Below are 230686 nucleotides of genomic sequence, written 5' to 3'. Positions count from 1 at the left end.
CCTCTTTTTTGGCGGCGTATTCCGCCTCTGTAATCAGTGTTGCCTCGTACAGCGACTTCAGTTTACGAAGCCGTTCTGTGATGTCCTCTACGGGAGTGGGTTTATTTTGAGCAGCTTGCTGCTGGTTCATCATATTGGTCATCATGCCCAGCATGACGCCCTGCCTTGCACCATCACCCAGTACCGAACCTTCTTTATCCATGGCATTGGCAACACTGTATTGAGAGAATTTGTTCATGTCGGAGACCATGTTCATGCCGGTCACCTTATCGTATTGCTGCAGCACCTCTTCCGGCAGGGTAATACTCGTGATGGTAAAGCGGGTCACTTCCACCCCAAAATCAGTAAAATAAGGCTGAATGAGCGGCTGTATCTTTTCGTTCAGGGCCGGGATGTTGGCGGCAGCTTCTACTACCGGCACTTTGGCGAGTGATAGTACTTCGCCGAATTTCGGGGCGATGAAATCCCGCAGTTGCAGCTCCAGTTCTGTGATGGTGAGCCTCGGCCAGGTACCAGCATATTCTCTAAAGAATTTCGCGACATCGGTAATGCGTATATTATAAGTGCCAAAGGCCCGGATACGTACCTGTCCGAATACGGCATCTGTCATGAGGACAGGCGCAGGCGTACCCCATTTCAGGTTTACAAACTGGTGTGTATTGAAGAAGTAAATATCTGCTTTGAAAGGGCTTTCAAATCCATACTTCCAGCCACGTAGCCGCGACAGCACCGGGATGTTCTCTGTTTTGAGGCTATACCTGCCTGCAGGAAATACGTCTGCCAGCTGGCCTTCGTTGAGCAGCATCGCATGCTGGCTTTCACGGACGGTGAGCATGGCGCCATTTTTTATCTCCTTGTCGGTATCCGCAAACTTCCACATGAGCACATTTGGGTCCGGCGTTAACGACTCAATAATTTCTATAAAGGGTAGTGCCATACGATGACTATTTAAAGCATGATCCGAAAGGATTTAGCGGCCAAACCACAACAGACAGAACAGAATAGGTATCATACGGCATTGTCTGCTGCGGCCGGGGTTACAGCGTAAAGTAACTGCAAATATTTCAGAAAAACAAAAGCGTTGGCGGGTTACAGCAGATTATTTATAATGGCGGGAGCCGTAAAACTTCCGGGAGTGTAGTAAGTTTAAATTATTGTTATCGATATTCGCAATACCGTTATACTTATCATGTTATCCTGTAACTAGCATAAAATCAGCTATTAAACCCTGGTGCTAATAACCGAAACACATTCAAAGAGTCATTAAAAGACAGAACCTGCGACCAGCGCAGGTTCTGTCTTTTAATTTATCAGCTGTTGGAAACATACAATAGGCAGTTACCAATCTGTATCGTGTAATCCGACACAACTCGAAGCTTTCACCGGATGACTTTAAACAGCTCATCTGGGTACTTCCTCTGTCATCCATACTTTAGTATATCTGTTCTCTTTCAGATCAAATCCCACATAGTATTTGAAATAGTTTGTTCCGGGAGGGTTGTCTTCAGCCATAAAGATGATATCCTTTTTCCCGCTGTTGTCAATATCCGCCAATGCTACTCCCGCTCCCTGTGCTTCATAACAAACCCCCGTATACTGATAGAAAGGTGTCAGGTTAGACAAGCTACCATTTGTATTAAATGTGGCGGAAAAAGTTCTAAATGAGTTCAAACCACTGGGATTATCATAACCCATGAAGATCACCTCTGGTCTGCCATCACCATTCAGATCACTCACATCAACGCCGAGTCCCTGGTTATTGGCAGCGACATGGTTCACCGTAACATAATTGGGCAGTGTGGTCGCAGCTTGCCCATTAGCAGCCAAATTAAATGCCACCTGGTAACGGATATATCCAGTTGCATCACAGGCTGCCAGTAGCAGGTCCAGCGTACCATTGCCGTCGATATCACCCAGGGCCGCTGAAGCGTCCATCGCGCGACTGCTGATACCAGGGATAGTATAGAAATTACTCCAATACGCAGGATTGCCGCTCGCATTCAGATTAAATCCAACGATGTACTTAAAAACGTTGGGGCCGGATGAAGGAGCATCATAAGACATCAATACGATGTCCGGTATACCGTTTTTGTCGATATCACCAATAGACATACCTGCGCCATCAGCAGAGCTTACACCACTCCATAAAGATTTTACGTCAGAGAAGTTAGTGGTTGCGCCATACATATCGACATCATAGGCTACCTGGTATCTGAATTGATTAGCACCGGGCGTAGGCGCATCGTGATGCATTAAAAAGATATCCGGAATACCATTGCCGTTGATATCTTTTACCGCAATGTCAGCACCCTGTGCTTCTACCCCGAAAGCAGTAACAGTATTAAACACCATTTCCCCACGGGCACGGGGCTTGGTTTTCGTTTCCTCCTTGTCAGCGGAGGTGGCTGCGTCTTTTTTACAGGCTGCAAAAAGCAGGGCCATGCTACAGAATGAGTAACAGATAATTTTTCGCATAGTTCGCGGGTTAAAGGTTAAGGATTAATAAATACAGATTAGGTGATTGAAACAAGGTTAAGGATTAAATAAAGTACAGATTTAGGTTGTCGAAATTTCGTTGGCGAAACTATGGTATATGCATGCTGCTATTTTGCAGAAAATATAAATTGACAAAAAATGTGCATCACTGTGTTCAGCCATCAAACTTTTTTTGTTGCTGTTTCAGAAAGTTTATTTATCTTAATCATCTCAGAAAAAATAACCCGTACTATGTCACGTTTCCCTTTTTAAATAAATACGCTCTGTCAGCTCCTTGCGCTGAAAATCCGCCCCATGGCGCTACTCCACGTAGAAGACAGGGGAGGCTGTAATCAAAACTGTTTTATGAAAAAGAAAAAAATTCAGTTGTCAAAAAAACTGCTGCTGAAAAAAGAAACCCTGACCACACTCACACCGGACCAACAGACACAGGTAGCCGGTGGTTGGGCATTTGCGAGCCGCACACCAGATTGCGAAACCCAGCCAATTACCGGAAGGCCTTTCTGTATTCTGTGCCCCTGATAGGGAGCGGCAAAGAGCAGTATCTCTAACATTATTATCACACCCTCAAACACGTAACATGAAAAAGAAAAAACTGTCTTTAAGCAAAAAACTCGTTCTGCAGAGAGCCATTGTAGCACCGCTCAACCAACAAGAGCAACTTCAGTTGAATGGCGGGCTGCCGCCAACCACCTATGGTTGCCCTACCTGGTTGCCTAACGTTGGTTGCTACACTGAAACTAATCCGCGTATTCTTTGCAATTAATCCTCTTCCGGTTAATGCAGTGAATTATTTTTTTACAGGGCCGCCTGCTTTATAGCAGGCGGCCCTGGCGTATTTATCACCTTCCTGCCCGCTTTCATCGTAACAAACCAGCAACATATATCAACAGTGAAAGATTGCAGCACTCTGTTTTATTATCTTTAAACAGATGAACCTTTGCCCTGTAGCAACGTATGAAACCCAATTGCAGTAAGCTAATCCAATGCACGAGGCTCACTACATGGAACTGTGATCAACAATTCAATTTTTTATTTTAACGAAAACCCAAGACGATTATGACCCAAGCATAATGACCGGACCCTCTATATTTTTCAACCAAATCTAAACCATCATGAAAAAGACGTTATGTCTTATCGCCATTCTCATGGCGATCACACTCCTATTGCCTGCACAGCAACGACAGGTGACAGGAAAGGTGACAGGAAACAACACGCCTGTGCCATTTGCCAGCGTTCAGCTCAAAGGTGCTACTACCGGTGCCATCACAGACCAGCAGGGAAATTTCAAAATAACGGTACCCGGTAAGGATGCCGTACTGGTTGTCCGAAGTATCGGATACCTGCTGAAAGAAATAGCGGTAGGTGACGCTACCAGTTTCAACATTGAGCTGCAACCCGATGACAAAACCATGCAGGAAGTTGTAGTAACCGCACTCAACGTAAAAAGGGAAAAGAAATCACTCGGATACTCCGTACAGGAAGTAAAAGGTGCTGATCTCACCCAGACAAAAGACGCCAACTTCATCAATTCACTCAGCGGAAAAGTAGCCGGGATACAGGTTACAGGCTCCTCCGGCAACATGGGAGGATCTGCCAGGATCACCATCCGCGGTGTCAACTCCATCTTCGGTAACAACAACCCGTTGTTCGTGGTAGATGGCGTACCGATGGACAACAGCTCCTTTACCGGTAGCGATCCCACCGCCAGTATCAACATGGAACGCGGTCGCGGCGGATACGATTATGGCAACGCCATACAGGATATCAATCCCAACGATATCGAATCGCTGTCTGTACTCAAAGGTGCCGCTGCCTCTGCGTTGTACGGCACCCGTGGTTCCAATGGCGTGATCGCCATCACCACCAAAAAGTCCAAATCAGGCGCCGCCAGCGGTATTGGCGTCACTTACAATTTTGGTGCGCAGATGGAAAAAGTATACATCATGCCACAGTACCAAAACGAATACGGTGGCGGTTACAAGTTCACCAAACTGTATGTGAAGGAACATCCGGAAGGATTCAAAGATGGCAAAGCCACCTACGATGACAATGACGGCAAAGGTCCGTACGACCTCGTTCCCGACTATGAGCCCGATGTATCATGGGGCCCCAAACTGGATGGCAAACTGGTCCGCCACTTCTGGTCATGGGACAAAAACAAACAAAACCCTGACTTCGGTGTTTCCGCACCATGGGAACCGCATCCTAACAACAACCGCGACTTCTTCGAAACAGGTCTCACGCTCTCCAACAGTGTAGCCGTTTCCGGTAGTAATGAGAAAGGCGCTTTCAGACTGGCTTACACCAACATGGACCAGAAGTTCGTTTTGCCCAACTCTAAGCTTAAACGTAATTCGCTTAGCTTTAACGGTACCTATGCTATCTCTAACCGGCTGGAAGCCTTTATAGGCGTCAACTACGCCGGCACCAACGCACTTGGCAGACCAGGTACCGGTTATCACGGAAGGAACGTCATGCAGGGCTTCACCGAATTCGGGCACCGCGACTGGGACATGAACAAGATGAAGAATTACGCCTATGACTATGATGGTTCCCAGATTTCATGGAACCGCGGCGCATGGGACGATCAGCCGCCCCGATATACCGACAACCCCTACTGGACGAGGTATAAAAACTATGAAACAGACCGGCGTGACCGCGTATTCGGGAACGCAGGCTTCAACTTCAAGCTGACAGACTACCTTTCCGTTACCGCCAAATTCATGACCGACTTCTATACAGACAGCCGGCAGGAAAGAGTGGCGATAGGCTCACAGGGTATTCCTTCTTATTCTGAAGCCACCCGCTTTGTAAAAGAAAACAACTACGAAGGACGTATCAATTTCAACAAGTCAATAGGCACCCATTTCTCCCTCGCCGCCTTTGCCGGTATCAACAGAAGGGAGAACTACCTGAAATTTACCGGTGGCGAAAGTAAAGACGGGTTAAATATCGATGGATGGTATAATCTCGCCAACTCACGGCAGCCCGCCCGCACGTACGACCGTGTGGAGAAACTGCGGGAAAATGCTGTTTTCGGTAGCGCCTCACTGGGCTACCAGGGCATGTTGTACCTCGATGTTACCGGCAGAAATGAATGGTCCAGCACACTGCCGGCGGCCAATAACTCCTACTTCTTCCCTTCCGTATCGGGATCATTCGTGTTCTCCGAAGTAGGCAGGCTTAAAAGCAGCAACTGGCTGTCTTTCGGTAAACTCAGACTGGGATGGGCACAGGTAGGTAAAGGCACTGTTCCCTACAGCACTATGCTGGCCTATCTGGCAGAAGAGAACTTCGGCTCCACCGCCAATATCACCGTACCCGACCAGCTGAATAACGCGAACATCAGACCGGAGATCACCACAGAAGTAGAAGCAGGCCTCGAATTACGTTTCCTGCATAACAGGCTGGGCGTCGACTTAAGCGTGTATGACAAAAAATCAAAGGACCAGATCATCCCCCTGACCATTTCCGCCTCCTCCGGATATACCACCGCCATCATCAACGCGGGGCTGATCAGGAATAAAGGCTTCGAACTGGCGCTAACAGGAACGCCTATCCGCACACAGAGCGGCTTCAGCTGGGACCTCGGTTTCAACATCGCCCGGAACAGGAATAAGATCGAAAAACTATACGACGATCCTTCCAAAGGTATCCGGGTCACCAACCTGTTGCTGGCCAACGCCCCTTTTGCCGTAAGTGTGAATGCCCGTGAAGGGGAAACCTATGGCTCTATCGTGGGCTATGCCATCAAACGGGACGCCAACGGTAACAAACTCGTAGGCGACGACGGTTTTTATATCAGGGCGGCCAGCCAGTCAGTACTCGGCAATGCCTTACCTGACTATACCGGTGGCTTCTCCTCTGTATTCAGCTATAAAGGTGTATCATTGGGCGTCAACTTTGATTTCCAGATCGGTGGCCAGTATTTCTCCACCACTACCATGTTTGGCCGTCAGTCCGGCCTGTTGGCTGAAACAGCCGAAAACGGCATCCGGGAAAACGGCACCATCGCGGACGGCTATACGGAAGATGGTAAAAAGAATACCAAGGTGATATCTGCTTATGATCACTTCAATAACAACAACGGATATGTGGTGCAGGAACTCGATATGTGGGATGCCGGTTATCTCTATCTGAAAGAGATCAACCTCGGGTACACTTTTGAGAAATCATTTGTGTCGGCACTACGGCTGCAGCACCTCCGGCTGTCTTTATCCGCCAGGAATGTATGGCTGATCAGCACAGCGAATCCGCACCTCGACCCTACCAGTCTGGCCATATCAGCCGGTAACGTGCAGGGAATTGAAGCGGCGGCCCTCCCCTCTGTGCGCTCTTTCGGTGTAAACCTATCCGTTTCTTTCTAAAAAACAGGTCATGAAAACAATATTCAAGCAACTATGTTTCCTCTCGGTACTGCTATTCCTGGCTTCAGGCTGTACCAAAAAATTTGATGAGATCAATCAGGACCCGAATAATCCTAAAACCACGGACCCGGGGTACCTGCTGGTCTCTGCCGAGAAAAAGGCCATGGACAATATCTGGAACGAATGGAACAACGGTCGCACCGGTTTACATTACGCCCAGTACTGGTCCGCCACCACCTACTCCAACGAAAGCCGCTACCAGATCCGCGAAAACCAGAACAACACTTTCTGGAACATCTTATACGCCGGCTCCATCAAAGATCTCAACGAGATCATTAAGATCAATACAGATAAGGCTTTCGATTATTCTCCCAATCAGATAGCCATTGCGGAAATCATGAAAGTATGGACCTATCATATGCTGGTGGATATGTATGAAGACATTCCCTACAAATTATCACAAGGTGGCCTCGACCGGCCCAACAGTCCATACGACAAGGCTATTACCATCTACACAGATCTCCTCAAAATACTGGCAGAACAAGTCGCCAAAATGGACCCTGCCAAAGGATCGTTCCCTGCCAAAACAGATATCATCTATAACGGGGATGTCAATAAATGGAAACGCTTCGCCAATTCGCTCCGGCTTCGTATAGCCATGCGGGTAAGTGATGTTCCCTCCATGCAGACGCTCGTCAACCAGGCTATCAATGATGCCGTGACCTCCGGCGTATTTACCTCCAATGCAGACAACGCCCTGTTCCGGTATGTGGAAGCCCCACCCAATAACAATCCACTGAATGAGTCCTATAAGTCACGCATCGATTTCTGCATGTGTAAGACGCTCGTAGATTACATGCTCGATGTCAATGATCCCCGACTGCCGATCTATGCAGCGCCTGCAAAAGAAAGTGGCAAATATGTCGGCAAAGCGTATGGGTTAAACCAGCAAAACGGGGAAACGATCCCCAATAGCACCATTTCCCTGCCCGGCAGCGCAGTGCTGGACGCTAAGTCACCCGGCGTTTATATGGATTATGCCGAAGTGGAATTTATCCTCGCCGAAGCAGTAGAAAGAAAAATCATCAGCGGCTCCGCCGAAGACCATTACAAAAAAGGCATCAGGGCTTCCCTGGAAGACCGTGGCGTTGCCGCCTCCGATATTGATCCTTACATCGCCGGCGTACCCTATAATGGCGGTCAATGGAAGAATGTAATCGGTACACAAAAGTGGATCGCCATGTACATGCAGGGTCTGGAAGGATGGTTTGAAAGGCTGAGGCTTGATTTCAAAAAGCCTAATGGGCAGGACCTGTTTGTAGCCCCTGTTGATGGCTCCCTCGATCGGGAGGTAGCTGTGGTGCCTACCCGCATGACCTATCCTGTAGACGAACAACAGCTCAATAAGAGCAACTACGACAAAGCTGTTCAGTCTATTGGCGGAAAAGACAGCAAAGCGGGAAAACATTTCTGGGACCTTTATTAATACACCATTGAGAGTATAGAACCGGTCATAAAAAGGGCTGGCCTTCGAGAGGGGGCCGGCCTTATTTTTCAGCTTACTTTTTATAGTGCCGACAGCTGGCCCCGGCAGTTTCAAAAATTTTTCAACAAAATCAGGACAAGTTTGTTTTACTTGGATAATTGCTGTATAATTGCGCCAAGAAGCAGCATCACTATATCCATAGTGGCTATCTTCAGCACGTTAAGCAATCAACCAGATTATAAAAATCTTACCAATCTTATTCCGAAAAACCTGGCAGATCGCCTGTTACAGTCTGAAAATTCGCATCACAGTGATCCTGTCGGGCAAATTTTGAAAGTTAAATAGTAGGATATTCCACCCCCAATTATTTATTAATGATTTTCTTAGAGAAGCAGCTAAAAATATCGGAAAACAGTATTGTTCGGGAAATGGGTGATGGGTATGTCATCCTGAATGTAAGCACGGAACATTTTTATGAGTTGAACGATGTCGGCAAACGATTTTGGGAATTACTGGCCGATAACAAAGACTATGATGCAGCATTCCATACGCTGCAGGAGGAATACGCTGTAAGTCCGGACCGGCTACAGGCAGATCTTTTCCGCTTAATCGAAGACCTTCGTAAAGCCGAACTAATTACCTGCTGCTGATGTATCCGGAGCACGATTTGATAGCTATTAACAGATCTATCAGGGCGTATGACCGTCTGTTTTTCCGCATCCGGATACTCACTATCCTGACAGAAGTGGTGCTCCGGTGTACCAGCTTAAAAACGACGGAAAGATTATTGTCTTTGTTGCGGAAAGATGTTCCACCACCCAACAACCATGACACGATGGTGATTCTCGATAAATACGCCACCATCTTTCATCAACTGAATCAGCACCCTTTTTTAAAGGGCAGATGCCTGTCTCAGTCGTTGGTGATGCAATGCCTGTTAGGCAGACAGGGGATTCCGTCAGCACTTAAAATTGGGATACAGCGACGCGACGGGCAATTTGATGCCCACGCCTGGTTAGAAAAAGAAGGGAGTCTTTTGAATGACCATCCGGCTATTGTTTCACAGTACCTCGTTTTACCTCAAAACAACATAAAAACCATCTCAGTAGTTAAATGAGCGGATTTATTGGTATCATATCTACTCAGCTCCGGACAGCCGATAAAGAAATGCTTGACTTATCAATGGCAGTCATTACGGCCACCTGTAATGACTACCAGGGGGAATGGCATAGCCCACAGGCCGACCTGCGGTTTGGATGGTTAAAGACAAGCGAAGACACAGCCGCAGAGCGACTTCCCTTTACAATAGATGACCACCTTCATATTATCGGAGACGTACGTTTGGACAACCGTTCAGCGCTGATAAAAATACTGAGCCTGTTTTTTGATGACATCCATCACACCACGCCAGACCCTTATCTTCTTCTCTATGCCTATAAACATTGGGGAGAAGATTGTATGCAACATCTCGCAGGAGATTACGCCTTCGCCATCTGGAATGAGCAGACAAACACTCTTTTCTGCGCCCGTGATCATTTCGGCGTGATCCCTTTTTACTATACCAATGTGGACAACAAGTTTCTTTTCACTAATTTTTACCGGTCCCTTAAAGCGATACCGCAGCTGATGTCAGAACTGGACGACACCGTATTGCACGACTACCTCGCAACCGGCGGAAACAGGCGCTGGGACCAAACCATCTATAAAAAAATTAAAAAGCTTCCACCCGCCCATCAGTTGACTTATAAAGATGGAAAAATTCAAATCAACCGCTATTGGGACATTCCAACCACGGTCACGCCTATTCGTTATAAAACAGCCGGCGCCTATGTCAAGCACTTCTGTCGTTTATTTGAGCAGTCGGTCAGAGACCGTACGCGCAGCCACAAGATAGCCAGCTCGCTCAGTGGAGGAATGGACAGCTCTTCGGTTGCAGCCACTGCAAAGAAAGTACAAGATGACCTGTATGGAGATGATCATACACTAGTGGCATTTAATATTCATTACCGGCAACTTGTCTGTGAAAATGAAGGTTATTTCGCCCGCCTTATTGCCAGCCACCTGGATATACCGGTCAAACAATACCTCGGAGAAGATTATATTAAAAATATAGTCCAACCTTCATCCTGCTGGATTCCGGAACCAGCCGGTATTCCGGAAGCAACGGCAGAATCAGCGATACTCTCTGATGCGGCAGCTTTTTCAACGATATACCTGACGGGATTCGGCGGAGATCCCCTGTTTGCGTATGAGCCGCAGTCCCGTAAGAGACATGCGGCACAGGGCAACCTGCTTCAACCTTACCTGGATGATCTGATATATCACAGAAAATTTGGCCATTTTTCCCGGGCGGTTTGGCGGAGCATAAGAAAATGGGTAATAAAAGTACCTGTTGCCACCGCCACACCGGCGTGGTGTGATGTTTCTTCGCTTAACGAAGATGCCCCTGACAAATACGCCGTTTCGATCCGCTCAAACTTCGCATTGGCACGAAACCCTTTCTGGTCCTGGTTATTCGAAACATCCCATCCTGGCTTTACCGGCAATAAAATAAAAATCAGGCATCCGTTTTTTTCGCTGGAACTCCTGCTTTTTATTTTGGCGCTTCCTCCTCACGTATTGTATCAAAAGTCATTGCTTCGCATGGCCATGGTACCTTATCTGCCGGGAGAAATTGTAAGAAGGCCCAAGACGCCTCTTTACGGGAACCCGCTCCTGCAAAATTTTAAAACGCCTGAAATACGTGATATGCTGGAAAAAAGAGTGTCGGAATCCGGTGATTTTTTAAACGGGAAAATAGATGTCCCACGTCTGAAAGCAGCTATTAATGATTCGGGGCACGCCGCTGCTGCCGACAACAATTTTCTATCCGTTCTACACGTGTTATCCTGGAAGAGTCATCTCTCTTAATACATCTACTCACATTTAAAAAGAATGTTTACACTATGAAAGAAGTAACCAACAACGAAACCAAAAAGGTGTACCAATCACCTGAATTAAAAGATCTCGGAAAAATCGGGGAAGTAACCAATACCACGGGCACCTCGGGCGCATCGGATGGCGGCAGTGGACCATACTACAATTCTTAATGGTGAATCTGTTCGTGCATCCCGATATAACATTCACCCATTTAAGCAACGCTGAGTTTGCCGCATTGAAAGGTAAGATGGTATTTGATACATTTACACCGCCTCCTTCCCTGCCGGCATTTGGTGAGCGTATTCAAATAGGGACCACCTCTGACAACCAGAGGTGTTTCCTGTTTGAATATCATCGCCACCAAAAGCCTGTTGTCAGCTTCCTTATTTTATCAGCAGGCAGCAGCGTCTTCTATCAGTATTCAGACATGGCCTCTCCTCAATCAGTCCTGTCACTGGTCCGGGGAAATATTACCAAGTTTTGCCTGCAGGAACAGGGGCATTTCTGTCTGCATGCATCCGCCATTTGCATCGATGATCAGGTGGTATTGTTTATTGGCACAAAGGGAGCCGGTAAGTCAACATTGGCGACTTATTTTCATTTACGGGGGCACGCCATATGGTGTGACGACTATTCGCTGCTGCACCAGAAAGATCATTCGTTTTTCGCGGCGCAGGGAGAAACTTCCCTGAAAATAAATCCGGACGTAGCCGCCGCCTTATCGATCCCCCAGGCACAGCTTCAACGGGTATTCGATTTGCCGGAAGACTGGACTGCAACGCCGGAAGCCGACGCGCTTACACAAAAATATTATTTCAAACAGGTAACCTCGCAGACCGCGGGGCTACCTATGAAAGTGGCGGCCGTGTTCTTCGTCAATCAGCGCATGCCTTCTCCCCCAAACCTGATCACCGGCATAGCCGGGAAAGACGCTCTATCCGTATTGATGCACGAGATGTTACTTCCGGGCGTAAACGCTAAAGAGTACCTGAGAATTTACTTTCAATCAGCCATGACACTACTGGAAACAGTACCTTCCTATAACATTTTCGCACCGGACGATATCCGGCGTATTCATGAAGTGTACGATTCAATCATCGAAACCATAAGTATTTCCCGGCATGTGTGATGAATATTCGCTGTTAAAGGCGACCGGTACATTTTGTGACACGCTTCCCCGGCAACTTGTTTCTCCGGCGCAACAGGTATTGCTGAAAAAGGCAGCTGATTTCCTTCCTCCCATTATCAGGTTTGGGCTGGAATGCCGCTTAAACAACGACGACCAGGTAGATCTCCAACTTTGCATACGCAGGGAGGATGACCTCAACGCGATCTATAACTGGCTCCGGCGCAGGTTGACCGGAGACGAGGAACACGAAATGTTGTTGCGGTTTTTAAAATCCTGGGCCGACCCTTCCTCTGCCTGTTATCAACATATTGCAGAAATTTTTCTGGAACTCGATGTGCTTCCTTCGGGGATAAAAACGCCGCTGTTGTTCTTCGAACTAAACGCAGGTCTTACGCCCTCCCAGACGAGAGACTTTTGTTTTTCCCTGTTGAAGGACACCCTGGGAGATAACAAGGCCTATTTTAGCGCATTGGAGATCATATTCAGCGCCTGTAGTGCCCCGGCACACGTGGGGTACCTGGGGATTCTCTTTTCCAGGGACACGGAAGTGCTGCGGGTCAATATCAAAAAACTCTCCTTTGCAGCGGTTTCCAATTTCCTGCAACAAATCGGGTATGCATGGACCGGACCTGCGCTAGATCAATGGATTTCCCTGATTTACAATTATGCCGACCGGGTAACTTTATGCATCGACATCGGGAAAAATGTTCATCCGCAGATTGGCTTCGAGTGCTTTTGGAATGAGGCGCCGCACACGGAAACATATTGGCGTGCTTTCATTGAAAAACTTCCCGTGCACCAGGACCTGTGTCAGCAAAAGATAGAAGCCATTCTCAGCTGGGACAGGGACATCTTTCCGGGGCAGATCGATAGCTGGCCGGAACACTTATGGATAGCTTCCCTGTCAAAACCTCAGCATGAATTTACATTCCTGAAAAAATGGATTTCTCATGTAAAGGTGTCTTATCATCCTGATAAAACAGTAGCGTTAAAAGCCTATCTCGGTTATGAAAGCCGATGGAAAGCCTTCAAAAAGGAGGATAACCAGGCAGATGCCCAACACGGGCAAGCAACAACTCCGGATATTCAACAGGTACTGAACAAAGGAATTGACTATCTCCTGTCCAGCCAGCTGCAGTCGGGCTGGTGGAAAGACTTTCACCTTGTTCCGGGCAGCAGCGACGAATGGGTTACGGCCTATGTAGCCTGCCACCTGGCACATTTAAAATCTCCTAAGGTCAGTACGGCGCTGGAAAAAGCATGGAGGATACTGCAAACCCGTTACAGAGAACAGGAAGGATGGGGTTACAATATGCTCACGCCCGCAGATGCCGACAGCACTGTCTGGACATGGCTTTTCGTCAACGCAGCAGGGTTCTCGAAAGAATTTCCGGCACCCCTCGCAGATATGATGCAACACTATGTGGCAGAAGATGGCGGTATCAGCACCTATTCACCGTTTGCGGCCGTGGGTAGCAAATCGGCCGAATCGTTTCACGGTTGGCAAATACCTCATTGTTGTGTTACTGCCGCCTATGCCCTGGCTGGTTATCAGCACGCCATCGACTATCTGCTGAAACAACAGCAGTCAACAGGATACTGGTACAGCTATTGGTGGGATGGATATGAATATGTTACGGCGCTCAGCGTGGAAGCCCTTTCTGCTAAAGATGCCAATTTGTATAAAGGAACGATAGAGAAGGCCGTAAAATGGGCGGTTGATCAGGCACAAAGGGAACTGGCCAATGCTGTTCCCAGTGCGTTTAAAACGGCCCTGCTGCTAAGAATACTGTTATGTTCCCCTCAACAGGCAGGCCACCACAACCTGTTACAGCGCATGGCGGATTATCTACTCATGGCTCAACAATCATCCGGGTACTGGAACCCTTCCGCTGAACTAAGATCTCCACATCCGCATGACACAGCTCATGAAAAAGGAGAAAAGGTCATCATCGTCAAAGATGAAAAAAAGAACTTCGCCACCATTACCATTTTAAATGCGCTGCATAAATATGCGCAAGCAATGGTTACTTTGTGAGGTAGGTATAAATGAATTTGAGCGATTTTACGGGAATGAGAAATGGAATAGCCCATGCAGGGCCCTTTGTTGCCTCCAGGTCCTTATAATTAGGCAATAACCAATACCAATAGGCTCTCAGGCTAAATTTTATTCTACCAGCCAACGAGCGCGTTAAATTTGTTTGTTTGATCAGTGCCAAATAAAGCGCCTTCCCCGACCGGAGTTCTGTGGCGGCAAACAAATGATAAGGCACTGCCGGAATATCCGGTATCGGAAACTGAAGTCCAACAATGTCCTCTAATGCACGGAGGCCCGACCAAAGAAAATTGGAGAAGCGATGCTGCTTAAATTGTCGGTTGATTTCGCCCCAGTCCATTTGGCCGGAAGAAGTATGAATGATGGCCGCCAGGTCTATCACATACTTAAATCTGGCCAGTGCTTCCTTGATTAAATGATTAGAGGCCACACATAAAAAATCATAGGTCGGCGCCAGCCCCATCTGCGTGGCCCCATCAGCAGTGGTATATGGCTGTAGATGCTGAATAAAAAAATCATACTGCGGAAAAGGGCCAAAATAACTTCCAAGTAGTTTCCACTGCAGTTCAACGGAACAGGAAATACCCATCCTGTCTTTCGGAGACTTAAACGGCAGCTCACGATGATAGCGCACGGCAAAACCCAGCTGATGCTCCGAGACGTTATAAGTGGACATAAAACCATTTTCAAGCAGGTATTTCCTTAAGGGAAGCAGGTCATCTTTGGATATCAGGAAGTCAATATCGGATCCTTCCCTCAAAAGCGGGGAGCTGTAATAGCGTTCGGCCAGCACCCTCCCCTTATATGGAATAACGGTAATGCCTAACTGTTCAAATGCCGGTTTCAACCGACGTAATAAATCCGCCTGATAAGCGCCAAACAGGCTAATGCCCATCACGTCCTTTTTCAGGGCACTATAAACCGAGGCATCCATGTCAATCTTTGATTCCGAGACAATGTGATAAACAAATCCCCTTATATCATTCACCGAAATAAGTTTATAAAACGACATCCAGTCAATCGTTTCCCTGTCGAGAAATTCCCGTAGGGTATCTATTCCCTGCGTTCCAAAATACAAGCGCGTGAAGAGGATTACCAGTAACTGTTCATTCGTATAAACACGTTTCAGTTGATCAATACTCAGCATATCTATTTTTGTCTGGAGTGTTCTATCCAACGCATCTCCCAGTCGATCTGAAAGGCTTTTTCAAGCTCTTCAACAGAACAGGCGAGATGCGCCGCTGTTGCCCAATCAGCCAATTTTTCCAGGGTTGGGGCGCCCTTTAATTGTTCCTTTTCCAGTTCCCTGTATTGTGCTAAAAATTTCAACGCATTTTGGACTGACACGGTTGATATGGAATTTAGTGAAATGAAGCTGCAGCAAAGCTAGGCAATTTTCCAACAAGGCAGACTTTATTTTCATGCAGCCTTATTGATTTCTCCGTTAAAACCGATCCCTTTTAAACAAAAAAAATATTGCTGTTACGTAGAACTATTCACTATATTTGAATAGAACAATGAAACATTAACCATAGTGGAAAACCACTGCGATGATTGTTTTCTACCCATCAATCAAAACCCGCAGCCTTGTGCACTTTACACTTTATCTTACCGCAGTTGGCCTGTTATTTCCTCATGGGATGCATGTAACGTAGCATACTATCTGACAAAACCATAATTCTTCATTTAAAAACAGTAAACAATGACCAAAATCTTTCCTTTCATGGTGGTAACCGTCCTACTCATGATGGCCATGACCAGCTGTCAGAAACAGCCGGATGCTACCGCATTACAAAAAACCGATGCCGGGGCTTCGTTGGCCATAACCAACAGCGTGGCTAACGGGACCTATATGCTGAACGTCGTCTATTTCGTTCCGTCCGACCTGGACACCGTGCCGGGATACCGGGCAAGACTAAACGGTGTATTCCGGTACATGCAGAATTTTACCTCCAAATGGATGAACCAATGGGGCTACACCGGCAAAACACTGGGGCTGCCAACAGACTCCGTTGGCCAGCTGAAAATATCGCTGGTCCGCGGACAACTGGGTAAGAACAGTTATCCTTACGATGGCGGCTCCGGCGCCGTGATGAATGAAGTCAATGCCTACTTTGCCGCTCACCCTACAGAGAAAAAAAGTGATCATATCATGGTGATCATCCCCACCTATTCCTATGGCGCCAACGGAGATCCAAGTGGCGGACCATTCTACGGCATCGGCCGCTGGTGTTTCGCGCTGGACTACACCGGCCTGGATACGATCAACCTGGGGAAACCGGATGATAAATTTTCGACCAAATGGATTGGCGGTATGGCCCATGAAATGGGACATGGCATTAACCTCCCGCATAACGGAGGCGCTCAATCGCAAAATATTCAGTATGGCACTACGCTGATGGGTTATGGCAACGGCACTTTAGGAAAGGCGCCCACCTATTTCTCCCCGGCAGATGCCGCTATACTGGCCAACGGCCAGCTGTTCAGCGCCGTTACCAGAAGCGACTGGTACACAGATCCCGGATGCCAGGTGACACGGGTATACGCAGACTATAACAGTGCCTCGGCGAGCATCATTGTGTCCGGTAAGTTTTCTGCTACCAAAGCAGTGAAAGATATCGCCTATTACAATCGTAATACCGGTAACGACAATGGCGGCTATAATTCCGTCACATTTGCCTCCAAGCCCATCGGCACCGACAGCTTTCGTATCAGCATGCCCGTTAGTGATTTCAGGGATAAGGGGAATACCAATTACGAATTCACCATCCGGCTTTGCCACGAAAATGGCAGCATCACCAGCTATGTGGCTGCCTATAGCTTCGTAAATGATGTTCCCGTTGTGACTTTCGGCGATAAGGTAGTATACGATAAAACCGGATGGACAGTGGCCGCCTTTAGCTCTGAAGAAACCGCCGGCGAAAACGGCGCAGCCGTCAATATCATTGACGGTTCCGGCAGTTCTTTCTGGCACTCCCGGTGGTCTTCTAATGCTGCCAGCTATCCGCATTACATCACCATCGATATGGGACAGGCACTGGATGTAAACCGGTTTACCTTCAAACAGCGGAGCAGCAGAATGGTGAAAGTGGTGGAAATTCTCACCAGCAACAATAACTCCACCTGGACTTCACTCGGTGATTTCACGCTGGCACAAACCACCAATCCACAAAATATCGTGCTTTCTGCTGTAAAAAACTTCCGCTATTTCAAGCTGAATATGAAAAGTTCCTATGATGGGCAACAGTTTGCCGCGATGTGCGAAGTGGGGACCTATAAAGACTAACCATAAACAATCACTTCAACAAACAGGCCGGCATCTTCGTGAATGCCGGCCTGTTTGTTGATACAATGCGCTTGTATGGCGCCTTAATGACCAAAATATCCGTACAACAGAAAATAACCTCCTCCAATTACCAAAAGGTCTACCGCCACCCCCACCAGGCACAGGGGCCACCAAAAAATCGTCCAGTAACTAAGGAACCTTAGGGTATCCGGCTTACCTGGTTCGAATATGAACACAGCCGTCTCTCCTATCTCCCACTCCGGAGATGAGGCAGCGGTTGCATGCCTATACGTTATTATTTCATCCAGGCTGGTAGGGATATCAAAAACAGGTGCATAAAAGGTGCCCTCTGTATCTGTGCTTTCAGCCAGCCGCACAACAGTGCCCACTGCCCGCTCGCTACCTTTTACAAATGCCAGCCGGCCCTTCAGGTCCAACAAAGCGCCGGCTAACAGCAAACCGCCTACGACTATAAAAATGAGATATATGATCATCTGTTTAGCATTTAAGGAATTACTGAAAACTATTATTCACTTTCCTCGTATAGCCTTCTGTTAGCGGATAGAGCCAGTAGTAAGCGGCCCCAACAATCATCAGCGGAATAGCGGCGGCCATAGCAACTATCGCCCAGCTGAAAAGCCAGAAATAACTCATCATCGTAGCAGAATGCGGGTTTTTAGGATCATACAGAAAAATAGCTTCTTCTCCTACCGCCCACCCGGCCGGGTTACTGGCAGATGGATGGTGGTAAATGATCTCGTCGTTTTCTTTCGTTTTCACGGAAAAAACCGGGGAGTAGGCGCCATCGCTTTCTTCCAGCGAGGTAACGGTACCCACAGCCCGTTCACTTCCCTGGATGAAATCCACCGACTGTTTCAACTTATACAATGAAAAAGCGAATAGAATGAGACCGGTTAACAAATATAGCTTGTATCGCATATAATGATTTGAAAGGCGAAAATGATAACGACATAAAAATAGACAAAATGCTATACATTATATAGCCCAATGCTGTCTCCCGATGTTTTCAAAGATCTTTTTGCTATTCATCCGGAAATTCCTGAAATTTATAGGGACGTTATGCATTTTTATCCTGGTTGGCGTGTCTTACTTGTTAAGACGAGTGCACAACAACCGGGACCCCCTTAAATAGCCGTACTTACTTTTTACAACTGCTCCTATGAGGTTTCACATTCCTGGTATCCCCCATACCATCACCAATAAGTCTTATATCAGTTGTGCATATACCCAGAAGGTATATAAACTCTGTTCCATGCTTACAAAGCTGGGCCATGAAGTATATCATTACGGTGGTGAAGGCAGCGATCCCTCTTGTACGGAAAATATCATCATCGTCAGGGAAGACTTCAGACAGCAGTTCTACCGCACTAATTTTCATACGGAACAATTCCACTATGATACCGGTGACCAATACCATCAGACCTTCTATCGTCACTGCATTGAAGAAATCAGCAAACGACTGCAGCCCAGAGACTTCCTGCTATGTGCCTGGGGCTGGGGGCACGAGCCTATTGCCCGTGCATTTGATGCCAGCCTGATGGTGGTAGAATCAGGCGTAGGATACGAAAGCATCTTTTCAAAATACAGAGTATTTGAATCCTATACCTGGATGACGCACGTATATGGATTGAATAACATCAGAAACGGTAGTTGGTATGATGCCGTTATTCCGAATTTTTTTGATCCGGCAGACTTCACTTTCTCTGAACAGAAAGAAGACTGGTTTTTATACCTGGGCAGAATCACACACAGGAAGGGGGTTGATGTGGCAGTTCAAACCACCAAAGAGATCAACGCGAGGCTCCTGGTGGCCGGTCAGGGTACGTTGGAGAATGAAAAAGAACAAATTTTCATCCGGGATAGTCATGTTGAACATGTTGGTTTTGCGGACGTAGCTACGCGAAGGGCGTTGTTGTCCAAAGCGAAGGCCGTATTTATGCCGACCTATTATATCGAGCCGTTCGGCGGAGTGAGCATCGAAGCGGCCATGAGTGGCACCCCGGTGATTAGCAGTGACTGGGGCGTATTCGGAGAAAACGTTTTGCATGGCGTGACCGGCTACCGCTGCAGAACATTTGATCAGTTCTGCTGGGCTGCGGAGCACACGGAGGCGATACGTCCGGAAGCCTGTCGCAACTGGGCCATCGACAACTTCAGCACAGATCGTGTGTCGCTGATGTACCAGGAATACTTTGAAATGTTATACGATCTGTGGGGCAAAGGCTGGTACGAGCGATCGCCCGACAGATTAAATCTCGACTGGTTATGTAAAAGCTATCCTCAGGCTAAGAATACGATCTCGGCTTAAACTCCTTCTCTCAGATTTTATCAACCCCATTTATAAATCCCTCAACCATACTACATCATGGCAACAGAAGAACGTAATCTTACTGAGACGCCAGGTGCCACCGGGGCTACCGGTCCACAAGGTCCAACCGGAGCTACTGGTGCTACCGGTCCCCAGGGGACAACCGGCGGCACGGGTCCTGTTGGCCCTACGGGCCCCATAGGCGCCACTGGTCCACAAGGCGCTACCGGCCCTACAGGCCCGCAAGGTGTTACCGGTGTTACCGGACCTACCGGTTGGGTAACGTTGATCGCCAATAGCATCACTGGTCCTACAGGGCCTATCGGTCCCACCGGACCAGTAGGCAGTACAGGTCCAACCGGTCCAATGGGAGCCACTGGCCCGGATGGTCTCTCCGGCCCTACAGGCCCCCAGGGAGATACCGGTGCCACTGGCGCTACAGGGCCTTCCGGTGATCCCGGTACAACCGGCGCCACGGGGCCTAAAGGAGATACTGGTTCTACCGGCGCTACAGGACCTTCCGGCGGACCGGGAACAACCGGCGCCACGGGGCCTAAAGGAGATACCGGTTCCACGGGTGCTACAGGGCCTTCCGGCGGACCGGGAACAACCGGCGCCACAGGGCCTAAAGGAGATACCGGTGCTACGGGTGCTACAGGACCTTCCGGCGGACCGGGAACAACCGGCGCCACGGGGCCTAAAGGAGATACTGGTTCTACGGGCGCTACAGGGCCTTCCGGCGGACCGGGAACAACCGGCGCCACAGGGCCTAAAGGAGATACCGGTTCCACGGGTGCTACAGGGCCTTCCGGCGGACCGGGAACAACCGGCGCCACGGGGCCTAAAGGAGATACTGGTTCTACGGGTGCCACAGGGCCTTCCGGCGGACCGGGAACAACCGGCGCCACAGGGCCTAAAGGAGATACCGGTTCCACGGGTGCTACAGGGCCTTCCGGAGGACCGGGAACAACCGGCGCCACAGGGCCTAAAGGAGATACCGGTTCCACGGGTGCTACAGGGCCTTCCGGCGGACCGGGAACGACCGGCGCCACAGGGCCTAAAGGAGATACCGGTTCCACGGGTGCTACAGGGCCTTCCGGCGGACCTGGAACACCTGGTTCAACAGGTGCTACGGGTCCCATAGGTCCAACCGGTCCTTCCGGCGCAGGCGGAAGTGTTGCCATTGGAAAAATCGCGGGGCCGGTAACAATACCCTCCACCACTGCTTTTATCGCTACCGGAAGTTCTATCACGCTGGCGCCGGGCAAACATGCGGTTATGGTGACCATGCTGATGAGCGTGAACGGTACCTGTACCGGTATATGCTGGCTACGTTCAACGTTTGCTGACGCTCCCGGCTCTGTAACACCTACCCCGGATGTAATCGGTCTTAACCTGGCAAGCGGCTGTCTGACACAAGGTGCAGTATATGGTGTACTAACAGGCACCATCCTGCTGGAGAATAAGACAGGAGCGCCTAAAACATATTACTATATAGCCGGACAAACCCAAAATGGCAGCAATCAGTTCTATCAGTCTTTATACCGTTTTGGTGGAGGCTATTGGTCTGAAGATAAAATTGTTGCTTTCAAATTCGCGTAGTATGTATCTATTTCAGCGCTTTCAGCAAACAGCTCTTTATATCTCTACTGAAGCAGGTAATGAGCTGAACTTCTTCGGATATTATTTAACTGATGCAACGGATTTCCCTGAGTCGATCAGCTATGACGCTGCCTGGTCAGGATTCACCGGTTTGTTTGTCTTTTTGAAGAGCGTGCCGGCAGGACAAGACATGCAGGCGTTGATAGACGCGCTCCAAAAGCGTTTCCCCAAAGGCAGTATCGAACATGCCTCGCTGGTATGGGCAACACTCGCTGCATCAGCCGCCACTTTTCAGTTATTGGCCCTGAAGAAAGGGCTGGACATGCAGGTGGTGGTAGCCGCTCATTTTTCTGCGGAGATATTAAATGCGTCATTGTTGCTCGCCGCCGATAGCCCGGTAGCGCCGGCGGTCAATGCTGAAGAAGACTTTCCGGGTCTCACCATCACCTACCCTGCTACACCGGAAACTTCTGCCCCTGTGGCAGAAAAGAATGTCTTTATTCCTTTTACAGGAACTTCCAGGGGTTGTATTCTCTCAGATATCGCGCTGAATGAAGACCCACAGCAGGCAGCAGCTGTACCGCAAAGGGGCTTTTATTCATTCGTATCAAAACCTGCAACACCCGACATATACCAGGGCTGCTTCTATCCTCTTTTTGCCGCCCCGCCACTGCACGACACCAAAACAATATATACAGGTTTTCATATGAGCTATGACCCTGTAGATCCATACAATCCTAAAAGAACGAGATTCACTTACGCCGGATTTGCCTATCAGATCACGAAAATAGACGACCCACCTTACAACCAGGTAGAAACTGTATCAGGTAACGATCTGGCCAGGTTATCAAACTATGCGTCCGTATTTGGGTCGGCTATTAGCTTGCTCCCCCTTACGAATACCGACCATCCTGCCTCCTTTGTGCTGTGCGCGTTGCCGGCTGGTTACGACCTCCCTTATTACATGGCGCCGGACGGCGACTTCCAGGTAGTAACGGAAACGGCTATCCCTAATGTAGGCGGAGGGCTGTCCGGTACCGAATTTTTTAAGTTAGACAATAACGCAGCGATCATTCGGTTTGAGGCCGGACAACCCGCCTGCGTAAAACGTTTCCCTTTTGTGCTGGCCTCTCCTCTGGCAGCACCGGGCGACTCACTGGCCTCTCCGTTTTCAGCAGATTATCTGACATCGTGGGCAACGATATTTACCGCCTCCGGAACTGCCGTGCCCTATGTTGCACAGCCTGCCGGCGCATCCTTGTATGCGAAGGTCCTCGCAGACACGGAAACTACCGGCATTCTCAACCCGACGGATATCGCCTTTTCCTTTACAGCCGATAAGAAAACCTTTTTCCCGCTGTTCCCCTATGCAGGCATCACCACAGGCGCACAGCCGGTGAACATGACCCTGGATGACGTTACAGCACTGGAAGCCGTGGTACTGTCGCCTCAACGCCGCCAGGTGATCACAAAGCAGTCTACCACGAATGCCCATCTGCTAAAAAACGGACAGCTGGAATCGGACATCCACTATGCCACCACCCCCAGCGGCATACTGGCCACAACAACACAAAGCAAAGATGGTACGGCTGTTCATTGGGACCAGTTCCTGCTGGGGAAAAACGGCAAAGAAGAAATTTCATTTAACGGCCCCTCTGAACAGGTGATCACCGCCATGCAGTCGAGTGATGTATTTCTGGTAGCCAGCGACGCTACCTGCCTCTCCGGCTTCTCCAACGTAGTGACTATCGGCAATTGGGAACTGACCGTTAACGTAGGCACTAATCAGACTTACGGCGATTATCGCAACCTCATGATCTTTAAAGGGCGCAAGGGTAAGTTATATGACCCCGACGACGTGGCCAACTGCCTGATTGCGAACCCTAAAAAATGGAGCCAGGCCAAAGATTTCTCCATTCCTCAGACAGGGGGCAATCCGGACCCGGCCCAGCTGGTCATCCTATCCAACTGGCTACAGAATTATTTTAAGAATGCCTACGAACAAACCAGCGACTATTTTGACAAGTTCAACACTATCGCGATCAGCGAAACCTGGACCGGCATTTTATTCCTTCGGGTAGACATCACCAATATGCCCAAAAACCTCTCGGGTATTGTGGCCGGAGTTTCCAACCCATCGGATTTTAACGCTCATCACCTGGGTATTGAAGTGAGCCCTGTAGAACTCAATAGCAACGGCATTCCCGAACTGAATAAACCTTCTTCTTTTTTTGGGCTGATCTATTACCTCGACCCGGGCTTTAAAGACATCATACCTATTCAGGCAATTCCGCCGGGCACCACCAATGAATATGATTTCAAATTGCTGGCCCTGAAAGTACTATTTGAAAATACCGCCGTTAAAGGCTTCGAGAGTTATGCTCAATTGACGCTCAATAAATTGTTTGGTTCCAATGTTTCCAAAGTATATGATCCGGCTAATTTATACAAGAATGTGCTGCTGACCGGAAACCTGCAGATGATACAGCGACGGCCCGTTTACAGCCTGTCCAGCCAAAACGACGACGCCTTCTACCTCGACAACAACATCATCAACAAAATAGAAATTACCGGTGCGCTATTATCCAGCAGAACAGTAACAGGTAAGGCAGAACAGGAAAGCTGGTTTGGACTGAACGGCTATATCGACTATAACATACTAAAGAAACAGGATGGTCAGGCTTTTGACTTGTTTTCCTTTGGTAATGAGGAAAAGCAGGACCTGTTACATAAAGGGCTGAACTTTTCAAATCTGGGTATACGGATGTTGTATTCCAATAATGATCCCGGGAAAAATCAATTGTCTTTTTCCGCAGATGAAATACGGTTTAATCCCGCACCCAATGTAAGTAGTCTTCGTACCGGCAGTATTTATAATCAGTTACAGCTTGGCCTGGAAAACCTGATCGTGGCCCCATCCGATAAAACCCCGAAGGACAATGGCTTTCTTGATATCGTTGCGGACATGCCTTTGCCTGGTCCGGGCAGAGATGGGTGGTACGGCCTGCGTTGCAAGTTAAACATGGGAACACCGGGAGCACTGGCCGGTAATATAGGACTGAATGCATACCTGTTGCTGTCCTGGTCTCCCGCGAGCACAGGAGATCGTTACCAGGCCGGCATTGGCATTGCTTTGCCCGGAAGCAGTGGCGGCGGAAAACTGTTGAGCCTTCAAACGGTACTGACGCTCTCTATCGGACAAATTCGCCTGACCCAGGTGGAAGATAAAGGACAACCAACCTTTATGCTGATGTTTACAGAGATAGCCCTCAAGTTCCTCGGATTACTTAAACTTCCGCCTAATGGCAACACCCTGTTTTACTTGTTTGGTGATCCCGATGCTGCCAGCGACAAACGTTCGCTGGGATGGTATGCTATGTATAAGCAGCAGCAACGCCCCTGATGTGAAATGGCTGTTGATGCCCCTATTGTCTAATTAATAAATTTAAGCGATATGCCTTTTCCCGATTTTGAATTTTTTGGTGAAGTAACCTCTCGCAAAGTGAAAGAATACCTGGAACAGGGTATGGGGCTTTTTAAGGTTTTTATTGGTAAGCAGGCTGTTATCAGGTGCTTTGTTGCGGGCGGACCGGGATATGGACATCATAGCGCCTCTGTTAACATCGTCAGGCGCATCTGCGACAGTTCAGCCGTCAATCCCCTGGGATGTGATTATACGGGGACTGTTGAAATATTTGTAAATATTGACGAAGATATTCCCAAAGTACTGGAACTTATTCCGGAACTACGGAATCAGGCAACAGGCGGCCGGTTAAATAAAGCGACTGTGACAATTAAAGTTCTGGATGACGCCCCTCCCGCCACTGATGTGGACTTTGGATTCACCGGCGCCTGTGATTATATAAACAATAACGAGGTCCTGGGTTTCCTGGAGGCTTCCTTTCTTCCTTTGCGGACCAAGTGTTTTTTAATGCTTCAGCCCTATAAGTGGAAAGTAAAAAAATTCGCCACCAGGGGACTTTCTCCAGGCAACCTGCTATTTTACAGAAAACCGGTGTCCGGTACGGTAAATGTATACGCGCTGAACCTCGATACAGGCATAGAGCAGCTATGCAGAAGCGGCAGCAGCTATCCTTACACCTTTATACAACGTTTTGATATGTTTCCGCCGCTCTACGTGGCAGAACGTAGTTTTTTCACGCCCATTCCAGATCTTACGACACAGGATTGGGATACGATTGCCGCAAACCTTTCTGCCAACGGGAAAACGTTATTGAAAATACTTCAGATACTGACGATAAAAGAGAACCTTGATGAGTATAGCATTGTGCCCATCTATGGCATTAATTACCCTGCCGAAACTGCCTTCAGAGAGCCGGTAAGTGAACGGCTGTCGCTGGCGCTGGCGAGCTTTCAAACAGCATTGAGGAGCGGGGCCGCAGGCAAAATCAAGCCTCCTATTATTATCAACTTCAGTCCATACATTCCTGGTACGAACCAGGAAATGACGTTGGCTAAAGTACTCTCCATCGCTAATGGAGGACGAACAACCTATGATAACTTTCTACAGCAACTTTTGCAATCCAGAATTGCCGGCCCTAAAGCCGGTGAGTTTGTGGAGCGTGCTGTACAAAGAGCGAATGCCAGATTCCGCTCTTTCCATGCACAGGGCATGGATTTCATAAAGATTATCAACTATACGGATATTGGAACCAGTATTTACAGCCTGCTCATTTGGTTAAGCGACAATCCTCACCGGGTGTTGATGATTCAGGCAGACCGTGTACCCTCCATCGTATTTAACTATGTGATGAAAGTGGCTGGCCTGTTGCCGGTCTTTGAAGGCCAGAACACGGCAGTACCAGCTATCATGACAGGGAAGCCTTACCTGCACACTTTAAGGGTTGGATATATTGGCACAGAGAATAATTATCCACCCGGCAATGTCGGGGAAAAAAGCGCCGGGACGGTTATCCGCACCATGCAAAATATTGCTAACCAGATCCAGGGAGATCTGAATTTCTGGCCATTAGCTGTCGACGAAGCCCCTAGTAAAATAATGGCCGATTTCATTACGACATTTACAGACAATACCGACATTACCAAATACTTTGGCTCGGTACAGGAGTACTTTCAAAAACCTATCAACGATAAAATAGTCATCGGCACTTCCGTATTCGCCAATTATTATCCCACGCTTTTCCCCGGACAACAAGTTGAAAGGCCCGCCGGTGAACTTCCTCCGCTGGAACAACTTTACAATGAGATTAAAGCTGAAATAGACAGCACATCGATGGTGGACCTGCTGGGCACCATTTTAACGACCGGCGGTATCCATGATTATTTTGCCGACGTGTTAACGCCCTATGGTGGTAAACTGATCATTGATCAGGCCAATGTGGAAGCCCACAGAGATGAGAGCAACCAGATTGATACCGTTACCCTGACCGGAAAGACCGATGCATACGGCGTACTTGCCAACAGCACGTTTGTATTCAATATGAGGATGGATGACATTGCCTGCGCAGCCGACTTTGTTGCCAAAGACAACTGGAGCCTGAACGGAATACCGTGGATTGTTTTCGAAGCGCCCACTTTTCATGTGTTGGTAGCAAACGGCGGCCTTCCTCCTTCCGGGACCATCAGTGTGATGTTACAGAGCACAGACCTCACCTTGTCGCTCACGCTTCCTGATTCAAACGGATTGGCTACCTGTTCCGGCACGTTCACGAAACCCGCCTCTATCTCTACCTTCTTAGGTTTCGTTGGCGGCATCAACCTCGAAACCTTAGTCCCCGAGCCTATACAAAAGCTGGCCAATGTAGGGGTGAAGTCCATTCAGTTTACTTACAGCTCCAAACTGGGCATCATCGAATCCATCGCTGTCGAAATTGGCTCCCCTGATAAGTGGCAACTACTGGACAGGCTGGCTGTTGACAATGCCGGTGTACTGATCACCATTCTTTCGCCGGGTGATCTGAACAACCGTAAAACATCCGTTACCGTTAGCGGTGACCTGGTAATAGGCACTGAGGCCAACTCACCCCGTATTAGTGTTTCGGCCCAGGTCCCCGGACTGCGGCTAAGCGGTCAGCTCGACAGCCCCGAATTGCCTTTAAACAATCTGCTACAGGTATTCTGGCCGGGGGCCTCTCCTTCCTGGCCCGGAGGTAATGAACCAGCCATTACCGAACTATCACTCAGCTACAATTCCAACGGAAGCGAATATATGGTGGACACCACGCTGGAATTGAACTGGCCTATCGTGGTGGCAGGCAGGACTATCTTAACCATTGAATACATCTCGTTATCACTATCCGGTGGTGACGGCTGGAGCACAGGCAGCCTGAGTGGCTCCGTTATTATTCTCCCCGACGGCGCAAACGTCGGCCTGCTGTTAACAGCTATGTATCTGGGCAATGGAGCAGGTTGGCGGTTTATTGCGCAACAGACTTCCGGTAAAGTGCCGTTGCTGGCGCTGCTAAAGCAATATCTGGGCTGGGATACTACATTTGAAATATACGTCGATGGTCTCGGACTTGAGATTGAAACGGCCACCAACTCGTGGCTATTCACCGGTAAAACAGCCGATCCTGTCCTGATACCCGGCATTGATCTGTCCCTGTACCTCAACCTGAAATTGGGCTACAATGGCGGCACCCAAAGTTTCGGCGGCCGCGAAACAATTTCGGGCAAAGCCGAGGTACCGGTATTACTGCCGGACAACCACCTGGTATCACTTGCCTCTATTTTGCAGACCGTTCCGGCCACAGGTTACTTTGGAACAGGTCAGGCCGATATCATCTGGCAAAATATAGACCTTACTGTATACTACGACTTTGCCCCGGGCTATCAGAGCTTTGGTATTAAATGGGGACAGCTGGAAGGCAAAATAACGCAATCCGGCACTCCTCCCAAAACCACCGCCACCCTGCGTTTCACACAATCCACCACTATTGGCAGCATGGTGGAAACCATGGTCAGCTGGGCCACCGGTAGTAAATTCAGTCTGGGCGCACCATGGAACATCCTCAACTCCGTTGCGCTGAATAATCTCGTCCTTACCTTTAACCTGACCGATAAACAGGTAGGGCTCGAAATAGCGCTGAACCCGATAGCAATAGGACTATTTGGCATCAACATCGCTACTATCACAGGATTCAAACTGACTTACCAGTCTGATCAGCCTGACCCGAATCAGAATGGCGTGCAGGTACAGCTGCTGGGGGATTTCAAATGGCAGCAGGATCCCCGCAAACCACTCGGATGGGATGCATCCAAACCAGAAACGACACCTGCTCCGCCGGCACAGGGCAACAAATACATAGATCTGCGCATGCTGGCCATGGGACAGCATGTGGACGTAAAGGGGCTTGCCGGCGCCACCAGCATTGCGCAGGCAATTTCCATCATGGAGAAATTACCGGCCACACCCAAAGGTCAACTTCCACCCGTGGCCCTGAATGCCAACAATGGCTGGCTGGTAGGAATGGACCTCGGGTTATTACGCATAAGCCAGGACCCTCCGCCAAAATCCCGGCTTCCTTTGGATGCCGGGCAAGGAGTGCTGGCGCTGCCAAGCGACTATGTGTTCAATCTTCAGATCGTATTCTCCGACCCCAACCTCTATGGTCTTCGTATAGCCCTCAACGGTGATGCGGCAAAAGTTTTCAAAGGACTGCAATTCGAGGTCATGTACCGGCAGGTCAGCCAGTCCGTAGGCGTATATCAGTCTGAGATAACCTTGCCCGACGTGATGCGTTATATCAGGTTAGGACAATTTAATATCGTGCTGCCTGTCTTTGGTATCCAGGTATATACCAACGGAGATTTCCAGGTAGACCTGGGTTTCCCATGGAATGCCAATTTCTCGCGTTCCTTTACGCTTCAGACCATCATATTCGTTCCCGTACCCATCCCGGTGATGGGGTCCATAGGCCTGTATTTCGCCAAGCTGTCCAGCGCCACCACCACCAAAGTACCGGCTTCCAAAAAAGGTATCTTCAACCCGGTAGTCGCTTTCGGGGTGGGCTTCCAGATAGGCCTGGGATACGAATTTAACATGGGCATCCTCAGTGCAGGATTCAGTCTCACCGTAGCTGCCATCATCGAAGGGGTGATCGCCAAATGGAATCCTTACCTGCCCGCACCAGCAGGGCAGCGTGATCGGATAGAAACGGATTATTACTTCTCTATCCGCGGCACAGTGGGACTTATCGGCAGACTATACGGCACCGTGGATTTTGCTATTATCAAAGCCAGTGTGGATATTGAAATTATCATTACTGCCCAGTTTTATTTTGCGCCCTATGAACCGATAGAATTAGCCCTTACCGCCAGTGTCAGGGCTTCTGCCAGCATTAAGATATTGTTCATCACTATCAGCTTTAGCTTCTCCCTGCGCATCCAGCACCACCTCACCTTACCGGCAGTGGGCGGAACAGCGCCATGGGCCGACGGTACAGAAAAACGCTCTCTGGCACAAAGCCGGAGACTGGAACGTGCAGGCATGGCCGTTAGGCTGCTACAGCATAAACTGCTGGCAGCAGCACCTGTGCTTCATTGGGACAACCTGCTGCCTGCCGGTTCACCGGTAGAACTGCCGGTATACCTGATGCTCGGTCTTACCGCCGCCCGGGATGAAAACGAAAAAACACCCACGCTGGCAGGCCAGCAGGCATGTGGCGTAGCGGTGATGATGATGGAGTCTGTAAAAGCGCCACAGGACGACCTCCTCAGTTGCAGGCTCAAAGCAGCGGACCAGGCCACTGACAGTGCTTTTGAAAAAGTCGCCAAACAAGTGTTCAGATGGATGTTTGCCGCATTGCAAACCCAACCGCTAACGGAAAAAGAAGTAGACCAGTCCGTGGTGACCCTGGAGCAACTGGAAATCCTGCTGAACTATCTAAGTGCGCCCAATAACGATATCCCCATTCCGGAAAAGGACATCAATACCTTTATGGAACGCCAGTTCAGCGTGGTGGTACACGGCCCGGATGCAGCGGCGAACAGCACGGAAATTAATGCTACCTACTTCCCTGTCCTGCCGTCGGTGGGCTTTTCCATGGAACGCCCCGGCGAACCGGAACCATTAGCATATACCTACGCCGCCTACAATGCCACCTCTACTGACTACCTCACTGCCTTACGGGTGTACTTTAATGAAATAGCCGTCAATGTGGGCACCAGAGAAAAAGCCGGTTACAAAAATTTCAGCCTGAGTGATGATAACGGCCCTTCTGTCGGAAGTTTCGTGTTCTCCGACTACTATGCGCTGTTGGCCAAACAGATGTTGCAAATGGCCGTTAATTCACTGAAGACCTATGTGTATCCTATCCAACCGGAGCAGCTGACAGAAGATATTGTGAAGTGGGTGAACCAGACAGGAGGCCTGACTAACGGGCAGGAATATACGCTGGAAAAACTTTTTACCGATAATAAAACGCATGATGTAAGCGCAGAAAGTGTGATAACAATTGCCGGAACACCATATATCATCCAGACAGGTGATACATTCTCGGCTATCGCTTCGCTGGCAATATATGCAGCAGGATTTACCGCTCAAAGCCTGGCCAGACAAAACGCCACCACCGCCGGTATCGTGAAAGCCGGCTCAGAAATCAATTATACCGGAAAACCACCCTATAGCACCCTGCCGCAGCAGACCCTGGAGAATATCGCAACAGCCCTGGAAGTCAACGTGGATGAGTTATTGCAATATAGCAATATACTGACGCTGAAAGATCTGCTGGTGCCCGCCTCTACGTTGTGGCTGCCGGAATTCAACTATAAAGCGAAGGAAAAAGACAAGCTGAATGAAATAGCCACCACGTTCGGTGTAACGCTGGAGCAATTGGCAAACATCCCGGCAAACGGGAAAATAAAAGATCTCTTTGACGCCAAAGACAACCCCGACCTGAACATCGTACAGCTGCCACAGTTCAACGTAGCAGCGCTGTTACAGGAAATCCAGTACACACAGGGATTACAGCACCTGGCAGGTCTTACGTCCCGATACTATATGGCCGGACTGCGTCTTCCCACAAAAGGTCTCAGCCCCAAATATCCCGGCATGTGGGTGACAGGAGATAAAGACGACTATAGCCTGCCGGAGAATGCTGGCCTGTTTGCCCTGTCGGGCCAACAGTTCCCCGTTCCTGTGCTCTCTACAGGCCAAAGCCTGACCCTGACATTTACCAATAATGGTTGTAAATGGATCAGCTTTGATAAACAAGCCACACTATCCATTTCCATCACGCCGGAATCATTGCAGTATAAAGAAGCGGTGGCACTGACAGCTTTCGCTACCAAAAACTACCTGGATGTTGGTTTGACACAACTGGGAACGCCGGAGCTGTTTAGCATCGAAGCGAATACGTATACCTTCAATTCCGACATTAACTGGGCATCTCCCTCCTATATCAGTATGCCTTATCCGGGAAATACCGGGGAACCGCAACAGCTCAGGTTATGGAAAATTCCCGATTCCCTGCTGAATCTGCCGGACCTGGCCGTACATAAAATCAATCCGCTCCTGAACATCCAACTGGGCACTTACGACGAGGCTGCCCAGAAAATGAAATATAGTTCGTTTAGCAACTATGGCTGGGGAACACGGATAGATTTTACTATCAGGAAAATAAGTCCTGTCCCGGAAAGCCCCACCACTGCCACCACCTACGAAGTGGCAGGTGCAAACGGTTTTAATACGCTGCTGCTGGAAAAACTGGTAGATCAGATCGGTGATAATGACAGTCTGATTAACAGCCTTCATCTCGCATTTACACAAAGTTCAGATGAAACGGCCGGCGGCGGCATTCAGACAGACAACCCGGACCAGCTGACCATCGGGCTGGCGCAGGTAAACCTCACCACTGTTACGGCACCCAATGTATCCGCCATGAATAACGACGGACAACCAGCGGCAGCACAGCATCTGATCGCGCCCACGCAGTTTATCCGTTTGTTATGGGAGGCAAGTATCACCAGTCAGGGTGGATACTACCTGTATTACTACAATGATAAGAGCAACGCCGGACTTCCGGACCGCATTTTCGACAATCAGGGCAATGCGCAGCTTTCACTGATAGTATTGTTCAGTGGCGTACAGCGTAATGAGCTTTGCAGCTATATGAATGTGCTGGCCACTGCCCGCGCTGTTGATTTCTCATCACATACACTATTTGCCCGGACCCTGATGCAGGACCTTCAGATCACTGCCGACAACCAAACAAGCCTGGCAGGAATTGTGCGGGATTATTTTGCAGATGCTGACCAGATAGCAGCCAAAAATAAAGATATTCCCCTTCGGACAGGCGCTGTATTAAGCTTACGGGGCGGTGTATATGAAGTCAGGGACCAGGCCCCGGGCTGGAAATTGAATGATATCGCTGCCTACTTTGAGGTGACGCCGGAATCTGTGAAAAGCGCCAATCCGCAAATAACGAACTGGGACAGCACGCTTCCTGTATTTACCGCGATTTACCTGCCCGACCATACCATGGTGGTGGGAACCAGCAAGGGAGGAACCAACATCGGCAACATCGCCCGATATTACAGTATATCCGTTTCCGGTATAGCGTTGGCTAACAGAGACGTCACCGGTATTTTTGAACCCGGGAAAACCATTTCATTTACAAGTGGGCCACTGACCAACCAGTCTACCATCAAACAAGGTGAAATGGCCGTTAAAGCCGTTCGAAAAGTAGCGCCACCTGTACCCGACAATCCTGCTGACAAAGACTTCGCGCTGAATTTCCTGCAAAATAACTTCTCGTTGCTGGGTTACCGGATATCTGAAAATGCCTTCTTCGACAATAGTAATCTCAGTCTGCCTTTATGCCCTGTCATTCCCGGAACGACCTCGGATGATGACAGCAAATTCCTCCTTCCTCCTGTACTGGGCGTTGATGATCAGTGGCAGTACACCAATTCGCTCGCTTATACCAGTGTTGTAAAGACTATGCAGCAGGCAACACCGGGCCTGCCCGCTCCTGAAAACGACCCATACCAGGGACTCGGCAGCCTTCTCCAGATCAGGTACAGCTGGCAGGATGTTTATGGTAATTCACTGCTGACAACACTGGATAATTTACAGGATGGGAATAACCTGAACAACTTCCCCATTCTGATCAAATACTACGATACACTGGTGGGCCTGAGCAGATGGCCTTCCATCAGTTCCAACTGGCAGGTGCCCGGCATAAGCGGTCAGCCGGCATTACACCTCATCCTGAACTTCGATGCAGCGGCCTACGACGGCCTTTTAATCGTCAAGGCGGATGATAACAACACCCTGACTGCCGTTTTCACCGTTGCGCTGGATGAAACCTCCGCCACAGACGCCGCCAATTATAGTCTCAGCGACGGCATTCAGATAGTTTCCATCTCACTGAATACAGACAAGAAATCGGTACAGATAAAAGTAAGCGATTTGGTACCAGGTGTGGATATTTCCCTACAGGTAAAAAATATCTTCAATCAGGAGAAAAGTAAAAGCTATACAGGTGCGGCCACCTTCTCCACCAATCCGGCTATTTCGCCTACCTCTACCATCATGACCAAGGCTGCCGGCGACAAGGTGTTGTATGAGCAAATCTGGTATCAACTGAATGACAGGAACGGTATTAAAATGATGGTCAATACCAGCCTGGTCCCCGGTACCGATTTCATATTGGATACTACGCAAACCACTGCCCTGGTCCAAAACTGGCTGGCCGCTATTTACCAGTATATAGACAACAGGGCCGCCGGAAAAGACACCACCGTTATCCCCGATTTACAGCACGTGGTGATGTTTAATATCAATCCGGCCAATATAGCAACCAAAGACACCTTCAAGCTCACGCTTGATTTTACCATCCGGAGAAACAGGCTGCTGGCAGATAGTACAGATGATTCCATCCTGACAGCCACCACTACTATTGCCCCACAGTCTGACCTGTCGGCCAGTAACGGTAACACCTACACGAAATTTGTGACCGATTTTGAAACTGCCTTTTCCGGAAGCCTGGAACTTAGAATAGCTGCGGGAGTAGATCGTTTTGACTCTATTGTGACGGCTGATTCCACCTTATGGGTGGTGCGGCTGGATGCCACCAATACCGGTACAGCGCCGGCGCTGGGCTTCGAGATCAACAAACAGGAAGAACCGAAACTGTTTGCTCCTCGTCCGGTTGCCAATCAACTGATCAGCAGAACAGGGGTCCCGATATGCACGTTCGACCCCAAAACAGGACTGGATTGCAAAGGTGGTATTCATAAAGATTTTATTGATGTCGATATTAATCTCTGGTGTAAACAGGTATTCGAAAACTTTGATGAGTTACTAAGCCCGGCTTTCGTGACCTGCATTCAGATCGTAGATTTCAGGACTAAAAATGAGAACCCGCAGGCTCCCTCCTTCTTCGATCTCCTGATCAGTCAGAAAGAACAACTGGCAGATATCGTGAAAGAATTGATGGTACCGGTTTTTGAAGACCAGGTGACCATAGATCCTACTGATATCCGGGAAGACTTTAAACAGGCATTGCTGGTAAAACTATCCAATGCCTATAGCGTGCAATCAGGACTTCAGTTCTCAGCCAATGTTTATCACAATAACCTGGAGGCACCTGCCTATTTGTATGGAAACGTTATTCAGAAAGATGACGGCGGAACCCGGGCATCGCAGAACATCCAGCTCACCGCGCCCAAAATAAGCCTGGCGCCCGACAAGCAGGCAGGTGTCAGGTTCCTGATGTCCGCACCGCAAATGATAAAGGGACAGCAAGGGGAAGTATTATCCGTACTGGATTTGGACCTGTCTTATACAGCAAGCGCCATCGAGCATCAAATCGGTGAGCTGCCGGGCATTAAGGACTATAAAGCGTCCTCCTGGTTACAGTTTTTCAGTAAAGACAGCAGTATCTTGTCGGCACGCTCACTTTCCGATAAAGCGGTGCAGGTACCGCTGCCACTCAACGTATTTCCGGCAGCGCCAGGCATGAATAAACAAACCGGCCAGTTGTCTGTCAATAACAGCGACGATGCGCTGTCTGACCTGCTGGACTGGGACTATCTGTTTTCGTATAGCCAGCCTTTTCACTACCCACAGGATATCCTACATTTCAGCGTACAATTTAACCTGGTGCTCAGGGACACCAGCGATGTGGCAGGGCTGGAGGACGCATTTGCAGATATCGCACAATTCATCACGGTCATGCCGGAAATCAATGAAGCGCTGGGTACGCTGTCGGCAGTAACCATGAGTAGCGACACCCCGGCGATCACCGCGGCGGCCACTGTGCTGACAGCTTACACCACCATGGTAGGCAATATCATCACCAGGGCCAAAGTGACTGGCTTGCAGGTTCAGCAACAGGACATGCGCGCAGTTGCCAGCGCAGACGGACCATATGCTTTTGTTGTAAAAGAAGGCAACGCCACTATCGACGGACAGGAAGGCGTATTACTGGTATCCGTTGGCCTTACGGCTGAAGTGCAGGCAGCTATTGGTATTCCGGTGGTAACAATTGATGACTATGAAACGGTGTCACATACACCCTGTGAAACGGGCTTCTATTGCTATTACTACAAACACATAAAGGATGGCAGCCTGTTACCCGCTTCCATCGGACAAACGATTGCCAAACGTACAGTGGTATTGAAGAAGTTAAACATTCTGGCAAGGCAGGATGCCGGCGTTGGTGTGTATATGGACAGAAATGCTGATCTGGTGCCCGGTAAACCTACGAACCATGCATTCGTATATACAACCGGAAATGTTGAGTTTCCTAATTACTATTATCCCAACTTTGTCCGCAATGAGCCCATTAATATTGCCACCATCCCTACAGGCCAACCCGTGGTTGCCCCTTTACAGACACATTTGAACAATTTGTTTGATGCGCTGCTGAAGAAAAACCAACAAGGTAAATTGAGCTTTAACGTGGTGGTCGCCTATGACTACCAGGTGAACCTGCCAGGTAACACAATACAGCTGCCCGTCATGATGCAGCCCGCCAGGACATTCGACCTGGGTGCGCATCCTGACAAGGCGCCTGAAGGCATGATCGACAATTGGGTAAAAGTAATTAGCGACTGGTTGAAAACGAATGATCCTAATAAGGCCAATGCGGCGTTTAATTTCAATCTTACCATTTTCTCCAATCTGACTGATGAACCGAAACCATTAATCCAGTTAACCCGTTTGTATCTGAAACTTGCAGATATCGGGTAAAAGACAAACGACGACCAACTGATGGCGCCCGGGCATTAATACAAGACACTAGATGGAATCGGCTTCCTGTAGCTTTTTTAATGCCCGGGCCTCATGCTCCAGCAGGGGCAATAGTTGGTCCTCCGGCAGCGAAGAAGCAGCGGGGATGAAAACAACTTTCGGATAGTTGATAAACTTATGGAATAAGAACCGGGCCCTTGAAAGATGAAAGTCGGAGGTGATAACCACCAGTATGTCAGGCTTTTCTTCCAACACCAGATCTTTCGTCATTTGAAAATCTTCTATCGTATTGGAAGAAGGTGGGCAGTCCAGAAAGACGGCTGGGGAAAGGCCCTGGCCTGTCAGGTATTTTTTAGCGTAGTAATAATGGGGTTTGTCGGTTGTATTAAAATGCTGCCCAAAGCCTCCCGTACAAATCAGTTTCACATCACTGTTTGCGTTATAAAAATGGAGCGCACAGGTTAATCTGTCCTGTGCTATCTGCGAGAGGTTTCCTTCGTGATCATTGGGAGCGCCCAATACCAGCAATAATTTATTCATAAAAATCGTTCCGGCCTTTTATTGAAAATAAATATACGCTAATTAATATAAAGCGAAGACAGCCACACCTGCCGCACCACGTGACATTCCGTGCCGGATTACCGGGAATTCATTATCTTCAACCAGTTCCCCGTGGTGTGGATGATCATCAAAAAACAAAAACCTTATGGTAAAAATTCATGTTCAGGAAGACTGTGGTAATGCACCGAAGAAACTATTCGTGAAAGACCTTATCGTGGCGATGGTTAATAAGGACCGGGCATTTATGGATCAACATACGACCGAAGATATCCAATGGAATATGGTTGGAGGAGCGTCCATTAAAGGGAAGGAACCTGTCCTTACAACGCTGCAGCGGTCCCGGAGCGAGGCTGTTACAGAACTGACCATCCATACCATTGTTACACACGGATACGACGGTGTGGCGGAAGGGTCGCTAAAGTTCAGGGACGGAACGACCCAGGCATTCTGTGATGTTTATCGGTTCAGGTCCTCCACGAACAATGCACCGGTCAAAGCGATCACCACCTATGCTATTGCGCTGGCTAAAAAATAATCCCTGAAAATCCGCATCCATCATACGATCGATGCGGATTTTCTTTTGTAGCATATCCCTACTATTCCTATAAGATAAAAATAATTATCTATCTGAATTATCATAGCAGTTAGACATGGTAACTTCATGCCTCAACCTATAAACACGTTGCCAATAACTGATCACTCGAAACCCGATTTTTAAATTCCCACAAGACAACCTTATGAGCATTAAATCCTACTACGTGGCAGGCGGCATGGCCGTGCTCCTACTGCTTGGCGCATGTACCAAGCAAATGAAAAACGATCTTTCTGATCCCACCAATTCCTCCAAAGAAAAACTCGGTATCACTGCAGCAGCACCTGATCCGGACGGATCCAAACTCCACCAGTTCCTGAGAGCTAATGGCCCGGCGTATGAAACCTACACCGTAGACCTCCAGGAGAACGCTACCTTTACCACCAAAGGCGGCAGGAAGTACACCATTTATCGTAACTCGCTGGTAAGGCCTGACGGCAGCCCGGCCAGCGGCCCTATCACCATCACTGTAAAGGAAATCAGCACCGCTGCCGGTATGATCTTCGCAGACAGGCCTACGGCCACCAATACCGGTGCACCGCTGGAATCTTTCGGTGAGTTTTTTGTTTCAGCCACGCAGGGCGCCACGCCGCTCCGGTTACGTAAAGACAGCGCCATCAACGTTCAGGCGCCTGCTAAAGTAGCCGACCAGCGCATCCCCATGTGGAATGGCGATACCTCCATCACCATCACCACTTCCGGCTACAACTATGTTAACCAGTTCATCACGTTGTCTACTACTGTGAGCGCCAACAAAGGCGTAGACTGGCAGCAGGTAACTAATCCCGCGTCTGCCTATGCCCTGTTTGATGGTAGCAATGGCACCCTCAACTTCCGACTGGACAGCCTGATTAAATGGACCAATTGCGACCGGTTAATGAGTCTGCCTAACCCCAAAACCACCGTACTGGCCTATTTCAGTTCTAATTACAATCCGGCTACCGGCACCAGCTTCGGCGGCGAAGAGCCTACCATGCTGTACTTTAAACCGACCGGCATCAACAGCATCGTCAAATTCTACAACACCATCTTTACGCCACCGGCAGGCTTTGAAGGTTTCCTGAGCTACCAGAACGCCATCCCTGTAGGACAGAAAGGCACTTTCCTGGCTATCTCTTCTATTGGCGGTCAGTTCTATGCCGAGCAGAAAACAGTGACCATCGCTGCACCTGCTGCGGGCACCAACTATACTACCGTTACTTTCAATCCCGCTCCTGTTAGTGCGAGCACATTGGTTTCGCTGATCAACAGCATGAACACCAAGTAATCTGATAACATAAAAATAGCCGTTAACGGGTTGATTAACGGCTATTTTTCTACCTGCATTGTAGTACTTATAGATCCGCGCTGCCACGATATCCTACCAGCAAAACCGCCATATCCATCTTCCCCGGTGTCTATTACCAACGACATTCATATTTCATACCGATATGCCGCAAGAAATTATGTCAACCTGAATTTCCACATTTATTTATTTAAATTGCCGGCGTAAACTGCCACGTTTTGAATACGATAGCTGCTTTGAAACAAGGTAACCTTTTGGTTTTTAATGAAGTTTATTATTCCTGGCACAAAAGGGTCTACTATTTTATTCTCCGGAAAACCAAGTCATCCTTCATTGCGGAAGAGGTGACGCAGCTTACTTTCATCAAATGCTGGAACTACCGGGAACATCTCACCGAAGACCTTAACATACAGTTACAGCTGTTCCGTATTGCCCGCACCACCCTGATCGACTTCCTCCGCAAAGAAACCGTGTACAAGGAAAAGGTGGTCCATGTAATAGACAGGTATACCCTTCCGGTAGAGGACCTGTGGGGGAAACTGGCGGAGAAGGAACTACAGGCCAAACTGGCGACTGTATTGAAAGAGATGCCGCCGATGCGTCGTAAAGTATTCGAGATGAGTCGCTTTAACGGAATGACCTATCAGCAGATCGCACACGAACTTTCCCTGTCATCCAGAACTGTTGAAACACATATTTTTCAGGCCATCAAACAGATAAAACACTATCTCGGGCTGCTGATCTCCCTCCTGCCCTGGCTTTGCCGGTTTTAAAATATTTTTTACCCCGGACTACGTAGTTCGTGCGTCACAAACGTATTACTTATCTATCAGCCGTATATAATATGATCAATGATGAATTACTGAAACGGTTCTTCAACCATCAATGCACGCCGGAGGAAGCCCGCATGGTAGCCGATTACCTGCAGGACAACCCGGACATGCTGGAGAAATACGTACCGGAAGAGGAATTCCTTCAGTTGGAGGAAGACGGTTATTTTCCCGAAACCGTTTCCCAACAGTGGCTGAAAAATATTCATCAACAAACCGTATCGGTCCATAGCGGGAAGAAATGGGCGAAACGACTGGCTATCGCAGCGGTGGCCACCGGCGTATTGGCAGGCGGCACCCTGTTGCTGCTGCGCCGCCACCCGCAACCAATAGCAGCAGTCAATCCCGCCACCACCACCAATATCCCTTCCGAACAACAACAACAGACCACCAACACCAGCCAACAATCCATGGCCATCGTATTGCCGGACGGTTCTGTTGTACGGCTACTGCCTGCCGCCACCATCGTCTACAACAAACAATTCAGGGAAAACAGGAACATTTACCTGACAGGAGAAGCCGATTTTACGGTAGCCGCCGACAAATCACATCCGTTTGTCGTGTATAGCGGTGAACTATATACGACCGCGCTGGGCACCTATTTTCATGTGAAAGCCATCCCCGGGGAAGATATGATCAGCGTAAGACTGAACAGCGGAAAAGTAATGGTACAGGGAGCTGTCAACCAAAAGAAAGTCATCAACGATATTGTACTGACGCCCGGCAAACAACTCAACTACTATCGCAAAACAGGAAAAGTGTTAGTGTCCGACTTCAGCGGGAAGGAGGCGGAAGCACTGGTAAAAGCCGGTAATAACAATACCGGTTATACGAAACCGGACTGGTATAAATTCAATAATCAACCAATGTCGCAGGTATTGGACCAGCTGAGCAATTACTACGGAACAGCCATCTACTACTATCCTTCAGACGTAGTAGCCATTTATTTCGATGGTAAGTTTGAAAAAACAGATTCGCTGGAGAAGATCCTGACAGATTTAACACTTCCCAACAACCTAAAGCTGATCCGGCATGACAGCGGATTTATAATTAAAAAGCAATAATTCACACATATAGTCCTATTCCACCAGTGGACGCTTTAGCGCCCCGGGGCTTGTTATGCCCCGCATTAAAAAACACGTTCCAGTTATGAAGATGTTCTATCGACCAAAATGGCGTCTGTTTCTGCTTCTTGTCATGTTGATAACAGGCGTTTCCATGATCACCCACGCACAAGGTCGCATGCAGGTGACCGGCACCGTGCGCACAGACCAGGGTGATCTGCTCCCCAATGCCTCTGTAGTGGCGCTCAATGAAAAAACAAAGTACACCGCCGGCGTGGTAACAGACAGCAATGGCGTATTCCGTTTTTCCGGATTGCCGCCTGAAGGGAAATATACCTTCAGCGTTTCCTACATGGGTTTTGAAACCCAGCGACTAAACAATGTATCCCTGAAATCGGGCGCCACGCTTACGTTCTCTGTACGCCTTATTAAAACGGTATCGGCGCTGAACGACATCGTGGTGATAGGATATGGCACCGCCAGAAAAAAAGACGTGGTGGGTGCATTTAACGTCGTAACCGTGAAAGAAGCTGGTGCGGTCAACGCCACCAATCCCTCCCAGCTGCTCATCGGTAAAGCTGCCGGCGTACAGGTGTTGCAAAGCAGTGGCAGCGCAGGCGCCGATGCCCAGATCATCATCAGGGGCACCGGTAGCTTCACGGACATCAATCCCCTGTATGTCATAGATGGCATCCAGGGCACCAAAAACCTTTTCAACACCCTCAACCCCCAGGATATAGAGAGTATCACCATTCTGAAAGACGCCTCCTCTACTGCTATCTATGGTTCCGCTGCCGCCAACGGCGTGGTGATCATCACCACCAAAAAAGGAAAGGCCGGTCCGCCCCGCGTCAGTTTCACCTCGCAATGGGGCATCTCCAAAGCCTGGAAACAACTGCATCTGCTCAATGCCGCACAATATGTGGATGCGCTGAAAGACCTGGCCGCCACCAAGAACACCGTGCTGCCGGCGAAGTTCAATACCCCCGCTGTGTTGCAGGACAGCACCGACTGGCAGGACGCCGTGTTCCGCCATGCCCTCGTATCCGAAAATGACCTGAACATCAGCGGTGGCGGTGAAAAAGTAAACTACAGCATATCTGCCACCTATATAGATCAGCAGGCGATCTTAACCGATGCCACCAACAAACGGTTCCAGGCACGCGTAGGCCTCGAAGAAACACTGGGCCGGTTTCGGTTTACACAAAACATCATCGTTCGTCAGTACGTAGGCAAAGGCAACTACGCCAATATTATCAACGCGATACAATATGCTCCCTACAAACCCATCCTCGACCCTTCGGTCCAGGGCGGATATTCTATCCTCTCCAACATCGATGACTTCAGTAATGCGGTGAATCCCTTACAGGAAATCGCCATGAAAAGTCAAACGACCAAATCACTGGCGTTCTTTCCGCAACTGTCCGGGGAAGTACGCCTCATCGACGGATTAAAATTCCGTTCACAGTTTGCAGCGGAAGTAAACTCCAGCCGGAGCAACAGCTACCAGCAACAGTACCAGGCTTCCAATTTCCTGAACCAGGCCCGCCAGTCGACCCTGAGTTTTACAGAGAACGCATACTACATGCTGGAAAACTATCTGTCGTACGAAAAAACACATGGCAAACACCATCTCTCTATGGTCGCCGGACAGAGCTACATTGATCCGGGCACCACCAACAGCTCCGCCATCCGCGGCACCGGGCAGCCCAATGACAACCTCACTAACGTGGTGGTGGCTTCCTCCCAAGCCGTTACCAGTACCTACTCCAACTATGCACGCCCTTCCGTGATTTCGTATTACGGCCGGGTAAACTATACTTTTGATGACCGGTATATACTGACCACCAGCTATCGCCGGGACGGCGCCTCCAACTTCGGTCCCAACAACCGCTACGGCAATTTCGCGGCGGCAGGCGCCTCATGGCGCTTTTCAGAAGAAACATTTATGAAAAATGCTTTCCCGGTATTAACGGAGGGCAAGCTGAGCGTCAATTGGGGACAAACGGGCAACAACAATATTCCCAACTTCCTCAATACCGCCAAAACGTATCAGGGCACGCCGGGCGGCGCACTGGTATATTCGCTGGGCAGCACGGAAACATTTGTGTCCGGCACTACGCTGACCACCTTAAGCAACCCGGATTTAAAATGGGAACAGACCAACCAAACCGATATCGGCATCGATCTCGCTTTCTTCAATAACCGCCTTACCGTGGAAGCCGACTGGTACAATCGTAAAAGTACCGGCCTGCTGGTCACTACCCTGCTGCCGGCCAGTATCGGCGTAAGTCCTACGGGAACGCAGCCACGAAAAACAGTCAACGCCGCTGACGCCCGCAATAAAGGCTTTGAATTAACGATCGGATACAAGGACAGGATCAACAGCCACTTCAGCTTCAACGTGAGCGTTAACGGGTCTATCAACCACAACGAAGTATTATCATTAGGAGATCAGTTTTCAGCGCCGATACAGGCCGGCGCTTTCACGCCGGTACCCGCCACCACCTATACCGCTGCCGGCTATGCCATCGGCTCTTTCTATGGCTACCGGCTGGACCATGTGGCCCGCGATGCGGAAGAAATCAATGCGCTCAACCTGGAAGCCGCCAAAAGAACAGGCAAACCGGACGCGAAGTATCAGGATGGTCTGTTGCCCGGCGATTTCATTTATAAAGATATTGACGGCGACGGCGTGGTGACCGCAAAAGACCAGGAAATCTTAGGCAACGCCATTCCCAAATATGTGTATGGTATCAATGCCGGCATCACCTACAAAAACTTCGACCTGAACATTGTATTGTCAGGTATCAGTGGCACCAAACTGCTGAATGGTTTGAAACTAAACACCAGCTTCATGTCTACCGGGCACAATGCCACTACCGATATCCTCGACCGGTGGCGCAAACCCGGCGATGTAGCTGCTCTGCCCAGAGTGGGCCAGAATGTGACCGGCAACGGTAACCTCCGTCCTTCCGACTTCTGGCTGGAAGACGGCAGCTACCTGCGTTTACGGAATATCACCGTTGGCTACAACGTACCCGCGCCGATATTAAACAGTCGCACGAAAGGCACCGTTAAATCACTCCGCCTTTACATAGCCGCACAAAACTTAATTACCCTCACCAAATACACCGGGTACGATCCGGAAGTAGCGGGCGACTACCTGTTTGCACGCGGTATTGATCAGGGACAGGTACCACAGCCCAGAACTTTTCTGGCCGGTATTCAATTAGGGTTTTAATTTTTAAATGTGATCTTATGAAGAAGTATATATATCTATTACTGCTGACAGCCACGCTGATGACGGTTTCCACCGGATGTAAAAAATCGCGCCTCGACCTGGTGGACCAGAGCGCCTATGCCTACGACACCTATTTCACCAACATCGGCGCGCTGAACCAGGCCACCATCGCCAGTTACGCTACGCTGCTGCATCCCGGGTTATGGGCCAGGGAGTATTATTATATTTTCGACCTGATGGGCAATGAAGCCAAACGCGCCAGCTTCCTGCTGGGAGCAGAACAGGAGCTGGGCGACTACAGCTTTGGTACCAACAACGCCGACCAGGGCGCTCTATGGAGTTCTCTCTACCGGATGATCTTCAGGACCAACCTGGTGATAGACCGGGCAGCAGCCTGGAACCCCACCGCCACCGCAGATCGTGCCAAGCTGAATCAGTACCTCGCAGAGGTAAAGTTCCTCCGCGCATATGCGTATTTGCATTTAGTCACCTTATGGGGAGATGTACCCTTGTATATCGATTATCAAACCACGCTTCATAACAACTATTTATCCCGCAGCCCTGCAGCTGAAGTGTGGAAGCAGATAGAAAAAGACCTGACAGAAGCCGAAGCCACCGCGGAACTGCCTACCGTATATCCGGCCGCAGAATTAGGCAGGGTCACCAAAGGCGCCGTGATAGCCCTGCTCGGCAAGGTGTATCTGTACCAGAAAAAATGGGCGCCTGCACAAGCATCTTTCGAAAAACTGATGGGCGCACCATACACCTACAAGCTAGATCCCTCTTTCGATAATGTTTTCAGTACCACCAATCAGAACACGCCGGAAAACATCTTCCAGATCATGGACCAGCAGTGGACCGACTGGGCGATTGGTTCTCCCTACTATATGTTTGGCAATGGAGCCGAACAGGTAGGTAAACAAACACATACCGGCCGCGCGATGGAATATGGCTGGAACGACTGGAAGAACGTATACATCAGCAATTCCGCCGTGAAAGCCTTTACCTATCTCCATCCCGAAACAGGTCTGTCTTATACTGATCCCCGTGCCAAATCCACCTTCTACGGCACCGCCGCTTCAGGAGGGGAAACCGTGTACTGCCAGCAATGTGCCACCGGCGCCAAACCATTTCCTTTCGATGCTACCGATCCACAGGGCGACTATCGCTGGAAGAAGTACGAGTACTATCATCTCATGGAAAAATATGGCGATCCTAAAAGCCCTATCAACGGACAGGTGATCCGACTGGCCGACGTGATGCTGATGCTGGCCGAAGCCTACATCCAGCAAAGCAATACAGGCAGCGCGCCGTTAGCGCTGATCAACAGCGTGCGTGCCCGTTCCGGCGCTTTCCAGTATACCACCCTGGGCGATAAAGACAACGCCATGAAAATACTGATGCGTGAACGGCAGCTGGAACTGTGCGGAGAACAATGCCGGTATTTCGACCTGCTGAGATGGGGTATTATCAAACAAACGATCAATGCGGAAAAAGCAGCGGAGCCCGGCAGCGGCACACAACCCTTCCAGGACAAACACCTGCTGTTTCCGATTCCTGATGTAGAAAAAAATTACAATCCTAATGTTGCCAAAGACATTCGAAATGGCTGGAATTAATACGTCGTTTCAAATGAAAAGTGCCGGCCTTCTCTCCTTGTTGTTCCTCACTATGTCGTCCTTCGCACAGGACTACCGCCCCGACCGGGTACCCGGGGTCGTCATCCAACACGTTGCCGCGCGGGAGAAATTATACGTTGGTTCTCCCAGCATCTGCATACTGCCCAATGGAGACTACCTGGCGAGTCACGAATATTTTGGTCCGGGCCGTGCAGGCAAAAGCAGGGCCCGGATATATCGCTCTGCCGACAAGGGGAGATCGTGGCAACAGATAGCAGAAATTGACGGTCAGGAATGGTCACAGTTATTTGTCCATCATAATACGGTCTTTATCATAGGCCCTGAAACCGGCGGCGGGGATGTCGTTATACGCCAATCCACCGACGGCGGCCACTCCTGGACACAGCCAAATACAGAACATCAGGGAAGGCTGCTGAAAGGGAAGTTTCATGCCGCCGCTACGCCGGTGCTCATGTATAAGCAGCGCATATGGAAGGCACTGGAAGACCTCGGCGGGCCGGGAGGCCAATGGGGGCACGGATTTCGTTCTTTCCTCATTTCCGCGCCGGCAGACGCGGATTTGTTGGACGCAGGCAGCTGGACGGTGTCCAATAAACTCGGATACGACTCCTCCTACCTCGACGGCCATTTTGGAGGCTGGCTGGAAGGCAATGCCATCGGCGGTCCGGATGGTCATGTAGTGACGATGTTACGAACAGACTATCGTGTCAACGGCGATGAAAAAGCGGCCATCATCGATGTGAACGATGATGGCAGCAAAATAGCCTTCACTCCTGCCACCGGGTTCATAGACTTCCCTGGTGGCTGTAAGAAATTCGCGGTACGGTACGACAGCGTGAGCCGCCTGTACTGGACCATCAGCAATTACGTGCCGGCGATATTCAGGGGCGGCAACCCCGAAAGGACCCGGAACACCGCCGCGTTGATGTCATCATCTGACCTGAAACACTGGCAGGTCCGTGGTATTGTGCTGCATCACCCGGATGTAGCGAAACATGGCTTCCAATACATCGATTTTCAATTTGACAACAAGGACATTATTGCCGTGTCGAGAACTGCTTTTGATGATGCGGAAGGCGGAGCCGACAACCAGCATAATGCCAACTACCTTACGTTTCACCGGATCAGGCACTTCAGACATTATCAAACACCCGAACAATGGCGGCGGTTGATGCCATAAGCAGGCATGCCCGCCTGTATACCCTTTCTTCTTCAAAACACGCCGCCTTGGCCATAGCAACGATAGCACAGACCAATATCTTCTAAAAAAACCCTTAAAAATTCCACTATGAACATGAAAAAGATTTACTACTTCCTATTGCTAATGATTTTTTATCTGACCGCTTCGCGGGATGTACACGCACAAACGTACACCTGGAACCCGGTGCGGATAGGCGGCTCCGGCGCCCTCCCTAATTTTGTACCGCATCCTAAAGTACCGGACCTTTATTTTATCACCACGGATGTAGGCACGCCTTACCGGTGGAACAAGGACCTACAGAAATGGGAACATTTAATGTTGTTCAGGAAGACGCCCGTTGAATACTGGAGCTGGGAATTCAGCCAGCGTTGCGGCAGTATCGCTGTAGATCCCAATGATGCGACCGGCAATATTCTGTATGCCACCGTAGAACACGTAGCCGGCCCATCGCCCGGCAGAGGCACCAGCGCAGGTACTATCCTGAAGAGTACCGACCGGGGCGACTCCTGGACGGATTTACATGTGCCCATTTTGGTAGACCCCAATGGCTCACAGGTATATGGGGATCGTATTCAGGTAGATCCATCCAACAGCAACCGCGTATGGGTGATCACGGACAAAACCGGCGCCTGGAAATCGGATGATGCCGGCGCCAGCTGGTCGCAGGTAAGCGCCATCCCTACATTAGGTACCTGCTCTTTTATACTTTTCGATAAAAGCGCCGGCACCATCGCTATCAATGGCGTCAATGTCACCAGGCGTATTTATATTGGCCGCTCTCCCGGCATATATGTATCAGAAGATGGAGGCGGCACCTTCAACCTCATGAGTGGCAGTCCCGTGTATGCTACGCGGGCCACACTTCACACAAACGGCACCCTGTATGTGTCCGCCGGCCGGTTCAACGGTATTAAAAAGGGCGTATTCAAATACAGCGGCAGCGGCTGGCAGGATATCTCTCCTATCTATTTAGATCCTGATTCCACAAAAGAAAAAAGATCATTTGCCAAAGTAGCCGTCAACCCGGCCAACTCAGAGGATATCATTATAAGCACCCGCGGCCTCTGGCAAAAAGATCCTTACTTTATTTCTCACAAAGGCGGCGCGCCGGGCTACTACACGCAGGGAAAAATCAACGTCCGTGATAATTCGGAAGCGCCACATTCCGCCAATGATGGTTTATCATTTAATGACCCCGGACATAACGCCTATGCCTTTACCTGGGACCCCTTTTATCCGGAAAGAGTATGGATCAACGACCTGCTGGATATCCTTTCAACCGACAACATCTCTGCTTCGGCTAATGACTGGAAAATCCGGGTGGTAGGACTGGAAGAGATCATGGTCACCGGTCCCATGGTGGCTCCTCCCAGCGGCAAGAGCGTGCTGCTCACCTCCACTGCGGACGTGGGCGGCGGTCATCACCGTTCGCTCTCAGAGCCATTAAACGAGGGCGCGGTGTCCAATACCGTCCTGCACAATAATGTTTTTAGCGCATTCAACATGAACGGCGTGGCCTTCCAGTATACCGATCCTGACTTTATCGTACGCGCAGGCTCCGATGGCGCCAGCACTTCGAACATCAGCGACTCGCGCTCCGGTTATTCCACCGATGGCGGCGATCACTATACGCTCTTTCCTAAATCGCCGGGATTACGTGGACGGATGGCCGTATCTGCCAATCGCAGAAATATCGTCTGGCTCACGCAAATGGATGGCAATAATCTCGGCAATGTGTACTGGTCGTCCGACCTGGGCACTTCGTGGACAAAGTCCACCGGCCTCTCTGCGGGCATCCTGCCGGCCGGCGGGCAGTGGATGGTATACCCTGGTGAAAACCACCTGGCATCGGATAAAGTCAACGGTGACTTTTTCTATATATGGGACCGCGGCTCCTTCTTTGTCAGCTCTGACGGCGGAAAGTCATTCGTCAAAACAGCTGCCGCCGGCCTTACTGCCAATGGAGGCAATAACTCCAACGGCTCTGCGTACGCCACTACTTCCAATGTAGAAACGACGCCGGGAAAAACAGGGGACGTATGGATCGCCTATCACAATGAGGCCTATCCGCAAAACAGCGGCCTTTATCATACCACAGATACCGGCAAAACCTTCGTTAAAGTAGGCGCAGACACCCTTAAGCCTAAATGGGTGGCCGTAGCCATGTCTGACTCCACCCCCAATGCGCACGTGGCGTTGTATGTCACCAGCCAGGCTATTCCTATCAACGGTATTGTCTATGGCGCCTTCCGCTCAGATGATACCGGTCGCACCTGGACCACCATCTTAGACCGCATACCTGGCGTGGCGCCGAGCATCGCCGCCGATCACAGAGGCAGAATGATGATCTCCGCTCATGGTAATGGTATCTACTTCGGGACACCGGTAGCGGGCCCCGTGCAGTCGGTGGAGATCATCAATCCCTCATCAGATACAATCGTCAAAGGATATTCCATCAAACTGAATGCGAAGCTGACACCCACCTACCCTACCAATCCGGCCGTCATCTGGCGTTCTTCCGATACAGCCATCGCGAAGGTGGATGCCTTCGGGAAAGTAAGTGCCATCAACACGGGCACCGTTACAATTACGCTGACATCGGTCGATGGCGGGAAAACCAACAGCCGGCAGATAATCGTCGTTCCGCCCACGATATCTACCGGTATCACCATAGACAGTATCGTATATGGCTCTATGAATACACCCCGGCAGATAGCCGTTACCGTTATACCGGCCAATGCTACCAATAAAACGCTGCACTGGTCGGTGGCCGATAGTACCATTGCCAGCGTAGATGCCAACGGCACCATCACGGGCCTGAAACAAGGTAGCACCACGCTCACCATTTCCGCGGCCGATGGCGGTTTCACCAAAACCGTACAGCTGGTGGTGAACACCACGGTGCAAGCCATTAATGCAGGCAGTACCGGCAACCCCGCCACACCGTATCAGCAGACCGCAGTAGGTCAATATGTACCGGAAGGCCCTGCCGGCACAGATAAATTGTGGCATGCAGGCTATACCGGCAATGTCAAAATCACTGCCACCGTAGACCTCAGCCAGGTAACCTCACCGGCGCCACGCCAGGTATACGAGTATATGCGCATCTCCCGGTATAATCAAACACCGCTACGTTACTATTTCCGTAACCTGATTGCAAACGCCAACTACTCGTTGCGCCTGCATTTCATTGAGCCCAGCGACACAGACAAAAACAACCGGACGTTCAGCGTAAAAACCAGTGGCGACAGCCTCATCAACTTCAACGTTTACCAGGCCGCCGGTAATAAGCTGAACACTGTCGTCACCCGCACGCTGGAAGCTAAATCCGATAACGACGGCACCATCGTGGTATATTTCTACCCCAATGGTACTGTCAATGGTCCTTATACAGCGTCAGTAGCGGCGCTGGAGGCCCGTATCATCCTGTTGCAGGGCATCAACATCGCATCAGACAGCAGCAACCTGTACGTCAACTATAAAGATACGCTGAAACTGACCGCTACGCCGGCCAATGCCAGCAACCAGAATGTGGTGTACAAGTCCTCCAATAACGCCGTGGCTACCGTAGACCTGAACGGCATCGTCACCGGAAAGGCTGCCGGTACGGTCACCATCACCGCCCAATCCGTGGAGAGCAACTTCACCGCTGCCAAAACCTATACGGTGATCTATATCCCCGTTACCTCCCTCACGCTGGACAGCAGCGCTGCCAATGTGTTTGTGGGTTCTACCCTTCAGCTAAATGCCACCATCAGCCCGGCGAAAGCCAGCAACAAAGGCGTGATATGGACCTCATCAGATAGCACCATCGCCTCCGTAAGCAGCAACGGAACGATCAGCGGCATCAAACAAGGTGATGTTGTCATCAAAGCTATAGCAGCGGATAACGCGGCCATATTGGCGCAGGCCAGTATCCACGTGGCCAATGTACTGGCCACTGGTTTAACGTTCCAGCCTTCTCCTGTGACCATCGGCGAAAGAGACACGGTGCGGGTGAAGGTGACTTTCATACCGGCCAATACTTCCATTAAAAAAGTAACCTGGAGCAGCTCCAATACCGCACTGGCCACCATCGACAGCACCGGATTGATCACCGCGATAAAACAAGGCTCCCTTACCATCACCGCCAATACGCAGGACAACTCCGGCGTGTCAGCGACCTTACCGGTAACGGTAGTACCGTTTGACTCCTGTGGCGGAATACCTAACTACGGCTTTGAAAGCGGTATGGTTAACTGGCTGTCCTTTAAAGACACGACACTTACGCCAGGCGCCGTATACACCGTCAGCGGAAAAGGCCACTCCGGCGACAAAGCCGCTACCATGGGCTACTCTACCGCTAAAACCGCGATGAACATACAGGGCGCCATTCCCGTGAGAGGCGGCAGCATCATCGTATTTACCCAATGGATCAAAGTTGAAAAAGATGCCAACGGTTATCCCTGGTGGTCCGGTTATGGCGTTGGTTTTATAGATAGTCTCGGTGCGGCAACCGGCAATGCCTCCTACGCCAAAGACGTCTATAACGTTCCCGCCTATCTCGACACCTGGGCCCAGATAAGAGACACCATCCATGTGCCTGATAGCGCAACAGGACTTACCTACTGGATCGCTAAAACCGGATACGGTACCGTATGGGTGGATGATTATTGCATAGAAGTTTTAAAGACGAATCAATCAGCCGTTTTGGGCATCAACGCAGGAACGACAGACAACCCTCCCGGTCCGTATGCCAATACGACCTTCGCACAATATGTTCCGGAAGGTCCTACGGGAACGGATAAACTGTGGCATGCAGGCTATACCTGGGTACAGAAAGTAAATTCTCCGGTAGATGTGTCTCAGGTGAGCGATCCCGCCCCACCGCAGGTATATGCGTATATACGCATATTCAAAGACAATGTCACCCAGATGCGTTATTACCTGCGTAACCTCACGCCCAATACCGTTTATTCCATTCGCCTGCACTTCGTGGAACCACTGGATGCCCAGAAAAACAACCGGGTATTTAGCGTGAAAGCCACCAACGGCCTCGACAGCCTTACAGACTTTAACATCTATCAGGCCGCCGGTAATAAACTGAATACCGCCGTGGTAAAAACCATCCGGGCAAAAACGGACAGCACCGGTATGATACTGGTATTTTTCTATCCTAAAAAAGGACTGTACGATCCTTATAGCGGCTCCATCGCGGCCATTGAAGTACGGACATTACCGCCGGGCGGCGCGCTGCAAAGTGTGACCGACAATCAAAGCATGACCGCTGTAGCAGGCAACAAAATACCTGCTCACAGTCTCCTCAACTTTACCGCGGAGGTATCACCGAATCCTTCTGATGGCGTGTTCAACGTAAAAATGTCCTCCTCTTCGAAAGCGCCCGCATGGCTGGTTATCGTGAATAACGCCGGCAACGTTGTTTACACTACCAGCATCAATGCCGGTGAATATTATCAGATTGGGCAGCAGCTGAAACCAGGCGTTTATTATATCAATATCAGGCAAGGCACCCAAAGCAAAACGCTGAAAGTAGTAAAACACTAAAGCGTTGCACTAAGAGAGAAAAGCTGCCTCCAAATAAAAGGTTACACCGGCAGGAGTACTGCGGTGTAACCTTCTTTTTTCATGCATTTCCCGTTAGCGGTGGATTAATGATAGAGATAGTTTAACGCAATGATATCATTGGCATTAAACGTGCGGTTGCCGCCATTGGAGCAGGACAGCATCCAGGAGTTGGGATCAGGGTCGCTGGGGGTACCGGGCAGGTATACGGCCCCTACGCCACCGTCGCCTTCATCGATTGGATCACCACCGCAGCTATAGGAACGGTCCATATAGTCGGTATGACGCATACCAATGCAGTGGCCTATTTCGTGCTGGAGCACAGAACCTACATACTGTACATTCGGGTTACTGCCGTACGCATACGGATGGGTATTCATTTGTATCACATCGAAAGGATCACCTGCATCAGTAGGGAAGCCGGATGATCCCAGGGTAATGTAGCCACCGCTGGGACCTTCGTAGAAGCCCTGGATGGTGATGTCTGCCGTACCGCTGGTGATACGCTGGAAGCGGATACGCAGGCCCAATGCGTTATAACGCTGAATGGCCAGGTCGGTGCCTTGTACAAAAGCAGTACCCAGATTGGTGACCCGCACCGTGATCACACGTGGCAGCGCACTTACCAGGTTATTGGTGGAATACTGTTCTGTTTTGGCTACTCTTACTTTATTCGTTTTGGCGACCTTGCCCAGGTCTTTTGAAGAGAGAAAAATATCTCCTTCCACGAGATAGCCACCATCAACGGCGTGTACATTACTGGTGCTGAAACCTTTCGCCTTGATCTGTGCCAGTACGTCTTTGGAGACATCGGGCTTATCAGTACTGCCCTGATGGCTGTCTTTCCGGCAGGAAGTGAGGAATGAACCTGCCAGCAGGCAGACCAGGAAAAAAATTGCTTGATTTTTCATCGGTTAAGATTTTGGGTTTTTGGATTTTAGATTGCTATGGTGTCTGCATGAAAAATAGCTTTTACTATAGCCGTATCAGCAGCTAACGTTTAAGGGTATACGTATAAGACGACGGGAAAACTTTAGTTACTCACCAGCAAAAACGGTCATCACCATGATTGTTGTTACATACATGTTTGGAATGATGAATAGTAGGTTTTCCGATATTACAGATTTTAAAAGTGGGTTATCCAGATTTGCTTAAAGATTATGGTTCAGCGTTTGGGTTTATCTCGACTATTTGCCAATATTACAGCTTTCCTGCTACTGAAAAAAATATTTAAAATGAGTGCACTCCTTTTTCTCAGTAGTAGCATAGCAGTCGCCTGCCCTACTTTGCAGCTTTGATTTAAGCTGATTTTAAGCACTTTTTAATCGCTTTTTAATTTGATCACCGAAGGCGCCTCCCGTCATATTTCCACCACCGCCTCCTCCTGATTTTAAAATAACGTACCTTTGCGCCCTTGAAACGCCAGCCTTCGGCTGACAGCAGATTGTTACAAACGTGAATATGACCGACACCAGAGATGATTGTACTCAAACCTTGTCAACAGCAGATCGTATTTTCAGCAGGTTTGAAGACCAGGATGCCGCCCAGTCTATGGCGCAGGGGCTCACTTTTCATACAGGCGATACCGACAACATCCATCCCCTTTGCGAAATAGCCGTAGCAGCCTTGCAGCAACATCTTGCCGGGCAGCAGGAATGGAAACACAACTTCGGATTAGACACGCATGGCAATGGCGCCGTTATTGGCAAAATGTTCGGCATCCTGGTGGTAAGGACCCAAGATGGTACGCTGGGCTATCTGTCGGCCTTTTCAGGCAAACTGGCCAATGGCAATCATCATCGCAAATTCGTAGGGCCTGTTTTCGATGGACTACAAGCCGGTAGCTTTCTGAATAAGGGCATGGTGCGCCTGTCAGCAATCAATAGTGAAATAGCCGCCCTGGTACAGGAAGACGCCACCCTGCATCACGCCGCCATCATACAACTGAAGGAACTACGTAAAACACATTCCATCGCCTTACAAAAAAAACTCCACGAGCAATATAACTTCAGCAACAAGGCGGGCCAGATAAAAAACATGGTGGACATCTTCACGAAACATGGTTACAGACAGCCACCCGCCGGCGCCGGAGAATGCGCCGGGCCTAAACTACTCCAATACGCCTTTCTCCATCAAATGGAACCATTGGCTTTGACAGAATTCTGGTGGGGCTTATCTCCCAAATCCGCCACCTGGAAACATGGCGCCTATTACAAACCCTGCAAAGAGAAATGTGCGCCGATCCTGGATTATATGTTGAGCGAATAGCAGCTCATATTATCCATCTGTTAGCAGAAATCAATCCCCCCAAAAAGCGTTATCTGTAAATCGTCTCCGGCAATCGGCGCCCCGATGCAACCTTTTTACGGCCGCAGTGTCTTTATATCAGCATATCAACCTATTTAAACACTGCGTCCAATTTGTTAAACATGTCAGTACCGCTGTTGAAATCAATTTGCCTGTTTGCACTATGCATCCTTTTGGGTAACCACGCGTTTGCCCACAATGGAAGCATTGCCTACGCCTATCCGCTTGATAAGGTCGTGGTGGACGGCGATCTTTCCGACTGGCCCAAAGATGCTGTCAGGTATAAGATCGGTATACATCCATCGGACACAAAGCCGCAAAATGAATCCGATTTTTCGGGCTATTTCCAGCTGGGCTATCACCTCGGCAGTCGGTCATTATATGTGGCCTTCACGATTACAGATGATGATTTTGTGGAAGACACCTCGCAACATGTGCGATGGAACACCCAGGATGGCCTGGAAGTGAGCATCGACGCGCGTCATCTTCTCTCCGGTTCCTGCGTGGCGTCGTTTATGTACAGCAAAACGCTCCATACTATCGACAAGGCCGACTATGATCCTTTTGCCGGTAAAGCTACCTGGGATATGATGGAAGTGGCTGTTGTCCGCCATGGCAATACCCGCACCTATGAATGGCGGTTTCAGTTAGGCAGCGAGCTGGCAGTGGGTAAATCAGTTGGCTTCGATTTTCATGTATATGACAAAGACAGTGACGGAAGCTTCTCCTGGTCTGCCTGGGGACCGGGAACAGCTAAATACATGAACCCCTACAGCCTTGGCGATATCATCTTCCTGCCTGCCGGCAGGGAATTGTCCACTGTTTCAGGGAAACTGGCCTGGACCAGCCCACAGGCAGCAAAACTCCCCAGCGTAGTGCGGTTCATCAGCCAGGACAATCCAACCCTCTGGACAACAGCGGCGGTAGATAGCCTGGGAAATTACACTGTGAAAGTGCCTGCCGGAAAATACAGGCTCGCATTATCCGAGCCCTACTTCAAATCAGCGGGTAACGTGTATGCTACAGAAGGGCCCGTCGCCATAGTAGTTAAAGCGGGACAAACAATCGTGGCGCCTGCATTTCGTATATCTTCCACCCCTGTGCCGGACCTGATTCCTGAGAAGGGTGTGCTCTTGGATTTTACGCCCGCCAGTGCCGGTAAAATAGATCATTTCATCGACACCTATTGCGCGTACTATGGCATACCCGGTGTTTCTCTGGCTTTGATCAAAGACGGAAAGCTGGTTTATCACAAAACATATGGCGTTAGCAACACCATGACCGGAGAGAAGGTAAATGACAACACATTGTTTGAAGCAGCATCGATAACCAAACCCGTATTTGCTTTTGCAGTAGAGCGACTGGCAGACCGGGGGGTGATCGACCTGGACAAGCCTTTATACACGTATCTTCCCTATAAAGATATCGAGTACGACGAGCGATATAAGCTGATGACAGCGAGACATGTATTAACGCACCGCACCGGCTTTCCCAACTGGCGATGGATGAACAAAGATGGTAAGCTGGACCTGAAATTCACGCCCGGCACGGCCTACAACTATTCAGGCGAGGGCTTTGAATACCTGAAGATGGTGGTGGAAAAAATTACCGGAAAGAAAGTGGAGCAGGTATTGCAGGAAGAAGTCATTGAGCCGATTGGACTATATCACACCTTTTTCTCCAAAAACGATTCTTTAGCGCGGATGAAGGCCTATGGTCACTACGATCACCTGCCCAGTAAAAAAAATCTGATGGAAAGTCCGCTGATGGCTGCTTCGATGCATACCGAAGCAAAAGTATTTACCCGGTTTATGCTGTATCTGCTGGAGCAGAAAGGACTAAAGCCGGAAACCTATAACACCATCCTGTCGAAACATGCTGAATATCCAGCAGAAGAGGCCCATAAGCCGCAGGTGCCTACCTATATGGGGATGAGCCTTCAAATCAGGGAAACGCCTTTCGGTAAAACGTTTGGGCATGGCGGTAATAATGGTGATTTCCAATGCAGGTTTGAAGTGTATAAAGACCTGAAAATGGGTTATGTTATTTTTACCAACTCCAATAACGCCTTTCCCTTGCTGGAAAACGCGCACAAGTTTTTGGTGGAAGGCAGAGATACCACGCCCTGACACCTCCATTTTGATGGTATTACAAGCGGCTTCAAAACATACCTTCTGAAGCCGCTTGTATATTAACGCGCCGGGCCTGTCGCAATGACGAAAGCCTTTAATGCAGCCATCTTACCATCGCGGAATCGCCACACGTCACAATAAGCATAATCGATCATTTTCCCGTGTTCGTCTTTCATGCTGATGTTGCCGATTGCCGTCACCCATTCACCTTCGGCGATCAGTTGCTCCACCATGAATATTGGCGGCTCCGCATATGCTTGTGCCATATACTGGCGCACGGCCTCTTTCCCCCGCAGGGTCCTGTCGCCAACAAAAGTCCATTCGGTATCATCAGTACAGAAATGCAGAAAACCTTCATTATCCCCCGCGGCGACCGCTGCATTTGCTTTTTCCAATACGGCTTTATTATTCGAACTCATCTGTATGTTTTAGGTTAACGAAAGTGTTGCTACCAATACCAACATCAAGATACGAATTTCAGCAGGCATCGATCCGGAAAACACCATTCACCACAAAACCGACCTGCTTTGGAATCCGCCCTGCTTCTGAAAAATATTCATCTTTGCGAAGTTTTAATTCACTCACCTTACTCAACACAAGGTCGATTTGTTGTTTGTTCAGGTTCCCAAACTGCAAGATATAATCGATCAGTTCTTTCATAGCAGAAAGTTAGCAAAATCCTGTGGTATGGGATGTAACATTTGGTAAAAAGTGGGACTGGTCTGATTTTCATCGGCAGGGGGAAAGCTATCAGGCCAACTTAAAACATTGGATTATCACTGTAAATATTTTATTTTTATGCTGACAGCCATCTTGTGGAGATAAATAAAACTGGCACACTAATTAAATACGTCAACCTATGAGTAGCAAAAAAACATTATCCATTCCATTCGTCATTATAGCGATCATTGTAGGATCCGCTATGTACAAACAATTCGATGTTGAAAATTTAACATTCAAAAAGCCAGCACTGGCAACCGTCTATATTATCACTTTTCTGCTGTCAATAGTCGTTATTGTCAGGAACCTCCGGGCGAAATAACGAGCGCCGATATCTTATACCGGAAAAGCTCCGTCAGCTTATGATTGACGGGGATTTTCTATGTATATCTTCATCAGTTTAACCTATACGATCTCATAGTGCTCCACGGTAGGAAACGGGTTGTAAAAATGGTGCAACAGCGCTTTCCATTGCTGATACTCCTCCGAATGTCTAAATCCGATCGTATGGTCTTCCAGTGTGTTCCATTTTACTAATAAAATATACTGGTGATCATGCTCCATGCACTTTTGCAATTCGTGGCTGATATAGCCAGGCATAGCAGCAATTATTTTTTGTGCTTCCTTAAAAGCTTTTTCAAAATTGCTGGTCTCCCCTTCTATGATACTTAATATGGCGACTTCCAGGATCATTATTTATTATTTGAGTCTATAAAACTAATCCGAATAACGCACAAAATTTAAAGGAGATAGGGTAAACAAAACCTGTGTCTTGTTCTATTTTGATCAATATCGATTCTTTTTTGATTAACCATTAAAATATAACAATATTTATAATACTATGAATCAAATAATTACAACCAGAATCTTATAACCGCCGGCCCTTCCTGCCTTGCATTTTCAATGGCCACTCCATTAATTTGCCTTAAATTTCCATCGATTGCAAAATCTTTTTTCTATTTTGGAGGTCGTAATTAACAATTCACGCGATGAATCACAACAACTCAAGACGGAGCTTCCTGAAGCAGGCGGCACTGGCCACCCTGGCCACCGCCACCCCAGGTTTGCTGATGGCTGCAGCAAAGCCGTATACCCGCAAAATCGGGCCTAACGAAAAAGTAAACCTCGCCTTCATCGGTATAGGCAACAGAGGCGGAGAGATTGCTCAGGCGCTCTATAAAACGGGGCTGGCCAACATTGTAGCACTCTGTGATGTAGACATGGGCGCACCACATACCCTGGAGGTCATGAAAATGTTCCCTAACGTACCCCGCTTCCAGGATTTCCGTCAGATGTTCGATAAAATGGGTAACCAGATCGATGCGGTATCCATCGGCGTGCCTGACTTCTCCCATTTCCCGATCACCATGATGGCGATAGGCCTGGGCAAACACGTATATGTAGAAAAGCCCATGGCACGCACATTCAACGAGGTGGAACTGATGATGAAGGCTGCCCGCAAACATCCGAAAGTAGTGACGCAAATGGGCAACCAGGGACATTCGGAAGCCAACTACTTCCAGTTTAAAGCCTGGACAGAAGCCGGTATCATCAAAGACGTTACGGCCATTACCGCCCATATGAACTCTCCCCGGCGCTGGCATGGCTGGAACCCCAATATCACTTCGTTTCCCGCGGCAGAACAGGCGCCGGCCACCCTCGACTGGAATATCTGGCAGATGGCCACACAAGGGCACTCCTATAACAAAGATTTCGTCAACGGCCAGTGGCGCTGTTGGTTCGACTTCGGCATGGGCGCACTGGGCGACTGGGGCGCACATATCATCGATACCGCTCACCAATTCCTCGATCTCGGCCTACCATACGAAATTGATCCCATCAAGCTCACCGGGCACAATAACTTCTTCTACCCCATGTCTTCCACGCTGGCGTTCAAATTCCCCAAAAGAGGAAACATGCCTGCACTGGACATCACCTGGTATGACGGCGTAGATAACCTGCCGCCCATTCCTGCCGGCTACGGTGTATCAGGACTCGATCCGAATATTCCACCTCCCAGCAATGGCGCTATCGCACCTGCTAAACTGAACCCTGGTAAGATCATCTACAGCAAAGACCTCACCTTTAAAGGAGGCTCACATGGCAGTACGCTCTCTATCATCCCGGAAGAAAAAGCAAATGAAATGGCAGGCAAGCTGCCAGTAGTACCGGCAAGTCCATCTAACCACTTCAGGAACTTCCTGTTGGCTTGCAAAGGGGAAGAGCAAACCCGGTCTCCGTTCGCCATTGCTGGTCCGCTCAGTCAGGTCTTCTGTCTCGGTGTGCTCGCCCAGTGGACAGGAGAGAAATTACAGTTCGACCGGGAAAAGAAGATCATCACGAATAATAAACATGCCAATGAATTGCTCATCGGTCCTCCACCCAGGAAAGGTTGGGAGCAATACTATAAAGTTTAATCAGAGAGGGCTACGGTCCTCTTTTTTTGTGCATGGTGAGGAATAGTTCACAGCCCTTTAAAAACGCAGTGCTTTTCCAATAACTGTTGCACATCGTCTCCGTACATAGTAGTATAACCCAGGTTAATGGCCTGATGAAGATCTTCACAGGCTTTATCAGACTGATTCATTGCCAGATATACCAAAGCCCTGTTCCGGTAGGCGTAGGAGTTTTTCGGATCTAAGGCAATAGACCGCTGGATATCTTTTAAAGCATTCTTCAGGTCTTTCAGCTGATACTTTGCATGCCCCATATTATTGTAGGCAATAGCATTATCGGGATCTATTTCAAGCACTTTGGTATATTGTCTGATGGCCCCTTTATAATCTCCCAGGCTCATATAGTGGAACCCCAGGTCCCCGACAGTGACAATCTCATTCGGGGCAAGGCGAACCGCCTTTTCGTAATAGGCGGTAGCTTCATTCTTCTTCCCTAATTTCCTCAGTACGGAGCCCATCGCCACCGTTGACATCACATCGGTTGAATCGAATTGAAGCACCATTTTATAATCGTTGTAGGCTTCCGAAAAATCTCCGCTCATCATGCGTGCCATTCCCCTGTTGGCGATAATAGCATATTTAGCAGAATCACTACCTGCATACTTTATGGCAGTATTGAAGTCTTCTATGCCCTCATCATACAGGTGTATCTTGCAATAGGCAAAGGCACGGTGGAAATAAATCGTCGGATAAGTGGGGGCCAGTAACAGGCCCGCCCGGTAATTCACCAACGCGGAATCCATATCACCTTTGGCCAGGTAGATTTCGCCTCTCAGGTCGAAGATCCTTTCACTGACCATATTATTAGCCAATAATTGATTCACCAGCAACAATGCCTCGTCGTATTTTCCGGCATTATACATTTCTTTGGCCTGGTCGAATAATGGGACTGGAGGCTGCCTGTTCTGTTGAGCATAGGCGGATAATGTTATGATCAACAGGATGCTTAGTACAAATAATTTCATAGGTAACACATAAACTGTGGCTAAATATACCACTTTAAAGCCGGACTAAAAGTAAAAGCTTCTTGCCCTATGTTATCTTCCTGAAGGTTTCTCAGGGGCATTCCGCCTGGCTTTTGCCAATAGCAGGAGGCTTACCAGGAATGCAATGGCATTTAAGATACTGAACCAATCACCCCATTTGTTATACAGTGTAGCATAGTGTTGTATGTTAATATTGCCGGATAACAATACCGGCGTGCCTTTGTCGCTATTGGCCTCGTACAAAACCCGGCCGCAATAGTCGTTGATCGTCAGCCTGCCCTGTCTGGCATTTCTTACCATTCCAAAACCGCCTTCCACGCACCTCATCATTGCCATCCGGCTATGCATCCAGCCATCCCGTTCGAAGTCCCAGGCTGGCACATATAAAACACCACTACCTGCCCTGCCATATCTGCTGATGTATTGCTGAAAATCCATGTCCTTACAAATGGCCACACCTGTTGTGGCGCCATTCCGGAGAAACAAACCTGGTTCCTTCCCTGGTGTCAGGCTATCCAGCAGTTCCCCTGGAAACAAATGTACTTTCTGATAATCTGCCAGCAACGCGCCATCCTCTCCGATCACCCAGGCCCTGTTTTCGTAATAGGCTCCCTGTTGCTGCGTCACACACGCCACGATGCATACACGATGCGCCTTCGCGGTATCTATCATCTGCTGCATAAAACCCGAACGGCGGTTATTGCTTACGGTAAACATTTTTTCAGGGAACACCACGATCGCTGCCCCCTGCTTTGCCAATTCTCCTACGTGGCGCAGGTAAAGGTTGGCCAGGTACAAATCCCTGTCCTCTCCATTTGTATGCTCCCGGTGATATGCCCGTTTATCAATAGCGACCATACCTATCTGTAATGACTGCGTAGCAGCAGCCGTTTGATTCAAACGCACAACACCCCACACCATGACAGCTACAAAAATGCCAATGGTCACAAAGGAAAGTGTCCGGACAGATTGTTTTCGCTGATACCGGTAGATGATAAACGCTATCGCCGCAGGAAAAAAAGTAACCAGGAACGTAATCCCCTGTATGCCTGTCAATGCAGCCATTTGCACAACCGGTAAAAAATCGCATTGCGTATAGGCGATGCTGCCAGCCGTTCCGTCCCTGGTGGTAACGAAGCTGATATACTCCAGCATTGTCACCCAAACAGGGAATACAAATACCGTGGACCAATGGCTATAAGCAAGCATGATTCTTCTGGCCACTATCACCTGTAACGCAAAAATCAGGGGAAACAACAGTGTAAACAAAAACACCAGCGGCAAAGGTAAAATACTTTGCAAATAAGGCACCCAGCTAAGCCTTCCTATCAGGTACGCGGCAAAAGCTATGAAGAATGTCCATATGCTGTTAAGGCGTAAAGCAAAATACAGTATCGGAACCGGCGCCACCCATAGCAGCCACCAAATGTGCGCTGACAAGCTAAAGGACAAATACCAGCCAATACCTGCAAAAAGTAATCCTGCGGCTAAAAGTGTCCGGGAAACCGGTTTAAAATCCGACATGATATAAGTTTAGTATCATCATCAAAGCTATGCGGTTTTTCCGGCGTAGAATTGTATATTTTAGACAACCTGATGTTTGATGAGAATATCTGCTATTTTATTGTCCTCCTTTTTAAACTGGCTGGGAGTGGTACCCGTAAACAACCGGAAATCACGAATAAAATGCGCCTGGTCAAAGTAATTACATGCATGACAGACATCCGTCAGCGTATTGGTGGTCCGCATATACCTGACGGCTTTATTGAAACGAAGTATTTTTTGGTAATGCTTCGGCGTATAGCCCACATTTTTCAGGAAAATGCGCTCCAGCTTTTTATAGTACCACCCTGTTTGCTGGCAGATAGTGTCAATAGATATATCATCACGGCTGTTGCGAAGCATCGCTATCGTTTGGTTAACCACCAACAGATCTGTCGGTGTATTTTTCAATTCGGTCTTCAGTATAGTCTCCAGTAACTGTATCTGTTTTGCATCATCCGAACAATCTGACAACCGGCTCTCCAGGCTATTTACGGCTTTGCCTAACAGCAGTTCTGCCGGCAACAGCACATTTAATAACTCGGAAACAGGTACTCGGGTAAATGATGCCAGTCCCCCTGGCTTAAAACGCATACCCAGCAGCCTGACTTTACCGGTACTTTTCACATAAAAGACCTGGTTGCGCTGTCCCATCATCACCGGCCCGCTCAGACGGGTGCCTCGGGGATTATCAGCTGTTATCAGCCAATCGGCCGGGTCGCCAAAATTAAAGATCAGTTCCACACGGCCGCCGGGTATTAAGCGGTCTGGCGCATCCATAAATCTATCCGGTGCCTGTAGCACCCAATAGCATTCGATGAAGTCTGCCAGTTGAACAGACGGATAATATTGCCGGTAATAGCACATGTGTTGATGATCCCTGATCTAATATACAATAATATTAAAATTAACCGCAATAGAACATTTAGCCGCTTACAATATGAACTAATTGTTACCAGATGAGGGATTTATCTTTTCCAAACGAATACATAGTAAAGGCTGCTGCAGCAAGTTATTCATCATCCCTATCATTTAATGTAAAAAGTTATGCGTAATTCTATCCCTGTAAAAGTACTGGCGCTATTGGCAGCGGGACAGCTGCTGATGGTATCGTGTAAAAAGAACAAGGACGCGGCCCCGGATAAATCTGCCAGATACGGACTGATAGCAGGTAACTGGCAACAGAAAGATATTGTATTGGCCGTTCCGGTAAAGCTTGGCGGGCAGAGTGTTCCCGCCGGCACCAGCATCATTAAGCTGGCGCCCCTCTTAGGCCAGGCCGGTGCATTGTTTACCTGTACCACTGCCAACACCTATCAGTTCGGCGCCGATGGCAAATTCAATATCAAAGGCTGCACAGACCTGATACTGCCTACTGCCGGCAATGCAGGCACCTGGAAACTGGACGTATATGATGCGGTATTTCTGCTCACAAACGAAAAAGGCAACAATGATCCACACTGGATCGAAAGTGTCAGCGATTCTACGCTGGACCTGTCTGTCACCGTCACCATTCCCGGCGTAGCTACAGCTCCGTTAGTATTGAAACTGAAGCGATAAGAAGCTGCCAAAATAACAATAACATAATCAGCAATTCCTTGTATCTTGTTTAGGTCCATTAGATATTTGCGGTCATTATGGAAAGTATCGTACAGGATATAAAGAATGGAAATATTGAGCGTTTCAAAATGATATATCAACAATATCATACAAAACTCTATTTCTACGTATTGAAATGTACACATTCCGCTTACCTGTCGGAAGAGACAGTACAGCTGTCTTTCATCCTACTTTGGGAAAAAAGGGAAAAACTATCCACCCATTATCATATCTCCACACAGCTTTTCCGTATAGCCAAAAGCGTGATGACGGACCTCTTACGCAAACAACAGGTCAGGAACCGTCATACCGAGACCATGGTCCGGGAAACGCCCGACTGGCACATGGAAACAGACCTTACTGTAAAAGAGGAATTAACGCGGATATATAACAGTATAGAACAGCTGTCACCCATCAGGAGAAATGTTTTTAAACTTAGTCGCTTCGAAGGACTTCCACATAAAGAGATCGCCAAACAATTGTCCATCTCTCCCAAAACGGTTGAAAATCATATTGTACGCGCCATACGGCAACTAAAAGATTCCCTGTTATTGTTATTATCGGCCATTGTTGCCTGGCTTTGCTGAGCCTTTTTCTTACCCGAATATTTACTTATTGTTAAGCAGTGAGGGATTTACTGTTTTCAAACGAATACTACATATGAAGCATCCAGCAACCTTATTTGAGAAGTTTTTCCGGGGAGAATGTAACGAAGCAGAAAAACAGGCTGTCACCGCTTATTTCGCGGAACATCCGGAAGCGATGCAGCCCTGGCTAACGGAAGAGAGCTGGCATTCTTTTCACCCGGAGCACACTTTATCCACCGACGTTTCCGATAAAATGCTGACCGTCATTGAAAATCGTACCTGGCAAAAGAAGAAGGTGAAGACCCTTTACTATAAATGGACCGCGGCCGCCGTACTGGGTGCTGCCCTGACCGGTTTTGTGTGGCACGGCTATCATCGCCGGCCAGCGACGCCGATGGCGGCGGCAACACCTGCTAAACAGGCTGTGGCAACACCAGATACCTATGTACAACAGGTCAATCACACGCGGAAAATAATGTCGCTCCGTTTGAAAGACGGTAGCCAGGCAGATCTGGCGCCGGGCAGCCTGTTGAAGTACCGGCCTTCTTTTGCCGTTGCCGACAGGGAAATATTTTTAACGGGAGAAGCCGTATTCAACGTAGCCCCCGACAAAAACAAACCATTTACCGTGCATGCCGGCAACCTGGCCACCACCGCTTTAGGGACCGTTTTCAAAGTCACCGCCTGGAACGCCCTGAAAGGGCCTATCCGGGTGCAACTGATCAGTGGTAAGGTGAGGGTGCGACCAGACAGCGTCGCAGGCATTAAAGGGATGAAAACCACCTATCTGCTGCCCGGCGAGGACCTTTCTTTCGACCCCGTGAAAATGACCGCGGTAGTCAACAGAACCGTGCGTACTCCGACAAAGCAGGTGATCGCAAAACCGGAAAACGAAATATTCACGTTCAACAATGAACCGCTGGTCAATATTTTCAGGCTGATGTCAGAGAAATATCACCTCACTATTCAATGCCAGGAAGGGACGCTCACTGATATGAGTTTTACCGGAACATTCGATAGTAGCAAAGAATCCCTGACCGATTTTCTGTCTACCATCGCCACGTTAAACAACCTGACGATGAAGCAAACAAATAACATCATCTACCTAACACCGTAAGCCGGGTATAATCATCTTTAACTGTAAGTAACAGCATCCTGAAAAGGCTGCCAGAGATTCCTTTTGCCTAAAAAAGAAATATTTATGCGTGTAAACATCCGACAATCCCGAAAAGATCGTCCCACCAAAACGATTTGGCTGCTCCTGTTGTCGCAGTTATGTATAGGCAGCCTGCTGGCGCAACATACACATCCTGCTGCCATCGGCATTATCAAAAACGCCAACAACGAAGTGCTGGCACGTGTAATGGTAAGAGTAGAGAATGCAGACAATCAGGTACTGGCCAATACCCTGACCAACGAAAAAGGTATTTTCACTTTCCCGAAACTACCTGCCGGCGGCCCTTATCGCTTTATCTTTAACTATGCCGGCTATACGACAGATACCCTGAAAGGCTATACGATTAATGACTCCAGCAAACTATCGCTGTCGGTTGTCATGAAAAAAAAAGTAGAAGAGCTGGAACAGGTGCTCGTCACCGCCCTCGGCATTAAAAGAGAAAAGAAAGCGTTGGGCTTCTCTGTGGAAGAAGTCGGCGGCAAAGAATTTACCCGCGTCACACAGGAAAACCTGCTGAATTCCATGTCCGGTAAAGTAGCCGGTGTTACCATCAACTCCACCGGCGGCCCCGGCTCCTCCGTCAGCATGATCATCCGCGGCGCTACCTCCCTCAGCAGCGACAACCAGCCGCTCTTTGTAGTAGATGGCGTACCGCTGGCCAATACGGTGAATAACGTCAGCCAGATCGGCCAGGACAACAAGGTAGATTATGGCAACGCTATCGCTGATATTAATCCGGACAACATTGAAAGTATTACCATCCTGAAAGGGCCCAGCGCTGCCGCATTGTATGGCTCCCGCGCAGGCAACGGCGTAGTGCTCATCACCACCAAAACCGGTAAAAAAGTCAATCGCGCTACCGTCAACGCTTCCGTGAATACCGTATTCGACATTCCCTACAAATTCCTGAAATGGCAAACCAAATTCGGCTCCGGACAGTTCTCCGGCATTCCGGTGTCGCGCAGCGGTAATATGCTCACCAATCCGTTTGGCACCATTATTACAGAAAATATTGATGCCACCTTCGGAGCAGAGCTGGACATGGGTTATGAAGAAGTGCAATGGAACAGCCCCAAAGATCAGAACGGCAAGTCCATCCCCATGCCACTGGTATCACACAAAGACAACGCGAAAAATTTTGTAAACACCGGCATGACCACCACCACGGCTGTTTCCCTGGCAAACAACAATGATAAAATCGCGTATCGCGTTGGCTACGCCAATATGACCAGCAAAGGCATTATCCCTAATACCGACCTGTTTAAAAATGCACTCAATCTGAACTCCAGCCTACAGCTTCACTCAAAACTAAGCTTCAGCGCCAACATGGATTTCAGCCGCACCCATTCCAATAACCGCCCGGCCGGCGACAGAGGCGCCAATCCCCTACAGGCCGTATACACCATATCTCCGCATATCGATGTACGCGACCTGAAAGACTACTGGATGCCCGGCCAGGAAGGCCTGCAACAACGCACACAGGCCAACGGCGTATTCAACAATCCTTATTTCCTGGCATATGAAGTGAAGAATGGATTTGTGAGAGACCGTGTATTCGGCAATATCCGGGCCGACTGGAAAATACTGCCTTCCCTTAGCTTCATGGCCCGGTATTCACTGGATACCTACCAGGAAAAAAGAGAAACCAAAATTGCCAACAGCTACATCAACAATCCCGGTGGGGCTTATGGCATCATCAATCTCAGCAACTTCGAACGTAATATCGATGTGTTGCTGACCTACAAGAAAGATATCGGCGACGTCGACTTCTCTGTTTCTGCAGGTGGCAACAAACGCTATCAGACCGGCAAAAACATTATCACATCCACCAAAGATGGTACCGGCTTAAATACACCAGGAGTATACACTATTCAGAACATCGCGCCACAAAACCTAAACTATAACAGCACGCTGTTCGAAAAAGGGGTGAACAGCATTTACGGTATGCTAAACGTAGGCTATAAAGGCATGGCCTATCTGGATGTGACCGGTCGCACCGACTGGTCCAGCACCCTGCCGAATGCAGCAGCCTATTTCTATCCTGCGGCTTCACTAAGCTTGCTGGTGAATGAAATGGCGCACCTTACCTCCGATGATATTAACCTGATTAAACTGAGGGCCGGCGCCGCCCAGGTTGGTAACGACGCGTCTCCCTATCAATTGCTGGCTACCCTGTATAACGTCGGCGCCTGGGGTAATATTCCGCGGTTATCTACTTCCGGCAACCTGCTCAACCCTTTCCTGAAACCGGAAATCGCTACTTCCTATGAAGGTGGCGCCGATATCAACCTGTTCAGGAATCGTCTGCGTTTTGCAGTGACCTACTACATGGTGGAAAACAAAAACCAGATCTTCAGTCCTAAAACGGCCCCCTCCTCTGGTTTCTCCTCCCGTAACATCAACGCCGGTCTGCTGAGAAGCCGTGGCATAGAATTAACCCTGGGCGGCACGCCCCTGCAACAGAAAAACTGGAAATGGGATGTGAACATGAACTTCACCCGTAACAGAACAAAGATCATTTCCCTCCCTGACGACCTGCCTTATTATACGCTCTGGCAGGAAGGTAAAGGCGGCGCATGGACCTACGTGGGAGAAGACATCGGCGATATTTACGATGCACAACTGGTAACCGTTACGGATAAATCATCTCCCTATTACGGCTATCCGCTATTGGATAATACCGGTAAATGGCAAAGCCTGGATGCTACGAATGCGCGTAATAAAATAGGCAACTTCAACCCTAATTTTATTATGGGCCTGCAAACGACACTGAGCTATAAAAACTTTACCCTCAGCATGACTTTCGACTGGAGAAACGGCGGCGACTTCGTTTCCCAGACTTACCGCTACGGAGAAGAGAAAGGCAACTCCCGGCTTTTCCTCGATAAACTCACCAATCCCGGTAATATGAAGGGGCAGGAACTGAGAGATTATCTGGTGAGTCACCAGGATGAACTGGTTATCCCCAGCGGCAATAAGTTTCCTTTAGTGGGTGGTCCTACACCGGAATACAACGGTTATGGATTTGCCTATGGTCCTTATGTGCTGCCTTATGGCGGCGTGTTTATCCCTGGTGTGAGAGCAAAGGGATACGATGCCAATGGTAACCCTACCGGCTATATTGAAAACCTGGGCGGTCCCGGTACCACTACCCTTCCCTATGCAGGCAGCACGGCCTGGTCTTTCACAAGCGCCTTCCTGTTCCCCGCTTCTTACCTGAAGCTGCGGGAAGTATCGCTCTCCTATGAAATACCGAAACGCCTGCTCTCCGGTGTGAAAGTGCAGCAGGCCAGTGTTTCCGTTTACAGCAGAAATATCATCCTGTGGACGGCCGCCAAAATTGGTATTGACCCGGAAAACGCCTATCAGCCATCTACCACGGTACAAGGGTCAGGCATGCAGTTCATGCAGGGTATTGAAAGATACAACGTCACCCCCTGGTCCATTCCCATGGGCGCTAAACTAAACGTCACTTTTTAAGAGCTCATTTAACTCCGCAACATGAAAATAGCGACTAAATCAATGATACTTTGCCTTGGTTTATTAGGTACCTCCATCTCCTCGTGTAAAAAGGACCTGATGAAACTGAATGAGAACCCCAATGGTTCCAATCCGGCCACCATTCATCCGAACCTTGTGCTGTCTACCGTGCTAACGCAGGCAGGCATTGAAATTGTGACCCTGGGCTATCAGGACATGGCCGGCGTGATGCAACATACCCAAAAAGACGGGTGGACCACCACCCACAATGAATACGACTGGGGCGGCAGTAATAGCTGGACCGCCTACTACGATATCCTGCGCAATAATCAGCTGGTATATAACCGCGCCGTAACCTTACAAAACGAGTTACAGCAAGGCGTGGCCCTGGTGATGAAATCCATGATGTTTGGACTGATCACCGACCTGTGGGGTGACGCGCCTTATTCGCAGGCATTAAAAGGAGAAGACGGTCCACCTGCCACCACGCCGGTTTATGACCCTCAACAGGAAATTTATACCGGCATACTCGCTGACCTGGAAAGGGCCAACATCCTGCTTTCCAAGCCTAAGAGCGCCTATCCCTCCCCGATTGATGCGGTGGACGTGTACTACCAGGGCGATCCCGCAAAGTGGCGTAAAATGGCTAATTCCCTCGCCTTACGTTATTATATGCGCCTGTCGGAGAAACTACCGGCCATTGCCAGGGCAGGCATAGAGAAAATTGCCGGCAATCCTTCCCAATACCCTGTCATCACCGACGCGGCAGACGATGCGACCATGTCTTTCCCTGGTAACAGCAACGCCGACTCCTGGCCAGCCAACGCGGCGTATGACAGCGACAGCAGCAACTACCGCCGCCTGAAAATGTGCAACACCCTCGTTAACAGCCTGGAATCATTGCATGATCCACGCCTGGGCGTATGGGCCAATAAAGTACAATGCTTCCTCGTAGTAGACGATACCAAGCCTCCCGGCACCGGCAACGTATACAAAACAGTAGATACCGTCGTAAACGGAGAAAACAGGAAAGTAAGATACATTTCGCCCGATGTGCTGGCCGCTAAAGGTCTTACCATCAACGATATCAACCAGGACGTTAACTACGTAGGCATACCACCGGCCATCCCCGGCCCTGCGGTATATAATTTAAGCCCGGACGCAGCACAGGCTTCCCGGAATCCGCATGTATCCTGGCTCAACGATATCTACAAACAAGCCAAAGGGCCCTTGCTGAAAGCCCGACTGATCTCCGCTGCAGAGATGCATTTTATCCTCGCCGAAGCCACTGCCGTAAAAGGCTGGGCTGCCGGTGACGCTGAAACGCATTATAAAGCGGGCATACAGGCTTCTTTCAGCGCCTGGGGCGTAAGTGGCCATCTCTCTGCCTATCTGTCTCAACCTACTGTAAAATTCAACAACACACAGGAACAGATTATCACACAGAAATGGATCGCCAGCTGGACCGCCGCCACAGAGGCCTGGGCGGACTATAAACGCACCGGATATCCCAACTTACACGCCGGCCCTTATGCCAAAGCACCCGTATTACCCGTACGACTATACTATATGCTGGACGAAAGAAACCTCAATAAAGCCAATGTTGCCGAAGCCCTGAAACGGCTGGAAGTAACGGCAACATCCGCTTTTGGCGCCAATGGCCCGCAAAACAGTCCCTGGTCTAAACCCTGGATTATTCAGGGTACCGGCAAACCATGGTAAACATTTTTTATCTTACTTAAAATCACTCACCCGCATATGAAACAACGCTTTCTGAAAACAACCACCGCATTATTTGTCAGCCTGCTTCTCGCAGTAGCGGCGTTTGCCCAGCAAACCGTTACCCCGGCCACTGCTTTGAAAAGCTACCTGAACAACGGAGACACCTCCTTCCATTATGAACTGAAAGACTCTTTCAATATCAAAGACGTAAAATGCTACAGTATTTTACTCACCTCGCAGCAATGGCGGGAATATACCTGGACACACCAGCTCGCCATCTTTGTACCCGCCAATGTTAGCTATGACGGCGCCTTGCTGTTCATCACCGGCGGTTCTGTTAAAAACGGATTGCCTAACTGGAACGGCCCTACGGATGAACTGTATCAGCAAATAGCAGCCATGGCAACCACAAATAAAGCCATTACCGCCGTACTCAGACAGACACCCAATCAGCCACTCTTTAAAAATCTGACGGAAGACGCCCTGATCTCCTATACCCTTCATCAGTTTAAAGAAGATGGCGACTATACCTGGCCGCTGCTGTTTCCGATGGTAAAAAGCGCCGTGCGTGCCATGGACGCCGTACAGTCCTTCTCCAAAGAGAGGCTGTCGCAAAACGTACAGCGCTTCGTGGTGTCCGGTGCCTCCAAACGTGGCTGGACAACCTGGCTCACCGGCGCAAACGACAACCGCGTAGCGGCCATTGCCCCCATGGTGATCGACGTACTGAATATGCCCGTTAGCCTCGACTATCAAATCAAAACATGGAAAGAATACAGTATTCAGATTGAAGACTATGTAAAACTGGGCATTCCGCAGGCAGCCCACACCGAAGGCGGACAAGCCATCAACACCATGATAGATCCTTATGCCTATCGGCAGCTGCTCACCATGCCTAAAATGATTTTCATGGGCACCAACGATGAATACTGGGTAGTAGACAACATTAAAAATTACCTCGACAGCATCCCCGGAAAAAATATGCTCAACTACACCCCCAACGCCGGCCATAACCTGGGTGATAAAAAACATGCCTTCGAAGGACTCAGCGCTTTCTTTGGCACAACGCTTTCACAACAGCCTTATCCCGCCTGCAGCTGGACGACCAGTACCCGCCGCGGTAACGTAAAGCTCACCGCAAAAGCTACCGCCGATCAGCTGGTAGACGTTATCTTATGGACGGCCAACTCCACCGACCTGGATTTCCGCAATGAGAAATGGTCTTCACAAAGCCTGGGACAAGCCCATCAGTCAACCGTAAAAGTAATTACGCCCCTGCCTGCCAGCGGCTACCGCGCTTTTTACGTGGACCTTCAATATATGAACCCTACCGGCGGCACCTATACGATAAGTACCCGTGTATTCGTAACCGATACTAAAAAGATCCTGTAATCATGATGAAACACCTTTTCATTTTTGCCGGCGCCTGCCTGTTGATGCAAAACACCCTTGCACAACAGGCAGCGCTGCTGCCCGCTACCAAAAATAAATTTGTGGTAGTCGCCCATCGCGGCAACCATGTAGACATGCCCGAAAATACGGTGGCCGCCATTGCCGCCACCATTCAATGTGGCGCCGACTACGCAGAGCTGGACCTCCGCACCACCAAAGACGGACAACTGGTACTCATGCACGACGCTACCGTAGATCGTATGACCAACGGCAAGGGAAAAGTCGCTGACCTCACCTGGGCGGAAATCAAACAGTTAAAAGTCAATAGCAAAGACGGAAAAGACTACCACGTGCCCACGTTCGCAGAAGCCTTACGTGCCAGCAAAGGGAAAGTGAACATCTACCTCGATTTCAAAGAGGCCGATGTAGCCGAAGCCTGGAAACAAATACAGGCCGCAGGGATGGAGAAACAGGTAGTAGTGTACCTCAATAGCAGGCAACAATATAAATCGTGGAGAGCAGCAGCGCCGCAAATGCCACTGATGACCAGCGTCCCAGAGGAAGTAACTACGCCGGCGCAACTGAATTATCTGTTGAACAACATCTCCATCGCGGTATTAGACAATGTCACAGATAGCGCCATGCTGGCCGTGGCCCGGCAACATGGCGTATCCATATGGCTGGATGCACAAACGCCGGCAGAAGGTCCCGCCACCTGGAATGCAGTGTTAAGCAAAGGCGTACAAGGCATGCAGAGCGATCACCCGGAAGCACTCATCAGTTATCTGAAAAAAAACAACCTCCGCGACGGGAACAACGGCACCGCCCTACCGACGGTAGCCAGCAGCGCCAATTACATGACGCTGCGCCATGTGCCCTATGGCGACGCCGGAGAAGATAATACCCTCGATGCGTATCTGCCGGAGAATCATTCGCCTGCCACAAAAATAATTGTATACCTCCATGGCGGCGGCTGGACAGGCGGTGATAAAAAAGAATTTCCCAAACAGCTCATCGATGAACTGGTCGGCAAGCTGCATTACGGCGTAGTATCCATGAACTATCGCCTGGTCCGGGACCATCAAAACATTTACCCCGCCCAACTGGACGATGTAAAAAAAGCACTGGCGTTCATCTCCTCCAAATCCGGCAAACTGCCATTCGACGGCAGCCAGTTTGCCCTGATAGGCGGTAGCGCCGGCGCTTATCTCGCTATGCAGTACGCCTATGCCTGCGATAGTTTACGTCAGGTGAAAACAGTGGTGGACTTATGGGGACCAACAGATTTCACGGATAAAAAAGTAAGACAGGAAAATAAAGATGCCGATGAAAAAGTGGCCCGCCTATTGGGCGAATCCGATCCCGCCGCCAAAATTGCCTTTGACGCCAGCCCCTATCACCAACTCACGAAAGCCAGCGGCGTACCTACTATCCTGTTCCATGGCGGGCAAGATCCGCTGGTAGATGTAAGCCAGGCAAAAAAACTGCATGACAAACTAACGTTATTGCATATCCCAACACAATTTGAGTTGTATCCCGCAGAAAAACACGGGATGGGACTAACAGCTTCCATGGATGTGTTTGCGAAAGTAATCAGTTGGTTAAAACAATACTACCCGGCCGAATAGTTATTGGTGAAGAAACCCTATCATATTTACCATATATTTGCTGGTAACCCTAAAATTGTTTGCTATCAACTATATAAATGCAATTAAAATTATCCTATACCTCCTGCTACTCCTTTGTTTTTCAACAGTAACAGTTGCAGGAAGACCTTTTAACATCACCTATTCCACCTCCAGGCTCTCTCCGGATGAAGGGCTTTCGCAAGGCTCAAACTATTTCAGGTACGAAGACAGCCGGGGCTACATGTGGATCACCTGTAATGATGCCGTCAACAGGTACGACGGCAATATGATAAAGGTCTATAACCTGGACAAGTACTTCAGGGACTGCCCTAATTTACAACAAGGATATGGTTTTACGGAAGATGACGAAAGTAATATTTACATCGGCAGCATACAGGGACTTTATATCTATCACCGCACCACCGATAAGTTCACACTTCAAAAGATCTTTCCTGACAATGGAGATGCTTTGGCGATGCCCTTTGCTTATAAGGACGGAATGGTGTGGTGCTTCAACAAAAAGTATGAGATAGCTGCTTATCACGTCGCCACAGGCAAGGTCGCTGCCATTGTACGGATTCCGTTGCCCGAACTACCCTCCGTACACATCTATAGTCTCACGGGGAGCGGCTTCTATGAACGCTGGCCTTTTTTCGATAAGGGTGGTGTCATATGGGTCTCCGGCCAAAATACGCTGTATACCTTTTCTCCCCGAACAAAAGCCATCAGCGAAATTCCCCTTCCCGGTTTCAATAAAACAAAACAGTCCTTTTTGTGCACGTTTTATGATAACCAATCTGACCATGTACTGATAGGAACGGAGAATGGTTTTTGGGATTGTAATGCTGCTACCGCGCAGACGCAGCACGTTACGCAGATCGATGGTGTAGACCTTGGAACGGTGTCTGCTATTTGCCGTAACCAATATATGACGGTGTTAAAAAACAGCAGGGGCATTTTGTTTGCAGACAGAAAATACACCAGTCATCTACTGATAAACTACACCCCTGGCAGGGTTTTCAGACAATATAAGTTTGGTTTTGATAAGGCTCAGCGACTGTGGATGTGCGATGATGGTTTTGGACAGGTCATCTATGATTTTTCGTCCAGGCTATTACCGGGCCTGTCGAGCCATGCACAAAGGCAGCATCTGACTGAAACTGCCGACACAGCGCTTTCCGTGGGTGCATTTGCCGCATTCCCTAACGGAGATATAATCGTGTCCGGCGCTTCTCTGCTAAACCACAGCACTAATAAGCTTGAAAGCATTGACTTTCAGCAACCGCTTGCAAACAAGACCTATGGAATGGCGACAGACACTTACCGGAAAGGTATCTGGTTTTATCAGCTGATACCGGAAAATCATCTCCTGAAGATCTTTTTTTGTGATATCAATAAGAAGCTATCACTAAAATACCAGATTCCTGCATCCCTGAACACGGGCGTCAGCCAGTGTCTATATCCGCTGAATGATGGCAGGATATTGTTCTCCTCATCTGGCGGGCTTTTCTGGCTGAAAGACAATAACAAGTTGATACGTGCAGGCCAACAGCCTTACCATAATTCATTTGTCATTAACCCGCTAAGCCATGCAAGATGTGCTATCAGTTATGTCAACAACGATATGTGGCTGGTTGAATTTACCGGCACGGATGAGATACAATTCATAAAAAAAATACTGCCGGGGATACAGTCCTTTTATCTGCAGGAAGATACGGCGCGCCATTGTTTCTGGGCGGGCACCAACAAGGGTATTTACCAGCTGGACGAGCACTTTCGGCTGCTTCGACGAATGGATGCAAACAATGGCCTGGCGGGAACCTATATCTATGGCCTACTGCTGGATGACAGCGGCAATGTGTGGTGCAGCCATCAACGGGGGCTGAGCAGTATCGACGCCCGGACTTTTCAGATCATCAACTATGATAAAAGTGATGGGATACAGGATTGGGATTTTAATAATCGTGCCTTCTATAAAGCCCCGGACGGCACCTTGTATTTTGGTGGCATGAATGGTTTCAATCAAATACGGCCACCGTTAAAAAATGTGCAGTACTACCAGCCTGAAGTCTATGTGGATGAAATACTGATCAACAATAAAACATGGCTGCCGGATACCAATGCCAATCAGATCACCAGGCTACACCTGTCTCCTTCCCAAAACATCATCACCATCAAAAGTATAGTAAAAGACCTGGGCGCCGGTCGGTCGCGGGAGCTCGTGTACAGGCTTGTGGGAGCAGACAATAAATGGCAGCATCTGCCCGGTAATACCACGATCACGTTCAACAACCTGGCACCAGGTAATTACACGATAGAGCTGGGCGTCTATGATAAGTACCATGCAAAGGAAGTGGCACAGAAAAGGATCTCACTGACTATCCTGCTCCCCTTCTATCGTGAATTATGGTTCGGCGTTATAATAGCTATTTTTGTCACTGCGTTTATTGCCGGGCTGTTTATTCACAGCAAACTGAACAAACAGAAAATCGCCTTCCGGCAGCAACTGGCATTGGAGCAGCAACGCAACAGGATCACGGCAGACCTTCATGACGACATAGGCGCATTACTGAGCAGCCTTCAGATCAATAGCAGCGTGGCCAGTCAACTGTTGCACAAAAGTATATCAGAGGCCCGTCAGGTGCTGGACAAGATAGAGCGTCAATCGAGAGACATTGCCGACAAGATCGGTGATATCATATGGAGCATGAAGTCCAGCGACCAGGAGCTGATGAGCGTTGGCAGCAGGATAAGCAATTTTGTATATGATATTCTCGGCGCCACCGATATTCAATACCAGGTACGAATAGACAGGGATGTTGATCTGCGTCTGCATGACATGACCATCAGAAAGAATATCATCCTCATTGCGAAAGAAGCCATTAATAACGCCGTAAAGCATAGCAAAGCAACATTTATCGCCATAGATCTGCATGTGGCCAATGATCAGTTGGTATTGCAGATTGTCGATAATGGTATCGGGTATTCGGGGCTAAGAACACAAGGGAATGGCATGACCAATATGAAAAAAAGAGCAACGGAGACAGGTGGTATATTGACCGTACAAACAGCCCCGCTCAAAGGAACAACCATTATCGTTCATATGCCTGTCCCTATATGTAGTGACAACGGCTAACAACTGTTCATCTTTAAATTTCAAACTATGTCCATCCGCATTTTTGTGTACGACGACCATCAGGACAGAAGAGACAGCCTGAAAGCTTTGATCAGTCTCCAGGAGGGGTTACAGTATGTTGGAGGGGCTGCCGATTGCAGTCTGGCGCTCGCAGACATGGAAACATACTATCCCGACGTGGTATTAATGGACGTGACGATGCCCGGAGTAGATGGGCTGGAAGGATTAAAGCTGATCAAAACAAAGTTCCCTGCCATCAAAGTACTGATGCAAACCGCCTTTGACGATAGTAATAAAATATTTACCAGCATCACCTATGGCGCCAGCGGATATATTTTGAAACGGGACAAACCACAACGCATACTGGAAGCTATTGTGGAGGTTTATGAAGGCGGTGCTGTCATGAACCCGGCTATCGCACAGAAGGTGCTCGACTATTTCAGGCCAGGGCCGGCCACCTCACCATTAAGTCCGAGAGAGCATGAAGTACTGGCTTTGCTGGCAGAAGGCCTTAGTTACAAACTGGTGGCAGACCGGCTTTGCGTAAGCTATACCACGATCAATACCCATACGAAGCGCATCTATGAGAAGCTGCACATTTCATCATTGGGTGAAGCCATTGCCTGGTATTACAAACGCCAGCTCAAATAACATAAATCGCTATATTAAGGGATTTTGCGTTGTCCGTGCAAGTCTACTTTTGTGATAGATCTCAAATAAACCATCACAATTATGGACAACAAAAAGCGCTTATCATTATTGCTGGGGGCCACCCTAACCGTAACCAGCATCGTGTCTTGTAAAAAAGATATGAACGGTTCCATCCCCCAAAACAGCCAGCTGTCAGGTACCATATCAGCAAAAGGCCCTATCCCTTCCGGCAATATCAGATCATGGAGCACGAACCTCTTCGCAGCACAGGCAGTGGAACTGGCTACCTTCGAGCTGTGGGGAAACCAGCCCGGACTGATGAAAGGCCCCGTCATCAGATATACCGGGGGAATAACCACCGCGGCCACTAAAACCTACGGTTCATCATTGAATCATGAAGCTTTTGTATATACAGACCTTGACGGTGTTTTCCGTCTCGTATATAATGGGACCGATCATCCGATGACGCTTTCAGGCGCACCATTTGTCTATTCGATAGAAGAAATTGAGCTGCATCCCACCACGCATGAAGTATATGCTATCGTAAAATCTCCTTTTGTAAACGGCCCGATAGACCTTTACCACATCAGCACGACCGGAGTTGCTACGCGTGTCGGGAGACTATTCAGCAACCCTTCTTCCAACGGTTATAAGTCCGGCTCTATCACCTTCGTAGATAACGGCGCGGGCTATCAGCTGGCATTTACCAGCGAGTCTACCGTCTATGCATCAAGCGGGATGGTGGTATCATTGTATAATATTTCCGGCGCTACTATGACCAACGCCGGGTCTTATTCCTTCCCTGCCTCCGGTATTCCCGGTGCGCAAACAGGCAATCTGAATACTACGTCCGGCGACGGTAAACTGTATATCGCCCGTGATGGCGGCAATCTCTACTCTTTTTCCCTGCCGCTGATCAGTTCCGGCACGGCCACCCTGGAAGCCAATGCCAGCAATTTCACCTGCAAATACGATTTTGGTTACCGGCTGGAGCAATAATATGTCCGGCTTATTCTGCGGCTGCCGTTTTGAGCGGCAGCCGCATTGTAGGATTATTCCGTCTCCTGCTGTTTCAGCAGTTCGTTGCCGGCCTGTCTGTTTTTCAGTAGCCGGATATAATTCAGCGCAAGACGGTTATTATATTCCTCGTATGCTTTCTGTGACCATTTAATGGCGAGGTCCAGCTCCCCATTGATCTCACAGATGATGGCCATATTATAACAGGCCCTCCCGGCTACGGTGCGACTGGGGTTCGTGGTCTCTTTTTTCCATAGCGCTGCGGCGCCGTCCCAGTTGCCCGTTTGTGCTTTACGCCGCGCCGTCCTGAAGTTGTCGGTGCCTTTCACATAGTAATCTCGGGTCACCCTTGTGCGATAGGGAATCATCCGCATGCCATAATATTGCCCTGCCTGCGCGCCCACTTCCTTTACCGCCTCTTTGCGGTTGATCAATGCGCCGGCGGCGGCGACCGGGTTGATACCCCTGCCGGAGAAAGTAAGGTCTCTGGCGAGTGGAAATTCATCCAGGATACTCCTGCTGGCGGGATCATAGATCCGCCAACCCGTTTTTACGGTGGTAAGCATGCTGGCCCGATGCTCTATACCGGGCACATTCCCCAGCGGTGTTTTCAGGGAAACCGGCGTAGCGGCATAGCTGATTTTCGAATCGGTGTCAAAAAGCTCCAATGAAAAAAGGGCGTCCACATGATATTCCCGGCATATTTTGTCTACCGTTTCCCAGGAAAGCGGCGCAGAGAAAAGTCCCGGAGCGTTGGTGGTCAAATCCAGCTCGCCCAGTTCTTTTACATCGCCGAAGCGGTTGTTCTTCCGCAGTTCATCGGCAAGGCCGCTCACGCTGCTTTTAGCCCCCTCTTTGTCCAGCTGCGCCCCTTCCAGGCTAAATATCTTGTCAACGACGTCCACCGCCTTGTTTTGCGCGTTAATGGTGGTCCTGTTCACTACACCGGGACTTTTAACATAGGCCGGTATGGTCACAGGCGCCGGTTTCAGTACGTTGATATAAACCAGCTCGGTAGTAGATTTGCAGGAAATGCAGGTGACGACGGTCCATGTAATGAACAGCAGCTTTCGCAGAAATATTTTCGTAGGCATAGGATGGTAATTGTCTCTCGTTTTGCTCTTATTCGTTCTAAAGTTACATATAAAAAACTATAATAAGAACATGAAAGTGTGGCCATCATCCCCATAGTATCCCTACTTCTCTCACCGGGGCGTATTGTTAAAATGTAACCACCGCCCAAAACGCTTTCCTGGGTTGCAGCGCTTTGTCAAACAGCAATGGATAGTCTTTTCTGCCACGCACCGGAAAGTTGTCCAACCAGCTATACCGGTCGGTACGATTTACGTAAATTGCCAAAATCTGCTAATTATACTAAAAAGTTAAAATGATATTTACAATCAGTTTATATTTTTGCAAAGATCACATACATATTTTTTCATTAATGTAGCTTAAAGAGGAATTACCGCAAAGATAAGCAGTGCCCCCTTTCTAAGTTAACACAATCAAATACAATACATACCTAACAGCGGAGTAAGCTAAAATTGCAATTAGTTTACATCCGAAATTATTTGCCGGCATTTCAGTTGATTACGCCAAATGCTAGAGGATGAAATATACACAAATACAACCAGCTACGAAGTTACGACCATACATACGATATTTCGGTTTACTGGAAAGTAACGGCCGTTGTGATCAAATAAAAACATATAAGATAGTTGCAGACGCCAACCCTGGCCTGGTATTTCAGGAAACCTCCTGTTTTATAGGTATTAATAATGAAAAGTTACCACCACTTTATCTGCATGGTCTGACAAGTTCTAATTCGCAAAAAACAGTCAGCGATGGCTATTGCAACCTGATCGTATGTTTTCAGACCAATGCCATTAAATCAATTTTCGGAATTGATGCTAATGAGTTAACCGATAGTTATTTTCATTTAGATGATATTGTAAAAAATAGCTTAACAGCGCAGTTGCTGGAAGAGAGATGTTTAAATAAAAGAATTACTATTATCTCCGATTTCATCTCACAGTTGATTACCAAAAACAAGCATCGTGAAAATGCATACGCTTCATATGCAGTAGCAAATTTGAATATAAACAATGACGATGGCTTACATAGAATTCAGACAGAACTTAACATTACAGAACGTTCTCTGCAAAGGATGTTTAAAACGGACATAGGCATCCCTCCAAAGTTATACTTTCGTATTTGCCGCTTTCAGGCAGCCCTGGATCATATTCGTAGCCGGAAATTTACATCTTATACTAAAATAGCCTATCAGCATTCTTATGCGGATCAGGCACATTTTATCCGTGATTTTAAATCGTTTACCGGCACTACACCGAAACAGTTTTCGCAGCAGGCAAATGAACAAGTATTAAATTTTCCGGAATGGTTGTCTTAAAAATGTCGGGTTTGTTCAATTTTCCTTTTTTCCGTTGAGATAGTTTTGAGCCCTAATTCAAAACCTTTCAAAATGGAAAATAATAAAATTACCGTTTTTGGTGCATCTGGCAATATCGGTTCATTGCTGATCCACCTGTTATCTAAAGCCCAAATTGAAACAATCGCAGTCACCCGGAACTGCCATGATACTACTGATTTCCCCTTTGTACAATGGGTACAGGCAGATATGTCCCATAAGGAAAGTTTGCATGCTACAATGGAAAACAGTAAGGCTGTTTTCTTATTATCCGGAAATAGCCCCACAGTTGTAGAAGATCAAAAAAATGTAATTGATGTGGCAAAGGAAATGGGGATTAAGCATATTGTGAAGCTTTCATCAGGCGCCGCTGACCCCAACTCCAGGCTTTATATACCACGTAGCCACGGACAGATCGAAAATTATCTAATAGCATCCGGAATCCATTATACGATCCTACGTCCCAATGGAATTATGCAGAATTGGTTAGGTGAAATAGCCGATGCTGTGCGTAAGGAACGGAAATTCTATGAAGCGACCGGTGATGGAAAAAGAGCACATGTGGACAGGAGAGATATTTCAGATGTGGCTTTTAAATGTCTGACAGTACCCGAAACTCACTTTGATAAAATATATCTCCTGACCAGCGATAAGGCAGTAAACTATTATGATGTTGCGACGGCCATCAGCAATGTTGTTCATGAAAAAGTGATCTACTGTCCTATTTCTTTTGAACAGGCAAAGCAGGATATGGAAGAAAAGAACATGCCGGCCGCATTAATCGAAACGTTTCTGGCTTACGACGCTGAACAGCGTAATGGAGAAACTGAAATTGTTACAGACTGTGTAAGGACAATACTGGGTTGTCCACCGCGAACCTTAGAAGTTTTTATAGCAGATCATGCTACATACTTCAAATAACAGATTTATCCTGAAATCTGCACCAATATTTTACAACTTCGCCGGAGCGACTTCCAACAGAACTAAAAGGGCAGGCTTTCAGCTTCGAAAGCTTGTCCTAGTGGTGATACCGCTTATCTTAGTAAATGTTGATTAACCTATATAAAGTACGGGAAAGAAATCGGACTGTACAAAAGGAACTCGACTAAGCGCTCTACTAAAAAACAAAACCCCGCGACTAGCGCGAGGTTTAAAAGTTGCTTGTGATCCCGCTGGGACTATATCAAAGGCTTAATTGCCGCTGCTTTTCGAGGATTTTTTTGCTGGTGTATCCGATTTTGTATCCTTCTGGATTAGCTTATTTTGTAGAGGTTTTAAAGAACTTTATAACGCTACAAAGATACGAAACCCCTTGTTAAATAAGCATAAATGGCTACAAACTATATTATATTTTCCTGGCCGTAACGTATATACTCAATTCTGCAGTTCAAAATTTTCCCGATTCGATTAACCTTCTTAGCTAATCCAATATAATATTGCACCCTGCATAAGCATACACATCATATTATACCATATATATCATCATGAAAAGAACGAGGGCCATCAGCATTATCTCATTGTCATTGCTGGCTACTGCTTTAAACACAAGCGCACAAAATCAACCGAACGGAGATCGAAAAGACAACCGGGATAGCCTTTGGAGCATATCTCTGGAGGATGTAACGGTCACATCGAACGGCCTGAACAGCAAAATCAAGAATCTGTCGAGTACTGTAAACATTGTCAATAGCAAGCAAATAAGAGACCTGGGTATTCAATCGGTGGGTGACGCCATAAGACTTATCCCTGGCGCAAACTATCAGGATGAAGACGGACGGGGACTTAAACCAGGAATCGGTTTACGTGGGCTGGACCCTTCCAGGAATGGGTATGTAGTCGTACTGGTGGACGGTAAAATCCCATTAGGACAGAGTTATGGTCAGTTAGGGGCCTATTACATGTTGCCTATTGCATCGATAGAAAGGATCGAAGTGATTAAAGGTGCTTCGCCCGTATTATACGGAGCTGGCTCTATTGGCGGGGTGATTAACCTGATTACCAAAAAAGGATACGGCAAACCCAATGTTGAAGCTAATGTTGAAGCAGGTAGCTTCCGTTATCTAAATGCGTCTGCCTCTGCATTTGGCGATAACGGCAAGTTCAATTACTATATAAACTATAATCGCAGGCAAGGGGATGGCTTCAGATCATCCAGATCTGCTTTCGGGACCAACGATGTTACTTTCAGACTTGGTACTAAAATGGACAATAAGGATGAGTTTACCTTTTCCGGTAATGTTTATACAGAAGATGCCGAAACCCCAGGCGGCTTATCTGAGCAGCAGTTTAAGGACAACTACAGGCAAAGCGTAAACCCCTACGATCAGTTTTATGCCAATCGCTATTCGGCGTCTACTGTATATAAAAAGAGCATTGACTCGCTCAATTCCATCTCTTTGTCTGTTTTTGCCAACTACTTTAAGCGGAACTGGTGGTATGATACCAAAAGAGACAAAAAATCTATCCTGGGGGATTTGAGAGATATCTTTACCGGAGGGACCGTGTTGGAATATAACCGCAAAAGCCAACTCTTTAATTTGAAAAATTCACTGATCGTTGGATTTAAATACCTGGGAGATCAGACCAACAGTATAAAGGTATTGGGGGCGGCCCCACTACAACACGTTGGAAAAACCACCTATTCAGTCACCATTCCAACAAACGTTCTGGAAGGATATATACAGGATGAGATTCATTTTTCCGATAAACTCAGCTTCACACCTGGCTTGCGCTATACAGCTATCAACTACGGTCAAAATGATTATTTAACTGCTCAGAAGCTCTCTACTAAAACCGATGTGTTAATCTACTCATTTGGTATGCTGTACAAACCTATCGAGCGGTTTAGAATATATTCCACTGTTTCAAAAGGATACAATCCACCTGTGTTGTATGCTGCGCTTGATCCAGGGACCGTGGCCAACGGAAATAGCCTCGGCGCGGAAACATCTGTTAACTATGAAGTGGGTATACGTACCACCCCTGTTAATTGGATGGATATCAGCATGAGTGGCTATGTTCTTGATTTCGATCACAAGCTGGTAGAAGAAGGCGGGAAATTTTCCAATGCAGGCAAAGCACTACATCGTGGATTGGAGCTGGAGCTGAATTTATTTCCGGCAAAAGGCTTACGGGTATACGTAACAGGCGCGTTACAGAAAGCAACTTTCAATGATGGTCCCAACAAAGGCAATTTGCTCCCATATGCTCCCAAACAGCTATTCACCGCAGGTGTACAATATGAGCATGCAATAGGTGTTGGCACACTGGGCGCAAACATTTATAACACGTTCACCGGTAAGCAATACAATGATGCTCTTAATACGGAAGATCCTACATCGGATGGATACAATGGTGCCGTACCCTCCTACAACCTGTTAAACCTGGCTGTAAACTATAAGTGGAGTCATTGGGGTGTCAGTGCCACCGTTAATAACATGCTGAACGAAAAGTATTTTACACACCGATATGATTTCTGGGGTGGTAAATTCCCAGGAGCACCAACAACTGTTAACATTGGACTGAACTACAGATTGCATCCATAGCCAATCTAACCCGGATCCTATCAAATTTTACAGCGGGTATCTCAAAGATTGCATTGAGATACCCGCTTTTTAATATCCCCCTTTATATAATACCTCAAAATTTATAGTTATATCCTACTCTGAACACCTGTGTTTCGAGGTAATCCGTACTTGTATAAGTGAAGCCGTTACCTATTACATCACGTTTAATACGCAGGGTATTAGCCACATCCGTAGCATTTACAAAGAATTCGTTTCTGCCCAAAGTTTTTTTGGCACCCATATCTATAGAAAAACGGGAATACATTTTCCCTTGTGGAACAATATCAGGTGCCAGGTAAATGGCAGTAAGCTGCAATTCTATTTTTGATGGTAATTGAAACATACTGTTGAGCTTTACGTTGCCGGAAAACGCTTCCTCACGGGAAGCTGTATAGACGGTTGGTTCCGGATATTTATTGAGTACGGTAAAGCCCTCAATGATGTTTTTATAGCCATTCATGTTTAATTGCAGGCTCGCCCAGCTATTGAGTTTTTGAGACAGGGTCACTTCCAGGCCGGACTGGTAGCTTTTCCCGGCATTCTGGAATACATTGTAGATCAGATTGCTGTTACCTACGGTGGTGCCTATACGGGAAATAGTAGCATCCATTCGTTTATGATACAGGGCTGGATACAGATAGCCATTTCGCCAGTTGGTTTTGTACCCCAATTCAAAGGTATTGGTAAACTGTGGCCGCAGCTCCGGGTTACCTACCTTAATGATTTCCGCATCGTCGTATTTAGGGAAGATACGAATATCTACTTCGTTAGGCCGGTCTACCCGGCGATTATAGAACAGTGTTAATTTGTTACGTTCATCCAGGTGATAGGCCAATCGGATATTAGGGAATGGCTGTATATAGTGATATCCATTGCTGCTATAGGTATTATGCTGCGGATTTACTTCATATCTCAGGTCCACGTATTCTACCCGCATTCCGGCTTCTACCTCAAAATTCTTGTTTTCGAATACGAACATACCATATACCGCAGGAATGATTTCTCCATAGTTAGCCCAGCCACCAGCGGTAGTATCGAGTGGGGAATGCAGACCGGGTTTGAATTGCATATTGGTGGGAATGTACCGGCGGCGGAATTTCACCCCTCCTTCGAAGCGACCATACCGCAATGGATGTACATAATCCGCCGTCAGATCGGCTACGTGTTCGTCTGAAAGTAATTTAAATGAATCTAATCCGGTATAGGCAGGCATTATGTTGGTGAAAAAATACTTTTCGTCTTCCCGATGAAAGGTATAGTTCAGATTCATCTGTAGTACTCGTCCTGGCTGTTTAAATTGATGTTGCCAGCCCGCGGAGAGGGTGGCAGTAGTTTTCAGTTCATCCTCCAGAAACTGCCACAGGCGCTTCCTTTCGGAGAGACTAACGTTAAAGAATGGCTGGTCACCCCGGTCGAGAATTTTTTCACTACTGAACAAACCGGAAATAGTAACCAGATTTTTGTCATTTGGTTGCCAGTCTATACCTGTCTTACCGGTAATGATGTTGGTAGTTCTGTTACGCTTCACCTGTTGAATGACGACTGCTCCATGATCATACCATTTTTCGGTAAATTCATTTTTATTGAGGGTTTTGGTGTACAGGTTATCTCCCTGAAAAAAGAAATTAACTTTATTTTTCCGATAGTTAAGTGATAGGGAGGGGTTAATTTTAGGAGTGGCTGTATACTGTGGCCGGATATCCGGCAAATTACCTCTCTTTTCCCATAGTGCCCCCAAACCAGTGACGAGGCCCACTTTGCCATTGAAGCCTTCTTTTTTTTCTTTTTTGTAGATGATGTTAATAATACCTGCGTTTCCGTTGGCATCATATTTTGCCGAGGGGTTATTGATGATCTCAATTTTAGCAATAGCGGAAGCCGGAATATTATCAAGTCCCGACTGGCCCCCCATGCCAGTAAGCGCAGTTTGTTTACCATCTATCAGTATCATCACCTTATCATTGCCCCGTAGTAGCACCTTCCCATCCTGGCCGGCGGTAATACCCGGCAGATTTTTCATGACGTCCAAGGCTGATCCTCCAGCCTGGCTGATGTTGGCAGCCGGTGAGAATGTTTTTTTGTCCATTTTCTCACCTACCTCATCTACCTTACCTGTGACAACAACTTCGCTTATGCTTACCTGTGAACGCTGCAAAGATACATGGCCCACAGATAAAAAATTGCTCAATTGCCCTATCAGTAATGGTTGCCATTTGGTGTGATATCCGAGATAGGAAAATTTAAGAAGATAGTTGCCAGCTTCAATACCTGCTATACTAAAGCGGCCTTCCTCACCAGTAATGGTACCGGTTATAAACGTACTGTCGGACGCCTTATGAAGCGTCACATTTACAAACGCCAATGCAGCCTGGCCGATGGTGTCTTTTACAAGTCCCGACAAGGTGATGGTGCTTTTCTGGGCCTGACTACACAGGGCTGCAAAGACTAATAGTATCCCGCCAATAAATCGTTTCATCCGTTCAGTTTTTATGATATATGCAAAATTGAACGACGATTTAGAAGAAATTTGGAATCAGGGCCATTGAATACTAAAAAAATGAAATCCATTTTCGAAGTGATAGCATTCCCGCCAGCCATAAAGTTGACATACTTCGTGGACAATTGCTAGTCCCAGTCCGGTACCAGCGGCATGAGGAGCCGACAATCCAAATCGCCGGAACAGGTGATGGGCATCCAGCGCTTTGTCACCTGTATTGGCCATCTCGAGACGGTGCTCATCCAGGGAAACCAGAATAGTGCCTCCGGGCTCACTATAGCGGATGGCATTCATAAACAGATTGGCGAGTAATATTTCCAGCAGAGTTTTATTGACAGAAAGTTGTATGGACCCGGTAATGTTAAGCTGTAGCTGCTTATCATCGAGAAAGTCTTGCAGAAACGGCATGTAATCTATGATCAGCGCGGGTAGATCAATTAATTCTTTCTCTGGGAACTGGCTATTTTCAATTTTCGCGAGTAACAACAGATTTTTGTTCACCCTGGTTACCTTCGCCAAAGCCTGATGCGCCTGATCAATGATGTCTGATTGTTCTTCCGTCATAGGTTTACTTTGGTGCAACAGGTCCAGCTTGAATTTGATTACAGACAAAGGTGTTTGCAATTCATGAGAGGCAAGCTGGGTAAACTCCTTTTGTTGTTGATAGCTGGCAATATTGCCTGTGATCAGTTTATGGAGATGATGATTGAGCGTTTCAAACTCTTCTATACCGGTATGATCAAAGTGGATTTCCTTCGGTTTATGCAGGTTAAATGACTGAATTTTTCCTAAACTGTTATAGAAGGGGCGCCACAGTCGTTCTGCAATGCGCCGGTTGATGAAGATGAAGCCCCCCAGCAAGATGAGAAAGAACATGACTGTTACTGCAGCAATGGCCATCATGGTTTCATGACTTTCTTCCATATTGGTTTCCAGTGTGAGCCGGAATGGCTTATTGCGGATAGAGAAATAGGTAACCAGCCCTTGGAAACGATCTTTTCCCTTTGCGGGAATGTATTTATTTTTCCTGTATATATTATAGGTAGAATCTGGTAAAAGCGAAGCCACAGGCTGCAACTGCGTTTCGGGGCGTAATTTATTCCAGAGAACGATGCTTGCTGCTAATTCCTCGTCAGAGAGTGACAACGACTGAAGATTTTGCTTAATAGTTTCACTTACAATGAGGTTATGTTCCTTCAGCTCATGTTCCCATATCAGGTCTACTATCAGGTAATAGGCTGGAATGCTCCCTGCTAGTACAATACCAGCATACAGGATAAATATTTTCAGCGATTTGTTTAATAGTTTGCTCATACTTCCCATTTATATCCCGTGGCATAAACAGTTCTGAGATAATTGCCACAACCAGCTTCATGGAGCTTTCTTTTAAGATTTTTGATGTGCGCGTATACAAAGCTATGGTTATCAAGCATATCCGCAATGTCACCTGAAAGGTGCTCTGCCAGTGCATTTTTGGAAATAACCCTGTTTTTATTGCCCAGGAAATAGATGAGGAGGTCAAATTCTTTCCGGGTAAGAAGTACCGGTTTATCATGAATATATACTGTCTTCGCAAGAAGGTCTATTTGAAGTTCTTCCTGCTGAACAATGTTGTTATTTTGAAACGAACGTCGTCTGATCACAGAATACACCCTGGCCGCCAGTTCTGGCAGATGGAAGGGCTTGGCCAGGTAGTCGTCTGCACCAATTTGGAGCCCCTTTATTTTATCGTCGTAGGAATCTTTAGCGGAGATAATGATGACGCCTTCCTGTTGTTGCTTTTTTTTGATTTCCTCCAACAGCTGAAGCCCATTGCCATCTGGCAGCATGAGGTCGAGCAATATGCACTGATATTCGTATACGCTCAGTTTCTCCAATGCCTGCTGATAGGTAGCGGCATGTTCACATACATAACTCTCACCGGATAAATACCCGATAACGCTCTGCGCCAGCTGTAGTTCATCCTCGATGATTAATACCTTCATGCAACAAAAGTAGGTTCCAATTTCGAATTTTTCCTGAATTCGGCTAAAACCTTTGTCTTCTACAGAAGTAAAACAGAATTGGCGCTTACCTTTAGAATAAATTCAATCATCATGAAAATGTATTTTCTGTTGGGATGCCTGCTCGTCAGTGCCTCCTCATTTGCACAAAAAATCAGTGAGGCCCAGGTGCCTACCGTGGTTAAAACCGCATTAGCCCAAAAGTTCCCCAACGCCACCAGCGTAAAATGGGAAATGGAGAAACATAACTATGAAGCCGGTTTTAGAGAAAACAATCAGCACGTTTCTGCTGTATTTGATGTGAAAGGCAACTGGATGGAAACGGAAACACCTATCCCGGCGTCCGAACTGCCCAAAGCTGCGTCAGCATATATCGCCAATCATTATAAAGATGCAAAGATCAAAGAAACCGCTCGTATTCAACATGCCAGTGGCGCCACTAATTACGAAGTGGAAATAAAAGGGAAGGACATTATATTCGATAATAACGGTAAAGTACAGTAACGGCGAAAGGATCAATAGCTAAATGGCCATATATATTATTTTATTTGAAAATATGTATGGACTATTATAAATTAATCACAATACCCAGGTTTGCTTGCATTCCTGTACCTTTTACATAATAACGTCCTTCTGTTGTAGCACCTCGCACTTCTGAATGAGTGGGATAATAATTGGCATTAAAGAGGTTGTTAATAGCAAAAGTAAATGTTACATGCTTTAGTTTATAAGAAGTATACATATCAAATAGCGTATAACCGGTTATTGGGTATTTTCCATAATTCCATATCTCTTTTGGAAATACATCACGGCCTCCGATTTTAGTCATTTGAACGGAGAAGTCCCATTGGCGGGTGAATTTAAAATTCACATTTCCTCCAATTTTTATAGGCGAAATAGTTGAGTTATCCACTTTTCCGTCGAAAGAACCATCGTTCCTGGTGTCTTCTTTTCCATCCATATAGCCCAGTATGCCGCCCAAACTTAGCCAGTCGGTCGCTTTGTATCCCAACACTGCCTCAACGCCGTATATCCGTTGTGGTAATTGGTTCAGGGAAAAATTGCCCGGGGTGATCTCTTTGAAGGTGGCCCCCTTTTTACTGGTGCTATAATAGCCGGTTACTTCATAGCGGAACCGATCAATATTCCCATTTACGCCCAGTTCAAAATTATTCACTTTTACAGGAGCAACGTCGATGGCATTCAATGAAACACCATTTCTCAGCACCAATCCGATGTCTCCGATGGAAAAACCTTGGGAAAAGCTGGCAAACGGCTGAGCATAGGAGAATTTATTGTATCTCAGGCCAGTATTGAAGACCAGTGCATTATAAGTATTGGTGGCACCTGGCACAAACAGCGTTCCTTTGGTAAAGTCACTGACCTTAAATAACAGGTTCTCGTAACGTGCGCCGGCTTTGAATATCCAGTCTTTAGCCAGTATGAACTTGGATTGCAGGTAAGGAGCAATACTATTCATGTTCATATCCGGCGTAACCAGTTTGTCTGCCATATCTTTTTGTACAGTATGATCTTTGAGAAAGTCAACACCATAGATCAATTGCACATGGTTATTACCCGGCAGAACAAACGGCGTGGAAAAATTAAAACGTCCACCCCAGTGGTCAGCGTATATTTGATTATAGGCTTCAAATACTGAATTGATGTCATTGTAGTACGCGGCTACATTGGCTTCTGTTTTACCGAAGGTACCCGTGTACTTTACATTCAAGGTTTTATTATAGGGGGTACCACCCAGAATGTTGGTATCTCCCCGAACACCAATGGCTGGAGAAACACCAAAGTTGCCTTTGGTTCCGATGTATTTACTGTCCTGGATACTGTTGAAATAGTTACCCATCAACTCAATACGATGATTGGCTGAGAAATCATATCCAAGTTTTACAAGGGCATTGTATGTTTTCGTTTCTCCCAATCCATAAAAAGGACTGATCACGACACCATCGGAAGATCTTACCACCCCGGAATGTGCCATCTTTCCCTGTACCACGTAGTCAAATTTTCCTATACCCCCTTTGAATACCTGTGAAAGGTTGTATCCGTAAGTTTCATCGGCTTTAATAAGATTCAGGCTATTATTGAAATAAGTAGAAGAACTGAATGGAACAGTTCTTTCAGGCTTTATGGTAATATAGTTGATGATACCACCGGCACCACCATTGCCATACATAGAAGAGGCACCATTGATCACTTCAATATGGTCAATCGCACTAACATCAATCGTTTTAAGATCACGTCCACCGTTTCTCAATGGGGTGGATTGTGGGATACCATCAATTAATACCAGGAAGTTCCTGCCTCTCAATTTCCCGATGAAATTATTCTGTCCTTCTTCACTGGGTGAAATTCCCGGTATTTTCTGCATCAGGATATACGGCAGATTGTTGTTGATCTGTGCCTGTTTTTCCACCTCTTTTCTTGATATCAGCGTAACGGAGGAAGGCACCTCATTAACACTCTCGGCTACACGACTGGCAGTAACGATAATATCTTTCAGCTGGCTGGTTGTATCTGTGATTCTCTTTGGCCTGGCACTATCTTGTCCGAAGACATTTGTGGCGACAGTTAATGTTAAAAGCACTGGAATATAGCCTGGTCTCATAAATAAAAAACGATGTTTTGAAACTGGCACAAACAACTGGGCCGTTCCGTATATGGAAATGGCCGCAAAGTTAATAGTTACAGGGGGCAAAGGATAATCAAAAGCGGAATTTTTTATGTCGAAAGTACGCATTTCCCAAAGTATACACGCTTTTGATGGCTTCTTACTTTCATAGTCAAATAAGTTTTAGGTTACCGATTTTTTGTCTCGGTTTGTAAGTCCTAAACCCTTTTGCTGGTAAGCATTTCCCAGAAAAAAGGATACAGCAAACTTAGATTTTTTTGTGTATCCTATTTTGTATCCTTTCAGATTCGTTTGATATGGTTTCTCTTTTCATACCAAAAACAGAAAAGCCGCATAAATCCTGTGATTTAAACGGCTTTAATTTCCTTTGATATTCTTGTCTGTGATCCCGCTGGGACTCGAACCCAGGGCCCATACATTAAAAGTGTATTGCTCTACCAACTGAGCTACGGAATCTTTTGCTGTAAAGCGGGTGCAAAAATAGGAATTAATTTTTCACTTCCAAATTTTCAGCAAAAAAAAATTTCAACTAACGTGATAGACTATACGCTATTCATCCATTCCGCCGCTGTTATCACCGGGGGCTGTTTTGCTGCTGGAAGCCACCATGGCATTGATACTGGTGATCTCTTCCCTGGTGAAATAACGCCACTTGCCGGGGGCCAGATCTTTTAACGTCATATTCATGATGCGTGTCCGTTTGAGGGTCACTACCTTGTAGCCGAGCACTTCACACATACGGCGGATCTGCCGGTTGAGGCCCTGGGTAAGGATAATACGGAACCTGTCTGTCCCCTCCTGCTGCACGAAACATTTCTGTGTAACGGTGCCCAGTATCTTCACACCGCTGCGCATGGCTTTGATAAACTCCATGGTAACGGGTTTATCGACGGACACGATATATTCTTTTTCATGCTGATTACCGGCACGAAGGATTTTATTCACGATATCACCATCATTCGTCAGGAAGATCAATCCTTCGGAGAGCTTGTCCAGCCGGCCGATCGGGAATATCCGGGAAGGAAAGTTCATGAAATCGATGATATTGGTTTTATCCTTCAGGTCTGTGGTGCAGGTGATGCCTTTGGGCTTATTGAGCGCGATGTATACGGTCGTCTTTTTCTTCTTCAGCGGCTCTCCGTCTACTTCCACTACATCACCGGCCTTTACGCGGTTACCTTTGGAAGCGATGTTATCATTGATGGTAACACGGCCCTGCTCTATATATTTATCTGCCTCCCGCCGGCTGCAGAAGCCTGTCTCACTGATGTATTTGTTGATACTGATATCCATAATGGGACGCAAATTACTTAAAAGGATTTAATTCCGTTTGGGGAGCAGTTTCACTGCCACGCTCCAGTCGCTGCCGCTGCTGATATGATACGCCTCGGCGAGGTTGCCCATATTCAGCGCGAAGGAAAGCTGCATCAGGCTGTTGAGATACGCGAGGGGTTTGCCTTCGGGCACGGCGCCGAACGTCTCGCTGTAGGGCGCCTGCAGCGTGGTCACCGCCTGCTGATGGTGGTAGAATGTCACTTCCATCATATCTCCGTATTGCGGCCGCAGTTCCGCCAGCAGTGTGGCGTCGATGTTTGTCCATACGTTGCCGTACTGGATATCCAGAATGGGGATATTGCCTTTGAGCATCTGTCCTTCGCGGACGGCCTTTTGAAATGGCAGTGTTACCACGCTGGCGGGCAACACCGGGCCTACCTGTTCAAACGTAATGGTGCCGGAGGCCAGCCGGGCGGCGGTATAGGCGTATACGTCACGGCCGTGGAAGGTGTACGACTTCCCCGAGCCTTTGCGGCGGTTAACGGCCTCGTTGATCTCCCGCAGCTCGGCAATCCCTTCTGAGGCGGCCAGCAGTGTGAGGGTGCCGTTATCGGGCGTTACGATAAAATGGCCTTTGCGCGTTTTCAGCACGACCGACTTACGGCTGGTGCCCACCCCGGGATCTACGACGGACACAAAAACGGTTCCTTCCGGCCAGTAGGGTACCGTCTGCTCCAGACGAAAGGCGGCCTCCCATATATTGTATGCTGGTATTTCATGGGTAAGGTCGTACAGTTTCAGATCAGTAGACACCCCGTTGGCCACGCCTTTCATCGCGGAAACGGCGCCGTCTTTTACCCCAAAATCAGACTGGAATACGACGATCTTGTTTTGCGACCACACCCCTTGCGCCAACAACAGCGCTACCAGGGCCAGACCACCTGCTTTGATTGTTTTCATGCGGAAATGATGCTTAAGCTTCAACAAATTTAATGGCTTTCGGGACAACCTGGTGCATCAGAATGACTAGTGAAAAGATGTACATTTAATCCTCACTGACAGACCATGGAAAAACAGACACGCGATTACAACACGATCAGCCCCTCCGCCCAGGCACTGCTGCTGATGAAAGGGCTTACAGATATCCCTTTCGCCCGCGAAGCAGCTCAACTGATGCTGGCGCCCGCACCCTATATCCCCGATTACGACCGAAAAGAACCGGCCTTCTGGGGACGACTGGTGCATTTTGAAAACCGCTACCACAGCATTGATCAATTACTACAGGGCATCCCTCATCCCAACATCCTCGAACTGTCGTCCGGCTTCTCCTTCCGCGGACTGGCAGCGGTACAGCAACAGGGGCTGCATTATATCGATACGGACCTGCCAGACCTGATCGCGACTAAACAGCGGTTCCTGCACGATCTGCAACAGCACCTCCCTCCTGCCAAAGGCACCCTGGAAATACTTCCCCTGAACGCACTCGACGAACAGCAGTTCACCGCCGTCACCAGCCGCTTTGCAGCAGGGCCGCTCACCATTGTCAACGAAGGCCTGCTCATGTATCTCGGCCCGGAAGAGAAAAGCACGCTTTGCGGCCTGATACGGCAAACACTGGAAGCACGCGGCGGATACTGGATAACGGCAGACATCTATATTAAACGCGACCGGGAAGCAGAGCAAGGCGTTGGCGCCATTGATGAGCTCAGCAGCTTTTTTGCCCAGCACCGCATCAATGACAATATGTTCGTTAGCTTTGAGGAGGCCGCAGCCTTTTTCCGGGAAGCCGGCTTTGAAATAGATAAGGAAGCAGAGACCGACTACACCCGGCTCACCAGCTTCAATTATCTGCTTAAAAATACTGACGCCGCCATGCGGGAGAAAATGCGCCAACGAGGTAAAATACAGGCCACCTGGCGGCTACGGCTCCGATAACACCTTAAAACGGATACCATGGACCACGCATTCAAAAAGGGAGATCACGTGACCTGGAATTCAGAAGCCGGATGGGTCACCGGTACGGTCATTCGTGTCCATACCGCCGATTTCCAATACAAGGGATATACCCACCATGCTACACCGGAAGACCCGCAATATGAAATCAAAAGCGATAAAACAGACCACATCGCGGCGCATAAGGGAAAAGCACTAAAGAAAATCTGACGGAAAAACAAGTCACTTTCATGGAGGAAACACATGGTGTGGCATCAGGCACGATGCACCATCTTTGTATCAAATAAAAACACATGAAAGCAGTTACCCTTAACGCTTACGGCACGCCTGACGTGCTGGAAGTGACTGACCAGCCCATGCCCGTTCCTGCTCCCAACGAGGTGATCGTGAAAGTACAGGCAGTGGGCGTTAACTATGCCGACCTCCTCATCCGCCAGGGCATCTACCCTTTTATTCCTCAGTTTCCGGCTATATTGCCCGGAGAAATCAGCGGTATCATTACAGAAACCGGCAGCGAAGTACAACACCTGCAAACCGGTCAACGGGTGACAGGCCATGCTTCTGCCGGGTATGCAGCCTATACGGCTGTTCCGGCCGCCGGGCTCACCATATTGCCAGATCAGGTACTGCCCGCAGCGGGACTGCTGACCCATTCCCTGACAGCAAAGCACCTGCTGGAACAAACCAGCGGCTACCGCTCCGTGGTGATCACGGCGGCAGCGGGCGGCGTAGGCTCCCAGGCGGTGCAACTGGCAAAGCGCAAAGGCGTGCCCCAGATCATCGCGCTCACCGGCAGCGCTGCCAAACAGGAATATGTCCGCTCCCTCGGCGCTACCCAGGCCCTTAATTACCGCGATACCGACTGGCTCCGGCAGCTGACAGACATCACCGGCCCTCAGGGCGCAGATCTTATCCTGGACGCCACCGGCGGCGATACGCCCGCTCAACTGGTGTCTGCCCTGGCTGTGAACGGGACCCTCATCGTATATGGCAACAGCTCCGGGCAACCTACTTCTGTCAATCCACAGGAGCTTATCATGAAGTCCGCCCGGATCATCGGATCTACGGTCTATAATATTCCGCCCGCGCAACGGCAGCAATGGAGCCATGAGCTGGTAGAACTGATTGCCTCCGGTCAGCTACAGGCGCAGATCAACAGCTATCCGTTTAATGAGGCAGCCCGCGCCCATAGCGACATGGGGAACCGCCGGAACACCGGCAGGACCGTGCTTTCCTTCCCGGAATAAAATTTTTTTCACCCCTGCTGACATAAGGCTGTCACTACCCCCCTGTTATCTTTGGACCATCAACATTATTCAAACATCTAAAGAGAACAGATATGGAAAACACTACTATCGCGAAACCACTGACAGCCATCTCCAGCGCCGACCTGCTGGCACATTACCAGGGGCACCGCCGCCTTACCCGTCGCCTGCTGGAAGCGTTTCCGGAAGACCGCTTCTTTGATTATTCCATCGGCGGCATGCGCCCCGTGTCAGCACTGGCGATGGAACAGATCAACATTTCCGGTATGGGCGTGGCAGGCGCGGCCACCCGCAACTGGCAGACCGCCGCTAAAAAAGAACAACCTGCCACCAAACAGGAAATCCTCGATATGTGGGATGAAAATACCCGGTTGATCAATGAATACTGGCCGATGATCACAGAAGAGCGTTTCCTCGAAACGGACAAAGCCTTCGGCATGTACGAAGGTGTGGTGATCAATCTGGTGCTCTATTTTATCGATAATGAAATACACCACCGCGGACAGATATACGTGTATTACCGTTCGCTGGGACTGGAGCCGGCGCCCTTCTACGAACGCTAACCGGTGTAAAAGATGACAGGATTTTTCGCAGGTGCTTTGACTTACCGTCAAAAAACAGGAACTTCGTACCCGTTTTAACCCTCCTGCGAGAAATCCTGTAATCTTTTATTGCATATGAAACATGTCCTTATACTGGGCGCCAATTCCGATGTGGCAAAGGAAGCGCTCAAAATGTATGTCAGCCGGGGTTATCACGTGGTGGCCGCTTCCCGCAGCACGGCAGCCCTTGAATCATTCGTGCAGCAGGAGCAACTTCCCGGTCAACAGGTAACCGTTCGTTACTTTGATGCGACAGACTTCAGCGGTCACCGCGCTTTTTACGACAGCCTTCCCGCCAAACCCAACATTGTACTGTACGCTGCCGGTTACCTGAAAGACAACACCATGGCTATGCAGGACTGGGACGGCAGTTTTAATATGATGCAGGTACATTACTGCGGCGCGGTATCTATATTGAACATCATCGCTACCGACAGCACCCATACCAGCCTGGAAAGAATTGTGGGACTCTCCTCCCTCTCCGGCGTTCGCGGCAGGAAAAGCAATTTCATCTATGGCAGCACCAAAGCGGCTTTTACACAATACCTGGCAGGATTAAGGCAACACCTCTTTCCCAGACGTGTAACCGTGAACGTGATCGTGGCTGGTTACATCCGCAGCAAAATGACGGCAGGGCTATCCTTACCGGAATCGCTGATGCTGGAACCGGCATTCATTGCCCGGGCCGTGGTCAACGCAGGAAAACGTTTCACCATCGTACCGGGATTTAAATGGAAGATGATTTATCAGGTGTTGCGGCTCATGCCGGAAAGGCTGGTGGCCAGACTGCCCTGATCAATAACGGGTGCGGTAAAACTGGTTCTGTTCATCCATCTTCAACCGGTGATCTTTCACCCATTCAAGGAACCGTTTAAACAAATCCTCATTGGCGGCACGCCAGTTGGTGAACTCCTGCTCTTCGCCATAGCCGAGTATCCAATAGTTGTAAGGCTCCAGCAAGCCGGCATCTTTTACCTGCTGCTGGTAGTCGAACACCACGACAGGCACGGTGGACATGCTGCGGAACTTTTGCTGGTATGCCTCCAGAAATTTGGAACGGATGCGGTTTAAGGATTCCAGATTGATGATCTTCTCCCCCACAACGGCGATACCCAGATTAGGTTCGTATATCCCGGTACCATAAGGCAGCCTGATTTTCTTTAATTGTTCTGCCAACGCTTCCGGGCCATCCTTGGGATCATACCGGAGATTGATCGTATTGTTTTTGCTAAAGCTGACACCAGCAGAATCACCATCCAGTTTGACCTCTGATTTATACGTCAGATAAAGCGCTTTACTGATCTCCTGTGTGCGACGGGTATTGCGTTCCAGGTTCAGGAATATTTCTCCGTAAATCATGCCCCACACTTCCTCCTGGGTGTTGTTACAGAATATCTTAGCCGCCCAGTAGTAGTTGGAAGCGAACATGGGCGCAGCTTTAATACCCGCTTCAAAATAAGCCAGCGCCTTGTTATAGTCCTTCGCAAGAATCTCCACCACGCCACGTTCCAGATACAGATTGCCCGCTGTGGGGAACATCTTCAGGCCCTTTTCATAAGTTTCAATGGCTTTCTCGCGCTTGCCCAGCATGTCATAGCTGTTGCCCAGCAGCTGGTATACCCTATCGTTCGTATCATCCCGGCGGGCCAGCTTTTTGAGGATATCCAGACTTTTGTCGTAGTTTTTCATCTGGTAATAAGCATAGGCCATTTCGTAAGGCCAGTCCAGCGTTTTTGGGTCCAGCTTAATCGCCTCTTCCAGCAGGGGAATGGATTTTTCGGGCTCTCCATTGTCCATCAGCCTGATGGCGGCCCTCGCCTTTTCAATGGCCTGAGCGCTGTCTTGTTGGGCATATGCACCGCCGGAAATTAACATCAGCGCCAGCGGAAGTTGCAGAAGGGATAAACGCATAAGTACAGTATTATTAGGGAAATACTCCATCGTAATTTAGCAGAATTTCGGCTGATCTTATCAGGATTGTTTACGCCGGCGTTTCCACTCTTTCATCATAAAGCGCACATACACCAGCCAGCCAAGGCTTTCCCGGACAATGGCCGGTTTTTCCGCCAGGAATACAGCATCGGGATTGTTGGCAGAGAAACCTGTCATGTTATAGCTGACAACAGGAATCGGATAAAATATTTTTTTGAAACGGGCATCCCCCCATACTCTTATGTTCAGTTCATAGTCCGAATACACAGCATACCGCAGATTGTAGGTGTAACGTTGAAACACCGCCGCGGGATAAAGGATCGCCTGATGATTGATAGCGCCTTTCGCCATTCTGTATTTGGAGAATTTGCCGGTGAGCAAACCGATAGGCGCCCTCCCATCAGGGTGATATTCTTTCGTGATGCCATAATAAACCGCCTGTTCATCCTGTAATTTTCCGGCCAGTTCGCTGAAGCCCGGCAACAGGCGATCGTCTGCGCCGAGGAAGTACAACCAGCGGCCGGTGGCCATTTTCACGCCTTTATTCAGCGCATCATAAATACCGTTGTCTTTTTCGCTCAGCCATTTCAGGGGAAAGGGAGCTGCATAGGAGGTAACGAGGTCCATGGTATGGTCGGTGCTGCCGCCATCCACGATCACCACTTCGAGATCTTTAAAGGGTTGTGCTGCAATAGCATCCAGGCAACCGCTGATATCTTTTGCAGTGTTATAGGTAGCAATAATAATACTAATCGCTGGCTTCGCGCTCATGCTGTATAGTTGTTGAACGGCCGCTAAATTAGCGCATTTCAGCTATTTTTCATGAACGCATTCGAAGGGCCGCCGTTATACAAGCGGCCCTTTAACCCACTACGCATGCTCTGGTACCTGCACCAGATGCAGCCCCGCCAACGGTCCGCCAGGGAAATGCTGCATCACGCCACCCTGCACCAGTCCGCCCAGGTCCACGCCGGCAAAACCGATGCGGTCCAGTAACCGGCCCACCTCTTCCTTCGCAGCCTGGTCATCTCCCGAAAAAAACACTACCCGCTTTCCGCCCTGCGCAGTACCGGGTGTCTGCACCAGGGCAGGAGGTAACGTGTTGAACACCTTTACCACAGCGGCGCCGGGCACCCGTTCCGCCACCAGCTCGCTGGAAGTTTTACCGCCCAGATCAGGAATAACAAATTCAGGGAGGATGACCGGATTAAGCGCATCCAGTATTATTTTGCCGGAAAGGTCCGGCAGGCCGGCAGTAGCTGCTTCCAGGAACTGCCATTGCACCGACAACAGGATGATATCAGCCGTGGCCGCAGTAAGCCGGTCGGTGGCCGTTACACCGGGTATGCCTGCCGCAAATGCGGCTAATGTCTCCGGTCCGCGACGATTACTGATCATCACTTCATAACCCGCCGCTGCGGCTGCCTGCGCAAAAGCCTGGCCGATACCACCGGCGCCGATAACGCCTATCTTCTTACTTTTCATGAACATTGATTTAATTGATGCCACAAAATTAGCAGCAGCGGCAGGCGGCAACCAATGACAAATGATAAGAAAAAAGCCTGACTAATATCAAGGCTTCCGGCGGGTCAGCGAGGCACGGATACGGCTCAACGTTTCCGGTGTGATGCCAAGATAAGAAGCAATCATGTGTTGGGGCACACGTTTTATCAACGCAGGATACAGCTGGGCAAACTGCTGATACCGTTCTTCGCCACTCAGGCTGATAGCGGCCTGTATGCGGTTGTTGGCGGCCATCAGGCTACGGTTCAGTAACGTCTCCGCCATCTTTTTCATCTCCGGTAAAGTCTCCAGTAAAAAGTTAAAATCATCGCGGGTAAACATCACCAGCGTACTGTCTTCCAGCGCTTCAATATTGATCACCGAAGGCAGTCCACAGGTAATACTTTGCCGGTCGCCCGCCCACCAATGCTCAGGAGAAAAACGCATGATGCGTTCCACGCCTTTGTCGTCAATAAAGTACGACTTCAGGCAACCCTCGCCCACAAAAGCGTAATGTTTCCATACCTCTCCCTGCCGCAACAGCAGCTGCCGGCGGCGTATCTGGCGCACCATACTACGCGAACGGACCAACGCGATGTCCGCTTCCGTGAAAGTGCCTTTGCTGTGGAGGTAATCAACAAATACCCCGAACATTTGGTTATTTTTTAATTTGGTTATTGAATTATGGGATTTACGGACTTTGAAATTTTTTGATTTTGGAATGTAATGTGCGAAGATCAACATTATATTGCATATTGGATCAATTCACCCGATCTTCGGGTGATAAATTCCAAAATCAAAAAATTTCAAAATCCGTAAATCAAATAACCCAATAAAAAAATATCTAAATAACCCAATATACCGGCCTGTGCAGCCGGCCATCCGTCCGGAGCGTGACGAAGCCTCTTACCGGGAGTGTCTGCCATCGCTGCCGCTGGCGCCGTATATCTATTGTTACTGGCAACTTACGTCTCATCCGTCGCTGTCGCAGCCTTTCGTATATCGCGTGGTGGCAGATGGCTGCATCGATCTTTTCTTTCATACCCGTCAACCGCAGGACGTATATGTGATGGGGTTTTCAACGACATACACCGAATTCCCGCTGGACAATCCTTTCAACTATATCGGTATCCGTTTTATGCCGGCAGCGTTTCCGTTGCTGTTCGGCGTGAGCGCGGCTGCCCTCACCAACCGCTTTGAGCATCTCAGCGATGTAGTGCCGGCATTGGCCACAGGTCTCACGCAACAGACAGCCGGCCTCCATAGCCTGCATGAACTATCGCCGGTGCTCAACCATCATTTTGAGAAAATACTGGCAGGTCATACTACCGATGCTGACCACCGGCTGTTACAGGCACTGGACCTGATCCTGCGTGCCGGCGGTAATATCCGGCTGGAAACAGCATTCCATAGCGGCGTTAGTCCGCGACATCTCCGGCGGCTGTTTGATTTTTACATCGGTGAATCGCCAAAGACCTTCAGTAAGATAGTACGCTTTCAGCAGCTGCTGCACAGCACGCCCACAGCCGATAGCCTGCGGGCCATTAAACTGTTTTATGATGCCGGTTACTATGACCAGGCGCATTTTATCAAAGAGTTCAAAACCCTGTACGGCCTCCCTCCCACGGTGGCGCTGCGCTGAGTTTGTCCGTTTTTTACAATACGGTGCCGGTAAATTCTTTCACCTTTGTGTCATCATCAAAAAAGCACATCATGAAAATGAATGCCGGTGTTATCACCCATAAAATAAAAGAGAGCAAAGACTTCTACACCGGGGTACTCGGTTTCGGAGTAACCTTTGAAAACGACTTCTATCTGTTGTTGCATACGCCGGGTCATGAAGCAGAGATCAGTTTCCTGCTACCGGAACATGCCAGCCAGCAAGCGCTTTTCCAGCCCGCTTTTCAGGGTAAAGGCATGTACCTGACAATAGAAGTGGAAGATGTAAAAGCGATGTATGCCGCCATAAAAGGCAAAGATGTTCCCATTACGATCGACTTACGGCAGGAACCCTGGGGCGATCATCACTTTGCTATTACAGATCCTAACGGCGTAGGCATCGACATAGTACAGTATGCCGCACCTGATAATGCCGCGGACAACTGAATATCATTCCTGGTGCGTCTGGCAGGATTATAAGTCCTTTATTTTGTCGTTTTTTTCCAAAGCCGGAGGCTTGCGCGGCAGTTACCTTTGTATCAAAAAGATCATGAAAAAGAGATGGCATATGGCCCTTGGCCTCTTGCTGCTACTTGTTATTCAGACAAAAGCGCAAACCGTAAAATCAACAAAAATGGCACTACCCGCACAAACATTGAGTATCACGGTGCTCCGTCCGGCAGACGACGTATATGCGTTCCTGTCAGCCCCCGCTAACTTCGCCATCTGGGCGGAAGGTTTCGGCTCTCAACTGGAGTTGACCGACACTCCCGGCACCTGGCGTTTTAAAATGGCCAATGGCAAAAATGCCACGGCTACCTTCTCGTCGCCTAATCCGTTCCGCATTGTCGACCACTACGTATATCCCGGCAACGGACAGGAAGTGTTTGTGCCCATGCGCGTAGTGGCCAATGGAGAAGCCAGTGAAGTGCTGTTCACGCTGTTCAGACAGCCGGAAATGACCGATGAGATGCTGGCGACCGACAAAGCAGCCGTGCTTAAAGATCTCGCCAACCTAAAAAAAGTGCTGGAACAACGATAGCCTGACGCTAACTGCATCGCCGCGGAAAAACGGGCTTTTCCGCGGCGATACGGTTATAATTCATATGTCATATAAAAGGCTACCTCCCCCGGGCACCATACCGGATCATACAGTTTCAGATGAACACCCGAAACATGGAATCCCTGCTTTTTATAAAAGCTCACCGCAGCTACATTGGTATTCTGCGTTTCCAGCTCCAGTAACCGGACATTCAACGGCCGCGTATGTGCTATCAATGTGGCCATCAGCTGCTCTCCAATACCTTTCCTTCTCTCCGCCGCCGCCACTGTCAGTTGTGAGATATACAACGTGTTGTTCCAGTCCCGCTTCTCCCCGATGATAAATCCTGCTAAACGGCCATCGTTGTAGGCCGCAAAGGAGTGCCCCTGCGCCATGACTTCGTTCAGCTCTTCCAGTTCCGTATCACTGGTGTGCCAGGTCTTCTGTTTGGGTGTAGCCAGCGTTTCCAGGCGAAAGGCAAAGATCGTGTCCTGCTGGTCCGGCTGCTGTACCGGCACCCAGGCCTGTGTGGAGGTGTAACCGTTATGGCCCATCTGTAATATATCCATGGCCGTTAGGCCGCTGAGCGGTGCTATTGTTAGCATAAAGTCGTTTCCGTTTCCACGAATTTAACAAAACTATATTTTTAGTTTTAAAACTAAATTCTTAGTTTTATGTAAATACTTTCACTATGCGAAACTTTATCGGAGCCATTGGATTGTTATGTTTGTCCGGTACCGTCCGGGCACAGGGCATAGACAGGAACAAAGTCATGGAATACCTGCAGGAGCAGCAATATGAGGAAGCCATCGCTTATCTGCAGCCAAAAGTGAATACACAAGCGCCCAAAGAAATGGCCCTGCTGGGTTATACCTATTATCAGGGAGGGAAACTGTCTGATGCGGCAGACACCTATGAAAAGATCATAGCCCTGGACAGCACCATGATACCGGCTTTACAATACCTCGCTACCATCCGTTCGCAGCAGGAGCGTTATCCGGAAGCGGTGACGCTTTATCAGCGCATCGTGCAACTAAAACCTGCCAGCGCCGCCGCCTGGAAACAACTTAGCTTCGCGGCTTTTATCGCCCAGCAGCCGGACTCCGGTTTTGTGTGGCTGCAACAAGCCTACCAGCTCAATCCCGTCGACCCCCGTGTGGTATCCCGCTACGCCGAAGAATGGATGGACCGGAAAGTATATCCCCGCGCAGATTCCATCACCCGTGCCTTTCTGGTAAAAGATTCTACGGTATCTGCCGTACTGATGACGGCCGCGAAAAGCAGCTATCTGGTAAAAGACTATAAACGTACCATCAGCATCGGGGAACAACTGCAACGGCTCAACGTAATAGGACCGAATACGTTCATCTATGTGATGGCGGCCAACTACAACCTGAAGAAATACCAGGCCTGTATTGATGTCTATCAGTATCTCCTGGACCGCAACGCGGCGTCAGAAAGCGTGACGTACTATGCTGCGCTGTCCTGTACCGCCCTGCGGAAGTACAAGGAAAGCAACGAACTACTGCTGCGCTGTATAGACTTTGCTAAGTCATCCAGCCTGGAAGGTTATTACAACAGCATGGCCACCAACTACGAAAGCCTGCGACAGTTTAAACCGGCACTGGCCAGCCTCGATACCTCGTGGTTCCTCTCCCGTAAGCCGCTACGGCAGTACAGTATGGGCCGGATATACGAAACCGGGCTTCATAACGACAATACAGCGATGAAATATTACAAACGCTTTATGCAGTTATACAAGCCCGATTCACCCGAAGACGAGGCTGTGATATATCAGTATCTGCGGTCCAGAATTAAAACTCAGGGATACAACAAATAACGCAGACGCATCTTTTTATAATGGCTAAGTCCCGGTTCCCAGCTACGGCGGATCTCCGCTTCACTTTTACCATCGATGATCTGCTGACGGAAAGCCGTGGTGCCGGCCAGTTTGTCGATGCTGCCCATCTGTTTGCTGTACGACTGATCAAAGAACTTCGCTTTTTCAGGATAAGCTTTATACAATGCTATCATCCAGCTGAGATTGATTTTGCCCGCTTTGCGCAGCGGCGCGGTATCAAACTTGCGCAGGTCCAGCCCATAGCAGGCCTGTCCCATATGCAAAGGCGATTCAGACTTACCGGGAATGCTTTCCGGCGTAAAGGAAAATTCATATTGGCCTTTCAGCGCCGGGCTTCCCAGTACCGTAAAAGGCATGTAGGTGCCCCTGCCCTGACTGATAATCGTTCCTTCAAACAAACAGAGGGACGGATACAACAAGATGGATTGTTGTGTATTCAGGTTGGGAGATGGGCTTACCGGCAACGTATAGTCCATACCGTGTCTGTAATTCTTTACCCGGATGATCTTCAGCTTGCAGGTTTGTTTGTTTTTCAGCCAGCCTTCGCCGTTGACCATCTGGGCAAACTCACCGACAGTGAGCCCATGTGTAATGGGGATGGGAAACTGTCCGATACCGGATTTCAGCTTCATGTCCAGGATGGGGCCATCTACATAATCGTTGGGATTGGGGCGGTCCAGAATGATCAGTTCCTTTCCTGCTGCGGCGCAGGCATCCATGATGTCGCGCAGGGTGTTGATGTTGGTATAAAAACGGCAGCCTACGTCCTGGATATCGAAAATCATGACGTCAATAGCGTCCATATCCTGCTGCGGCGGCATTTTGCGGGCGCCATACAAAGAAATGACGGGAATACCAGTAGCCGAATCCACTTCATCGGCCACATTGGCGCCGTTGCTGGCGTTGCCCCGGAAGCCGTGCTCCGGTCCAAAAATACGGGTGATCTTCACCCCCAGCTTCAACAGGCTGTCGACCAGCAGATGTTTTCCAATGACAGCAGTCGGATTAACCACCATGCCGACTTTCTTTCCTTTCAGATAAGGTACATACAGGCTGGTTTGTTCTGCGCCGGTGACAATCGGCTTCGGCTGCGCGGCATAAGTGGCCACTCCCCCGGTCAGTAATAATAGCAGCACTACGCGGAATACAAGTTGCATAAACTAAAAGATTATTCGAACGACAAATTACGAATTACGAATTATGAATGGGACTGTTTTATAACACGATTATTAAATAGCGGTCCAAAAGGCAAACCTCTATTCGTCATTCGTAATTCGTCATTTGTCATTCATCATCTATATCCAGCTGCTGCGGGCCAGCAATGCGGCATCCACATGAACGCCCAGATAGCCGGAGTATTTACCCATCGCGTGTTGCGCGCCCATTTGACGGAAATAATCTGTCAGCGTATTCCGCCGGTACCTCGGATCGAGGTCTGAGTTGAACAGTACATAATGCAGTGCCTGCTGCATATACCCAAAGCCGTACAACAGCCCGGTAAGTAACAGGTAACCATCGCGCAGGCTCATCTGATAACCATCATAGGTGATCATGATATCTTCTGATGAGGGAGATGGAACATACAGCAAAGAAGCCATAATCATGGTAGATACCACCGGAAATTTAGGAATTACATCGTTGACATTTTCATAGTGCCAGGCATTGGACACTTTATTGTCCAGGTCAGTGGCAAAAGTGGTATCGCCTGCTGCCGGCGCAGCAAAGGTAAACAGATAGGTACCATCATAACGAATACCTTCACGCTGAAGGGCGGTGACAAAGTAAGAGGTATACACGTTGGCGATGTTACCTCCCAGGCTATGTCCGGTGATAATCACCTTTTTGTTTTGAGACACTGCCTGTGTTTTCAGAAAATTGTAGATACCGGAAGAACCAGTGCGGAGCTTGTCTTTCATACTGGCTACATTGTTGAAAGCCCTGTTGGCGCCGGCACTGATGCTGGCAGTCCCGTAGGTGGTGTAATGCCAGGTAGCCAGAGAGATCACATCCAGATCTTCCAGGATCCAGTTGGCAAAAGCGTCCCAGTCTTTAAAAATGTCGGTGGGTGGCAGCGAGCCCCGGAAAGCCAATCCGTAAAACTCTCCGGTAGGGTCCACGGCAATAAAGCCAAAATTACCATCTACGGTTTCATAACCTTCCCAGACCAGGCTCCAGCCAGGCAGGTGTTTGTCGAGATCGGCCCTGACATGCGCACTATAGGCAATAGCGGATAATAACACAGCGGTTTTAGCATGTGTAGGCATAACGCCCACTGCTGAAATAGATTCTTGTAATTCCATGCGGTTCTTTGGGGGGTTTGAGGTAAGCAATGACGGAGAGCGAATAATAGATGGGGTCGTTAATTTTGGGGACTTTTTGATTTACGATTTTTTGATGTAAGTGGTGACGCTAATCCGTTAAATCAAAAAATCGAAAATTTAAAAATTCGAAAAATGCTAAGGTCTCATGGCCTTCTCCGTTTCCCTAATTTACGGATTTTTGATGTACGAATTTTTGATTTGGCGCAGCGCCGAACAGTTTCCGCTAAAAAATCGTACATTAAAAAATCTATAATAGATAAACATATGAAATGGTTATTTCTTCCGTTGTTTTGCCTGTTGTATAATAGCACCCATGGTCAGCCCCGGCCGACAGCCTATTCCATGCTCTTTCAGCAAGACCCGGCCCTGCGCAAATGGAGCAGCAGCATCCCCAACTTCAAGCCGGATGCCTTCGTTTACCAGGAGACCAGTGACTTCGGTCAACATTCACCCGATACGCTCCGCGGAACAGCTGTAGCCACCTACTTCAACACCTTCGGTAAACTGATTGGTTTTTCGCCCGACAAAAAACAATGGCTCGACTTTTTCAGTTACCAAACCTCACTGGAAAAAATTCCCGGAGGCCGCTACCGCGCCTACCACGATATAGACCAGGCGCTGATACTCGGAAATACCGCCACCGGCATACGCACGGGCATTGCTTATATGGGCGCTTCTTCCTGGGTGGAAGAAACACGGTGGCTGGATAACCACACCTTTATAGCGGTTGGGGTGACGAGCGTCACCAAAGGACTGCAACCCTTTATTTATATGGGCGACACCCACACGAGGAAACTATACCACTACCGTCCCGCAAACGACCGTCATAATCGTGACCGCGACCGTAAATATGTCTCCTATCAATGGGCTAAGATCGCTTCCCGGATTATCGAGGAGTAGCCTTTACAACAAAGCAGCAATCATCAGCTCCAGTGTCCGTTGATTAGTATGATCAATATAAAAATCTGAAAAGATAATGTTCCCCGCTTTGTCTATGAGGAAATTCCGGGGTTCACCTGCTACACCATAATGTTCTTTTGCAAACGCTGCGTCACCACGTAAAGGAATAAACGAAAACCGGGTATTCTTCAAAAATGGGAGCACATAAGACGCCTGATCGGGCTCCACATTAATGCCCACATAGGCCACATGCTTACCTTTACATTTGTCGATCACCGCCTGAAAGTACGGAAACTCTCTCCGGCAGGGAGAACAGGCGGGAAACCAAAACGTCAGCAAAACAACTTTGCCTTTCAGATCATTCAAGCGCAGACTGTCTTTGCTGGTATACAGGCCAAGCTGAAATGGATAAGCCGGAACAGCCGTGCGATTTCTGATCACTGCGATATCTTTATCGATTTGTATATCTCTCTTTCCTGCATTCTTTCCATACTGTTTCAATGCCTGGTATAGGCTGTCCGTAGGTCGCCTGGCAAATTTAATCGCCACGCTGTCGTATGCCGCTTTCACCTGGCCGGCTTTTTCCAGCAGTGCTGCTTTTTTTAATACAATCAATTCATCGGTCTGACTATATGCCGGAAGCACTATCTGATTAAGCTCGTTGATGGCGGCCTGATAGTCTCGCTGCTGCGCTAATTTATCTGCTTGTATCAACGCTTCAGCAACAGATTTCCACTTAGCTCCCTCCCCTGTTTCATGAATGAGTGCCAGCGCTTTTTCAGGATTTGTATGCAGATAAAGCTCCGCCAGATCGGCTGTTCCCGTAGCAGACGAGCCAAATTGCCGTGGGGGAAATTGCCGGCGAAGCTCCTCCCAGATCGCTATCTTGTCCTGACGATTGGTGGCATGATCACCCAACTGGTACAACGTCGTTGCACTGATGGGATGATCAGGAAAACGTTTTACTAAATCAAACACCCGCTGTTTATAATCGGGAGCATCGCCCTCTAATGACCATAGATAACGGGCAGCGTAGCCGGCATCTGAAGGGTCTGCGAGAGAAGCTCTTCTCATATATGCTGCGGCCGAATCATTTTCTCCCCGGCAGGTGGCATCCATGGAAAGCATGGCCCATATCTTCGCCTGCGCTGGTTTTAAATTGGCAGCTTGCAGCAGAAACTCCCGCCCCTGTGGCATCTCCGCGTTATAAAAGGCGGTGCCTATCGCCAGGGGAATGTACTCGTTTTGAGGATATTGTTTCATCCAGGCCCTGTACTGTTCTACCAACTGCGGATTACCCAACCCCTTGGCATATATATATTTCAGGTGGGCTTTGAGACTGTCCATATGGGCTTCTACCACCACCTGTGCTTTATTAATTTCTTCAGCAGATGCAGGTCCCATGCGAACGGGTTTCTGCGCCAGCACAAGCCCCATGGGCCAAACGATTAACAACAGCACCGTATACCAGAAATTATTTTTCATAGAGGAGTGATTTTTCATTGAACAACGATAGGCTTCTGCTAGGCCTCCATCGCTTGTTTGCGGTACTCCGAGGGAGAAAGGCCGGTCAGCTGCCGGAATACCCGCTGAAAAGTAGCCAGCGAATTAAACCCACAATCACTGGCCACACCGGCGATCGTCAGCGCTGAAGACCCGGGTAGTAAGATAGCTATTTTAAATGCTTCCACCCGGTAGCTGTTGATGTATTCATTCAGGTTTTTCTGTAAACACTGATTCAATACCGCCGATATCGTTTTGGCAGGTAACCCGGTATGTTCGGATAAACTTGTCAGGTTCAATGATGGATCCAGAAATAAGCGATCTTCCTCCATCGCTTTTTTCAACAATGCCAGTGCTGGTTGACTGATGGATTCATCCGGCGCTACATTCTTTTTAGCGGCCACCACTTCCTGATAGGAAAGGATAAAGCCCTGTATCCCCAGCCAGTAAATCATCACCGCCAGCGGCACATATATCGGATACCAGTCGAAGGTGTTCAACATCAAATTGGTATACCGGGGAATAACATACGGTATCAGGTATAACAGCCATAGCGCCTGAAATACCAGCATTACACGGGGAAACCGGCGTAACAACCGGTAACGGGGCTGGTCCATCGCGGTAGCTGTAGCGAGGTAACGAACAGATAACCACAAATAGGCAGTGAGGGATATCCAGCGGGGAATATCCGAATACACGTTATAATGATCTATAAAGATACCCACCTTGGTAGCGGCACTGCCGGGTATCCATCCGGCCAAAGCTGCGATCACAAAACCATAAGCTGTCAATACCGGCACCAGATCCACGATAACAGGAAAAAAGTGTATCCGTGACCGTTTGGTGAAACGAAAACCGGCATCCATGGAAGCCTGTATATAAAACCAGACCAGCGGCCCCACCAGCATAACCAGCATCCATGGCAGCAGGTCCGCCACAAAGCGAATAATATCGGAATGAAACCAGTCGAGGTAATTACCATACAGCCGGAAAGAAGCCAGGGCCAACACCAGCAATACCGCTGCCAGCAAACGGTTGGGCAACCGGTTCTTTTTCATGGCCATCAACAATACGCCAGCCACCAGTCCCTGCACCGCTCCCAACAGGATGATTATCCGGAAAAAATTGGCCACATGCGCCATATGATAGTTTTGATCAGTTTAAAACTACAAACATTATTTTATAACGGTAGCGAGGGTACGAATCCCTTCTTCCAGCTCCGCGGGCGTGAGTGAGGCATATCCCAGCCGGAGTGCATTCAGTGGCTGTCCGTCAAAACAGAATAACTCCGTAGGCATTACGGAAACGCCTTTTTTCAACAGCCGTGCCGCCAGTTGACCGGTATCTGTCGGTTTCACAAACTTCACCCAGAATGCCAGTCCGCCTTCCGGCTTTTGAAACACTACCTGCTTATTGAGATAGTGATGTAACAACTGGTCCATTTTCTCCCTTCTTTCTTTGTAGATATTAAACGCCCTCCGGGCGTGACGATTGATAGCCCCGTCTTCCATCAGCCCGGCCACCGCCAGTTCCATAATGGGGTCACCCTGACGGTCTATTAATCTTCGTAGCTGTGCCAGCGCGGCCACAAAGGCCGGTGGCCCTGTCACATATCCGATACGCACGGCTGGCGCTACCAGTTTACTCAGCGAACTGATATAGATGACGTTGCCGGCGCCCTCGTGGCTGGCCAGTGGCAGCAGGCTTTTAGCGCTGAAATGGAATTCATGATCGTAGTCATCTTCGATGATCGCAAAGCCGTAGCGGTTGGACAGCTCCAGCAGCTTAAGCCGCCGTTCCACCTTCATGCTCACCGCTGTCGGGAACTGGTGATGCGGCGTTACATACAATGCTTTCAGCGTGGTGGTACGGCATACCTGTTCCAGCACATCCGTCATCAGGCCTTTTTCGTCTACCGGGATGTGGACCATCCGGGCGCCTGCGTTTTCAAATGTCTGCCTCGCGGGCAGGTAGCCCGGCGATTCAATGGCCACGGTATCTCCCGGCTGGAGCAGCGTTTGCGCAATCAGATATAGTCCCATCTGGCTGCCGCGGGTGATACAGATCTGTTGCGGATCGGTGTTCATGCCTCTCTTAAATGACAACATCGCTGCCACGGCGGCACGCAGCCGTTCGTCGCCCTGCTCGTGGGCATAGCCCAGCATACGCCAGCGTGCTTTCTGCTGGAAGATACGTTTGTACGCCTTGGCCAGTTCATCGAGTGGCGCCAGGCGTACATCGGGCCAGCCGTCATTAAATACAATCAGGTTGGCCGCCACTTCCTGCGGCACCGGCGCCAGTCGCTCATGACGATTAAAAGTGAAGTTGGCTGCTTTCTTTGCCCCCTGCCCTTTCCGGTCAGGCAGCTCTGTCGACACGAACGTGCCGCTCTTATCAGCCGTTTCCAGCCACCCTTCCGCCGTCAGTTCTTCATAGGCCAGCACCACCGTCTTCCTGTTGACACCAAGATCGGCCGCCAGTATACGCGTGCCGGGCAGCGCTGTGCCGGGTTTCAGCCGCCCCTTCTTTATCTCTGTTACAATGCCGTCCGCAATCTGGCGGTACACCGACAAATGCGGATTATCAAAATCGAGGGTAAGTATCGTTTTCCAAGGCCTGAGCATCTGGACCATCTGTTTTAGTTAAAACTGGATTATCATGATCATCCAAAAATAAACAAATTTTGTGTCATCGAAATCAGCTGATTGAATGAATTCTCTCACACTTAAATCAATGTTAATATGGAAAAGGTAAAACAACCAGCAACATTTTCTTCCAACGATTTTCACCGCACCTATGCGCGTCCTCAGTATGTGAAACCAGCGAAGCTGCTGCATAAAAATGTGGAGCAGGCAGGTGAGCATGATCAGTTTTCTGCGGAACGCAAACACCCGGTATTCTTTGTGGACCTGCCTACCCGCAATGTGAGCATGACCATCGGCGGACTGCTGCCCGGCCAGCTGACCAACCGTCACCGCCACACCTATGAAACGGTGCTCTATGTACTGGAAGGCAAAGGATATACAGAAGTGGAAGATGAAAGAGTAGAATGGCAGGCCGGCGACGCCGTATATATTCCCGGCTGGGCCTGGCACCGTCACCAGAACCTGAGCGATAGTGCGCCCGCCCGTTACATCGCCTGCGAAAACGCGCCACAGCTACAGAACCTCGGCGTGGCATTGCGGGAAGAAGAAGGCAGAGACCTCTAAAGCGATTACCCATTACCAATTAAAGCTGCGATGATGAAAAAAAATCTTTTTAGCGGGATCATAGCCTATCCCATCACACCATTCGACAAACAGGAACGGGTGGATATCCCGTTGTTTAAAAAGCTGCTGGAGCGGTTGGTCCTGTCGGGCTCTCACGGCATAGCGCCTTTAGGCAGCACCGGGGTAATGCCTTACCTCACCGATGAAGAAAAGGAAGCCGTCACCGAGGCCGCACTGCAACAGGTGAAAGGCCGTGTACCCGTTATCGTGGGGGTGTCCAACCTCACCACCGAACGCACCATCTACCACGCACAGTTTGCCGAAAAAGCCGGCGCCGACGCCGTGATGATCATCCCGATGAGTTACTGGAAACTGACCGAAGACGAAATTTTCCGCCACTATGAAAAGATCGCTTCCAGTATATCCGTTCCCGTTATGGCATACAATAACCCGGCTACCAGCGGCATAGACATGTCCCCCGCACTGCTGAAACGGTTGTTGAAGATCCCCAACGTGACAATGATCAAAGAAAGCACCGGCGACGTACAGCGCATGCATCACCTGCGTCGTGAGCTGGGCGAAGACGTGGCTTTTTACAACGGCTCCAACCCGCTGGCACTGGCGGCCTTTGGCGCCGGCGCCGTGGGATGGTGCACCGCCGCGCCTAACCTCATCCCCGATCTGAACCATCAGCTATATGAAGCCGTACAGGCCAATGACGCCACCAAAGCGAGAGAGGTCTTCTATCAGCAATTTGAACTCCTGCGTTTCATCGTAGCCAAAGGACTGCCCAAAGCTGTGCAGGCAGGACTGAAGATACAAGGCATCGAAGCCGGTTATCTCAGAAGTCCGCTCCGGGAACTGGACGTGCAGGAATATGCGGAACTGGAGAAAATGCTTCCCAAGGTGGAAGCTGTGGGCTAAAAGCCGGCTTTGCGCCCAACGCGTTCATCACGTTCATCCGCGAATCGTTCACGATTCCCGGGGCTCACGCACCGGGCTACGATGCTCTTCAGCCGTTTTCAATGCAAGGCTGCTTCCTGATGATATAGTATAAAAGCATCTACAGTCAACCACGCTAAACATCTCCATGGCTGTAAGATTAATAAGGATTGCATGTAAAAACTGCCCCGGGCCTCTGCCCGGGGCTATCTCGGTGAATGATGTACAACACCATAGCACATCAATAATGGCCTCTCTATCTGAAAGAATTTAAACAACATCGTAACCCAGGGCTTTAGCCCCGGGAACATGGAACCACGTCAACGCCCCCACGAACAACAGACGATAAAATACCATGCGTATTTGGTTATTTGCTGAATTTTATTTTCCTTGGCAGCTGTAAGCCTATATGCAGGAACCAGAAGACATACAACTGTTACACCAACTCCGCGAAGGAGATGAAAATGCTTTCACCACTATCTACAAGCGTTACTGGAAACTGTTGTTTTCGGTAGCAGCGAATAAGCTGGACAATCTGGAGGAAGCAGAAGAACTGGTGCAGGATATCTTTTCCGACTTATGGGACCGCCGTGAAACGCTCGCGCTCACCGGCGCGCTGCCGGCTTATCTGGCGGTAGCCACAAAATACCGTGTCATCAATCTCCAGGCACGGAAAAAAAGAGCCCGTGATTATTCTTCTTATGTCCGGGAAAATATATCAACCGAAGACCATTCCACCGAACAATGGCTCCGCTTTGAAGATCTTAAAGACCTGCTTTCCGGTCTGGTGGCCGCTTTACCCGAACGTTGCCGGCTCACGTATCAGTTGAGCCGTGAAATGGGCCTCTCACACAAAGAAATCGCCCAACACATGAACATCTCGGAAAAGGCCGTGGAGCACAATCTCGCGCGGGCCGTGAAAACACTGAAGACCGGTTTAAAGCACCTCTCCGCTTTATTTTTCTCTGTACTCCCCTGATACAATTTTCCCATTTATTAATTTTTATTATTGAAATGCCGATAATTTTTAATTTTTTTTAGAAATATATGGGGATGGGGTCTTTTCGATTGACTTAATATAAAAGACCTCTTTTGTATGAGCCAGGAAAAAGGACAAAGCCGGTATGAAGCGCTGGCGGAGAAATGGCTGAAAGGCACTATCACACCGGAAGAAGCGGCGGAATATACCGCGTGGTACAATGCCGGTCAGGATGGACGGGTGGAGATACCGGCATCTTTTGCCGCAAATGAGGCGGAACAGGAAGAAAGAATATGGCGTAAAATAGCTGCCCGGACAGGCTTTCCGGGTTATACGGCAACGGCTGCACCTTTGCGCCGGCGCCGCTGGTGGGCTGCCGCTGCGGTAACAGCCGCCATTGTTACCGCCGGCTACTGCTGGCATCACTGGCAACCGAAAACATCGCGGCCGCCACAACTGGCCACTACCACCACTCCCGACGCGCTGCCGGGATCAGACAAAGCAGTGCTCACACTGGGCAACGGCCGGCAGATCATCCTGGATAGTGCCGGCAACGGTACACTGGCGCAGCAGGGCGGCGTTCAGATCATGAAAAAAGCTGACGGCTCCATCCGCTATGTAGACCAACACGCCGGCACGGTCACGGATACACTATATAATACCATGACCGTCCCCAAAGGCGGCCAGTATAAGCTCATCCTCCCGGACGGTTCACGCGTATGGCTAAACGCTGCCAGCTCCCTGAAATACCCCGTTGCCTTCAGTAACCGGGAAAGGACCGTGGAACTGGACGGCGAAGGTTACTTTGAAGTGGCCACCGCTGCCACCAGCCCCTTCCGCGTCAAAGTACGTCACACACAAATTGCGGTGCTGGGCACCAGCTTCAATGTCATGGCCTATCCCGATGAAACCGGCATCCAAACGACGCTGCTGTCAGGCGCCGTAAAAGTGAAACAGGGAACAACAGAAAAAATAATCGCCCCCGGCCAACAGGCTGTCGTGAACAATGAAAACGGCCACATCTCCGTCGGGGAAACAGAAACAAGCCTTGCCACCGCCTGGAAAGATGGCCAGTTCCGGTTCTCCGGCAATAATATCCCCATGGTATTACGCCAGATCAGCCGCTGGTACAACATCGATATCGTCTATCAGGGCGGTATCCCACATGGACATATAACGGGCAAGGTACCACGAAACATGAAACTGTCCGGCGTAATCCGCATACTGGAGCTCAGTGGCGTACGCTGCAGACAGGAGGCAGGCAGGCTCCTCATATTTCCCTCATCCTGAATTCCATCGCCAACATTTTATTCACCTTTAAAAACTACGGTATGACCAGTCATTATTAACCAAAATCATCAACGTTATGAAAAAAAGCGCGGTAAGCCGCGCTACACGGTATCCCATAAAAAAACCAGGTGCGCTTGGACCCGCCCCTGGCTATATGTTTGGGTTACCGTAAAACAACATCCGACTAAGATTATTGATCTCTAAACCCAAACACTGCAAATCTATGCAATTGGATTGTTATGTTAAAACCGTGCCCGTAACGCGGTTTTTATTCACCAGTCGCCCCGGAAGGCGACAGGCAACAATGCCCCTGGGCGGTTGCCTCCGTAATAAAGTCATCAGGGTTATGAAGCTAACCGCTATACTGCTCACACTATTCTGCATCCAGGTATCTGCCGGTGTATCTGCGCAACAGATCACCGTGTCGGCAAAAAACAAACCGCTCGAAAGCATCTTCGCGCTGATAGAGCAACAAAGTCACTACACCTTCGTATACCGCGATGAATGGCTGGCCGGCACCAAACCGGTCAACCTCAATATCTCCCGCGGCAGCATCGACCAGGTGATGAAAGCGGCCCTTAGTCAACAGCCACTCTCCTACGAGATCATCGACAACACCGTGATCGTGACCCGCAAAAGCTCCGCCGGCAGCAGCACGCCCGCCGCGGTAGCAGCTACCATCAGCGGCCGTGTAACGGATGAAAAAGAAAACCCGCTGGCCTATGTCAGCATCGGCATCAAAGGCACACAGCGAGGCACCCACTCCGATGAAAACGGTGCCTTTAAACTGGAGGCCCGCGAAACAGACGTGCTGGTGTTCTCCCTCGTCGGCTACACACCCCGCGAAATGGTGGCTGGCAATCAAACCACGCTACAGGTGACGCTCACTCAAGCTATCAGCGACCTCAATCAGGTTGTGGTGGTAGGGTACGGCACCCAGAAAAAAGTTAACATCACCGGCTCCGTCGCTTCTGTAAAAGGACAGGAAATCGCCAAATCACCCGTTACCAACATCAGTAACGCACTCGCCGGCAGGCTCCCCGGTATCCGTGCGGTACAGAACAGCGGCGAACCCGGTAAAGACGGCTCCCGCATCGATATCAGAGGATTCGGCGACGCCCTCGTGATCGTAGACGGCGTACCTTCTTCCTTCGACCAACTCGATCCATCTGAAATAGAAAGCATCTCCATCCTTAAAGACGCAGCGGCCGCGGTATACGGTATCAAAGCGGCCAACGGCGTGGTGCTGGTGACCACCAGAAGAGGTAACCTCTCCCGCCCTAAAATCACCTACAACACCTACTTCGGCCTGCAAAGCAATGCCCGCTACCCCCGCTACGTAAATGCCGCCGAGTTTGCAGCACTCACAGACGAGTCGCAGCTTAATCAGGGGCTCGCACCGGTATATGGCGCCGACAAAGTGCAGAAATACCGCGAAGGCCAGCCCGGCTACGAAAGCACCGACTGGTACAATGCTGCCATCCGCAAAAGTACCCCGCAGCAATATCATAATATAAACGTCAGCGGCGGCACCGAAGCCACCCGCTACTTCTTTTCCCTCGGATACCTTAACCAGCAAGGCATGTGGAAGAGCGGCGATACCCGTTTCAACCGCTACAACTTCCGCAGTAACATCAGCACTAAAATCAATAAACGACTGACCGCTGAACTCAACCTCGGCGGCCGTCTTGAAAACCGCCACTACCCCGCGGCTGAAGCAGTGACACTGATGGACCAGGTGCAACGCGCCTATCCCACCTACCCATTGTATGCCAATAACAACCCGGACTACTACGCCGTCACCAATTTCAGCCAGAACGTGCTGGCCTCCATGAATAGTGACTACTCCGGATATTCCGCCCAGAAATATAAATACCTGAGCGGCATCGCATCGCTTACCTACGACATTCCCTTCGTAGATGGCCTGAGCGCAAAAGCCCTCTACTCCTATCAGTCCGGTACCGCCAATAACAAAAAATGGGTAAAACAATTCAACCTGTATAACTACAACGCCGCTACGAATAAGTACGATGTAGGATATATAGGCAATTCCCCCTCCAACCTGAAACAGGATGAAAACCAGGAGGAGAACAGCCTTGCTCAACTGTCGCTCAACTATGTGAAAACATTTGCCCGCGACCACCACGTCAAAGGCCTCCTCTTGTTTGAACAACGGCAGACGATCGGCAGCCAGTTCGAAGCCTATCGTGAGTTTATGCTGGATGCGCTGGACCAGCTCTTCGCCGGCGCCAACACCAATAAAAATAACAACGGCAAAGCCAGCGAAGCGGCCTACATGGGTTATGTGGGCAGAGTGAACTATGACTATAAAGACCGCTACCTGCTGGAGCTGGGCTTCCGTTATGATGGCTCCTACAAACTGGCGCCCGATCACAGATGGGGTTTCTTCCCTACGGTATCTGCCGGCTGGAGAGTGAGTGACGAAGCTTTCTTCCACCACATGACCCGCCTCGTCAACAACCTGAAGATCAGAGGTTCCTGGGGCCAGATGGGCGATGACGGCTCCGCTAATCCCTTCCAATATCTTACCGGCTACCGTTATCCGGAAGGCGGCTACATCTTCGGAAAAAATATCGTTGGCGGTTTAGCACCGGCTGGTCTGCCCAATCCACTCATCACCTGGTTTAACGCTACCACCGCCAACATCGGGTTTGAAGCAGGGTTCCTCCAGAATATGTTCACCGTGGAACTGGACTTCTTCTCCCGTAAACGTACCGGACTGTTTGCCCAGAGAGTGCTGTCCCTGCCCGGCACCTATGGCGCCGGCCTGCCGGCTGAAAACCTGAACAGCGACCGCACACAGGGCTTTGAGCTGGTATTGGGCTACAATAAAAAAATCGGCGACGTGGTACTGAATGTATCTCCCAATATCACCTGGACGCGTACACGTAATCTGTATCAGGAACGCGCCAGCTCCACCAACGCTTTCGCCAACTGGAAAGACAATAATAACGACAGATGGAGCAATATGATCTGGGGATATAAAGCCGCCGGTCAGTTCCGGAATCAGGAAGAAATTGCCGGCTGGGCCATCCAGGACCGCAAAGGCAATACCACCCTCAAACCCGGCGATATCAAATATGAAGATCTCAACGGCGACGGTATCATTGACGGCAACGACCGCACCGTTATCGGTCGCGGCAACACACCGGAACTGTTCTATGGACTGAACCTGGCCGCCACCTGGAAAGGTTTCAGCCTCTCCATGCTGTTCCAGGGCGCTGCCAACTACAATATCCTGATAGATGGCGCCATGAGAGATCCGTTCAGCAACGGCTCCAATGCCTTCGCCTATTTCACCGACCGCTGGCATCGTAGTGATCCGTACAATCCACAGAGTGAGTGGGTGCCGGGCAAATACCCGTCCACCGTGGCCAATGGGCTGGATAACAACAAAGGGGTATCTTCCTTCTGGCTGAAAGACGCTTCCTACCTGCGCCTGAAGACCATCGAGCTGGGATACTCCCTGCCAAAGCCCATGCTGTTGAAAGCCGGCATTGAACAGGTACGTTTCTATTTCTCCGCCCAGAACCTGCTCACGTTCTCCAACCTTAAATTCATTGATCCGGAAATGCCGACCAACGATGATACCAACGCAGCAGGTAACGGTAAACACTATCCGCAGCAACGGGTACTCACTCTGGGCATGAACCTGCAATTCTGATCTCCTTAATTATTCGTCATGAGAAAACTACATAAACATATATCCTTTGCGCTGCTGCTGACCCTGTCGGCCTCCTGCAACAAAGATTTCCTGGAAAGGAAAGCACAGGACATCATTTCCGATGATGCCGCCTATGGCTCTGTGTCTGGCGTACAGGCACTCACCGCCAACCTCTACAACAATATGCAGACCGAAGCCTTTGACTATTGGGTGGAAGGTAATCAGGCCGCCTTTCCCAGTCAGGCCAGCGACGAAGCGGTACGTTCCTATAGCTGGGGCGCCACACTCGATCCTATCCTCGGTGATGAAATGTTTGGCTGGTGGAGATATGACTTCGTGAGAAATGTGAACGATTTCATAGAAAAAATCCCGCTTGCCACAAACATCTCTGAAGAACAGAAAACCCGCTTCCTGGCGGAAGCGCGCTTCGTCAGAGCGTTTTATTACTTCTCTCTCGTAAAACGATATGGCGGCGTGCCACTGATCACGAAAGTGCAGCAGTACAACGGCAACCTCGAAGAACTGAAAGTACCACGTAACAAGGAACAGGAAGTATACGACTTCATCGCCTCCGAATTGGATGCTATTACAGGCCAGCTGCCGGAATCCTACGGCGCCGATGAACGGTATCGCGCTACCCGTTACGCAGCCCTCGCCTTAAAATGCCGTGCCATGTTATATGCGGCTTCTGTGGCGAAATACGGCTCCGTGCAACTGGGCGGCGCGGTAGGCATCGCGGCTAACGCCGACGGCTATTGGCAAAAAGCCTACGATGCAGCACAGCTGATCATCAACTCCGGCAAGTTCCAGCTGTTCAACGGCTACAGTGATAAAACCGCCAACTTTCAACAGCTGTTTTTAACCGGCGCCGACCTCGACAAAAACAAAGAAGCCATCTTCGTAAAAGCATATCAGTCGCCCGATCTGGCACATGGATTCGACTTTTACAACGCGCCACAGAGCTTTAAAATTGACTATGGCTGCGCCACCAATCCCACGCTGGAACTGGTAGAAAGCTTTGAATACACCGATGGTACGCCAGGCAAACTGAAAATCAATGATGCCGCCGGTAACCCTATCCCGTATAAAAACACGGCAGACCTGTTCAAAGACAAAGACCCGCGCTTCCTCGCCAGCATCCTGTATCCGGGCGCTCCCTGGCAGGGCGGCACGGTGGAATTAAGAAGAGGCGTCATCGACAACGGCGTACAGTTCACCTCCGCTAACCTGACAGATACCTACGGCAGTGGCGCCAACAGCATCCCGCGCGTAGGCAAGGATGGGCCTTTGCTCAGCGGCGACCCCACCAAGACAGGTTTCTACGTTAAAAAATTCATGGATCCTGTCAACAGGCTGGCAGACGGCCGCTCCACCACACCGTGGATCGTATTCCGTTATGGGGAAGTACTGCTGAACTACGCGGAAGCCGCCATCGAGCTGGGTAAAACAGCCGACGCGCTGAATGCCATCAACCTGTTACGTGATCGCGCGGGCATCAAAACACTCAGCAACATCACCCGCGATCAGGTAAGACACGAAAGACAGGTAGAACTGGCCTTCGAAAACCACAGATGGTGGGATATCTGTCGCTGGCGTACTGCCACCGACCTGCTCAACAACACGCAGTTCCATGCCTTGTATCCATGGCTTATGTGGGAAAACGGCAAGTCGCCCGCTGATATGCAATACACCTTCCAGATAGTGCCGGCGCCTAAGAATACGCGCACCTTCCTCTCCCGGATGTATTACCAGCGTATCCCTACCGGTGAAATCGATAAAAACAGTAACCTTTTGCAAAACCCGGGTTTCTAACTAAAACAAAAGAACACACATGAAACAATATATCATCAACAGCTGTATGGCGCTCCTGTTGGGCAGTGCAGCACTCACCAGCTGTAAAAAGGATAACTATCCGGCGCCCGATGCCAGCATTCAGGGGCGGCTCACCGATATCAAAACCAATGAAGCTGTACCCGTGCAGGCCTTCAACGGCGCCGTACTCCGCTACTATCAGGTAGGATACAGCAGCAGCAATCCTAATCCTGTCAACACGGCTGTGCATCCGGACGGCTCCTTCAACAACAACCTGCTCTTTACCGGCAGGTACCGCATTGTGGCAGAAGGCCCCTTCTACTACAAAGATACCGTGGTAGTGGACATTACCGCCAATACACAAAAGGATATACCCGTTACCCCGTTCCTGAAAGTAACAGCCGTCACCAGCAACGTGACCAACAACAGTGTAACGGTGAAGTATATGGTAAAACACAATGGTAACACACAGAAGATATCAAGACTGGTGGCCATCATCGGCACTACTGAAGGCATCGATGTAAACAGCTATACTTTTAATGACATACAGGACGTACAGAACGTACCGGATGAAACGGTAGAAGCTACCACCTACGAAAAAACGTTCACCGGACTCAAAGCCGGCGCAGTGTATTATGTCCGGGCTGCCTCACGTATCAGTGGCGCAGATAATCCTGCCGGCTATTACAATTATACGCCTGTTATGAAAATAACAACGTCAAAGTAAATAGCTAAATGCCCAAATGAACAAATAACAAAATAATTCCACCCCAATACAAGCCATAGAGGCAGGTTAGCAGTGATCCACGTCATCCACGGCACTCGGCTGTCTTTAGATACAAATTAAGGGCTGACCAAAAGTTTTCACTTCTGGTTCAGCCCTTTTCCATGGATCGCCGTATAACAATTATAACATCATTCACCAGTTAGTTCACCCAAAGTGTCCAGTTGTTATCGAACTTATACCATTTACCATCTGAACCTTCCCATTTCCATTCCGGCACTTCTGACCAGGATTTTCCGTCTGTGCTCCACACAAGTTTGTTCTCATGGATCTTCAGCCACTTCCCTTCTTTATCTGTCCAGGCGCCATCTTTGACGGCTGACCATTTTTTACCGTTTTCGCTCCACCAGAGCCCTCCTTTTTTGTCCAGCTTGTACCAGAGGGTTTTACCGTCCTTTATGGCCGGCCAGGTAGCCGTGGTGGATTTGCTCCAGTCCCGCACTGCGATATGACAGATATTGTTCCCGGGTACCGGCGCCGCTGTAGCGGTAAACTGCATCGCTATTGGCAGACATGCGGCCAGTAGCAGGATTACTCTTTTCATGATCATTAAATTAGCGTTAGAAATGATTGTTTACACAATAAAGGGTTTTACAATTGCCAGTACCTGGTCAGCAGTAAGCGGCTCATCAAAACTTTCACTGGCAGCATTTGCACTGACAAATTTGGTAATGTCCACCCCCGCCTGGGTGGTCAGCTCTTCTCCGTTGTAGTTCGCTTGCACCGCAGCCCCGATTCCTCCGGTATCTTTTCCTGTGATCCAGGGTTTTACATTAGCTCCTCTCGCCTTTCGCATCTGACGGATATGAGATGCATGTCTCGCCTCAACGGAATGTATCTGGAGTGCCGCTGTAAGTACCGCATGATTGCTGATCAGCTCCCCCGCCCGACCCTTATAAGCCCTCACACCTGTATCTTCAAATGCTTGCGCCACCGCAAGGAAGGTGTCATAGTTGGTGAAAATATCCGGAAAGGCGCCTCCGGCAGTAAAATCGAATGTTGGTTTTGACACCGGCGTTGTCCCCATGGCGTTGAGTGTATTTTTCAGAAAGACAACATGGGCGTTCTCGTGGTCCCGGATAGTATTGATAGCCCCAACTGCCGGCGTTCCGGCTGGCACAACGCCCGATGCGGCCCCTTTTGTGTAAAACTCTGCTTCCAGGTATTCGAGCGTGAGCGCATAATTAAGGACAGCAGTGATACCACTCCCCGCAGACTGACCATACGCTTTCTTAAACATGCCGCCGAGCGCAAAAGGTACCGCTGCAAGAGCAAGCCGGCCGCCCCAAAACGCAAATTGCTGCATGGCAGTTCTCCGGGAGTCAAGACGATCGTATACTTCCGGGTCAAACTTTTCTATCTCTGTAATAATATTTTTGATGTTCATGATTTAATTTTTTCGAGGTAAAAAATACTCATCACACCGTCGGCAGGTTACCGGCATACAACACTGACTTTAGGAACGGTTTCGCAGCCGTCAGCACATCCGCCGGCTTATTGACAAGATCAAGGCCACTGGCGTTGATAGCTGTACTGTCCGCAAAGGAACCATTGCTGATCAGGTCGCGGATATAAGCTGCATGGCGCGCTTCTACGGAGACTATTTTCCCTGCCAGCAATAGGTAGCCCGGATCTGTAATCAATTGTCCCGCTCCGTTGTAGGCAGAAACACCCAGATCTTCAAAAGCCTTGGCGGTGCCCAATACACTGTCCCGGCTACCAAAATTGACGGCTGAAAAGTTAACCTCAAGGTTTGTTATCGCCTTAACTCCCAGGGCCGTTTTAAAAAATTCCCGGTGTGCTACTTCATGATCGCGGATATCAGTCAGCAATGCCAGTTCATTGGCAGTGATACCTGCATACGGACTGGCTATTACCTGTATATAAAAGGCAGCCTCCAACTGTTCCAGTGCATAGGCATAATTAAGGATGCCAATATCTCCGGAACCGAGGTCTATGCTGCCTGCGGGTGGCATATTATCATTGTCTTTATCTTTTTTACAGGCTGCAATAGTGACCCCGGAGGCAACCAGTCCGCAATAGGAAATAAATTTCCTTCTGCCGAACTTACCAGGCAACAGATCTTCGTTATTGCCTGTGGGAGGCAAAACAGGATGTGAGTTTTCCATAAAAGAAATATTAGATGAATTAATGAGACAAACAATAATAATTAGTAATCCTAACTATTTAAAAAACACATACCAGATACGGGCATTATTTCTGAAAAGTTTGCCCCGGATAAAATATTTCGCGAGATAATAAGAAAAATACTATCTAGATATTCACCTTTCCCAGTACAAACATCTGGTCCATGGTTGGGGTAACGCTACCACCTTTTTTTTCCAGGGTAATGGCAAAGGCCTCCGCCTGTTGTACAGGCTCTGCTGCGCAGAGACCACTGCATTTTTCATCCAGCAAGCCGGCGGGCACAGGCTTTCCGCCTACCAATGCCCATAGTTGATATTGTTTGCCTTCAGGCGGCACCGGCAGATCATTGGCGATCAGATATACATCTTTGGTGTGGGTATCCCAGTAAAGCGTCACCAGACGTTGTTCTCTGCCAGCTACGCCGGACAATGAAATTCTTCGTGTGCCCGGCGCCGTGATAACCTGCAGCTCATGTTCTATAATGGCAAATCGTGCCTGATAAGCCCTGTTATCTGCCGCCATCATATCATGTTGGGACTGAAGCCGGGTAAAATCCCGATTGGCTTGCCTGTACCTGCTATACAGGTATATATTCAAAAGACCGCTGACGGCCAACAGGCACAACGCTAAAACGGCCGCGTATTTAAAGACGACTTCCCGGTAACGGTGTATCACCGGGACGGTATGCACAGGCGTACTGAACTCATCGTGCAACCGGTTAAGCAATTGCATTTTCACTTCGCCCGGGGCTGTTATTGCATACCGGCCCGATACATCACGCAGCCATTTCTCACAATTTCCGACGGCCACCCGGACTTCCGGATAGACCTTGCTCAACTGCAACAGTTCCTCCTCCTCCTCAGGGGTAGCCAAGCCAAAGACATAGCTTTCAATGATACCGCTTTCTATGTATGCTTTGATATCCACGTTACCTGTTTATCTTTTTTTTCAGTTGCAAAATAGCAGCTCTGATCCTCGTCTTAACGGTATTTACCGGTATATTTATCAATCCTGCGATTTCTGCTTGCGTATAGCCCTGGAAATATGCTAACTCCAATACCGTTTTATGCTCTTCTTTCAATGTATGAACAATTTTTCGCAGGCCGGGTTCGTCTGAAGGCAGTATATTATTATCTGCCAATTGATGGTTCCCTTCTGTCAACGCGCTGTTCCGCAGGCTATTCTGCCACCCCCTGCTCCGTACATAATCGATGGCCACCGTCCTTGCAATGGTAAACATCCAGGTATACAGTCCTGCCCTCGATGAATCATAACTATCTATCTGTTTCCATATTTTGACAAATACGTCCTGTAAAATATCTGTTGCAGTGTGTATTTCCGGGATAATATTGCGGATCACTCCGTTTAATGCAGCGGCGTAGTGATCGTACAAGTAGCTAAAAGCCTCTTCCCTGCGTAATTTTAACGCAGCAATGAGTTCTTGTTCGGTATATGTTTGTGGCTCCTTCAATATTATTATCCTGTCAGACTGCATTAGATACGGGAGGTTTTTCCAAAAGGTTTTACCACATCCATATTTTTTACAACGAAAATGGGCTGGCCCTAAAGGTCAGCCCATAGCAGTTTTACCTCTCTATACATGATGTGCATATCGTCAGATCAGTCGCTTCACCCGGAACACACCATCTATTTTGTGCTCCCGGTAGATAACATGGTCACCTTCCGGTTTCTGTGAACTGGCACGCTCCAGGCGGAACGTACCCGTCATATAGTCGCCGACAGCGCCAACACTGGCCACGTCCAGATAACCAGGGCTGGGCAGCGATGTCTGACCTACCTGATAAAAACTCATGAAAATGTGGTTACCGGTCCGCTGCATCTGAAAATGCGTTTCTACTGACCAGGAGCGGCGCCCTACCGGGGCGCCTATCCAGAACACGCTGCACTCAGGTGTAGAACCCTCCCAGGGCAGGCCACCAATACGGGCTACACCGTTACTGCTACTGCCCGTAGCGGCTCCCAGCAACTCCCAGGGGCCGCCATCTACTTTCAGGGCAATACCCTCCGGCATTACGAAGATGCGGGCAAGCACCAGGCCAATGGCGCCATCTTTCAGTTTAATCCGCACGCTGACAGTAGCCGGATTGGTTGCCGGGATATCACCAGGGGCCAGGTACACGGCACGGCTACCGTCAGGCGTTAATTTACCGGCGCCCGCCAGTTCCCAGTTTTCGATGTATTTTAAAGGGAGATCATTTTTGGGACTGTTGATGTAGGTCTCCACACCTTCCTGCGTGAGCGGCGATAACAGGTCCTCCATACCGGCATTGAAGTAGCTTTTGGCCGACAGCTTCACGGTACTGCCCGGATCTACAAACTGTAGTCCCGGTTCAACGAAAACAGCCTCAAAGAAGCTCCAGTCGCTGAAATGCGTCGTTTTCACGGTCACGGTTTTCATCTCCTTGTTCAGCTGCACACCGCCTACGGCCTTCCACTTACCCTGATTGTCCTGATAAGCGATGCCTAACGCCTCTACGAAAGTCCGTTCCAGGTCACTGTTTTCATAGTGAATCGTGATAGTGGCCGGTTTCGTCAGCGTTTGATGGGGCGTGATGCGGAAAGCTTTGCCCAGTCCGGCGATGTTGGTATTGGTGATGGGTTGTATCGTGAAGGAGATGTCTCCACTCACCGCTCCGGCGGGGACCTCGATAGCGATACGTTTGTCTTCTGTGGCGATGGTACCGCCGGTGGGCCCGATCACTTTCGTGACCGGCGTACCGTCAACGACGCCTACCGGCACTACCACGCCGTTATTGTTATTGTCAACACCTGGATCAGGAACAGGTTGCGGATCAATTTTCTCTTTCCCCTGGCATGCAGCCAGGAGTATGGCCAGCAGGGTGACCTTCCAAAAATGTTTCATGTTCAGCATTTAACGTCAGGGGTTATTTGATTGACGGCACAAAATTACCCTGCGTGGCTGTGGAAGGTCTCAGTACTACTACGGAGAAAAAAAATTACGTTATTGCTGTCAGGATCAGGCTTGCTCTATTTTTACAAACGAATCCAGGTTCGTTTCAATATAATTTCTAAAACGCTTCACTTCTTCGTCCATCACATCATAGAATGCAGCATCCAGCGGTTCAAAGGCAGTAAATGTTTTATACAACGCGGAGAACGCCTCCAGGTCTCTGTCCTGGTCCAGCAGCACCTGATTGGCCTGATAGATATCCATGGCCTTTTTGACCAGGGCGGCCGTCTCATTCATCGACCATCTCTGGAGATCTTCCACAAAAACAGGATCAAAGACAAACTGTCCATATCCGTTATGTATCAGTTGCAGGAAACCACCGTTGGTGACCTGTCCGTACAGCGCGTTATATATTAACAGCGCGTGCTGATCATCGCTCAGCTGGTCCAGAATTTCTTCTTCATCTTCTGCTTCTTCAATAGCGTTTTCATAGGGTTCGATAATCGTGTAGATAAAATCCCAGTCTTCTGTGCCGGCGGCTTCGATTACTTCCTTGCTGACAGTTGGTAAAAATTCCATGATATTGTTCTTTTTATTGTTCGTTTTCTTCTTCAAAGACAGACCGTGCCCAATCATCCCCCATAAATTGCCGGTCTGCAAACTCGCCACACATCAGGTCGGCCACCTCATTGAGGGTAGCATCCTGCGCTACGACATCCCGCAGGCATACCAGTATCGCATCTTCTTCTGCGGCCGCCAATGCCTCTTCTGTGGTGGCCAGCAGGAATTCTTCCGTCAGAAACTGCCAGTAGCCATCATGTTCGTGTACTACGCGGAGCACAGGCAACTGGCCGTTCACAAAACTTTTTGTGGTAAATACGCCCAGCGTTTCCGGTTCCCGGAATTTAAATGTGAGGGGAGCTTCGTTCATATGTTAATTAGTATTCCAGTTTCACGCCGTCAATCATCAGCGTTTCACAGCTAAACGTCATAAAAGCGCTGCCATAGTCGCCGGTCACCTGATCGTTCATGGTCTCCAGGATGGCGGCCTTAAACGCCACCTTCCTTCCGGGAAGCTTTCCAAAAGCGTCTGTGACCGTGATCTCTCCGTCGAGGCCCTTCTTATTTTGCATGAAAGCCCGTAATAACGGGATGTCCTGCTTTTCGAAATCTGCCGACAGATAATGCCCCCGTGGTGCATCAGCGGCCACCGGCTTGCCATTTACAGCATCCTGCGCCGGCGTATTCAACGTTCTGTTGAAAGAAACCGTGAAAGACCTGATTACAGCGACCACGGGACCGTTGTCCGTTTTCACTGTCAACGTTATCTTAATGCGTTTTTCTTCCGATTGCTGCGCATGGACCGTTCCGATGGAAAGATAAAGAAAAGCCCATGCAAAAATCCAAAACTTCGTTTTCATGATATATATTTTTCTTTATCAAGATTAGAATTTTACCTGCTGAGGCCGCGACCTGAATTGGTATTTGTTTACTTTCAATTGTTATTTGGGCGACTCTCCCCGAAATCCGGAAAACAGGCTCCCAACAAAGATTTTGCAGCATCTCCAACATCCGCGTTCTATATTTTGTCAGTCATATAACAATCGATATCTTAGCCATCATTTAATTTATATATCAGTGAAAAGATGCTTGAATAAATATCGCTGTGGCATCCTGTTTTGTATGCTGATATGGGGTGTTGTAAACGCGCAGGAAATCTCCTCTGTGGAAAAAGCCGCCCGGCAAGGTTATGCCAAACGGTTTACGGATTCCACTGCCAGCATACAAATACAACTGAATGCGCTCCGCCTCGCCGAAGAAAAGAAAAACAAAGCGGAACAAGCCATTTGCCAGGCATACCTGGCCATGACCCACCGGCGGCTATTGCACCTGAAAGAATTCACCCAATATGCCGAGCAGTCCTATCATACGGCAGGCGCCACGTCAGATGCCAGGGCAAAAGCTTTTGCCTCCTGGGCGATGGGGTCACTGAAATCTTATATAGAAGATAAATCCAGGGCGCTGGATTATATGCTGGAAGCCTACAAGCTCTTCACCCAACTGGAAGCCTATGACCTGTGCGCCAGAATTGGCGCAGACATCTCCTACCTTTTCTCGCCCGGATCGGAAGAGAAAGTAAAAAAGTATGCGGATGCTGCACTCGCTTACGCGGAGAAGTCGGGCGAACCGGAAAACATATTGCACGCCCGCCTCGCCGTAGGCAGCTATCTGTCGGACCGCACCGCCTCCGGTGATCGTGGCCAATGGCAGGAAGCCGTCGCGTTTTACAGGCACACCATTGAGCTGGCGGAGAAAGAAGCCACAAAGATCGTCAGCAAGAGCAATATCGGTATCGCCTATATTAATCTGGCCGTTCTCTATTTAAATGGCCCTAAGCCGGCAGACGAACAAGCCTTCCTCTCCTGCCTGGAGAAAGCCTCCGCCATTGCACAGCAATACGACCTCAGAAATGTTTACCGGAGCGCTATCGGACTACGCGGACAGTTTTTTCTGGAAAAAGGAGCATACCGGATCGCGGAGAACCTGTTCAAAACAGGCATCGCCTATCAACAGGCACTCCCCTACAAAGACAATTATTTGCTGGCCGCCTTCTACGGATGCCTCAAAGACCTGGCTGCGCGCGAAAAAGATTATGCTGCCTACTATGCCTACGACATCCCCTTTGTACAGTACAACCAGCTGAAGTACGACGAATCTACCCAGCAGATGCTGCAAAACGCTGATGCGCGCTTTGAGTCAGACAAAAAAGCAACCCGTATCACCCAGCTGGAACAGGAAAATCAACTCCAAAAGAAAAACAAACGCCTGGGTTATGGCATTGCTGCGGTATTATTGATCGGACTTGTTTTTATGTACCGGTCGTACTACTACCGTCAACGTTACTACCAGAACCGGGAAGATATCCTTCAGCAACAACAGGCCAACAATGAGTTGCGGATGCAGCTGATGGAAAAGGAAACACTGGAAAGTCTGGCTGAGAAACTGTCTCTGGAAAGAAGGCTGCTTCAATCCCAGATGGACCCTCATTTTATTTTTAATGCGCTGGGAAATATCCAGGGCATGATCCTTCAGCAGGATACAGCCCTGGCAGTGTCCTATCTGTCTAAGTTTGCCCGGCTGAGCAGACGGGTACTGGAACATTCCCGTATGGAGAAGATCACGCTGGAAGAAGAAATCGAAACGCTGAAAAACTATATCGAACTACAACAGCTGCGGCTAAATAAAAGCTTCGACTATCATATTGAATGCGATGCGTCCATAGACCGGCAGCTACAACTGCCACCATTGCTGATACAACCCTTTGTGGAGAATGCCATCGAACATGGCTTAAAGCCACTGGCTTCATCCCAACACGGGCTATTGAGCATCTGGTTCCACGAGCACAGCAACGAGCAGATCCTGGTATGTACCATCACGGATAACGGTATCGGGCTAACGGAGTCCAGACGCCGCAAAACCGATGACTCACACCGCTCCCTGTCAACAAAAATCACCGATGAACGCCTGCTGCTGATGCTAAAAGACAATCCACACACCCGGCTGGAAGTCCGGGAGCAACCCGCAACAGATGGACAAGGCACTATCGTAACATTATACATCCCCATAAAATAAAACCATGTACAGAACGATCATCGTAGAAGACGAATACCGCCTGAGGGAAGCCCTCTCCATCCTGCTGGAGATGACAGCCCCAGAAGAGGTACAAATTGTGGGTTATGCCGAAAGAGAAGAGGAAGCAGTTAAGCTGATCGACAGGCTCAAACCGGACCTTGTATTCATGGATATTATGCTGAAGGAAGGAACAGGGTTCGATGTACTGAACCAGGTTGCCCATAAGGCTTTCCACCTGATATTTACCACTGCCTATGAAGAACACGCCATCCGTGCCTTTAAGTTCAGCGCCATCGACTATCTACTGAAGCCTATCGACGCAGAGGAACTTAAAACGGCGCTGGAACGGATAACCGATCTTCAGGGCCGGTTCCTGGCAGAAAAGCAGTTGAATGAACTGAACACCAGCCTGGAAAAGACACCCAAACGATTGGTGCTCCCCACGCAGGAAGCCATGCACGTGGTGAAGATCGATCAGATTATCCGTTGTGAAACATCCGGCTCCTATACCACTTTCTATCTCACAGAAGGAAAAAAAATTATCGTTTCCAAACCCCTGAAAAATTACGAAGACATCCTGCTGCCACCCGAATTTTTCCGGGTGCATCAGTCGCACCTGATCAATGTCAATTATATCATCAGCTATTCCCGGGAAGGCCTCGTACAAATGGAGGATAACACCGCCATTCCTATATCCAGAGGCAATAAAGAAGCTTTTTTCAGACTCATGAAAGACGGATGATGACGAATACAAAGCCAAAGCCGCCAAACATCAAACGACGGTTCCCGCATTTGCCGCCATGGCTACCTTTGGCAGCAAATGATCAAAACAATGAACAACAAAACCATTTCTATCCTTAGTTATGTGACAATTATCGGTTGGATAGTTGCCTATGTAAAAAGCAAAGATCTCTCCCCCAAAAGTGATCTGGTCGTGTACCACCTTAAACAAGGCCTCGGCTTTTTTATTTTGTCAGTACTCATCAATGTGGCCCTTTCCGTTGTTGTCTCCATCGTCCCTTCGCTTGGTTTCCTTACCTATATCGGACTTGCACTGCTGATCCTTTGGATATTCGGCATTATCAACGCTGTCAACGAGCAAAAGAAACCCATCCCGGTAGTAGGGAAAATGTTTGAGGACAAGTTTGTGTTCCTCGACTAACGAAACACCCGGCTTTTCTCCATTGGTTTTAAATGGCCAGTTTTATTATGTTGATAATCAACATAATAAAACTGGCCATCTCCTTTTTTGAAAAAAATCCCGCTAAAAATTTGCGTAGCCAAATAACTACACATATATTTGTAGTCAAATAGCTACACAATGAATTTAAGAAGAGATGTTTTCCAGGCCATAGCAGATCCCACCAGGAGGGCTATACTTGTATTGGTAGCCACGCATGCTATGACGGCGGGGGCCATCGCGGCCAACTTTGACACCGCCCGGCCAACTGTTTCCAAACACCTGGCCATACTCACGGAATGTGAGCTCCTGAAACAGGAACAAAACGGCAGGGAAATATATTACCATTTAAATCCTCAGAAAATGAAAGAGATAGCAGACTTCATCGAACCTTTTCGTAAGATGTGGGATGACCGGTTCAACAAACTGGAAGCCGTCATGAAAAAATATCAAACCAAAAAATAACAGCAGATGGAACTGAAAACAAAAGTGCATGCCGAAGAAGGCAAACTGGAACTGATTGTCACACGCGAATTCGATTTACCGCTGGAACTGCTTTTCAGGGCGTACACCGAGCCTGAAATCGTGGAAGAATGGATGGGCACCAAAGTACTGAAACTGGAAAACAAAAAATACGGCTGCTGGCAATTTGAAACGACCGATCCTGCCGGCAACAAACACGGGTTCAGTGGCACGATCCACGACTTCGTTCCCGAAGAAAAAATCGTTCGCACATTTGAAATGGAGAACAGCGGTTTTGGCGTGCAACTGGAATTCCTGGAATTTGAAAAACTCACCGAAGACACCAGCAAACTCCGCATGCATATCATTTACAAAACACTGGAAGAAAGAGCACAATACCTGAAGATAGGCATGGCCCGCGGCATGGGCCTGGCACACAACCGTCTTGAAAAAATAGCCATCAAATTCAAAAAATAACACATCATGTCTAAAACAAACAAAATCATCTATTGGATCGCCACCCTCTGGCTCTCCTTAGGTATGACCTCCACTGCCATTGTACAACTGTTGGAAATGAAAACTGAAACCGATTTTATGACCCGTCTGGGTTACCCCGCCTACATGCTGAAAATACTGGGTGTCTGGAAAATTTTAGGGGTAATAGCCGTACTGGTACCCAGATTTCCCTTAGTAAAAGAATGGGCTTATGCAGGCTTCTTCTTTATGATGTCGGGCGCTTTCTGTTCTCACCTCATTGCCGGCGACGCCATGAAAGATACTTTCCCGTCCCTGCTGTTGCTGGTCCTTACCGTGATATCCTGGTACTTTCGTCCGGCAAACAGAAAGATCATGGCTACTGCCTGATTCCAGCGTGAATGTTCCTTTCGAAAACCTACGACTGCTCCTCCAACACTGAACATTCTTTCGGTGATCCAACCACTACAGGCTGGCTATCAGAATTAAATCCGTCACCGGAGTACCGTCCCCGTTGGCAGAGGCGATCCGCTGCTCATGGATCACGCTGAACCCATGTTCACGCAACACTTCCTGCAGCCAGGCCCCCGTATGAAAATACTGATAGTAGTCGTCGCCGGTACTGGATTTCCGCCAGCCCGATTTCGTATAGTCGTCCTCCATGGTACTGAGATACAACACGCCTCCATGCTGCAGCATGCTCACTGCATCGCGGACCAGTTTGATCGTTGCCTCCTGAGAGAGATAGGGCAACAGAAAACCCACCATGATGCCATCATAACGATCCGGCAACGTGGTCATATCGGCGCAGTCCAGCAGCTGGAATATGGCGCCGGGGTTGTTCTTGCGGGCAAGGTCCAGCATGTCAGGCGACAGATCGGTGCCCAGCAAACGGAAATCCGGCCGCTGGTGCAGCAGGTAGTGCGTGATATTACCCGGACCACAGGCCAGCTCCAAAATGGCGGCCTCCTCCCGGGGAATGCTCTGGCAAAATACATCCAGCGCGTTTTGATACCCCTGCGTATCCATGAATTTTTCTTCATAGAGGCGGGCATTTTTGCCAAACAACTGTACTACTAATGCAGTCTTGTCATCCATGGGAAATATGATTTACTATAAAGATAAAAAAAAGCTACCAGCAAACGCTGGTAGCTTTATCCAATACAACACCCGGCAACTAATACCCGGGATTCTGTTTTAACACGCCGTTGGCAATATCTACTTCCTGTTGCGGTATGGGCAATCTGCCCCGCTTCGTCATGTCCCAGTCCATATTAAAACGGCTTTGATCACCGTCATAATCCACCCCTCTTTTGCCGGAGGCGTCAATGGCTTTTTTCGCATAGTCGAGACCGTAACGCAGCAGGTCCCAGTAACGAATCCCCTCTCCGGCGAACTCCACGCGGCGCTCGTGACGAATACTTTCCACGGTGGCCTTCACTTCCGGCATCTGCACGCGGTCGCGCACCATTTTCAGATAGGCGTCTGCTTTAGCCTGGTTGTCGCCCAGCCACAGCTCCGCGGCCATCAGCAATACATCGGCATAACGGATAGAGCGGTAATTGTTGCCCCAGTTGGCATCACTGTTCGCGCCGGCTTTATATTCTATGTGCGTAGCGTACTTTTTGTTGAAATAACCGGTATACTGCCAGCTCTTGGCGATAGCGCTGAAATGGCGGCCATACAGGATGGTCTGGTCGCGGCGCGGGTCGTTAGGCTCAAACTCATCGTAGAGCGACTGTGTAATGGTGCTGTAGCTCCAGCCGGCGGTGTACACCGGATCGTTGATTCCTCTGGGCGCAAACATATGCACGCTCAGGTTCCCCTGCCCCAGACGCTGGTCATTCACGTTGCTCACGGTGATCAGACCACTATGGGACACTTCAAACACTGACTCGGTACCGAACTCCCCTGCTCTCCGCCAGATACCGGCGAAGTCATCGGCCAGTTTAAATCCGCCGGTGTTGATGATATCTTCCAGGTATTCCTGAACAACCGCCTTATGGATGGTTTTGGACCCTGCCAGCAAATCCTGCTGATACACGCCTTTGTAAAAGAGATACACACGGGCCATCAGCGCTTTGGCGCTCCAATGGGTAGCATGACCACCGATCTGCCGCTGTGTTGTTTTAGGCAGATCAGGCATCGCTTCTTCCAGGTCTTTGGCGATCTGATTAAAAACCGCTTCCGGTTTGGCCTGCGGCTGATTGTATTGCGCCGCGTCTACCAGCGGCGTAGTCACCAGCGGCACATTTTCGTACCAGCGTACCAGTTCGAAATAGAAGTACGCACGCAGAAACTTAGCCTCTGCGATGGTCGTCCGTTTGAACTCATCAGACGCGGTCACCTTGCCGATTTTATCGAGATACACATTGGCGCGGGCAATACCGGCATAGTAAATAGACCACAACCCGCGGTAAGTCTGGTCTCCGATGGTAACGGTACGGAACTGGTCCAGCCCTTTGATACCTACGCCATCGCTCTGGCTGCCGCCGCCGGAATACGCATCATCTGAGGCGGCCTCGCTCCAGCAATGCGTGGGATGAAAGCCCATCCACTGGTTCCATTGCAGCACATGGTATACGCCAGCCAGTGCCTGATTGGCTTCTTTTTCATTACGGAAAAAATTACTCTCCACAATTTGTGATGGCGGGTCCAGCTCCAGAAACGATTTGGTGCAACCACTACCGGCCAGCAACAACGACACACATGCGTATTTTATATAACGGAATCTTGTTTTCATACTTCTAAGAGGAATTATAAGTTAACGTTTAAGCCTGCACGGAAAGCCCTCGCCTGCGGATATACGCCGCGGTCCACACCGAGGTTGAGCGCATCACGGGCGCCGATTTCCGGGTCAAATCCACTATAACCGGTGAAGGTAAACGGATTGTCTACGGCCACGTACACACGCAGATTATTCAGTTTTGCTTTTTTGATCAGATTATCTGCCAGCGTGTATCCTACCTGAATATTTTTGATACGCACGAAGCTGGCGTTTTCTACATATACGTCAGATACGTTATTGTGGTTACCGTTGTTGTCTGCGAAAGTGAAACGGGGATACTTAGCAGCGGAACCTTCTTCTGTCCATCTGTCGAGGTACTGGCGCGGCATATTGGCCATCTTGATATCATAGCGGTATAGGCCATTCAGTAACTGATGTCCGAACATCCCTACGGCAAACATGCTGAAGTCGAAACGTTTATACGTCACGTTGAGATTCAGACCGGCGGTCACATCCGGATTGGGATCACCGATGATGGTCTTGTCGTTGTTGTCCAGCTTACCATCGCCGTTGAGGTCCATGAACTTCAGGTCGCCGGGCACCGCTCTGGACTGGATTTTTTTGCCGTCAGGACCTACATAGCTGTCCACTTCTTTCTGGTTCTGGAAGATACCGGCGGTACGGTAGCCCCACAGATAACCGATGGGGTAACCTACCTCCATGCGGGTCACTGCGCCGGCGCCGATAAATCCGGTGCCCGCTACCGCTTTGGCGGCGTTGTTGATGGCGGTCACGTTGTTTTTATTGTAAGCACCGTTGACGGTCACATTGAAACTCAGGTCTTTATTTACCTGCTGTTTGTAAGTGATGCCCAGCTCTACGCCTTTGTTGGATACGGAGCCACCGTTGACGTAGGGAGAAGGATTACCAACGATAGCGGTGATCGGCGGATTAAACAGCAGGCCGATGGTGTTTTTAATGTAGTAGTCTGCCGTCACGGCCAGCTTACCTTTCCACAGCTCTACGTCTACGCCGAAGTTGGTCTGTTCGGAGGTCTCCCATTTGAGGTTCGGATTAGGCACGGCGCCGGAAGCCACTCCATTGAGGTAATATTCTTCGCCGGTGGGCTTGATAAACGTATAGCCGTTACCGAGTACCATGCCGGCCGCCCACGGAAAGGAGTTGTCGCCGATATTTTCGTTCCCGTTCTGGCCCCAGGAAGCACGCAGCTTCAGGAAAGTGACGGTATTGGAGGTATAGAATTGCTCTTTGGACAGTACCCAGCCGCCGGACACGGACGGAAAAGTGGCAAAAGGATTGTTGCGGCCGAAACGGGAAGAGCCGTCACGACGCAGCGTGGCAGAAAACAGATACTTGCCGTCATAGTCATAGGCAGCGCGGCCGAAATAAGAAAGCAGCGCACGCACATCGGCGCCACCATTCACCTTGTTCAGGGTTTCGTTGGTGGCCAGATCGATATAGGCCATGTTCGGATCGCTGGTGATCAGGTCCGGACGGGAACCGTTCAGGTTCTCGAAGCGGGATTTCAGCGCGGTATGTCCCAGCAACGCCTGTAAGTGATGTTTGCCAAAGCTGCGATTGTACGACAACACGTTCTCCACCTGCCAGGTATAACGACGGGAAAACCCTTTGCCCACGAGGCTTACATCTGTCTTGGAGCCACTGTTCAGATAGTATTCAGGCGTAAAACTGCTGCTGCTGTAGTTGTTGACTTCTATACCGAGGGAAGAGCGGAACTTCAATCCCTGCATGAGATTCACTTCTGCATAGGCATTACCCAGGATCTTATCGTTTTTGTTTTTACCGTTGGCCAGCTGCATAGCAGCCAGCGGGTTGGTAGGTCCATCGGTGATGACGGAAGAAATACCATATACCTGGTCACCATTACGGACCGCATTGATCGGATAGTGTACCGAATTTTTCAGTTTGTTGGTGTCCGTTTCGTATACCGGTGTCAACGGGTCCAGATTGATGGCATTGTTCAGCACCCCGCCGTAATCAGCATTGGCATTGATACCGCGGCTGGTCGTGTTCATATAACTTAAGCTCACGCCTACACGCAGGAAGTCCTTTATTTTCTGGTCGCCATTGAGACGGATGGTATAACGCTCAAATTGGGAGCGGTCACCACCAACGATGCCCTGTTGCCCGAAATAGGAAAACGAAGTAAAATAGGTGGCGTTTTCGTTGCCACCGCTTACAGACACATTGTGATTGGTGATGGGAGCATTTTTGGTAAAGGTGGCATCCTGCCAGCGCGTGCCTTCGCCGTATTGCGCCGGATTATCGAAAGGCGCTGCCTGATTGGCATTGCGGGCGCCTTCGTTCATCATTTCTGCGTATTCGCGGCCATTCAGCACCGGTACTTTACGCCATGCGTTCTGGATACCATAGTAACCATCGTACGCTACACGTGCGGGGCCTTTTTTACCGCTTTTGGTGGTGATCAGCACCACGCCGTTAGCGCCACGGGCGCCGTAGATCGCGGCAGAAGCAGCGTCTTTGAGCACGTCCATACGCTCAATATCATTAGGGTTCAGGTATTCGATGTCATTCACCGGAAAGCCGTCTACGATGTAAAGCGGGTCCGGATTTTTATTGGTGCCGGTACCACGGATACGGATCATCGGTTTTTCACCAGGCTGACCGGAAGGCGTTAATACCAGGACACCGGGGGCGCTGCCCTGCAAGGCCTGCTCCGCGCGGAGAATAGATTGTTTGCCGATAAAATCGGTGTTCACGGTGGTGATAGACGTGGACACGTCGCTTTTTTTCTGTGTACCGTAACCGATCACTACCAGCTGGTTCAGCTCTGTGGCAGACTCTTTCAGTTTAATCAGCAGGGATACTTTTTCTCCTTCGGCCAGCCGGTGGTTACGCAACTGCTGTTTGATATAACCGATAGAGGTAAACGAAATGGCATAAGGTCCGCCGGCAGGAATGCCGGTAATAAGAAATACGCCCTGCGCGTCTGTTACCTGTCCTTTGCGAAAAGACGAGTCTCCGTTGATAACGCCTACGGTCACGCCGGGCAATGTTTCGCCTTTTTCATTTTTTACTACGCCGGTGATGGTGCCTCCACCGGTCTGCGCATGCGCCGTTAGTGCCAGCAGCCATAGGGAAATAAAAAGCCAGCTGCCTCTTTTGAGAGACTGTTTTGTAAATCTGATCATCATAACGTTTGTTTTATGGCATAGCACTGCCTCGCTATCCAGCCATACGTGAATAACCTGTTATCGTAGGTGACTATAAAAAGACGGACTATTTACGGATGTGATAAGCTCCGTTATCCTTTGTCAATGTTAGTTGGTTCAAGGTCGCTATCGTGTGAATAATATCGTCAGCATCCTGTTGCCCGGTCAGCGTTCCGCTGAAGAAACATCCTTTCAGGGCTGCCGGGTCTGCGGTGATCTGTATACCATATTCCCGGTGTAATACGTTGAACACCTCTTCCACCGCACATTTGACAAACTCTATCTGTCCGTCGTGCATCAGCACTGTGGCTTCCGGCACTACTGCCGGAACAACTGCCACTGGCCTGGGTGGTTGCTTCCACGCATATACAGACAGTTTGTTATTGTCTTCATTCCAGGCCAACTCCTGCCCTGGTGTTAGGTAGGTACCCGGACTATTCTTCATTTTCACCACTACTTTTCCGCTTAGCAGCCGCACTTTCACGCGATGGGCGTGTTCCATGGCGCTCACCATAAATACGGTGCCCAGCGCGGTGGTGGTCACTTCGCCGCTACGCACGGTAAAAGGCAATGCAGCGCGGGCGGCTACATCGAAGATCGCTTCGCCGGTCAGTTGCAGTTCGCGGTGTTGCCGGCCATAACCGGTATCGTAGCGCACTTCTGTTGCTGGCCGCAACGTAGCCAGTGAACCGTCCGGCAGCTTCACCACACTGTCTGCCTGCCAGGCACGCAGTATGGTAACCGCAGGCGCTGTGACAGCAGGCGCCTGCGCCATGGAAGGTATAGCCCGGGCCGGCTGCTCTGTGGCAGGTCGCATCCACAAAAGAATTCCAGCCATGACAGCAGCGGCAGCGGCGCCTGTAACAGGCCACAGCAGCCTGCGACGGCGGGCATGCACGGTCTCCTGACGGATAGCGGTCAGCATTCGCTCCGATTGTGCTGAAGGCAGCATCATATCTGCGCCCCATCCCTGTTCGTCAAGAAACTGCTCCAGTACTTCCGGATGGGCATGCAGATAATCAGCGATCTCCCGCTGTTCGGCCGGTGCACAACGGCCTTCCAGGTATCGTGCGATCTGTTCGGTTGAAATGGGCATTTGATAAGGTTATACGTATGAAGTGACAAAACACCCTTACTGCTGAAAAAAATTTTTTTATACGCTGTACATCAGAGTTGACATAACCACAGCAAACCCAGGTGCAGCAAGCCTCCCAGGCGGTGACGGAGAAATTTAAGGGCTTTGGACATATGCCCTTCCACTGTTTTGGGGGAAATCGACAACGCTTTAGCTATCTCGGGATAAGTCAGTCCCTGTACTTTGCCCAGCAGGAATACCTCGCGGCGTACAGGCGGCAACGTGTCTATAACCGTGGAAACCTGCCGCAGCAGGGCAATGTCCCGGACACCCGGCGCAATAGCGGCATCTTCGGCCAGATGCTCCGTCATATTAATATAACGGATACGCCTGCTCGTACGGCGGTGATAATCGATAAATACGGTCTTGGCTATCTGAAATAACTGCGTAGTAATTGCCAGCGCGGGATTCAGGGTTTTGCGGCTGGTCCATAGTTTCACAAAAACTTCCTGTACCAGCTCCTCACAAACTTCCGCTTCATGGGTATATCGCCACATAAACGCATACACGCGGGTATGGTATTCGCGGTACACGGACTCAAATTCGGCTGCATTCCCTAACTGTAACTGTAAAATATCAGGCATCCCCACATGGTTGATCAAAGGGGCAAATTAGTAAAAATGACTGGTTTAATTGCGTATAGGCATCCCTGATAACATTTTATTAAAAGACAGGGCAAAAAAAAGGGCTCGCTATTGCGGGCCCAGAAATTTAAATGGATTAGCCCTTTTGAAGGACCCGGCCACATTGCCGGCATATACTTCGCCTTTGGTCAGCGATAATTTCTTCACGCCTCCTTTCGACGAAAAATTCACATCGCTGAAATCCACCCAGAAAGTATTAGGCGTCAGTGAAGACTCAAAATAATAAATCAGGTTCTTCTGGTCAGACACTGTTCTCCAACGGGTGGAAGAGATATTGGGTTGATCAGGAGTGCTAATACCATAAGGCACGGAGCAATTGCGGATCACGCTGAACATGCTGGCAGCGGCCAACCGGTAATCTTTTGTTTTAGGAATCGCGGTAGTATAAAAAGAAGCACGCACAAAACGATCGGCAGCCCTGTTGGTGCCGGGCAACATGGTAGTGCCACCAATCTCTTTCCAGTACTCGTTCAGCGCTAACTGTTTGTCATATGCCGGTGAGTTGGTCATCACCTGATAGGCAGGATCATGATGGATCACCAGTTTACCTTCGATGTATTCAAAGATGGCATTGTCGCCACTGGCATCGGAAATAGACAGATGCAGCGTGGCAAGCCTGGCTTGTCCCGGCACATTGTCAGACACAATCGTAAAACGTTCCTGCTGTAGCTCGTCCACCGCCTCTTTTACGGTAGCAAAATTATCGAGTACATACTGTACCCAGGCGGCAATAGTCAGTCCCGGCTGCTTGCGGTCCCAGTCAGGGTATTTCGACTCGGCCAGCCAAAGCAGATTGGCCACAAGCCCTTTTTCGTTCATCCCGTCGGTGCTGCAGATATTATACGCGGCAGCAACCACGCTGCCATATTTGGATTTCCATTTAACGGTCTGTGCACCGGTTTCGCCGTTGCGCGCCATGCCCCGCGGAAAAATCCACAGGTCGGTCTGCGTATCCTCTTTCCAGTCCATAGACCGGGCAGTGATCAACAAGCCGTCAAGGCCTTTGTAAACGACACGGGTACACGCACGTCCGGGGTGAATAACAGCAATGGCTGCAAATGATGCAATAATCGTGAGGGCGAGGGTTTTGAAAGTTAACTTCATAGTGGTTTAAATGTTGGGTTACAAACCACTAATAAACGATTTTTTCGCCATATTGTTCACTTCACGACATTATCTTTAATTGAAATGCCTGCTCGCCCAGTATCTTCCCGTTTACCTGAATACTGATCAAATGCTTGCCCTTATAGTGTTTGCGGGTGGTCATATCTTTAAAGACCTGTTTTTTGGAGAAAGACAGCTGTTCTCCCGGCTGCAATACCACCTCTTTCAGCTTAAATACTTTCTGTGACAGCTCGCCGGAAGATTTCGGATAGTGTACCACGTAGTCGATCACCAGTTTTTGGGGAGATGATTTTTCGCTCTTCAGCAGGAAAGTGAATGTCAGCGCATCTCCGAGGCGGATGGAAGGGGCGCTCAGTCTGAACTGGTCCAGCTTCACCTTCACCTGCTTTTCGAAATTAAACACACACAGGGAGTCCTTATCTCCCTTTTTGATCAGCGTGCGACTGGCATGTTTAACGATCCAGGCGGTATGCGGGTGCTGCGTGTCCCAGCCTTTCACCACCTCCAGCATATAGGCGCTGTTGTCTTTGGAAATATCATTCAGGTGATTGGCCACCGACTTTCTTACATACAGGGTATCATCTGTTTTGAGCGACTCCAGGATGTCCCGTGTCAGCGAAGGATCTTTAATGACGGCGTCGAGCTTAAAGGACCAGGGCAGCCGCGGGCGACTTCCCTCAGATGCCAGTCTCCGCACATGATGATCATCATGAACGGCCCACTGTTTCATCACCGTCAGCGTGCGGGTGAAATCTGTTTTCAGGAACGTTCTGATGGCAAATTCCGCGGAACCCAGTGTGGTAAAGTATTGCAACGCTTTCATGGAAAGCTCGAAGTGGTCCTTGCCATACAACGCCACAAAATCAGGCAATACCAGCGCGGTATAACCGGTCTTCAGCGAAGGAGCTGCCTTCATTAACACTTCCAGCGCCTTTTTGTAATCTTTAGGCAGATGTTTGCCCAGCATTACCGCTGTATGGCGCAAACGTTCGTTCAGCTCGCGGGTTTCCAGCGCCTCTGTCACCTCTTTATAGAAACCGTTCCGGTCAAATTTTTTATCCGCAGCTGCAAAAACATCCGCAAAATGCCGGTAAAAATCGCGGTTGAACATCTCTTTGAGTGGTTCCATACTATTCAATATTACAAACTACTTTGACCGGCCAGCTTTGATGCATGTTGGACGTTCCCGCCTTCATGCCGGACACCATATCATAAAAACGTTTCCGTAGTGAGTCAAATCCACTCACGGTGCCACGGACAGCCGCATGATTCAGTCCCGCTACTACAGGCAACGCACCTACTTTCGGCAGCTGCTGCCGGCAAACGGCCGCATCGCGGTGTGTCAGGCCAAATTTACTCAGCCCGAAGAAACATTGCTGTTCGCCACCAAGGTGCTGCCATATCCGTTCTATGCCCGGCTGCATTTTTTTGGTGGTAGCCTTATCATAAAAAGATTCGATGGTACGGCCCAACAAATCGCACTGGTGGAGGTCTTGTTGGGTGGGCATGGTGTCACCATAGTAGGTAACAGGCACCATCATGTATTCGCAAACACCGCGGTGCTGGTATATCTCCGCGCATAGCGCTGCCATGTAATCACCGTTGTCCAACCGGAACGCCAGTACGTCGTTGACCTGAAAATAAAAACGGGTCACCTTGCGGTATTTTTTTCGGGCCCTGATTTTTTGGTTAGGTTGACTGATTTTTTTCCAGTAGCGGTCCAGTTCTTTCTGTCTGGCTTTCCCGTCAGGTCCGTCGGCATCCCATGCTTTGATAAAAGCGCCTTTATCCACAACAGACCTGATGAATGCCAGTTTACCGGCATCCATCAGGCCTATTTCCCACAGGGCAAGCCCGCAGGCGGTTACATATAGTTCCTGGTCCAGTGCGTCGGACGCATATTCTTCATCCTCCAGCGGAAAGGTTGCTTCAATGGTTGACAGGTCTGCCCCACTATCGTACAGGTCCATGATGCCGGAGTAGACATCATGCGCCATGTCACTGTCAATAATCTTTATGCCATCAATTGCCATTACAGTACAGATATTTTTTGCAACGGCAAGTTAAGCAAATTAGATATTGATTGCACCCTGGCCGGTAGCGATCAGGTAAGCATCTTTTAAGGCTTCCGCGTAGGTGGGATGTGCGTAGCAGGAACGGATCATTTCTTCAGCAGTCATTTCCTGTTCTATGGCAAGCACAGATTGCGCGATCACGTCTGCGGCACGTGGCCCGATGATATGTACGCCCAGTATCTCTCCATATTTCGGCGACACCAGTACTTTCACAAATCCGTCCGTATCCATGGAGGCACGGGCGCGGGCGCTGGCCATATATGGGAATTTACCCGCTTTATATTCCACGTTTTGCGCTTTCAGTTGTTCTTCCGTAGCACCGACCGCAGCTACTTCCGGCCACGTATATACGACGCCGGGTACCAGCGCGTAGTTGATATGCGGATGCATGCCATGTATGGTTTCCGCTGCAAATACACCTTCCTCTTCTGCTTTGTGGGCCAGCATGGGGCCGTCTATCACATCCCCGATCGCGTAGATGTTGGACACATTCGTTTGCAGTTTTTCATTCACTTTTATCTTGCCGTTTTTCTCTGTCTGAATACCCACAGCGGATAAGTTAAGCCCGTCTGTATAAGCTCTTCTGCCTACCGCCACCAGGCAGTAGTCGGCAGTGATCTCCTGTTGCGCGCCTTTTTCATCCAGGAATTTCACGGTGGCAGTGGCACCATTGTTGGCGGCCGACTGCACCTTGCTGCCCAGCAGCAGGTTGATTTTCAGCTGGCGGAGCGACTTTTGCAGCGCTTTGCCCAGCTCCTGGTCCATCGTCGGTATCAGATTGTTGGTATATTCTATGATGGTAACGCTGGTGCCTATACGAGCATATACAGAAGCCAGTTCCACCCCTATCACACCGCCGCCGATAATGACCATGGAGGCCGGTTTCTCCGGCAGGGAAAGGCTCTCCGTGGAAGTGATGATTCTTTTTTTATCGATCGCCACGCCCGGTATGGTAGATGGTTTGGAGCCGGTAGCAATGATAAAGTAACGGCTGATGACCGTCGTTGCCGTGTTATCTGCAGCGGTTACTTTCAGATGGGTCGTATCCACAAAACTGCCGACGCCCTGATATACCTGTATCTTGTTTTTCTTCATCAGATATACCAGTCCGGCGGTATTCTGTGATACCACTTCGCCTTTGCGGCGGATAAACTGCCCAAAGTCCAGGCTGATACCGCCGGTGTTGATGCCATGCGCTTTAAATTGCACTGCTGCCTGATGATAGTGCTCAGAGCTGTCCAGCAGCGACTTGGCAGGAATACAGCCTACATTGGTACAGGTGCCGCCGAGGGTGCTGTATTTCTCCACGATGGCCACTTTATACCCTAGCTGGGCCGCGCGGATGGCCGCTACATAGCCGCCGGGACCAGAGCCGATGACCACAACATCATATTGATTTTCCATATACTTAAGATTGATCTGGACAACAATATTACGAATTATATACCAATCGGTATTTTTTATTTTAAGGGATTTGTTTGCCGGAGAAGACTGACGAGCCATTCTCCTATAGCCACACTAAAAATGGCTCATTGCCAAACGAAAGGACTCCGCCAGATGTCCACCCAATTCACGGGACTCCGCTGCATATTGACGCATACAGGCATATAACCGGCCCATGCTGTCATGGTCTTCGTTCCTTCGAAGATCGTACAATATATTCCACGTTCGGTGCGTCATTTCGTTTAGCCATTTGAGTGCGATCACGATCTGCTTGTCTGATAACCGGTCGTCCGACCCAATAACACGCGCGGCAATGGTAAATTGAAAGAGCAGTTTTTCGATCAACCTGATTTTCTCTGACAGCGGGCGCTGGTCCTGCGCTTCTACCAAACAGCGAAACGCTTCTGCGTTCATCATAAAAAACATTAAACAAGTAACCCAGCACAAAAGTGCTGGGTTACGATGATTAAATTTCGGTGTATTTAACCGTCACCACCGGTGTGGTCTGCGTTACTTTTTGCAGATAAGGCTGCAGCCTGAAAACATCAGACGCGTCTTTGTAAGCGAAATCAAACTCCTGAATATATCCGGAAGGAAAATTACCGGACCTGTCCAGCAGTTCACTGAACTGCTCCTTATAGGCCCTGCGCTGCTTTTCCTTCAGCACGGTTTTCCAGTATTTCATCGCTTCAAAGCGTGACAGCTTTCTGCCTGCTCCATGGGAGCAGGAATAGAGCGCGTCAGCGGCGCCAGGCAGGTAGCCGGCTTTAGCCAGCAGGCTGCCTCTGGACATAGACAGCGGAATCACCGCGGTTTTTCCCTGCTGCAGTTCTGTACTTCCTTTCCGGTGTATCATCTCTTTTCCGGAAAAACGCAGATGGTTGTGAATGGAATCCTCCAGTAAATACGGGGTCCCATGTAACACCCCCTCCTCGCGCTGGTCGCGGTAGTTGTGCTGCAGGTAGTTCCTGTCAATGGCTGCCTTATGGCAGCTCAGATAATTGGCGTTCTGCAGAAAGATCAGTGTCTTGATGCAGAAATTCTTCCGCCGCTCATAGCCGAACTGCAGGATGTCCTGATAGTACCGGATAAAATCCGGTTGTACAAAGTCGCGATGCACATAGTCGACGTCATGGCCGTATTCCTGCGAGAAATCACGGGTCAGCTGTATACAATGCTGATACAGCGCAATACCCCTGTCGCGCGTGCCGGTATGGCAAATAATATATACGGCCTCGTTATCTTCCTCAATAGAAAGGAAGTGGTTGCCCCCACCCAGACCGTCATCGGTCATTTGGGTATGTGCCTGCGCGAAAGCGCGGTAGTGGGCGTTTTTGTCGAATGGCCGCAGCCAGTATTGTTTATCGATTTTAAGATACATCACGCCACACCCGATATCCTTACCGGTGATCAACGGGTAAAAATAATCCGTGGTTTTAAAAGCCACGCCCACAGGGAGGGCTTTTTCGGCGCAATAGTGAATGTCTGTAAACGCACAGATGCTGTCAACAAACGGTTTTTGGGAATACTGCTGCAACTGCTCCATAGCGTTGCTTTCAACACTATGTGCATCACAATAGAATGCAATAGATCGCATGTTCTTTAATTTGGGTAAAAAAGATTAGTTCGTGGGGCTTGGGTAGGAACATCTGCCCCTTACAGAGATGTCAGCAGTGGGGCAAAGATAGAAAAAATATTTAAAACAATAAACACCAGCTTCATTCGTCTTCTTTTTATAGAAAACATACTATGGAAATGTTCCGTTCTTTCTTTGAGCAACATTATTCGTTAAAGGAAACAACCTGGCAACAGGTCATCTCCCTGTTCTCACCCGCCACGCTGGACAAAAACAGTTTCTTCATCCGGGAAGGTGAAATCGCCCGGACCATGGCCTTTCTGGAAAGCGGCATCGTACGTGGCTTTTACCGGAAAGACAACGGTGAGGAATATAATAAAGTCCTGTTTTCCGCACCCTCCTTTTTCGGGGACTACGCCTCCCTGATCAGCGGCCGGCCTGCCCTGTTTTCCCAGCAGGCACTCACCGACGCCCGCATCTGGGTGGCAGACTACCGGCAGTTTACCCGCCTATACGACACCTGCCCCGACCTGGAACGTTTCTCCCGTAAATGGGCGGAGTCCATCTTCGTACAAAAAGAACAAAGGGAAATAGAACTGGCGCTGTTTGACGCTACCCACCGCTACCTCAATTTCCGCAAAGCCTACCCGGAAGCGGAACAGCAGATTCCACAATATCATATCGCATCCTGGCTGGGCATCTCGCCCACGCAACTAAGCCGCATCCGTCGTAAATTAACGGCCAGCTGATTTCTTTACCTATGTCAAGAGGTTTCAGCAAAGCCGGAAATAGCTTTGTGATTCAATTTTACGATCATGCAGTACACAATTATCCTCTTGGCGAAAGCCACCCCGCAATGGCTGACAAAATCCCGGTCTGAGCGCGACCAGTTCGTAACGACAGAAGTAAGGCCTATCCTTGACAAGTTTTCTGATCAGTGCAGCGTCCGGCTGTTTGACTGTGACTTCACGCACGCAGCAGTTTCTGATTTTATGATCATCGAAACCAGTAACCTGGAGCATTTCGGTTACCTGGTAGGATACCTCCGGGAATCTCATACGTTCGCGGCCCCTTACTTCGATGTAAAAGATATTATCATAGGTGTTCCCAATAATTTCAGGGGATCGATGAATGTGGATGATATACGAAAGGCAGGGTAACTAATGCCCCGGTATGATCTGCAATCCGGCAGGATCTTTCACCTCCGGATGTTCCAACGCCCATACCCGGGCAAACTGGCGGCCGTTGTCGCGGATGTACAGGTAATATTCATACTCATTGCGGAAATAGGCAAACATCGCATACGTGGGGCGATACTGTTTCATAAACGCCTCCAGCGCTGGTGATTCAAGACCGGTGATCTTTTTCACCAGCGCTTTATTAAAACGATGATCTACATATTTCTCCTGTTCATCACGCTCCAGCAACTCCCGGAAAGCCTCCATGCGTTTGATTTTCTTAGCATTAAAAATCATGTCCAGGTTGATGCCCACGCCACCCGGGCCACTGGTACCCCCCAGTAACGATGGCGCATAATCGAATACTTTCCGGTATTCGTCACGGAAGGCTGCGGAGTCAGCAGAATAATCCTTCACCCGGTTCGTGGAAACCACAACAGTGGGCAATGTGGTAATGTCCACATGCAGCTTCATATCAAACGGACGATTGGGATGAATCTCATTAACAGGAAATTTCATGGTGGCTTTGCCCTGATAGGAAAAGCTGAGGGAGTCTGCCAGCGAGAGGCGGATACTGTAACGCCCCAACGAATCTGTGACAGTGCCGGCGCCGGATGTGCTCATCACACTAACGCCCGGCATTCCGAAACGACCGGAACGATCGTATATTGTTCCGCTCACACGCAACTGCGCACTCGCTGCTAACGGCAGCAAGAACAACAACGGGAATAATATGAACCATTTAACCGGGTAAAAAGTGCTCATTTCTGCCTCAATCTAAGACAGGATCAAAACATAAGCAAAACATCCGGCAAATATTAACAAAACGTTGTATCTGTCCGCAGGCTTGCCAGGCTTGTATCCGTGTCCTATTTTTTAGTTTTTCTATCGATCTTGTCCTGCAGAGAAGCAATCACCGCAGCGCATTCTTCCAGCCGCTGCGTATGAACGCTGCCATCTACGGCAAGATCTTTTTTTGTCACCTCTACTCCATCCAGAAATGCTTCGAGAAAAGAAAGGTATCGGGGTTGCTGCCCGTAGAGGGCTTCATATATTTCTTCATTCAGCTTATCACCTTCCTTACGCAGATCATTGCTCACCAGATCGCTCACATCACGCATGTGGTTCATGACAGCGCTCATTTTGGTTTTCAGATCTTCCAGCTGGTCCGGGTCTTTTTTCCCCGGTGCAATATTATGTCGGAACAAACTATCAGAGAGTTTTTTCCGGGTTTTCATATATACCTGCAAATCCTCTTTCAGTCCTTTCAGATGCAGGCTCAGGTCCTGCCCTTTCTCCGGTTTATAATATTTATCAACGTCATTATTCAGGTGTTTGACCCAGGTCAACAGGCCGGTAGTCACGTCCATTACGGAGGGAGTGGTTTGTGCCGCAGCCTCTCCGGCTGCAGCCAATTGCAGGACCAGGGCCAGTCCTGCCAAAATTTTGCTGATCGTCATATTCTTTTCGGGTTGTTCATTTGTGTACAAGATAGTAAATCTGTCGGTTTGTGACTGCTTTAACCGCTCAACTGGCCAGACCAATCGCTTTTTGCCTATTTTTATACCCTGAACGAATCATTCCCATGCGAACCACCCTTCTTCTTTGCGGTATTCTTTTCACCACGCTGCTCAGGGCCCAAAGTCCGACCGATACACAGTATCTCGACAGCCTCGAGGCCGTTTTTACCAAAGCGCGCACGGACAGTGAAAAGATACGGGCAGCGGTACAGATATCCAGCTACTGGGTGTATACAGATACCGTCAAAGCCATGGCCATACTGGACAAGGTAGCCCCGCTGGCCAAAGGCCAGCCGTACTACGAAGGCCTGCTCACCTCCGTACGCGCCAACGCCAGCGTATTCATGGATGATTTCGACAAAGGGCAACAGCGGCTGATGGATGCGGAACACATCTTTGAAAAACTGCATACCCCCGCCGCCTACGGACAGCGGGCCCGCCTCTGGTACAACTATGCCTCTATTGAACAACGCAGGGGCCACGACAAAGAATTTCTCCGCATCATACTGGAGCGCTGCATCCCCTATGGTGAGCAATCGCAGGAAAGCGGACTGCTGTCCCAGTATTATTCCGCCGTGGGCGTGGCTTTCATGAACGAAAGAGAATACGACAAAGCGATTCAGTATCAACAGAAAGCCATCGATCAGTACAAAGAAGAAGGACTGAAAGACGACTTTATCATCTGGAACTATCTCCGGATGGCCAGCTGTTATATCTATAAAAAAGAGCTGCCGAAGGCAAAACAAAACCTCGACATCGTATCGGCGATGCCTGAGTCAAAAGAGGAACGGTCCTATACCTCCCTTTACTTTACGACCTACGCCCAGTACTACGGCGGGATGAAACAATATGGCGCAGCCCTGCATGCCATAGACGCCGGGATGACCGCAGCACAACATCTTAATCAGGGCCATCGCTACAGCGCGCTCCTCTATCATAAGTACTCCCTCATGAAAGACCTGAAACGGTACCGGGAAGCCAAAGACATACTGATAGCGCTCTCGGGAGACAAGACATTTACCGGCCATGAGAAAAACCAGCTGGCACTAAAAAAAGAAATGGCCGAAACCATGGCCAGCCTGGGAGATTATAAAGGCGCCTACGATATGATGGTAGCCCATAATGAACAGAACGACACGGTCAACAATCAGGCGGTACGCAGACAGGTGGAAGAACTGGAGATCCAGTACCGCAATGCGGAACACGAAAAGAAAATAGCTGTACTGGAATCGGAAAAAAAGGAAGCCGCTGCCAAAGCTAAAAACCAACGGCTGTTCAACTGGCTGTTGAGCGCCGTGGCCTTCATCCTCTTAATACTGGCAGGCTTCTCGTGGTTGTTTTACCGCAACCAGAAAAAACTGTCAACACAGGAAGAAGTCAACCATCGTCAGCAGGTAAAGGAAATGCAGCAGCAACAACAGCTGGTAGCCACAGAAGCGATGCTGGAAGGCGCTGAACGGGAGCGCCGCCGCGTAGCCCGTGAACTGCATGATGGCCTGGGTGGCCTGCTGTCAGGCATCAGAATAAAACTGAGCGGCGTATCGGCCGCCAACGAGGAAGTAGAAAAAATTATCCCGCAGGTAGACAATGCAGTCGCTGAAGTGCGCCGCATTGCCCATAATATGATGCCGGAAACGCTCGCCCGCTTTGGCGTGGAAACAGCCCTGCACGAACTGTGCGATTCACTGCAAACATCACACACGGCCATTCATTTTGAGGCATTCGATATACAGAAAGACATGCCCGTTTCCGCTCAACTGGCCATCTACCGTATCGTACAGGAAGCACTCTCTAATGCGCTGCGTTATGCCGAGGCTAAAAATATTCTGGTGCAATGCAGCCAGAACGGCCATACCTGCTTTATCACCGTGGAAGACGATGGTAAAGGTTTTAATCCTGAAAGACCGCAACGCATCGGTATCGGGCTCTCCAGCATGGAGAACCGCGCCCGCTACCTCAACGGTAAAATGGAACTGGAAAGCCAGCCGGGCGCCGGCACCACTATTCATGTGGAACTGGACCTGGAAGCTAAAATCAAGGAGGTCAACGTTTTACAACAAGCATAAAAAAACTTTTCCGATGATGTCCAAATCGGGGCAACCCGTGACGTCATAGTATCAAAATCATGTATTATGACAAACAAAGACATCGTAAAAAAGTACTTCGAAAGCATCAATCACAATGACTTTGATGCCATCCGTCAACAACTGGCAGATGACCACCTCTTTTACAATCCGGCTACGGAACAGCCGCTGAATACCGCCGGTCACCTGGGCATGATGGAACGCCGGGCTGCCGCTTTCGATGGTCATTACTTTCTGGACCAGGTGCTGGAAGAAGGCAACTACGTAACGATCAACGGTCGCTGGGAAGGCGTTCATATCGGAGCATTCGCTGGTATGCCGGCCACAGGCAAAAAAGTAGTTTTCCCCTGGATAGATCTGCTGGAAGTAAAAGACGGTAAAATCGCTGCTGAACATATTGAGTTCAATCCAGCCAGCATTGTAGGACAACTGAAAACACCTGAAAAAGTATAACGATCATGCAGGAATTTTTATTGATCATCCGGGGCGGAAAAGACCCTGGCAACGCCTCTCCGCAGGAAATGCAGCAAACGCTTCAGCACTGGCAGAAATGGATGGGCGAATTGATAGCCTCCGGCAACTATATAGGCGGCCAAAACCTCGAACCAGCAGGACTAACAGTGCTCAACAGCACAACCGTCACCGACAGGCCGCTGGTAGAAGGCAAGGAACTGGTGGCAGGGTATCTGTTGTTACGGGCCAATAATGCCGCCGAGGCCGCCGAACTGACAAAAGGCTGTCCCGGCCTGGCGCAGGGCTGCACCATCGAAATACGGGCCATCAGACAGCTTCATCTGTCATGAGTAATTCCTCTCCTATTGATCAGACAGTCAACCATCTTTTCAGACAGGCGTCCGGAAAGATGGTGGCTGTATTGGTGAAAATATTCGGTCCGGAACACTACACCCTCGTGGAGGATGTGGTACAGGACGCGCTGCTCAGCGGCCTCGAAACCTGGAAGTTCAATGGCATCCCCGATAATCCGGAAGCCTGGCTTTTCCGCGTGGCCAGAAACAAAGCCATCGATATGATCCGCCGGAAAAAACATCAGTACAATATTGATTTTTCCGACCCGGAGCAGTTGCCCCCCTCTGCCGAATACATGCTGTCGTCTACATTCGATCAGTACTGGCAGGACCAGGCCATCCGGGATGATTTTCTGGGGATGATGTTTGCCTGCTGTCACCCCGATATCTCTCCGGAGAACCAGGTCACTTTTATCCTGAAATCCCTCTGTGGCTTCAGCACCCGCGAGGTGGCCCGGGCTTTTCTCACCTCTGAAGATACTATTTCCAAGAGGCTATATCGTACCAAAGAATTTTTCCGCGCCAACAATATCAGGCCGCATATCCCGCCACCGGCGCAGCTGTCGGGCAGGCTGGACGCGGTGCTCAACAGCCTCTATCTGCTGTTCAACGAAGGCTACAGCGCCACGCAACACGAACAACTGGTGCGGGAAGATATCATCGCCCAGGCCATCTACCTGTGCCAGTCGCTGCTCGATCACGCACATACCAGACAGCCACGTACCTGTGCACTGATGGCATTGTTCTGTTTCCATGCAGCCCGCATCCACAGCAGGCTTCAGGCCGATGGCACCATTATCCCGTTGTCGCGGCAGGACCGCCGGCAGTGGGACCAGGCGCTGATCACCACCGGCAATGAATGGCTCAACAAAGCCGCCAGCGGCGCTACCCTGTCACCCTTTCACCTGGAAGCAGCCATTGCCTATGAGCATTGTATAGCGCCCGGGTACGCGGCCACCAACTGGAAAATGATCCTCACCTATTACGACGCGCTGCTGCAACTCACCAAAGACCCGGTAATACTGCTCAACCGTAGCGTTGCCCTGCTGGAATATGCCGGTGCGCCGGCAGCGCTGCAATCCCTCGAAGCGCTACAGGGCCACCGGCAGCTGAGCCGCTATTATCTTTACCATGCAGTGCTGGGTGAGATCTACAAAAGCATGAACGAGAAAGAAAAAGCAGTGGCCTGTTTTGAGCAGGCCCGTCAGTTAACCACCGCACAGCAGGAACAACAGTTCCTCTCTGCTAAAATTGCAGATACCTGATCCGCATCATCTTCTTCTCCAACGGGCAATTCGTTAATTTGCAATATGACATTACCGGAAGCATTGATCACAGCGGCGCGCCGCTACTGTAAGGAACATCATCTACGGCGGGCCAACCGCTACGCGAAAGAGCGTACCGGCGCCAACGATCCCGTGTATTCCTACAGTGATCAGGATTACAATCTTTTTCCGCGCTATCAGGTGTTGGCCGCCATCCTGGGCGAAGTGGAGAAGCTGGTAGGCAGAACATTTCCTTCTCCGGAAGCATGCCGCGAAACACTGGTCCATACCGGCCTCACAGCCAGGTCATTATTCACGGAAATCGATCATCCGATTGCCCAGGCAGCTATGCAGGAAGAGCGGATGAACTTTGTTCAGTACCTGCAAAATCTTACACCAGCGTCTTTGGCGCAGGTGGTACCCCTGCCCTATCGCAGAAGGCTAAACGAAGAAGAAAGCAGCATGGTGCGGCAGCAACTGCTGGAACGCTGGAATTATAACGGCGGTTACTGGGCGCCGCTAACCGGCAACATTCCGTCCAACACCCTGTTTGTTGCCCGGCAGGCCCTGACGCCGGCTGATCGCAGCGCCATAGCTGATTATATCTGTCAACATGCAGCGCCACATCTGCTGGAGATCACAGCAGATGAAACAGACGCGGAAATTACCTGTAGTGAGCTGGACCTGGATAGTTATGAAACCGTCTACTGTGATAAAAATTACAACTGGTTATTGTATACCTCTCATGAGTCGACACTCACCTTCGCCGGAGAACAGCTACTGGTATTTGTTCGCCAACTGTTCGCCGGGCGTGAAGCCCTACTCAATCAATGGCCGTAAATATTTTGGAATTTTTTTGATTTGCGATTTTGGGATTTCGGGGGATGATAAAAGCGAATAAATAAAAAATCGGAACAATGTAAATCGTTTCGATCTTTTATGGATGCCTGCTCATTTCAATCCCGAAATCCCAAAATCGCAAATCAGAAAATCCCAAAATCAGTTCAGTCCGCCGGGTTGTTGCTGCATACTTTTGGCAATCGCCAGTTCCGTAGCATAACCGGTGGCCATGGCAGGAGGCAATGTAACGCCCTTAGGTGCGGGCCATGGTAACTGTTTCATAGGCCAGTCGCAATTTTCCCGGAAGCTTTCATAGGCTGCCGTTCTTTCGCTGGACACTTCGTAGGTGTTGCTCCAGAAGGCGTTCCCGAGGCGATAGTTCTGATTAAAATCTTCAAAGTTGTCGAATAACTCAAACACATAGTCTGCCGCCTGTAATATGTTTTTCCAGGCTTCTTCTGCTGTGATATGGCCCGCCATGTACGCATCTCTGGAGATAACGATCAGTCGCCAGCATTCATAACCCCAGATCAGTTTCGGCGGACGGCCGTTGGGCCGGTGTTCGAGGCAGGACAGGATATAGGATTCCGGCAGATGGGTGAGCGCCGCCAGCCGGTTACTCGCCGCGTTGTCACTATTTCGCAGCGACAACGTCATGGTGAAAGCTTCCGCATGATATCCTGTGGTAAGCAGCTGGTTCGCTACCTTCCGGTAATTTTCGGTGGTGAGTATGCCCCAGCTTTGATCCAGGTCTTTTTTATAGAGGTCAGCATCAGCCGGCCGGAAGGTATGGTATTTCCCCGGTCCCTGTAAAGCCGCCAGGGGATAATATTCCAGCGTTTCATTCCAGTACCCTCTTCTGTAAACGTCCACCAGTTCCAATCGTAATGCCTGTCTTTTCTCTTCACTCAGCCAGGTAGCGCCGCTGGCCAGGTAGTAGCGTTTTTGTTCCCGCACCGGCAAGTGGCACATATGCCATGCCACGACGAGGAAAAGCCCCACCAGTGTTACAAAGGAGATCACGCCGATCCACTGCGCGCCGGTCAGCGGAGCCGGATCTTTGATCAGCTTCTGTACCAGTATGATCATGAAAAACAAATCGAGGCCTGCAAAGCTGAAAAGCAGGACAGCAAAGGCATACAGGAGGGGTTGCTGGGTTTTGAATCTTTCAAAATTTCTCCATTTGGCCCGTACAGGGAAATCTACTTCTCGAGGGTGGTTCTGTAACAACGGTTTCATTATATATAAATCTTTCGATCTACGAAAGTACAATAACTTTTAACGTTTCAACCGCCTTGTCGTTTTTCTTTAAAATAAATAAGCCGTTCCCTGTGAGGAAACGGCTTATCACGCGAATAATAAAATATCAGTGCATCGGTGTCTCACCCATTGGAGCGGAACCTTTGATCACATTGGCCAGTTCAGGGTTTTCTCTTTTTTCGCGGGTCAGCACTTTGTAGGTGATGACGACGCTGAGCATCATACATACGGCCCCAATGAGGAAGTGCATGCCAGGGAAGTAAAAAGGCGCCTGGGCAGAGGTGAAATAAGCGAAGGTGCTGTTCATGATCAGCGGGCCTACTACGGTGGTAAGGCTCATGAGGCTGGTCAGTGCGCCCTGCAGCTCTCCCTGCTGATTAGGTGGTACGTGGCCGGAGATCACCGACTGCAGCGATGGGCCGCAAATACCGCCGAGGCAGTATGGGATCAGGAAAGCGAACATCATCCACCCTTGTGTGGCGAAAGCGAACAGTAACAAGCCCAGGGCGTATAAGGAGAGGCCGAGGTAAATGCTTTTTTCATTACCGATTTTCGGGTTGATGACCCTGGTGAGCCCTGCCTGTACAGCGCCTACCAGCACGCCTACCACGGCCAGGGAGATGCCCACCATTTTCTCGCTCCAGTTGAAGCGGTAAATGGTGAAGAAGTTCCAGTTGCCCTGTACCGCCTGGCTGCCCAGGTAAATCAGGAAGAAACTGAAAGCCAGTCCCCCGATTTCCGGGTGACGGGTCAGAAACTTCAGCGAGCCGAACGGGTTGGCCCGTTTCCATTCAAACGGCCGGCGGTTTTCTTTGCTCAGCGATTCAGGGAGCAGGAAATAACCGTAGAGACAGTTGAGCAGACAAAGTACTGCGGCGGCATAGAACGGTGCACGGATGCCCCAGGTAGCCAATAAGGCGCCCAATGCCGGTCCCAGTACGAAGCCCAGGCCGAAAGCGGCGCCGATAAGCCCGAAGTTTTTGGCCTTGGAAGTTTCATCGGTGCTGATGTCAGCGATGTAAGCTGTAGCGGTGGTAAAACTCGCACCGGTAATACCGGCTATCACACGGCCAATGAACAGCCACCAGTAATGGGGCGCCAGTGCCAGAATGATGTAGTCGATACCGAAACCCAACAAAGATAGCAGGAGTACCGGACGACGCCCATAGCGATCGCTCAGGTTGCCTACTACCGGTGCAAATAAAAACTGTGTGATGGCAAAAACAGATAATAACAGGGCGCCGTAGGTGCTGGCTTCGTTGACAGGAATGTGTTTCAGCTGGGCAATCAGATCAGCCATTACCGGAATGATCAGCCCCCAACCCATCACATCAATCAACAAAGTGATAAAAATAAAGCTGATGGCAGCTTTTTTGGAAGTGGTATGCATAGTAGTGAATTGCAAATAAACAGAAATGTTGTTTTAAGAAAAAAGGGGGAACAAAAATACGGTGCAGGCCGGGAAAACGATACACATCCGTTTATTCCCAAACTACCGCTGGCGCGGAAATGACGATACATATTTCTCCTGCCGGTATTCCTGCAGCTACTTTTACTAACGCGGAAAAGACGACATGGTTCATCTTCTTCCGTTGGCTTCGGTATTATTCGTAGATCATGGCTTCAGTGTTTTCAGGGTACCAAAGGTACATATCATCACATGGATTCTAAAATATCTTCCGGTCAAAATGCATACGACCATCGGTAAAAGCCACTATTTCACCGGTAAAACCATCCTGCAAAGCACAGATGATTGTCGGAGTCATGGCCTTACGGGGCATTTATGATGCGCCTTCCTATAAGTTAAAAAACATTTCTTTAACATTTCAATGATTAGTCATTAATGATTAATCATTAATTTTGATGAAAATAGATAGACGATGAAACGTTTCGAAAACAAAGTGATGTTGATCACCGGTGGCAACTCCGGTATAGGCAAAGCCTCCGCTATACTGGCGGCCCGTGAAGGCGCTCATGTGATGATTGCAGACCTGCAGCTCAACCAGCAGACGCTCGATGCCATACAACAGGAAGGCGCCATCGCCGCCTTTGTACAATGCGACGTATCCAAACCGGAAGACATGGAAAAAGCAGTCGCCGCCACGGTAGAGAAATTCGGCAGCCTCGATGTGGCCCTCAACAACGCCGGCATTGTAGACGCCGCCCCCATCCATGAGAAAAGCATCGAAGAATGGCTGAAAGTAACCAGCGTAAACCTCAACGGCGTTTTCTACGGCATGAAATACGAAATTGCACAGATGCGCCGGCAAGGCACCGGCGGCGCCATCGTCAACATCGGCTCCATCATGAGCCAGGTGGGCGAAATCGGCATCGCGGCCTATGCTGCTTCTAAACACGGACTGGTAGGCATGACAAAAGTAGCGGCACTGGAAAACGGAACAAGCAACATCCGCATCAACACCATCGGGCCAGGCTACATCGAAACACCGCTCCTGATGGACAATGCCTCCGCTGAAAGCCGCACCTACATGGAATCCAAACACGCCATGAAACGACTCGGCAAACCAGAAGAAATCGCTAAGGCCTTCCTCTTCCTCGCCTCCGACGACGCCAGCTTCTGCACAGGCGCCTATCTCCCGGTTGACGGTGGTTACCTTTGCCAGTAAACAACTTTTTGTAGTTTTAGACTATGAAAAACATCGAAATACCCGTCCGGAGAAAGCTTGGCCTCCATCTTCTCCGGACTTTCAACTGGTCGTACGACCAGTCACAGCTCTTTTTTGCCCATTACGAGCTGACATCCCAGCAATACAATGTGCTCAAAATACTCCACATGGCGGCCCATCCCCTCTCTACTTCTGAAATACTGGAACAGATGGAAGAAAAAAATGCGGGCGTGTCCCGTTTGGTAGACCGGCTCGTGCTCAAAGGTTATGTGAGCAAAACCATCAACCCCGCCGATAAACGACTGGTAGCAGTTAGTATCACCGCAGCCGGATTGGAGCGTGTTAAAAAAGTAGACCGTAACCTCGATAAACTCGACCTGGTATACGCTGCACTAAACGATCAGGAGGTAGCACAACTCAGTAAACTACTGGAAAAAATAAGGACAGGCCGGTAACATGTTAGTACCGACCTGCCTCCCTCTATCCTAAGCAAATGATCACCTCATCATTGGCCGGCTTGCACTGCAAATTCGATTGCCATCAGACAGTATACGCGGCGCCACCGCGTCGGTATGCGGATCGATAGTAACGGTCTGTCCGGGAACATCCATCACCCTTATCTCTTTACAGTTACCACTCCAGTCCAGGGTAAAGAAGATCTTTTTCCCATCGGCAGACCACGCCGGGTACCACTCCTTTACGTCGCTGGTGGTCAGCTGCCGCATGCCGCTGCCGTCGAGGTTCATCATCCAGATATGGTAGTTGCTGGTAAAAAGCACGGAAGCGCCATCAGCGCTCACATCCAGCTGTCCGGGCACATCGGCGAACCGGCTTACATCTGCTATACGGGAAGCACTGGTGAGCTGCACATTGCTCAGATAAAAGCCTCCCGGCGCCGTCATCACCATCCGGCCGTCTGGCAACCACGCATAATCCGACACACCTTCAAACCCCGCTACCTGCTGCCCGCTGCGCGTGAAAACAGCTACATACTTCCGGGGGTAAGTGCTCGCCGGTTGCCAGATGACCGCTATCTTACTTTTGTCGGGAGAAATACGCGGCACGCCATTGACATACTGCCTCACCTGAAAGGAAGCCGCCACCTGCCCGCTGGTGTTATAAATAGTAAAGCTCACCTGATCGGATGACAGGCTCTCTTCGTAGGCCACTATTTCGCTGCCATCGCGACTTACATCGAACCGCTCCTGATGCGACATGCTGGCAATATCTATCAATTGCTGCTGCTGGCCACTGCGCAGGTCCAGCTTCATGAACCCCTTAAAGGCAGCATAATAAAGCGTGCCCTGGCCGCCGCCGGCAACACCCCCATTTTTATCCTTGGAGCAAGCCATCAGGGTAACCAGCAGACACAGGTACATCAATGAAAGAATGGTTGTTTTCATATTGGTAGCATTGAAGGGTTAACAGCCAAAAGGAGCTGCGCCACAAAGATCTGCTACCAGCGGCCACGAGTCAATTCGTGGATGTACGGATTTTCATCTCCGTGATTTTATGGAATTTATATCCCGTATGTCCACCCTCCCCGCTATATTTGTATTATTGCCCTCAATCCTCCGACCATGAAAAACTATTTAGCCCCCGTCATACTGCTTTTATGGTTAACCAGTCCTGCCTACAGCCGGCAGGCGCCCGACAGTCTACGGCAATTACTTCGCAACAGCAGCACAGATACCGGTCGTACCAGCGTCCTCCTTCAGCTGGCGGAAACCAGTTCCCGGGCAGGCGCAGCAGACAATGCGCTCCGTTATGCCCGGGAAGCAGTGGCTGTCAGCCACCGCAGCAATAACCGCCTGTACCAGTCTAAAGCCACGGCTATGCAGGGCACTGTCCTGATGCGTTCCAATCACCTGGACGATGCCATTCGTTATTTTGAAGAAGCGCGCCAGTTACTGGAAAACGATACCAGCACCATCGCACGCAGAACGCGCGCCAAGGCTACCGGCAACCTGTCAGTAGCCCTGGGCAGAAAAGGGTTGGCCGATCGTGAACTGGCGCTGCTCACCTCCCTGGTGCCCGAATTCGAAGCGTGGCACGATTCTGCCGCCCTGGCGGTATGTCTGCACAACATATCTTCCAAACTGATCAACATCGGTCGATATGAACAGGCGTATCGTTATATGCTGCGCAACATTGCCATAGCGGAGCAAAGCAGCCCAAAAGAAAATACCGCCGGCTCCTATATCGATATGACCTCGCTATTGTATAAGATGGACAGCATCGCTGCCATGCCGGCCTATCTGCACCGCGCACGGCTACTGCTAGATCAGCTTCCTGCATCACGGCAATGGGGAACTTACTATATCTATGCCGCCATGTATGCCAGTAGCTCGCGGCAGTACAGCACCGCAGACACCCTACTGGCACAGGCCCGTACAGTCATTGACAAATTCGGTGACCGGCCCAACCTGTTCAATTATTACACGGCATTGTTACAGCAACAGAAAGCGCAACAGCTGTGGAAAGCTGCACTGGCTACCGCCACCTCGCTGCGGCAGATGGGAGAAGAAGACAAGCTGCCTTACTTCCGGCTCAGTGGCCTGAAAGATATGGCCGAACTGGAAGATAAGCTGGGACATCCTTTGAAGGCGTTGGCACTCTACAAACAATACCAGCCGCTCAGAGACAGCCTGCGGCAACAGGAAATGGACATACGGATCAATGACCTGGAAATCCGGCATCGGACGCTGGAACAGGAAAAGAAAATACTGACGCTGCAGGCTACCGGTGACGCCAGGGAAAAAACACTGCAACAGGCGCGCAACCGGCAACTACTTCTCGGCAGCTTCACCGGTCTGGTGTTACTAGGTATCGTGTTCTTCGTTTTCTACTATCGCAACAAAAGAAAAATCATCCGGCAGGAACTGGAACAGGTACGACAACAGCAGCGCATCACTTCCTACACCTCCATGCTGGAAGGACAAGAACAGGAAAGACTGCGACTGGCACGCGATCTGCATGATGGCCTCGGCGGCACGCTTACCGCTTTGAAGATGCAACTGGACCAGATCACGAACAGGCCCTCCACAGAGGCAGTGGCCACCTCCGCACGCAAACTTGAAACTGCCATCGCCGATCTGCGGCAGATTTCCAGAAACATGATGCCGGAAACTTTATTGCGCTATGGCCTGACAGAAGCCCTGAAAGATTTCTTTGACACCGTTCGCCGGTCCGGCCTGCAGGTGCGGTTCCATCACTATGGCCTGGAACAGCTTTCCAACAATACCACACAGTTGATGATATACCGGATTATTCAGGAACTGGCCACCAACGTAGTGCGGCATGCCCATGCCACAGAAATGCTGGTACAGGCAACACTCGAAGAAGGATTATTACTGATAACAGTAGAAGATAACGGCGCAGGCTTCGACACCGCCGCAGCCTACACCGGCGCCGGACTTACCAATGTACGGGCACGCGTGGACTATTTAAATGGTAAAACCGAGATCATCTCCCGAAAAAACGGCGGGTCCGTGATCAACATAGAATGCAGGCCATGATCGACATACTCATCGCAGACGACCATCCCCTCATTACAGAAGGACTGCGTTCTTTTCTGCGAACGAAAGACGACTTCCGCATTGCCGGCACTGCCGCCAACGCCGCAGAAACAATGGCGATGATACAGCATACGCCGGCATCTATACTATTGTTGGATGTAAACCTGCCGGACGGCAACGGCGTAGACCTTTGCAGCAGTATCAGAAAAGCAGCGCCCCACCTGCGCATTCTGGGACTGAGCAACTACAGTGAAAGAAGTGTGATACTGCGTATGTTCAACAACGGCGCTTCCGGTTATGTATTAAAAAGCGCACCGATGGAAGAGCTGGAGAAAGCCATTCAGATCGTGGCTTCCGGTGGTATTTACTTCGGCGAAGGCGTGCAACAGGTGCTGACCGGACTGGCAGCGGACGCACTGACGGAAATGCCTCCCATTACCCGTCGTGAAAAAGAAGTGCTGCTGTGGCTTGCACAGGGACTGAGTTCTCCACAGATCGGTGAAAAGATCTTCATCAGCGCCGTCACAGTCGACAGCCATCGCCGCAGCCTGATGCAAAAGCTCAAAGTCAATAATACCGTGTCGCTGCTTAACAGGGCCAGAGAATGGGGGCTTATTTAAAAGCCACCCATTACACTCTTTTGCCGGTGAAATAAGCATAGATAGACATGGCATGTCCATGCCCCAGTTCATACTCTTCTTTGAGCCACGCCACAATCTGCCCGGCTTTCACGCCCGGCTTCAGCGCTCCTTTTTCCAACAGCCCTTTTTTCTCTGCCAGCTTTTGGAAATCTTCAGGAGACTTTCCGGTTTTCTTTTGGATATTATCCAGATAGGCCTGAAAAGACATCGTTTAACTGTTTTGCGGGTAATTGTAATTCAACATCCATTTTATGCCGAACCGGTCTTCGCACATGCCGAAGTAAGCGCCCCAGAACGTTTTATTGACGGGCATTTCCACCTTGCCACCGGCAGACAGGGTCTCGAACAATTGCTCCAGTTCCTGCTCTGAATCAGTATTGATCACCAGATGTATATTATTACCCAATACCAAACGTTGCTCCATGGATTCCAGGAAATCTGTAGCCATCAGCACAGCGCCGCTTTTCGTCGTCAGGCTCATATGCATGATTTTATTATGCTCCTGTACCGGCATCCTTTCGTAACCGGGCACGTCACTAAAACGGGAAATTGAGGTGATCTCACCGCCCAAAACCGTTTTATAAAAATTCATTGCTTCTTCGGTGTTACCCATGAAATTGAAGTAGGTGGTCATTGCTTGCATAATGTTTTTTTTTCGATGCCCCAAAGGTAAAGACCAAATCCCATGTTTCTAAAGGGCGAATACGACAACCTTAGGTAGGTATTTGCGTCATTTGTTGTACTTATCTTTGGCGCATGGTCCACATATACATCCTTACGATCCGTCATGCCCTGGTAGCATCGATTGCCGATTGCCGGCATTTGTTTGAAATGGTCAACGAATTTCTGGTAGAGAAAGGCAAGCCCGCGCTCTTTGAAGTGCACCTGGCCGGCATCACTGCTGAAGTACAGTATGAGCGCGGCACCATCTCTGTTCGGCCGGATGTATTGCTGGATACAGTTACTGATGCGGACCTGATCATCATCCCGGCGCTTACCGGAGATATGAATACAGCTGTTATGCTCAACAGGGAATACACCCTGTGGGCATCAGCGCAATACAAGGAAGGCGCTGAAGTGGCCAGCCTGGGATCGGGCGTGTTCCTGCTGGCTTTTTCCGGCTTGCTGAAAGGCAGGCAGTGCACCACGCACTGGCACTGCGCCAATGAACTGAAATTCTATTACCCCGCCATTGAAGTGGTAGATGAACGGATGATCACCGACCAGCAGGGCCTCTACTCCAGCGGTGGTGGCAACGCCTACTGGAACCTGCTGCTCCATCTGGTGGAAAAATATGCCGGCCGGGAAATAGCCATTTATACCGCCAAGTATTTTGCCGTGGACCTGGATAAAAATGTGCAATCCCCTTTCATCGTCTTCCACGGACTAAAGGACCACGACGATGATGTTATCAGAGCGTCGCAGGCCCATATTGAAAAACATTACCGGGAGAAATTCACCGTTGATGAACTGGCGGTCCAATTCAATATGAGCCGCCGCACCTTTGAAAGGCGTTTCAAAAAAGCTACCCGCCATACCGTCGCGGAATATGTGCAACACGTCAGAATCGAAGGCGCCAAAACACAGCTCGAAATCGGCCGACGGTCTATTCAGGAGGTGATGGTCTACACCGGTTATACCGACATGCAAACTTTCCGGGAAGTATTCCGGCGCATCACCGGCATGACCCCGGTGGAATACAAAAATAAATACGCCCACAGGACAACCGCAGGATAACCCCGCTGCCGGAGCCACCAGCAACCCCTCCAGGCAATTCACTTAACATCGTTTATGCTTTTCCGTTTGCACTTTCGTATATTTTATTTTCAATTATTTTTGAAAATACAGAAACTTTAAATACTTTTGACATCAGAAAAGCAAACCTACAAGCCATGAACATCCTTGCCTATCTGATCTACTTTGCTATCACTTACCTGATCACAGTACATGTTGGGCTTCGTTTTTACCGAAACGGCAAGGTCTTCATCCACGGCCTGATACCACAGGACACTGCCTTATGCGAAGCGATCAACAACATTCTGCTCACAGGGTATTATCTGGTCAACATCGGTTATGCTACCGTCATGATCTCCTTTTGGAAGACCATCCACAACGTCACGGAACTGATAACGGAAATAACAGCCAGCTCGGGGTTAATTATCCTCACATTGGGGCTGCTGCATTGTTTCAACATGAGTGCTATCTACTACATCAGCAGAAAAAAACAATTACTTCATCCCATAAAACCATAACATATGCATCCCGCATTTAATTTTTCTGCCTACCTGATTTACCTGCCGGTAGTCATAGTGGTGACCTGGCTCGTAGCCTGGATACTGTTTAAAAACAGTAAAGTGTTTATGATCGATATTTTTCATGGCAACCAGCAACTCGCATTGGCCACCAACAAACTTTTTGAAACCGGGTTCTATCTCCTCAACATCGGCTTTGCTTTCTGGATCATGAAAATCGGGACAGAACTCAGTAGCCCACGTGAATTGATGGAAGTGCTGAGCAGCAAGCTGGGTGGATTCTTCATCTATCTCGGTATCATGTTATTCCTCAACCTCTATCTGTTTTTCCGGGGAAGAAGAATCTCCAAAGCCCGTCAAACCCACGTCACTCCCACAGCCGGCCTTCATCCATGATCCTGATAAACAGCAAGCGGCCGTCTCATCAATTGGAGACGGCCGCTTGTTGTTTTGCTCCCCAAAAGGAGGACTATCTTATTACCTGCAATTGATTGCTGCCAGCGGGTTTGTGCAATAGGAGGCTATAAATTTTGTATTTATTGTCCGCAATACCAATCATCGCAGACTCCCCCCTTAGAATAAGGGGGATACCGGGAAAACAGTCCCACCCTGGTTCCCCGAGCCATAAAATGAATATGCCGGCATATCATTTATCATCACCTCATAGGTACAGTTGTAACTATTAACGTCCAGGTAAAAGCCCGGGTTGTAGTCGTATTTTTTTATTCGCTTATAACTGTTGAGATATTTTTCTTGGTCCCTGGAGCATAGTATCTTTCTTTGCAGTAGTCTCTTTCTGTGCATTTGCTCCTGCTATCAAACGATTCGTCTGTATCAGCACATCGTACACGTATTTCCGGATAGACGCCGGCAGCGCGTTGGTATCTGAATCGATCAGGTAATACAACGATGTCCGGTCACTAAATCCCAGCTCAATCATGACTGCGGGCTGGTCATGGCAATGCAGGCAGCCCCAATTCGCTGTGTGACCGGCAGTGAACAACAATCCGGGTATAGCATCGATGATAAACCGGCTTTGTTGCCATTGTTCCGACGATTGCTTTACCACCGAAGAATCAATGGCGGGACCATTGGTGTCCAACCAGGTGCGCTCCAGTCCGTGAGGCGTAATGGTATATTTTACCCGTACGCCCATTGACATCACGCCAAACTTTACCCAATCCGGTGAATTATGGATAGACGCTGTTTGTGCTGATACACAGGTGGTCATCATCAGCAGGCACATAAGGGGAAACAAATATTTGATCATGCTTGTATTTTAAGATTAAACGGGTTGTTCTTTCTCCAACGATATATAAACTCATTTTTTAAAATTCCCGGAAGAAAGAATGCTGTACAATCATCTCGGGAAACTGCAGGGTTGGTTACAAGGTACAAAAAAAGCTGTTCCGTAACAGGAACAGCTTTTTAATTTGAAGGCAAGTTAAAAAATGGATGTTATAAGAAGATTAGTATAAAGTAAATTCTACTCTTCTGTTCTGTTGGCGACCAGCAGCCGTCTTGTTGGTGGCAATCGGCTGCGTAGATCCATAACCGGTAGCTTCAATCCGGGAAGGATTTGCACCTTTGGATACCAGATAAGATTTGATAGACTCAGCACGTTCTTTGGAAAGACGCATGTTGGTAGTAGCAGAACCAGTGTTATCGGTATGACCAGCCAGTTTCAGGCTGAAGTTTTTCTCTACCAGCAGGTTGGCCACCTTATCGAGGCTGGCGAAAGAGTTAGGACGAATAGTGGCTTTACCCAGATCAAATTCCAGGTTGTCGATCGCGTCTTTTACTACTTTCCTATCAGCTTCTGTTACAATCACTTTTTCTTTCACTACCTGTACAGGAGCCGGCAGCGGGCAACCAGCGCCATCAACTTTGGTACCGGCAGGCGTGTTCGGGCATTTGTCCAGATAATCAGGAACACCGTCGCCGTCGGTATCACGCTTCATGCCGTCAATTTCTTCTTTCAGCTGACCGATAGCTGCCTGATTACGGGCATCGCTTTCTGCCAGGGAAGTTTTCAGTGCGGCATTTTTAGTCCACAGGTCTTCTGCCAGTTGTGCAGCAGGATTTACGACCGCCAGCTGCGGTTTTCTTTTCTTGCCCAGCGCAAATTCAAGGCCCAGCTTAGCAGTGGAGAACTTGTCTTTGTTACCGCTGTTCACACCGTCGAACACTTTACTGTTCACAAAATTTGTGTTATAGGCCAGGTCGATGTTTACACCCGGAGCCACTACAAATTTAGCACCTAGGCCAACCGGGATGAACATCTCTGTGTGAGTGGATTTACCACCGCTGGTTTTTACAGCGGTCTCTGTTCCGTCGGCCGCAGTAACAGTAGGTTTAAATGCCATCGCACCTGCACCCACAGATACGTAAGGAATCACAAAACTCTGTTTGTTGATCCAGTTGATAGAACCCAGGCTGAGTACACCACTGAGTGATGCAGACCAGTCAATATCTGTCTGGAAAGATTTGATGCCGCCAGCTAACGGTGCACCGTTGATATCAGTCAGTGTCTGCGATGCTTTGGTAGCGCCTTTTACCTGTCCGCGCATGAAGTCCGCCTGCAGGCCAAAGTTGTGGAATATTTGTTTCTTCACGTACGCACCATATACAAAGCCTACATTCTTAAAATCGAAGTTATTGAAGTAGTAGGGACCGCCAAATGGACCAAAAGCTGCGGAACCACCGCCCCATGCGCCTACAGACCACGTACGATAATCTTTTACGCCATTGAAGGGAACAACACGATTTGTTTTCAGGGTACTATCCTTGTCCTGCGCAAACGCGGCTCCAGATAAAGCAAGTACAGATGAAGTCACCATGATAGACTTCCCAAATTTCGTAAACATCCTCATAAATAATTAGTATTGGGTTAAATTATATAATCTGTTCTAAGCATAACAAGTCTAAAGTTGTTACAATCAAGGTACCTTTGTTAGAACAGGCAGGCTATTTACAAAGTCTGTGCCAAGAGTAAAAACAACACCAGCAACAGCCCTCCTAAAACGGCCACCACAAACAGTTTGAAACGGATATAAAGAAATCGGCTACACCCCTCCGGCTTATCTACTACCCCATCACATCAATTTTTTTTAAACTAAATAAATATCGTTTATACGTTTTAGTTATACATCCTTACTTTTTTTCAGGGAGACAGGCAAAATTTTCCATAAAAAAAACCCTTGCACCAGAATATGCCAAGGGATTATATCAAAGGAAGGTTATACAATTACTCACTGTGATGTATATACGAAATTACAGTGTATGGCAGTAGCCATCAAAAAAGCCTGTGCATCCTGCACAGGCTTTTTTGATGTATTATTATCCGGCGATGTATTTAGCAGGCAGATACTTCTTTTTTGTTGGGCATTGGCTGCAGACCCAGGTTTTGCAGCATTTGCATATCTTCTGATACGCCGGGATTCGGCGTCACGAGCAGTGTTTGTCTTTCACCGGTGAAAATAGAATTAGCACCAGCCATGAAACACCAGGCCTGTTCAGATTCTGTCATCTCGATACGGCCGGCGGTAAGACGCACAGTGGACGCTGGCATCACAATGCGGGCGGTGGCAATCATACGTACCATGTCCCACGCGTCCACTTTAGGATTATCTTCCAGCGGCGTGCCTTTGACGCGGGCCAGCGCATTGATGGGCACTGATTCCGGATGTTTGGGCATTGTTGCCAGCGTGAGCAGCATAGAGATACGGTCGCGGTGCGTTTCCCCTAAACCGATAATACCGCCGGAACACACGGTAATACCGGCTTTGCGCACGTTATTGATGGTGTTGATACGGTTATCGAAATTACGGGTGGAAATAATCTCTTTATAGTATTGTTCTGACGTGTCGAGATTGTGGTTGTAAGCATGCAGACCGGCTTCCTGTAAGCGAATAGCCTGTTCCTCTGTGAGCATGCCAAGCGTGCAGCATACTTCCAGTCCCAGGTCATTCACGCCTTTTACCATGTCGATAACGCGGTCAAAGTCGCGGTTGTCCCTTACTTCCCGCCATGCTGCGGCCATACAGAAACGGGTGGAACCGTTGTCTTTTGCCTTCTGCGCATGCGCGATCACCGTTTCGGTGGGCAATAAGGCCTGCACTTTGATATCTGTGTGATACCGCGCTGCCTGTCCGCAATAGGAACAGTCTTCCGGGCATCCCCCTGTTTTGATGGACAAGAGGGTACACACCTGTATTTCCCGCGCGGAATGGTACTCGCGGTGAATGGTAGCTGCCTGATAAACCAGATCCAGCAGGGGCTGGTCATAGATAGCCTGGATCTCTTCGAGGGTCCAGTCGTTTCTGATAGCTGTTGCGTTCATGCTTCCTGATTAAATTTAACTCGTTATGTAAGTGTCTTTATGCGTATTGTGTGAGTTCCTGCCCGATGGCTGCCAGCCAGTTATCGAACAGCTGTTGCTCCAGTTTCTCCACGTGCCGGGCATGTACTTCCCAGTCGGGCGCAAAATCCTGCAGCTGATGGATCATCTCTTCCAGATGTCCTTCTTCTTCCACGATGATGGAGCGGACCATCACCTTACTGCCGGCTTTGTCCAGCTCGGCCTGATATACGGGATACAGCGCGTCTGCACGCACTTCGATGGCGTATGTCACAAAGAGGTAGGCCGCATATTTCAGCTGACTGCCCTGCAGCCCGAATGTATTTTTAAGATAACGACAGGCCTGCATGTCCAGCTGGTGCAGGTAATGCCGCGTCTGATGCGGCGCCAGCAGCTCATGCAGCTGGTAGGTCTTACAGGTATCTGCGCTTACTTTAGCAATTTGTTTTTTCAGGTAATAGGCGTGGCGATGCTCCTCCGCCGCATGTTTCAGCTGAATAAAATCCACCAGCGTGGGATGTTCGCAGGCCGAAATCTTACGGGCGCCGGCGTTCTCCATAAAAGAGAGGGTGTTCAGCCATTTAGCATGCAGGTCGTTGTGTCCAACGATATGTTGCAGTATATCTTGCATATGTCATTCGTTTCCAGCCAAAAGTAACCGCTTGCCGGATGATTCAACTGGGCCAGTTTTGATATGACAGCTAGTCCGGATCATCCAAACACAGGGAAACCGGGATAAGAAACCGACTTAATTATCTTCCTATACTTTTATTATCACTTATATAAACATTATATAAAATAATATAAATAGATATAAAGGGCGAAATGAGATAACTTGCCGGACTATTTAACGGTATTATTTTAAATAACATGAGCAGTCCGGTTCCTTATAAAAGTTTTGTCCATATAGATCGGCAGTCAACAACCGCCATCTATCTTCAGGTGGCGCACCAGCTGATCAACGCCATTCAGCGTGGTTATCTGGTGACCGGCACCAAACTGCCCGGCACCCGCCAGCTCAGCGAATTGCTGGAAGTGAACCGCAACACCATCGTGGCGGTGTATGAAGAACTGGACACCCAGGGGTGGATAGAAACACGGCCCAATAAAGGCACGTTCATTATCGGGAAAACAGCCGGGCGTCCGCAGAAAATACGGGCCACCCCCGACACGCCACTGGCGCGTTACCCCAGGGAGACCGGCTTCGATTTCCGCAAATCCAGTCTGCTCGACAACCCATTTGAACATTCTTCCTGCGAGTATGTGTTCAACGACGGCACGCCAGACATCCGCCTTACCCAGGTAAGCCACCTGTCGAGCCTCTACAGCGGACATCTCAAACGTAAAAGCAATCACCGCAAACTGGGATACTATAACCAGGATGGCAGCGAGTTCTTCAAAAAACACCTGTCCAACTACCTGAACCAGTCCCGCGGACTGCATATCTCTAAAGACAACATCCTCATCACCCGCAGCACGGAGATGAGCGTATATATCACTTCCGAAATATTACTATCGCCCGGAGATACCGTACTGGTAGGGTCATTGAGCTATTTTTCCGTTAACATGATCTTTCAGAAGTCCGGCGCCCGCATCCTCTCGGTACCCATCGACGAAGATGGTATTGATGTAGACGCCGTACGCCGCATCTGTGAAAAGCAGCGCATCCGCATGTTGTACATCACACCGCATCACCACTACCCTACCACCGTCACGCTCAGCGCAGAACGCCGCATTGCCCTGCTGCACCTGGCCTCCGAATTTGGTTTCGTGATCCTCGAAGATGACTACGACTACGATTTCCACTACGACAACAGCCCGGTGCTACCCCTCGCCAGCGCTGACACCAACGGCATGGTGGTATATACCGGCGCATTCGGAAAGTCACTCGCACCGGGCTTCCGCACCGGCTTTATCATCGCCCCGGAAAATCTCATGACCGAAATGCGCAAACATCTCGGCATCATCGACCGCCAGGGCGACGTGCTCATGGAACAGGTACTCGGTGAAATGATCGAATCAGGGGAGATCCACCGCTACCTTAAAAAATCCCTCAAAGTATACCGCGAGCGACGGGACCATATCGTAGCCGTGATGCAGCGAGAACTATCCGATTTTATGGAACTGCGCAAGCCGGCAGGCGGCCTCGCGGTGTGGACGCGCTGGAAACGGCCTATTAATCTGATGCAGCTGGGGAAAGCATGCTCGCGGAACAATCTCTTTATTCCCAAAACACTGCTGTATCAGCACAAAGACCTGACCGCCATGCGGCTGGGGTTTGGGCATTTTACGCAGGAAGAAGCTGCGGAGAGCGTACGGATATTGAAGCAGGGAGTACTGGAAGTAATGGGGAAAGGACAATAAAAAATGTCTGTCCCGGAGCACCGGAACAGACATTGCATTAACTATAAATATGTTTATCGATAGCGGTTCTGGTACCCCGACCGTGGTTTCTGAGGCGGCGCCTCGGTCACACTAATAACACGCCCACCAATCTCCATTCCGTTAAGGGCACGGATCGCATTTTCTGCTTCAATCCTGTTTTCCATCTCTACAAAGCCGAAGCCCTTGCTTTTGTTCGTGAATTTATCCTCGACAATTCTCGCAGATGAAATCACGCCATATTCAATAAACAGGTTGACAAGATCTTCAATCTGGAAATTATATCCCAGATTGGATACATAAATATTCATTGGAGTTAGAAAATTAAACGTTAAAAATATCTGAGAAGAATGCAGCGTAAAGTAGAACAACCTGACGAGAGTAGGGTAGCTTACGGAAGCGATAAAACTCAAATTCAGCCAAAGGTACGTTTAATTTAGACATTTCCGGAGAAAAGATCGTCCGCAGCAGATTCTCCTGCAACACTACCGGCAGTTTTTTGCGCAGCAGACCGTAACAGAAGCCGGGGAAGGTCTTCATCCGGGTACATATATGCGTGTCCTATTCAATGGTGAAGAGGCAAAGCGACCCCTCGGACCAACAGGAAGTAACCCCGAAAAGTTTATGGAATTTTTCCTTTTTTTCCCTATCTTTAGAAACGCGTTTCAAAACCATATCCGGCCGGCTTATAAGACAACAGCAGATATCTATTAGAATAACCCTCTTAATAATCCTGTTATGCCCAGAGAAGATCACAGGCTTATCAACTCATTCGATGAAATTGCCTACGAAATCCTGTTAAACACCTACGGAGAATTTTCCTTTTGTACCAAAAACATAGACAGACGTCAGCAGGAAAATATTTTCCGGCAATGGCAGCAAAAATATCAGGCCCACTTTCATCGGAAGCTTGATGAGGCCGCTACAGCCTTCCTTTCTGACAACCGGTCCACCATGACGATCGACTGGCTCAGAAAAAAAATGGGATTGCTGATCCAGCACTACCTGCAGATTTTTACGCTTCGGGCGCAAACCATTGACAAATCAGCTTTCCGAAACAATTGACGCATCTCCAGTCTTCAGTCTGAAGATGATAACCAGTTGTTTACAAGGCTATGGGCCGGCGCTTACCGGCCTATAGCCTGGACTCGTCATGTAAAATACCAGTCTCCACATTATTTTCCTATATTTAAGTATCAATCAGATACTTATGTCACGCATCATTCCCATCTTCCGCATGTTTGATTATGCCCGGGCCATACAGTTCTACGTTGATTGGCTGGAGTTCGAAATACTTTGGGAGCACAAGCCCGAAGGCGCCCCGATATATATGCGCATTGCCAAAGGCGATGCACAGATAGACCTCTCCGAGCACCATGGCGACGGTACACCAGGCGCCCGGATCAGTATCACAGAGTTTAAAGGCTTAAAGGCCTTCCATGCGAAATTGGGCGGGAAAGACTATAAATACATGAATCCCGGCCTGGAACGGGCCGACTGGAATCCTGAAGTGCTGCTGATGACGGTGATCGATCCGTTTCAGAACACTATCATCTTCGAAGAATCTGCCTGATTAATAGATCTCTTTTCCAAACGGCGCGAAAGTAAGGCTCATCAGCTTAAAATGCTGACGGCCCCAGGGAGCGCCAATCACGGTGATGGTCAGCAATATGCCGAAGAAAAAATGGCAAATGGCCACCCATATCCCACCGGTAAATATCCAGATGATATTGAACAACGTTGACAGGCAACCGGTAGAACCGGCGCCGTCACGTACTTCACGCCCGAAAGGCATGAGGGTGAACAGCCCTATTTTAAAGCATTGTATCCCGAAAGGAATACCGATAATAGTGATACAAAACAGAAAGCCCGATACGATGTAGCCGAGCGCGGCGGCCAATCCGCCGAAGATCAGCCAGATAATATTTCCGATTAAATTCATAGGTGTAATATTACAGAAAAGTACATACTTTCCACAGCAGTTATACCGCAATTTGCCGGCGGTAACGGTAATGGGCAATGGACACTTCTATCAGCGGAACAGCCAGTATCATCAGGAAAGTATAGAGAATGCCCCGCTGTAGCCCTTTCAGGAATTGGTCCACCTGAATAACCGCGATGTTTACAAACAAGTTGCCATTCATCAATTTGCTCAGCGACGTGTGCACCACTTCGTTGCTCGCATCTTCTGTCAAGCCTAACTTATCATGTAGCAGATGATAGATCGCCTTGTGCATCACACCGGCGATAGCTTTGCTTTTGGTGATCTGCAACAGCAGGGAGGCCAGCTTTCCTTTGACACCCTGTGTGGCACCCAGCTGTTGCTCCAGCGTACTGCCGTATACGTTATACACCACTACCGCTGCGGTATCAATGACCTGGTGCGTGCTGAGGGAGGAAATCCGGGCGTTGCCGCCAAACAGGGAGTCCACTGCCTTCAGGGCCGTCTCGCTGAAAACCGGTGGTACATGGGCGGCATAAACGTCCGTATGTTCCCGGATGTCTTTACGCAGACTATGGAAAAATCCCCACTTCAACCCAAAGAAGCCGGCCAGCAGCGGCAGTGCCACCATATACACATAGGCCAGCACTTTCAGCAGCTTGTGGGAACGGGGCACCAAAATATACCTGCGCAGCAATAGCACCAGTATCAGTGCCGTCGCGAAAGCAATCAGACCGGAAAAAACAGCGCCGGAAATAAATCTGTAGGGGTTAGTAAACTCGCCTGCCAGTTGAAAATAGGTAACAATGGTTCGCATAAGGGTAAATAGTAAAAGAACACAGCTTTATATGGCTGCATCGGGGACAAAAATTATTTGGATGATTTTTTTAACAGGTAAGGTTTTATGGCTTTGCTCCAGATAGCATAACCTTGTGCATTCATGTGAAGCATATCCGATACGAACAACTCCGGGCGGGGCTGCCCCTGCTTATCAAGCATCAGCGGAAAGACGTCGATAAAGTGAGCATTTTTTTCCTTTGCCAGAAATGCTTTGATCATGCTGTTCGCCTCTGCGGCCGTTTTCATATACTTCACCCGGGAAGGACTGGGCTTCAGGGAGATATATTCGATGGGCACTTCGGGCAACCGGGAGCGGACAACGCTGTACAGGCGTTGAAAACGACTGAATACGCTATCGGCCGTAGCGCCTTCCGGCAGGTCATTTTCGCCCACGTAAATCACCACTTGCCGTGGATGATAATCGAAAATAAGGTCCGGTGCAAAATAGATGATATCGTTGGTCACGGCTCCGCCTACCCCTCTGTTCATCACCACATAGTCGGCAAAGGTCCGCTCCAGATCATCCCATTTACGAATGGAGGAACTACCTACAAACAGGATCGGATTTGCCGGAGGGGCATACATCTGATCGAACTTCTTGATCGTCCGCACATCTTCCTGATAGCGCACCTGTTCCTGTGCCAGCAGGCTATTGCCTGATAACAGTGCACCTAACAGAAAAGGAAAAAACAATTTGGTCATTGGCACAAAATAAAAAAGAATTACGAAACAGGAAACCCTCTTTCGTAATTCTTCCGCGGTGGCCTACTGTTTGGTGACCATTTTAGTATATACTTTACCGTTATGGGTAAGCTTGATAACATAAGTACCTGCAGGCAGGTTTTTGGTGTCCAGGGCAGTGCGGTGATTGCCCGGCTGCAGCGTGGTATTGAGCAATAGCCCTACCCTCTTCTGCTGGGTGTCAAATACTTCCAGCAGGGTATTGCCGGCTTCTTTCACGTCCAGGTCAACATAGGTGATCTGCGGAAAAGGATTGGGAAACACCTGAAGGGAAATGTTATCATGTGTAAGGGGCACCGTAGCAGCTGGTGGCGTATCGGCAGTTGCCAACATGGGGCTGCCGCAGGTAGCGCTGCCTTCAGCGATGCAGAAGTCGGCAAAACGCACCTGTTCATCGCGGATGCCTGTTGCCAGCTTACGATAGATGCCCCATTTAGGGCGGCAGAAGGTCGTCCCGTCGCGCCACATATCGATGTTGTTATTGCTGTAGTTCAACAATGTCGTGCCATCGCTCACTTTTTTGATGATGACTTTGTAGGAGCCTGTGGTAGAATAGGTGATTTTTTCTTCTACCTCTACCCAGTTGCCTTTAAAGGAAGATAGCGGAGCGCTGGCTTTCTCACCACCACCGCTGCCGCCGCTCCCGGGTGTATAGATCACCTGTAGTTTTTGGGGGGAGCCGGCACGGGGCGTAAGGGTGATCAATGGTGCGCCATCATCGCCATCGCCCGCTTTAATCTGATGTAGATGGCAGAAGCTGGTGGTAGGAATGAAGTCCGCGTCAATTTTGAATTTCCAGCGATAGGTGACTGTTTCTCCGTAGGTGCCCTTCACATTGTCCGGCGAGGGACCGAACGTCTTGATCTCGTTGCGTTGCCGGTCTGTATTAGGGCCGCAACGGTCGTTGTCCGGTGTGGCATGGAGGAAAAACACGAACACGTTTTTGTTGAGCGAGGCATCAAATTCTTCCGTGATATGCCGGCCAAACGATGGGTGCGCGCAGTCAGGCACTTCGCTGGCGGTGCCGTTGCCCAGCACACTTTCGATCAGCTCGTACGTGTTGCCGGGACCGTTGGCAGAAAGCGTTACCTGGGCCTGGATACCCGAAAGAAAAAGGAGACCGGCGGTTGTCAGCAAGGCAGGTTTCCATAATTTGTGCAAAGGTTTGCCGATAAGCGGTTTCATAAGTAATACATGTTTTGAGGGTTTTGTGATTCAGATTTCGGTAGAAATAATGCAATCGATTTCATTGCATACATAATTTAATATTTTTATTTGATAAATCCTTCTTTTTGCGGGGAAATTATTTCGGGGCAGACTTAAAAAACTGGTTGTCAGTGGAGATGGCCGGTCATATTTCGGGAGAAAGACCGGCGAAGTGGGAACACCCCCCTTAATGCGGGCGCGATCAACAAAGGCTGCTCTCCTTTCCCGTGCGCGGGAAAGGAGAGCAGCTATAAAAAGACTTTCTTTCCGGTACGGGCCGACTCCTTCGCTGCTTCGAGGATACGTAGCACCAGTACGTTATTGGGCAAGGCATACAAACCATAAGGCGGCGGCGTTTCTTTTCCTTTCACCACCGCAGCCAGATAAAGGAACGGATCTTCGTATACCGGTATATCCGTAGCCGTTATATGCCTGGTCACCGCCGGCGCGGATTCGCGGTTGCGCAGTAACAATGTGTTTTTGTCCGCCGCCATGATGTAGCCTTTCTCTCCATACACTTCCATGTCCTTGCGGCTGAAAGGCCAGTTCCACGACGCCTGGATAATACATTGGGCGTCCGGATAGTCTACGATGATCGTGGCGTCGTCTTCTACCTTAGGATAACGGTCAGGTTTATATTGCCGGGTAACGGCGGTAACGGCCACGGGCACACGGTTTTTCATCAGCCGCGTCATGAGGTTGGCGCCATAGCAGCCAAAGTCCATCAGTGCCCCGCCGCCATTGAGGACCGGGTCTGTCAGCCAGGACAAAAACGCCGGGCTGCAACCTATCTCCTGTGGCCCCTGATGCCCGTCGTGGATCACCACTTTGCGGACACGGCCGGCAAAGCTGCTGTCTTCCAGCAGCTGGAAAGTCTTCGCCACGGTAGGATACCAGCTGGTTTCGTAGTTGGTCAGCAGATGGATGCCATACCGCCGCGCCAGCGAGTCCATCACCAGCGCGTCCCGGAGATTGGCAGCCAGCGGCTTTTCCACCATCACATGAATGCCCCGCGGCGCACAGGCTTCCACCACCTCGCGGTGACTGTGCACCGACCCGAAGGCCAGCACGGCCTGCGGCTTTACGGCGTCCAGCATCTGCCCAAGATCGTGATATACCTGCTGCTGCGGAATATGATACTGCCGCGCTACCCTGCCGGCCAACGCCGTGTCCTTTTCGTATATCCCTGCCAGTTGAATATGGTTGTCATGGGCGCGCCCCAGTATCCAGCCGGAATGGCCATGTGATACCCCGGCCACGGCCACACGCAGCGCCTGCGCCGAAGCACAGGCCTGTGTCAGTATTAAAAGCAGAAAGAGGTGCAATTGTTTCATCACATCGTAAATACTTTGCCGCCCACCATCACTTCCTGGGTAGCTTCATCAAAGGTAGCTTTCATGCCGGTACGATAAGCGGCGTTGCCCATGATGAGGGCGATAGAATGGGAATACGCTGCTTCGATCGGTGCATTGGGCTGCTTACGCTCCCGCACACTGCTCATCCAGTTGCGTACATGCGCACTGGTGAGCGGGTCTCCGCCGGTATTGGCGCTGGTCTCCACTTTTTCCTGCGAATCCAGCGTGATCGGGGTCAGCAGGTTGGCATGCATGCCCATTTCAGCAGCTTCTCTTTCGGTGAGGCCGCCGGTGCTGCTGATTTTATTGGTAGACATATCGATGGTGCCACCATTGGAATAGTAGATCTCTTTCGTACCCCCGGCAGAGTTATGAAAGCGGCTGCTGTACATCACCTGAAACCCTTTCTCCGGTTCGTTGGCCGGACCATAGTCAAACACGGCTGTCAGCGTGTCCGGGTTTTTGCGGCCGTCGTGCCACATATAGATGCCCCCGTTGGCCACCGCGCTGCGTGGGTGTTTCAGGCCGCTGAACCAGTGAACGGTATCAATCTGGTGCGTCATCCATTGTCCGAAAATACCGGAGGAATACGGCCAGAACAGGCGATACTCGAGGTATTTGCGCGGGTCCCAGCTATCGTTGGGGCGACCGGCCAGAAAACGTTTCCAGTCGGTATCCGACTCCCGGATGCTCTTCACCAGATCGGGCCGCCGCCAGCGTCCGGGCTGGTTTACGTTCCAGGTCATCTCCACCATGGTAATATCCCCGAACTTACCTTCCTTAATGAAATTGGCCGCTGCGTGGTAACTGGTGCCGCTGCGCCGTTGGGTGCCTACCTGCATGATCTTGCCCGACTCTTTTACAGCCTTCAGCGCCTTGCGGGCGTCGTCCATGGTTTCGGCAAACGGTTTCTCACTATATACGTCACATTTATTCTTCACCGCTTCAATGGTATGATAGGCATGCTGGAAATCAGCCGAGGCGATGAATACCGCATCCAGGTTTTTAATCCGGTACAGTTCATCATTGTTGACACAGGCCTGCACAGAATGCCCTGTTTTCTGTTCCAGAAAGGCCTTCCCTTCCTCTCTACGGCGGTTCCAGATATCGGAAACAGCGATCAGGTCGAAATTCAGCTCCTTGTTATGGCTGAAGAAAGAAGGCAGCAACGCCTGCCGGGCACGGTCGGAAAACCCTACCAGCCCCACATTTACCCGGTCGTTGGCGCCCAGGATACGGGCATAGCTGCTGGCCGGCATTCCCATAGCCGTGATCGTTAGTCCTGCTCCTGCCATCAGGGATTGTTGCAGAAATTCCCGCCTTGTCTTTTTAGTGGATGTCATTGTACAAGTATTTTATTTTTTTCCGGAGATATGATATACTTCTTTGAGTTGTCCTTCCAGATAGGCCACTGCCGGCGCATATTCCACCGCTGGGTTGTTCCATTTACATTCCATCATGATCCGTCCTTTGTAGCCGATGCTTCGCAACGCTGCCAGGTAAGGCCGGAAATCCTGCCGCTCCACACCCGGCGCTGAACGTTTCTCTCTTTCTGCAATATGACAATGCACCAATATGCCTTTGGCCTTCTCAATGTTGGCCGCCGGTTCATTTTCACGCAGCATATGATAGATGTCGGCCGTGAGCCGGAAGTTAGGGTGGTCTACCGCTGTCACCACCTGACAGGCCTCGGCCAATGTATTCACGAAATTGGTTTCAGTAGCATTCAGATTCTCCATGGAAATGAGACAGTTATGCTTTGCTGCGATAGCTGCCATTTTGCGCGCCAGCCGGATAAACTGTTGCTTCGCGTCTTCCCTGTTAACACCCTCCGGGATTTTACGCGCCTCTCCGCTGCCTAATACAATAAGCCCGATACCAGCCTTTTCCGCACGCTGCATGACCGTGTCTACATACCCTAATACCCATGCTTCGTTGACCTCCGGTCCCATGAGTTTGAGATAGCCCGGTATAAAAAGATTACACGTCTGTATGCGGCAACGTGCCCGTTTTAGTTTCTGCAGATGGGCGGTAAAAGTTTCTTCACTCACCGAAGGCGCCAGCATCCTTTTGACTGTTTCTTCAAGGTATACGAAACCGGCGGCATTGGCCAGACTGTCACTCTCAACCGAAGCGGTGAGGCCCAAAACAGGCATCGTATTTTCGTTACGCTGCATGGAAGTTTGTGCATTCGATTGCAAAAAAGAGGTGAGTCCCAGGAGGAAAAGGACCGTCAGCGTATTTTTCATAATGTGGAAAGCCCGGAAAAGAAAGGCCATAGGAAAAAGTAATCATTATCCGGGAGAAATCATAATCATTTTGATATTTGGTTATTTTGATATTTTATGATTAAAGCCGGCTCAGTAAATAACCCAATAACAAAATGCTATGGTTTTAATATTTCCAGCAACGGCTCTACCTGACGCCGGAAATCATGTTGCAGGTCTTCATGCAGCCCTACCACCACCTTCACAATCTTCTTCAGTTGTGCGGCATAAAGGTTATGCAGTACAGTGCTCTGGTGACGCAGCAGGCTGGAATCCACCAGGCGCTCACAAAAGTAAATCAACAGCTCCGCCTCTGCCGGTTTGGAACCCATATAACGGATATGTTTGTTGACCAGCCGTAATATCTTACGCAAACGTTTTTTTGCATTGTGCAGATTGCTACCGGCCATTTCTTCAAACCCGTTGTCCATCTCTGTTTTCACGGCATTGATATACCCCTGTTCATCATCCGCGTCGAACAACAGGTAAGTCAGCAGTTCCTTGTTTTCCTTTTTATATTTGGCCAGACGCAGGCATAATGCTGCCAGCTGTGCCGGAGGCACGGAGGCCAGTTCTTTCTTCAACTCATTAATGGACGCTGTCTTCATCTTTACAGGATTGCGGCATCGAAAATACAATTAAATAGTATGGTACAACACCTATATCCGCGCCACATAGCTTAATTAATTAAATTGCACTGCTTCGAGAACCCCAATTACTCACTCTAAACAACCTCAGACTATGAAAACACTGTATGTGTTGGCCGCCGCTTTCGGTTGCCTGTTAACAGTTAACACTGCTTCCGCCCAAATGGATTCCGTTGCGGCCCACAAAGCATGGATGGCCTACATGACGCCTGGCCCCGAACATCAGCAACTGGCCAAAACAGAAGGCGACTGGACCACCGACATGACCTTCTGGAAAGGTCCCGGCGCTAAACCGGAAAAAGCAACCGGCAGCTGCTCCAACAAAATGATCCTGGGAGGACGTTACCAGGAAAGCCGCTTCACTTCCGACATGATGGGCATGCCCTTTGAAGGTCTCGGCACCACTGCCTACGACAATGCCCGGAAAATGTATCTCAACACCTGGATTGACAACATGGGCACCGGTATGATGATGATGGAAGGCAAATGGGAACCCGCTGTCAACGGTATCGTGTACAGAGGGAAATCATATGACCCCGCCATGCAAAAAACCATGGACCTGCGTCAGGTGATCAAATTCCAGGACGCGAATAACTATACCCTGGAAATGTATCGCATGGCCAACGGCAAAGAATTCAAAGAAATGGAAATCGCTTTTAAACGGAAATAATAAGGCCCTTCCGACATCAACGACCCCTGCTACCCCATAGCATGGGTCGTTGCAGTTATACCTGTCTTATTTAAAACCCTGTTAAAAAATCTGCCGCTATTTGATTTGTTGACCTGTTGCCGCTATTTTTGAGACGATCACCCACAATACCACAACCGTGTTTAATCACAGCGTTTCCCTTATATGAAAACACACACTATCACCCTGCTACTCTGCCTCGGGCTTTCCTCCTCCATGAAGGCACAAACCGGCAAACAATTACCTGCCGATATGATACAGTTCTTCCTGGGCGACTGGACCGGCGACGGCGCATTCGCCAGTGGCAAAAAAATCGCCGCGGACCTCCGTTTCAAACTATCACTGGACAGCGCCTGGGTCATGTATGAACACACCGATAAAGCGCCTAACCGGTATAAAGCGCTTTCTATGTGGGGCGTAGATAAGCAATCGGGCGAGCTGGTAGATTATGTCTTCGATAACTTCCGCGGCCACCGGAAGTTTTCCTCCCAGGGATGGCAGGACGGCAAACTCGTTCTCACCCGACAACTCCCCCAGCCTGCCAACAACGTCTTGTATGAGCGCTTCCTGTACGAGAAGCTTTCTTCACAGTCGTTTAAGATGACGTATGAAACCAGCCAGGATGGTAACACCTGGAAGCTGGTAGATTATCTGACGTTTACCAAAAAATAAAAGACAGCCTCAAGGCATTAAAAGCCGGAAGCGTATTGCTTCCGGCTTTTTTATTTGACACCTATGACTATTTAGACATAAATAATTGATAATCAAATAATTAAAACAAAAAACATGGTCATGGTAATCGATTTCAATAACGAAAACACATGATTATCTAAACGAATATAAACAAAACCCGTACGGATATTAATTCAGGGGTTATGGGATAACAGGCGGCCTTATCTTTGAAACGTCCGCTATTTATCCGCCAATTGAATTGAGACCCATATGAAAATCAGCAACTCTGCCTCCAAAAGTGCGGAACAGATCTTTTCAGAAATACGGCGGCGCTTTCCGGGCGCCCGGTTATGGAAACCTCTTACAGGGGCTCCCATCATTGAGGTGCAGCACCGGGGTTTTCGTTTTTTGTTGCGCTATAAAAAAGACCATCTGCGGCTGGATTTTCTTCCACCGTTGTTATGGCTGGGAGGCGGCGTGTTGACAGGGTTTGTGTTATGCACGGCAGCATTGAGTATGTTTAACCGGCAGTTGACCATCAGTATTGGCGGCATTATTCCGGTGATAGCAGGATTCCTGCTTATCAGGATGTTGTTTAAATCTTCCCGCAGGGAAACATTTGAACGCTTCCAAAGTGAAATAAACGTTCTGGTGAACACCGCAGCAGCACCGGCTTCTACATTGTTCAGTCATATATAGTTTGTTCTCCGGAAGACCCTATTATGTTTAAGCTGTTTTTGTCGGCCTTTTATTCTTTGTTGATAACCTTGCAGGTATTACCACCCGGTAATACCTGATTTTTTTCTACTTTTAACAATATGAGCAATAACCCATATCCGAGACCATGATCCGCACGCTGATTATTGACGATGAACCGGCCATCCGCAAAGACCTGGAATGGCTGATGAAACGCTACCCCGATTTCCTGGTACTGGGCAGCTGCGGCAGTATAGCCGAAGCCAGGGTGATCATCCCCAATACGGAACCAGAACTGTTACTATTGGACATTGAACTGGCCGACGGCACCGGATTTGACCTCTTACAGGAGTTTCCCGACAGAAATTTCCGCATCATATTTATTACGGCATATAATGAGCATGCTATCAAAGCCATCAAATTCGGGGCTTTCGATTACCTGCTCAAACCAGTGGATGAAGAAGAACTGATGGCCACCCTCAAAAGGCTGTTGTCCGAAAGTCCTGTCAGCACCCGCACCCAGATGGACATTACCAGCAGTCATCTGCAACCCAAAAAAGCAGGATTACAGAACCGGATCGTACTTCGCTCCTCCCAATACTTACAGGTAGTACCTTTTGAGGAAATCCTGTATTGCCAGAGTGATGGCAGTTATACTACCTTTTACCTGTCTGACAAAAGAAAGGTGATGGTTTCCCGTCCTATCAAGGAATACGAGGAACTGTTGCCCGAAAGCTGGTTTATCCGCATCCATCAGTCCTACATCGTCAATCATCATTGTATAGACCGTTTTCTGAAAGACGGCATCCTGATTCTGAAAGACGGCACCGAGATACCTGTTTCCGCACGTAAACGGGAATATGTCCGGCAGTTCCTGATGGGCGATCATTAATAGATTGTACATGTATATCCGCCGACAAGCGATTTTATTCCTCATATGTTTGTGCGGCACCTTTTACGGGTGCCGTCCAAAACCTGCCGGGCCCCCATCATCCGGCTCCTCTGATGCCACTGCTCCTCCGGTGGTAAAAGCATTACAGCACCTTATAGATTCCGGCGCACGCTGGGATGGCCCACAGGCTACGCAGCGGTTGTTGCAACTCAAAAACAACGCCCTACAGGCAGGCCCCGTGGCCAGCGGCTATTACTATTACCTGGAAGGCATGCACTATTGGTATGCCGACAGCAATCAGGCCGCCATCAATAGTTTCACACGTATGTTGCCGGTTAAGCCACTGGACACCAGTCAACTGACAGACCTGATCATCCTGCAGCAACTGGGATTGTTACAGGTGCGGCTGGCCAGCAAAATCGATGACAGCACGTTTACCCGCCTGTTCCACCTCATAGCGCTGACGGAAAAATATCAGTATGCCAGCAGCTGGCGCGTATATGATCTGGCAGCAGAAGTATACTACCGCTTCGGGGATTATGATAAAGCCGAAACCTACGCCGCTATGGCACGGGACAGTTATCCCGTTGCCGACGACTACTTCCGGCTCTCCCTTTTTATGGAAGAACGGTCACGCATCTACGAAAGGCGTCATCAGTACCGACAGGCACTCCAATACCAGGACAGCGCCCTGCAATATGCCCTTCAGCAACCGGACACCATCCGGCTGGCCACCGTGTACAGTGCGCTGGGCGTGCTATACGAGAAAACAGGCGACAAACCGCGGGGACATGCCCTGATGGAAAAAGCATTTAACATCAAAGAGAAAATCAATAAAGTCAGTTTTCAGGAGTATATCAATTACGGTCAATTGTATCAGGAAAAAAAGGAGTATCCTTTGGCGCTGCACTATCTGGGCAAAGCATTGGAGAAAGCCCGGCAGGCCAATAACAGCGGCAACCTGAGCACCGCCTTCGATGCCATTCATCAGATTTACTACGATAAAGGTGATTACAAAACCGCTATCCTGTACCTCGATTCCGCCGCCGATATGGCCCTCGCAGAGCAGGAAGACAGGCAGCTCAGAAAAATTGTGGAGATACAGGCACTCAACGAGCTGAAAGTACAGCAGCATAAAACACTGGACCTGAGCCGCCAGTATAACAATCAGGCCATCATCGTGCGTCAGCAGCAGGTGATATTGCTCATTATTATTATCCTGCTGGTACTGGGACTGCTCATCACCTTCCTGCTGATACGGCAGCGCAAGCTGGTGACACAGAAGATGAACATAGAGCTGGAACAACGGCTGTTGCGTAGTCAGATGGAGCCGCATTTTATCTTCAATACCTTGTCCGTATTACAAAGTTTTATCCGTCGGGATGAAAAAGAAAAGTCCGTTAAATACCTGAATAAATTCGCCCGGCTGCTGCGCCTGAATCTGGAGAACTCGCGCCACAACCTCGTGCGGCTGCAGCAGGAAACCGAAGCGCTGGAAAACTACCTCAGTCTGCAATCCGTTCGTTTTGATAACCTCTTCGGCTATACGATTATTGATATTCCGCCCGAAGAAAGCAGTGGTATCTGTATTCCGCCCATGCTGTTGCAGCCTTTCGTGGAAAATGCCATCCAGCATGGTATGCGCAATATTGCCCATCGGGGCCATATAGCCATTACGCTGCAGTTGCAGGGCGACCTGCTGCATTGTGTGATAGAAGACAATGGCCAGGGCTTACAACCGGCCAAACACAAGGAAAAAAATTCCCTGTCGAGTATCATTACACAGGAACGGCTGAAAATACTGAGCATACAAACCGGTAAACTGGCCTCGCTCACCATTACCGATAAAGCCAGCGAAGGACGTACAGGCGTTCGCGTTACCCTTATCATTCCCACACAGCGCTGTTGACACCCCGATGGCGAAAAACAGCTGTGGCCGTGGCAATTCCGCCATGATATCATTAAAATGAGATTATTTTTTAGCCGGAATGAACCAAATGCCGGGTTTACCACTTATTATATAATATATATTGACAGATGTAGGCAGCGGATAGAACGGAACTTACCCCAAAAACATTGTTTATCACAGAAAAGTGTAGTATCCTTACAACAGGTTACGGTGAGCCGGCATTACAATCCGGACTGATCATTTTTGCATGCGGAATATCAAACCCGAAACAAAGACTTACTCATGGGCAACAGAACCTATTTAACCATCAGGACTGCTCCTGGTCAACAGGAAGTATTGTTTGAAGGCAACAACAGCCTGGCGTACTTCTGGTTACTGTTACTGAAGAAGAAAGACATAGAGCAGGTACAGCCGGCTTTCCTCACCTTGTATGCAGGCGGGGACGATGAAGAGGATGACAATCAGCGGGAAGACACCTATGTAGATACGGATATCCGGATACCGCTGGACGAAGCGCTTGGTAATGCCGCCGTCCACCGGTCGTACGTAGAACGGGTTTATCCTTCGCTGTTGCCGCTGTACGATGACTGGCGGGCTTATCTTGCCTCCGTTCCTTCCCATGATAAAATGTTGTACATCGATCTGGAAGAGTTTAGTGGTTTTTATGCCAATGTGAATCAGTTTATTGAAGAGCTGCTGGATTTCTACACCCACGTATCCGGCAACAAGGCTTACTTTAAACCTGCCATTCCTGATACCACCGGCTGGGAAGCTATTGGCCGGAAACAGTTCTACGATTACTCCGGTCATTACCGCAATACGCCCGAGATGGTGGATTATCAACAGAAGAGCCGTCCTGTCCGGCCGTTGTCTACCGGCTACAAGGTATTGATCGGTTGCTGGGTGGTTTTCAGTCTGGCGTTGTTGGGGGCCGGCCTCTATAGTCTGGGCTTTTTTCATTCCGTATGGCTACAGGCATTGATGGCGCTGGTGATACTGCTGCCCATCCTGCTTATTGTGGTTGGCGGACTGGTATGGCTGATCAACAAAGGAACACAACAAACGAAGTAACACCTATATAAAATAAGACAAAGGAGACCATGCAATTGCCACTTTATCAGATAGATGCCTTTACCGACCGGCTTTTCGGCGGGAACCCCGCTTGTGTGATGCCCTTACAGGAATGGTTGCCCGATGCGTTGTTGTTACAGATAGCCCGGGAGAATGCCGTGGCGGAAACAGCTTTTTTCCTGCCGCAGGGCGACGGGTTTGCCTTACGGTGGTTTACCCCTGAGATAGAAATGGACCTCTGCGGCCATGCCACGCTGGCCACTGCGCATGCCATCCGCACGCTGCACGCCTATACCGGCGACACGCTGCATTTCCATTCCCGCAGCGGCCTGCTGAAAGTGAACTTCGAAGGCGAACGGTATGCATTGACTTTTCCGGCGCGCAAGCCTACACCGGCAACGTTGCCCACCGAAATAGCGGAATCGCTCGACCGCATGCCCGTGGCCGTATTGCAGGCGCGGGACTATGTGCTGGTATATGATACGGAAACGGATATACGAGATATACAGATCAACCGCCAGTTGCTGGACCGTATTAACCTGGACCCCGGTGGCGTGGTAGTTACCGCTCCCGGGAAGGACTGTGACTTTGTGTCCCGTTTCTTTACGCCACAGGCTTCTATTTTTGAAGACCCGGTAACGGGGTCGGCCCACTGTTCCCTGATTCCCTACTGGAGTGAGCGTCTTCATAAGAAGGAGTTGCTGGCCCGGCAGCTGTCGGACCGTGGCGGTACGCTTTACTGCAAAGATGAAGGCGATACCGTAAAGATGGCCGGTTATGCCCGGACTTACTTCACCGGCCATTGTGAAGTACCTGTTATCACAGGCCTGTAAAGGATTTCCTGTTCCTTCTCAATTACCATCTTATCAAGTGTAAGAATTTGTTTCGTCATACTAAGTGTACTTATTATCTTTGCACTTATAATAATAATCCATATGATACAACATTCCTATTCGCTGACCACTACCGCCGTTACGCAGGCACAGATCTGGAAACTGATGTCTGACATTGACAACTGGAAAAGCTGGGATACCGGCGTAGCTGCTTCGCAGTTACATGGGTGTTTTGAGACCGGCCAGTACTTTACTTTACACCCGCAGGGCGGCCCTAAAGTCCGCATCCGGCTGGACGAAGTACGGGCTAATGAATACTTCCGGGACCTCACCCGTTTTCCGCTGGCGAAAATGTACGGCGAGCACTGGTACGAGGTAACACCGGAAGGATTAAAACTCACCGTTACCATGACGATGAAAGGTTTGTTGGCGCCGCTCTGGAATAAGATCGTGATGAAAAATATCGTGGCCGGTATGGGAGAAGACGTACAACGCCAGATTGAAGCCGCTGCAAAGCTTTGATGGCTTTTGTTTTGAATTGGCGGTTAAAAATCTTTTCTTTGAACAGTGAATTACCGGTAAGTATGAATACAAATGACGGCGCCTTTGGCGTAGAGAAAGCAGAAGACAGCTCCGGATTCCTGTTATGGCAGGTAACCACTTTATGGCAGCGGGAGATCAGGAGCATCCTGGCCCCGCTGGACCTCACCCATGCGCAGTTTGTGCTGCTGGCCAATCTCCTTTGGCTGTCGCAGCATCAGGAAAGCGTTACGCAGATAGATATCTCCCAGCACAGCAAGGTGGACCCGATGACCACCTCCACGGTATTGCGAACGTTACAGACCAAGGGATTGATCGTGCGCCGGGAACATGCCACAGATACGCGTGCCAAGGCAGTGGCGCTGACAGCGGCTGGTCAACAGCTGACGAAGCAAGCCGTTGTGGTGGTGGAGCAGTTTGATCTGGCATTTTTCAGCAGGTTGGGCAACGGCGTCCATGCCTTTAACCAACAATTGCGTCAGTTGATTACACCCGGGCCTACCACCTGAATCCGTCGCAATCCTCCCCTCACAGCACGTAAAGTCTACCCTCATTAACAAAAAGGCAACCATGATGGCTGCCTTTTTTATCTTCCTATATAAAAATAAAAATTTGGTTTTCAGTTTATTACAATAACATATTGTATTTTTAGGTCAGATTATCCGGATTGGCGGCTGAGTTTACAAGAGGCTTTTTGTTAATCTTTAAATATGTGGAAATATTTATCATTTATGTAACAGGTTTTTGTTAAATTTAGCTAAATACAGGATGGAAGTTAATCATCGGCTCCAGTCCAATGCCACCCAGGGTAACCATTAATTGACGTTTCTCGTGTGTAACCTCACCAGAAAAATTTACAATCCAGATGAAAGCAATTGCTGTCTTTGTCAGGGCGCTCATTCATTTAGGTAGGAGTAACTTTTATGAAAAGGAACTCAATTACCGGATCACCAAGATTAATATTGTAGCCCTGTTGCTGATCGTACTCGGTTCAATCTTCGGTTTTACATATTGGTTGTATTCCGGATACCAGAGTATTCTGATTGCGACGTTATTGGGTAATGTCCTGTTTGGCGTGGTCATGTATCTGAATAAAAAGAAAAACCATGTGGCTGCCGGCGTTGCGTTGCAGATAACGATTAATTTATCGACGCTCTATTTCGGCAGTATTTTGTCTGTGGCCGTAGACCCGATCTGGCTGACGCTTTTTCTGTTGATTTCCTGCCTTTCTTTTATTAAAGTAGGTAAAGCCCAGACCTATTGTCTGGCCATTTCCGCCGCTACACTGCTTTTCCTGGAACTGAACCGCGCCTTTCATCTTTTGCCGCCGAAAGACTTTAGTCCGGAAATGCTCAACCTGATCTATTATTGTACGGCTTTTACCGTACTAACGCTCACGTCTATATCATTAGTGACACTGGTGCATTATAATGCCAAGCTGTTTCATACCATCAAACTGCGCAATGATCAGTTGAGCGCGCTGAATCAGGAATTGCATGCGAGTAATACAAGATTGGAATATCAGGTAAAGGAAAGAACGGCCGATCTGGAAAAAGCAGTTACGGCTAAAAATATTTACGTACGGGAACTGACCCACGAACTGAGAACACCGCTAAACGCCATTTATAGCATTGCGCAGCTGAAACTGCTGTCCGGTAAAGACAAAGCCAGAAGTGAGCAGAAGGTGGACGAAGACCTCTTCGTGGCCTGCCGTAACCTGCAAACACTGATCAACAATACGCAGGACAAATGCAAGCTGGACACCGGCAACTTTGACGAAGTCAAAAAAGAGCCGATCCTCCTCTACAGCTGGATCAGCAACATCGTGAACATCTACCAGTATTTTGCCAATGAAAAACGGGTGAAAATAGAACTGGAAGTACAGGAAGCCTTCCCTACCGCCATTGTGGAAGATAGTATCAAGCTGACCAAAATTGTTAATAATATCCTGGTGAACGCTATCAAGTTCACCAAAAGCAATACTTCTATTTTCCTGCGTCTTTACCGGGATGACACACACTGGTACATCGCAGTAAGAGATCAGGGAGCCGGTATTTCACCCGACCGGATCGCTACGCTGTTTAAAGAGTTTACCCGGACCACCATCAATTTTGCGGAAGGCAGCGGGCTGGGCCTCAATATCACCCATCACCTCGTTCGTATACTCGGGGGCACCATACAGGTACGCAGCGAAATGGACGACGGTACGGAATTCGTAGTATCATTGCCGTTAGTACCGTTCACCGGCGAGATAAAATCCGCTACGGTAGAAGTCAAGGAAAACAATCTCATCTCTTTTGAAGGTAAAAAAATACTCGTGGTGGAAGACGACGTGATGACCCAGCGTTATCTCTCGCTTCTGCTGAGCAAACGCGGCTTCTCTATTATGCATGCCGACAACGGCCAGGAAGCCCTGCTCAAAGCCCACAATCATCCGGACGCCATCATTCTTGACATGAGCCTTCCGGGCAAATCCGGCAAAGATGTACTGATGGAATTAAAAGCTAATCCTGCTTTAAGACATATCCCTGTTATTGCTGCATCCGCTGATACCGATGAAACAAATATTGACGAAATCATGCTGGAGGGGGCCAGTGCTTATATGATCAAGCCGATCGATTTCCATATCCTGATTGATGTGCTGGTCAAAAACCTACTTACGGGAGCAATCATTAAAAATTAGTATTTAAGCAGATATCAACCGTTTTTTCATTCGTTTATATCGCGCCTTACCAGCGCGACAGGTACCCTTTTGTTTATCACCGTTTGTCACATTGTTTATGCATCAAACCGAAACTGCTAAGATTGTCATTCCGAGGCTGTATTGCCCATTCCCTACCAGTGTTAGCCAATATGTGGAACTGGTAGCTTCCAACACCTTTGAATTCCTGCACAAATACCAGCTGCTGGACAGTCCGGAGGAAGAACGTTACTTCGCCCGGTACAAGATGGCCTGGATGACCTGCCGCACCATGCCGCAGGCAGGATTTGAGTTGTTGTGCTGTATCGACAACCTCTACAGCTGGCTCTTTGTCCTGGACGAGCAGCTCGACCACGTAACACCGTCGACCGCCTACATCCGCGAAGAGAACTATCTCCAACAGCTGATAGATGGTTTTTCCTATGTGTTAAAACATAAGGTGTCGCCTATCGACAATAAGTTCTTTCACGCACTGGCCGACATCTGCGTGCGGCTGGACGCCCTGAGCAGGCCCAGCTGGCAGTCGCAGTTCCTGATCAGTGTACAGGCCACCTTCGAAGCCGCGATCTGGGAAGCCAAAAACAATAAAAACAGGGAGAAACATCCAACTGTAGCGCAATACATGCACATGCGACTGTTCTTCTCGGCCGCCAATATCGGGACCGATATCAATGAACTGGCCACTGGCGTATGGCTACCGATGTATGTATTGCAGCATCCGGACATGGTGCATCTTACCGCATTGGCCAGAAGAGTGGTGTGCTGGGCCAACGACCTGTTCTCTCTCCGCAAGGAACTGGAACATGGTGACGAGCACAATCTGGTGATGATGCTCAAATACCACCACAACACTACCCTGGAAGAGGCAGTGTTGATGGCGGCATCTATTCATGATGATGAAATCAAAGAATTTGTATCCTGCAGGGCGGCATTTCCTGACTTCGGGGAAGAACTGAACAAAAGGATACAGATCTATCTGGATGGATTGGAGACAATGGTTGCCGGCTTCTTCTACTGGAGCATCACTGATACCCCCCGATATAACCCCTACTGATATACGCCCACGGCTGTAAACGTGACCGGTAATCCCGTAAAGCCTGTGATAATCGTACTCGGCGTCATTTCAATCCGGGCCCCCTCTTTGATCCGGAGCTTCCTGATACGGGAGAACACCACCTTTAACGCTATTTCAGTTTCCATCTTTGCCAGCGGCACGCCAAAACAATAATGGATGCCATGGCCGAAACTCAGGCTGTCTGCATGGTTCGGGCGACGGAAATCAAACGTGTCCGGTTCCGGGAACACTTCCGGATCGTGGTTGGCCGCAATGAGCCAGATATTCAGGTAGTCGCCTTTTTTGATTTGTTGCCCGCCCAGCTCCAGATCATGTTTCGCCACACGGGTCATGGATTTGGCAGAAGGCAGCACCCGCAACACTTCATTGATGATGTTATCAAAATCTTCCGGATGCTCCAGATAATGCTCCAGTACTTCCGGATGATGCGAGAACGTATAGGCGATGTTGCCCAACAAAGAAGACGTGGTTTCAAAACCTGCGAGGAACATACCTACTACGGTACCCAGCAGGTCTTCATTATTCAGTCGCTCCCCATTCACTTCTGATTGCAGCAGATGGGAAATCAGATCATCTTTCGGTTCTACTCTGCGCATCTCGATCATCCCATCGAGATAATCCGCGATTTGTTTTTGCGCAGCAAAAGAAGCCTGCATTTCTTCCATCGTATTGACGTTGGTGACGATGGTCGTTACCCAGCGATGCACCTGCGCATGATCTTCCGCCGGAATGCCCAGCAGTTGAGCGATGACGCGGTTAGGCAATGCAATGGCAAAATCATGGATGAAGTCCATCTCTCCTTTTTCCAGCCACGGCTCGATAATCTCTTCACATTGTTGCCGGATCCAGTCGGCATGTTTGGAAATCACGGACGGTACAAACACCTTCGCCACCAGCGAGCGTAGTTTCTTGTGATCGGGCGGATCGCTCTGGTTCAGGTTTCTGCCCATAATATTCTGTCCCAGGTTGGGGATAAACAAATTAGAGAAGGCATTGTAATCGCCGAGGGCCTGTTTGGCCTCTTTATGCGAAAAAATCTGCCATGCTCCTTTAACGCCGTAATAAAAAACAAATTCCGGATCGTATACGACCGGGTTTTCAGCTCTCATTTTTGCAAACCAGGGAATTGAATTAGGAGAAATCATAAGTGACAATCGTTTGTGCGGCCATCACATGCAGTGGCCGCTGGTACATGAATAACGATGATAAAAGAAGAAAAACGGTGATAAACAGTTTATCGGTACAATAAACAAAATACAACTTGTATTTATATATATCGTGTCACAACAGCACTGTTAACCGAGCGTTAATCATAGCCCCTTTACGAGTACTCCCTGTTAAGCGCATGTTATGCTGGTTTATCGTTCATCTTAATTGACAACCATCACCTAAATTAGGTGTTAATTTCAGGTATTGTTTACACCTACCTCCGCATATATGGTAAAGAGAAAAATCAGAAAGACCGTACCGTTGCCAAACGCACTGGAAAATATGTTGCACGAGCTGCTGCAGGAAGCAGCCACCCTACAGGCCACCGATATCCGGCTGGCAGCCGACAAAACAGCCGCAGCGTGGGCGTTGGTGCCAGCGCCCCGATTTAACACCAACTGTACCCTGATGGTACTCAACGATCATTTATTGCGTTTGTTGGATGCCGGCCGTGTGCAGGAAGCCAGCAACATCGCAGGGTTATGGGTAGCAGATATTGAATCCAGTCCGGAACCTGTTCATGATCCGAGGCCATATATATTGTTTGCCGCATCGCTGCTTTATCTTCATAAACCCACAGAAGCCAAAACCATCCTGCGGATGGCCCGTAACTACGGCGCACGCAAATGGGACTTCAAAGGCCTGCCGTTGCTGTACTGGGAACTCTTTACCCATCCACAGATGACAGATGCGGTGGTGATGGAACGTTTTGAACAGGAGATACTGCAACCTATCGCACAGCAGGCAGCTCCTGAACCATTTGAACTGCATCCGTTTATCATCGATCATATGCAGCCGCTGCTACAGCAGGGCCACAGCGCCTTTGCAGCGGGCAACTATGAAAAGGCAGCGCGGGCATGGATACGGGCACTGAAACAAATTCCTGATCCACAGGCCGCTTTCGGTCAAAGCCTTACGCTGAACGCCGCCATCGGCGATGCCTTTTTTCTGCTGCGCGACTATCACCAGGCCATGTCTTACCTCGAAGCAGCCAAAGCCAATACCGCAGAAGACGGACAAACCAATGCCTTTGTATTGATGCGCCTGGGAGAAACGCTGCTGGAGATGGAAGAACACTGGCATGCCCGTGAATACCTGCTGCGCGCGCATATGCTGGCTGGAGAAAAACTCTTTGAAAACGAAGAACAGCCCTACCTCGATTTTCTACACACCTGCCTGAAGCCGGCCCGCAGATGAATTACGATGACGAATTGCGAATAGAGGGCTGTCTCATGGGAAGTGTATTAAATAACTGCTCCATAAGACAGCCCTCCATTCGTCATTCGCAATTCGTCATTTATTGCGGGAAGGTATCTGCCCGTTCTGCCCATATACTACCCGGGTAGGTTTCCCGTAACTCACGCCAGTAAGGCACCAGTGCATCAAACGATTTGCCTTCGGCAAAGAACGCGGCCACGCCCAGCCAGTATAATACTTCCTGATGCAGGGAGGGATGGATCTCTCCGGCAATCAGTTCATTCAACAGCGGGATGCTCTCTGCCGGTTTGCCGCGGCGCATTAGCAGCAAGGCCCTGCCGATCGTCAGTTCGGGCAGCAACTGATGCGGCGGCAGATAGCCGGTAGCCTCGCGGACCACATTACCATCCGGTGCGTACATAAAAAAAGCGGGCGTCCATACCAGCGCCCGTGTCAGGTATTTGGTGGCGAAAGCTTTGGTCACCTCTTTTACATTGAATTTCACCAGCACATAATGTTGTTCCAGGTATTCGCGGACCACATCATCCTCGTATGTCACTGCGTCCATGCGCTGACACCCCTTACAGTTGTCCGCCCAGAAGTCGATGAGCAAAGGGCGGTTCGTGGCTTTCGCCAGCTGAAATGCTTCTTCTACCTGTTGCCCGGTAAAATGTTTGATTGCTGTTTCCATATACCAATGAGTTTTGTTTGTCAAAGGTACCCATCGATAAAACATGAGAAAAATGAATACTTTTCCTATTTTTGATGAAAATACCTCATGATCACAAGTAACGATCTTCAACTGGTAGCGCATATTGTAGCGGAAGGCTCGCTCACCAAAGCCGCTGATAAGATGTACCTGACCCAGTCGGCCCTGAGCCATCAGTTGAAAGACCTGGAGAAGCGGGCGGGGTTACCGATGTTTGAGCGGGTCAACAAAAAGCTGTTACTGACTGCCGCCGGCAGAAGGGTGATGGAAAGCGCCAACAACGTATTGCCACAGTTGACACGCCTGCAGGAAGACATACAAGCTTATCGTCAAGGTAAGTTGCAGACCCTGCGTATCAGCACGGAATGTTATACCTGTTACCACTGGTTGCCGCGGGTGATCACGGAACTGAAATCCCGGCATCAGCAGGTGGAGATCAGCATTGTGGCCGCCGCCACGCAGAAACCGCTGTCCTGGCTGATGAACGGAGAGCTGGACGTGGCTATTATCAGTGATGACACCCCGCCTCCCGGCGTTCATACCCATACGCTTTTTCATGATGAAGTGGTGGTGGTGTTGCCACGGAAACATCCTTTTGTGGGGCAGAAAAAATCGCTGGCCGCAGCAGACTTTGCCACCGAGCATTTGCTCACGTACGATGTAGCGGAAGAAGCAGGCACCCATAGCATGATGAAGGAGTTTTTCCGGGAATCGCGGCCGAAAGAGATCACCCGGTTGCAGCTCACCGAAGCCATCGTGGAGATGATCCAGGCAGGTATGGGCATTGGGATCTTCGCCACCTGGGCCATCGCGCCGTACCTGAAAAACCGCGACCTGGTTACCCTTCCCTTACATACGCCCATGCGGAAGCGGACCTGGAAGGCAGCATGTATAGACCAGCATAACCCGTTGATACGGCAGTTTGCGGAGCACATCCGTCAGTATTTCAAAGCCGCAGATCAGAAACGGTCCAAATAGCGTATTTTAGGTTTAAAAAAGATGCGCTATCTGTACTTCATCCTGCCAGCCCTCTTTGCTGTTAACGCCCTGCACGCGCAGTCTGAAACTGCCGGTGTGAAACAAACCATTGATAAGATGTTTACCGCCATGCGTAGCAGCGACAGCGTGGCGCTGCGCGAATGTTTCTCTCCTACCGCGGTGTTTCAGACAATTGATGAGCACAAAGGCAGCACCACGGTGAAAAATGTTTCTGTGGAACGTTTTGCCGGCATCATCGCAGGCACGCCCAAAGGCGATCTCGACGAGCGTATCACCTATGGGCCGATACAAATAGATGATCATCTCGCCTCCGTATGGACGCCCTACCGCTTTTATCATCAGGGGAAGTTCCACCATTGTGGCGTTAATTCCTTTCAGTTGGTGAAGCTGGGCAAAGAGTGGAAAATCCAGTATGTGATTGATACCCGCCGTAAGGAGAAATGTGTAGAAGACGATACCGCCTCTCCTGCCCAATAACTGACATGCCGGTTTACAGCGACTAAAATTTTCAGGACAGCTCCATCCATCAAGGCCGGTTGCCGGCGATAAATATTTACGTAAGTAGTTACTATTACCTATGTTCACACGAACGTAATAACCCTACTTTTGCCCTAAAACACCCCAATGAGACTGTCATCTTTATTTACTTTTATTTTTTTTATTTACGTTACTACTTACATAAATAAAGCCTTTAGCCAGACTGCCAATGTGTTTTATCATATAAAGGGCACCTTCGCCACGGCAGACAATACACCTGCCAGGGATGTAGTTGTACAATTACTACAGGCAGCGGACAAGAAGCTGGTCAAACTGGAATACACGGACGCACAGGGTAATTTCACTTTCGATCATCTGCCCGCAGGGCAATATCTGCTGGCCACACAGAGCATGGCCTATGCACCCTGGCTGTCGGCCGCTGTAACGCTCAACAAAGACCTGCAATTGGGCACCCTTCGCCTGCAGGCTACCACTACTACCCTGCGGGAAGCCAGTGTAACGGCCACCAAACCGTTCATTCAGCAACAGTATGATAAAACCACCCTCCATGTGGCAGGCTCTATTTCTGCCGCCGGCAGCACGGCGCTGGAGGTACTGGAAAAAGCCCCTGGTATCACCATCGATCAGAATGATAACATCGCGATGCGTGGCAGACAAGGCGTGCAGGTGATGATGGACGGCAAACTGGTACCCATGTCCGGACAGGAACTGGCCAATCTGTTGCGTAACCTGTCGGCCAACCAGATAGAAAAAATAGACCTGATCACCAATCCGTCCGCCAAATATGACGCTGCCGGTAATGCCGGCATCATTGACATACGGCTCCGAAAAGGCCACCAAAGCGGCACCAACGGTAATGTATCACTCAGTTACGGACAGGGCGTATATCCCAAAATAAACCCTTCCGTCAATTTCAACAGTAAGATGAAAAAAGTGAACCTGTTCGGCTCCTACAGCTATAACTACCGGCAGTTCATGAACGACCTTACGATAGAACGGCAATTTTATGATCCTGCCGGCCAATATACAGGCGGTATCAACTATGATAACTTTTTCCGGTTAGGCTTCAACACCCACAACGCACGCCTCGGCGCCGACTATAACATTACGCCGGATATCACCGTGGGCGTAGTGGCCAATGGCATCTTTAACAAAGGCAGCATCACTTCCAACAGCGAGGCAACATCCTTCAACATACAACAACAAAAAACAGGTTCATTCACTACCATCGGCGATAATCATCCCCAAAGAAACAACGGAAGCATCAACCTGAATTATAAACACAGACTGGATACCACAGGAAAAGAGTTGTCGGTAGACCTGGACTACGCCCGTTTTAGCAACGACGAGCTTCAAAATTACCGGACGTCCTATTTTGATTTGCAACAGGCGCCTACCAAACCAGACTATCAGCTGTTTGGGAACTTATCCGGCGACCTGAATATTAAATCCATAAAAGCAGATTACACCCAACCGCTTCGAAGCCTGGGCGCACGGCTGGATGCCGGTATTAAAAGCAGTTGGGTAAAAGCAGATAATGATGTCCGTTTTTTTGACAGGAGCAGCGGAACCGATATCCTCGATACCGGCAAGAGCAACCGATTTGTATATGACGAGAATATCAATGCCGCTTATCTTAATGCTTCCAAAAAATGGGCCCGCCTGAGCATACAGCTGGGGCTACGCGTGGAAAATACCATCGCCAAAGGATTACAGGTCACCAATAAAGAAAACTTTGACCGCAACTATACACAGTTCTTCCCCAGCGGGTATGTTGGTTATGCGTTCAACAAAACACACGATCTGGGTATCTCTTTGAGCCGCCGCATCAATCGTCCTTCTTATCGCGAGCTGAATCCGTTCAAGGTATTTCTGGATCCGCTGACCTATTCTACCGGTAACCCCTATCTGAAACCGGAGATCACCAACTCGTTTGAGTTGACGCATACTTTCCGGGAGAAGTATATTACCAAACTGGGCTTCAGCACCACCACCGATAATATTCTGACGGTATTGTCGCCCGACAAGGAACCCAACAGTGTTATCCAGACCGGTCATAACCTGGCGCGCTATAACTATTACAATCTCAGTTTTAGTGTACCCTTCTCCGTTGGGAAGTGGCTGAACAGTACCAACGAAGCGTTGGCCTATTATGGCGAATACAAAGGCGATCTGGCCAATACACATCTGAATGCCAGCAGGGTTTCTTTTAGCCTCAACAGCATCAACAGCATTACCATCGACCCTGCTACCACGATGGAAGTCACCGCCACATATAGCAGCCGCACCTATTACGGTTTTCTGGACGTAAAAGGTGTATGGTTCATGGGCATCGGGGCGCAGCGACAATTATGGCACAAGAAGGCTTCCATCAAACTGAATCTCTCGGATGTGTTTTTCACTAACTACACCAATGCCGTCACCCGTTTGACCGGCTATGGCGAAACCTTCTTCCAGCGTAGGGATAGCCGGGTATTCACGATTACGTTCAACTACAAATTCGGTGGCAATAGTTCCGGTGGCGGTAATAAAAAGGCCGGTGGCGCCGAAGAGGAAAAGCGCCGGGCCGGATAATTTTGCTAAATTGGCTGCATGAATCTGGTAAACGAACTGGAAGAACTGGCGCTGGCCACGCGGCTCAAAAGGCTCAGCGAGCGCCTGTCCCAGGACATCAGCAGGATATATAAGGAGTCCGGACTGGACTTTGAGGCGCGGTGGTTTCTGATACTGGAACTGCTGGTGCGGCAAAAGCAGTTGAGCGTCACAGAAATATCCGAATCGTTGCAGCTCACCCACCCCGCCGTGGTGCAGTTTATAGATCAGCTGCTGGCACAGGGCCTGGTCAAAACATCGCCCGACAGCCGGGACAAACGTCGCCGGCTGATCTCCCTGTCGGCCGCCGGCAGGCAGATGCACCGGAAAATAGGCCCTATCCTGGACGTGATCCGGGAAGAAAACCGCAAATGGCTGGAAGAGGCCAGTAGCAGCTTGTTGGCCGTTCTCGGCGAGCTGGAGAAATCACTGGATGAAAAAAGCATGTATAAGCGGGTAAAGATTGGTCTGCTGGAGCAGTCCGATCAATAATCCCGATCCATAAAAATAAGGATGCCCGGGCGATGTTACAGCGTCCGGGCATTTGTGTGTTGGCACCGTTCCCTTCCGATTTGTTAATCTCATTTCATTATGATCCAATAAACAAAAAATTTCCCATCAAAATGGATATTGCCGCGTCAATATGATGCTACATGAATCATGACCCTGTATTTCGGTTTAGCGGGCATTTTGATGATGAATACCTGCAGGAGTTGTACGAAAACAATATTGAGTATGTGATTGACCTGTTTGAAACCTTCTGCGATATTATCACAGGGAAATTACAAAACATCGAGGCCCACCTTGAATCGGCTGAATGGGAGCATGCCAGTTTCAGCCTGAATCGTTTCCGTGAAAACCTGTACATGGTAGGTTTGACCAGCTCCGGTCAGGAGATGCGGCATATCGAGCAGCAGGTGTTCGCACTGACCCATCAGCCCAGAAAAGAAATTATCGATACCGCTTCGATTGTCATGGCATTCCGCCGTATACATATCGAAGTACTGGCCCACCTGCCTTATTTCCGGGAGGAAATAGCCCGGATGAAGGTATACCTGAGCCATCCCCAGCGACAAGGATAAACTAACCCCCATGGAACTGATCAACATCTGTACGGCAGCTATCGAAAGTCTCACCTCCATTTTCAGGACGGTGTACGAAGCCCTTACCCAACGTAGCCTGTTAAAGCGTAAAGCCCAACGAGAGCAGCAGCGGCAGGTCAGCAGCTTTATCTTCCATACCCATACCTCCAACATCACCCAGCTGGAAGAAGTATTACGGAAATATATCGCCGTAGTGCAGCGCACAAAGGACCAGTTGCGCACACACATCTATATCGCTCACAGCATGAGTAAAAACAAACGAATGGCATCACTGCATCAGTTACGCGAGACACTGATCGAAAGCTACGCAGACTACCGTCCGTTTTTCGACGCAACGCCATATGGCGGACATGCTCATATTATCAAAAGCGGTCTGCTGAACATTATCCTTAAACTGGAATCATCTGCACCCTGTAACCCGGAAGATCTCCTGGAAGCTATCAACCTCGTATCCGCTGACCAGGAACAACTGACAAAAGGTATCTATCGATCTGTCAGCCAGATGCAGCAACATCTACAACAAGCTAATTTCTGAAAGGCCATAAAAAAGCCCCCATGCATCGCATGAGGGCCACAATGTTCCAGTGAAATGCCGTGCTGTTACTTAGCGCCTGCCACGTTAACGTGTTTGATCGCCGAGCTGTCTCTTATTTCCTCACTGGCTACTTTGATAAGGGTATCGTTCAGTGCGAGATCACCGAATACTTCTGTCTGGTCTTCTGTTTTGCGGCCGGTTTTTACCGGTACCCAATGGGCTTTACCGTCTATCACTTTAATCACATACACGCCCTGTGTGGAATTGAGCACCGCTTTGGACGGCACCACAAAAGCGCCTGCATGGTTGCCGTTGAGCGGAATGGCCACTTCTGCCACCATGCCGGGCAACAGCTGTTTATTGTCATTGATCACATCCATTTCAATGCTCTGGGAACGCAGTCGTTCATCGAGTGCGCCGGACAACCTGCTTACTTTAGCCGTAAACGTTTGGTTGAGCATGGATTTGGTGGTGAATTTCACTTCGCTGTTATCATTCAGGTAGCTGTTATAGGCTTCGGGAATGCTTACCACCAGACGCAGTTTTTTCTGCTCCTGCAGGGTGAAGATAGGCAGATCGGAGCCTTTACCGGCCGGACCAACATAGGCGCCGGCGCTAACGTTCCTGCGGCTGATCACCCCACTGAAAGGCGCCCGTATTTCGAGGTAGTTGCGGGTATCTCCCACTTCGCGGTAAGAAGCTTTGGCCGCATCCAGCTGGGCGAGGTCCGATTTCTGTTTGGCGTAGGCGATGTCCAGATCGTTCTGGGATACGGTACCTGGTGTTTTGCTGGTTTCCAGCAGGCGGTCATAGGTAGCTTTACTGGAGAGATAAATTGCTTCCTGTGATTTGAGGCGGGACTCTGCGCCGGACAGCTGGGAGTTCAGTTCCGGCGCTTCCATGGTCACCAACAGCTGGCCTGCTTTCACTTCGCTACCCACGTCCACATACAGCTTTTTCACAAAGCTGCTCACTTTAGCGTAGAGGTCTACCCGTTGAAAAGCCACCAATTCACCGGGAATTTTTATAGAGGTAGACAGTTGTCCCTGTTGAAGGGTAAAAGCTTCCAGAGCCGGTGCAGCAGCGGCCGCACCTTCCTTATGCTCCTTGTCGTCCTTTGCTTCTGTGGAGCCACAGCTCTGCAGGGCCATGGCAGACACACCAACTGATAAAAATATGAGGGCAAGTTTTGATGCTGGTTTCATAAAATGATATTTATTTCCTGTAATTCTCATGGTAATATGTATGCTGATGCTTTTTCCGGTTTATCCTTTCAGGGGAATATAATGTGTACTTTCTTCATCTTCCGGATCGAGCGAAACACTTGTTGTTGTTGCTTTTCCTTGTCCCCATGCAAATACCAGCGGTAATATGAACAGGGCGGCAAAGGTAGAGGCGACCAGTCCTCCGATAACGGCGCGGCCCAGTGGTGCCGACTGGTCACCGGCTTCACCCAATCCGCTGGCCATCGGTATCATGCCTACCACCATCGCGAGGGCGGTCATGGCAATGGGGCGCATACGCAGCGCGGCGGCTTCTTTCGCAGATACCAGGGCGTTGCCGTTGGTTTTCCTGATCTGTTCCGCATTGGTGATCAATAACACCGCGTTCGAGATAGACACGCCTACAGACATGATCATCCCCATGTAAGATTGCAGGTTCAAGGTAGAACCGGTCATCATCAGCAGGGACAGGGAGCCGAGCAATACCGCCGGTACGGTGGCCAATACAATCGCAGATACTTTAAACGACTGGAAGTTGGCCGCCAACATCAGGAAGATCACGACTACCGCCACGAGCAGACCGCTTTGCAGGCTGCCCAGGGTATCGATGAGCGTGCTGCTGAGACCAATCAGGTCTACGTTCAGGCCGCGAGGCAGCTCACCGAGGGAGTGAATGGCTTTCTGTACTTCCGTGGAGGCGCTGCCCAGGTCTTTATTATTCAGGTTAGCCGTTACCGTTAGCATTGGCATCGCACCCAGGTTGTCATTCTCTCCATAGATGGTTTCGGGGGTAATAGTGGCCACATCACTCAGGATAGGCCTGGATGAATTCTTCAGCAAAGGTATTTCACCGATGTCATTTTGGGAAGAAAGTTTACTTTCCGGTACCTGTACCTGTACGTTGTAGCTGAGACCGGCTTTTTCATCCACCCAGATATTTTTTTCCGTCAGACGGGAAGAAGAAGTGCTGGCGATCAGGGAACGGGAGATATCTCCTACGTCCACGCCCAGCTGAGCGGCCCTCGTTCTGTCTATATTGATGTTCAACGCCGGGTAGTTCACCGCCTGGCCCAACTGCACGTCGCGCAGATAAGGAATTTGTTTGAGTTTGTCTACCATCTTCATGGCATACTCCAGGTTCAGCTTTTTATTTCTGCCGGAGAAACGTACTTCGATTGGCGTAGGTGAGCCCTGACTGAGGATCTTATCGGTGAGCTCAATAGGTTCGAAAGATAATTTCATCACCGGATCGATCTTGTTTACCCGCTCACGGATTTTATCTTTCAGCTGATCGAGGTTGACATGATAATCTTCCTTCAGTGCCACCTGCAATACGGACTCCTGCGGGCCGGCCATCCAGAGGAAGATGGGCGCGGTAGAGAACAATTGCGGGTGCGTACCTACGAAAGCGGAGGTGATAGACACATTTTCTTTTCCAACGATATCATTCACCGCATTGATCACCTCAATGGTTTTCTTTTCCGTTTGTTCGATACGGGTACCATCCGGTTGACGGAGCCTTACCTGGAACTGGCCACTGTTTACTTTCGGTAGTACGTCGCGGCCGATGGTGCCCATCTGCAGCGCCACCAGGAGCAAGCTGATCAGCAGGTAAGCCCCTACGATCACTTTGCGATAAGGCATCATGCGGTCGATGAAGCGCAGATAGCGGGCGCGTATTTTCTCGAAACGGCTGATTTTACCGTCACGGTTGCTGTCTTCCCTTTCCACGAGCGCTTTCTTCTGGCTCCAGGTGTTGCCTTCCTCACCGGCAGCGAGACCGGCCGCTTCAAATTCCTCGGCGTCTGACATTACGCTGCCGTCTTTCTTATGGTGATGTTTGGATTTCATGATCCAGTTGGCCATCACCGGCACAAAAGTCTGGGCGAGGAAGTAGGATACGATCATGCTGAAACCGATCGCCAGTGCCAGCGGCAGGAACAGGGAGCCCGGGATGCCGCCCATGGTAAATGCAGGCGCAAACACCGCGAGGATACAAAACAGGATGAGCAGTTTCGGGAAAGCGATCTCCTTACAGGCGTCCCAGATGGCCAGTGCCTTGGGTTTGCCCAGATCGAAGTGCTGGTGGATATTCTCGATGGTCACCGTACTTTCATCCACCAGGATACCAATCGCCAGTGCCAGACCACTCAGCGTCATAATGTTGATGGTCTGTCCGAACAGGCTCAGGAACAGGATACCGGAGATGATGGAGGTCGGGATGGTAAGGATCACGATCAGCGCCCCGCGGGCATCGCCGAGGAACAGCAATACCATCAGACCGGTAAGGATAGCGCCGATCGCTCCTTCAGACAACAGGCTTTTAACGGAGTTGATCACATAGGTGGACTGGTCAAATTCGTAGCTCAGTTTTACGTCTTCCGGCAGCTGTGCCTGTATTTTGGGCATTGCTTTTTTCAGGTTCTGCACTACTTCCCAGGTGGAAGCGTCGGCAGCTTTGGCGATGCTCACATATACGGAGCGTTTGCCGTTGATCAGTGCATAGCTGGTGCTCACGTCCGCACCGTCTTCCACGGTGGCCACATCACGGAGGTAGAGGTTCTGCACACCGCTTTTAAAGAGGGGAATATCTTCAAAATCTTTGATGGCTTTGAGGGTGGTATTGGCCGGCGTGAGGTAGTTTTTATCACCGATACGCACGTTACCGGAAGGAGCCGTCTGGTTGTTGAGCCGCAGGGCCTCTACCAGCTGATCGGGCGTCATGTTGTGAGAACGCAGCAGCTCAGGATCGGCTTTGATCACGACAGTACGCATGTTACCACCGAACGGGGTGGAACCTACCAGCCCGGGGATGGAGGTAAAAGAAGAGCGCACGTATACGTTGGCCAGGTCGAGCAGTTCGTTGTTGCTGCGTTTATCGCTGCTGAGCACAAGCTGCCCTACCGGCAAGGTGGAGGCGTCGAAACGGATGATGAAAGGCGGGTTGGACCCAGGCGGAAAGATGGCCTGGATACGATTGGAGAAGGCGCTCACTTCCGCGGCCGCCTGCGCCATGTTAGTACCGGGATAGAAATTGATTTTGATCAGTGTGAGCCCCTGAATATTCTTTGTTTCCACACTTTTCACCCCGTTCACGAACAGGAGGATATTAATGTATTGTTTACCGAAGAAGGATTCCATCTGGGTGGAGGTATATCCGCCAAATGGGTGGGAAAGATAGATCACCGGCATATCCAGCTTCGGGAAGATATCAATTTTGATCGTGGTGACCGCTTTGATACCGAAGAAGAACAATCCGGCCACTAACACCATGATGGTGATAGGTTTACGAAGTGCGAAACGAATAAGGTTCATACTATCTGTTTAATGTCATTGGCCTGAGTGGCTTGCCGTTGGCGGTTCGCCACCTATATCCATTCGTTAGAGTTCTTTTGCAAACATGTTAAAATCACCGGAGGCAGAGGCTTTGAGCAACAGTGCCTGCCAAACGTTGCTGTAGGCGATGTCGCGGTCTGTTTCCGCCCGTATCAGTGCATACAGTGCCTGGGTCACGTCTACCAGGTTGGTGAGACCGTTGCGGTACAGGACCGACTTCTGCAAATAAGCGTCGGAAGCGGCTTTCACCTGTGACGGCACTTCACGGTAGTTGTCGAGCGCGTTGGTGATCTTGGTGTCCGACAGTTGCAGCTGTGCACGCAGCTGTTGGTCTGCCAGATCATATTCCGCCTGTAAGCCGGTGCTGATCTGCTTTTGCGCTTTCACCTGCCGGGAGATGCGCAGTGGCTGGGTGAGGTTCCAGGTAACGCCCACACCGATCAGGTAGTTGGTACGGGTAGGTTTTACACCGTCCCAGTAACCGTGCGTATAGGCGTTGAGGTTTTGTGCGCCGTAGGTAGCATCAAAACCGGAGCCTCTGGTCTGCAGCACGCCTACCAGTGAAAACGCGGGGTACATCAGCGTACGGTAGTATTTGGACTGTTCGTCGCTCAGGGCGATGCGGCTCTTGTACCATTGGAGCAGCGGGTGACTTTCCATAGCGGCCGTATCGTTCAGCAGGGCCGGCACGCGTGACACGAAGAAGGTGTCGAGCGCGAATCGGCCGGGAGGCACGCCCATCAGTTGCGCCAGCTGGTTGGCCTGCGTTTGTTCAAAATCGATGGACCGGGTGAGCGCTATCCTGGCGCTGGACACTTCGGCATTGGCTTGTGAGGAATCCACGCCGGCGCTCAGGCCATTTTTAACGCGGGTCACCACCACCTGCCGGAAAGTATCCGCCCTGCTCAGATTTTTCTGATAGGACAGCGTCAGTTTCTGCGCGGCCACGAGGTTTAAATAAGCAGCTGCCACCTTTACTTCGTGCTGAAAAATCTCTTGTTGCCAGTCTTTATTATCTCTGGCAGCAACTGCTTGCGCTGTTTTTATTTTTTCTTTGGCGCGGCCAAAAGCGAAGAAATCCCAGTTAATATTAGTCAGATACAGCCCACCGAAAGCGGCGTTCCAGTTCTGTTCCGACAGCGGAGCGCCGGAAGAAGCAGCGGCAAGGCCGCCGAAGCCGTACAGAGGGCCGTTCTGACCGTTGATGGTTCCGTAGTCCTGTTGTACTGATACGTTGAGATTAGGCAGATAGTCTCTCTTTGCCTGATCTATGCTGGTTTTAGAAGCAGCAGCATAGTTGGATTTAGCCTTGATGGTACCGTAATTATTAATCGCCGTTTGTATAGCATCTTTCAATGTAAGTACCTGCTGGGCTTTCACAGAAGTTGAATGAACACCAATCAGAAAAAGAAGGATCAGCCAGTATTTATTTCCAATCATGTAGGGAGAATTTTGCAGCATGGTATGAACTAAAGTTGTTAATCCGGATACAAAAAGACTCCATCATTTTGAAGCAATTTTGAAGTATTCATTTTTTCTTCTCCCGAAGGGAAATAAAAATGGGCAAGACTAAAAGCCTTGCCCATTAATGATTCTAACGAATCCGACGAATTATTTTATCATGCAGTCACCACCGCAGCTGTTTCAAATTTATCTTGTTCCTCTTCGTTAATGACACTTCCCGGACAAAAGTCGACCTGTAAAATATGCAGCGGCGCTTTGTATTTATAGGATACTTTAAAGTCACACACTTCGCAGATCTGTTTCACGATGGCCAGCCCCAGCCCAACGCTCTCGCTGCATTGGTTGCTCTTGCGGAACCGTTCAAACAGCTCTTCCGTCGGGGTTTCCGGAGGGAGGCCCGTATTTTTGATGACCAGTTTTTCCTGCTTCAGGATAACGTGAATGGTGCCGTCCTGCACATTGTGACGGATGGCATTGCCCAGCAAATTGTTCATCAGCATGTCTGCCAATACCGGATGTATTCTGAGCTGGATATTTTTATCCAGTTCTCTTTTCACCGCTATGTTTTTCATCTCCAGGCGGTCTTCATACGCTGCCAGCACGTCTTTGGCTACACGACAGAATTTAATATGTTCCGTTACCGCAAATTCGTTGTTTTCCATTTTGGAGAGCAAAATGAGGGAGCGGTTGATCTTCGACAATTTCTCGATGGCATGATGCATATCGGCCAACAGCGTGGCCTGATCTTCATCGATATTGGTTTCGCTGAGCAGCTCCAGTTTGCCGCGAATCACGGCCAGCGGTGTTTGCAGCTCGTGTGACGCGTTTTCACTGAACTGTTTTACGGCGGTATATTCTTCTACGGCCCGATCTGTCATTTTCTTCAGGAAGGTATTCAGCTCTTTGAATTCCTCTGTATTGGTCTGCGGGAAAGTGATCTTTTTCTTCAGGTCGAAGTTGTGAATTTTTTTCATGGTAAGCCGCAGCGTATACAGGATGCGTTGCGACAGGAAGCGCGCTGATACAGCCACACAGAGGATGATGAGCAGCAGTTTCCACGCTACGGTATCCATGATGGCGTTGAGTATCTGGCGGGAAGCCGGGATATAACTGGAAGTGGTTACCTCGTAAGGTTTGCCGTTGATGGTCATGAAGGAACTCACCGTGAGGCGGCTTTCCATGCTTTTGTGGTTGCCATCAGGGTCCGGATCTTTTCTGATGCGGACACTATCTGCCGGCAAAGCCGGTAACAGTGTAAAGGTCGTGAAAGAAGCATCCCGCGGGATGTTGACCGTTGTGCCATCGGCCATACGGGCCGCTGCTTTCGTATTTACTATTTTCAGGCGGGCAATCTCCACATCATCAATCTTTCTCTCTATATTATTAAGACAGATATAAGAAGTGATCGGTGTGGTGATCACAATCACGCCAAGAAACCACAATGTAAATTTATCAACCAGTTTCATACTTTGGAAGCATTAAATTTATAACCCAGGCCATACACCGTATCAATATAATCCGCCCCGTTTGCCGCGCTGATTTTCTTACGAAGGTTTTTGATATGCTGATATACAAAATCAAAATTAGCTAAATTATCTGTATAGTCGCCCCACAGGTGGGTGGCTATCGACTGCCGGGAGAGCACCCTGTTTTTGTTGACCACCAGATACAGCAACAGATCAAACTCCTTGCGGGTGATATCCAGCAGCATATCGTTGATAGTGGCTTCCAGCGTGTCTGTATTGAGCGTGATCTCATTAAAGGTGATGATATTGCTGCCAGACAGTTTTTTGCGCCGGTAGATGGCCCTGAGGCGGGCATGCAGTTCCGGCAGGTGGAATGGTTTGGTGATGTAGTCATCTCCCCCACCTTCCAGGCCTCTGATTTTATCGTCCATGGCGTCTTTAGCGGAAATAATCAGTACCCCGCTCTGGATGCCCTGCTCCTTCATAAATTTCAACAGCTCCAGCCCGTTGCCATCCGGCAACATGATATCGAGCAACACACAGTCATATGAGTACAGCAACAACTTCTCCTGCGCTTCATCAAAACTATAAGCCAGCTCACAGATATACCCTTCCCTCACGAGAAAATCATGAATACTGCTGGCGATTTCTTTACTATCTTCTACTACTAACACTTTCATATAAAAGCTAATGTATATGGAGATTTTGAAGCAAATTTGAAAATTTGCCCCGGTTCCACCGGATGGCGGGGAGCCCACCCATAGCCCTCCCTGGAGAAAACGTGCAGCAAGGATGGTGATCTTATATTATTACAAATTGATAATCAATTTCTAAATAAAGATTATTTATTTTAATTTGATAATATTTTATATAGACTTCCACACGATTGTCCGGTGAAACAGACCTGCAAAATTAACGCAAAATTTGTAGGTGGGCATGGACGTGGGGGCGGAAGTTGAGCAGATTTCAGTATACTTATTGTTTTATTCAATCGTCTCCTGATGGAAAACTACAGCATCATATTAGTGATCATGGCCATTATGATCGGCGTATCCGGTATTGCAGAGAAGATAAAGTTGCCCGTACCGGTGTTGCTATTGGCCGTAGGCATCGCCATTGGTTTTTTACCCAGTATGCCGGGCATCGAGCTGAATCCGGAGATCGTGATGCTGCTGTTTTTGCCACCGTTGTTATACGACGCAGCCTTTAATATTTCCTTCCGTGAATTCCGGATCAATATCAATACCATCGGTACCCTGGCCATCGGGCTGGTTTTTATCACCACCGGCGGCATTGCCGTGGTGGCGCATTACCTGATACCGGGCATGACGTGGCAGCTGGCATTTGTGCTGGGCGCCATTCTCTCGGCCACAGACGCTGTGGCCGCCATCGGCATTACCAAGGGACTGGGGTTGCCGCACAATACCGTGACCATTCTGGAAGGAGAAAGTCTGGTGAACGATGCTTCCGCCCTGGTGGCCTATCGCTTTGCCGTAGCAGCCGTAGCGGGCACCGCTTTCGTTACCTGGAAAGCGCTGCTGCAATTCCTCATTGTATTGGGAGGCGGTTTTGTGATCGGGCTGATATTGGCCAAAACGCTGGCTTTCCTCATCCACTTCTTCCGCACCAACGACATGGTGGTCATTGGCCTGATGTTGCTGATGCCTTTCGTGACCTATGCGGTAGCGGAACATTTTGAGGTCTCCGGCGTCATTGCTGTGGTGACGCTCGGCCTGGGCATGGCCCGGCTGAGCCGCAAAAGATTCCCCGAAGCGCTACGCCATCAGTCCAGACATTTCTGGGATGTGATCATCTTCCTGCTCAACGGCCTCATCTTCCTGCTGATAGGTCTGCAATTCCCGCTGGTATTAAAAAAAATGAGCGGGGCGCAGATATGGCCTTATATCGGTTATGCCGCCCTTATCGCCGTCGTGGCCCTGGGCATACGACTGGTCAGGGTTTACCTGCAACAGTTCAATCTGCAAAAGGCATTTCAGGGAAAGGGGAAACGCCGGGTAAGCCAGTATGCCCTATTTGATTCCCGGACAAGCTTTATCATTACCTGGTCTGGGATGCGGGGAATCGTTTCGCTGGCTATCGCTATCGGTCTGCCAACGATACTGCAAAACGGGGACCCCTTCCCCCTGCGCAACGAGATCATTTTCCTCTCCATAGCGGTGGTACTGTTTTCACTGCTGGGACAGGGACTGTCGCTCCCCTGGGTGGTCCGTAAATTCAGCAAATAGGGTATCTCCGGTGATATCACCGGTTATTCGTAACTTACAGCAACGAAAGCACTGATATGAAAGCATTGACTTTTTTATTGGCGATATTGATCACCGGTTCTGCCTGTCAGAGCCAGCAGAAAAAACAGCAGCCTATGAGCAACGCCCCTGCCAATCCTTACTATTCCCGGACCGACACTGAAAAGCTGCATATTACCAATGCAGAATGGAAAAAGGTACTGCCACCGGACCTGTATGCGGTAGCCCGGGAAGCAGCTACAGAAAGGCCTTTCACCGGGAAATACTGGGATGCGGACACCAGGGGCATGTATTATTGCGCTGTTTGTGGCAACGCCTTGTTCCGTTCTGATGCCAAATTTGCCAGCAGCTGCGGATGGCCCAGTTTCTTTGAGCCTGTTCGCGCGGCCAGCGTCATATACCGGGAAGATAACTCCTATGGCATGCACCGGACAGAGGTGCTGTGCGGAAGATGTGAATCACACCTCGGCCATATCTTCGATGATGGTCCGCCGCCTACGCATAAACGCTTCTGTATGAATTCTGTATCGCTTGATTTTGAACCGGAGCGATAAACCGGGTTAACGGTCACGCTCCCGGCGTACAATTTCCGTCGTCACCGTATCTCCGGTGATGGTGACGATACTGTACCCAAAATAAGACCTGTCTACCTCCACTTCGGTCGACTCTTTGACAAACTGCGCAGAGGTGGCCGGCGTCACTGTCTGATGAATATTTTGCTCCTGTCGCTGATCTGTCACATGAAGATGGCCACAGAAAATGTATACGGCATGCGGATGCTTCAACAACAACGCCTTTATTTTCTCACGCCCCTGCAGCGGTTGTAATGCATCTAACATGATCGGTATTTCCACTATGGGGTGATGCACGAACAACAGCACTTTACCGGCCGTTTTCAGCTCCTGTTCCAGCCACTGTAGCTGCGCATCGGCCAGCACTTCTGAGGAGGAATCGAAGAAAATATAACGGAAGCCATCGCGATCTTCACTGTAACACATTGTTCCATCTACCAGGCCCGGCGCACTATAGTGTTGCCGCACATCTTCCAGCTTATCGAAATTACCCAGTATGATCTTGCAGGCAGACGTATATTCTTTTAATGCGTCGAAGAGAAAAGTATGAGAAGAGGGTTCACCAATATCCCCTCCTATTACTACTTCATGGATGCCTTTGCCGGCAATCTCCTGTAGCAGCAATAAAAGGTTTTCCCGCGCGGGTACCTGATTGTGGCGGGTAAAAGCATCATCCAGATGTGGGTCGGTGACAAATGCGAATGAACGGGTCATCATGAGAGATCGTTTATCTCCCGAATATATAACATAATATGATCACCCCTTTGTAAAAATACGGTACCGGTTATACGTTATATCTCCGCCATTTTTTTATTGTAGCGATTGCGGTATTCATGCGGCAACAAGCCTGTTACCAGCTTGAAAGAATTACGGAAAGTTTTGGTATCCGAATATCCTACTTCAGACATGATATCATTGATTTTGCGGTCGCCGGCTTCGAGGTGCTTCTTGGCGGCTTCAATTTTCACCCGCTGGATATATTCATTCATGGTATTGGCAGTCGCTTTCTTAAAACGCCGTTCCAGGCTTCTGCGGCCAATAGCCAGCATCTCCGCCAGTTCATCCACCCTTATCTTCTCCCGGAAATTATTCTCGATAAATTCCTGCGCCTGTTTCACCGGTTCATCGTCATGTTCTTTCTGTGCCTGAAAAATGATGAACGGCAATTGGGCAGAACGCTCCAGATCTACCTGAAAAAATTTCGCGCTGTAGATAGCCGCATCGCGACCGGCATATTTCTCCACCAGATATACCAGCAGGTTCACCAGCGAAAGGCCGCCACCGCTGGAATAGATACCGTTTTCATCGGTGATGACTTTCTCTTTCACCAGCTGCACATCGGGAAACATATCACGGAACAAAGCAGCCGCTTTCCAGTGTGTAGTACATTTTTTACCGATCAGCAGTCCTGTCTGTGCCAGCAAAAAAGCGCCTACACACAGACTTGCCACCTCAGCTCCTTTTTCATATTGCGCACGTATCCAGTCTACCAACTCCCCATTTCTTGCCACATTTTCCTCCACGTTTTCATGTAGTGCCGGAATAATGATCAGGTCTGTTCTATGCAGTTCCTGAACAACGGCATCCGTCTGGATGGTAAACAGTCCCTTGTTCAGCTGAATAGCGCGCCAGGCACCCACCAGCTGCACCTGAAACAAAGGCTCCCGGCCTTCACTGATAAGGAAATCATTCACTTCTGTAAAAACATGGCGGGCAACTTCAATACCGGTCATGGCGGCACCAAGTGGAATCACAATAGATACATGCTTCATAAGACAGCGTTATAAAGTTTGCAGGTTTCTCATTCTTTCACAAGATAAAATATTTCCCGGAATCCTATAATTCCGGGATATCAAACAATCCCAGGGCCAATTATCCCAGGGCTGACGCCCCGGGCAACGATGTCATTCAAATTCGTTGGGGCAAGGATGATGCGAGTCTGACATCACATTAGGCAGGAGTACGATGTCGTGCAATTGCATCTGCGCGATCATCTGGTTCTGAGGGCTGTCCGGGCGTGATTAACACATGCTTCTGACGAGATTGCCCAGCTTACGTACCGCCTGCTCCACTTGTCTGTTCCAGTGTTTATTACAGCTGATGCGGATGTAGTTGCGATAGCCGCCGGTGCTGGAAAAAAGCGGTCCCGGTGCGATATTAATATGATGCTCCAGTGCGAGCTTCTGCAATTTCAGGGCGTCTACCTGTTTGGGCAGTTCCACCCAGAGCACCAGGCCGCCGTCGGGCTGGCTGATTTTCACGCCGGACGGAAAGTACTGTTCGATATACTGGGTGGTGAGCAATACCTGTTTATGCACCAGCGGCCTCAGTTTGCGAAGATGCCGCTGATAGGTGCCGCTGGTCAGCAGATCGGCGAGCGAGAGTTGCAGCACAGAGGCGGTGGCCACGTTGGTGGTAGCTTTCAGCTGCGCTACTTTTTCCATGAAGCGCCCTGGTGCGCACCAACCGATACGGAAGCCGGAGGCAACGGTTTTGGAGAAAGACGCACACAGCATCACCCAACCGTGTTTATCATAGGTTTTGATGGTGGTAGGTCTGGAAGGACCGAAATACAGCTCGCCGTACACATCATCTTCTATCACCGGCAGCTGGCGTTTCCAGGCCAGTTCAGCGATCCATTTTTTCTTTTCGTCAGACAACACCACCCCGTTAGGGTTGTTGAAATTGGAGATGAAGAGGCAAGCCGCGATGTCATAGGTATCTACGATCTCTTCCAGTTGCCGGAGGTTGATGCCTTCTTCCGGATCGCAGGGCAGTTCAATTACTTTCAGTTTCAGTTGCTCCAGGCATTGCAGGATGCCGTAGTAGCAAGGTGATTCCACCACCACGGCATCGCCGGGATTGGTGACCGCCCGCAGCGAGAGGTTAAGCGCTTCGAGGGTGCCATTGGTGACGAGTATGTCGTTGGCAGCGAGGCTGCCGTTCCAGTAAAATGAGAGCCGCGCGATCTGTTCCCGCAGCAGCTGGTTGCCCATCGTGGATTCATATTGCAGGTGTGTCCCTGTGAGGTCACGGGAGGCTTTCTGCAAGCTGCGCCGCACTGCATTAAACGGCACCATATGTGTTTCCAGCGAAGCATTAAAAAACGAGATAAAACCGGGAGGATATGGTCCGGCATCGACGGGCATTTTGCTGATGATACGGCTCACATTCACTTCGCGGATGGCGGGCGCGGCGGAGGTGGCCACCGGCTGCTCCGTATGTCCCATGGACTTGCGCAGGGGTATATAGCCCGACTTCTCCCTGGAAGCCAGCAGGCCTTTATCGATCAACAGCGAATAAGCTTTCAGTGACGTGCCCACGCTGACATTAAAATGGTCGCTCACTGCCCGCAGCGACGGCAGTTTCTCTCCCAGCGGATAGGTGTCATTATTGATCATGGCTTCTATCCGGCTGGCTATTTCTATGTAATGGAAATCTTTCATCTGTTACACTAAAATATTCAAAATCTGTATCTGTTACAGTAGCTGCAAAGTAAATAATTTTGGAGAAACAATCGCGCCATGGAAATAATCAATAGCACTATCACAGACATTGATGATATATTTTACCTTTACGAAGAAGGCACCAACTACCAGCGGCAGCAGGGAACAGGTCGTTACTGGAAAGGATTTGAGCGGTCTGTGGTGGAACAGGAAATAGCAGAGAAACGGCAGTGGAAACTGGTGGAGGACGATGTCACGGTTTGCGTATTTGTGACCACCTTTCATGATCCGTTGATATGGGGCGACAAGGACCAGGAACCTTCGTTGTATCTTCATCGTATTGCCACCCATCCGGCTTACCGGGGCCGCGGATTTGTGAAGCTGATCGTTGACTGGGCCAGGCAGTACGGGCTGGAACATGGCCGGCAGTATCTGCGGCTGGACACCGGCGCCGGTAATGAGAAGCTGAACAATTATTATGTCAGCTGCGGTTTCACCTACACCGGCGTAGTGAGCATCCCCAATCCCGAAGGGCTGCCCGCACACTATAAGGATGGGGGTTTTGCTACTTTTGAACTGTTACTTTAACAACTATGTCTACCGCTATATGAAAACACACCTTTTATCACTGCTCACCGTTTTTCTGATCAGCGGCGCTGCCACCGCTCAGCAAACCGAAAGTTTTTCCAACTGCCGCAATGGCGCCTACGCGCTGAGCGACGGCAGCCAGCTGGTGATCAGTCCTTCTGTGGACAAGGACCTACGGTACCGCCGCCTGGATGGTACTACCGGCCGTCTCTTTTTGCAGGCCGACAGCAGTTATCTTTCCGGTCCCGGCTGGGCTAACGCCAGGAACCCGAATATCTTCGCGCGCTTCGGAGGCTGTGCCAATGATTCCCTTATTTTTCAGCAGGATGGTAAAACGTTTACCGGAAAACGTATACCCTTTCCCGTTATCCCGATGCATATCCCGGTGAAAGGGGCCACGCTTTACGGAGAGCTGTTCCTTCCTGCGGGACGTAAGCCCAAAGCAGTGGTGATATTACATTATGGCTCCGGTGGCGAATCAGCGGTGTACAATAATTATAAGCAATACATATTGCCACTGGGTGATGTTGCCGTATTCGTGTATGACAAAAGAGGTACCGGCAGATCTACCGGTCAACTGAGCGCCAATTTTGAACTGTTGGCCGCTGACATGGTGGCCACTGTGAAGGCCGTGAAAGCGCAGGCAGTGGTAAAAGGTGTGCCTGTAGGCCTGATGGGCGAAAGTCAGGGTGGCTGGATCGTGCCACTGACCGCTACCCTTACGCCGGTGGATTTTGTGATTGCCGCCTACAGCCTGCTCATCCCACCCAGAGAAGAGAACCGCCAGGAAGTACTACACGATTTGCAGAACGGACATTATAACAAAGAGGCCATTGCTACAGCCATGCAGGTGGTAGCTGCCACCGACGAAGTCCTCCGCACCGGCCTCAATGGCGGCCTTGCGGCACTCGACTCCGTTAAGGCGAAGTATAAACAAGAACCCTGGTATGCTTCTTTACAGGGAGACTACACCGGACCGATCCTCAACGCCAGCCGGGCACAACTGGACAGCCTCAAACAAATTTTCCCGACAGACATCCCGCTGGATTATGATCCGCTGCCGGCCTTTCGCCGGGTAAACGTACCGATGTTATGGATCATCGCCGGAAAAGATACAGAAGCGCCGAATGGCGGTACCATTGCCGTATTAAAAGAGGCCACCGCCACCCGCAAAAATATTGACGTCGTGATTTTTCCGAATGCCGACCATGGTATCATTGATGTACAGGATAGTCCGCAAGGTCCGATACTGCTTCGGCAGTCGGCCGGCTACTTTGAGCTGCTGCGCGACTGGATACTGACCCGGCAGGTTAAAAAACGCTACGGTGATGGTTTATCAATTTCAAATTACGAATGACGAATGACGAATGGAGGGCTTCCTGACCAAGCGGCCAATTAATAACCTTGCCGAAAGTGAACCCTCCATTCGTCATTCGTCATTCGTCATTAATTGTCGGAATACCCCTTGACGATTGTCGCAGACCTCCCCTGCCGGTTATCGTTGAGGGGTTACCTTTGCCGCAAGTCTCCTTTTTCATGAAAGCTATTGAAAACATTGCCGTACCGGTCACCGATCAACAGTTGTCCAAAGGTTTTTATCTGTTACTGGGCTTTGAGCTGCTGGCCGAGGTGGTGATGCCTAATGGAGATACGTGGATACAGTTGGGTTTCAGCGATCAGGTCACCACCATTTCACTGGTGCGGCAATGGCCTTACGGTCACATGCAGGCCGGCGCCCTACAGGGACTGGTACTGGAAACAGAGAATATCGTCAGGGAGCGGGAGCGGTTACATCAGGAGGGCGTTGTCGTTTCAGACATCCGGGAGTCTCCTTTCGGGAAAGTTTTCTTTCTTCAGGACCCGGACCGTAATGGCCTCAGCATTCATCAATTCAGTTTTTAAAGTCTGCCTCCTCATCTCCCAAAAGATTGATTCAACATATTTTATAAAAATTTAAAAGAATTTGGCCAAAAGATGTCTTATTCCAGAAAGCAGGGTTGTTATTAGGGTATAAACATCTAAATTTAAGGCCATGAAAAATTTCTTATTTCTCTACAGAGCAGACTTCTCCTTAGCAGCCCAGCGTTCTCCTGAAGAAATGCAGGCAAACACTAAAAAGTGGATGGACTGGATTGGCGGCATTGCAGCACAGAACAAACTGGCAGACCGCGGCAATCGCCTGGAACAAACCGGCATGGTCATCAGACCTAATAATGTAGTAACCGACGGACCTTTCACCGAAATCAAAGAAACACTTGGTGGCTACACCGTGATACAGGCCAACTCTCTTGAAGAAGCCGCTGAACTGGCCAAAGGATGCCCCGTGCTGGCAGTTGGCGGGAATGTGGAAATCAGGGAAATCAGCGTATTGTAATTACGAATTACAAATTACGAATTACGAATTGAGGACATGCTTACAGGGAGGTTACTTTAATCACCTGCTATATGGGATGCTCAATTCGTAATTCGTAATTTGCATTTTATATGATGGAAGAAAAAGAACTGCTCCCCCATCTGTTCAGGACCGAATACAGTAAGATCACAGCCGTATTGTGTAAGCTGTTGGGGTTTGAACACCTGGACATAGCCGAAGATATTGCGAGTGAGACCTTTCTGTCGGCCTCCGAATTATGGGGCCTGAAAGGGCTCCCGGAAAACCCTGCGGCCTGGTTGTATACCGTGGCCAAGAACAAAGCGAAAAACCATCTGAAACACCGGGCGGTGTTCCAGCAGAAAGTATCGGTACAACTGAGCCAGGCCGCCACCAGCGAAGTGCCGGAGATAGACCTTTCTGTTCAAAATATCAAGGATAGCCAGCTGCAGATGATGTTTGCCGTGTGCCATCCGGCTATTTCCATTGAATCGCAGATAGGGCTGGCCCTTCGTGTATTGTGCGGTTTTGGTATCGAAGAAATTGCCGACGCGTTCCTGACCAGTAAAGACACCATCAACAAACGATTGTTGCGTGCCAAAGAAAAACTGCGGGAAGAAAATATTGCGATCGCGTTTCCGGACGCCGCTCAAATCCCCGGCCGGCTGGAAGCGGTGCTGCGCACGCTGTACCTGCTGTTTAATGAAGGGTATTTTTCTGCCAGCCATGATCACTCCCTGCGCAAAGATCTGTGCCTGGAGGCCATGCGACTGACTTTTTTACTGACAGAAAACGAAGCTACCGATACGCCTGCCGTTAACGCCCTCATCGCCCTGATGAGCTTTCAGGCATCCCGGTTCGAAGCCCGTACCGACGATAGCGGAGACACCGTTTTATACGACGATCAGGACACCAGTCTCTGGGATGAAGACCTGGTCCAACAGGGGCAATTTTTCCTCAATAAAGCCTCCGAAGGGACTACCGCCTCCAAATATCATTTTGAAGCTGGCATCGCTTACTGGCATACCATCAAGACAGATACCCGGGAGAAGTGGGAAAACATCCTGCAATTGTATAACCATTTGTTGACCGTAGAATACTCTCCCATTGCGGCACTTAACAGGACATACGCCCTTTCCAGGGCCAACGGCAAGGAAGTGGCCTTACAGGAAGCAAAGAAGCTGTCGCTCAACGACCACTATCAGTACCATCTGTTACTGGGAGAATTGTATACCGGTATCGACAACCGTTCAGCATGCAGCGCGCTTGAAAGAGCGCTGGCGTTAAGTCATTCATCTGCCGATAAAAAAATCATCTCTCAAAAAATACAACAGCTTACGGGAAACGACTGATGTTGTTGGCTACCAGCGCGTATAGTTGTTGGATCAGCGTTTCGCGGTGACGACGAAAAGCATCTTCATCCCCCTCCCCGATGGCGGTGGCCACTTCAGGGCATTGCAGCATGTCCCGGATGGTGGTACATACCAGCTGCCGATGAAAATACAATGCGGAGTCAAACCCTTCATCGTCCTCATACGAGAGCCATTCGTGGATGATCATAAACGCCTGCTGGCAGACATTGGGCAACGTCATGGTGTCCAGGGGCAGCCAGAAGCTTCGCTGCAGCGGCGTAGCTGTTTCTATGACGATCGCCACTTTGTCGATGGCAGCTTCTGGGCTGTTCTTTATTTTTCGTAGCACCCTCTCCGTTATAGTGTACAGCGCTTCCTCCAAAGCAGCCAATGTACGTGGTATATCATATTGATGCTGTTCGAGCAGCGGCAACACCATCTCCGGCGGTGCGGTGGTTTTGCTCAATACCACCGCCTCCATTTCCTGTATAAACAGTTGCCGGGCAACCATGATATCCCCACCTGCTTTTTCCAGCAGGAGTGCTGCGTGGCGCAGGCCGACAGGCACCTGCTGCCGTAATTGTTTTATTTGTTCTGCGTGGTCCATCGTACTGCAAAGTAAAAACATTTCCCTTGCACCTCAACTTATCTGGTATTTAATGATAATTGTCTGAATACGTACAAATATTGTCCCGCCGGATGCACCCTTCGCAAAAATATGTATACTTGACCCGTAGACTGACTGTAGTTCCACCTCGAAGAGCAACAACGATATAGGTAGCACCATGGAACATATGCCAGCATCACCTAATTCATCAATCAAAATCAGTTATTCGTATTGCCATTGTCCCGCTATGCCGGTAGACCGGTCATAGCCGGCGCCAGAACAACCACGGGCCTTCCGAGACCACGGCTGTAGTTTCCCGTATAGGGATTACCGTTATGCCACTACCCTTTGTAGCGGGATAGGCTTCGGTATGCCTATAAGGGGCCACCGTTCTTCCATTACCGTTAATGGAACAGGCCTTTGTATGTCTTCATATCACCCTTGACAAGTGCACCTGTGACGGTGTTCCGGGGATGTTATGGCCGTAAGGAAACCCGTACCTGTGATGTATTCCCGAACAAATCCTCATAGCTCATGAAAAAAACATGTCTACTCGTGCTGGCTTTCCTGGTGTGTCTGTGCACAGGTGCCATCGGCCAAATCAAAAATGTATCCGGGACCGTCAAGGATGCAGATGACGGTCATCCCCTATCCGGTGTATCTGTACGCCAGACCGGCGGCGCCAAAGCTGTCCCTACAGACCAGCAGGGACGTTTTACCATTGCCGTTGCCGCCGGTGCCCTGCTGGAATTTTATGCCATCGGCTACGAACCGCAACAGATACGTGCCGGGGCGCAGGACAGTATGATCGTCAGGCTTAAAAGCAAAGACAAACAACTGGGCGAAGTGGTGATTACAGCTTATGGTAACACCCGCAAACAAGCCTTCACCGGCACCGCCGCCGTGATCAGCAATGAGAAATTCAAAGACCTGCAGGTATCTACCGTCACCGGTGTGCTGCAGGGTAATGCCAGCGGCGTGCTGGCCATCAGCTCCAGCGGCCAGCCGGGAGAAAATCCCACTATCCGCATCCGCGGCATCGGCTCCTTCAACGCCAGCAACGACCCGCTGATCCTGCTGGACGGTACCCCTTATAGCGGCAGCATCAACAGCATCAACCCCGGCGATGTGGAGAACATCACCATCCTCAAAGATGCCTCTTCCACCTCCATCTATGGCTCCCGCGCCGCCAACGGTATCATCCAGATCACCACCAAACGCGGCAAAGGCAAGAGCCATTTTGAATTCTCCGGCCTGACTGGTTTCTCCCGCAGGGCCATCAAAGAGTACTCCACACTCAACGCCACCCAGTACTATGAAATGGCCTGGGAAGCCCTGCGCAATGATGCCCGCGATAACCCGGCCCTGCTGACACAATTCAACGTGCCCACGCCCGAAGCCTATGCCAGCAAACAGGTAGCCCCTCGCCTGGTATACAACCCGTTTAACGTAGCACAGCCTGTCGGTGAAAACGGTAAGATAGACCCCAACGCAAAAATGCTGTGGAACGACGATTGGATGGATGAAATGACCCGCACCGGTATCCGCCACGACCTCAACATGAACGTCTCCGGCAGCGATGCCGCCAATACCATCCGCTACTACCTCTCCGGCGGTTATATTCAGGACCAGGGCCTTCAGAAAGAGTCCGAATTCAAACGCTATTCCGGTCGCGCCAAAATAGACGCCACCCCCGTGAAATGGCTACAGGTAGGCGTTAACAGCAGCCTCGCATACTCCAACCAGAACTACCCTTATCAGGGCAACGCCGCCGCCTCCAACGGTATTGGATTTGCCCGCACCATAGCGCCTATTCACCCGGTATACCTGCGTGACTGGAAAACCGGTGATTTTCTGCTGGACGGTTCCGGCAACAAAGTATTCGACTTCGGTAACAACACCACCGAGCTAGGCGTACCACGGCCTGCCGCCCAAAACCGGCTCTTTAACCAGGGACAGAACCCCTCCGCTACCACCAGCATCAACCCCATTACCTATGAACGGTTGACAGCTAACGGTAACGCCTATGTGGGCGTAGACCTTTTCAAAGGACTCAGCTTTAAATCGCAGTACTCCATCGACTACAACCAGATCGACAACAATACTTTCTGGAACCCGTTCTACGGCGACGGCACCACCAGCGGCGGTTTGAGCTACCGCGCCATCACCCTGTTGTATGCGCAGAACTTCAGCAACGCCTTCACGTACGACAACACGTTCGGGCAGCACCATGTGAATGTGGTGGCCGGTATGGAAGCTTTCCGCCGCGTGAGTGAAATCACCACCACCCAGCGTACCGGGTTCACCTATGCCAAGCCTACGCAGCCCAGCTATGGCACCACTTCCACCGCCGAAGGGTATAAAGAAACGTTCCGGTTACAGAGCTATTTCGCCCGTGCCGCCTACGACCTTTCCGATAAATATCACCTGAGCTTGTCCGTTCGTACAGACGGCGCCACCCGCTTTGCGAAAGAAGTGCGCTGGGGCGTGTTCTATGCAGCCGGCGCCTCCTGGAACCTCGACAAAGAAGCGTTTATGGAGAACGTGGACTTCCTCAGCCAGCTGAAACTTAAAGCTAGCTATGGTACCAGCGGCAACCAGGCGCTGCCCGGCAGCTTCCCTTATCTGGGCACCTATTCCGCCGGCGCCAATGTAGGGTCTACGCCTGGTTCCGTTATCAATACCGTCGCCAACCCGTCGCTTAGCTGGGAAACGCAGAAGCAGCTGGACCTCGGCGTGGAATTCGGCGTACTGAAAGATCGTATCACCGGTTCATTTGTGTACTTCGACAGACGGTCTGCCAACCTGCTGTTTAACAGGCCCTTGCCTAATTCCACCGGTATCAACTCTATTTCCGACAACGTAGGCGGCGTTAAAAACGCCGGTTTTGAGATAGAATTGAACACCCTTAACCTTCGCACGGCCAAACTGGAATGGCGTACGTCCGTTAACGTGACCAAACTAAAAAATGTGATCACAGAAGTAGCGCCCGGCACTAACCAGATCCTTGGTGGCAGCTGGTATGAGTGGTTCATCCCGCAATATGCCGGTGTAGATCCCAAAGACGGTAAACCTATGTGGTATAAAGATGACGCCACTAATGCCGGCAATAAAGTCACCACCAAAAAATACAGTGAAGCCACCCGTTATCATCTGGGCAACAAATTATCCGACTATACCGGCGGTATCACCAACACGCTTCGTTATGGCAACTTTGACTTCACCGTACTGGCTTCCTTTGCCATCGGCGGTAAGTTTTATGATGCCGACTATGCCGCGCTGCGCAACGGGATGGTCAACTTCGGCAACAACGCCGGTACAGACATCTACAAAAGATGGCAGAGCCCCGAGAACCCCGGCGATGGCCTTACGCCCAAACTGAGCACCACGGCCGACAACAGCGCCGCCACTTCCAGTCGCTTTCTGTATGACCTGAGCTATATGCGTATCCGTAACATCACATTAGGATACCGTTTTCCCGAAGGGCTGTTGAAGCGCGCCCACATCAGCAATGCCCGTGTCTTTGCCGATCTGCAGAATGCCTTCACCCTCTTCGGCGGACCTAAAGGCGCAGACCCGGAAGCCGGTATTGACGCCACCACCAGCGGTAACAATACCACCACCAATAAAATATTCTCCATCGGTATCAACGTAGGGCTGTAAACTTAAAAATCATGATCATGAAATTATCACGTACCATCATCACCGCCGTCCTTTCGCTGCTGGTGCTTTCAGCCTGCAAGAAAGAATTCCTCAATACTCCCTCTCCGGAAGACGGGAACCTGACCGACAATATTATCTTCTCCAATAAGGCCGGCGCCGAAAGCGCTATGACAGGCATATACTGGATCTTCCGCTCCGAGAACTATAACGGTTACGGTGGCGATCCAAACAACAGCGGCAACCTTACCTGTCGTGGATTACAGACCACCATGTTTTTTTATGAAGTAAGGGGCAACGATGTGTTTGAAGGGTTACGCTCCTGGTGGCGCTGGGAAACAGCCTGGGAAGAAAACGCTTCCGGCCGTATACAAACCGGCAGCCGTACCCGGCAGATCTGGGATATGTTTTACAAGGCCATCAACAACGCCAACGCCATCATCAAATATACGCCCGGCATTACCGGCGCTTCTGATGCGGAAAAGGCAACGTTGATTGCTGAAGCCAAAGCCCTGCGTGCCTACTCGTATTTCTGGCTGGCCAGGTCTTATCAGTATACCTACGCCAAAAATCCCAATGCCGCCGGTGTGCCACTGTATACCGAACCTGCCTCCAAAGACAGCAAGGGCAATCCGCGTGCACCATTGAAAGAAGTATATCAGTTGATCCTGTCTGACCTGGAAGAAGCCACTACCAAACTGACCGATGCCCGGACTGAGAAGTTCCGCATCAACAAGAACGTTGCGCAGGGCATCCTGGCAGAAGTATATCAGGAAATGGCCATGTCTGACCCCGCGCTGTGGCAGAAAGCTGTTGACAATGCCAAAGCTGCGCGCGATGGCTTCCCGCTGATGAGCAATACCAGTTATGCCAGCGGATTCAATGACCTCAGCAATCCTGAATGGATGTGGGGATTCCCCGTACCGGAAGACCAGAGCCTGACCTATTATTCCCAATATAGTTTTATGGACGTGAACAGTGGTTATTACCGCAACATTTTCTTCAATAATGATTTCGTGAATAGCTACAGTGCCACTGATGCCCGTCGGGCGTTGTTCATCGACAACGGAGATAATCCCGCTGCGCCTGCACGCAGATGGAGCAGCCGCAAGTACAGGTCAAGGCTGGCCACCTCCATTACCGGGGATATTCTGGTGATGCGTGCCGCGGAGATGTACCTCATAGAGGCTGAGGGCCTCGCGCAGCAGGGCAAGCTGGCCGAAGCGATTGATGTGCTGTTTGCCATTCAGGCGCTGCGCGATCCTGCCGCCGTAAAACCGCCTGCTTCTATCGGCAAAGACGCGCTCATTGACCTGATATTGCTGGAACGCCGTAAGGAAATGTATGGTGAAGCGGGGGTGTATTATTTCGACCTGAAACGTTATCAGCGTAATCTGGTACGCACCGGCAACCACCCTTATCTGCTGAATATTGCCGCCACCGATCCCCGTTGGCTGATACAGATACCGATTTCCGAGATGGATGCCAATGATAAAATCAATCCGGAAGATCAAAATCCGTGATCCATGAACCCAATGACCGGTTGGCAGTAGTTACTGCCGGCCGGTTACTATATTTACCCCTGGACAAAAAAACTGTCACCGTCCGCCCGAAAAATTTCACACCGGCTTCGCATACCAGAAGCAATAATTAGTTGAACCCCGTCAAAAACGTTCGCCATCCTTACATCCCGCAGCGCAATTAATGATAAAATTTCGATCCTTATAATAATGGTACTTGCACTCAAAATCCTCACAAATCGTTATTATAATCTACCTTCCAGCAGCATATTTTACACATAAACATCATGTGGTCATATTCATTTTCTTCGCAGAAAAATTCAGGTATGACGGACCTCTTGCACATAGATGACATGGATACAGAGAGCTGTATCGCTTCTTTCCGGAACATCGCCGGGATGCTGATGAATGACCATTTACTACGGGTAGGAGAAAATTTTTACCGGGTGGTGGATTGTGAATTTTACTACTGCAGTGATACCCATAATGACCCCTATGCGTATGCACACGAGCATCCCCGCAGCAGCAATGGAGAGTGGTATTTTCACGGTTCAGGAATGGATATTACCCTGGCAACGGACCAGTCGTTTGGCGGTATTCTCATCCGGGGTATTGCGCCGGTGGCAGACACCCGACATCTCCCTTCGCGTGCCGGTGCCATCGCCGGGCCGTTAAAAGTCTGCACCGAAATATTCAAACAGTTTGGCAGCATCATGCGGGAGGAGCCGTTATATTTCGGACTGGTGGACATCTCTACGATTCCTGCGTACAATAACATCAGCAATGCCCGCCTGTTTGCCGTTCCCCGTGTGGGTCTTAACCTGGCCAAAGATGCGGAAGAAATTTTTCATGGGAGGCCTTACCGTTTTCTCAGCTTTCTTTATCTGCCGCATAAGGAAAGTGAAAAAGCGCGCAGATATCTGCTTCATCATCCGGAAGATCCGCTTTCGCCGATAGAGTACGATGCCTACAGCAGTGGCAGGAACTGGTGAATTAAAAAACCCCGGATTTTCGTCCGGGGGGCCTTATTCATGTAGTAGCTGACCGATAGAGACAAACTGATACCCTCGTTTTTTCAGGTCAGTGATCAGTTCATCGAGGCGGTTATAAAATTTATCGGTGCGGGCCGGATCGGTGCCGATGTGCAGCAGGAGCATAAACCCATTCAGTCCTGCCGGCTGCTTGTCGGCATATTGCAGAATGGACTGATAGATCTCTGCCGAAGAGCGGTACCCTTTCATAGCCGGCGTGGTGTAGTCGGCGTTGGAACGTGTACCTGGCGTGAAGTTCACCAGTTGCAGCCCTGCCTTGCGGGTCCATTGTGCGATGGTATCGTTGTACCATTCATAAGGTGGCAAAAAATAGTGAGCGGCATTTTTGGTGATACCGAATGCCTGCATCTTGCGATAATTGGCAGCGAGATCTTTTTCAAAAGCTGTCTGTGTGATCAACAGGCTATCGCGTTTTTGCCAGTCGCAATACAGCGGATGCTGATCTGAATGCGGCCCGAGGTAGTGGCCATCCGCCTTCAGTTGTTTTACCAGCGGCTGAAACGCGGGATTGGCGTAGAACTTCCCTGTCAGAAAAAAAGCGGCCGGTACTTTTTGTTGTTTTAGTACGCGCCGTATTACCTGGCCGCCATCTGCAAATTCATCGCCGGTAAAAACGAGCGTCAGTGTTTTGCGGCTGGTATCGCCGCGAACAATCGCGCCCGAGGCATACGTATGTGCGGCACCGTTAGCCGGCACAACACCGCCCTGGTTGCGGCCTTCCTGGGCCATAGCGGCCAACAGATAAATCAGCGAAGCCGTGCCGTCCATGGTGGGTTCGTTGGTGCTGTAGTCGCCAAAATCATCGTGGTATACAGCGAGGTCGCTTTGAAAATCCGCATAGCCGTCTGGTTTAGACAGTTGAATGCCGATCAGGTTTTTATAGATATTGGTATATACCGGACCGTCTACCAGGGCGCCATCTACCGGGTAATGTCCCAGGTGACTAAAAGCGGAGTGTGGATCTTCCGGTGTATCGCCATGGGCGGGCAGCCCGTACACCATGCTGGTGCCCCAGGGGTTACAGCCAAAGAGCCAGTCGAAGTTAGCCTGTTCCAATTCCGCATAGGCATTACTGGCGGTCAACTGCCGGTACCAGTAGCACTGAATAGCGAAAGCGGTGGTGAGGTTGTTGCTGCACCAGATAAAGGGAATATAACGATAGAAGGCGTTGCCCTTCGCTTGCTGCCATACCTGGTCGATGCCGGTTTGGTAATAACCGGTGATGGTTTGCCGGGAGGCGCCTTTTAACTGTCGGGCCAGCTCATAGTGTCCCAGATTGATGAAGGGGTACCATTGATAATGATGCGCGGTGTCCTTTCCCAGCCAGGGCGTTACTTTTTCCTGTGCGGCATAGTCCTCGGCCTGTTGACGGTAGTCATCCTTTCCGTTTAGCCGGTACAGTGAGGCCGCAGCCAGTTCCATGTCATCCACCCAATTGTCTTCTGCATAGATGTAGGGCGACTTTACGGAGGCGGTCTGGCATACGCCCGGTTGTTTGCGGCCCATATTGTAGGCGGTCAGTGCTTTTTTGCGGAGAACAGCGGCATAAGCGGCGTCCTTATTTTTCAGCAGGTCGTATCCGAGGGCGAAAGCGCTGGAGAACTTACCGGCCGTAGAGGCCACGCCGGTGGTCTGGTTCATGAATTTGCCCCGTACCTGTGGCTGGCCGGAGCAGAAATATACCGGCCGTTCAAATCCTCTTCCGTAGAAAGGGTCCTCTTTGGGGAGGCGCATCCCGTTATGATCGCGGTCATCCGCGATCTGGTTGAATAGCCAGTTTTCGCGGGGGTGCATTTTAAGCAGCCAGTCGAGGCCCCAGCGTGCTTCATCGAGGATGTCGGGCACCTGGTTGCCGCCTTCCAGTCCGTTGGCCGCGTAGCGGTCGCCGAACACCTGCGGAAAATCGCGGTATGCCGCCAGCAGATGGTAGGTAGCATTGGCCGATGTGGTGGAATACTGGAGGTAGTCGCTGGCATCATGCCATCCGCCGGCCACATCGAGGTGGGTACTGTCGGGCATGGGGCCGTACAACGTATAGCCGTCATGGGTATGGCAGGAGTCTTTCAGGAAAGGATTAAACAGCGATCGCTGTTGCCGCATATACCGCAGGGTAAAGTCGGCCGCGCCGGCGTATACGTCGGCGGCTATACGAAAGTAAGGTGACCGGGCCTCCCCTGCTTTCAGGTAAAAGGTGCCTGTTTGTTTCCAGCTGCTGAAATCCAGTCGCGCTGTTTCACGAAAAGGCCCATAGCGGCCAAAGGGCTTGCCGGTGCCGGCCGTGAAAACAGCTTTACCGCTGGCCGAATCCACCAGCTGGAAAGTGGCCGGCAACGTTGCGCTTTTGCTGGCCCATACCGCCACTTTAACCCCTCCGGGCAGATATCCGAGCTGATTAATCCGAATCCAGGATTCCGTGGCGCCCATGGCGGTAGATACGCAGAAGCCGGTCAGCCACAAGGTGACTATGATCGTAAGACAGTTTTTTTTCATCTCCCTGTATTAACATTTTCCAACGGCTCACTGTTGTGCACCGGCGATATATACTTTTTGTACTTTATACTGGTGATCCAATACGATGATGTCTGCGCGGCAGCCTGGTTCAATACGGCCCCGGTCTTTGATGCCCATCAGGGTGGCGGGGTATACCGTCGCCATGCGCAGCGCTTCCTCCAGCGGGATGCCGGCATGCTGGACACAACGTTGTACCGCGCGCATCAGTGTCAGCCGGGAGCCGGAGAGCGTGCCGTCGGGCCGTGTGAAGCGGTCCTCCTGCGCCACATGCTGGCTGGCGCCCGTATTGTTGGCCTCTACCGCATCGGTGATCAGGAACAGCCGGTGGCCCATTACCTTTTTACTAATGATCAGGGCGTTGTCATCTACATGGATATTGTCGGCGATGATGCTCGCATATACGCTGCTATCGCGGAACGTAGCGCCAGGCAGGCCCGTATCGCGGTGTTGCAGGGGGGACATGGCATTAAAGAGGTGTGTGACGGCGCGTACGCCGTTCCGGAATCCTTCCATGGCTTCATTAAAAGTGGCGTTGCTATGGCCGGCAGAGAGAATGACGCCCTGTTCATCGAGCCAGCGAAGAATAGCGGGGTCGCACATTTCGGGGGCGACGGTGATCATCTTCACGATGCCACCGGCGGCGGCCAGCAAGCTTTCCAGCTCGGCACGTTCCGGCCGTTTGATCAGCTCCAGGGTATGTGCGCCTTTTTTAACCGGATTGATATAAGGTCCTTCGAGATGCATGCCCAGCACCGCCGGATGCGGATGGTTGCGTACAATACGGATACATTCGTGAAACACCTCCATGGTATCCGTGGCGAGGGTGAGCAGGAAACCGGTTGTACCGCTTTTCACCAGTGCCTGCGCCATCGCGTTGAGCGCTTCCGGAGAAGGATGGGCCGAGAAAAGGTAACCACCGCCGCCATAGATCTGGAGGTCCAGCAAGCCCGGCGCGATGATATGTCCGTTACAATCCACCACCGTTGCCTGTGCGGGGACATCTGCCGGGTTGACCAGCGCCCGTATTTTCCCTTCTTCCGTTAAAAGAGCTTTACCGGTGATGACCTGCGCACCGGTGTAGATGGTCCCGTTTGTGAAAGCAGTAAGCATAATCTTATTTTGATGCCGGCGCCGTAGGAGCTGCCGGCTATTAAAGTTGTGTAAAGCAGAAAAAATAGGAAAAGATCAGCATAAAAGCAACGCGTGTCACAGATAACTTTCACCATCGTGGTGTTTGTTGCGCGCAAAAATTGATTATATTGTAGAGACAGAACATGTGACCCATATGCCAAGATTCCCGTTACTGCTGATATTGACGATGATGATGATGCCTTCTTTCGCACAGGAAACGATGCCGCTTTCCCCCAGGGTGAGTCTCTCCCGGAACCGTAATATCGAAACTTATTTCATCGCAGGGAAGCTGGCCGTACAGCATCCGATTATAATTTCATCTTTACTGACATATATTTTTTAGTATATTTAATTAGAACTGGTACCTATTAATCACTAAATCTACCTTATGAGTACGCTCCCGAGGCACAGGCTATTCGACGCAGTAAAGTTTCAGCTGGAGAAATTCCCGAAACAGGACATGCTGGCCGCCAAAATCAATGGCAGCTGGAAGACTTTCAGTACCGCCAGTGTCAGTGAAACAGTGAACCGCTTTAGTGCCGGCTTATTACAGCTGGGCGTGGGCGGCAACGATTTTACGCCGGAAGGCGCCGACAAGATCGCCATTATTAGTAACAACCGGCCGGAATGGATATTTACAGACCTGGCCGTACAGCAGACCGGTGCCGTGCTGGTACCGC

196 protein-coding genes and 1 tRNA gene (2 of these 197 cut by a window edge) are annotated in these 230686 nt (G+C 49.5%); 110 read left to right on the top strand and 87 right to left on the bottom strand.

Annotated features, from left to right (window positions below):
- Positions 1-937, bottom strand: partial view of an SPFH domain-containing protein gene (locus ICL55_RS04855; RefSeq protein WP_188094908.1) — the 5' portion only. The gene continues 20 nt to the left of window position 1, outside the view; 937 of the gene's 957 nt are visible here — the first part of the coding sequence; the start codon lies at positions 935-937; its stop codon lies off the left edge, out of view.
- Positions 938-1401: 464 nt separating this feature from the next.
- The gene (locus ICL55_RS04850; RefSeq protein WP_188094907.1) at positions 1402-2475 is read right to left on the bottom strand and encodes an FG-GAP repeat domain-containing protein; all 1074 of its coding nucleotides are present in this window, start codon (positions 2473-2475) and stop codon (positions 1402-1404) included.
- Positions 2476-2841: 366 nt separating this feature from the next.
- Here ICL55_RS04850 and ICL55_RS04845 point away from each other — a divergent pair, with 366 nt between their 5' ends.
- The 10 genes from ICL55_RS04845 to ICL55_RS04800 all read left to right on the top strand — a co-directional run bounded on the left by ICL55_RS04845 (position 2842) and on the right by ICL55_RS04800 (position 14438).
- Positions 2842-3018: a class I lanthipeptide gene (locus ICL55_RS04845; protein WP_188094906.1), complete on the top strand. Its 177-nt coding sequence runs from the start codon at positions 2842-2844 to the stop codon at positions 3016-3018.
- A 58-nt stretch (positions 3019-3076) separates the two neighbouring features.
- Entirely contained in the window at positions 3077-3262 is a 186-nt protein-coding gene (locus tag ICL55_RS04840) for a class I lanthipeptide (protein WP_188094905.1), read from the top strand.
- 349 nt (positions 3263-3611) lie between these two features.
- Positions 3612-6866 (top strand): SusC/RagA family TonB-linked outer membrane protein, encoded by a 3255-nt coding sequence (locus ICL55_RS04835; RefSeq protein WP_188094904.1) that lies wholly within the window; start codon positions 3612-3614, stop codon positions 6864-6866.
- A 10-nt stretch (positions 6867-6876) separates the two neighbouring features.
- Entirely contained in the window at positions 6877-8352 is a 1476-nt protein-coding gene (locus tag ICL55_RS04830; protein ID WP_188094903.1) for a SusD/RagB family nutrient-binding outer membrane lipoprotein, read from the top strand.
- 374 nt (positions 8353-8726) lie between these two features.
- Positions 8727-9002 (top strand): PqqD family protein, encoded by a 276-nt coding sequence (locus ICL55_RS04825; protein WP_188094902.1) that lies wholly within the window; start codon positions 8727-8729, stop codon positions 9000-9002.
- Positions 9002-9469: a lasso peptide biosynthesis B2 protein gene (locus tag ICL55_RS04820; RefSeq protein WP_223151310.1), complete on the top strand. Its 468-nt coding sequence runs from the start codon at positions 9002-9004 to the stop codon at positions 9467-9469. Before ICL55_RS04825 ends, ICL55_RS04820 begins: the two co-directional genes overlap by 1 nt.
- A 65-nt stretch (positions 9470-9534) precedes the next feature.
- On the top strand, positions 9535-11262 hold the full coding sequence (locus ICL55_RS04815; protein WP_188094900.1) for an asparagine synthetase B family protein: 1728 nt from the start codon (positions 9535-9537) through the stop codon (positions 11260-11262).
- Positions 11263-11297: 35 nt separating this feature from the next.
- The gene (locus ICL55_RS04810; protein ID WP_188094899.1) at positions 11298-11441 is read left to right on the top strand and encodes a hypothetical protein; all 144 of its coding nucleotides are present in this window, start codon (positions 11298-11300) and stop codon (positions 11439-11441) included.
- Complete coding sequence (locus tag ICL55_RS04805; protein ID WP_188094898.1) at positions 11441-12400, top strand: phosphoenolpyruvate carboxykinase (ATP); 960 nt, start codon at positions 11441-11443, stop codon at positions 12398-12400. The genes ICL55_RS04810 and ICL55_RS04805 overlap by 1 nt, the downstream gene beginning before the upstream one ends.
- Positions 12393-14438, top strand: a complete 2046-nt coding sequence (locus tag ICL55_RS04800) for a prenyltransferase/squalene oxidase repeat-containing protein (protein ID WP_188094897.1) — start codon at positions 12393-12395, stop codon at positions 14436-14438. Before ICL55_RS04805 ends, ICL55_RS04800 begins: the two co-directional genes overlap by 8 nt.
- On the opposite strand, the gene ICL55_RS04795 is transcribed toward ICL55_RS04800, so the two are convergent.
- Positions 14428-15603: a nucleotidyltransferase family protein gene (locus ICL55_RS04795; protein ID WP_188094896.1), complete on the bottom strand. Its 1176-nt coding sequence runs from the start codon at positions 15601-15603 to the stop codon at positions 14428-14430. The genes ICL55_RS04800 and ICL55_RS04795 overlap by 11 nt on opposite strands.
- A gap of 2 nt (positions 15604-15605) precedes the next feature.
- Positions 15606-15803, bottom strand: coding sequence for a hypothetical protein (locus ICL55_RS04790; protein WP_188094895.1), 198 nt, complete (start codon positions 15801-15803; stop codon positions 15606-15608).
- A 355-nt stretch (positions 15804-16158) separates the two neighbouring features.
- Here ICL55_RS04790 and ICL55_RS04785 point away from each other — a divergent pair, with 355 nt between their 5' ends.
- The gene (locus tag ICL55_RS04785) at positions 16159-17742 is read left to right on the top strand and encodes a discoidin domain-containing protein (RefSeq protein ID WP_188094894.1); all 1584 of its coding nucleotides are present in this window, start codon (positions 16159-16161) and stop codon (positions 17740-17742) included.
- Positions 17743-17825: 83 nt separating this feature from the next.
- Here the strand turns inward: ICL55_RS04785 and ICL55_RS04780 are convergent, their stop codons facing one another.
- Together ICL55_RS04780 and ICL55_RS04775 are read right to left on the bottom strand one after the other, a co-directional pair.
- Positions 17826-18236 (bottom strand): DUF3592 domain-containing protein, encoded by a 411-nt coding sequence (locus tag ICL55_RS04780; protein ID WP_188094893.1) that lies wholly within the window; start codon positions 18234-18236, stop codon positions 17826-17828.
- Positions 18237-18255: 19 nt separating this feature from the next.
- On the bottom strand, positions 18256-18681 hold the full coding sequence (locus tag ICL55_RS04775) for a DUF3592 domain-containing protein (protein ID WP_188094892.1): 426 nt from the start codon (positions 18679-18681) through the stop codon (positions 18256-18258).
- A gap of 334 nt (positions 18682-19015) precedes the next feature.
- Here ICL55_RS04775 and ICL55_RS04770 point away from each other — a divergent pair, with 334 nt between their 5' ends.
- The 4 genes from ICL55_RS04770 to ICL55_RS04755 are packed head-to-tail and all read left to right on the top strand — an operon-like array spanning position 19016 to position 36854.
- Entirely contained in the window at positions 19016-20071 is a 1056-nt protein-coding gene (locus ICL55_RS04770; protein WP_188094891.1) for a glycosyltransferase, read from the top strand.
- Between the two features lie 57 nt (positions 20072-20128).
- Positions 20129-21673, top strand: coding sequence for a collagen-like domain-containing protein (locus ICL55_RS35370; RefSeq protein ID WP_188094890.1), 1545 nt, complete (start codon positions 20129-20131; stop codon positions 21671-21673).
- Position 21674: 1 nt separating this feature from the next.
- Positions 21675-25076, top strand: a complete 3402-nt coding sequence (locus ICL55_RS04760) for a hypothetical protein (RefSeq protein WP_188094889.1) — start codon at positions 21675-21677, stop codon at positions 25074-25076.
- A 51-nt stretch (positions 25077-25127) separates the two neighbouring features.
- Entirely contained in the window at positions 25128-36854 is an 11727-nt protein-coding gene (locus tag ICL55_RS04755) for a hypothetical protein (protein ID WP_188094888.1), read from the top strand.
- 48 nt (positions 36855-36902) lie between these two features.
- On the opposite strand, the gene ICL55_RS04750 is transcribed toward ICL55_RS04755, so the two are convergent.
- Positions 36903-37394, bottom strand: a complete 492-nt coding sequence (locus ICL55_RS04750; RefSeq protein ID WP_188094887.1) for a YdcF family protein — start codon at positions 37392-37394, stop codon at positions 36903-36905.
- A gap of 166 nt (positions 37395-37560) precedes the next feature.
- Here ICL55_RS04750 and ICL55_RS04745 point away from each other — a divergent pair, with 166 nt between their 5' ends.
- The 8 genes from ICL55_RS04745 (at position 37561) to ICL55_RS04710 (ending at position 52815) form a co-directional block, all read left to right on the top strand.
- On the top strand, positions 37561-37950 hold the full coding sequence (locus ICL55_RS04745) for a nuclear transport factor 2-like protein (RefSeq protein WP_188094886.1): 390 nt from the start codon (positions 37561-37563) through the stop codon (positions 37948-37950).
- A gap of 202 nt (positions 37951-38152) precedes the next feature.
- Positions 38153-39274, top strand: a complete 1122-nt coding sequence (locus tag ICL55_RS04740) for a hypothetical protein (RefSeq protein ID WP_188094885.1) — start codon at positions 38153-38155, stop codon at positions 39272-39274.
- Between the two features lie 236 nt (positions 39275-39510).
- Positions 39511-40065, top strand: coding sequence for a sigma-70 family RNA polymerase sigma factor (locus ICL55_RS04735; RefSeq protein ID WP_188094884.1), 555 nt, complete (start codon positions 39511-39513; stop codon positions 40063-40065).
- 71 nt (positions 40066-40136) lie between these two features.
- The gene (locus ICL55_RS04730) at positions 40137-41186 is read left to right on the top strand and encodes a FecR family protein (protein ID WP_188094883.1); all 1050 of its coding nucleotides are present in this window, start codon (positions 40137-40139) and stop codon (positions 41184-41186) included.
- 85 nt (positions 41187-41271) lie between these two features.
- Positions 41272-44430: a SusC/RagA family TonB-linked outer membrane protein gene (locus ICL55_RS04725; RefSeq protein ID WP_188094882.1), complete on the top strand. Its 3159-nt coding sequence runs from the start codon at positions 41272-41274 to the stop codon at positions 44428-44430.
- Positions 44431-44447: 17 nt separating this feature from the next.
- Positions 44448-46049: a RagB/SusD family nutrient uptake outer membrane protein gene (locus ICL55_RS04720; protein ID WP_188094881.1), complete on the top strand. Its 1602-nt coding sequence runs from the start codon at positions 44448-44450 to the stop codon at positions 46047-46049.
- 13 nt (positions 46050-46062) lie between these two features.
- Complete coding sequence (locus ICL55_RS04715; protein WP_188094880.1) at positions 46063-47250, top strand: sialidase family protein; 1188 nt, start codon at positions 46063-46065, stop codon at positions 47248-47250.
- Positions 47251-47364: 114 nt separating this feature from the next.
- Positions 47365-52815, top strand: coding sequence for an Ig-like domain-containing protein (locus tag ICL55_RS04710; protein WP_188094879.1), 5451 nt, complete (start codon positions 47365-47367; stop codon positions 52813-52815).
- A 104-nt stretch (positions 52816-52919) separates the two neighbouring features.
- On the opposite strand, the gene ICL55_RS04705 is transcribed toward ICL55_RS04710, so the two are convergent.
- Entirely contained in the window at positions 52920-53744 is an 825-nt protein-coding gene (locus ICL55_RS04705; protein WP_188094878.1) for a M57 family metalloprotease, read from the bottom strand.
- 550 nt (positions 53745-54294) lie between these two features.
- On the opposite strand from ICL55_RS04705, the gene ICL55_RS04700 reads away from it, so the two are divergent.
- Both ICL55_RS04700 and ICL55_RS04695 read left to right on the top strand, forming a co-directional pair.
- Entirely contained in the window at positions 54295-55101 is an 807-nt protein-coding gene (locus ICL55_RS04700) for a pseudouridylate synthase (protein ID WP_188094877.1), read from the top strand.
- A gap of 161 nt (positions 55102-55262) precedes the next feature.
- Positions 55263-57269 (top strand): serine hydrolase, encoded by a 2007-nt coding sequence (locus ICL55_RS04695; RefSeq protein WP_188094876.1) that lies wholly within the window; start codon positions 55263-55265, stop codon positions 57267-57269.
- A 62-nt stretch (positions 57270-57331) separates the two neighbouring features.
- Here ICL55_RS04695 and ICL55_RS04690 read toward each other — a convergent pair whose 3' ends face one another.
- The 3 genes from ICL55_RS04690 to ICL55_RS04680 all read right to left on the bottom strand — a co-directional run bounded on the left by ICL55_RS04690 (position 57332) and on the right by ICL55_RS04680 (position 58685).
- The gene (locus tag ICL55_RS04690; RefSeq protein WP_188094875.1) at positions 57332-57691 is read right to left on the bottom strand and encodes a nuclear transport factor 2 family protein; all 360 of its coding nucleotides are present in this window, start codon (positions 57689-57691) and stop codon (positions 57332-57334) included.
- Between the two features lie 58 nt (positions 57692-57749).
- Positions 57750-57932, bottom strand: a complete 183-nt coding sequence (locus tag ICL55_RS04685; RefSeq protein WP_223151308.1) for a cyclic nucleotide-binding domain-containing protein — start codon at positions 57930-57932, stop codon at positions 57750-57752.
- A gap of 465 nt (positions 57933-58397) precedes the next feature.
- On the bottom strand, positions 58398-58685 hold the full coding sequence (locus ICL55_RS04680) for an antibiotic biosynthesis monooxygenase family protein (protein ID WP_188094874.1): 288 nt from the start codon (positions 58683-58685) through the stop codon (positions 58398-58400).
- 296 nt (positions 58686-58981) lie between these two features.
- On the opposite strand from ICL55_RS04680, the gene ICL55_RS04675 reads away from it, so the two are divergent.
- Positions 58982-60409: a Gfo/Idh/MocA family protein gene (locus ICL55_RS04675; protein WP_188094873.1), complete on the top strand. Its 1428-nt coding sequence runs from the start codon at positions 58982-58984 to the stop codon at positions 60407-60409.
- A 47-nt stretch (positions 60410-60456) separates the two neighbouring features.
- Here the strand turns inward: ICL55_RS04675 and ICL55_RS04670 are convergent, their stop codons facing one another.
- The 3 genes from ICL55_RS04670 to ICL55_RS04660 form a co-directional block, all read right to left on the bottom strand.
- On the bottom strand, positions 60457-61413 hold the full coding sequence (locus ICL55_RS04670) for a tetratricopeptide repeat protein (protein ID WP_188094872.1): 957 nt from the start codon (positions 61411-61413) through the stop codon (positions 60457-60459).
- A gap of 72 nt (positions 61414-61485) precedes the next feature.
- Positions 61486-62958: a nitrilase-related carbon-nitrogen hydrolase gene (locus ICL55_RS04665; RefSeq protein WP_188094871.1), complete on the bottom strand. Its 1473-nt coding sequence runs from the start codon at positions 62956-62958 to the stop codon at positions 61486-61488.
- 60 nt (positions 62959-63018) lie between these two features.
- On the bottom strand, positions 63019-63843 hold the full coding sequence (locus tag ICL55_RS04660) for a helix-turn-helix domain-containing protein (protein ID WP_188094870.1): 825 nt from the start codon (positions 63841-63843) through the stop codon (positions 63019-63021).
- Positions 63844-64023: 180 nt separating this feature from the next.
- Here ICL55_RS04660 and ICL55_RS04655 point away from each other — a divergent pair, with 180 nt between their 5' ends.
- The 10 genes from ICL55_RS04655 (at position 64024) to ICL55_RS04610 (ending at position 79347) form a co-directional block, all read left to right on the top strand.
- A complete protein-coding gene (locus ICL55_RS04655) occupies positions 64024-64536 on the top strand; it encodes a hypothetical protein (RefSeq protein ID WP_188094869.1) in 513 nt (170 codons plus the stop codon).
- Positions 64537-64613: 77 nt separating this feature from the next.
- Positions 64614-65162, top strand: coding sequence for an RNA polymerase sigma-70 factor (locus ICL55_RS04650; RefSeq protein WP_188094868.1), 549 nt, complete (start codon positions 64614-64616; stop codon positions 65160-65162).
- Between the two features lie 73 nt (positions 65163-65235).
- Positions 65236-66279: a FecR family protein gene (locus ICL55_RS04645; RefSeq protein ID WP_188094867.1), complete on the top strand. Its 1044-nt coding sequence runs from the start codon at positions 65236-65238 to the stop codon at positions 66277-66279.
- A gap of 84 nt (positions 66280-66363) precedes the next feature.
- Positions 66364-69819, top strand: a complete 3456-nt coding sequence (locus ICL55_RS04640) for a SusC/RagA family TonB-linked outer membrane protein (protein ID WP_188094866.1) — start codon at positions 66364-66366, stop codon at positions 69817-69819.
- 21 nt (positions 69820-69840) lie between these two features.
- Positions 69841-71541: a SusD/RagB family nutrient-binding outer membrane lipoprotein gene (locus ICL55_RS04635; protein WP_188094865.1), complete on the top strand. Its 1701-nt coding sequence runs from the start codon at positions 69841-69843 to the stop codon at positions 71539-71541.
- Between the two features lie 36 nt (positions 71542-71577).
- On the top strand, positions 71578-72933 hold the full coding sequence (locus ICL55_RS04630; protein WP_188094864.1) for a PhoPQ-activated pathogenicity-related family protein: 1356 nt from the start codon (positions 71578-71580) through the stop codon (positions 72931-72933).
- 2 nt (positions 72934-72935) lie between these two features.
- Positions 72936-74561, top strand: coding sequence for a glycerophosphodiester phosphodiesterase family protein (locus tag ICL55_RS04625; protein ID WP_188094863.1), 1626 nt, complete (start codon positions 72936-72938; stop codon positions 74559-74561).
- A gap of 241 nt (positions 74562-74802) precedes the next feature.
- Positions 74803-77697 (top strand): sensor histidine kinase, encoded by a 2895-nt coding sequence (locus ICL55_RS04620; protein WP_188094862.1) that lies wholly within the window; start codon positions 74803-74805, stop codon positions 77695-77697.
- Positions 77698-77724: 27 nt separating this feature from the next.
- Positions 77725-78348 (top strand): response regulator, encoded by a 624-nt coding sequence (locus tag ICL55_RS04615; RefSeq protein ID WP_188094861.1) that lies wholly within the window; start codon positions 77725-77727, stop codon positions 78346-78348.
- 81 nt (positions 78349-78429) lie between these two features.
- Positions 78430-79347: a hypothetical protein gene (locus ICL55_RS04610; RefSeq protein ID WP_188094860.1), complete on the top strand. Its 918-nt coding sequence runs from the start codon at positions 78430-78432 to the stop codon at positions 79345-79347.
- 53 nt (positions 79348-79400) lie between these two features.
- Here the strand turns inward: ICL55_RS04610 and ICL55_RS04605 are convergent, their stop codons facing one another.
- On the bottom strand, positions 79401-80459 hold the full coding sequence (locus tag ICL55_RS04605) for a DUF6340 family protein (RefSeq protein WP_188094859.1): 1059 nt from the start codon (positions 80457-80459) through the stop codon (positions 79401-79403).
- A gap of 127 nt (positions 80460-80586) precedes the next feature.
- A complete protein-coding gene (locus ICL55_RS04600) occupies positions 80587-80724 on the bottom strand; it encodes an endo-1,4-beta-xylanase (RefSeq protein ID WP_223151306.1) in 138 nt (45 codons plus the stop codon).
- Between the two features lie 250 nt (positions 80725-80974).
- On the opposite strand from ICL55_RS04600, the gene ICL55_RS04595 reads away from it, so the two are divergent.
- The 3 genes from ICL55_RS04595 (at position 80975) to ICL55_RS04585 (ending at position 85338) form a co-directional block, all read left to right on the top strand.
- Positions 80975-81775, top strand: a complete 801-nt coding sequence (locus tag ICL55_RS04595; RefSeq protein WP_188094858.1) for a helix-turn-helix domain-containing protein — start codon at positions 80975-80977, stop codon at positions 81773-81775.
- A gap of 72 nt (positions 81776-81847) precedes the next feature.
- Positions 81848-82714 (top strand): NmrA family NAD(P)-binding protein, encoded by an 867-nt coding sequence (locus tag ICL55_RS04590; RefSeq protein ID WP_188094857.1) that lies wholly within the window; start codon positions 81848-81850, stop codon positions 82712-82714.
- Positions 82715-83277: 563 nt separating this feature from the next.
- Positions 83278-85338 (top strand): TonB-dependent receptor family protein, encoded by a 2061-nt coding sequence (locus ICL55_RS04585; RefSeq protein WP_188094856.1) that lies wholly within the window; start codon positions 83278-83280, stop codon positions 85336-85338.
- Between the two features lie 94 nt (positions 85339-85432).
- Here ICL55_RS04585 and ICL55_RS04580 read toward each other — a convergent pair whose 3' ends face one another.
- From ICL55_RS04580 to ICL55_RS04570, 3 genes are read right to left on the bottom strand one after another with little or no spacing between them, the layout of a single operon-like run.
- Entirely contained in the window at positions 85433-87835 is a 2403-nt protein-coding gene (locus ICL55_RS04580; RefSeq protein ID WP_188094855.1) for a TonB-dependent receptor, read from the bottom strand.
- Positions 87836-87892: 57 nt separating this feature from the next.
- Positions 87893-89170 (bottom strand): sensor histidine kinase, encoded by a 1278-nt coding sequence (locus ICL55_RS04575; RefSeq protein ID WP_188094854.1) that lies wholly within the window; start codon positions 89168-89170, stop codon positions 87893-87895.
- A complete protein-coding gene (locus ICL55_RS04570) occupies positions 89167-89841 on the bottom strand; it encodes a response regulator transcription factor (protein WP_188094853.1) in 675 nt (224 codons plus the stop codon). Before ICL55_RS04570 ends, ICL55_RS04575 begins: the two co-directional genes overlap by 4 nt.
- Positions 89842-89952: 111 nt before the next feature.
- On the opposite strand from ICL55_RS04570, the gene ICL55_RS04565 reads away from it, so the two are divergent.
- Complete coding sequence (locus tag ICL55_RS04565; protein WP_188094852.1) at positions 89953-90363, top strand: PepSY-like domain-containing protein; 411 nt, start codon at positions 89953-89955, stop codon at positions 90361-90363.
- A gap of 64 nt (positions 90364-90427) precedes the next feature.
- On the opposite strand, the gene ICL55_RS04560 is transcribed toward ICL55_RS04565, so the two are convergent.
- The 4 genes from ICL55_RS04560 to ICL55_RS04545 all read right to left on the bottom strand — a co-directional run bounded on the left by ICL55_RS04560 (position 90428) and on the right by ICL55_RS04545 (position 94741).
- A complete protein-coding gene (locus ICL55_RS04560) occupies positions 90428-92614 on the bottom strand; it encodes a TonB-dependent receptor (RefSeq protein WP_188094851.1) in 2187 nt (728 codons plus the stop codon).
- A 275-nt stretch (positions 92615-92889) separates the two neighbouring features.
- A tRNA-Lys gene (locus tag ICL55_RS04555) sits at positions 92890-92962 on the bottom strand.
- 93 nt (positions 92963-93055) lie between these two features.
- Entirely contained in the window at positions 93056-93799 is a 744-nt protein-coding gene (rluF, locus tag ICL55_RS04550) for a 23S rRNA pseudouridine(2604) synthase RluF (protein WP_188094850.1), read from the bottom strand.
- A gap of 27 nt (positions 93800-93826) precedes the next feature.
- On the bottom strand, positions 93827-94741 hold the full coding sequence (locus ICL55_RS04545; protein ID WP_188094849.1) for an SAM hydrolase/SAM-dependent halogenase family protein: 915 nt from the start codon (positions 94739-94741) through the stop codon (positions 93827-93829).
- A 105-nt stretch (positions 94742-94846) separates the two neighbouring features.
- On the opposite strand from ICL55_RS04545, the gene ICL55_RS04540 reads away from it, so the two are divergent.
- The 5 genes from ICL55_RS04540 to ICL55_RS04520 all read left to right on the top strand — a co-directional run bounded on the left by ICL55_RS04540 (position 94847) and on the right by ICL55_RS04520 (position 98396).
- Entirely contained in the window at positions 94847-95716 is an 870-nt protein-coding gene (locus ICL55_RS04540; protein ID WP_188094848.1) for a class I SAM-dependent methyltransferase, read from the top strand.
- Positions 95717-95734: 18 nt separating this feature from the next.
- A complete protein-coding gene (locus ICL55_RS04535) occupies positions 95735-95944 on the top strand; it encodes a hypervirulence associated TUDOR domain-containing protein (RefSeq protein ID WP_188094847.1) in 210 nt (69 codons plus the stop codon).
- An 83-nt stretch (positions 95945-96027) separates the two neighbouring features.
- The gene (locus tag ICL55_RS04530; protein ID WP_188094846.1) at positions 96028-96981 is read left to right on the top strand and encodes a quinone oxidoreductase family protein; all 954 of its coding nucleotides are present in this window, start codon (positions 96028-96030) and stop codon (positions 96979-96981) included.
- Between the two features lie 92 nt (positions 96982-97073).
- The gene (locus ICL55_RS04525) at positions 97074-97562 is read left to right on the top strand and encodes a DinB family protein (protein WP_188094845.1); all 489 of its coding nucleotides are present in this window, start codon (positions 97074-97076) and stop codon (positions 97560-97562) included.
- A 114-nt stretch (positions 97563-97676) separates the two neighbouring features.
- Positions 97677-98396, top strand: a complete 720-nt coding sequence (locus tag ICL55_RS04520; RefSeq protein WP_188094844.1) for an SDR family NAD(P)-dependent oxidoreductase — start codon at positions 97677-97679, stop codon at positions 98394-98396.
- Here the strand turns inward: ICL55_RS04520 and ICL55_RS04515 are convergent, their stop codons facing one another.
- The 4 genes from ICL55_RS04515 to ICL55_RS04500 all read right to left on the bottom strand — a co-directional run bounded on the left by ICL55_RS04515 (position 98397) and on the right by ICL55_RS04500 (position 101690).
- Positions 98397-99512: a tetratricopeptide repeat protein gene (locus tag ICL55_RS04515; RefSeq protein WP_188094843.1), complete on the bottom strand. Its 1116-nt coding sequence runs from the start codon at positions 99510-99512 to the stop codon at positions 98397-98399.
- A gap of 60 nt (positions 99513-99572) precedes the next feature.
- Positions 99573-100304 (bottom strand): glycosyltransferase family 2 protein, encoded by a 732-nt coding sequence (locus ICL55_RS04510; protein ID WP_188094842.1) that lies wholly within the window; start codon positions 100302-100304, stop codon positions 99573-99575.
- Positions 100305-100403: 99 nt separating this feature from the next.
- Positions 100404-101018 carry an NADPH-dependent F420 reductase gene (locus tag ICL55_RS04505; RefSeq protein WP_188094841.1) on the bottom strand — a complete coding sequence of 205 codons (615 nt, stop codon included), beginning with the start codon at positions 101016-101018 and terminating at the stop codon, positions 100404-100406.
- A gap of 87 nt (positions 101019-101105) precedes the next feature.
- Positions 101106-101690: a Crp/Fnr family transcriptional regulator gene (locus ICL55_RS04500; RefSeq protein WP_188094840.1), complete on the bottom strand. Its 585-nt coding sequence runs from the start codon at positions 101688-101690 to the stop codon at positions 101106-101108.
- Between the two features lie 214 nt (positions 101691-101904).
- Between ICL55_RS04500 and ICL55_RS04495 the strand changes: the two genes are divergently transcribed.
- The 3 genes from ICL55_RS04495 to ICL55_RS04485 all read left to right on the top strand — a co-directional run bounded on the left by ICL55_RS04495 (position 101905) and on the right by ICL55_RS04485 (position 103737).
- Positions 101905-102678: an AraC family transcriptional regulator gene (locus ICL55_RS04495; RefSeq protein ID WP_223151302.1), complete on the top strand. Its 774-nt coding sequence runs from the start codon at positions 101905-101907 to the stop codon at positions 102676-102678.
- Between the two features lie 71 nt (positions 102679-102749).
- Positions 102750-103142 (top strand): VOC family protein, encoded by a 393-nt coding sequence (locus tag ICL55_RS04490; protein ID WP_188094839.1) that lies wholly within the window; start codon positions 102750-102752, stop codon positions 103140-103142.
- Between the two features lie 103 nt (positions 103143-103245).
- Positions 103246-103737, top strand: coding sequence for an SRPBCC family protein (locus ICL55_RS04485; RefSeq protein WP_223151301.1), 492 nt, complete (start codon positions 103246-103248; stop codon positions 103735-103737).
- 53 nt (positions 103738-103790) lie between these two features.
- Here ICL55_RS04485 and ICL55_RS04480 read toward each other — a convergent pair whose 3' ends face one another.
- The gene (locus ICL55_RS04480) at positions 103791-104342 is read right to left on the bottom strand and encodes a GNAT family N-acetyltransferase (RefSeq protein ID WP_188094838.1); all 552 of its coding nucleotides are present in this window, start codon (positions 104340-104342) and stop codon (positions 103791-103793) included.
- An 86-nt stretch (positions 104343-104428) separates the two neighbouring features.
- Between ICL55_RS04480 and ICL55_RS04475 the strand changes: the two genes are divergently transcribed.
- The gene (locus ICL55_RS04475) at positions 104429-105577 is read left to right on the top strand and encodes a tetratricopeptide repeat protein (protein WP_188094837.1); all 1149 of its coding nucleotides are present in this window, start codon (positions 104429-104431) and stop codon (positions 105575-105577) included.
- On the opposite strand, the gene ICL55_RS04470 is transcribed toward ICL55_RS04475, so the two are convergent.
- Complete coding sequence (locus ICL55_RS04470) at positions 105559-106755, bottom strand: exo-beta-N-acetylmuramidase NamZ family protein (RefSeq protein WP_188094836.1); 1197 nt, start codon at positions 106753-106755, stop codon at positions 105559-105561. The two genes, ICL55_RS04475 and ICL55_RS04470, sit on opposite strands and share 19 nt — an antisense overlap.
- A 138-nt stretch (positions 106756-106893) precedes the next feature.
- The gene (locus ICL55_RS04465; protein ID WP_188094835.1) at positions 106894-107898 is read right to left on the bottom strand and encodes a lipase family protein; all 1005 of its coding nucleotides are present in this window, start codon (positions 107896-107898) and stop codon (positions 106894-106896) included.
- Positions 107899-108183: 285 nt separating this feature from the next.
- On the opposite strand from ICL55_RS04465, the gene ICL55_RS04460 reads away from it, so the two are divergent.
- Positions 108184-108819, top strand: a complete 636-nt coding sequence (locus tag ICL55_RS04460; RefSeq protein ID WP_188094834.1) for a hypothetical protein — start codon at positions 108184-108186, stop codon at positions 108817-108819.
- Between the two features lie 3 nt (positions 108820-108822).
- On the opposite strand, the gene ICL55_RS04455 is transcribed toward ICL55_RS04460, so the two are convergent.
- The 3 genes from ICL55_RS04455 to pdxR are packed head-to-tail and all read right to left on the bottom strand — an operon-like array spanning position 108823 to position 112946.
- Positions 108823-110304 (bottom strand): TlpA disulfide reductase family protein, encoded by a 1482-nt coding sequence (locus tag ICL55_RS04455; protein ID WP_188094833.1) that lies wholly within the window; start codon positions 110302-110304, stop codon positions 108823-108825.
- Between the two features lie 38 nt (positions 110305-110342).
- Positions 110343-111464 carry an AraC family transcriptional regulator gene (locus ICL55_RS04450; RefSeq protein ID WP_188094832.1) on the bottom strand — a complete coding sequence of 374 codons (1122 nt, stop codon included), beginning with the start codon at positions 111462-111464 and terminating at the stop codon, positions 110343-110345.
- A 33-nt stretch (positions 111465-111497) separates the two neighbouring features.
- Positions 111498-112946 (bottom strand): MocR-like pyridoxine biosynthesis transcription factor PdxR, encoded by a 1449-nt coding sequence (gene pdxR, locus ICL55_RS04445; protein ID WP_188094831.1) that lies wholly within the window; start codon positions 112944-112946, stop codon positions 111498-111500.
- Positions 112947-113063: 117 nt separating this feature from the next.
- Between pdxR and ICL55_RS04440 the strand changes: the two genes are divergently transcribed.
- The 7 genes from ICL55_RS04440 (at position 113064) to ICL55_RS04410 (ending at position 122966) form a co-directional block, all read left to right on the top strand.
- Entirely contained in the window at positions 113064-113531 is a 468-nt protein-coding gene (locus ICL55_RS04440) for a cupin domain-containing protein (protein WP_188094830.1), read from the top strand.
- 33 nt (positions 113532-113564) lie between these two features.
- Complete coding sequence (locus ICL55_RS04435; RefSeq protein WP_188094829.1) at positions 113565-114455, top strand: dihydrodipicolinate synthase family protein; 891 nt, start codon at positions 113565-113567, stop codon at positions 114453-114455.
- A gap of 427 nt (positions 114456-114882) precedes the next feature.
- A complete protein-coding gene (locus ICL55_RS04430; RefSeq protein WP_188094828.1) occupies positions 114883-115452 on the top strand; it encodes an RNA polymerase sigma factor in 570 nt (189 codons plus the stop codon).
- Between the two features lie 117 nt (positions 115453-115569).
- Positions 115570-116742, top strand: a complete 1173-nt coding sequence (locus ICL55_RS04425) for a FecR family protein (RefSeq protein WP_188094827.1) — start codon at positions 115570-115572, stop codon at positions 116740-116742.
- 346 nt (positions 116743-117088) lie between these two features.
- Positions 117089-120427: a TonB-dependent receptor gene (locus tag ICL55_RS04420; protein WP_188094826.1), complete on the top strand. Its 3339-nt coding sequence runs from the start codon at positions 117089-117091 to the stop codon at positions 120425-120427.
- An 18-nt stretch (positions 120428-120445) separates the two neighbouring features.
- A complete protein-coding gene (locus ICL55_RS04415; RefSeq protein WP_188094825.1) occupies positions 120446-122239 on the top strand; it encodes a RagB/SusD family nutrient uptake outer membrane protein in 1794 nt (597 codons plus the stop codon).
- Between the two features lie 19 nt (positions 122240-122258).
- Positions 122259-122966 carry a DUF3823 domain-containing protein gene (locus ICL55_RS04410; RefSeq protein WP_188094824.1) on the top strand — a complete coding sequence of 236 codons (708 nt, stop codon included), beginning with the start codon at positions 122259-122261 and terminating at the stop codon, positions 122964-122966.
- A 199-nt stretch (positions 122967-123165) separates the two neighbouring features.
- On the opposite strand, the gene ICL55_RS04405 is transcribed toward ICL55_RS04410, so the two are convergent.
- The 9 genes from ICL55_RS04405 to ICL55_RS04365 form a co-directional block, all read right to left on the bottom strand.
- A complete protein-coding gene (locus ICL55_RS04405) occupies positions 123166-123567 on the bottom strand; it encodes a hypothetical protein (RefSeq protein WP_188094823.1) in 402 nt (133 codons plus the stop codon).
- 30 nt (positions 123568-123597) lie between these two features.
- Complete coding sequence (locus ICL55_RS04400) at positions 123598-124410, bottom strand: ferritin-like domain-containing protein (RefSeq protein ID WP_188094822.1); 813 nt, start codon at positions 124408-124410, stop codon at positions 123598-123600.
- 31 nt (positions 124411-124441) lie between these two features.
- The gene (locus ICL55_RS04395; RefSeq protein ID WP_188094821.1) at positions 124442-125152 is read right to left on the bottom strand and encodes a ferritin-like domain-containing protein; all 711 of its coding nucleotides are present in this window, start codon (positions 125150-125152) and stop codon (positions 124442-124444) included.
- Between the two features lie 145 nt (positions 125153-125297).
- Positions 125298-126098 (bottom strand): anti-sigma factor domain-containing protein, encoded by an 801-nt coding sequence (locus ICL55_RS04390; protein ID WP_188094820.1) that lies wholly within the window; start codon positions 126096-126098, stop codon positions 125298-125300.
- Between the two features lies 1 nt (position 126099).
- Complete coding sequence (locus tag ICL55_RS04385) at positions 126100-126666, bottom strand: RNA polymerase sigma factor (RefSeq protein WP_188094819.1); 567 nt, start codon at positions 126664-126666, stop codon at positions 126100-126102.
- 120 nt (positions 126667-126786) lie between these two features.
- Positions 126787-128055, bottom strand: coding sequence for a hypothetical protein (locus ICL55_RS04380; RefSeq protein WP_188094818.1), 1269 nt, complete (start codon positions 128053-128055; stop codon positions 126787-126789).
- 114 nt (positions 128056-128169) lie between these two features.
- A complete protein-coding gene (locus ICL55_RS04375) occupies positions 128170-128682 on the bottom strand; it encodes a DMP19 family protein (RefSeq protein ID WP_188094817.1) in 513 nt (170 codons plus the stop codon).
- Positions 128683-128695: 13 nt separating this feature from the next.
- Entirely contained in the window at positions 128696-129034 is a 339-nt protein-coding gene (locus tag ICL55_RS04370) for a hypothetical protein (RefSeq protein ID WP_188094816.1), read from the bottom strand.
- Positions 129035-129041: 7 nt separating this feature from the next.
- Complete coding sequence (locus ICL55_RS04365) at positions 129042-129524, bottom strand: hypothetical protein (protein ID WP_188094815.1); 483 nt, start codon at positions 129522-129524, stop codon at positions 129042-129044.
- 217 nt (positions 129525-129741) lie between these two features.
- Here ICL55_RS04365 and ICL55_RS35520 point away from each other — a divergent pair, with 217 nt between their 5' ends.
- From ICL55_RS35520 to ICL55_RS04335, 6 genes are all read left to right on the top strand, one after another.
- A complete protein-coding gene (locus ICL55_RS35520) occupies positions 129742-131736 on the top strand; it encodes a histidine kinase (protein ID WP_223151299.1) in 1995 nt (664 codons plus the stop codon).
- 4 nt (positions 131737-131740) lie between these two features.
- Positions 131741-132478, top strand: coding sequence for a LytR/AlgR family response regulator transcription factor (locus ICL55_RS04355; RefSeq protein ID WP_188094814.1), 738 nt, complete (start codon positions 131741-131743; stop codon positions 132476-132478).
- A gap of 90 nt (positions 132479-132568) precedes the next feature.
- A complete protein-coding gene (locus ICL55_RS04350) occupies positions 132569-132898 on the top strand; it encodes a DUF4870 domain-containing protein (RefSeq protein WP_188094813.1) in 330 nt (109 codons plus the stop codon).
- Positions 132899-133057: 159 nt separating this feature from the next.
- Positions 133058-133381: an ArsR/SmtB family transcription factor gene (locus tag ICL55_RS04345; protein ID WP_188094812.1), complete on the top strand. Its 324-nt coding sequence runs from the start codon at positions 133058-133060 to the stop codon at positions 133379-133381.
- A 6-nt stretch (positions 133382-133387) separates the two neighbouring features.
- Complete coding sequence (locus ICL55_RS04340; protein ID WP_188094811.1) at positions 133388-133855, top strand: SRPBCC domain-containing protein; 468 nt, start codon at positions 133388-133390, stop codon at positions 133853-133855.
- Between the two features lie 6 nt (positions 133856-133861).
- Positions 133862-134242, top strand: coding sequence for a DoxX family protein (locus ICL55_RS04335; protein ID WP_188094810.1), 381 nt, complete (start codon positions 133862-133864; stop codon positions 134240-134242).
- A 75-nt stretch (positions 134243-134317) separates the two neighbouring features.
- Here the strand turns inward: ICL55_RS04335 and ICL55_RS04330 are convergent, their stop codons facing one another.
- The 11 genes from ICL55_RS04330 to ICL55_RS04280 all read right to left on the bottom strand — a co-directional run bounded on the left by ICL55_RS04330 (position 134318) and on the right by ICL55_RS04280 (position 147814).
- On the bottom strand, positions 134318-134950 hold the full coding sequence (locus tag ICL55_RS04330; RefSeq protein ID WP_188094809.1) for a class I SAM-dependent DNA methyltransferase: 633 nt from the start codon (positions 134948-134950) through the stop codon (positions 134318-134320).
- Positions 134951-135029: 79 nt separating this feature from the next.
- Positions 135030-136595, bottom strand: a complete 1566-nt coding sequence (locus ICL55_RS04325; RefSeq protein ID WP_188094808.1) for a RagB/SusD family nutrient uptake outer membrane protein — start codon at positions 136593-136595, stop codon at positions 135030-135032.
- A gap of 14 nt (positions 136596-136609) precedes the next feature.
- Positions 136610-139777: a SusC/RagA family TonB-linked outer membrane protein gene (locus ICL55_RS04320; protein ID WP_188094807.1), complete on the bottom strand. Its 3168-nt coding sequence runs from the start codon at positions 139775-139777 to the stop codon at positions 136610-136612.
- Positions 139778-139862: 85 nt separating this feature from the next.
- On the bottom strand, positions 139863-140891 hold the full coding sequence (locus ICL55_RS04315) for a FecR family protein (protein WP_188094806.1): 1029 nt from the start codon (positions 140889-140891) through the stop codon (positions 139863-139865).
- A 71-nt stretch (positions 140892-140962) separates the two neighbouring features.
- On the bottom strand, positions 140963-141514 hold the full coding sequence (locus tag ICL55_RS04310) for an RNA polymerase sigma factor (RefSeq protein ID WP_188094805.1): 552 nt from the start codon (positions 141512-141514) through the stop codon (positions 140963-140965).
- 108 nt (positions 141515-141622) lie between these two features.
- Entirely contained in the window at positions 141623-142678 is a 1056-nt protein-coding gene (locus ICL55_RS04305) for a linear amide C-N hydrolase (protein WP_188094804.1), read from the bottom strand.
- Positions 142679-142739: 61 nt separating this feature from the next.
- Entirely contained in the window at positions 142740-143828 is a 1089-nt protein-coding gene (locus ICL55_RS04300; protein ID WP_188094803.1) for a DNA alkylation repair protein, read from the bottom strand.
- 1 nt (position 143829) lies between these two features.
- Complete coding sequence (locus tag ICL55_RS04295; RefSeq protein WP_188094802.1) at positions 143830-144732, bottom strand: hypothetical protein; 903 nt, start codon at positions 144730-144732, stop codon at positions 143830-143832.
- A 39-nt stretch (positions 144733-144771) separates the two neighbouring features.
- A complete protein-coding gene (gene lpdA / locus ICL55_RS04290; RefSeq protein ID WP_188094801.1) occupies positions 144772-146178 on the bottom strand; it encodes a dihydrolipoyl dehydrogenase in 1407 nt (468 codons plus the stop codon).
- A gap of 114 nt (positions 146179-146292) precedes the next feature.
- Positions 146293-146634 (bottom strand): hypothetical protein, encoded by a 342-nt coding sequence (locus ICL55_RS04285; RefSeq protein WP_188094800.1) that lies wholly within the window; start codon positions 146632-146634, stop codon positions 146293-146295.
- Positions 146635-146683: 49 nt separating this feature from the next.
- Positions 146684-147814, bottom strand: a complete 1131-nt coding sequence (locus ICL55_RS04280) for an RtcB family protein (RefSeq protein WP_188094799.1) — start codon at positions 147812-147814, stop codon at positions 146684-146686.
- A 152-nt stretch (positions 147815-147966) separates the two neighbouring features.
- On the opposite strand from ICL55_RS04280, the gene ICL55_RS04275 reads away from it, so the two are divergent.
- Positions 147967-148542: a Crp/Fnr family transcriptional regulator gene (locus ICL55_RS04275; protein ID WP_188094798.1), complete on the top strand. Its 576-nt coding sequence runs from the start codon at positions 147967-147969 to the stop codon at positions 148540-148542.
- Positions 148543-148608: 66 nt separating this feature from the next.
- Positions 148609-148953, top strand: coding sequence for a darcynin family protein (locus ICL55_RS04270; protein WP_188094797.1), 345 nt, complete (start codon positions 148609-148611; stop codon positions 148951-148953).
- Here the strand turns inward: ICL55_RS04270 and ICL55_RS04265 are convergent, their stop codons facing one another.
- Together ICL55_RS04265 and ICL55_RS04260 are read right to left on the bottom strand one after the other, a co-directional pair.
- Positions 148954-149736, bottom strand: a complete 783-nt coding sequence (locus ICL55_RS04265) for a peptidase associated/transthyretin-like domain-containing protein (RefSeq protein ID WP_188094796.1) — start codon at positions 149734-149736, stop codon at positions 148954-148956.
- A gap of 104 nt (positions 149737-149840) precedes the next feature.
- Positions 149841-150431, bottom strand: coding sequence for a hypothetical protein (locus tag ICL55_RS04260; protein ID WP_188094795.1), 591 nt, complete (start codon positions 150429-150431; stop codon positions 149841-149843).
- 125 nt (positions 150432-150556) lie between these two features.
- Between ICL55_RS04260 and ICL55_RS04255 the strand changes: the two genes are divergently transcribed.
- The 5 genes from ICL55_RS04255 to ICL55_RS04235 all read left to right on the top strand — a co-directional run bounded on the left by ICL55_RS04255 (position 150557) and on the right by ICL55_RS04235 (position 155486).
- Positions 150557-152557: a tetratricopeptide repeat-containing sensor histidine kinase gene (locus tag ICL55_RS04255; protein WP_188094794.1), complete on the top strand. Its 2001-nt coding sequence runs from the start codon at positions 150557-150559 to the stop codon at positions 152555-152557.
- 66 nt (positions 152558-152623) lie between these two features.
- On the top strand, positions 152624-153028 hold the full coding sequence (locus tag ICL55_RS04250; RefSeq protein WP_188094793.1) for an ester cyclase: 405 nt from the start codon (positions 152624-152626) through the stop codon (positions 153026-153028).
- 5 nt (positions 153029-153033) lie between these two features.
- Positions 153034-153378, top strand: a complete 345-nt coding sequence (locus ICL55_RS04245) for a YciI family protein (protein WP_188094792.1) — start codon at positions 153034-153036, stop codon at positions 153376-153378.
- The gene (locus tag ICL55_RS04240) at positions 153375-154646 is read left to right on the top strand and encodes an RNA polymerase sigma factor (RefSeq protein ID WP_188094791.1); all 1272 of its coding nucleotides are present in this window, start codon (positions 153375-153377) and stop codon (positions 154644-154646) included. Before ICL55_RS04245 ends, ICL55_RS04240 begins: the two co-directional genes overlap by 4 nt.
- A gap of 45 nt (positions 154647-154691) precedes the next feature.
- Positions 154692-155486, top strand: a complete 795-nt coding sequence (locus ICL55_RS04235) for a hypothetical protein (protein WP_188094790.1) — start codon at positions 154692-154694, stop codon at positions 155484-155486.
- A gap of 159 nt (positions 155487-155645) precedes the next feature.
- On the opposite strand, the gene ICL55_RS04230 is transcribed toward ICL55_RS04235, so the two are convergent.
- The gene (locus ICL55_RS04230) at positions 155646-156725 is read right to left on the bottom strand and encodes a DUF1266 domain-containing protein (protein WP_188094789.1); all 1080 of its coding nucleotides are present in this window, start codon (positions 156723-156725) and stop codon (positions 155646-155648) included.
- Positions 156726-156852: 127 nt separating this feature from the next.
- Entirely contained in the window at positions 156853-158136 is a 1284-nt protein-coding gene (locus ICL55_RS04225) for a TCR/Tet family MFS transporter (protein WP_188094788.1), read from the bottom strand.
- Between the two features lie 490 nt (positions 158137-158626).
- Between ICL55_RS04225 and ICL55_RS04220 the strand changes: the two genes are divergently transcribed.
- Positions 158627-159373: an SDR family NAD(P)-dependent oxidoreductase gene (locus ICL55_RS04220; RefSeq protein WP_188094787.1), complete on the top strand. Its 747-nt coding sequence runs from the start codon at positions 158627-158629 to the stop codon at positions 159371-159373.
- Between the two features lie 23 nt (positions 159374-159396).
- Complete coding sequence (locus ICL55_RS04215) at positions 159397-159828, top strand: MarR family winged helix-turn-helix transcriptional regulator (protein WP_188094786.1); 432 nt, start codon at positions 159397-159399, stop codon at positions 159826-159828.
- Between the two features lie 42 nt (positions 159829-159870).
- Here ICL55_RS04215 and ICL55_RS04210 read toward each other — a convergent pair whose 3' ends face one another.
- Entirely contained in the window at positions 159871-160776 is a 906-nt protein-coding gene (locus ICL55_RS04210; protein WP_188094785.1) for a TolB family protein, read from the bottom strand.
- A gap of 177 nt (positions 160777-160953) precedes the next feature.
- Here ICL55_RS04210 and ICL55_RS04205 point away from each other — a divergent pair, with 177 nt between their 5' ends.
- Both ICL55_RS04205 and ICL55_RS04200 read left to right on the top strand, forming a co-directional pair.
- Positions 160954-162891: a sensor histidine kinase gene (locus ICL55_RS04205; protein WP_188094784.1), complete on the top strand. Its 1938-nt coding sequence runs from the start codon at positions 160954-160956 to the stop codon at positions 162889-162891.
- The gene (locus tag ICL55_RS04200; protein WP_188094783.1) at positions 162888-163511 is read left to right on the top strand and encodes a response regulator; all 624 of its coding nucleotides are present in this window, start codon (positions 162888-162890) and stop codon (positions 163509-163511) included. The genes ICL55_RS04205 and ICL55_RS04200 overlap by 4 nt, the downstream gene beginning before the upstream one ends.
- A 10-nt stretch (positions 163512-163521) precedes the next feature.
- Here the strand turns inward: ICL55_RS04200 and ICL55_RS04195 are convergent, their stop codons facing one another.
- Positions 163522-163740, bottom strand: coding sequence for a DUF4287 domain-containing protein (locus ICL55_RS04195; RefSeq protein ID WP_188094782.1), 219 nt, complete (start codon positions 163738-163740; stop codon positions 163522-163524).
- 3 nt (positions 163741-163743) lie between these two features.
- The gene (locus ICL55_RS04190; RefSeq protein WP_188094781.1) at positions 163744-164175 is read right to left on the bottom strand and encodes a VOC family protein; all 432 of its coding nucleotides are present in this window, start codon (positions 164173-164175) and stop codon (positions 163744-163746) included.
- A gap of 113 nt (positions 164176-164288) precedes the next feature.
- Here ICL55_RS04190 and ICL55_RS04185 point away from each other — a divergent pair, with 113 nt between their 5' ends.
- From ICL55_RS04185 to ICL55_RS04175, 3 genes are all read left to right on the top strand, one after another.
- Positions 164289-165269, top strand: coding sequence for a GlxA family transcriptional regulator (locus ICL55_RS04185; protein WP_188094780.1), 981 nt, complete (start codon positions 164289-164291; stop codon positions 165267-165269).
- A gap of 155 nt (positions 165270-165424) precedes the next feature.
- A complete protein-coding gene (locus ICL55_RS04180) occupies positions 165425-165784 on the top strand; it encodes a hypothetical protein (protein ID WP_188094779.1) in 360 nt (119 codons plus the stop codon).
- Positions 165785-165787: 3 nt separating this feature from the next.
- Positions 165788-166180: a hypothetical protein gene (locus tag ICL55_RS04175; RefSeq protein ID WP_188094778.1), complete on the top strand. Its 393-nt coding sequence runs from the start codon at positions 165788-165790 to the stop codon at positions 166178-166180.
- A gap of 334 nt (positions 166181-166514) precedes the next feature.
- Here the strand turns inward: ICL55_RS04175 and ICL55_RS04170 are convergent, their stop codons facing one another.
- The 4 genes from ICL55_RS04170 to ICL55_RS04155 all read right to left on the bottom strand — a co-directional run bounded on the left by ICL55_RS04170 (position 166515) and on the right by ICL55_RS04155 (position 170775).
- The gene (locus ICL55_RS04170) at positions 166515-167054 is read right to left on the bottom strand and encodes a hypothetical protein (protein WP_188094777.1); all 540 of its coding nucleotides are present in this window, start codon (positions 167052-167054) and stop codon (positions 166515-166517) included.
- Between the two features lie 199 nt (positions 167055-167253).
- Complete coding sequence (locus ICL55_RS04165) at positions 167254-168651, bottom strand: OmpA family protein (RefSeq protein WP_188094776.1); 1398 nt, start codon at positions 168649-168651, stop codon at positions 167254-167256.
- Between the two features lie 488 nt (positions 168652-169139).
- A complete protein-coding gene (bioB, locus tag ICL55_RS04160) occupies positions 169140-170126 on the bottom strand; it encodes a biotin synthase BioB (RefSeq protein WP_188094775.1) in 987 nt (328 codons plus the stop codon).
- A 37-nt stretch (positions 170127-170163) separates the two neighbouring features.
- Positions 170164-170775, bottom strand: a complete 612-nt coding sequence (locus ICL55_RS04155; RefSeq protein ID WP_188094774.1) for a hypothetical protein — start codon at positions 170773-170775, stop codon at positions 170164-170166.
- A gap of 239 nt (positions 170776-171014) precedes the next feature.
- Between ICL55_RS04155 and ICL55_RS04150 the strand changes: the two genes are divergently transcribed.
- Positions 171015-172508 (top strand): aminotransferase-like domain-containing protein, encoded by a 1494-nt coding sequence (locus ICL55_RS04150; RefSeq protein ID WP_188094773.1) that lies wholly within the window; start codon positions 171015-171017, stop codon positions 172506-172508.
- A gap of 53 nt (positions 172509-172561) precedes the next feature.
- Here ICL55_RS04150 and ICL55_RS04145 read toward each other — a convergent pair whose 3' ends face one another.
- The gene (locus ICL55_RS04145; RefSeq protein ID WP_188094772.1) at positions 172562-172837 is read right to left on the bottom strand and encodes an RNA recognition motif domain-containing protein; all 276 of its coding nucleotides are present in this window, start codon (positions 172835-172837) and stop codon (positions 172562-172564) included.
- Positions 172838-172850: 13 nt separating this feature from the next.
- The gene (locus tag ICL55_RS04140; protein ID WP_188094771.1) at positions 172851-173066 is read right to left on the bottom strand and encodes a hypothetical protein; all 216 of its coding nucleotides are present in this window, start codon (positions 173064-173066) and stop codon (positions 172851-172853) included.
- A gap of 198 nt (positions 173067-173264) precedes the next feature.
- On the opposite strand from ICL55_RS04140, the gene ICL55_RS04135 reads away from it, so the two are divergent.
- Together ICL55_RS04135 and ICL55_RS04130 are read left to right on the top strand one after the other, a co-directional pair.
- A complete protein-coding gene (locus ICL55_RS04135) occupies positions 173265-173591 on the top strand; it encodes a hypothetical protein (RefSeq protein WP_188094770.1) in 327 nt (108 codons plus the stop codon).
- A 109-nt stretch (positions 173592-173700) separates the two neighbouring features.
- Positions 173701-174099 (top strand): glyoxalase superfamily protein, encoded by a 399-nt coding sequence (locus ICL55_RS04130; protein WP_343067714.1) that lies wholly within the window; start codon positions 173701-173703, stop codon positions 174097-174099.
- Here ICL55_RS04130 and ICL55_RS04125 read toward each other — a convergent pair whose 3' ends face one another.
- The 8 genes from ICL55_RS04125 to ICL55_RS04090 form a co-directional block, all read right to left on the bottom strand.
- Positions 174100-174468 (bottom strand): YccF domain-containing protein, encoded by a 369-nt coding sequence (locus ICL55_RS04125; protein WP_188094768.1) that lies wholly within the window; start codon positions 174466-174468, stop codon positions 174100-174102.
- 40 nt (positions 174469-174508) lie between these two features.
- Complete coding sequence (locus ICL55_RS04120; RefSeq protein WP_188094767.1) at positions 174509-175285, bottom strand: hypothetical protein; 777 nt, start codon at positions 175283-175285, stop codon at positions 174509-174511.
- 53 nt (positions 175286-175338) lie between these two features.
- Positions 175339-176010 carry a GDSL-type esterase/lipase family protein gene (locus ICL55_RS04115; RefSeq protein ID WP_188094766.1) on the bottom strand — a complete coding sequence of 224 codons (672 nt, stop codon included), beginning with the start codon at positions 176008-176010 and terminating at the stop codon, positions 175339-175341.
- A gap of 63 nt (positions 176011-176073) precedes the next feature.
- Entirely contained in the window at positions 176074-177234 is a 1161-nt protein-coding gene (locus ICL55_RS04110; RefSeq protein ID WP_188094765.1) for a T9SS type A sorting domain-containing protein, read from the bottom strand.
- A gap of 269 nt (positions 177235-177503) precedes the next feature.
- Positions 177504-178589 carry a Gfo/Idh/MocA family protein gene (locus tag ICL55_RS04105; protein WP_188095684.1) on the bottom strand — a complete coding sequence of 362 codons (1086 nt, stop codon included), beginning with the start codon at positions 178587-178589 and terminating at the stop codon, positions 177504-177506.
- Positions 178589-179953 (bottom strand): Gfo/Idh/MocA family protein, encoded by a 1365-nt coding sequence (locus ICL55_RS04100; RefSeq protein ID WP_188094764.1) that lies wholly within the window; start codon positions 179951-179953, stop codon positions 178589-178591. Before ICL55_RS04100 ends, ICL55_RS04105 begins: the two co-directional genes overlap by 1 nt.
- Before the next feature lie 12 nt (positions 179954-179965).
- The gene (locus tag ICL55_RS04095; RefSeq protein ID WP_188094763.1) at positions 179966-180859 is read right to left on the bottom strand and encodes a sugar phosphate isomerase/epimerase family protein; all 894 of its coding nucleotides are present in this window, start codon (positions 180857-180859) and stop codon (positions 179966-179968) included.
- 137 nt (positions 180860-180996) lie between these two features.
- A complete protein-coding gene (locus ICL55_RS04090; protein ID WP_188094762.1) occupies positions 180997-181485 on the bottom strand; it encodes a hypothetical protein in 489 nt (162 codons plus the stop codon).
- Between the two features lie 133 nt (positions 181486-181618).
- On the opposite strand from ICL55_RS04090, the gene ICL55_RS04085 reads away from it, so the two are divergent.
- The 11 genes from ICL55_RS04085 (at position 181619) to ICL55_RS04035 (ending at position 192580) form a co-directional block, all read left to right on the top strand.
- On the top strand, positions 181619-182194 hold the full coding sequence (locus ICL55_RS04085; RefSeq protein ID WP_188094761.1) for a DUF1579 domain-containing protein: 576 nt from the start codon (positions 181619-181621) through the stop codon (positions 182192-182194).
- Between the two features lie 183 nt (positions 182195-182377).
- A complete protein-coding gene (locus tag ICL55_RS04080; protein WP_188094760.1) occupies positions 182378-182884 on the top strand; it encodes a hypothetical protein in 507 nt (168 codons plus the stop codon).
- A 270-nt stretch (positions 182885-183154) separates the two neighbouring features.
- A complete protein-coding gene (locus ICL55_RS04075) occupies positions 183155-183583 on the top strand; it encodes a hypothetical protein (RefSeq protein WP_188094759.1) in 429 nt (142 codons plus the stop codon).
- 145 nt (positions 183584-183728) lie between these two features.
- Entirely contained in the window at positions 183729-184472 is a 744-nt protein-coding gene (locus ICL55_RS04070) for a LytR/AlgR family response regulator transcription factor (RefSeq protein ID WP_188094758.1), read from the top strand.
- Positions 184473-184482: 10 nt separating this feature from the next.
- Entirely contained in the window at positions 184483-186381 is a 1899-nt protein-coding gene (locus ICL55_RS04065; protein ID WP_188094757.1) for a tetratricopeptide repeat-containing sensor histidine kinase, read from the top strand.
- Positions 186382-186663: 282 nt separating this feature from the next.
- Positions 186664-187452, top strand: a complete 789-nt coding sequence (locus ICL55_RS04060; RefSeq protein WP_188094756.1) for a hypothetical protein — start codon at positions 186664-186666, stop codon at positions 187450-187452.
- 29 nt (positions 187453-187481) lie between these two features.
- Positions 187482-188285, top strand: coding sequence for a PhzF family phenazine biosynthesis protein (locus ICL55_RS04055; protein ID WP_188094755.1), 804 nt, complete (start codon positions 187482-187484; stop codon positions 188283-188285).
- 102 nt (positions 188286-188387) lie between these two features.
- Positions 188388-188807 carry an SRPBCC family protein gene (locus ICL55_RS04050; protein ID WP_188094754.1) on the top strand — a complete coding sequence of 140 codons (420 nt, stop codon included), beginning with the start codon at positions 188388-188390 and terminating at the stop codon, positions 188805-188807.
- 62 nt (positions 188808-188869) lie between these two features.
- Complete coding sequence (locus ICL55_RS04045) at positions 188870-189334, top strand: MarR family winged helix-turn-helix transcriptional regulator (RefSeq protein WP_188094753.1); 465 nt, start codon at positions 188870-188872, stop codon at positions 189332-189334.
- Positions 189335-189690: 356 nt separating this feature from the next.
- Positions 189691-191508, top strand: coding sequence for an ATP-binding response regulator (locus tag ICL55_RS04040; RefSeq protein ID WP_188094752.1), 1818 nt, complete (start codon positions 189691-189693; stop codon positions 191506-191508).
- A 97-nt stretch (positions 191509-191605) separates the two neighbouring features.
- A complete protein-coding gene (locus ICL55_RS04035) occupies positions 191606-192580 on the top strand; it encodes a terpene synthase family protein (protein WP_188094751.1) in 975 nt (324 codons plus the stop codon).
- On the opposite strand, the gene ICL55_RS04030 is transcribed toward ICL55_RS04035, so the two are convergent.
- A complete protein-coding gene (locus ICL55_RS04030) occupies positions 192574-193710 on the bottom strand; it encodes a cytochrome P450 (RefSeq protein WP_188094750.1) in 1137 nt (378 codons plus the stop codon). The genes ICL55_RS04035 and ICL55_RS04030 overlap by 7 nt on opposite strands.
- A gap of 328 nt (positions 193711-194038) precedes the next feature.
- Here ICL55_RS04030 and ICL55_RS04025 point away from each other — a divergent pair, with 328 nt between their 5' ends.
- Positions 194039-195007 carry a tetratricopeptide repeat protein gene (locus ICL55_RS04025; RefSeq protein WP_188094749.1) on the top strand — a complete coding sequence of 323 codons (969 nt, stop codon included), beginning with the start codon at positions 194039-194041 and terminating at the stop codon, positions 195005-195007.
- 100 nt (positions 195008-195107) lie between these two features.
- Here the strand turns inward: ICL55_RS04025 and ICL55_RS04020 are convergent, their stop codons facing one another.
- Positions 195108-195698, bottom strand: a complete 591-nt coding sequence (locus tag ICL55_RS04020; RefSeq protein ID WP_188094748.1) for a thioredoxin family protein — start codon at positions 195696-195698, stop codon at positions 195108-195110.
- Between the two features lie 87 nt (positions 195699-195785).
- On the opposite strand from ICL55_RS04020, the gene ICL55_RS04015 reads away from it, so the two are divergent.
- From ICL55_RS04015 to ICL55_RS03990, 6 genes are all read left to right on the top strand, one after another.
- On the top strand, positions 195786-196694 hold the full coding sequence (locus ICL55_RS04015) for a LysR family transcriptional regulator (RefSeq protein ID WP_188094747.1): 909 nt from the start codon (positions 195786-195788) through the stop codon (positions 196692-196694).
- Positions 196695-196715: 21 nt separating this feature from the next.
- A complete protein-coding gene (locus ICL55_RS04010; protein WP_188094746.1) occupies positions 196716-197192 on the top strand; it encodes a nuclear transport factor 2 family protein in 477 nt (158 codons plus the stop codon).
- 147 nt (positions 197193-197339) lie between these two features.
- Positions 197340-199787 (top strand): TonB-dependent receptor domain-containing protein, encoded by a 2448-nt coding sequence (locus ICL55_RS04005; RefSeq protein ID WP_188094745.1) that lies wholly within the window; start codon positions 197340-197342, stop codon positions 199785-199787.
- Positions 199788-199805: 18 nt separating this feature from the next.
- The gene (locus tag ICL55_RS04000; protein WP_188094744.1) at positions 199806-200297 is read left to right on the top strand and encodes a MarR family winged helix-turn-helix transcriptional regulator; all 492 of its coding nucleotides are present in this window, start codon (positions 199806-199808) and stop codon (positions 200295-200297) included.
- Between the two features lie 161 nt (positions 200298-200458).
- Complete coding sequence (locus ICL55_RS03995) at positions 200459-200887, top strand: hypothetical protein (protein ID WP_188094743.1); 429 nt, start codon at positions 200459-200461, stop codon at positions 200885-200887.
- Between the two features lie 10 nt (positions 200888-200897).
- On the top strand, positions 200898-201443 hold the full coding sequence (locus ICL55_RS03990) for a hypothetical protein (RefSeq protein WP_188094742.1): 546 nt from the start codon (positions 200898-200900) through the stop codon (positions 201441-201443).
- Between the two features lie 65 nt (positions 201444-201508).
- Here ICL55_RS03990 and ICL55_RS03985 read toward each other — a convergent pair whose 3' ends face one another.
- From ICL55_RS03985 to ICL55_RS03965, 5 genes are all read right to left on the bottom strand, one after another.
- On the bottom strand, positions 201509-202648 hold the full coding sequence (locus tag ICL55_RS03985; RefSeq protein ID WP_188094741.1) for an efflux RND transporter periplasmic adaptor subunit: 1140 nt from the start codon (positions 202646-202648) through the stop codon (positions 201509-201511).
- A gap of 60 nt (positions 202649-202708) precedes the next feature.
- The gene (locus ICL55_RS03980) at positions 202709-205981 is read right to left on the bottom strand and encodes an efflux RND transporter permease subunit (protein ID WP_188094740.1); all 3273 of its coding nucleotides are present in this window, start codon (positions 205979-205981) and stop codon (positions 202709-202711) included.
- Between the two features lie 66 nt (positions 205982-206047).
- On the bottom strand, positions 206048-207442 hold the full coding sequence (locus ICL55_RS03975; protein ID WP_188094739.1) for a TolC family protein: 1395 nt from the start codon (positions 207440-207442) through the stop codon (positions 206048-206050).
- A 179-nt stretch (positions 207443-207621) separates the two neighbouring features.
- Positions 207622-208932, bottom strand: coding sequence for a sensor histidine kinase (locus ICL55_RS03970; protein WP_188094738.1), 1311 nt, complete (start codon positions 208930-208932; stop codon positions 207622-207624).
- On the bottom strand, positions 208929-209612 hold the full coding sequence (locus tag ICL55_RS03965) for a response regulator transcription factor (RefSeq protein ID WP_169226898.1): 684 nt from the start codon (positions 209610-209612) through the stop codon (positions 208929-208931). The genes ICL55_RS03970 and ICL55_RS03965 overlap by 4 nt, the downstream gene beginning before the upstream one ends.
- A 321-nt stretch (positions 209613-209933) precedes the next feature.
- On the opposite strand from ICL55_RS03965, the gene ICL55_RS03960 reads away from it, so the two are divergent.
- Positions 209934-211178 (top strand): Na+/H+ antiporter, encoded by a 1245-nt coding sequence (locus ICL55_RS03960; RefSeq protein WP_188094737.1) that lies wholly within the window; start codon positions 209934-209936, stop codon positions 211176-211178.
- A gap of 56 nt (positions 211179-211234) precedes the next feature.
- Positions 211235-211750: a peptide-methionine (R)-S-oxide reductase MsrB gene (gene msrB, locus ICL55_RS03955; protein ID WP_188094736.1), complete on the top strand. Its 516-nt coding sequence runs from the start codon at positions 211235-211237 to the stop codon at positions 211748-211750.
- 6 nt (positions 211751-211756) lie between these two features.
- Here the strand turns inward: msrB and ICL55_RS03950 are convergent, their stop codons facing one another.
- From ICL55_RS03950 to ICL55_RS03940, 3 genes are all read right to left on the bottom strand, one after another.
- A complete protein-coding gene (locus ICL55_RS03950) occupies positions 211757-212485 on the bottom strand; it encodes a metallophosphoesterase family protein (RefSeq protein WP_188094735.1) in 729 nt (242 codons plus the stop codon).
- Positions 212486-212559: 74 nt separating this feature from the next.
- Positions 212560-213540, bottom strand: a complete 981-nt coding sequence (locus ICL55_RS03945; RefSeq protein ID WP_188094734.1) for a GlxA family transcriptional regulator — start codon at positions 213538-213540, stop codon at positions 212560-212562.
- Between the two features lie 249 nt (positions 213541-213789).
- Entirely contained in the window at positions 213790-215214 is a 1425-nt protein-coding gene (locus ICL55_RS03940; protein ID WP_188094733.1) for an aminotransferase-like domain-containing protein, read from the bottom strand.
- 78 nt (positions 215215-215292) lie between these two features.
- Here ICL55_RS03940 and ICL55_RS03935 point away from each other — a divergent pair, with 78 nt between their 5' ends.
- The 5 genes from ICL55_RS03935 to ICL55_RS03915 all read left to right on the top strand — a co-directional run bounded on the left by ICL55_RS03935 (position 215293) and on the right by ICL55_RS03915 (position 219525).
- A complete protein-coding gene (locus ICL55_RS03935) occupies positions 215293-215802 on the top strand; it encodes a GNAT family N-acetyltransferase (protein ID WP_188094732.1) in 510 nt (169 codons plus the stop codon).
- A gap of 19 nt (positions 215803-215821) precedes the next feature.
- Positions 215822-217159, top strand: a complete 1338-nt coding sequence (locus ICL55_RS03930; protein WP_188094731.1) for an alpha/beta hydrolase family protein — start codon at positions 215822-215824, stop codon at positions 217157-217159.
- A 179-nt stretch (positions 217160-217338) separates the two neighbouring features.
- Complete coding sequence (locus tag ICL55_RS03925; protein WP_188094730.1) at positions 217339-217704, top strand: VOC family protein; 366 nt, start codon at positions 217339-217341, stop codon at positions 217702-217704.
- Positions 217705-217834: 130 nt separating this feature from the next.
- Positions 217835-218176 (top strand): YciI family protein, encoded by a 342-nt coding sequence (locus ICL55_RS03920; RefSeq protein WP_188094729.1) that lies wholly within the window; start codon positions 217835-217837, stop codon positions 218174-218176.
- Between the two features lie 110 nt (positions 218177-218286).
- Positions 218287-219525 carry an RNA polymerase sigma factor gene (locus tag ICL55_RS03915; protein WP_343067689.1) on the top strand — a complete coding sequence of 413 codons (1239 nt, stop codon included), beginning with the start codon at positions 218287-218289 and terminating at the stop codon, positions 219523-219525.
- On the opposite strand, the gene ICL55_RS03910 is transcribed toward ICL55_RS03915, so the two are convergent.
- Positions 219509-220132 (bottom strand): hypothetical protein, encoded by a 624-nt coding sequence (locus tag ICL55_RS03910; protein ID WP_188094728.1) that lies wholly within the window; start codon positions 220130-220132, stop codon positions 219509-219511. The two genes, ICL55_RS03915 and ICL55_RS03910, sit on opposite strands and share 17 nt — an antisense overlap.
- A 534-nt stretch (positions 220133-220666) precedes the next feature.
- On the opposite strand from ICL55_RS03910, the gene ICL55_RS03905 reads away from it, so the two are divergent.
- The 3 genes from ICL55_RS03905 to ICL55_RS03895 all read left to right on the top strand — a co-directional run bounded on the left by ICL55_RS03905 (position 220667) and on the right by ICL55_RS03895 (position 226304).
- Positions 220667-223795: a SusC/RagA family TonB-linked outer membrane protein gene (locus tag ICL55_RS03905; protein WP_188094727.1), complete on the top strand. Its 3129-nt coding sequence runs from the start codon at positions 220667-220669 to the stop codon at positions 223793-223795.
- Between the two features lie 17 nt (positions 223796-223812).
- On the top strand, positions 223813-225315 hold the full coding sequence (locus ICL55_RS03900) for a RagB/SusD family nutrient uptake outer membrane protein (protein WP_188094726.1): 1503 nt from the start codon (positions 223813-223815) through the stop codon (positions 225313-225315).
- A 323-nt stretch (positions 225316-225638) separates the two neighbouring features.
- Positions 225639-226304 (top strand): hypothetical protein, encoded by a 666-nt coding sequence (locus ICL55_RS03895; RefSeq protein WP_188094725.1) that lies wholly within the window; start codon positions 225639-225641, stop codon positions 226302-226304.
- A gap of 33 nt (positions 226305-226337) precedes the next feature.
- Here ICL55_RS03895 and ICL55_RS03890 read toward each other — a convergent pair whose 3' ends face one another.
- Positions 226338-228854 (bottom strand): bifunctional glycoside hydrolase family 9 protein/polysaccharide deacetylase, encoded by a 2517-nt coding sequence (locus ICL55_RS03890; RefSeq protein WP_188094724.1) that lies wholly within the window; start codon positions 228852-228854, stop codon positions 226338-226340.
- Positions 228855-228881: 27 nt separating this feature from the next.
- Positions 228882-229985, bottom strand: a complete 1104-nt coding sequence (gene nagA, locus ICL55_RS03885) for an N-acetylglucosamine-6-phosphate deacetylase (RefSeq protein ID WP_188094723.1) — start codon at positions 229983-229985, stop codon at positions 228882-228884.
- Between the two features lie 175 nt (positions 229986-230160).
- Between nagA and ICL55_RS03880 the strand changes: the two genes are divergently transcribed.
- Together ICL55_RS03880 and ICL55_RS03875 are read left to right on the top strand one after the other, a co-directional pair.
- Positions 230161-230349 carry a hypothetical protein gene (locus tag ICL55_RS03880; RefSeq protein WP_188094722.1) on the top strand — a complete coding sequence of 63 codons (189 nt, stop codon included), beginning with the start codon at positions 230161-230163 and terminating at the stop codon, positions 230347-230349.
- 45 nt (positions 230350-230394) lie between these two features.
- Positions 230395-230686, top strand: the beginning of a protein-coding gene (locus tag ICL55_RS03875; protein ID WP_188094721.1) for an AMP-dependent synthetase/ligase. The gene runs 1514 nt beyond the window's last position; 292 of the gene's 1806 nt are visible here — the first part of the coding sequence; the start codon lies at positions 230395-230397; its stop codon lies off the right edge, out of view.

This window comes from Chitinophaga varians, assembly GCF_014529945.1.
Classification (GTDB): Bacteria; Bacteroidota; Bacteroidia; order Chitinophagales; family Chitinophagaceae; genus Chitinophaga; species Chitinophaga varians.
Note: the sequence above shows the minus strand (reverse complement) of the source record. Positions and strands in the feature narration are given on the sequence as shown.

Coding starts and splice junctions, on each gene's coding strand:
- ICL55_RS04850 (WP_188094907.1), bottom strand. CDS start 2,475: ATGCGAAAAATTATCTGTTACTCATTCTGTAGCATGGCCCTGCTTTTT.
- ICL55_RS04845 (WP_188094906.1), top strand. CDS start 2,842: ATGAAAAAGAAAAAAATTCAGTTGTCAAAAAAACTGCTGCTGAAAAAA.
- ICL55_RS04840 (WP_188094905.1), top strand. CDS start 3,077: ATGAAAAAGAAAAAACTGTCTTTAAGCAAAAAACTCGTTCTGCAGAGA.
- ICL55_RS04835 (WP_188094904.1), top strand. CDS start 3,612: ATGAAAAAGACGTTATGTCTTATCGCCATTCTCATGGCGATCACACTC.
- ICL55_RS04830 (WP_188094903.1), top strand. CDS start 6,877: ATGAAAACAATATTCAAGCAACTATGTTTCCTCTCGGTACTGCTATTC.
- ICL55_RS04825 (WP_188094902.1), top strand. CDS start 8,727: ATGATTTTCTTAGAGAAGCAGCTAAAAATATCGGAAAACAGTATTGTT.
- ICL55_RS04820 (WP_223151310.1), top strand. CDS start 9,002: ATGTATCCGGAGCACGATTTGATAGCTATTAACAGATCTATCAGGGCG.
- ICL55_RS04815 (WP_188094900.1), top strand. CDS start 9,535: ATGGCAGTCATTACGGCCACCTGTAATGACTACCAGGGGGAATGGCAT.
- ICL55_RS04810 (WP_188094899.1), top strand. CDS start 11,298: ATGAAAGAAGTAACCAACAACGAAACCAAAAAGGTGTACCAATCACCT.
- ICL55_RS04805 (WP_188094898.1), top strand. CDS start 11,441: ATGGTGAATCTGTTCGTGCATCCCGATATAACATTCACCCATTTAAGC.
- ICL55_RS04800 (WP_188094897.1), top strand. CDS start 12,393: ATGTGTGATGAATATTCGCTGTTAAAGGCGACCGGTACATTTTGTGAC.
- ICL55_RS04795 (WP_188094896.1), bottom strand. CDS start 15,603: ATGCTGAGTATTGATCAACTGAAACGTGTTTATACGAATGAACAGTTA.
- ICL55_RS04785 (WP_188094894.1), top strand. CDS start 16,159: ATGACCAAAATCTTTCCTTTCATGGTGGTAACCGTCCTACTCATGATG.
- ICL55_RS04780 (WP_188094893.1), bottom strand. CDS start 18,236: ATGATCATATATCTCATTTTTATAGTCGTAGGCGGTTTGCTGTTAGCC.
- ICL55_RS04775 (WP_188094892.1), bottom strand. CDS start 18,681: ATGCGATACAAGCTATATTTGTTAACCGGTCTCATTCTATTCGCTTTT.
- ICL55_RS04770 (WP_188094891.1), top strand. CDS start 19,016: ATGCTTACAAAGCTGGGCCATGAAGTATATCATTACGGTGGTGAAGGC.
- ICL55_RS35370 (WP_188094890.1), top strand. CDS start 20,129: ATGGCAACAGAAGAACGTAATCTTACTGAGACGCCAGGTGCCACCGGG.
- ICL55_RS04760 (WP_188094889.1), top strand. CDS start 21,675: ATGTATCTATTTCAGCGCTTTCAGCAAACAGCTCTTTATATCTCTACT.
- ICL55_RS04755 (WP_188094888.1), top strand. CDS start 25,128: ATGCCTTTTCCCGATTTTGAATTTTTTGGTGAAGTAACCTCTCGCAAA.
- ICL55_RS04750 (WP_188094887.1), bottom strand. CDS start 37,394: ATGAATAAATTATTGCTGGTATTGGGCGCTCCCAATGATCACGAAGGA.
- ICL55_RS04745 (WP_188094886.1), top strand. CDS start 37,561: ATGGTAAAAATTCATGTTCAGGAAGACTGTGGTAATGCACCGAAGAAA.
- ICL55_RS04740 (WP_188094885.1), top strand. CDS start 38,153: ATGAGCATTAAATCCTACTACGTGGCAGGCGGCATGGCCGTGCTCCTA.
- ICL55_RS04730 (WP_188094883.1), top strand. CDS start 40,137: ATGATCAATGATGAATTACTGAAACGGTTCTTCAACCATCAATGCACG.
- ICL55_RS04725 (WP_188094882.1), top strand. CDS start 41,272: ATGAAGATGTTCTATCGACCAAAATGGCGTCTGTTTCTGCTTCTTGTC.
- ICL55_RS04720 (WP_188094881.1), top strand. CDS start 44,448: ATGAAGAAGTATATATATCTATTACTGCTGACAGCCACGCTGATGACG.
- ICL55_RS04715 (WP_188094880.1), top strand. CDS start 46,063: ATGAAAAGTGCCGGCCTTCTCTCCTTGTTGTTCCTCACTATGTCGTCC.
- ICL55_RS04710 (WP_188094879.1), top strand. CDS start 47,365: ATGAAAAAGATTTACTACTTCCTATTGCTAATGATTTTTTATCTGACC.
- ICL55_RS04705 (WP_188094878.1), bottom strand. CDS start 53,744: ATGAAAAATCAAGCAATTTTTTTCCTGGTCTGCCTGCTGGCAGGTTCA.
- ICL55_RS04700 (WP_188094877.1), top strand. CDS start 54,295: ATGACCGACACCAGAGATGATTGTACTCAAACCTTGTCAACAGCAGAT.
- ICL55_RS04695 (WP_188094876.1), top strand. CDS start 55,263: ATGTCAGTACCGCTGTTGAAATCAATTTGCCTGTTTGCACTATGCATC.
- ICL55_RS04690 (WP_188094875.1), bottom strand. CDS start 57,691: ATGAGTTCGAATAATAAAGCCGTATTGGAAAAAGCAAATGCAGCGGTC.
- ICL55_RS04685 (WP_223151308.1), bottom strand. CDS start 57,932: ATGAAAGAACTGATCGATTATATCTTGCAGTTTGGGAACCTGAACAAA.
- ICL55_RS04680 (WP_188094874.1), bottom strand. CDS start 58,685: ATGATCCTGGAAGTCGCCATATTAAGTATCATAGAAGGGGAGACCAGC.
- ICL55_RS04675 (WP_188094873.1), top strand. CDS start 58,982: ATGAATCACAACAACTCAAGACGGAGCTTCCTGAAGCAGGCGGCACTG.
- ICL55_RS04670 (WP_188094872.1), bottom strand. CDS start 61,413: ATGAAATTATTTGTACTAAGCATCCTGTTGATCATAACATTATCCGCC.
- ICL55_RS04665 (WP_188094871.1), bottom strand. CDS start 62,958: ATGTCGGATTTTAAACCGGTTTCCCGGACACTTTTAGCCGCAGGATTA.
- ICL55_RS04660 (WP_188094870.1), bottom strand. CDS start 63,843: ATGTGCTATTACCGGCAATATTATCCGTCTGTTCAACTGGCAGACTTC.
- ICL55_RS04655 (WP_188094869.1), top strand. CDS start 64,024: ATGCGTAATTCTATCCCTGTAAAAGTACTGGCGCTATTGGCAGCGGGA.
- ICL55_RS04650 (WP_188094868.1), top strand. CDS start 64,614: ATGGAAAGTATCGTACAGGATATAAAGAATGGAAATATTGAGCGTTTC.
- ICL55_RS04645 (WP_188094867.1), top strand. CDS start 65,236: ATGAAGCATCCAGCAACCTTATTTGAGAAGTTTTTCCGGGGAGAATGT.
- ICL55_RS04640 (WP_188094866.1), top strand. CDS start 66,364: ATGCGTGTAAACATCCGACAATCCCGAAAAGATCGTCCCACCAAAACG.
- ICL55_RS04635 (WP_188094865.1), top strand. CDS start 69,841: ATGAAAATAGCGACTAAATCAATGATACTTTGCCTTGGTTTATTAGGT.
- ICL55_RS04630 (WP_188094864.1), top strand. CDS start 71,578: ATGAAACAACGCTTTCTGAAAACAACCACCGCATTATTTGTCAGCCTG.
- ICL55_RS04625 (WP_188094863.1), top strand. CDS start 72,936: ATGATGAAACACCTTTTCATTTTTGCCGGCGCCTGCCTGTTGATGCAA.
- ICL55_RS04620 (WP_188094862.1), top strand. CDS start 74,803: ATGTGGATCACCTGTAATGATGCCGTCAACAGGTACGACGGCAATATG.
- ICL55_RS04615 (WP_188094861.1), top strand. CDS start 77,725: ATGTCCATCCGCATTTTTGTGTACGACGACCATCAGGACAGAAGAGAC.
- ICL55_RS04610 (WP_188094860.1), top strand. CDS start 78,430: ATGGACAACAAAAAGCGCTTATCATTATTGCTGGGGGCCACCCTAACC.
- ICL55_RS04605 (WP_188094859.1), bottom strand. CDS start 80,459: ATGCCTACGAAAATATTTCTGCGAAAGCTGCTGTTCATTACATGGACC.
- ICL55_RS04595 (WP_188094858.1), top strand. CDS start 80,975: ATGAAATATACACAAATACAACCAGCTACGAAGTTACGACCATACATA.
- ICL55_RS04590 (WP_188094857.1), top strand. CDS start 81,848: ATGGAAAATAATAAAATTACCGTTTTTGGTGCATCTGGCAATATCGGT.
- ICL55_RS04585 (WP_188094856.1), top strand. CDS start 83,278: ATGAAAAGAACGAGGGCCATCAGCATTATCTCATTGTCATTGCTGGCT.
- ICL55_RS04580 (WP_188094855.1), bottom strand. CDS start 87,835: ATGAAACGATTTATTGGCGGGATACTATTAGTCTTTGCAGCCCTGTGT.
- ICL55_RS04575 (WP_188094854.1), bottom strand. CDS start 89,170: ATGAGCAAACTATTAAACAAATCGCTGAAAATATTTATCCTGTATGCT.
- ICL55_RS04570 (WP_188094853.1), bottom strand. CDS start 89,841: ATGAAGGTATTAATCATCGAGGATGAACTACAGCTGGCGCAGAGCGTT.
- ICL55_RS04565 (WP_188094852.1), top strand. CDS start 89,953: ATGAAAATGTATTTTCTGTTGGGATGCCTGCTCGTCAGTGCCTCCTCA.
- ICL55_RS04560 (WP_188094851.1), bottom strand. CDS start 92,614: ATGCGTACTTTCGACATAAAAAATTCCGCTTTTGATTATCCTTTGCCC.
- rluF (WP_188094850.1), bottom strand. CDS start 93,799: ATGGATATCAGTATCAACAAATACATCAGTGAGACAGGCTTCTGCAGC.
- ICL55_RS04545 (WP_188094849.1), bottom strand. CDS start 94,741: ATGAAAACAATCAAAGCAGGTGGTCTGGCCCTGGTAGCGCTGTTGTTG.
- ICL55_RS04540 (WP_188094848.1), top strand. CDS start 94,847: ATGGAAAAACAGACACGCGATTACAACACGATCAGCCCCTCCGCCCAG.
- ICL55_RS04535 (WP_188094847.1), top strand. CDS start 95,735: ATGGACCACGCATTCAAAAAGGGAGATCACGTGACCTGGAATTCAGAA.
- ICL55_RS04530 (WP_188094846.1), top strand. CDS start 96,028: ATGAAAGCAGTTACCCTTAACGCTTACGGCACGCCTGACGTGCTGGAA.
- ICL55_RS04525 (WP_188094845.1), top strand. CDS start 97,074: ATGGAAAACACTACTATCGCGAAACCACTGACAGCCATCTCCAGCGCC.
- ICL55_RS04520 (WP_188094844.1), top strand. CDS start 97,677: ATGAAACATGTCCTTATACTGGGCGCCAATTCCGATGTGGCAAAGGAA.
- ICL55_RS04515 (WP_188094843.1), bottom strand. CDS start 99,512: ATGCGTTTATCCCTTCTGCAACTTCCGCTGGCGCTGATGTTAATTTCC.
- ICL55_RS04510 (WP_188094842.1), bottom strand. CDS start 100,304: ATGAGCGCGAAGCCAGCGATTAGTATTATTATTGCTACCTATAACACT.
- ICL55_RS04505 (WP_188094841.1), bottom strand. CDS start 101,018: ATGAAAAGTAAGAAGATAGGCGTTATCGGCGCCGGTGGTATCGGCCAG.
- ICL55_RS04500 (WP_188094840.1), bottom strand. CDS start 101,690: ATGTTCGGGGTATTTGTTGATTACCTCCACAGCAAAGGCACTTTCACG.
- ICL55_RS04490 (WP_188094839.1), top strand. CDS start 102,750: ATGAAAATGAATGCCGGTGTTATCACCCATAAAATAAAAGAGAGCAAA.
- ICL55_RS04485 (WP_223151301.1), top strand. CDS start 103,246: ATGAAAAAGAGATGGCATATGGCCCTTGGCCTCTTGCTGCTACTTGTT.
- ICL55_RS04480 (WP_188094838.1), bottom strand. CDS start 104,342: ATGCTAACAATAGCACCGCTCAGCGGCCTAACGGCCATGGATATATTA.
- ICL55_RS04475 (WP_188094837.1), top strand. CDS start 104,429: ATGCGAAACTTTATCGGAGCCATTGGATTGTTATGTTTGTCCGGTACC.
- ICL55_RS04470 (WP_188094836.1), bottom strand. CDS start 106,755: ATGCAACTTGTATTCCGCGTAGTGCTGCTATTATTACTGACCGGGGGA.
- ICL55_RS04465 (WP_188094835.1), bottom strand. CDS start 107,898: ATGGAATTACAAGAATCTATTTCAGCAGTGGGCGTTATGCCTACACAT.
- ICL55_RS04460 (WP_188094834.1), top strand. CDS start 108,184: ATGAAATGGTTATTTCTTCCGTTGTTTTGCCTGTTGTATAATAGCACC.
- ICL55_RS04455 (WP_188094833.1), bottom strand. CDS start 110,304: ATGAAAAATAATTTCTGGTATACGGTGCTGTTGTTAATCGTTTGGCCC.
- ICL55_RS04450 (WP_188094832.1), bottom strand. CDS start 111,464: ATGGCGCATGTGGCCAATTTTTTCCGGATAATCATCCTGTTGGGAGCG.
- pdxR (WP_188094831.1), bottom strand. CDS start 112,946: ATGCTCAGGCCTTGGAAAACGATACTTACCCTCGATTTTGATAATCCG.
- ICL55_RS04440 (WP_188094830.1), top strand. CDS start 113,064: ATGGAAAAGGTAAAACAACCAGCAACATTTTCTTCCAACGATTTTCAC.
- ICL55_RS04435 (WP_188094829.1), top strand. CDS start 113,565: ATGAAAAAAAATCTTTTTAGCGGGATCATAGCCTATCCCATCACACCA.
- ICL55_RS04430 (WP_188094828.1), top strand. CDS start 114,883: ATGCAGGAACCAGAAGACATACAACTGTTACACCAACTCCGCGAAGGA.
- ICL55_RS04425 (WP_188094827.1), top strand. CDS start 115,570: ATGAGCCAGGAAAAAGGACAAAGCCGGTATGAAGCGCTGGCGGAGAAA.
- ICL55_RS04420 (WP_188094826.1), top strand. CDS start 117,089: ATGAAGCTAACCGCTATACTGCTCACACTATTCTGCATCCAGGTATCT.
- ICL55_RS04415 (WP_188094825.1), top strand. CDS start 120,446: ATGAGAAAACTACATAAACATATATCCTTTGCGCTGCTGCTGACCCTG.
- ICL55_RS04410 (WP_188094824.1), top strand. CDS start 122,259: ATGAAACAATATATCATCAACAGCTGTATGGCGCTCCTGTTGGGCAGT.
- ICL55_RS04405 (WP_188094823.1), bottom strand. CDS start 123,567: ATGAAAAGAGTAATCCTGCTACTGGCCGCATGTCTGCCAATAGCGATG.
- ICL55_RS04400 (WP_188094822.1), bottom strand. CDS start 124,410: ATGAACATCAAAAATATTATTACAGAGATAGAAAAGTTTGACCCGGAA.
- ICL55_RS04395 (WP_188094821.1), bottom strand. CDS start 125,152: ATGGAAAACTCACATCCTGTTTTGCCTCCCACAGGCAATAACGAAGAT.
- ICL55_RS04385 (WP_188094819.1), bottom strand. CDS start 126,666: ATGCAGTCTGACAGGATAATAATATTGAAGGAGCCACAAACATATACC.
- ICL55_RS04380 (WP_188094818.1), bottom strand. CDS start 128,055: ATGAAACATTTTTGGAAGGTCACCCTGCTGGCCATACTCCTGGCTGCA.
- ICL55_RS04375 (WP_188094817.1), bottom strand. CDS start 128,682: ATGGAATTTTTACCAACTGTCAGCAAGGAAGTAATCGAAGCCGCCGGC.
- ICL55_RS04370 (WP_188094816.1), bottom strand. CDS start 129,034: ATGAACGAAGCTCCCCTCACATTTAAATTCCGGGAACCGGAAACGCTG.
- ICL55_RS04365 (WP_188094815.1), bottom strand. CDS start 129,524: ATGAAAACGAAGTTTTGGATTTTTGCATGGGCTTTTCTTTATCTTTCC.
- ICL55_RS04355 (WP_188094814.1), top strand. CDS start 131,741: ATGTACAGAACGATCATCGTAGAAGACGAATACCGCCTGAGGGAAGCC.
- ICL55_RS04350 (WP_188094813.1), top strand. CDS start 132,569: ATGAACAACAAAACCATTTCTATCCTTAGTTATGTGACAATTATCGGT.
- ICL55_RS04345 (WP_188094812.1), top strand. CDS start 133,058: ATGAATTTAAGAAGAGATGTTTTCCAGGCCATAGCAGATCCCACCAGG.
- ICL55_RS04340 (WP_188094811.1), top strand. CDS start 133,388: ATGGAACTGAAAACAAAAGTGCATGCCGAAGAAGGCAAACTGGAACTG.
- ICL55_RS04335 (WP_188094810.1), top strand. CDS start 133,862: ATGTCTAAAACAAACAAAATCATCTATTGGATCGCCACCCTCTGGCTC.
- ICL55_RS04330 (WP_188094809.1), bottom strand. CDS start 134,950: ATGGATGACAAGACTGCATTAGTAGTACAGTTGTTTGGCAAAAATGCC.
- ICL55_RS04325 (WP_188094808.1), bottom strand. CDS start 136,595: ATGAAAACAAGATTCCGTTATATAAAATACGCATGTGTGTCGTTGTTG.
- ICL55_RS04320 (WP_188094807.1), bottom strand. CDS start 139,777: ATGATGATCAGATTTACAAAACAGTCTCTCAAAAGAGGCAGCTGGCTT.
- ICL55_RS04315 (WP_188094806.1), bottom strand. CDS start 140,891: ATGCCCATTTCAACCGAACAGATCGCACGATACCTGGAAGGCCGTTGT.
- ICL55_RS04310 (WP_188094805.1), bottom strand. CDS start 141,514: ATGCCTGATATTTTACAGTTACAGTTAGGGAATGCAGCCGAATTTGAG.
- ICL55_RS04305 (WP_188094804.1), bottom strand. CDS start 142,678: ATGAAGTTAACTTTCAAAACCCTCGCCCTCACGATTATTGCATCATTT.
- ICL55_RS04300 (WP_188094803.1), bottom strand. CDS start 143,828: ATGGAACCACTCAAAGAGATGTTCAACCGCGATTTTTACCGGCATTTT.
- ICL55_RS04295 (WP_188094802.1), bottom strand. CDS start 144,732: ATGGCAATTGATGGCATAAAGATTATTGACAGTGACATGGCGCATGAT.
- lpdA (WP_188094801.1), bottom strand. CDS start 146,178: ATGGAAAATCAATATGATGTTGTGGTCATCGGCTCTGGTCCCGGCGGC.
- ICL55_RS04285 (WP_188094800.1), bottom strand. CDS start 146,634: ATGATGAACGCAGAAGCGTTTCGCTGTTTGGTAGAAGCGCAGGACCAG.
- ICL55_RS04280 (WP_188094799.1), bottom strand. CDS start 147,814: ATGCGATCTATTGCATTCTATTGTGATGCACATAGTGTTGAAAGCAAC.
- ICL55_RS04275 (WP_188094798.1), top strand. CDS start 147,967: ATGGAAATGTTCCGTTCTTTCTTTGAGCAACATTATTCGTTAAAGGAA.
- ICL55_RS04270 (WP_188094797.1), top strand. CDS start 148,609: ATGCAGTACACAATTATCCTCTTGGCGAAAGCCACCCCGCAATGGCTG.
- ICL55_RS04265 (WP_188094796.1), bottom strand. CDS start 149,736: ATGAGCACTTTTTACCCGGTTAAATGGTTCATATTATTCCCGTTGTTG.
- ICL55_RS04260 (WP_188094795.1), bottom strand. CDS start 150,431: ATGACGATCAGCAAAATTTTGGCAGGACTGGCCCTGGTCCTGCAATTG.
- ICL55_RS04255 (WP_188094794.1), top strand. CDS start 150,557: ATGCGAACCACCCTTCTTCTTTGCGGTATTCTTTTCACCACGCTGCTC.
- ICL55_RS04250 (WP_188094793.1), top strand. CDS start 152,624: ATGACAAACAAAGACATCGTAAAAAAGTACTTCGAAAGCATCAATCAC.
- ICL55_RS04245 (WP_188094792.1), top strand. CDS start 153,034: ATGCAGGAATTTTTATTGATCATCCGGGGCGGAAAAGACCCTGGCAAC.
- ICL55_RS04240 (WP_188094791.1), top strand. CDS start 153,375: ATGAGTAATTCCTCTCCTATTGATCAGACAGTCAACCATCTTTTCAGA.
- ICL55_RS04235 (WP_188094790.1), top strand. CDS start 154,692: ATGACATTACCGGAAGCATTGATCACAGCGGCGCGCCGCTACTGTAAG.
- ICL55_RS04230 (WP_188094789.1), bottom strand. CDS start 156,725: ATGAAACCGTTGTTACAGAACCACCCTCGAGAAGTAGATTTCCCTGTA.
- ICL55_RS04225 (WP_188094788.1), bottom strand. CDS start 158,136: ATGCATACCACTTCCAAAAAAGCTGCCATCAGCTTTATTTTTATCACT.
- ICL55_RS04220 (WP_188094787.1), top strand. CDS start 158,627: ATGAAACGTTTCGAAAACAAAGTGATGTTGATCACCGGTGGCAACTCC.
- ICL55_RS04215 (WP_188094786.1), top strand. CDS start 159,397: ATGAAAAACATCGAAATACCCGTCCGGAGAAAGCTTGGCCTCCATCTT.
- ICL55_RS04210 (WP_188094785.1), bottom strand. CDS start 160,776: ATGAAAACAACCATTCTTTCATTGATGTACCTGTGTCTGCTGGTTACC.
- ICL55_RS04205 (WP_188094784.1), top strand. CDS start 160,954: ATGAAAAACTATTTAGCCCCCGTCATACTGCTTTTATGGTTAACCAGT.
- ICL55_RS04200 (WP_188094783.1), top strand. CDS start 162,888: ATGATCGACATACTCATCGCAGACGACCATCCCCTCATTACAGAAGGA.
- ICL55_RS04195 (WP_188094782.1), bottom strand. CDS start 163,740: ATGTCTTTTCAGGCCTATCTGGATAATATCCAAAAGAAAACCGGAAAG.
- ICL55_RS04190 (WP_188094781.1), bottom strand. CDS start 164,175: ATGCAAGCAATGACCACCTACTTCAATTTCATGGGTAACACCGAAGAA.
- ICL55_RS04185 (WP_188094780.1), top strand. CDS start 164,289: ATGGTCCACATATACATCCTTACGATCCGTCATGCCCTGGTAGCATCG.
- ICL55_RS04180 (WP_188094779.1), top strand. CDS start 165,425: ATGAACATCCTTGCCTATCTGATCTACTTTGCTATCACTTACCTGATC.
- ICL55_RS04175 (WP_188094778.1), top strand. CDS start 165,788: ATGCATCCCGCATTTAATTTTTCTGCCTACCTGATTTACCTGCCGGTA.
- ICL55_RS04170 (WP_188094777.1), bottom strand. CDS start 167,054: ATGATCAAATATTTGTTTCCCCTTATGTGCCTGCTGATGATGACCACC.
- ICL55_RS04165 (WP_188094776.1), bottom strand. CDS start 168,651: ATGTTTACGAAATTTGGGAAGTCTATCATGGTGACTTCATCTGTACTT.
- bioB (WP_188094775.1), bottom strand. CDS start 170,126: ATGAACGCAACAGCTATCAGAAACGACTGGACCCTCGAAGAGATCCAG.
- ICL55_RS04155 (WP_188094774.1), bottom strand. CDS start 170,775: ATGCAAGATATACTGCAACATATCGTTGGACACAACGACCTGCATGCT.
- ICL55_RS04150 (WP_188094773.1), top strand. CDS start 171,015: ATGAGCAGTCCGGTTCCTTATAAAAGTTTTGTCCATATAGATCGGCAG.
- ICL55_RS04145 (WP_188094772.1), bottom strand. CDS start 172,837: ATGAATATTTATGTATCCAATCTGGGATATAATTTCCAGATTGAAGAT.
- ICL55_RS04140 (WP_188094771.1), bottom strand. CDS start 173,066: ATGAAGACCTTCCCCGGCTTCTGTTACGGTCTGCTGCGCAAAAAACTG.
- ICL55_RS04135 (WP_188094770.1), top strand. CDS start 173,265: ATGCCCAGAGAAGATCACAGGCTTATCAACTCATTCGATGAAATTGCC.
- ICL55_RS04125 (WP_188094768.1), bottom strand. CDS start 174,468: ATGAATTTAATCGGAAATATTATCTGGCTGATCTTCGGCGGATTGGCC.
- ICL55_RS04120 (WP_188094767.1), bottom strand. CDS start 175,285: ATGCGAACCATTGTTACCTATTTTCAACTGGCAGGCGAGTTTACTAAC.
- ICL55_RS04115 (WP_188094766.1), bottom strand. CDS start 176,010: ATGACCAAATTGTTTTTTCCTTTTCTGTTAGGTGCACTGTTATCAGGC.
- ICL55_RS04110 (WP_188094765.1), bottom strand. CDS start 177,234: ATGAAACCGCTTATCGGCAAACCTTTGCACAAATTATGGAAACCTGCC.
- ICL55_RS04105 (WP_188095684.1), bottom strand. CDS start 178,589: ATGAAACAATTGCACCTCTTTCTGCTTTTAATACTGACACAGGCCTGT.
- ICL55_RS04100 (WP_188094764.1), bottom strand. CDS start 179,953: ATGACATCCACTAAAAAGACAAGGCGGGAATTTCTGCAACAATCCCTG.
- ICL55_RS04095 (WP_188094763.1), bottom strand. CDS start 180,859: ATGAAAAATACGCTGACGGTCCTTTTCCTCCTGGGACTCACCTCTTTT.
- ICL55_RS04090 (WP_188094762.1), bottom strand. CDS start 181,485: ATGAAGACAGCGTCCATTAATGAGTTGAAGAAAGAACTGGCCTCCGTG.
- ICL55_RS04085 (WP_188094761.1), top strand. CDS start 181,619: ATGAAAACACTGTATGTGTTGGCCGCCGCTTTCGGTTGCCTGTTAACA.
- ICL55_RS04080 (WP_188094760.1), top strand. CDS start 182,378: ATGAAAACACACACTATCACCCTGCTACTCTGCCTCGGGCTTTCCTCC.
- ICL55_RS04075 (WP_188094759.1), top strand. CDS start 183,155: ATGAAAATCAGCAACTCTGCCTCCAAAAGTGCGGAACAGATCTTTTCA.
- ICL55_RS04070 (WP_188094758.1), top strand. CDS start 183,729: ATGATCCGCACGCTGATTATTGACGATGAACCGGCCATCCGCAAAGAC.
- ICL55_RS04065 (WP_188094757.1), top strand. CDS start 184,483: ATGTATATCCGCCGACAAGCGATTTTATTCCTCATATGTTTGTGCGGC.
- ICL55_RS04060 (WP_188094756.1), top strand. CDS start 186,664: ATGGGCAACAGAACCTATTTAACCATCAGGACTGCTCCTGGTCAACAG.
- ICL55_RS04055 (WP_188094755.1), top strand. CDS start 187,482: ATGCAATTGCCACTTTATCAGATAGATGCCTTTACCGACCGGCTTTTC.
- ICL55_RS04050 (WP_188094754.1), top strand. CDS start 188,388: ATGATACAACATTCCTATTCGCTGACCACTACCGCCGTTACGCAGGCA.
- ICL55_RS04045 (WP_188094753.1), top strand. CDS start 188,870: ATGAATACAAATGACGGCGCCTTTGGCGTAGAGAAAGCAGAAGACAGC.
- ICL55_RS04040 (WP_188094752.1), top strand. CDS start 189,691: ATGAAAGCAATTGCTGTCTTTGTCAGGGCGCTCATTCATTTAGGTAGG.
- ICL55_RS04035 (WP_188094751.1), top strand. CDS start 191,606: ATGCATCAAACCGAAACTGCTAAGATTGTCATTCCGAGGCTGTATTGC.
- ICL55_RS04030 (WP_188094750.1), bottom strand. CDS start 193,710: ATGAGAGCTGAAAACCCGGTCGTATACGATCCGGAATTTGTTTTTTAT.
- ICL55_RS04025 (WP_188094749.1), top strand. CDS start 194,039: ATGGTAAAGAGAAAAATCAGAAAGACCGTACCGTTGCCAAACGCACTG.
- ICL55_RS04020 (WP_188094748.1), bottom strand. CDS start 195,698: ATGGAAACAGCAATCAAACATTTTACCGGGCAACAGGTAGAAGAAGCA.
- ICL55_RS04015 (WP_188094747.1), top strand. CDS start 195,786: ATGATCACAAGTAACGATCTTCAACTGGTAGCGCATATTGTAGCGGAA.
- ICL55_RS04010 (WP_188094746.1), top strand. CDS start 196,716: ATGCGCTATCTGTACTTCATCCTGCCAGCCCTCTTTGCTGTTAACGCC.
- ICL55_RS04005 (WP_188094745.1), top strand. CDS start 197,340: ATGAGACTGTCATCTTTATTTACTTTTATTTTTTTTATTTACGTTACT.
- ICL55_RS04000 (WP_188094744.1), top strand. CDS start 199,806: ATGAATCTGGTAAACGAACTGGAAGAACTGGCGCTGGCCACGCGGCTC.
- ICL55_RS03995 (WP_188094743.1), top strand. CDS start 200,459: ATGAATCATGACCCTGTATTTCGGTTTAGCGGGCATTTTGATGATGAA.
- ICL55_RS03990 (WP_188094742.1), top strand. CDS start 200,898: ATGGAACTGATCAACATCTGTACGGCAGCTATCGAAAGTCTCACCTCC.
- ICL55_RS03985 (WP_188094741.1), bottom strand. CDS start 202,648: ATGAAACCAGCATCAAAACTTGCCCTCATATTTTTATCAGTTGGTGTG.
- ICL55_RS03980 (WP_188094740.1), bottom strand. CDS start 205,981: ATGAACCTTATTCGTTTCGCACTTCGTAAACCTATCACCATCATGGTG.
- ICL55_RS03975 (WP_188094739.1), bottom strand. CDS start 207,442: ATGATTGGAAATAAATACTGGCTGATCCTTCTTTTTCTGATTGGTGTT.
- ICL55_RS03970 (WP_188094738.1), bottom strand. CDS start 208,932: ATGAAACTGGTTGATAAATTTACATTGTGGTTTCTTGGCGTGATTGTG.
- ICL55_RS03965 (WP_169226898.1), bottom strand. CDS start 209,612: ATGAAAGTGTTAGTAGTAGAAGATAGTAAAGAAATCGCCAGCAGTATT.
- ICL55_RS03960 (WP_188094737.1), top strand. CDS start 209,934: ATGGAAAACTACAGCATCATATTAGTGATCATGGCCATTATGATCGGC.
- msrB (WP_188094736.1), top strand. CDS start 211,235: ATGAAAGCATTGACTTTTTTATTGGCGATATTGATCACCGGTTCTGCC.
- ICL55_RS03950 (WP_188094735.1), bottom strand. CDS start 212,485: ATGATGACCCGTTCATTCGCATTTGTCACCGACCCACATCTGGATGAT.
- ICL55_RS03945 (WP_188094734.1), bottom strand. CDS start 213,540: ATGAAGCATGTATCTATTGTGATTCCACTTGGTGCCGCCATGACCGGT.
- ICL55_RS03940 (WP_188094733.1), bottom strand. CDS start 215,214: ATGAAAGATTTCCATTACATAGAAATAGCCAGCCGGATAGAAGCCATG.
- ICL55_RS03935 (WP_188094732.1), top strand. CDS start 215,293: ATGGAAATAATCAATAGCACTATCACAGACATTGATGATATATTTTAC.
- ICL55_RS03930 (WP_188094731.1), top strand. CDS start 215,822: ATGAAAACACACCTTTTATCACTGCTCACCGTTTTTCTGATCAGCGGC.
- ICL55_RS03925 (WP_188094730.1), top strand. CDS start 217,339: ATGAAAGCTATTGAAAACATTGCCGTACCGGTCACCGATCAACAGTTG.
- ICL55_RS03920 (WP_188094729.1), top strand. CDS start 217,835: ATGAAAAATTTCTTATTTCTCTACAGAGCAGACTTCTCCTTAGCAGCC.
- ICL55_RS03915 (WP_343067689.1), top strand. CDS start 218,287: ATGATGGAAGAAAAAGAACTGCTCCCCCATCTGTTCAGGACCGAATAC.
- ICL55_RS03910 (WP_188094728.1), bottom strand. CDS start 220,132: ATGGACCACGCAGAACAAATAAAACAATTACGGCAGCAGGTGCCTGTC.
- ICL55_RS03905 (WP_188094727.1), top strand. CDS start 220,667: ATGAAAAAAACATGTCTACTCGTGCTGGCTTTCCTGGTGTGTCTGTGC.
- ICL55_RS03900 (WP_188094726.1), top strand. CDS start 223,813: ATGAAATTATCACGTACCATCATCACCGCCGTCCTTTCGCTGCTGGTG.
- ICL55_RS03895 (WP_188094725.1), top strand. CDS start 225,639: ATGACGGACCTCTTGCACATAGATGACATGGATACAGAGAGCTGTATC.
- ICL55_RS03890 (WP_188094724.1), bottom strand. CDS start 228,854: ATGAAAAAAAACTGTCTTACGATCATAGTCACCTTGTGGCTGACCGGC.
- nagA (WP_188094723.1), bottom strand. CDS start 229,985: ATGCTTACTGCTTTCACAAACGGGACCATCTACACCGGTGCGCAGGTC.
- ICL55_RS03880 (WP_188094722.1), top strand. CDS start 230,161: ATGCCAAGATTCCCGTTACTGCTGATATTGACGATGATGATGATGCCT.